The organism is Wolbachia endosymbiont (group A) of Apotomis capreana, assembly GCF_964027025.1.
GTDB lineage: Bacteria > Pseudomonadota > Alphaproteobacteria > Rickettsiales > Anaplasmataceae > Wolbachia > Wolbachia pipientis.
The window spans coordinates 57672-288357 of record NZ_OZ034721.1; the positions used below are offsets into that span (position 1 = coordinate 57672).

The following is a 230686-nucleotide window of genomic DNA, read 5'->3' on the forward strand; positions in this document are numbered from 1 at the left end:
GTGATTGGCACTCATGCACTATTTCAAGCTAACGTTACATTTAAAAATTTAGGGCTTGCAGTCATAGACGAGCAACAGCGATTTGGAGTGATGCAGAGAAATCGCTTGGTAGGAAAAGGAGAAAATGCCGATATACTTTTCGTTACTGCAACTCCCATTCCAAGAACTTTGCAGCAAGCTATGTATGGTGACGTTGAATGTTCAATTTTGAAAGAAAAACCAAAATCCAGATTGCCAATAAAAACTGTAACTATGAACATTAGTAGGGTGCCAGATGTTATTGAAAAGCTAAAAGGTGCTATAAACAGGGGCGAAAAAGCATATTGGATTTGTCCATATATAGAAGAAAACGAAGAGACCAATATTGCTGCAGCAGAGATGCGTTTTCAGGAATTACAAAAAACATTTCTTGATAAAGTCGGGATAATACACGGAAAATTGACTCAGGAGCAGAAAGATCAAGTTATGTTTTCCTTCAAAAGGAATGAATTTTCTCTGCTTGTTGCAACCACTGTGATAGAAGTTGGTATAGATGTGCCAGATGCAACCATCATGATTATAGAAAATGCAGAGCAATTTGGGTTATCACAATTGCATCAGTTAAGAGGCAGAGTAGGGCGAGGAAACAAGCCATCTTTTTGTGTATTATTATACGATAATTTAAGTAAAAGCTCATCTTCAAAGTTAAAGATCATGTGTGAGTCACAAGATGGATTTTACATTGCTGAAAGGGATATGATGCTAAGAGGCAGTGGAGATATTTTAGGCACAAAACAATCAGGATGTATGGAATTTAAATTTGCTGATTTATATCAGGACAAAGAGCTGCTCAATCTCGCGTATAATAACGCAAAAGGCGCAATGGCTGATTTTGAATTACTGCTTGATATATTTGAATATAGGAGTAGATTACATTTTTCAAAATTTCAGTAGGAAAACCAGGTAGCCCGCAGAAACGAAAAAACTTCCTTGACAAACCTCGCCAGCCCCCTTATCATGAAACTGAAGCTATTGTATTTGCTTTCGCCAATCTGCAGATTAAAAGGTAAGGATTACTTAATGTATCGGCGTCTTATGTTCAATTTTTTGCAGTATATAGATACTGTATGTCTTTACAAAACTTCATCTACATCTAGATTTTTATCTAAATAAGCTGAACGCGCTTATAAAGCGTTACAAGACATCAAAAAATGCCAATACTCGACAGAGATAGTAAAAGACTAGCTAACTCGGGGATTCTTTGTCTTTTTTTCTGCTTAGTAAATTTCTTAAACATTTGCAGCGTAAGTTAGTTGCAATTAAAAGCAGCTGAATTTCGCTTGTCAAGCGTTTAAAACATAAAAAACGCCAATATTTTAAAGCGGATAATAACCACGGGGCTTCTTTTGCCTTTTTTTTCATTTGGTAAATTTCTTAATGTTTATGGCTAAACGACAACCGTCATCCCGCTGCTTGTTAGCGGGATCTCTTGTTAGCGGCTGAGATACCGCGAATGAATCGCGGTATGACGTAGATTGCTGTCATTCCAGTGCTCCTTTTTTTGTCATCCAAGCAGCCTCCTATGGTGTCATCCCAGTGCCCAGACACTGGAATCCAGCATTTCACACAATCCCATCAAGAACGTTGTATTTTACATAACACTTTTATGCTTACCAACCCAGTGTCCAATCAAAATTCCTGGATCCCAGTGTCTGGGCACTGGGATGACATCATAGGGACACTGGGATGACACCATAGGGGCACTGCCGTCATAAAGGAACCAGTGTCAGCTACTTGAATGACATCATGGGGGCGCTGGCCTGACAACCGTCATCCCGCTGCTTGTTAGCGCCGCGGCGGTATGACGGTCCGCTGCTTGTTAGCGAGATACCGCGAATGAATCGCGGTATGACGGTGTAATGACGGTTAAGTAATTCGTTATCCCGCTGCTTGTTAGCGGAATCTGCTGTGGCGACATAAACTCAAATCATTTCAAATTTCAATCCAAAGAGGTATCATTATGTCAAACAACTTCAATTTTAAAGAATTTTTTAACCACTATGAAACAAATAGTACGTCAGATGATATACAAAGGTATTATTTGCTGTGGAAATCAGTAATAGCGCAGGCAATGATTGATGCAGCAAGTAACTGTAAAAAAACAGAAAGCTTGGTAGAAAAACGTAAGGCAATTTCTTGGTTGTCAGACTTTAGTCAAGATTTTGTGCACACATGTATATTGGCTGATTGTGATCCGGTATACGTAAAAAATAAAATACAGCCAACCTTAAAAAGCCTTACTAGATAAAGCCTTTTTATATACTTAATGAGGTTTACTCCTTTTACCGAAAAAAATATAATTCAATCTCCTATCTATAGTTGCCTCTATATCTTTGATTAATAGCTGCTTTATCATGTTTACTTTTCGCTTTGCATCTTGAGCTTGACGCTCATTGTTACCACTGTTATTGCTGTAATTATTCTTATCACTATAACTACTGCCACTTGGTTTGCTACTGTTACTGAACTCACTACCCTTTTTTCTTCTTGTGTTGAGTATCTGTATTATCTTTCCCTTTAAAAAGGACTTCCAGCCTGTGCCAAGTAATAATTTATAGAGAAAATGCGGAGTAAGAAACGCCACTAATATTCGAATAGAAATTCCGTAACCGAGATCTTCCCTATTTTCATAATACCACTTGCAATATTGAAACAAACGGTAAAACGCATTTTTGAAAGAGCAAAATTCTACAGCATACCAAAAACCATTGCTGAGAAACATGAGCACAATGCTGAATGTGTAAAGATACATTGTGAAGAGAAACAGTTTCACAATTATATCTTTTAGACTACCTAATATATAATTCAATAATCTTAATTTATAGAAAAGTGATATCATTTCACACCCACTTCAATATGGCTGGGGTGGAAGGATTCGAACCTTCGCGTGGCGGTATCAAAAACCGCTGCCTTACCACTTGGCTACACCCCAATACTACTTACATCAATAACACTATTAGCCCAATTAGTAAAAGATTTATTTGCTTTTTCTATGGGCATCACAGCAATAGCTGGCTGATCATAAGAATGCATTGCTTCGATTTTTTCTACAATTTTATCAACTTGATCATTCCTGCTCTTCATAATTGCCACTACTTCACAACCACTGTTAATTTCACCCTTCCATAAATACAGAGAATTTACTTCAGTTACACATACAATTAACTTCTCGTTTAACAATTCTTCAGAAATAGTTTTAGCCTCATTTAAATTTGAAAAAGTTGAAAACTAAATTATTCATTAGAATCTATATAAACGCATTGCTACTATACTCCACTCAGGTTTATTCATCAAGAGAAAATAACGCCAGCGCGTACTGTATGAACATTTGTTTGCAAAGGTAGTATGTTAAGTGTTATAGCTAGTTTGCCTCAAACGTAAAGGTGTCATCCCAGTGCCCCTGTGATGTCATTCCAGTGCTTGACACTGGAATCCAGTTTTCCATATAATCTCATCGAAAACGTTGTAACCACTTTCTATGCTAGTTTGCTTGTAAACAAGCAAACTTTCCTGGATCCAAGTAGTCAAGCACTGGGATGACACCTTTCCTAGCAGAGAAATCACAATGTTCATACGGTTGTACGCATACCGCTGGGATCTAGGATTTTTCTATAGTTTAAAAACAAAAAAGGATGTTACTCAATGAGTAACATCCTTTTGGAGAAGGTGGATAGCTTTGTTTAGTTCGTTTTCACAGCTGTTTGTGCAGCTTGCTGTTGAACGTCAGTGTCAACAGCTACTTTCGTGGAAGGCTGTCCCACCAGTTTGTCCAGATGACCTGTCTTTCTTAAGTCAGCTTGGGTTTTTGCCTTGCCATTTTCAGTAAACATTGTATGTGTTGGAGAAGAAGTTGGTGAATTGAATCCACTATCAGAACCATTACGATTACTAAAAGAATTGTGTAATGTAGATTCAGTTTTAGCACTTAAACTAAATTCTTTTAAGTTTTTCTCCATTGCTGCCCCAACTTCATCTTTACTGAAAGATTGTTCCAATCTTTCTAATGAGCTTGTTGGTGTAGAAGGACCAGATGAACCTCTTGCACTATCAAAAGAATTACTGCGAGTTAGAGTTCCTTTATTCGAATTACCAAGATATTGGTTTACTTTAGGATCACTGAGAACATCTTCACTGAAAGAACTTTGTCCATTTAAGTTAGTCAATGAGGCGCTTCTAGTTGGTACTTCTGGAGTTTCTACCCTAGTAAGGTTGCTAGTACTATTACGTCGTGCAACTCCTGGTCTTCCTCCTATTGTTGCAGTTTTATTAGTATTCTCAATTGGAGTAGGAGTATCAACGTAAAAAGTGCTATTTCCTATTTTTCTAGGCAACGTGTCTGATTCAGAAAGAACTTGATATTTAACTTCAGAAGTTTTTTCTGACTTTTTGCCACTTTTGAAAGGTGATGAAACCTTATCCCAAAGTGAAGTAGCTGTTTTCACTTCTTTATGGTTTGCAGGATTTAACAATTCCGCTTCACTGCTAATGGTACTGTCAGTACTTACAGAATTTAGAAAACTCATTGAACTGCTTCTTGATGAGCTGTTTTCAAAAGATTGCATTGAACCTTTTCTGATACCATACTTTCCTGCTACTTCATTAAGGTTCTCTATGGAGTTAGAAAGTTTATGCTCTATTTTGCACTCTTTAACAATCCTCTTAATTTCATCGTGATGGTCAGAGAAAATTTCATAAAGACTGTTATTATCTTTAGATAACAAACTTTGCAACTTCTTAGCGTATAATTTATTGACAAAATCTGCTTGCTGTTTCAACTGATTGATCAACTGGTCCTTTTGGAAACCTGATTGACCATCAACAGAATAAGCTTTCTCTAATATTTTTTCTCCCAGCTTAGAAAATATTTCCTTAGTTAAAGCAAAGCTATTCACGGCTTTGTCTTCAAGAACTTCCTTAATAAACATCTCCTTTACACTATTGAAATTCCTTGTTTTTTCTTCTGTTTTCAAAACAACAGTTTGACCTTCGTTATCTATTGAATATGGGATGGCGTCTAAACTAGACATACTTTTACTTAAATTACTTAAACTGCGCCCCATTTTTCCTAACGTAGCACCAGTTCTCTCTCTTGTTGCTCGTCCCACAGAACTTATAGCTCCTTTTACTGAATAATAACCTTCTCTTGCTTTTTCTGCAGTATATACTGACGTGTCCTTAACTTTCCCGGCAGTATATTTCGCCCCATCAACTGTTTTTTCTGCTGACCATTTGAGCCCTTTATATCCAGATTGAACTGTTTTTACAGCGACTTTTACAGCGAAATATAAAGCAAGACCAACTATAGCACCTGGTATAGCAAGTGTTGCACCAACTGCCAAAAGTGGTAGTACTGCCGTAAATAATCCACTTGCTGCACTTACTACAAGAATCTTATCTCCTTGTTTCATCTTAGAGAATTCTGTATCCCCTTTTAACAGGTCAGTAATTCTTTCTTTTAGCTTCTTGGGATCCTTAGCAGCCTCTAAATTTAATGAATCTTGCGTCGTTTTATTCAAACCAAGATCATTTCCTTGTTCAGTTACAACAGAATTTTTTTCATTAGGTGACATTTTAAACCTCACTATTAATTAAATATATTATAATTGTATTCCTTGATTCTTAAGTTAGTGTTAAATTGATTGCCAGTATTTATTTGTCTTCAAATAATTTCGCTTGACGTGTTTTTTGATAGTGTGGAAAATTAGGTCAAGAAGCTGCAGCATTTATGAGGTATAGAAAAAGAACACTCATCTTTTTGGCTGTTATAACTTTAATAATAATGGTTTTATTATTCAGCTATCATTTCCATTTTCACGAAGACGTAGTGCACTTAAAGAGTGACAACAAAGAATTCAAAAAAAAGCCAGAAAATTCCATAGAGTCAACCATACTACATAGAGAAAAGGAAGTGTACGATCATGTTTTCCATCCTGATGATTAATTTGTAAATAAAATAGCAATTTATGTTTGCATTTTCTTATTAAAGAAGTAATATTAGCGTATTAATTATAGAATCAATCATTATGTTTGATGATAATAATCCTTGGAATCTGGGAAAGAAACCGGTAGGGAACAAAACTCCTAATAATGAAGATATTTTAAGTAAAGCTGTATCTGATATAAGGTTCTTTCTTAATGGATTAACCAGAAACAGGGGCAAAAAACCTTATTTCATCATTTTCATTATTTTGCTGTTCTATGCTTGCACTGGCTTTTATATTGTCCATCCTAGTGAAGAAAGTATAGAACTTACCTTTGGTAAATATTCTAATACGGAAACACCTGGTTTGCGTTATCACTTCCCCTACCCTATTGGCAAGGTTTTTAAAGTGAACGTTAAGGAAGTAAATCGTGAAGAAATTGGGGTAAGTAGTTCTTATGGGCGAGATACAGATCGCGGTGAAGGCGTGATGCTAACTGGAGATGAAAATATAGTCAACGTTAACTTCGAGGTTCAGTGGCGCGTTAGAGATGCTAAGGACTATTTATTCAAAGTGCGGGATTACAAACCCGGTTTCAGTGTTAAAAATGCTGCTGAAAGTGCCATGAGAGAAATAATAGGTAAAAATACGATCTCTTTTGCACTTGGTCAAGGCAGACCAGAAATTTCTAGAGATACTAGAATTCTATTGCAGCAGATTCTTGATGGATACCAAATGGGTATAGAGATTTTATCTGTTCAAATGAAAAAAATTGATCCACCAGAAAAAGTCATTAGCTCATTTAGAGATGTACAAAGTGCTCGTGCAGACAAAGAGCGTACTATAAACGAAGCATATGCTTATAATAATGATATTATACCTCGAGCAAAGGGTGAAGCGATAAAGATAAAATTAGATGCACAAGCATATGAAAATGAAATAATAAATGAAGCAAAAGGTAATGCAAATCGCTTTTTATCTCTTTATGAGGAATATAGACAGAATCCTTCTCTCGTTAAGAATCGTATTTATCTTGAAACTATGGAAAATATTTTCAGTAAGGTAGACAAAGTTGTTGTAACTGATGATCTGAAAGGTATGTTTTCTTATTTACCTCTTACAAATTTAGGAAAATAACCATGAGTAGTAATATTAAAATTGTTTTTGTTTCTGTATTTGTTGTTTTATTGATTGCTTTATCTAATTCAATATTTGTTGTGCAAGAAACAAAGCAAGCAATAGTTATACAACTGGGTAAAGTTGTAAGGGATGTTAGGGAAAGTGGCTTATATTTTAAGTTGCCATTCATAAATAGTGTAGAGTTTCTTGATAAAAGAGTTTTAGATTTAAGTCCTGATAAGATCCCAAGGGAAGTGATAACAGCGGATCAAAAACGTATTATAGTAGATGCGTATGCAAAATATAAAATAACAAATCCTGTTACTTTTTACCAGGCTGTGAGGAATGAATCAGGTCTGGTTAGAAGATTATATCCGGTTATAGAAGCACACATAAGAGAAAATATAGGCAGATTTTCGTTGATTAGCTTGTTGAATGAAAAAAGATCAGAGGTTATGCAATTGATTCAGCGTGGAGTTTATTCTGAAGCTGAAAAATTTGGCATAGAAATAATAGATGTAAGAATTAAGAGAGCAGATTTACCAGAAGAAAATAGTTCTGCAATATTTCGCCGTATGCAAACTGAAAGGGAAAAAGAAGCAAAAGAAATTAGAGCAGAAGGAGAGCAAGCTGGGCAGGAAGTTAGATCAAAAGCTGATAAATTAAAAAGGGAAATTATCTCCAGTGCAGTAAAAGAATCGTACGAAATAAGGGGTCGTGGTTATGCTGAAGCAACTAGGATTTATAATGAGGCATTTAAAGTTGATGAAGAGTTCTTTAACTTTTATCGCTCTATGAGTGCTTACAGTAAATCATTTGCCGAAAATAATACTAAATTTGTACTTTCACCAAACAATAACTTTTTAGATATTTTAAATAAAGGATGGAAATAATTTATGAAAAGTAAGGCATTTATTTTATCTATATTTGCATATTTTCTAATTGCGTTTTCTTCGTATGCTAATATGTTTGATTGGAATGCAAAAAAGGTCGTTGATGCTAGCACTACTGCATGCAACTGTAATCAAGGACTTGCCGATTTAGTGGAAGAACTCATTCCTGCGGTTGTAAATATTTCAAGCGAACAAATCATCAAACAAGAAAATAACAGCAGAACTAGAGTTCCATCTATGCCAGGAAATAATTTTTTTGATGATTTTAGAGAGTTTTTTGAGCATTTTGATCAGTTTTTTATGGATAGGGGCCCTAGTGTTAACAGAGAGGTGGTGTTGCTTGGTTCTGGGTTTATTATAGATAAAGGTGGAACTATAGTAACAAATTATCACGTTATTAAAAACGCCCAAGATATCACAGTTACTATGAACGATAATACTTATTTCAAAGCAGAAGTTTTAGGCTATGATGCAAGAACTGATCTTGCTGTGCTTAAGATTAATTCTGATAAAGATCTTTCTTCTGTTGCATTTGGTGATTCTGATAAAGCAAGGGTTGGTGATACGGTTATGGCAATAGGTAACCCATTTGGTTTGGGTGGCTCTGTAAGCACAGGAATTATATCTGCAAGGTCCAGGGACATTAGTATTGGCACTATGAATGAATTTATTCAAACTGATGCTGCAATTAATAGGGGTAACTCTGGAGGACCGTTATTTGATTTAAATGGAAAAGTTATAGGTATTAATACTGCTATCTATTCTCCATCTGAGTCTGGCGGCAACGTGGGTATAGGTTTTGCCATACCATCTAATTTAGCTATGTCAATTATTGACACATTAAAAAGTGGCAAAAAAATAAAACATGGTTGGCTTGGTGTGCAAGTTCAGCCTATAACGAAAGAATTTGCTGAGTCCTTGGGTTTAAAAGATATAAAAGGCGCATTGGTTGCAAGTATAGTAAAGGATAGTCCTGCAGAAAAAAGTGGGATTAAAGTAGGTGATATATTATTAGAATTTGACGGTAAAAAAATCGATAGAATGACACAATTACCTCAAATGGTTTCAAGAGCTGGACCTGAGAAAAAAGTGCAAGTTAAGTTACTTAGAAAGAGCAAAGAGGTTAATATTAAAGTTGTGATCGGAGAATCTACAAATGATGGCCAAGATAACAATCAAGAAGAAAATAAATCAACATCTGATTATGTAACCGGTTTAACTGTTTCAAATCTGCCAAAAGAATCAAAAGAAAGTAATCCTACAAAAGGTGTGATAGTTACCAATGTAGATAGTAACAGTAATGCCACGCTGCGTGGTATTAAAAAAGGAGACATTATTATCCAATTAGATGGAACCGATATAGAAAATACTAATGATTTTCAAAAACAAGTTGATTCAGCAGTAAAGAAAAACGGTAAAGATTCAATAATGTTGCTCATTTACCGCAATGGAAATCAATTCTTTACTTCGATAAAGTTGAAGAAATAGCACTCGTAGGTTATTTACTAAATTAGCAGCATTGTAAGCCTGTCATTATAACACCTCAATCTTACAAGACAAATCAAAACTATTAAAGTCTACATTCCATTCACTAAAATACACATATGGATAATATAAATTTTCTAAAATTCATTGAACTGTGCTTTCAAACAGTGGTGCCGGGATGTGAGTATAATGATTATCAGTACATAAAAGTCATAGCAGACAGGCTGGAAGCAGCGAATGCTGGCGAAGTAAGGCGCATAATATTCAATATGCCTCCGCGTTCAATGAAGTCCATATGTATGAGTGTTGCGTGGCCCGCATGGATACTGAGAAATCAGCCAACTGCAAGAATAATAGTTGCAAGTTATTCTAAGTTGCTTAGTGAAAAACATTCGCTCGATACCAGGTGCATAATGCAATCTGATTGGTATAAAGAACTATTTCCAGAGGTAGAACTATCCAAAGACCAGAACACTAAATATAAATTCCAAACAGTGCAGAGAGGATTTAGAATCGCAACATCAGTTGGAGGAACATTAACCGGTGAAGGTGGTGACTTTATTATTGTGGATGATCCGCTTAACCCTGCTCAAGCTTTGAGTGAAACATTTAGAAAACGTGCCACAAACTGGTTCGATCAGACTTTAGTAACGAGACTCAACGATAGAAAAAAAGGAGTAATTGTGCTTGTGATGCATAGGCTCCACCTGGAAGACTTAACAGGGCACCTCTTATCCAAGCCAAAAAACATATGGCATCACATTTGTTTGCCAATGATTTCTGAAAAAGTGGAGATAATCGACTCAATTATAACACAAGAAAAAGGTTTATATTCAAGAGAAGAGAATGAGTTATTATATCCCCTGGAGGGAGGAAGAGAAGAAGTTGAGATGATAAAAGTTGAACTCGGGAGTTACGCTTTTGCTGCTCAATACCAACAAAATCCTCTACCACTTTCAAGCGGTATAATAAAACAAGAGTGGCTAAAGCGCTATAAAAATTTCCCTGATAATCTCTCACATGTAACTCAAAGCTGGGACACTGCAGTTTCAACAAACGATTCCAGCGACTTTAGCGTCTGCACCACCTGGGCAAAAATAGATAATAAATTCTATCTACTTGATGTATATCGAGCAAAGCTTGAGTATCCAAAGCTTAAAGAGCAAGTTCTGTCACTAGCTGCAAGATGGACGCCACACGCAATTTTGATTGAAGCAAAAACAAGTGGTCAGCAATTAACACAAGAGCTAAAGGCAAATAGCGATCTACCGATTATCGAAATAATTCCACACAATGACAAACTCACTCAAAATTGTTCCGTTGATAGAGTCTGGTAGGGTTTTTTTGCCACAGCAAGCAGTATGGCTCAGCGATTTCGAGTACGAAATTTTAATGTTCCCAGAAGCTCGCCATGATGATCAAGTGGATAGTACCGCGCAATATCTGCAATGGACAAGAAAAACTAACACCAGTGCTTTCAGGGTCAAAGACTTTGGCCCCAACCCTAATAAACCATTTAGGTGGTTAAGATATATCTAAAAACCTAAATTTATTTCCCCAAAGCTTCTCACGTACGCTCTACAGAATGTGAGTTTACCTGTTGCACACTACACTCTGTAACCTTTAAAGGGGCACTTCCCTTATGTTGTACAACAGGAGAAGCAGGCGATCCCATAGAAGAAAAACCACTATCTCTATTAGAGTTATCAGGTGACGATAATTGTGCTTCTGCAAGTCGCCGTAACTGTGATTCTTTACTCTCACATAGAAATCTGCTTAGCTCCCTTTTCCCCGAAAGAGTACGCGTCAAATATAAATGCCACTCCTCCCCAGGGGAGAAATAGTTGGAGTTTAGCTTCTTTCGCTCCTCAGGAGAAAGAAATGGGCGTAGTTCCTCTCTCTGATCAGGATTAAGACGTTGTTGCCACTCTGGTCCACCTTCATGCATAGGAGAAGTCACCGCTGAGGATGGATTACTTCTTGCTCTTATTCTAGCTGGGAATGAAGAAAATAGCTTAGACACAGATGATTTTTTAGTTACAGGACCCCCAGGAGCACTTACACTTGAAGATATCGAATACACCGAACCACGTCCTTTGTTATTTTGCCTAAAAAGTGAAGTTACACCATCAGACTTTCTTTTACTACAACGCCAACCACCCCCATGTTTCTTCTCCGGAGATTTACTATCTTGTGACTTTGCTTCAGAACACTCATTACTACTTTTTCGATCACTTTCATCAGTAACTTGCTGTTTTTCAGGTTCCTTATTAGAAACCTCAGAATTTAAGAATGTTGAACTATCCCATGCTCTAAGAGAACAAGTGGATTGACTTGGATCTATTTCCCCCAGCACCCCCAGAGAAGGCTCTGTTTCTTCCTCTCTTTCTGATCCTTGCCTGGGAGGACTCTCTAACCCTTCACCACGACTTTGCTTGGGACACCCCCGTGTCGGTGATGGTTCAGCTAATAGCGTTCGAGGAAGCTCAGGGTCAATGGACAGTTCATGGTCTTTGTTGATTACAGAGCTTTCCATGATTTTATTCAGCACACAATAAGAAATGTCTTGATTAGCAAAATCTATTCCGTATATTCCTCTCCTGCCAAATACTGGTAGATGTTTTGGTGAAATACAATCTTCAACATTATTTAACACGGTCATACCAAATACTTTATTAATATCATCCGCTTGTTCCTTGCTTAAAATTTTATAATATATAATATTATCAATAATTTCCTTAGCAGCAGGTATAAGAACTGAATTTTCACCACTGCCTGTATAAGAAACATGAAGTACAGAATTAATTGGTATACCTACTTTACGAGACAAATCAATCACTGGAAACTTTAGATTCTCAACAGTTTCATCCTCAGCACTTGTAACCTCAAAATCACGACATTCCAAAGATGCTTTGTGTTTTACTATGTCCTTAATGAACTTAGCCTTATTAAAGATGCTCCCCTTTATATACACACAATTGTCCTTGACTTTCAAGAAACCATCAGTTCTTTTAGGACTATTTTTATAACCTTTTACTGTCGCTGAGAATGACTCTATAAAATACTCTTGTAACCTTTTATCATAGAAACGCATACAATATAGATAAGATTTCCTGTCAAAGCTTTCATCAGATGTATACCCTTCTACATGTTCTAAACCAAAATCTCTTCCCATAGCACCTGTGATGTCTCTCCCAAGCCCATTAGCTAGCAAACATTTTAGATTGAAAACTATACTTTGATCTATCGGCACTGAAAATCTATACTTTCCATTACTATCTACCAATTGGCTCCGATTGAAATTAAAAGGAAAAGATTTCATATCAAAAGATAAACTAGCAGTACTTTCATTTCCACAGAATGTTTCTACTATCCTTCCTTTCATATTGTTTAAATACTTCATGCATTGATCAGCATCCATACTTTTATCAAATGAGATAACAATACGATCTTCCTTCTTAAAAAAAGTTTGATCTGTGCTTTGTACGGTAAGATTAGTAATAGCAACCTCATTATGACAAAGAATAATGTTAAATGCTCTTACTAATTCTTGATTCATTATATTAGGCATAATATCCCTCCCTATTCAAATTACCATAAATTTACTGTTACTTACCACTTCTGCCACTACCTTGACCACTAGATTGATTTTGCTTCCTTCTCTCCTCCTCACGCTTAATTCTCTCTGTAAAGTCATCAACTCTCCTTGGATCTATAGCATCCGCTCTAATTCTTCCTCCTCCTGGTGCATTATTATCGCCATATTTTCGTTTTTCATAACCTGAACCTTTATTACTATCCATATTATCCCCCAGTAAAAATATTATGTAATTAATATACTAAAAATAAAATTAAGTGCAAGCACTTTTTTATATTTTTTTTCAAAAAATTTTATTCACTCTTTTTCATAAAATTCAGTTTTCTAGATTCCAGCGTCACGCGCTGGAATGACACCTGTATTTCTCTTTGCCATCAATCCCTACTCTTTAATGTCATACCAGTACCTCTTTTTCTTGTCATCCCAGTGCCCAGACACTGGGATCCAGTCTTTTTTGTCATCTAAAGCTAACACTAGCTATCCCCTCGATGGTGCTTTTTCTGGTGCCTTTCCTATTGAATCCACATGATTATTAACTTTTACATCATCAATCAATCTTTTTGGTGGTTGAGCAGTACTAGCATTAGACTTTCCATTAGAAGCTTGCTCTTGCCAATCACCAATTGGATAATTGTGTGCAGGAAAGCTATCCCGATTGATTTTTCTTGATTTCCTATCACCAAGTTTAAATTTTCCACCTCTTTTTCGCTGATCTTGTTTTGGCTTCTCCTCCTCCGGAGCTTTCGGTGGACACACCTCTTTCTTCGGTTCCTCCGGCTTCGCTTTTTTCTCTTCTTCTACTTTTGGTTTTGTTTCCTCGCGGTTCTCATTGTTTATAACCTCCTTAAATATAGAAGGCATTATAGGCTTTGGTAAAAGATCAAGCTCTGGTTTGCTCAGAGGGACTGGCCTTACAAATCCTGGTGAAATTTCAAAAAGGAAAACTGGCACTTTAGGTTTTTCTCTTTCGTCTAACTTGATTTCTACGTTTTCGCAAACTTCTTTATTTTCTTCCTTTAATGATGTTTTTTCTGCTTTTTTATCTTCTTTTTCTGTAGATGCCTCTACCGCAGCCGCCAACTCAACTCCAAACATCTCTGCGAACATTGTAACAATCCATCCGACAACGGCCATTTGTAACCTGAGTTTCAGATCTTGCAATGCAGTTAATCTTTCTAACGCCCTTGCAAACTCTTCTTCTGATAACTCACCACTGCCTGATTTTTCCTGCAATTCTTTTATCTCTTTGTCCAACCTCTGATTGAAACTTAAATCGCGTGCAAAAATCTTCTTGATTAACTCCTTAAGCTTATCACGGAAAAACTTAATTATCGAAAGAAGCCAATTTTTTTCTTTCTTCTCCTTGAGCATTTGGTAGATTTTCGGATCATCTACATCTACTTCAAAAAGGTTGAAGAGAGATTCAAAGAAATTCCAGAAATCTCCGAGTACTCTTCCTTTTTCACCAGTGAAGTAATCCTCATCATCACCTTCTCCGATATGTAGCTCTGCTTGAGATGAGATTTCATCGATACAACTAGGTCTTGTCGACATAAAAAAATAGTGATATAGAGTACTCTTTATTAATAGGTAAAGAGAATGCTATATGATTTAAAAGATGAGCAATGGGAGAGAATAAAAAACAGTCTGCCAGGTAAGGAAGGAGATAGAGGAAGAAGCGCAAAAGATAACAGGAGATTCGTAGCTGCAATAATGTGGATAGGTAGAACAGGAGCAACATGGAGAGCATTGCCGGCTGAGTATGGAAAATGGTCAAGTGTACATAAACGTTTTATAAGGTGGGCAAAATCTGGTGTTTGGCAGATGATTTTCAACACATTAGCTGTTAATGGAGACACAGAGTGGCTCATGATAGACTCAACAATAATCAGGGCACATCAACATGCTGCTGGTGCAAGAAAAAAATGTGGAAACTGGTAGACAAGAACAAGAGCTGGGACGGTGCAAAGGAGGATTTTCAAGCAAATTACACGCTGCTTGTGATGCTTTGGGCAACCCACTGAGATTCTTTGTTACTGCAGGGCAAAGATCGGATTACGTAAAAGCTTTAGACCTGATAGAAGGCAAGAACATGGAGGCACTTATTGCCGATAAAGGGTATGACGCAAATTATATGATTGAGGCTGCAGAAGCTGTAAATGCTGAGCCAGTAATCCCACCGCGTTCCAACAGAAAAACACCAAGAGAATATGACAAAGAATTGTATAAAGAGAGAAACTTAATCGAAAGGATGTTCAACAAAATCAAGCACTTCCGCAGAGTTGCTACACGCTACGACAAATTGGCCATAGCTTTTCTGTCTTTTGTTCACATTGCTGGCATTTATCTTTGGTTAAAATAAATGTCGACACTGCCTAGTAAACCTCAGTAGGTCTGCCAGTTGGGCCCATAAGAATTATTTGCTCGCCTTCTCTTAAGTGTCTGCATAAATTAGTGGAGCCGCCGATTTCCAGCACAATAGTGGAAATAATTCCTTTTTTTTTGTCTACTTCAGTGCCAGTCACAGCTATACCTTCCATAGCAAGGTTAGTTTTTCTGCTATTGGTTTCAAAATTTTGCAACCTAAAAAATTGTCCAGGTTTAAAATTCTTTGCCGCAAGAGGTGCTTTAATCACTATTTCTATCACTTTATCTGTTAAATATTGAACTTTTATGACTTTTGCAGCGAATTGCTCTTTGATTCTATTGAAGAATTCTTTGTTAGCCAGATCTTCAATGCTTGACCACGCATTTTTTTTCTGGCCCACAACATCACACACTGGAATGACAGAAACGAAGCTATTAACTCTATTCAAAAGCTGGGAAATAATAGGGTAGCCGTTCTTAGCACTTGCCATAGCTTTCACGACGCTACCGCTATACGAAGGGTGAAGATCACCAAAAAAGCTGATTGTTTTATTGCCTTGCTTATACACTAATATTCTATCTTTATTTTGCATTTTTGGAGAAAATATTGGATCTATTTCTTTTCCCAATGAATTCAATTGAGTAAAATACCCATTACTTAATTTAAAATGCTTTTCATCTTCTGTTGCAATAACCGTATTTGGCTCAGTACCTGCTGCTATAAAAATAGAACGTGCTTTTATACGTTTGATTTCGCCGGATTTTGTGTCTATCAGTTTTATTGACTCAGCATGGTTATATTTATCCGTCACAACTTCAACTGGCTCTAAGTTTTCAATAAAGTAAATTCCTTCTGACAGTGCATTTTGCACCTCTTCGCTATTTAATCGATAACTCGGTGAATCTTTTAGCTCTTTTCTATATATAACTTTCACTCCCCCGAGGCTCTGCATCAACTCTAATATTTTTATTTCTCTACTCTCTTTTTTTGCTAATTCTTGCTCTGCTTGGATCAACTTTGCATGCGATATGAGCCCATTCGCAATTTCGTGCTCTTCTTCTGTCCAATCTTTTTCAACACAGTCCTTTCCATACTTATCAACTAATATCTCATAACGAAGAAGAAATTTTTTTACTTGAATTGGATAATACGCTAAAGCTTCAGTGGCAGTGTCAATCGCAGTAAGCCCCGCACCTATGACAACTATCGGCATGCGAACTTGCAGATTTGCTATAGAATCGAATTTAAGAGCGCCAGTCAGTTGTAACGACATCAGAAAATCAGATGCCATGCGTACTCCACGAGCTAGTATGTTTTTTATTTTGATCATTCGTGGCTTACCAGAGCCAAGTGCTAGGGCGATGTGATCAAAACCCAAGTTGAAAGCATCATCAACATTAATCGTGCCACCAAAACGAATGCCTCCATAAAGTGCGAAATTCTCACGTCTTTCCAGCAGTAATCTAATAATCTTTAAGTAATTCTTATCCCACCGAGAAGTAATGCCATATTCTGCCACCCCACCAAACCCATCTGCCGTGCGTTCACTCAATTTTTCGTGTTTGAAATCTTTAATTAGCTGGAAATTATCGATCAAAGGTTCAATCTTTAGTCCATCAATGGCGATAACGTTATGCCCATCATTCAACAAATGATGAGCTAAATTAAAACCAGCAGGACCAAGGCCTACAACTAGAACGTTTTTTCTGGTGTTTTCTCTTGGCAATGAACGCTGAAAATTTAAAGGATTCCAACGGCTGAGCAGAGAATATATTTCAAATCCGTACGGTAAACTGAGCACATCATCCAGAATCCTTGTTTCAATTGCTGGCACATTTACGGGTTCTTGTTTTTGATATATGCACGAATTCATGCAGTCATTGCATATTCTGTGTCCAGTAGCCGCGCATAATGGGTTATCTATCATCACAATTGCAAGACTTGCTATGCTGTACCCTTCGCTTTTCACCAGATTCATTTCTGATATTTTCTGCTCTAGTGGGCAGCCGTGCAGTTCAACTCTAAGTGGAGACTTTTTGAAAGTATTGTCATCATTAATTAGCCCCTTTGAGCAGCTATCCTTACTTTGCTTATGACAAAATATGCAGTAATGAGCATTATCCAATGCTTTATCTAAACTAGCCTTTTCACTTGTTAGGTCAAAACCGTATCGTCTTTTTACTTCATTTGAATACAGCACTTCAACTTTGTCTACTTCTTTTTTAGAAAATGGTATGAGGTTTTCGTGGTCAATTTTTTTATGTATGCTAAATAATATGCTCTGTTTATTTTTTACTCTCCACACTGCATATTGTGCTGCAAGTTCTATTTCTTCTTTGTGATTTTCTTTATCTTCAAACCAATGCATCACCTGCTCAGCAAAATTTTTTTCTGTTGTTGGCAAAGTGAGAAAATGACTTAGTTTGTTAGTAATATCTATATTCGCCACATTAGTGTATTTCTTCAATGCATAGCGTTGGACAAATAATCTTTTGCACTTATATATTACAGCAAAGTCATTGTGCTTTTTCTTTAGCTCCTCTATTTCTTTTTCAACATTGAAAAGTTTTGCAATAAATTCATCAAGTAAATATGAGAGGTCTACTATTAACTGACTATCTGTCATCCAAGTAGCTGACCGTCCTTCTTGTTTTCTAGATCCCAGTGTCAAGCACTGGGATGACGGGGGGTGACACTGGGATGATGGGAGGTGACACTGGGATGACATCGAAGAAGAAGCTGCTTTTTCTCTTGCTTCAATTAATGAACAAAACAAGCTCTCATCACATGATTTGATATAATTCAAAAATGTCTCATCTAATTTTATTAATCCATTGCGAGTATATAGATTAGAAAATGAGATGTTGAAATTCAGCTTCATTGCTATACTATACAGTGTACATGCTGTTTCTTACAGATGAAGATTTTATTTATTTTGCAATACTGCTGAGATTGTTGCTTCTGCAACTTTTTCTTCGCTAACAGATGCAATACACCTAAATTTGTGTACACCTAAACACACACTTTGAATGTTAGCTTGAAGAATCAATGTGTCCCCTGGAGTAACTAGCTTTCTGAATTTTGCATTTTCAATGGATCTCAAGTAAACAACTTTATTTTCTATTGTTTCTTTACCTAGAACACATATAGCAGATGCCTGAGCTAGAGATTCAATTATCAAGACTCCTGGCATTATTGGATGACCAGGGAAGTGGCCAATAAAAAATGGCTCATTGAAAGTCACATTTTTGATTGCTTTTATACTTTTACCAGGATCACACTCTATAACTCTATCTACTAAGAGAAACGGATAAGAATGTGGTAATATTTTTATAATATCACTGATATTAAATTGCATAAGCCTACTCAATGCCTTTCAAAGCAAATTCAGGTATTTTCTTGTTTATATTGTTTAATACCACATCTGATAAATCAACTTCATCCATGGAGTATAAAACTTGGTTCTTTTTTGAAATAAATAGTACCAAATCTATGTTGTTTTTTTCTGCCGTTTTTTTAGCGACTTCTTTTATCTTGTTAAAAACACTCTCTACTGCGTCTCTATAGCTTTCTTCTAAATGTAACATTTTTTTAGCGTAATTATCTCTAGTATTTACAGTGTGCTTATTAAACTGTTCTGTCTTTTCTTTTTTTGCTTCTTCTGACAAAAGTTCAAATTCTTCTTTTGATGGCTTAAGTTTTTCTAACTCACTTTCAAATTCTTGTTGTAATCTAGAATTCTGCTCCTTTATTTGTTGTTGTATATTTTGCAGAGCAAGAGATTCATTGATGACTTTGTCACTATCGATAATTGCAGCTTTTGTGTTCTGAGGTTGATATCCTACAAACTTATACCCCACAAATAAGGAAATAATTAAGGCAATAACTGATATAAATAACTGTATATATTTCATTCAAATCCCCGCTTCAATAGAAAATTTAACATTTGGTGATGGTATTATATCATAAGATTCCTTTACTAAAGGAAACCCGAAATCCAATCTAAGTCTACCAAAAGGAGAAAGCATTGAAAAGCCAAAACCTGGTGACACTCTCACAAGCTTGCTATCGTAGTATTTCCCTTCATACTTCTTATTTTTATCATCTAAGCCAAAAAGTGTTGCATAGTCAACAAATAGTGAGCCTTTGATACCAGCATAGTCATATAGTTTTGGTAGAGGAAAATCCACTTGCTGTGTTAGATTAAAATAAGTTTTGCCTCCTAATGAGCTTTTATTTTTGTCTTCTGCTCTTGGTCCAATACCGGAAAGGTCAAACCCTCTAATCTCATTACCCCCTTTAAAAAAGTGCTGGCCAATGTTTAGATTTTCATCAGTATAAGAAAAAATATGACCTGCCGCCATCTTAAAGCGTAGCGTTATATCATCGTCAATTTTGCTTAATATAGGGTGCGTATAAAAAGATAAGAATTCAGATTTTAGGAAATTCACGTTTCCTCCCAATCCTGAAATATCCTGACTTAAGCGCAGTAAATACCCTTCTTTTGGAGCATATAGATTATCCAGTTTATTATATGCCAACGTGTATCCCACTGATGAAATCTGATGTTTACCTTTTCGGTCCAGTATTATTTCAGAGATATCGGTGTCTTGTCCACCCTCATTATCCATGTGTATATGATTATACTTATAAGAATAGCGAAGGGAATTAGTTAAGTTCTCTGTGACTTTATATGATAACTTTGTAAAAAATCCCATATCGCAACTATCAAAAGTAGTGTTTGGTTTATCTTGTTTTTCATAAAATACACCCATGCCTAGTGACGTATCAGAATCGTTAAAATTATTTTCAACAAACTCTAAATCAGTAGAAAATACGTATTGACTTTTTTCAAGAGCAAAAGAGAGCTCTTTTCCAGTACCAAATAAATTACGGTCTTTGAGGTCAATTTTAATCAATGCTCCACCAGGAAGAGACACACCTCCTCCCAAATACAACGAAGTAGTGTTTTTTTCTTTAACACTTAAGTCAAGATTTACTGCATTATCATTAACTGCATAACTATTTACTTTCACTGTTTCAAAAAAATCACTACTCATTAGTTTTTTACGTGACTTTTGAATCTCAGATATATTGTACGCATCACCTTCTGCTACACTTAGCTTACTTCTGATCACTTTATCTAAAGTGCGATCGTTACCATCAATTGTAATTTGATTTATATAAATCTTTTTACCCGGCAGCACTCTGTAGGTTACATCTACAACATTGTCACGTTGTGCATACTCTGGATTAACTTTTGCAAATATATATCCTTTCTCATTTAAATATTTGTTTATTTTTTCTACTGTATTATTAATTTTAACTCTATTAAATATCTTATCGTTTTCCTCTGTTATAAAATCCAATATTTCTTCTTTTAGGCTCAAATCCTGAATTTCAGTTTCAATATTAACCTCATTATTTCCAAATAAATACTGCTGTCCTTCGTCAATCAAAAAAGTTAACTCTGTTTGATTGTTATTATCAACCTCAACAATTGGTTGAATATTATTTTGAATATATCCTTTAGATGAATAAAAATGATCGAGCAATTCTGTGTTAATCAATAGATATTGCGGTGAATGATGATTTCCGCCTTTAAAAATAGCTCTAAATAACTTACTAAATATGTCATTACTATGTCTTTTGATAACTTGCTCTAGCTCATTTTCAGAAAAGTTTTTATTGCCTATAAATCTTATATCCTTAATTTTAGAGGTTTTGCCTTCTTTTATTTTAAAAATTAGATTGACCCTATTGCCATCAAGCTTATTCAGGTCATATTCAATTTTAACACCAATCTTACCGTTATTTCTATAAGTAGTGACTAAATTCACTAAATCGTTTTGCAATTTTGTTTCAGTTAAAATAGTTAGCGACTTTGATTGAATCACATTACTTAGCAGCTCTTTGCTGTTAAATAACTTATTGCCTTTTAACACTACCTTGTTAATCAGTGGATTTTCTTGAATTTTTATTACTAAATTTTTTTTATCATCTATGTAAGCATTAACACTAGCAAATAACTTTGTTTTATATAGATCTTTTATAATTGAGTCTATATCATCGTCGTTTATATAATCACCAGATTTTAGTTTTATATAGAACCCTATTGTCTGGTTGCTTACCCTCTCATTACCAATACATTTGACATCTTTCACCTGCACTTTTTCCGCAGTTCCTAAAGCAACAAGCAGGGCAGGAAAAGAAATAAAAACCACTACCAGTATATAAAATAGCTTTTTCATATTTTATTTCAAAAAAGATCCCTAATATCATTTGACATTCCAGTTGCCATAAGCAAAAACAACACTAAAGCACCAAAAATAGCTGCATGTTTTTGACATTTCAAGCTTAAATCCCTACGTATAACCGCTTCTATGATATAATGAAATAAATGCCCACCATCTAGCAGTGGTATTGGCAGCAAGTTAATTGCAGCTAAATTAGCTGAAATAATTGCCATGAAATACACAACCATAACGAACCCCTTTTTAGCTGATTGCCCTGAATACTTTGCGATTTTTATTGGCCCACCTATTTCATTGATACTCCTTTTACCAACAATAATGTGAAAGAGAGCTTTGATCGTTAAGCACATAGTGTGGTAAGTTTCACTTACTGATAAGCTCACAGCCCCAAGAAAAGACGACTGCTTTAATGTATTGACTGAAATAATCCCTATAGTTTCTCTTTCTATTGTGTTGCCAAAAACGTCTTTGTCCTTGATTATTAATGGAGTTAAACTGGTCCTGTGCTTCTCATTATTTCTGCTATACTCAATCTCCATTCTTATTTTAGGATTCGACATTATCACACGTGAAATATCTTCAAAGTATTTTATTTTATGCTCATTGATTTGTGTAATAGTGTCACCTGGCAACAAACCAGCTTGCTTAGCTGCACTACCTTCGATTACATTTTCAATCACCGGTGGAGTGCGATAATAACCTGCTATGCTAAAAAATATTGTAAAAGCTATAACAGCAAATACCATGTTTGCAAAAGGCCCTGCAAAAACTACTGCTGCTTTTTTATGACGCGGTTTTGTATGAAATGAATACAATTTTTCTTCTTCCGTTAATTCTTGTTGATCAGCTGGGACACTCGCTGCATTAGTATCTCCTAGCATTTTAACATAACCACCCAATGGAACAACGCTTAATTTCCATCTAGTTCCAGACTTATCGTTAAAACCAAAAATTTCAGGACCAAAACCTATGGAAAAAGATTCAACTTTAACTTTGCATGCTTTGGCAACAACATAATGCCCATATTCATGCACGAATACTATGACAGAAATTATTAAAGAAAATGATAAAAAATAATATATTCCATCGCTAAATTGATGGATAAGATTAGAAATTAATTCCACCTGTATATTTAGATCTTAACAAAATGTTAAGTATATTAAAATGCGCCTCGCTTGACAAGTATTTAGTTTAACTTTTAAATTAAAAAAAGTTTAATTGTAATGACAGATACCTCACTACTCAGAAGAAAATTAATATATAGAAGCTGGCATAGGGGTTGCAAAGAAACCGATATACTTTTAGGGCATTTCGCATTGAAATATCTTGATAAATTTTCCTTAAGCGAACTAATCGAATACGAAAAAATAGTTGATCTTGATGATTACGAATTATATTGTTACATAACTCGTAAGACAAACCTCCCTCCTGGCTTGAATAGTCAGATAGTCAATTTAATTGCTTGCTTTATTGAAGCTAATCCTTTATGCACTCAAGATTAGTGATAATCTTATTTACCTTATCTAGTACCTCAGTATATTCTATTCTTTTCTCGTTTCTATACTTTTCGCGCTCTTGATTTACTTCATCTAATCGCTTTGTTAATTCTAAAATTTTATCCTCAAGAATTAGTGCTGCAAGTAAGAAATTTAATGCATCCGAACCCTTACCTCCAGTTTTTTGAGATACAGAACTAACTAACTTGTCAAAACTATTAGCAAGGCGTAATAAATGATTCCCCTTCCCACTTTCGCAAGATATTTTATATGTGTTATTACGTATAACTATTTCTACTACTTGCATATGGTGCTAAAAATTTCTATCGTACAGTATAAACTCAAACCCCTACTTTCATCTTATTTATGGTATAAATTTTTATTCATTTATCAAATCAGATAATTTTTTACTGCTACGAAAATATGTTTTAAAGTATTGATTCTTTGTAAACTTCTGTAACATTAAATGGCTTGTTTCTTTCAAGTTATAACTTCTAACTGAAAAAGAACCAAACCCCCTAATTTCAACTCTATTATGATGTTTCAATGTGCTTGAAAGTATCCCAAAAAATCTATCAACTATAGCTGCTATAACAATCTTATCTAAAAAAGGATGTCTTTTTGCTACCCTCGCTATTATATCAGACTTTGTTGCCATTTATATGAAGCCAAAATAAGTAAACCTTATCACTTAGCAGATAATGCTATGTTATATTCTTCAACACCCAATACTTCAACTTCTATTTTTTCTGATATAGAGAATTTTTTATTCTCTGGTAAATGCTCTTGATCTATTAGAAGGGTTACATCGTTCTCAACTTCAACGACTAGTCCATTATCTTCTCTCTTACCTACAATAACCTGTATTTTATCACCTACCTTAACTTTCTTTATCAGTTCTTCAAGAGGATCATACTCTATTTGTTTTATTCCAAGATAAATTCTTGCCCGATTCACGTTAGCCCTTATTACTTTTGCTTCTATTTTATCACCTACATTATACTTCTTTATCTCATCTGAACCATTTTTAGACCAACTAAAATCTTTCACATATATTGTCCCTTCTACGTTCTCATCTATTTCAGAATCACCGAAAGCAACAGATACATATGAGCCGGTATTATTCTTCACTTCACCAGAAACAATAGAACCAGGAGGATATTTATTGATAAATACTTGCCAAGGGTTGTCTACACACCTTTTCATGCTTAAACTCATCCTACTCTTAGCAATGTCAATACTGAGAATTTTTACATATACTTCTTGTCCCCTTGTTACGAGACTACTAACTGGTAAATTACTCTTAACCCAAGTTATTTCTGACGAGTGCACTAAACCTTCAATTCCAGGTCTAAGCTCAACAAATAATCCATAATCTTCTATGCTTGTTACATAACCCTTATGCACACTATCAACTGGATATTTTGACTCTGCATCTTGCCAAGGGCTATCTTCTAGCTGCTTCACACCCAAGGAAATTTTAGCATTTTCCTTATCTATTTTTATAATTTTAACTTTTATAGTCTGACCACAAGTAAAAACTGCAGACGGATGACTTACCCTACTCCAAGAGATATCTGTAATATGTAACAATCCATCTATAACTCCCACTACATCTGATTCATGAATACCGACAAATACACCGTAATGAGTGATACTTTTTATTTTCCCTTCTATTATATCGCCTTCATTTAAAGATTCTAAAAATTTAATTTTTTCACCAGCGTGCAATTTTTCTAACACCAGCTTTCTTGATACTACAATATTGCCCTGCTTCTTATCCATTTTAAGCACGATGAACTTTTGTTCAGTTTCAATAAGGTGCTTCGCATCTTTTACTTGCTTCAAATCCACATGACTCAGCGGTAAAAAAGCGCTTATTCCTTCACCAAGATCAACAATAAAGCCACATTTAATTGAGCGTTTAATAACTCCGCTTACTTCAGCCCTTGTAACTGTATCTTCTTCCAACTTATTCCATTTTTCGTCCCTAATTGCTTTTTCACGACTAAGAACAACATTACCATGATAATCTTCAATTCTTTCCACATAAACTCTGATTTTCGAGCCAATAATGACCTCATCATTACAACCGAGTTCCTTGATCAGAATTCTCCCGTCAGATTTTAAACCAATATCAACCACAACGTCGTTAGGGTTTATTCTTGTAATTACACCTTCTACCACATCTCCTTCTTTAATTTTGTTAACAAAAGAATCTTCAAACAAGGTATTATCTTGATCCTCAAATTGGCCTTGACATATCTCTTCTATAAATTTGTTTGATGATAGCTTTCTGATAGTAACCGGTAGATTTACGACTGGATTATTATTATTCATACCTTTAACTTAAACTTTATTAGAACTCATATATTATATAATATTAACAATTATTGACAAGTAATTTTTCATTAACTCATTTCGAGAATTGTTTAAGCTATATAAAATATAGTGAGAAAATTATATATGTATCAAGAATATGCTATTTAAGAATAGCAAGTGGATTAGATCGTTCTCCAGAAGGTCCAGGCTAAAACCTGATGTTGATGAAATATTGGAAAAATATTCTATTCAAAACAGCAAGGAATCTATAGAGAAAATTGTAAATTCACAAAAAAGAATATGGGTAGAAATAGGCTTTGGCAACGGTGAAAATATGCTTTACCAGGTGCTCAATGAACCTGATCTATTATTTATAGGATGTGAGCCCTACTTAAAGGGGGTTTCTCGCTTGCTAACAAACATAGAAATACAGAACATAAAAAATATTTTAATGTGGACAGAAGATGCAAGAGAATTGATTGCAAATTTTCCTGATAACAGTGTTGAAAGATTCTTTATTCTCTTTCCAGATCCATGGCCAAAAAGAAGTCACAATAAAAGACGATTAATTAATACGGAATTTTTAAATTTATTAGCAAAAAAAATACTTATAACAGGGGAAATATTCATTGCAACCGATCATCAGGACTATGCAGAGTGGATAGCATCACATATAAAGCAGTGTAACTCTTTAATCTATAGGGAAGACGATTTCACAAGTTATACTCTTACAAAATACCACAGAAGAGCGCTCAAAGATCAGCGTAAAGTGAGGTTCTTTAAAGTAAGTGTTATTAATAATTTGCAGACTATGGATCAATAGAGTTTTTGCATATCTCTTTTACGTTAACTATAGATTAAAAATAATAAAAAAAGAGGGAGAAATAGAGTAAATTCCTTTAACTACTTCTCCTTATGAAGGAATAGACTTCTTGCATAACCCAAACTAAGTAGGAAAAAGGTATCATCCAAGTAGCCCCTTTCTCGTCATGCCGCCGCGGCGCTAACACGTAGCGGGATGATGAGGCTTATCGTCATGCCACCGCGAACCGTCATACTGTCACGGTATCTCTTAGCCGCTAACAAGTAGCGGGATGACGGTTGTCAGGTTAGCTGTTATCCCAGTTTTTGACACTGGGATGACAACGAAGGGCTACTTGGATGACAGGGAAGGATGCTGGAATGAAGGTTTTTCAAATTGTCGATAAACCTAAATCTATAATAACTATTTGCCTTTTTTCTAGGTTATGCAAGAAGTCTACTGAATAACAGTAAGATTTTTCAATCCTGTTCCACAGCAAATTTTAGTGCCATGTGAGTAGTTATGGTGCTGTTAACAATCAAAATAACAAAAACTAAGATGGTGATTAGTAGTGTATAAATATTCAAGGATAAATTTTCAAATTGAGTTAGCATTTTAAAATACACAAAGGTTGGCATTATCATTGGCAAAACAAGAATTTGCGATACTCCTGATGCTAAGTTGTTTCGACCAATCATCAATGCATTTCCAGTAGCTGAAATATTAATGATTATCAGCGTATTAAATAATAAAGACACTCCAACTGCTATTGAGTGTTCAATACTATTGCCTAGAATTGCAAAGCTGAATATGGAAGAAATTACTGAAATCGGTAACCCAAATAATAACCAGTGAGCGAAAATTTTATAAGCAACTATAAGCCTAGAAGAGAGTGGCTGTACAAAGATTTGCTCTAATATTCCATCATGATAATCAGATGTAAACAAATTATTTGTAGAAATCTGCAAAACAAATGTAGCACATATCCATGTTAATGTTAACATAACTTCTTGTTTATTGTTGTTTTTAAGTGTAAATGAAGATAAACTTAACATTATGATAAAAATACATACTATATAGGTAAAGTTCTTATCATCTATTACTAATTTTTTTACTGAGTCGATCATACTAGGCTTTTAAATGTTTATTATAAATTATAGTGTTTACTTTGAGGTAGTATAATTTTTTGTTCATAAATTATATAGGTTTTATTATTTTTTTGATAATGCAATTATGGAAAAGTTACCAAAAATAAAGTCACCAGAAGATTACACTCCTTCAGAAGATGAAGAATATATGAGCGTAAAACAACTGGAATACTTCAGCTTAAAGTTACAATCAATACTCGCTGAGTTAGAGAAACAAGAACTAGAAGATAATAGTATTGATACATACTATTCTGATGAAGATAGTGGAAACGAGGAATTAATCAAGCGTCGAAAAGATAGAAAAGAAAAAATTAAGGAGGCGTTAGAAAAAATAAAATTAGGCACTTATGGTTACTGCGATGGAACAGGAGAAGAAATAGGAGTCGAAAGACTTAAAGCTAATCCGCTTGCTATATATTGTATTGAAGAGCAAGAGAGAGTAGAAAAAGAAAAGAACGTGTACAACATTAACGATTAATTTACACATAAGTGGTGAGCCCATTGGACTTCAAGAGGAGCAAGAGGCGCTGAAGTATGTTATGCTATAAAGAAAGTGGAAAATTGGACATTCTCAACTTGACTCCTGCAGATTAAAAATTAAGTTGTATCCGTTCAGGCAATGGCGTCAACTTAAGGAAAAATATCAGCGATAGTGTATAAAATTTCTCTCTAAATTTTTTATCATTAAATTATCCAAAGAGTGCAAGAAACAGCACTTTTGTTTCTGTTTTATTTCAACAAAGAAGTCTAAAATGTGTCCTTTTTAGGTGAAATATGCAAAAAGGAAAAAACCTTATTCTACAAATTAAAAATATAATATACTCGAAAACTTTTCAGAAAATCCATTGTGTTGAGTTTTACACGAACAAGAAAACTTCCTTTTTCGACAGTATTTTCTATGATTTTAAAGTTAGTTAAAAAAAGTTTGGGAATAGAATGTGAACTTATGGAGCCATTGACATGTACCCTCAAAGCAAGCTTTTTCTAAAGCAAGATATAAGATTTGCCATACAGGCTTTCAAGAATTTAAGCATCCAAACAGCCTATCAGGATGAACCTGAGTTGGAGAGGCTATAGACTTATTGCAGCAGATGGTTCTGGTATGAGATTACCCAGCTCTGGGGAAATTGTATCCGAGTTTGAACCAAATGGAACAACAGGCACCATTGGCAATTTGTTTGTTGATTTGTGTACTTCATTGATTTGCAGTGCTCGTCTTGCAGCTTGGAATATAGGTGAACAAACGTTGGCGGCAGAGCAATTACCCGAAGTTATCACTCAAATGCGTTTATTAAATCAAGAGAAATTATTATTTATCTATGATCGTCTTCAGTAAAATTCATTCAGCAGCATTATGATTTGGAAGTAGATTTTATTTTTTGCTTGCAAAAAAAAAATTATAGTAAGCTATGGGAACGCTGGCGAATTAGATTTTGATTTTATATTAGAAAATGAAAAGCTAAAAAATAAAATGAAAGGACAGAAAGTAAGAGTTATAGTGCTGACATTAGCCAACTGAGAAACAGAGTTTTTGACCGAGACTTTGGAGCAAAGCTTATGTGTTAAGGTGGCACATAGAGGGGTGCTATAAACGACTCAAAGTAGGAGCAGAGTTAGAGAATTTTTCTGGAGAGGCTGTATTACAAGAATTTTGGGCAAACTTGGTCATGTGCAATATATTATCGCTTCATATATGTGATGCACAAGGGCCTTGGAACCCAGATCAAATTACTGAGTATCGTTTAAATTTTTCAGTTTTATTTAGTGTAATGAGACAGAAACTCTATCAGGTACTTATTGCGCCAAAAAACTTTCAAGCCCTTTTTAAGTATACGCGCTAAAGTTAAAATCCGACCGGGACAGCCGCAATAAAGTAGATAAGCCTAAACGCCATCATGTCTTTAGGAGAGTTTGCTAATGAAAGTTCTTAAGTTGACGCCATTGGCTAAACGGATACGGAATGACACCATCCTTTTTTCTGGATTCCAGACTGGAATGACACCTCTGGACACTTCCGTTGTAAAGGAACCAGTGTCAGCTACTCGGATGACACCTTTTTTCTACTTAGTTTGGGTTATGCAAGAAGTCTAATGAAGTGAAAATAAATTTATTTACCAAAATAGAGTTGCCTTGGTCTACAGATCTTAGTTTCTTTATCATTTATCATTTCATACCACTGAGTAACCCAACCAGTGGTTCTTGCAAGTGCAAAAATAGGCGTGAACATATTTGAGGGGATATCAATAGCATTCATTATTATACCTGAGTAAAAATCAACATTTGGATATAACTTACGCACGATAAAATATTCATCCTTTAAAGCTATTTCTTCAAGTTTTTTTGCAATTTTAAGCAGTTCATTATTTTGTTCTAGTTTACTTAGAACCTCATGGCAAGCGACTTTCAATATACGCGCGCGCGGATCATAATTTTTATAAACACGATGTCCAAATCCCATCAATTTAAATGGATCTTTATCATCTTTAGCTTTTTCGATGAATTTATCTATATCTCCACTTTGCTCTATCTCTTTTAGCATATTTATAACTGCCTCATTAGCTCCACCATGTGCTGGTCCCCAAAGTGTAGCAACTCCTGCAGAGAGGCTTGCAAACAGATTAGAACCAGCCGATCCCACCAATCTGACAGCCGCCGTAGAAGCATTCTGTTCATGATCAGCATGGAGAGTAAATATTTTATCCAGAGCTTTTGCAAAAAGGGCGCTTTTATCATTATCAACAGCATCGCCAAATATCATCTTTAAGAAATTTTCACTGTAACTTAATTCATTGTTAGCATTTATGAATTCCTGATTGTTGATATGCCTATAAATCATTGCAATAATTGTGGAAACTTGCGCTATTGCAGAAATTCCAAAATCTAGGTCTTCACCATTGACATTGTTGCCATGCTTTTCATGATAAGATGCTGACAAACTTGCAAAACATGCAACTAAGATTGACATAGGGTGAGCAGTTTTTGGAAATGCTTTAATTACATTTGTAACTTGCTCTGATACTTTGGATGATTCTTGTATTTTGAGAAGAAATTTTTTGTGTTGCTCTGAACTGGGTAATTCACCATAGAGCAATAAATAAATCACAGCAGTAAAATTATTATTCTCTGCCAAATCAGCTATATTATGTCCCCTATATTTAAGAACTCCTTCATCTCCATCAATGAATGTAATTGTAGAAGAGCATGAAGCTGTAGAAACAAACCCTGGATCGTAAGTGAATAATCCTGTCATCTTATATAAATCCTTGATATTTAACACATCAGGACCTGTTGTTCCGCTTAATACAGGTAGCTCGATTTTTAATCCATTACTTAGTTCTAATAGCACTTTTTTATCCATCACTTAAGCTACTTAAATTTTATACAGAATATACAAACTGAGGAGTATATATTAATACAGTTAACTTTACATTAACCGTATTAAGCGGTCATCAATGCTTTTACTTTTGCATTTAAGCGACTTATTTTACGCGCAGCAGTATTCCTATGAATAACACCTTTATTCACACACTTGTGTAAATTAGATTCAGCATTCCGAAATGCCAGAACAACATTTTCTTTGTCGCCAGACTTGATTATATCAACCAATTTTCTAATAGAGGTGCGAGTTTTACTTTTCCGCATCTTATTTATTAAAGTGCGCTTTGCTATTACCTTTATCATTTTTTTAGCACTCTTATGATTTGCCATATATTAATACCTAAAATACTGTACTTTTCTTTTAATTATAAAGTTTTTTTGTTAATTTGCAATATCAGTTTTTCCTATGGTTAATCTACTGCTTCTCTCTTCAATAATTTTTTCTAAACTTTGCAAGAATTCATTTTTGTTTAACCCAGGATATATTGGGGGCAATATTTCTATTACTGCCTTTCCGGGATTCTTTCTCAGAGAAAGTATGCTTTTTGGCCAAAACAAACCAGTGTTTAAAGCAACCGGTAACACAGGAACAGATAATACGCTATATAAAGCAGCAATACCTGGTTGATATTTTATATTTTGGTTTATAGTTGTTCTTGTACCTTCAGGAAATATTATTATGCTTCTATTTTCTTTTATACGCATTTTTGCTAGTTTGATTATATGGCGTATAGAACTGATACCATCTGAACGGTTAATAAAAATCATTTTCAGCGCTATAAGATGCAAACCAATGAATGGAATCCATTTCAATTCACGTTTTAAAATAAAAACCGCTTTTCTAAATAGTAGTATAAAAATAAATGTTTCAAATGGAGATTGGTGTTTAGATGCAATGATAAAAGGTTGCTTAGGGATGTTTTCCATTCCCCTCACTTCATATTTAATGCCACATAATAAACGCAGCATGAATAATACAACTCTCACCGAACAGACGAGGAAAATGGTTATTACACACTCAGAAAAGAAAATTACAGGGAGAGTAATGAAAGTATAGAATACCTCCCATAATATAAGAAAGAAATTAAACAATAAACTTGAAATCACAAACTCACATAAATTTATTTAAATTTAACTTTATTACAAATTAAAAACAATAAATTTAATTATTGATCATCTGAGTAATAGGATGCGAATCAGCTAATTTGTCCTTTAACTTTTCGTTAGCAATATGAGTATATATTTGTGTTGTAGAAAGGTTAGTATGGCCAAGAACTTTCTGTATCAACACAATATTTGCTCCGCTATTTAGTAGATGGGTAGCAAAAGAATGCCTAATCACGTGTGGAGAGATCTTATTTTCATCAATATTGCATTTTCTTGCCAACTCCTTCATTAATTGACCGACCCTCTGCCTTGTAATTGGTTTATTAGGTTTATCACCTGGGAATAGCCAATCGGATTCCTTTTCTTTAGAGATCAGATTATCACGAACTGATAAATAATTTCTAAGGCTCTGCAATGCTTGTTCATTAAAAAGAATTTGCCTCTCTCTACCACTTTTTCCTTTTATTATTATATAGCATTCTTTGTTATTACTGTTTATTAAATGTGACACTTCACATAATTTCATACTAATTAGTTCAGAAACACGCATTCCAGAAGAGTAAAGGATATCTAAAATCGCACATAGCCTTTTACTGCTTATCTCTTTATTCGATTCGCTTGCTGATTTTCTCACTGTGTCCATTAGCAAAAATATTTCTTCGACACTTAAATACTTAGGCAAAGGACGAGAAACTTTTGGATTCTTTAATTCAGCATCATTAGCCGGCGCTGGATTAAAATCTATTATTCCGTCATTAAATAGACACTTGTAAAAATTTTTCATAGCGGATATTTTTCTTGATATAGAGCTACTTTTATATTTTTTTTGTGTACATAAAGATTTCACATAATCTTTAATATTGGTTTTGTTTACACCAACCAAGGTAGTGCCGCTTTCCAATAAAAATTCTTCAAACTGGTGTAAATCCGAACGATAACTTTCCAGAGTATTTTGTGCAGCGGACCTCTCTGAAGCTAAAGCATCTATGTAATATGTTATGTAAAGATTTTCTTTTTTATTTTGCGACTGTTTATTTTTCATTATCAGTTCCTATATTTATTTCTTTGGCTATAATTTGATTAGAAGTGTTCCCTGTGTTTCTTATGAGAAAATATGAGACAAATAAAGCATTTATCAATAGAGTGAACATCACAAACTTTTGCTTTAACCTTTTTCTTAAATTTAATCTTACTCTTATCATAGTTAAATTATAACGTTAAATCTATAAAAAACACCTTATAAAGTGAGCTCTACTATAAATATAGAATACTTCTTAGCTGTATCTATCTATATTTATTATAACATAACATTGATTATAATTCTAACATGGACAGATAGAGATTCCAATTACGTTAGTGTTATGGGTGTTAATAAATTTTTAATATACACCTTTACAAAAGAAGAAATCAAATGGCATCTTTTTTTAATAAAGTGCTAATAAAAGGAACGGTCACATTTGACCCTATAGATTCATTATCTATCTTTTCTATAATTTTATCAATGCTATAGAAAGAACGTTCTATTCTTGCTAAAATATAATTAATCACTTTTAAATCAATTTTTAACTGTTTATCTGAAAATCGTTTTATTAGCATAATTCTTAATAATTCCTCGCTTGCAGGCAAAATTTTTACGCTGATAGTTGATAATATTCGAGAACTTAAATCTCTTAGTTTGAAGTTAAGCTTTTTTGGTGAAATTGAAGAAGTGATTAGCAGCCTCTTGTCGTTTTCTTTCATGTAATTGTAACAATGTAATAACATTGCTTCATCTTTAATGTTTTGTACGTCTTCTAAAATAAAAGCATCGCTATACCTAATCTCGCTTACGAAGTTATTCACATTGATAAAGATTGCATCGTTTATTGATTGCCAAATATGAGCAAGATGAGTTTTACCGGAGCTTTTAGGTCCAAAAAGAATCAGACATTTCCAAGATAAATCATTAACTACCGAATTATATACGTGCTTATTTTCATCTAAGATGATGTAATTTTGCCGGCTATAATCAGCTTGATTGTTGTTAAATAAATTTAATTGCACGTTGAACCTCTTACGTAACCTCTTTCTGGTAGTAATTTTTGCGCAGAAATTTACTTACGCTCCTCAAATGTGTCAGGTATTCTGGGCTCATTTCTCCTCTTACCATAAATTGATTATGCAAAAGGTCTGTTAGCCGTTTTTATAAAGCTCACTTTTAAAATATTTATTGATTGCATATTCTACTGATACATTGAACATTGCTATTATTGGAATAAAAAGTAATATACCTGTAAATCCAAAATATGAAGCGCATATAGTAATTCCCAGAATAATTACAGTTGGATGTATATGAACTTTTTTTCCTATTAATAAAGGAACTAATATATTTGAATCTATTAATTGTCCAACACCAAATAATAGCAAAACAGCAGCACTTTCAAACCATCCACTAAATTGAGTGATAGCGCTCAAAAACCCAATAATGGTATATAATAATGGCCCTACGTAAGGTATGAACGTTAACATTCCTGATAAAATTCCAATAACAATAGAGTGTTCCAATCCGATTATGCTCAGGCTCACAGAGTAAAAGACCATCATGACAATACATACATTTACCTGCCCCTTTAGATAATTAGATATAATGAAATCCACTTTGGAAAAATAATCTGCAATTTTTCCTCTGTAAGGAATAGGGATTAATTTACTAGCTTTTTCTATAATTAAAGGCCAATCACGTAATATATAGAAAAACACTACAGGAGTAATCACCATTAATGATACCGTGTTAAAGCTTGAACTTAACACTTGGATTATAAAGTTACTAGCAATATCAAGAGCATTCATGAAATAAGATACATAGTTGCTGTAATTTTCTGCTAGATTTTTAGATAAATGATCAAATAAGCTATCCTCGATTTTCATATTAAGAAATTCTAATACAGAGGGGATTACTTTAAGCTTTAATGAAGGCACTTTACTCACTAAGAAATTTAATATTGAAGTAATTTGAACATATATAATAGGTAAAACAAATGTTATGACTAGTATAAAAGCTATTAATAAAATAAGTATTATAAAAATTACAGAACATGAACGTGGTATTCTATACTTTTCAAACTTGACTACTAGCGGATTAAACAAATATGCAATAATAATAGATATTAAACATGGAAAAATCATAGGACGCATCAGGAATAACATCCCTATTATAAAAAGCAGTATGAAACAAATAGTTATATGACGTTTTTGCATGTGTTTAGCATAGCTAATTTACTGAAAAATATGCAATTTATTTTTCCTATGTTGAAAGTATTTTACGATTTGTAATACTATCGTTTTTTACTAAAATTTAGTTGTTTAATCCGCAGGCAAAGATAGATTTTGAGCTCTCTAAATATCTCTTTTGCTATTATAATTATGCTAGTTAATAGGGGAAGTAACTTTTATATGATGTCAGAAATTTTATTTTTCGGAAAGAATCTTGGATAGAGAGGAAAGCTTCTACAAAAAGAAATATGTGCGCTAAGAAATACAAAATAGCAGCATTAATAGTTGCAGCGGGAGTAGGCAGTAGATGCAATTCTACGATTCCTAAGCAATATATAAAACTGGCAGGTAAATCTGTTTTATTTCATACAATTAAAAGATTTCTGGCTAACCAATATATAGATTACATAAGAATAGCAATTAATAGAGACCATGAAAGTTTCTATGAGAAAGCTATATCACTAATTACAGACACTAAATTACTAAGCCCTGTATACGGAGGAGAAAACAGGCAAAGTTCAGTTAAACTAGGGCTTGAAAGCTTACAAAAAATTAACCCAGATTTTGTAGTTATACACGATGCTTGTAGGCCTTTTGTGTCAGATGTTCTGATAGATAACTTGGTTGAATCTATGATTAATGATCAATATACAGGAGTAGTTCCAGCAATAGAAGTTGAAGACACTATGTCATTGGTGAGTAATAATTTTATTGAATCTACGATCTCAAGAGGAAAGCTCAGAGCCATACAAACCCCTCAAATTTTTAATTTCAAAGAATTATTATCATGCCATCAATCAGTCAAAGAATTTACTGACGATTCATCACTAATGGTAGAGCACAAAAAACATGTTGCGATTATTAAAGGTGAGAAAAGCAATTTTAAGTTAACCACAAAAGAGGATATCAATATGGCAAAGCTTCTTTTTGAAGAGCCAAAATTTCGTGTCGGAGCCGGTTATGATATACATAAGTTCATTAAAGTTCAAAATGGTGCTGAAAGCTTTATAAAAATTTGCGGTGTGAAAATTGAACACAACATGGCAATAGAAGCGCACTCTGATGGTGATGTTGCAATACATGCAATCGTTGATGCAATACTCGGAGCACTGGGATGTGGCGACATAGGAGAGCACTTTCCTCCTAGTTCCTCTGAATGGAAAGATTGCAATTCATCTCACTTTCTTGACTTTGCTGCTAAAAAAGCAAAAGAAAAAGGGTACAGCGTGTCTAATTTAGATATTACTATAGTTTGTGAAGAGCCTAAAATATCGCCTTACAAAGTAGAAATGAAGAAATTCATATCAAAAGCATTAGAAATTGATGATGAATTTGTAAATATCAAAGCAACCACTGCAGAGAAATTAGGTTATATTGGAAGAAATGAAGGAATAGCAGTGCATGCTTCTGTGTTATTGCATACAAACTTTTATTGGAAATAGAAACGAAAAAACTTACTTGACACCCTTCGCCAGCCCCCTTATCATGAAACTGAAGCTATTTATTTATCTTCTCTGTACAGATTAAATGACAAAAAAACTCAACGTATTTGGCGTCTCATGTTTAATTTTTTGCACTATGTGCACCTTATGTCTTTATCAAATTTCTAGCTATACAAGCTAAAATGCGCTTATAAAGCATTTAAAACATCAAAAAACGCCAACTTAAAAAATGGATAGTGAGTAATTAGCTACCCTAGGTTTTCTTTGCCTTTTTTTCTGTTTAGTAAATTTCTTAATGTTTATAATTTAGATTAGTTGCGGCTTAAAAGCAGATGAATCGCGGTTATTAAACGTTTAGAATAAAAAAACGCCATACTTGAAAGTATAATGTAAGTAACTAGCCAACCACGGGGCTTCTTTTGCCTTTTTTTTCGTTTGGTAAATTTCTTAAACATTTATGGCTAAACGACAACCGTCATCCCGCTACGTGTTAGCGGGATCTAGAGATACCGCGGCGGCATGACGTAGGACTGCTGTCATTCAAGTAGCTGACGCTGGAATCCAGCCTTGCTGTAATCTCATCAAGAACGTTGTGTTTTAACATAAGATCAGCCACTTTTATGCTTACCAACTTAATAAAATTCCTGGATCCAAGTAGTCAGGCTACTCGGATGACACCTTCATAAAGTGAAATGAGATCCCGCTAACAAGCAGCGGAATGACGGGAAAAGAGGTGCTGGGATGACACCTTCACAAAGTGAAATGAGATCCCGCTAACAAGCAGCGGGATGACGGGAAAAGAGGTGCTAGAATGACACCGTTTACTATGTAACATCTCATCATATCACAATGTTCGTACAGTTGTGGCAGTATGACGTAGAAAAACTGTTAACTTAAATCTATATTGACATGTCCCATTTTACGCTTATCCCTAACCTCTTTTTTCCCATATATGGTTAAACTAGCTTTTTCGTTGCTCAAATACTTATGAGAATCATATATATCATTACCTATTATATTTTTCGTCATACAAGGAAAGCGTAATACTACTTCCTGCATAGGTAACCCGCATATTATCCTAACTAGCTGTTCAAATTGACTAACGTTACATGCATCCAAGCTCCAGTGGCAAGAATTGTGAGGTCTGGGAGCTAGTTCATTAACTAACAATTCGTTATCCTTAGTAACAAAAAATTCAATAGCCAGAATTCCTATTACATCAAGCGCATTTGCTATTTTCTTTGCAGCTCGTTGTACCTCTTGAGTTAATTTACTATCTATTTTAGCTGGCACTGTTGAAGTATCAAGTATTCCATCAACGTGGTAATTTTCTGCTATAGGAAAAAAAGCTACTTTACCGTTTTTATCTCTTGCAACGACTATTGAAACCTCTTTCAGTAGATCAACACTTGCTTCAAGAATGTACTCTGTATTCCAATCAAAGGAAGCAAATTGCTTCACTTCAGAATCATTCTCAAGCACATATTGCCCTTTTCCATCATAACCCATTTCTGTTGTTTTCAGCCTTGTTGGATAGCCAAAAGCTCTACTGCTTTTCAGTAGCTCATTATAATTTTGTATACTCTTATAGTTAGCAGTTTTTATACCCAAGTTTTTAATAAAATCCTTTTCTCTCAGTCTGTTCTGCGAAATGTGTAACGCTTTTTTACCCGGATAAAAATTTACATCGATATCAATTGCACTACATGGAATATTTTCAGACTCAATAGTAACTAAATCCACACTCTGTGCAAAAGATTCAAGAGCTTTCTTATTAGAGAAATCTGCTATTGTGAAATCATCAGCAACAGAGCAAGCCGGATCGTCTTTAGCACTGGCAAAAACATGTATTTTTTGTCCAAGTTTTGTTGCAGCGATAGCAGTCATTTTACCTAATTGTCCACCACCTATTATTCCTATTACTTTTTTGCTAAGCGCATCTGGTTCGTTCATACTATAAATTGATATTTCCTAATTAAAGTATACTTGAAAAATCTATGAAAAAAGCATATAATTAGAATATTATCTTTTTATCATGAATATTCTATAATGATTCTAGAATACACATTGACTACCAACTTTGTTGAAGTTACAGTTTTACCAATTTACATTGAAGAGCAATCCATTCCTTATGAAAATTGCTATGTATGGATGTATAACGTTAAGATAAAAAACAAAAGCCAATCAACTATTCAATTGTTAAGTCGTCATTGGCAAATAATAGATTATAAGGGAAAAGTAAATGAAATTGCCGGAGTTGGTGTTATCGGAGAACAACCTGTGATAAAATCTGGAGAGGTATTTAAATACACAAGTGGAACATACTTAAATGTACCGTCAGGAATAATGCAGGGTAAGTATGAATTTCTGAATGAAGAAAGCATAAAAGTTTTTGAAGTTATGATACCACCCTTTTCTTTGGATAGTCCATACATCAAAACTAGACCCCATTAACTGTCAAAATAGTTTATTTGTAACCAGACTGCATTCTGTGATTTTTAGCAAAGCACGATACACAATCGTCATCCCGCTACTTGTTAGCGGGATCTATGCTAAGATACCGCGAATGAATCGCGGTATGACGGTTCGTGGCGGTTATGACGTGTTAGCTATAGCTATCTTCAAAAATATGGTTGAATAATTGTTAATAATAGTGTATAATTATTAATATTTTCAAGCATTTTTGCCATGGCTCTTTCAAAATTTCTCGATCCTCGCAATGATTTGTGTTTCAAAAAAATCTTTGGAACGGAAAAAAATAAGAATATCCTGATCCACTTTTTGAACGATATTTTAGGGTTTACTGAGATAAATGCAATACAAGAAGTTGAGTTTCTTAGCACTATTATGGATCCCGAAGTTGCCTCTGATAAACAAAGTATTGTTGATGTTCTCTGCAAGGATTCTCACGGAAATAGATATATAGCAGAAATGGTGCGACCTGAAAGTCTTCGGTCATATTGTTTAAAAGGAGAGGAATTCATTCAGAAAGAAACTGAAAGGATTCTAAAACTTATTAAACCAGATGTTTTGCCGTCTGAGTCTACGCATCAGTGCGAATCGGGCAACCGGTTGGTGCCAAGCGATGCGGACAATGAACCTCCTCTTGAAAAAGAAGATGCTCAATCGTGAGAGGGGCATAAACTGCAAGCATCATGTGGTTGGAGGGCTAGGCTAGTGGTATGGTGAACGTAAGTGAAGCTTTATAAGTACCGATACGATGAAAGAGCTAAAGATGCTGATAAGCTCTGACCAAAAGGTAATGTGGATAAGTTACATTTTTTCATTTCTAGATGTACGCAAATAATAACTCCACCGGTATGGAGAAGCCACCTAACCCACTATTGTATGACTGGAGAAACAGGGTAAGCCTGTATTTTCGCCTACATGGCAAGCAAACCGCAAGGAATGCTGATGGAAGTGCAGGTAAAGGAGAATGGAGAAAGCGAATGCCATTTTGTAACGAAATGGATAGAATTTGTAACATTAATTCGCGTGAAAACGAGCAGACTTCCGTTTGGTCCCTCGTGACAAGAAACTTTGTTAACCACTTAAGGTAGGAAAGCAGATGATTACAAGTAAACCTGTAAGTGCATCTACCAAAAGCTTTGAAGCATGGAAGCAGTTGCCATGGAAGAAATGCCAGAAAGTTATTGTGAGGCTACAAAGACGTATTGTTAAGGCTGTCCAAGAAGGAAGATGGGGTAAGGTAAAAACTTTACAACATCTTCTCACACGCTCTTTTAGCGGAAAAGCTTTGGCTGTTAAGAGAGTAACTGAAAACCAAGGAAAAAACACAGCGGGTGTAGATCGTCAACTATGGTCAACTTGCAATGCTAAATTTCAAGGAATAAAGCAGTTAAAGCAAAGAGGATATAAACCTTCTCCGCTAAAACGGATTTATATCAGTAAATCTAATGGCAAAAGAAGACCTCTTGGAATACCCACGATAAAAGATAGAGCCATGCAAGCATTATATCTGTTTGCTCTGGAACCGATAGCTGAAACGATCAGTGATCGTCACTCCTATGGCTTTAGACCTAAAAGATCCTGTGCAGATGCTACAGTAGCTTGTCATTTGTTACTGGCAAGTCGTAATCAACTACAATGGATACTTGAAGGTGATATCAAAGGATGCTTTGACAACATTAATCATGAATGGCTTATGAAGCATATTCCTATGGAGAAAAAAATTCTGCATAGTTGGTTAAAAGCTGGCTTCCTAGAATCAAAAACTCTGTATCCCACAACTGCAGGTACCCCGCAAGGTGGTATAATTTCTCCAATACTAGCCAATTTAGCCTTAAACGGACTTGAAAAGTTATTGGAAAGTCGATTTGGTAAACTCGGCAGTAGAAAAAGAAACAAAATCAGAAGTGGAGTGAATGTAATCAGATACGCAGACGACTTTATTATTTCAGATTTCACACATGAAGTACTGGAAAAGGAAGTTAAGCCTTCAGTATCATCTTTTCTTCATGAGCGAGGTTTAATTCTGTCAGAAGAGAAGACAAAGATTACATCTATCACAACAGGGTTTGACTTTCTTGGTTGTAATGTACGTAGATATAATAAGAAGTTAATTATTAAACCTTCGAAAGAAAGTATTAAAAGACTTCTTAATAAAGCACGTACATTGATAAAAGCAAATATAGCGAACACTCAGGCTATAGTAATTAAGTCACTCAACTCTCTACTGAGAGGATGGGGAAATTACTATCACCATGTGTGTGCTAAAAAAGCGTTTAGAAAGATCGACAATGAAATTTGGCATAGTTTATGGAAATGGGCAAAGAAAAGACATCCTCGTAAAGGATTACGTTGGATAAAGAATCGTTACTTCAAAGTAATGGGTCAACGCCAATGGGTTTTTGCTGCACCCCTATGCAAGAACAAACCAAAAGAGATACGGTATTTAAGACTGCTTAAGCTGATTGATATACCTATCAGACGACATGTTAAAATCAGAGCGGATGCAAATCCCCTTGACTTAAAATGGAAAAAGTATTTTGATGAGAGAGTGAAACGAACAAGAATGTTAGCAAGCTCTTTCTCAAGAGAAGGTTCTCTACTGTTGGTGTCACCATTAAGAATGATGTTTCCTGAGGAATCATGAAGGACAAGCCGGTTCTAGAAAAGAAGAACTTAGATAAGGGGCTCAAGCGTAGTGTTGGGAAACCTGCATGCTGCGTTTCTAAGGGAGGGGGTAGTAGTAATACTGCTTCCTTACCTGACCAGCTCGCTAGAGACAAGGGCTTCGAAAAACGCGCTCAATTATATGCCGCTAAAGCCTACTCAAGACAATTAGATAAATCTGGCAACTACATTGATTTAAAGAAAGTCTTCTTTATTGCTATATCAAATTGTAACTTACTTCCTGAAGAAGTTGATTATATTTCTACTCACAATATACGTGATATAAAAACTAACGGCCATTACTTAAAAGATTTTCAATTTATCTTTATAGAATTGCCCAAATTTTCAAAAAGTAAAGTAGAGCAGCTAGAAAGTACAATAGAAAGGTGGTGTTTCTTTTTTAAATATGCAGAAGAAACAACAGAAGAGGACTTAAAAGAGATAGCAGAAAAAGCACCAATAATAAAGCTGGCGTATGATGAGTTAGACAAGTTTCGTTGGAACGAAAAAGATTTAGTAGCCTATGAAGAAAGGATAATGGATCTACGCAAAGAAGAAGCCATTCTTGAATACAGACTTGATCTTGCTACTGAAAAAGGCAAAAAAATTGGTAAAGAGGAAGGGAAAATTGAAGTCGCAAAAGCAATGCTGGCTAATAATGTTGATGTCAACACTATTGTCAAGTTTACTGGCCTTTCTATTAGTGAGATTGAAGAATTAAGTGGAAATCTGTGAACGGTTACGTTTATTTTTTATCCTTATCATCAAGTGTAAATAAGGTTATTGTAGAGATTAAGCCTATTATAACTATTATTAACGAAAATGGGGCAGCTTCTCTATAGCGCTCATCGCTTACAAGTTCATATATTCTAGTTGATATAGTTTCAAAATTAAATGGTCTTATAATGAGTGTTGCTGTGAGCTCCTTGATAGTATCCATAAATACGAGCAAAAATCCCGATAATATACTCTTCTTGATGAGAGGGATATGAACATTCAAACATGTGGAAATAGGTCCATGACCCATGGTATATGCAGTCCACTCAATTTCATTTGGTGTTTTTTTGAGCCCTGACTCTACCGCCTTGAAAGATATAGCAAAAAAACGGAATAAATATGAGTAAACTAATGCGCCAATAGTTCCTACTAAGCTAATTTCCACAACATATTGAGTAATGAAAGAGGATATTCTGCTTAAAAATATTATTATACTAATTGCGATAATTGCATTTGGAATTGCGTAGCCTAAAGAAATGAGACGTGCTACATTATTGATTACCTTATTTTTACGCGCCGTATATCCAATCATTATTGCAATGCTAATTGAGATTAGTGCGGTAATAACTGATAAACTAATGCTATTTGCTATTATGTTATAGAATCTTGCTTCGTATATGAACAACCCCTTCTCTATGCTCCAATATATGAGCGGAATCATTGGCAAAATAAAACCTATTAATATCGGCAATACACACATAAGATAAGCAAAGATCAACGGTATAGCGCCACTTATACTCCGTTTATTGTGATAATCTGAATTGGTATTGATTGAAGAGTAAGATATTCCTTTTTTTTGTAGTTTTTTTTCGATAGCTATTAGTATCACAACGAAAATTAATTCTGCAACTGCTAAAACAGTAGTTGAATATTTGTCATGCAGTAAAAACCAGGTGCGATATATTCCTGTCGTAAAAGTATCGATAGCAAGAAACTGTGGTGTGCCGAAATCTGTAATTACTTCCATTAGTACCAAAGACAACCCAGCTATAATTGATGGGCGTATGGAGGGTATGATGACAGAAAACAGGCTCTTCAATGAGGAGAACCCAAGCGTTGACGCAATAGTGACTGAGTTACTAACATTCTTTAGACTTGAGCGGACTAACATATAAACGTATGGATATAGGCTGAATCCCATTACTAATATTCCACCACCTAGAGATTTTATTTCAGGAAACCAATAGTCACCTTTGCTCCACTCTAAAATGTCTCTTAATGAGCTCTGCACCGGACCTGAAAACTCTAGTGTATTTACATAGACGAACGCTACTATATATCCAGGAATCGATATTGGAAAGAATAAAGCAATCTCAAAAATTTTACTTCCAGGAAATGAAAAAAATGTAGTGAGCCAAGCTGGAATTACTCCAAATATGAAGGATATTCCCCCCACTCCTATCATCAAAATTAACGTACTCAGTATATATTCAGGGAAAAGTGTGCTGATTACCCATCCGGAATTTGTTGTATCTGTAAATAGAATTGATATTAATGATAATATTGGACAGACGAATAATATACTTACTAGAAATAAGAATATATTTTTAAATACTCTTAAAAACATTAATTTGAATCTATATTTTATATTAAAATGTTATATGTAAAAACTGAAGATATCCAGTAATTATAGCTAATCCAAGAAAGGTTTCCCTACGTCATACCGCGATTCATTCGCGGTATCTCAGCATAGATTCCGCTAACGAGTAGCGGAATGACGAATTTGTTGTTTTTCAAATTGTAGAGCCACTTTAGCTATAACAGCCGTACTATTGAATATCTTTATAATTTTGTATATCATGTTTTTAGTTGATAAGTGAATAATCATGAGCTTCGTCATTGCAACTTTCTATCATTTTGTAGAACTTTCTAATTATTATGACATGAAAGACGAAATAAAAGCTACATGCAACAACGTTGAGTTAAAGGGCACTATACTCCTTGCAGAAGAGGGTGTTAATGCAACAATATCTGGTGAAAGAAACGCAATTGATAAAATATTCGATTTTCTACGTTCTGATTATAGGCTAAGGGACCTTACATGGAAAGAGAGTGCAGCAGAATATCAACCATTTAGCAAGATGAAGGTAAAATTAAAAAGAGAGATTGTGAATCTTGGTGTAAGCAATCTTGATATTTCCCTTAAGGGTAAATATGTTGATCCAGAGCATTGGGATGATTTTACTTCTCAACCTGACGTTTTAGTAATAGATACACGAAATGAGTATGAAGTGAAGTTAGGCAAGTTTAAGAATGCAATTAATCCACACACACAATGTTTCCGTGAGTTTCCTCAGTGGACAGAGTCATTTTCTGAGAGTAAAGACCTGAAAGTAGCTATGTACTGCACTGGTGGAATTAGATGCGAAAAATCAACAGCGTACATGAAAAATCTTGGATTTAACGATGTGTACCACCTGAAAGGCGGCATTCTTTCTTACCTCGAAAAAACTCATAATAAAAATAATAATTGGGAAGGTGAGTGTTTTGTTTTTGATGATAGAATTGCTGTTGATAACTCACTTACTCCAAGCAACACAATAAAATGCATACTCTGCTCAAATCAAGTTTCAACTGATAAACTGAAATCAGTTCCACGTGGCCAAGTGGTTTGTTCTGATTGTAAACTTCAGTGTTATAGCTATAATAAATAAAACATCATACTGCTGCAGTTGTATGCACGTTGTGATTTGAGAGCAACCTCTACCAGAAAGGGTGTCATGCCAGTGCCCAGACACTGGCATCCAGGTTCTTTTTTTCTAGATTCCAGCGTCACACGCTGGAATGACAAAAAAGCTGATTTTTAACGTAGATAATGGTTATGCAAGAAGTCTATTTCTTACCCTTAATCAGCTCTAAAGCCTTCTTCAAATCTATGCTTTCAATATCTGCACTCTTGCCCAAAGCAACGTTTGTTTTACCGCATTTTATATAGAATCCGTACCTACCGTTGCAGATAAAAACTTCTTTTCCTTTTTCATTAAGCCCGAGAGATTTTAGCTCTTTGCGTGGACTGTTTGCAATAATTTGTACAACTTCGCTCAATTCTGTATTCAGCACCTCTTTGGAGCTTTTCTTAAGAGAAAAGTATCTACCATCATAGAAAATATAGTACCCAAATCGCCCAAGGCCTATTTTTACTTCCTTTCCGGTTTCAGGGTGTTCTCCGATTACTTTTGGCAAGGAAAGTAACTGAGTAGCGGTGCTCAGATCAATCTCATTAACATTTATATCTTTTGGTATGGAAACCGTTTTTTTCTTTTTTAACTCGTTATTAAACTCCAGATAAAGTCCAAAAGGACCCTTTTTAATTACTACCTCTTGTCCTGTTATATCATCTATACCTAAACTTTTTGGATATTCTGAATTGTCGTTACTACCTGTAATTTCTTTTGTATGGTTGCATTCAGGATAGTTAGAACATCCAAGGAACACCCCGGCTTTTCCAAAGTTCAATTTCAATATGCCATCAGAGCAAGCAGGGCATTTTGTATTCACCTCTTTTCTTCCTTCTTCTGAACAAAACCAATCGACTACCAAATTGTGAATGCCGCTGAAAACTTCATCATGCGTCATTTGCTTGACAGAGTTTACATGACCAAAAAATGGCACCCAAAAGTGGCCTAACTCTTTTTTCCAATCTGCATGTCCATTTGAAATTAAATCAAGCTTTTCTTCCATTTGTGCTGTGAAATCATACTCTACACAACGCTGAAAAAAAGTTTCTAAAAATATAGTAACGATTTTACCACGACTGCTTGGAATAAACCTTTTGCTATCCAATGAAACGTACTCACGATCTTGTAATACCGAAATAATTGTTGCATAAGTTGATGGTCGACCTATACCGATTTCTTCCATTTTCTTAACGATACTTGCTTCACTATAACGAGGTGGCGGTTGAGTGAAATGCTGTTTTGGCTCAACTGAAATCAGCTTACACGCTTCCCCTTCCTTCATGGCAGGTAGCAGGCCTTCATTTTCGGCTTCCATGTTATCTTGATAGACTTTATAAAAACCATCAAAGAATATACTTGATCCACTTGCTCGCAGAATTACTTTCTGGTCAGTAGAACTAATTTCAACTACCACTTGATCAAGGATCGCCGATTCCATTTGACTTGCAATGGTTCTTTTCCAGATTAAATCGTACAATTTAAATTGCTCTGGCGTTAAGTAATCCTTAATACTACCCGGCGTTCTACTTATATCAGTTGGACGAATTGCTTCATGTGCTTCTTGAGCATTTTTGACCTTTTTTACATATTTACGAGGAGACTGCGGTAAATATTTATCACCATATAATGACTTAATTGACCCTCTAATTGAGTTTATAGCCTCATCTGCAATATGAAACCCATCTGTACGCATGTAAGTTATCAACCCTACAGTTTCACCACCAATATCGATACCTTCATATAAATTTTGCGCTATGCGCATAACACTTTTCACATTAAAATACAGTTTATTCACCGCATCTTGCTGAAGACTTGAAGTAATAAACGGAGGAAGCGGGTTTCTCTTAACTTGCTTGCGTTCTACTGTGCTTACAGCATATTGCCTTGATTCAATCTCCCTGACTAAGTTCTTTGCTTCTTCTTCATTCTTAATATCAAATTTTTCTAGCTTTTTATTGTCATAGTGGCTTAGCATAGCAAAAAAAGCCTCATCTTTGCTATTTTGCATTTCTGCTTTTATGCTCCAATACTCCTGTGTTATAAATTTACTAATTTCATCTTCTCGTTCGCATATAATCTTTAATGCAACAGACTGCACTCGCCCTGCAGACTTGCTTCCCGACAATTTTGTCCACAGCAGTGGTGACAAACTAAATCCAACTAGATAATCCAAAGCTCTACGTGCTTGTTGTGCACGCACTAAATCCATATTAATTTCACGTGGATTTTTTATTGCTTCTTGTACTGCTCTCTTTGTTATCTCATTAAAGACTACTCTATAAATGTTGTTTTCATTACTGATTGCTTTCTTTTCTTTTAATGTCTCTATCACATGCCAAGCCATTGCTTCCCCTTCTCTGTCTGGGTCTGTTGCAAGATATATATCTGATGCTTTACTTGCTGCTTTTACTAGCTCTTTTATATATTTTTCTGCTTTTTCAATGGTTTCATACTTTATAGCAAAATCATTATCAGGATCGACAGAACCGTTTTTTGCTGGAAGATCCCTCACATGTCCAAAGGATGCAGCTACTTTGAACTCTTTACTCAAATATTTACCTATTGTCTTTGCTTTTGCAGGTGATTCAACTATTAATAACGCCATACTGTTAATTATTTTAGTACTTAAAGATAATATGTTGAGAAATATACAATGAAAAGTAAAAAAATATTTTAATAGGTCTTGTGAATTTTACAAAGTAGGTTCTTGACCCTCTTTAGAAAACCCTTGGATGTTGATATTTTCAAGCGACTTTGAAGGCTCATTACAATAGTATATGATCGCAGCAGCAACGAGAAGCTAGATTCCAGTGTCAGCTACTTGCATGACAAAAAAAGGAGCGCTGGGATGACATCCTCCCTTGTGGAAATTGCTCTCAAATCACAATGCCCGTACAGCCGTAACCCTGGAGGTACTGTTTCTCACCCACTGGAGATATTGCACGGTACTATCTACTTGATCATCGTGTCGAGTTTCAGGAAACATTAAAATCTCATACTCAAAATCGTTCAGCCATACTGCTTGATGTGGCAGAAAAACCTTGCCAGACTCTATAATCGGAACAATTTGATGAAATCGAGTGAGCTTGTCATCATGTGGCACTATTTCAATAATCGGTAAATCACTGTTTGTCTTTAGCTCTTGCACCAATTGTTGACCACTTGTTTTTGCTTCGATTAAAATTGCGTGTGGCGTCCATCTTGCAGCTAGTGACAAAACCTGTTCTTTAAGCTTTGGATACTCAAGCTTTGCGCGATATACGTCGAGTAAATAGAATTTATTATCTATTTTTGCCCAGGTGGTGCAGACACTAAAGTTGCTCATGTTACTTGTTGAAACCGCAGTATCCCAACTTTGTGTTACATGCGAGAGATTATCAGGAACATTTTTATAGCGCTTTAGCCACTCTCGTTTGACTATACCACTTGAAAGCGGCAGAGGGTTTTGTTGATATTGAGCAGCAAAAGCGTAACTCCCAAGTTCAGCTTTTATTATCTCAACTTCTTCTTTTCCTCCATCGAGGGAATATAACAACTGACCTTCTTCTCTTGAATATAATATCCTTACAGGTGACGCTGGTTTATTATATAATCGCCTGGTCGCACAATGCTGAGCTACTCGGATGATAGGAACGGGAGGTATTGGCTTTTTAATTGAATAAATAACCTGCTTATTTTCAGAAATCATTGGCAAACAAATATGATGCCATATGTTTTTTGGCTTGGAGAGAAGGTGTCCAGTTAAGTCCTCCTGGTGTAGCCTGTGCATTACAAGAACGATGACTCCTTTTTTTCTATCGTTCAGCCTGGTTACTAAAGTCTGATCAAACCAGTTTGTGGCACGCTTTCTAAGCGTTTCACTCAAAGCTTGAGCAGAACTGAGCGGATCGTCCACAATGATAAAATCACCACCTTCACCAGTTAGTGTTCCACCAACTGATGTTGCGATTCTGTATCCTCTCTGCACTGTTTGAAATTTATATTTGGTATTCTGGTCTTTGGATAGTTCTATCTCTGGAAATAGCGCTCTATACCAACTAGACTGCATCACGCACCTGGTGTCGAGCGAGTGCTTTTCGCTGAGCCGCTGAGAATAACTTGCAACTATTATTCTCGCAGTTGGTTGGTTTCCCAGTATCCATGCGGGCCACGCAACGCTTATGCACATGGACTTCATCGAGCGCGGAGGCATATTGAATATTATTCGTTTCACTTCACCAGCGCTCGCTGCTTCCAGCCTGTCTGCTATGACTTTTATATACTGATAATCGTTATACTCACACCCCGGCACTACCGTTTGAAAGCACAGTTCAATGAATTTTAGAAAGTTCATGATATAATGTTGAAACCAGCGCGTAACGCTGGGATGACAGAAAAAGGAGCACTGGAATGACACCCTACTTAACCGTCATACCGCGATTCATTCGCGGTATCTCTTAGCCGCTAACACGTAGCGGGATGACGGTTGTTGTTTAGCTATAAATATTAAGGAATTTACCAAATGAAAAAAAAGGCAAAAGAAGCCCCGTGGTTATTATCCGCTTTAAAATATTGGCGTTTTTTATGTTTTAAATGCTTGACAAGCGAGATTCAGCCGCTTTTAATTGCAACTAACCTACGCTGCAAATGTTTAAGAAATTTACTAAGCAGAAAAAAAGACAAAGAATCCCCGAGTTAGCTAGTCTTTTACTATCTCTGTCGAGTATTGGCATTTTTTGATGTCTTGTAACGCTTTATAAGCGCGTTCAGCTTATTTAGATAAAAATCTAGATGTAGATGAAGTTTTGTAAAGACATACAGTATCTATATACTGCAAAAAATTGAACATAAGACGCCGATACATTAAGTAATCCTTACCTTTTAATCTGCAGATTGGCGAAAGCAAATACAATAGCTTCACTATCATGATAAGGGCGCTGGTGGAGTTTGTCAAGCAACTTTCTATATAATATTTTCTAAAATAAATAGACTTCTCGCATCCAATTTCGGTAGCGCGCGACACACAACTGCAATGACAAGGTTTTGTAAGATAAACATCATATTCACACGAAGTACTTGACTTCACTTGTACTAAGAAGCATTTTATATATGTTGTGTGCCCGTAGCTCAGCTGGATAGAGCAACAGCCTTCTAAGCTGTGGGTCGTAGGTTCGAATCCCACCGGGCACACTCTTTTATCAATACTTTCTATAAATCTTCAAGTACTCTGGCACCACATTTTCAATTGCTAATGGTCGAACCTTCATTGTTTCAAGGTCAACTGACTTTTCGATTGAACTATTCATCATAACTTTCACCTGATCTTGAGTAAGCATAGGGTTCGTATCTCCGGTTATTGGTTTTAGCAGCATAGAAATAATTTTATTTTCTAAAAAGAAAGCTATTAACTTTGCCATTGGAAAAGATACATTGATCAACAAACACTTTCTGTTAGTAACATTCAGAATAAACTTCAATAAGCTTTTGAAAGAGTAAACCTTTGGTCCACCCATGTTATAAATTTTCTTGTCTTGCTTATTAAAACTGATAATACGATATACCACTTCAGCTAAGTCTGTTACACATATTGGCTGAAATTTAGTTGTTCCATTGCCAATTAGTGGTAAGAAAGGAAGAATAGTTGCTAATCTTGCAAATTTATTAAAGAAGTTGTCTTCTTTACCAAATACAAGGCTTGGCCTAATTATTATTGCTTTTTGAAATGCTGAAGTTACAGCTTTTTCACCTTCCAATTTACTTTTGGCATATTTTGACAACTTGCTATTTTCTATTCCCATAGCAGAAAAATGTATCATCATAGGTACATTTTTCATTTTTGCAGCTTTTGCTATCCTTTCAGCTATTTTAACGTGAACAGCGTAAAAATCGTGCTTTTTTGCTTCATATAATATTCCCACTAAGTTTATAGCTACATCACATTCTTCCATACCATCCAGAACTGATTTTTCATCAAAAAAATCGCCTTTAAATATTGATATTTGTCCTAAATTGCCACACAATTTTAAACAAGCAGCTTTTTCCTGATTACGAGTGAATATCTTTATTAAATATCCTTCTGCTGCCAAGCGTCTTACGATGTGTTTCCCTATAAACCCCGTTCCACCAAAAATAATTACACGTTTTATCACAATTAAAGTTCCTAATAATTTGTTACTGTAAATTAATACAATGATTTCGCTTAATATTTTATTACGAATTCCCGTACAATAAGATCCATTTTCATTCCTCGTGAGCCTTTAACTAGAATTGCGTCATTATTCTGAATAATGTTAGCTAAATCACTTTTCAATTGATTAGAATCATTAAAATGCGTGCCTCTTATATTATCTGGCAAAAACTCATGCAATTCTAACATAAATTTACCAACTGTATAAACTTTATCTACATTATTTTCTGTGATAACCTTAACCAGATCTGTATGAAATTTTATGCTTTCATCACCAAGTTCCAACATATCACCAAGCAAAGCTACTTTTCTCTGATTAGAATATGTACTCAAAGTTTTTATCGCAGTTTTCATCGAAGCAGGGCTGGCGTTATAGGAGTCATCAATTAAATGTATATATTTTCTATTGTATTTGACCTTATGAATATTGCCTCTACCTTTCGTTACACTAAAATTCTTAAGTGCAAGTGGTAATTTTGATAAATCAAGTCCGAGGCTCTGCACAACTGCTGCTGCAACAAGTAGCGAATAAGCAAAATGCTCACCTTGCACACGTAAATTACAGTTTATAGTTTGATTATCACTCAGCCTGATTTTTAAATTTAGCCCGTCATCATTTCTTATTAGGTCCAACAAACAAACTTCAGCATTTTTATCTTTACCGAAGCTTATTACATTTCTATTGGCATGTGATGAGAGATAATCATAATATTTATTATCTCTGTTCAAAATCAAAGTACCGTTATTTTTCATACCATACAGAATCTCTAACTTCGCTTGTGCAACGTCAAATAGTGATGAAAAATTTTCAGTATGTGCAGGTTCGATGTTGGTAATAACTGCAATATTCGGATTACTAATCTTTGATAATTCTTTTATTTCACCAGCTTTATTCATTCCCATTTCAAGGATTAAGTACTGGCAGTTTTTTGGAGCTTTTAGAATTGTCAAAGGCAATCCTATATTATTATTTAAGTTACCTTCGTTTGCATGGGACACTCCATATTGCGATAAAACAGTGTGCAGCATATCCTTTGTAGTAGTTTTCCCGACACTGCCTGTAATTGCAATAACTTTAGCGTCAACAAGAACATTTCTAATATAGTATGATGCCATATCGTGCAAAGCTTTCAGGGTATCTTGTACAATAACGAGAGGAAAATTTTTATATTTACCCTCACTTACTATTGCAGCTACTGCCCCTTTTAAAAACGCTTCATGCAAAAAATTATGGCCATCAAAATTCTTTCCCTTGAGTGCAATAAATAAATCACCTTTTTTTATGCTTCTTGTATCCGTTGAAATATTTGAGCTATGTATCCAATTACAACCATTTACGTCTCTTCCGCCAGTTGCATCAATGATATTATTTGTGCTCCATTTAAACATAATTTAGAGAGTATTCTTTATAATAAATTGAACAATAAAAGTAGCGAAAATACTACATGTTTTAGACAATGTACAAATAATGGTTGCAATCCCTATAATTCTATCTTATAATGAATATAGAAGTTTAAATTTTTTCGTCTATAATTAAAATGTATTTAGTTGTAGAAAGTACCTTGGAGGTATGTATGTTCACAGGAAAAAATGAAAAATCTACTTCTATACTAGCTAAAGTTGGTAATGCAGCTTCGGGAGTAGGAAGTTTTCTGGGTAGAGGTGTAAAAGTTCTAGTCAAGGGTGCAGTGTACCCTATATGGCCAAAGAATTGGTTTAAGTCCTGGGATGAAATGCGGCACGACATAAAAAATGGCGGACGTTCTATTATTGGCAACCCACTTGAAGAATATGATCCACCTATAGAAACCACACAAGCTAGTGAGGATCTTGGTGTCCAAATAATGGAGCAAAAGAAAGGAACAGGAAAGGTAACTTTTTTAGCATCAAGGACTCTGACAGGGGATATACCCTATTTGACGCCAGAACGATTAGGTGAAATAAAGCAAAACCTGCCAAATGTAACTATCTTTAAAGAAGAAAACAAAGTTGTAATTGAAGTTGATGTTAAAAAAATAATTGAAGACATCAAAAAGAACAATCCAGGAATTGATGAGAAAAGAATAAAAGAGCTTGCTCTTGAAAAAATTGCTGAAGGAGCTGAAGGAGTTGGTGGCAACCTTAAAAAGCTAGCAAAAATTACTGGCGGAGAATTTAAAGTTCACACAGACTTAAAATTGCTGTATGGTATTGCAGAAAAATTGTATAAGGAATATGATGATCAAAAGCAGTCATCAGACAAAGTTGTGAAGTCTGATGTTGGTCAGCCTTCAGAAACTATAGCTTCAGGTGAGAAAAAATGGGCGCAAGAAGCTATAAAAGCAGGTAAGTCGCAAAGTTGTGGAATGCAAAAATAAGTTATAGGGGAGTATTATGAGTGAAGCTAAAAAAATAGAGGAAAGACATCATAGTCTAACTGTTCCTGGGGATATGTATCACTTACAACCAGGAGTTATTACTGGAAAAAGGGTAAGTGGAATAGAACCCTTTTTGAAAGAACAGCAGGACATGGTAAAAGTAAGGGAACTTGTAAGCTCTTTAAATCTTGAAGATGCTTCTGGTGAAGCGATAAAACCACTATCTGCACCTAATGTAGAGAAAAACGAAGAAAGAGGGAAAGGTCGCTCTTAAAATATGAGCAATGAAGTTTATGATAGCGATAACATCTTTGCTCAAATATTAAGAGGTGAGTTACCTTGTGAGAAGGTACATGAAAATGAAAATGTACTAGCTTTTCATGATAAGTACCCTGACGCACCAGTTCATATTTTAGTTATATCAAAAAATCAATATATTTCATATGATGATTTCATTCTAAAAGCTCCTGAAGAGGAAATAGCGGATTTCTTCAAAACTGTAAGAGAGATAGCACACAAATATAATCTAGAAAAAACAGGATATAGATTAGTCACTAACTACGGTGAAAATGGAGAGCAGGTTGTACCACACTTTCACGTGCATATTTTAGGTGGTAAAAAGTTAGGAAAGCATGTAAACTCATAGTGTTATATGTTTTGTTAAATGAGCGAATATTTAACCATAGTAATCTTTATCTGCGTATCAATTGTAGTATCTTTTGCTTTAGGTATATTGCCTATGTTTCTTGCAGTGAGTAAGCCAGATGGTGAAAAGCTTTCCACATATGAGTGTGGCTTCAATCCACTATCCAGTGCAAGAAAAAATTTTGACATTAAATTTTATCTAGTTTCAATATTATTTATAATATTTGACTTAGAAATTGCTTTTCTTTTTCCTTGGGCTGTTTCTTTATCTAAGATAAGCTATGGTGGATTTTGGTCTATGATGGTATTTCTTGCAATACTCACTATAGGTTTTATCTATGAATGGTGTAAAGGTGCATTAGAGTGGGAGTAGTTTATGACAAATCAAATTCTATCTAATGATGACTGGGGTCGTTATAAAAAAGAAGGGTTTCTTGTCACTAAATTTGGTGATTTAACAGATTATGTAATGAATTGGGCAAGGTCTGGTTCATTGTGGCCAATGACATTTGGTCTTGCATGTTGCGCAGTTGAGATGATGCATACTGCATCCAGCCGTTATGATCTTGATAGATATGGTATAATGTTTCGTGCAAGCCCACGTCAATCAGATGTGATGATTGTTGCTGGCACACTAACTAATAAAATGGCAGCAGCATTGCGCAAGGTTTATGATCAAATGGCAGACCCGAAGTATGTTATTTCCATGGGAAGTTGTGCAAATGGTGGTGGTTATTACCATTACTCTTATTCAGTAGTCCGAGGCTGTGATAGAATTGTGCCAGTTGACGTGTATGTCCCTGGATGCCCACCAACCGCTGAGGCGTTGCTATATGGAATGCTATGCCTACAAAACAAAATAAAACGGACTCGGAATGGATAAAACTGCAAAGTATATACAAAAAAAGACCAAATGCGAGTGCATTCAAAAAGATGATGGCATTATTGTAATATATTCAACTTTAGATGAAATTGAAAAGTACCTATTCTTTCTACGTGATGATGAAAAGTGTAGGTTTGAACTATTAGTTGATATTTTTGGGGTTGACTATCCAAATAGAGAGAAGCGTTTCGAGCTAATATACAATCTGCTCAGCATTGTGCATAATATTAGAGTACACATAAAGCTTCAGTTATGTGAAAGCGACATGCCTCCAAGTGTAGCGAAGATATTTAGTACGGCTTTGTGGTTTGAGCGTGAAGTGTTTGATATGTATGGAATAGAGTTTTCTGATCACCCTGATTTGCGTAGGATTCTAACAGACTATGGATTCAAAGGTCATCCAATGTTAAAAGATTTCCCTCTCACTGGTTATGAGGAAGTAAGATATGATATAGAGACAAAAAAGGTTGTGTATAATCCTATAGATTTACCGCAAGATTTTCGTATGTTTGATAGCTTATCGCCTTGGGAAGGTAAAACCATAAAAGTAAATACAAAGGAGTAGAAAATGACAGTACAAAGAAAAAAAATATCTTTAATCGGTGCAGGAAATATCGGTGGAACTCTCACCCATATGATTGCACTAAGGGAACTCGGTGATGTTGTTTTACTTGATATTAGTGATGGAATACCACAAGGTAAAGCACTCGACATAGCAGAATCATCCCCTATTGATGGATTTAATGTCAATATTACTGGCACAAATAGGTATGAAGATATAAAAAACTCCGATGCAATTATAATAACCGCTGGCATCGCTAGAAAACCTGGAATGAGCAGGGATGACCTCCTGCAAACCAATGCTAAAGTAATGAAGGAGGTTGGCGAAAATATTAAAAAATATTCTCCAAACGCGTTTGTAATAGTGGTTACCAACCCTTTGGATGCCATGGTTTCAGTGGTGCATAAATTTTCAAACCTTCCAACTAATATGATTGTTGGCATGGCAGGAGTGCTTGATTCTTCCCGTTTTCGTTACTTTCTTGCAAGTGAGTTAAATATCTCAGTTGAAGATATATCTGCTTTTGTGCTTGGAGGACATGGCGACACTATGGTACCACTAATCAATTGTGCTTCAGTTGCTGGAGTTCCACTTACTCAAATTATCGATATGGGTCTTATCACACAGAAAAAAGTCGATGAAATAGTTGAACGCACTCGCAATGGCGGTAAAGAAATAGTTGATCTGCTTAAGTCTGGATCTGCATACTACGCTCCTGCATCTTCAGCTATATGCATGTTAGAATCATATTTAAAAGATAAGAGGCGCATATTACCATGTGCTGCTTACCTTAATGGTGAATATGGTGTAGAAGAGTTGTTTATTGGTGTTCCTGTAATTATTGGAAAAAACGGAATTGAAAAGATCCTAGAAGTTAAAATGAATGATAGTGAACAAGAAATGTTTAATAAGTCTGTAAACTCGGTGAGAGAGCTGGTGAAATCTTTAGGTTCATAAGCAAATTAATGGTTTTATAGAGCTTCTTTATAGCTCAAACAGCCTAAAAAAGTTGCTTGTGGTTACCTTCGCTACTTGTTCTGGTGACTCATTCCACAACTCTGCCAAACAATCAACAACGTATTTCACCATTGCTGGTTCATTCTTTTTTCCCCTATAAGGCTCAGGTGATAGATATGGTGCATCAGTTTCGACTAAAACACGCTCGCGTGGTACATTTTGTGCAATTTCTCTGAGTAAGCTCGCATTTTTAAAAGTAATAATTCCAGAAAATGAAATATATAACCCCAAATCTATAGATTGATCAGCAAGTTCTTTAGAGGAAGCAAAGCAGTGCATTACTCCACTAAAAGCACCGGCTTTCATTTCTGACCTTAACATATCGATCATCTCATTATCAGCGCTTCTTGTGTGAATAACTAAAGGTAGTCCAGTTATTCTTGACGCTTCTATATGTAATGCAAAACTTTTTTTCTGATTGTCTTTGTTGTCAGATTTATAAAAATCTAACCCGGTTTCACCGATACTAATTACCTTTTGATTTTTGGTAAATTCAACTAATTCATCAACATGTATACACTCACCGTTTTCTATAGCAGCATCAAGCGGATGTATACCAACAGAGGAGTAGACCTGATCATAGGATGAAGAAATTTTTAATAACTTAGGAACATCGTCAATGCTTACGCATATGTTATGCAAAACCTTTACACCATTTTGCTCTGCCCTTGAAATTACTTTTGGTATTTCATCGTCAGAAAAATAAATCAAGTGGCAATGAGAATCTACTATCATGAGCTTATTGTTGAGGCTTTTATTATAGAAGAAAACTCTTCTATCACTGTTTTATAAACTTCTTTTTTAAATGATATAGCACTGGCTACTAAACTATCTATACCTTGCCAACGCCACTCTTTGAACTCTGGATGACCAGTATAATTAATATCAATGTCCTCATCCTCTCCGCAAAACTTCATTAAGAACCACCTTTGCTTTTGACCAGAATATTTTCCATTCCAGCATATTGGTATAACTTCTTCAGGCAAGTTGTAGTATATCCAATCCTTGCTTTTAGTTATAACCTTTACTTTATTAGTACCAACCTCCTCTAGCAACTCACGTAACGCTGCTTGTTCCAGTTCCTCACCATCATCAACACCTCCTTGTGGCATCTGCCAGTAAGAATCGCTATCAAAGCGTTTTCCAATAAAGGCATGTCCTTGTCTGTTAAATAGCATTATGCCAACACAAGGACGGTACTTATCTTTCTGCTCAACCACGAGTACGCTCTGTTTTTAAATGATTTGTTACAGAAGTTTTAATTAATTTTCCATTTTTTTCTTTCTTCATCTCTTCAACAATTTTCTTTGCAACTTCCTTTGCACTCAAGTTCGAGTTATCAATTTCAAGCGAACCCTCAGGTATAAATAGCCTTTTCCCTTCAATTTTCTTTATAGCAAAATCCGGATCAGTAATTTTATTTTCCTGATATCTCTCTTCTGATTGGACACGTCTTACTAGTTTTTCATTATTACAATGTAATACTACAGAAAAAATTTCCATGTCCATTTTTTTACTTAAATTTACCACTGAGTTATATAATCTTTGGTCATAGGGATCACCCTCTATCAATTCATTTGTAAATATATAATGTTTTGATTTTACGTAGTGTTTTTCCAGTATTGCTAATACATTTTCCCTAACTGCAAAAATTTTTTCCCATAGGTCATCTGGAACTTCAGCGTTTTGTAATTTAACAATATCAAATATAATATTATTGAATAGATTATTGCTTACTATTACTGCACCAATGATTTTACACAGTTCCTTTGCAGTAGTAAACTTACCACTGCCTGGAAAGCCGATTAAGTAGATGAGAGTCTTGCCCATAATGAATACTAGTAAAAAGCTATTTTCAATTATATAAAAAGTATATACATTGTACATGCTAAAAACATGATGATAAAATAGATGCAGGTAATACCTTTAACAAGTAGTTGCGTTGAAAATAGTTCATATTTAGAAATTTTGAGTATATAATTATAAATGAATCATATAACCTGTAAACAATGCTTAGCGATATGGAATCGATAAGAAGTACAATTGAAGAGATAATAGATCAAAATAAAGGTCATGATATAGTAACTTTTGATGTGCAGAATAAAACCGTTATTGCAAAATATATGATTATTGCATCTGGTGATTCAAGCCGTCACGTTAAAGCTTTAGCTGAGCACGTAATAAAAAGCCTCAAGCCACATGATAAAATAGATGTAGAAGGTATGGATGAAGGCAATTGGGTAGTTTTGAATTTTCAAGGCATAATGGTTCACATATTCAGGCCGGAAGTAAGGGAGTATTATAAAATAGAAGAGTTATGGAACTGATTGCCTGGATAGCTGGTGCACAACTGCACAAACGTTGTAATTTTGAAGGCAACTCCTGCACAGGTAGTGGTGTCATGAAAGTAGCTGACACTGGAATCCAGTTTTTCATGCAATTTCATCGAAAACGTTGTATAGTGTGCTTGTTTATAATTAAGTTCCAGTGTCTGGGCACTGGCTTCTCTATTAGGGTTACCTTCGGCATTAATGACAGGATAGACTGGGGTTTATAAAATGAAACACGCATCTGAATTTTTAAATTTCATCCAAGAAAGAGGGTACCTATACCAATGCACAAACATTGAAGGACTAGATCAATTATTATTGCAGAGCAATTATATAGTTGCATACATTGGGTTTGATTGCACAGCACCAAGTCTTCATGCTGGTCACCTAATTCAGATTATGATGCTCTGTCACCTACAAAAATTTGGTTATAAGCCGATAGTCTTACTTGGAGGTGGCACAACAAAAATTGGTGACCCATCCTTCAAAGATAAAGCAAGAAGCATCTTGCCTGTAGAGAACATCAATCAAAATACATCCAGTATAAGGAGAATATTAGAAAAAATGGTGTCTTTTAATGACAGCAAGACTGGTGCAATGATAGTAAATAACGCAGATTGGTTGGATAACATAAAATACATAGATTTTTTGCGTGATATAGGAGCTTATTTTTCTGTAAATCGTATGCTAAGTTTTGATAGTGTGAAAACCAGGCTGGATAGAGAGCAAACCTTAAGCTTTCTGGAATTTAATTACATGCTATTGCAAGCTTACGACTTTATTGAATTAAACAAAAAATATGATTGTCGTCTGCAGATTGGAGGGTCAGACCAGTGGGGAAATATAGTAAAAGGAATTGAACTTGGAAAAAAGTTGAATTTACCTGAGCTATTTGGCCTTACCATGCCTCTTTTATTAAATGCACAAGGAAAAAAAATGGGCAAAACTGAAAGTGGAGCAGTGTGGCTTGATGATAATATGCTAAAGCCTTACGACTACTGGCAATATTTTCGCAACGTTGATGATCAAGATGTTGGACGTTTTTTAAGATTGCTCACTGATGTGCCAATTGATGAGATTAGAAAATTAGAGTCTTTAAAGGATCAAGAAATAAATGAAGCAAAAAAGGTCTTGGCAACAGAAGTGACAAAAATATGTCATGGTGACAAAGAAGCGGAACTTGCACAATTTGCTGCAATTTCTGCTTTTGAGAATGAAGATAGCTCACTACTTCCTGATTACATCATAAAAAAAGAACAAGTGGCAAGTGGCATATCCTTAGTAGACCTACTACATGACACCGGTTTTGAACCTTCAAAAGGCGCTGCAAAGCGTTTAATACAGGGCAACGGATGCAAGATTAATGATAATGTTGTAAACAATATTGATCATGTAATAAATTTCGAGAGCTTTAAAGATCAGCCATTTATAAAATTATCTGCAGGAAAGAAACGCCATATAAAAGTTGTGGTAGATTAGGTCTCGAAGTAAGAAAACAAATTTTATACAAGTGAGAAATTAGATATGGAGCAAATTTTCAAAATTCGAGAATTATGTATAAAACAACTGGAAAGATAGTAGAAAGCGAAATTCTATTATATATAGCTAAAGTGGCTTAGGTTTACCTACAATTTGAAAAACAACAAATTCGTCATTCCGCTACTCATTAGCGGAATCTATACCGCGAATGAATCCATAACTGTACGGACATTGCAATTTGGGCCTACCAGGAGGGCAATGCCTCTTATCCAAGTACCCTCTTCTTGTCATCCCAGTGCTTGACACTGGGATCCAGGAATTTTATTAAGTTGGTAAGTATAAAAGTAGCCGTTTTATGTTAAAACACAACGTTCTTGATGAGATTACGGCAAGGCTGGATTCCAGTGTCAGCTACTTTCATGACACCATTTGCTGTGCAATTTACCTTCAAAAATGAATGTTCATACAGTTATGGAATGAATCGCGGTATGACGTAGGGAAACCTTTCTTGAGTTAGCTATAGCACTATAAAATTGTCCGCAGGGCCATATAAAAGTCGTGGTGAGTTAATAAATTTTTATGGAAGAAAGGATATATTAGAAAATTGAGGGTTTTAAAGGAGGTAAAAATGAGACTGTATTATAAAGATATCACAGGTCTTATCAAAGAACCCTACCGCTCCAGAGGAAGGGATTATTTTGACAAAAGAAAGGTACAGATTATATCTGTTAATGAATCTCAAGCTAAATCAAAGGTAGTTGGATCAAATGTATATCGAGTAACACTAAAGCACGATGGTCCTCTTTTGAGTGGAACATGTTCCTGTCCTGCATTTGTGTATTATGGTCCATGTAAGCATATGGCTGCAACAGGTTTTGCTTTGGTTGCACTTGATAGAAAGGAGTATCGATCGTCTGCGCGCCCAGATGAACAGACTCTCTTTGAAAGGTTTTACTAAGAAAAACAAAGCAAGAGCTAATTTCAATAATTACTCGTTCCAGTAAACATTATCCTGAGATTTTTGAAGAACTAGAGGATAAAGAATATGAGCAATTTATTCAAAGTGAACTTTCAAAATCCGAGAATTATGTATAAAACAACCGGAAAGATGGTGAGATCAGGTAATCTATGGCTAAGACGTCATACCGCCGCGGTATCTCTTAGCCGCTAACACGTAGCGGGATGACGAGATGCCACCACGAACCGTCATACCGCGCGATTCATCCGCGGTATCTCTTAGCATAGATCCCGCTAACAAGCAGCGGGATGACGGTTGTCGTTTAGCTATAAACATTAAGAAATTTACCAAACGAAAAAAAAGGCAAAAAAAGCCCCATAATTGGCTAATTACTTACATTATACTTTCAAGTATGGCGTTTTTTTATTCTAAACACTTAATAACCGCGATTCAGCTACTTTTAAACCGCAACTAATCTAAATTATAAACGTTAAGAAATTTACTAAACAGAAAAAAAGGCAAAAGAAACCCTAGGGTAGCTAGTTATTCACTATCCATTTTTTAAGTTGGCGTTTTTTTATGTTTTAAACGCTTTATAAGCGCGTTTCAGCTTATGTAGGTAGAAATTTTATAAGACATAAGGTGCATATAGTGCAAAAAATTAAACATGATACGCCAGATACGTGAGTTTTTTTGTCATTTAATCTGTACAGAGAAGATAAATAAATAGCTTCAGTGTTTATGATAAGGGGGCTGGCGGAGTTTGTCAAGTGGTTTTTTAGCCACGTTTCCCTGTTATAATGTTCGTTTGCTTGACCTAAGATCCAGGAGTATTTAAACTGAACCCTATACAGTGCTAAAAATGATAGGAAATCTAAGCGGAATAGTTGATGAAGTGCGCAGTGATCACATAATCCTGAACGTGAATGATGTTGGCTATATGGTGTATCTTTCAGCCAAAACTTTAAGTGCTTGTGCAATTGGAAGTAGAATCAAATTACTTATCGAAACCTATGCAAATAACAGAGAAAATGTCGCTCAGCTATATGGTTTTATAAGCAAAGAAGAACAGCAGTGCTTGAGGTTGCTTGTCAAAGTAAGCGGCGTTAGCTATAAAACTGCAATGTCAATTTTGAGTAAATTAACTCCAGAACAGCTATTTTTTGCAATTATGAATGAAGATAAAGTAGCACTCAAGATGAGTGGACTTGGCTTGAAACTCATAAATCGAATCATCACTGAATTGAGTGGCAAAGTAAGTAAACTAGAAATAAATAACAATAACTTTAATCCAATTAATGAAGATGCCCTTTCAGCATTGATCAATCTTGGGTATGAAAAAATGAAAGCTTATGATACGATAAAAAAAATACAAGACGAATCGTCAAACCTGGATACTAAGGATATTATTCGCATGGCGCTTAAGGAGCTCTTAACATTATGAAATCAATATCGTGCGGTAAAGAATATACTGAAGATGTGCGCAATATTAACATCAGGCCTGAGCAACTTGATGATTTTGTCGGGCAAAAAGACTTAATACAAAATTTAAAAGTGTTTATAAACGCTGCACAGACGAGAACTGAAGCTTTAGATCACGTCTTATTGTACGGTCCTCCAGGGCTTGGCAAAACAACTTTAGCACAAATTGTTTCTAAAGAATTAAGAGTTAGCTTTCGCGCAACTTCTGGTCCTTTACTTAGTAAAGCTGGGGACTTGGCTGCAGTGCTTACCACTTTAAATGCAAAAGATGTTCTATTTATCGACGAAATCCATAGATTAAATCGCAGCATCGAAGAAGTTTTATATACTGCTATGGAAGATTTTTGCCTGGACATATTAGTAGGTGAAGGTCCATCTACTCGCACTTTAAGGATAGATCTACCACCATTTACGCTAATTGGAGCAACAACGCGGCTTGGATTACTTTCTGCGCCACTCAGAGATCGTTTTGGCATTCCTTTGCACCTTGAGTTTTATTCTTTTGAGGAGCTAGTCGATATTATAAAAAGAGGCGCAAGAGTTCTTTCTGCTGAAATTGCAGAGGATGCCGCGCGGGAAATTGCCTGCCGTGCACGTGGCACTCCAAGAATTGCTTTGAGATTACTGAGGAGAATAAGGGATTTTGTTGAAGTGAAAGATGATAAAAAAATCACTTATGAAGTTGCTGATTCTGTATTGCTAAAATTGGGTGTAGACAAAATGGGACTCAATAAACTTGATATGCATTATCTAAGATTTTTATTCAACACCTCAGGGCCTGTTGGAATTGACACTATATCTATTGCGCTATCCGAGGATGTTGGCAATATTGAAGAAACAGTAGAACCTTATTTAATCAAAATTAGTTTTGTAAAGCGCACACCAAGAGGGCGCGTTCTAACCGATCAAGCAAAGGAGTATTTGAGCCTTTAATATTAGAGAGCTTTTCTACCATAATTCAATTATATATATATTGATTGGCATAATATCATATACTGGCATCTTTTTGTATGAAGGCATATGTGTTAAATAGCACTGAAACTGTAGTTCAAATTAAAACTTCTCCATTTCGTACTCGCTAGTTATGCTATTCTAACTAATTAAGCTATGGTTTGGGTAATAGGAGAAAACTGGATTCCAGCGTCACGCGCTACCCTATGGGTGACTGCTTGCATATATTCTCTCTTTCACCATCTCAATGTTTCTTTCTTATTATGCCAGTACCATTTTCTTGTCATTCAAGTAGCTCCCCTTCTTGTCATCCCAGTGCTTGACACTGGGATCCAGAAATTCTTAAACTGAACTCTATATAGAACCTCAGAACAAAAATAAAAAATGGGTAGCACAATACTGCCAAGAAATTTCTACGAGCGGCCGACCTTAACTGTAGCTGGAGAGTTATTGGGAAAAGTCCTCAAATTTTCTAACTTTAGTGGAATAATAACCGAAGTTGAAGCCTATATAGGAATGAATGACCCAGCTTGTCACGCGGCAAGAGGCTATACTAACCGAACCTCAGTAATGTTTGGTATGCCGGGGTTTTCATACGTGTATTTTATATATGGAATGTATTACTGTTTAAATATTGTAACAGAAACAGAAGGGTTCCCAGCAGCAGTGTTAATACGGGGATTAAAGCTTATTGAACCACTTGAAGCAAATTTAGGTGGGCCAGGAATATTGTGTAAAAGATTAAATATTATAAAAGAACACAACAAACTGGACCTCACTATAAGCCACGAATTTTGTGTTTATGAATCTCACCTCAAACCAGATTATATTTGCACTCCGAGAATCGGAATTAGTAAAGGCCAAGAGAAATTTTGGCGGTTTAAGATTTTCTAAACTTAAGATCTTGCGTAGACTATTTGCCAATCGGATAATCACCAGTGAAACAAGCATCACAATATTGTGGTGTAGCATTGTTACGCACTTCTCCTTTAACAGCCTGATATAATCCATCAATACTCAAGAAGGCTAGGCTATCTACTCCTATAACTTCCTTAATTTCCTCTACAGATTTATTTGCAGCAATTAAATCTTTGCACTCTGGCGTATCTATTCCATAAAAACAAGAATGCTTAATTGGTGGGCTTGAAATTTTGAGGTGAATCTCTTTTACTCCTGCATCCTTTAGCATAACTATTATATTTGTTAACGTACTACCACGCACTATACTATCATCTATTAAAATTATGTTTTTACCTTTCAAAGTGTGCTTATTAGCATTGAATTTTAATTTTATTCTAACTTTACGTACTTCAGCGGTTGGTTGTATAAAAGTTCTTCCTATGTAATGATTACGAATTATTCCCAGTTCCATAGGTAACCCTGAATGCTTTGCATATCCAATAGCTGCAGGTATTCCAGAATCAGGTATTGGTACAATCATATCCACATTGTTTTTTGGTGGACTTTCCTTCGCAAGTATTCTTCCTATTTCTTTTCTTGTATCGTATATAGACCTATTCTCCATTATGCTGTCTGGTCTTGAAAAATAAACGTATTCAAAAATACAAAAACTTGATTTTTGCTGTGGGAAAGGAAACATTGAGGCTAGCTTACTATCCGAACTGATGGTAACTAATTCGCCTGGTTCTATTTCTCTAACAAATTCTGCATTTACTATATCAAGAGCACAAGTTTCAGATGCAAGAACGTAAGAACCGTTTAACTTTCCTAAAACAAGAGGCCTGATTCCAGACGGATCACATACTCCAATAACTACTTCTTGATTGATTGCCACAAAAGAATAAGCACCTTGTATTTGCTTTAATGCATATATAAAACTCTCTAAGAAGCTATCTTTTTCACCGCTTGCTGTCAGATGCACTACTACTTCTGTATCAATATCTGACTGAAAAACGCACTCTTGTTTAATTAATTGTTTGCGTATCGGAGAAATATTAATTAAATTACCATTATGTGCTATGGCAAAATTCCCAAATTTGCCACTTTTGCCAAACATGGGCTGCACTCCAAATTTACTACCACTTGTTGAGTATCGAACATGACCTATTGCACAATCCCCAGGTAAGGATTTCTTTATTTCATCTATATCATCAAATACGCTGCTCACTTGACCTTGAAAGTGATAAGAGTGCAGCTTATCGTTGTTACTGGTTACTACGCCAAAAGACTCTTGACCTCTATGCTGCAAAGCGTGGAGAGCAAGTATAGAGTTAAAAGCAGCACTTTGGTTGCAACTTATGCCAAATACCCCACATTCCTCACGCATTTCATCTAGCATAAAAACTATTAAGTAAAGTTTAATTTTACTTTAGCATAGGTAAAATACAAGCATTTTGTTGTTCATCTGCTTTTATTGCCAGCAATAATCCTATGCATATCAAGCTTGCAGCAGTTGTACTTCCTCCATAGGAAAGAAATGGCAGTGGATCGCCTATCACAGGCAAGAGGCCTATTGACATTCCAATGTTTACAAAAAAATGAGCGCTAAAAAAGGCGAAAATGCCGATAGATACCGACTTAGAAAAATAATTTTTCGACCTATAAGCGATAGAGAAAATTACTCCAAGTAATGAGGTATAAAGCAAAATTAAAGCCATGCTACCTAAAAAGCCCCACTCCTCACTCAGCACTGCAAAAGCAAAATCCGTACGTTTCTCCGGCAAAAATCCAAGTTGAGTTTGACTTCCACTCAAAAAACCCTTGCCAAGTAAACCCCCTGAACCAATAGCTATCTGAGATTGCTGCGCATTATAACCTATTCCAAGTGGATCCACTGATGAATCCAAAAATGACAATATCCTTTGCTTGTGATAAGGACGTAAAAAAGGCCAAATAGCCGGTACTGCAAAAATGCCAAGAGTTCCACATATTACTGAATGAGATCTTTTTATTATTGTTGTGAATATAATTGATATCCCTATAAATAACATTATCATAGCTGTGCCTAAATTAGGTTGCTTTAACACCAAGAACACGGGTAAGAAAATAATTATAAGTGCCTTAAGCAATCTTTTAAATTCCATCATTTTATACATACTCTGCTTATCAAAATAGCGAGCAAGCGCAAGTATTAAGCCTACTTTTGCAAATTCTGATGGTTGCAAACTAATTGATCCAATTCTTATCCACCTTGTTGCACCCATTATGTGTGAGCCAAAAAAATTTACTGCTAATAGTGAAATCGCTGCTGCTATATAAAAAAAGTAGGCGTACTTCAAATAAAAATCTAGCTCTATGAATGACATAGCTATAGCGAGTAGGAAAAAGAAGGAAAATATGACCAGTTGGTGAATCGCAAATGGCACCCACTTTCCTCCAGCAGAAGAGTATTGAACAACAATGCCAACGCAAAACAGCGCTATCACGTTAATGACTAATAACCAATGAATCTTCTTCAGCCTACCCACAATAAAGACCTTATAACCTTAAAGTATAGTAAAATATGAAACAAAGATAAAAATCAAAAAACCAACTTCTCAACTACTAACCGAATTGGAGTGCCATATATTCCAGTTACTACTGTTAAAGCTGCCATAAACAATAGACAGAAAAGCATAGGAAATGGCACATCATTAATTTTGCCTAGTGTCATTCTAGTGCGTGACGTTGCATCATTTTCAAAATACATTTTCTCTACCATCTTCCACATGTATATTAGTGCAAGAAAAGAACCGGCAGCAAAAGCTATCAGGGAAATCCACGCGCGAGATTCGATAATTGCTTTCATTATATACCACTTGCTTACAAAGCCATTTGTTAAAGGCACACCGATTAATGCTAAACTGAGTAGAGTGAACGCAAGTGCTGTATAAGGCATTGATTTCTTGAGTCCCGATAAATTCTCTATTTTTGTTGTATCAAATTTGTAAGAAATACATCCTGCAGCCATAAATAAAGATGTTTTTATTATGCTGTGGTTTACTATGTGAAGAATTGCTGCAAATACACCTGTTTTTGAGTTAAAACTCAGTGCTAAAATTATATAACCAATTTGGCTAATACTAGAGTGAGCAAGCAGTCTTTTTATGTCTTTTGCGGTTATTGCAAATATCGACCCAAATACAATAGCGCAAAGTGCGAGGATAATTATCACATTGTCCAGTAGCGGCTTAAACAAGAAAAAATTTTGATGAAAAACAGTATAAAAGATTCTGATGAAAACATATATCATCACTTTTGTCACTGTGCCTGAAAAGAATATGCTAATGAAACTTGGCGCCTCACTATATGCATTAACCAGCCACCTGCTTAATGGAAACAGTGCCATTTTGATTGAGAGACCAACAAAAATGAACAACGTGCCAAGTTTTATGATGTTGTTATCGTATAATGGAACTATTCTTTCAGCCATGTCAGACATATTGAGCGTTCCAGTCATTGAATACAAGAGCCCGATGCCAAATAAATAAAATGTTGCACCTATTGTTCCACTAATTAGATATTCAAATGCTGCAACCAAGGCTTTTTTATCCCTTCCCATTGAAACTAATACATAAGAAGAAAGAGATGAAATTTCCAAGAAAACGTAAAGGTTAAATATGTCGTTTGTTACTAGAATCCCGAACAGTCCGCTTAAGCACAGTAGAAATAGAGAGTAAAAACCAGTGATTTTGTTTTTGCTAATTTCTTTTTCGTTAATATAAAAGCTATAAAGCACGCTAATCAGCGCTATAAAATTCACCAAAGTTAGAATCAAGGAGTTCAACACGTCGATTCTTAACTCTATGCCGTACGGGGGAGCCCAATCCCCAAGGTGATAAGTTATAATTTCGCCTTTATATGTTTTAATGAGTAGTATTGATGAAATGATAAGAGTGATTGTTGTTGCAATAAAAGAAATAAACCAAGATACCTTGTGTTTCTTGGCAAGAAAGCAAAACATTGATGCAATTATTGGGATAATAACTTGTAAAATTGGTAATTGCATTAAATTGTTGTTAATATATCGTTAAAGTATTAGTATATATAATACTTTTTGTTTTAATACCCTTATGTTATCTAAAATTTGTAACGCAATAAAACGCCTATTACGAAGAGAAGATAAATTTGTAGGAAGAGATGAAAATGGAAATTCTTACTATGAATCAAGTAAAGGAAAAAGGTGGGTTATGTATAGCAGTGTCTCTGAGCCTACAACAGTGCCTCCGGAATGGCATATATGGCTTCACTATACTGATAATGTAGTACCAGTTAATAATAAAAAAAGAAAAGTAAAACATACTCCTAATTTAACGGGTACAAAAGATGCATACTATCCAAACCAAAAAGTGAAAAATTACTATAAAAGCTGGAGTCCTGATAACTAAAGATGCGAAGGTCAAATATACTTGAAATAACCGCTGGATTATTTGTATTAATTTTTACTATTTTTCTGATTTTCTTTGCTATTGATAAGCTATCTTACATAAAGAAAAACTATAAGGATTGCTATAAAATATATGGTCTTTTTGCTAACGCTAACGGTATAGGAGTTGGTGATAGTGTCAAGATCTCTGGTGTAGATGTTGGAAGCATAACTGGTGTATCACTTGACAAAGCTACCTACGTAGCACGAATCGATATGTGTATAAGCAAAGACATAAAATTGCCAATTGATAGTTCAGCTCTGATCACTAGCAGTGGAGTTGTTGGCAGTAAATTTGTTAATATATCACCTGGATCAGATATTAAACTAATCTTGCATGGTGGTAAAATAGAGTATACTCAAGCTGAAGCAAATATGGGTGGAATAATGGACAGAATTCTTGGTATGTTTACAAAGTGAAAATGGCAGGATTCCAAGTATATCCGTTCAGGTAAAGCCTCCTGTAGTTCTAAAGTATTTAAGGAGTTTGCCTTATTTCTTGCCTTTTCTACCGCTTGCTTTGGGGTTTATAGTATAGAAAGTGCCTTAATAGTTGCAGTGCATGTCTATCAATGATAAAATGAAAATTAATTTATTTTGATATTATGATTGGTTTACTGTTTGCCGTACTGTTGTTCCTCTGTGGTAGTGATGCACTTGCAAAACAGGAGCCACGTTCAATAGCTGGAGATAATCACATAAAGGTGATAAATTATAACCCACAAGCTATACATAAGTATACGGGTTTTTATGGTTATCAGTCCAGTATATTGTTTGAACCAGGGGAGGTAATACAAAACCTTTCAATGGGTGATTCAACTGGTTGGCAACTCCTTCCTCAAGGTAATAGATTGTTTATTAAGCCTATAGATGATATTGCCGATACTAATGCAACTATAATTACCAATAAAAGAGTTTATTACTTTGAACTTCATGCTGAAGAAGCAACTGGACTAGATGATCCAAGATTAGCATATGAAGTAAGGTTTCTTTATCCACTATTTAGCAGTGATGAGATTTACACAACAAATAACGGTGATATCTTCGAACAAGCTAGTCATACCATTATTCCTGATATCAATGATATTGAAGTTGTAAAGAAGGGATTAAATTTTAATTATTCCATCTCGCACGTCAAAGGTAGTCAGTCAATAATACCAATTAAGGTTTTTGATGACGGAAAATTTACATATCTACAATTCAATAAAATAAACTCTGATTTTCCGGCAGTTTTTATGGTTGATTCTGCAGGATATGAGTCTTTAGTAAATTTCCGTACAGTTGATAACTACCTGATAATCGAAAGGGTAAGTTCAGTGTTTACCTTAAGGAATGGATCGAGTACAGTTTGCCTATTTAATGAAACCATACCTTTCAAAAAAGGGTAAAGGCTATAATGCCCGAGATATGGGTGCAAAATTTTTTCTATGATGTTCTGTAATTCCATAAAGGCCAATAGCGTTAAGGTGCTCTTTTGTCCCATATCCTTTATTTTTATACCAATTATATTCAGGATGCTTATTGTGCAATTCTTGCATAAGCCGATCTCTCGTAACTTTTGCAACGATTGAAGCTGCTGCAATTGATGTACTCAAATTATCACCATTTACTATGGATTTCACTTGCCATTTCACTTCAGGTGGTTGATTACCATCAACTAGCACATAATCTAATTCTAGGTCCAAGTCTATCAACGCACGTTTCATTGAAAGTTTTGTTGCTTGCAAGATATTGTATGAATTTATTTCTTCTACGCTTGCCATTCCTATACCAAATTTTGCAACGGATATTATTTTTTCATATAGGACTTGCCTACATTGAGGAGTCAACTTTTTCGAGTCGTTGATTCCATCAATAATTGTATTTCTATCAATAAACACTACGGCTGCGGATATTACTGGACCAGCTAGCGGACCTCTTCCAACTTCATCCACTCCTGCTATCACTCCTGATAATTTATTTTCTAATGTAAAGTCTGGGTATTTCATAGGTTTTTATAATAAGAAAGTTATAGTAAAAACTGAACAGATAATAGAAATTATCCAAAATTTCATAACGATTGTATTTTCTGACCATCCCTTCTTCTCAAAGTGATGATGTATTGGTGCCATAAGAAAAACTCTTTTTCCTTCTCCATATTTAAACTTTGTATATTTAAAATATGATATCTGAATAATAACAGATAGAGTCTCTATTACAAAGATTATTCCAATAATGGCAAAAAGCATTTCTCTTTTAATTAGGACACTAGTTAACCCTAAAGCCGCACCTACCGACAAGCTACCAACATCACCCATAAATATTTTTGCTGGATGTGTGTTAAACCACAAGAAACTTAGAATAGCTCCTATAAATGCAATGCAGAATAAAGTAATATTCATATCTGCCTGAGTTATATATGCAATTAGCCCCAAAAAAGCAAAGGAAGTGATAACTTGAGTTGCAGCAAGGCCATCCAAACCATCTGTGAGATTCACAGCATTAGAAGAGCCGACAATTACAAACGCAGCAAACGGAACATATAGATAGCCAAAATCTATTATTACTCCTTTAAATAGGGACGTTTTTGTAAAACATTCAGCAGAGTATAGCTTAAGTATAAACACACCAACCAGAGCAACAATAAACTGAATAAGTATTTTGGTTTTTGCACTTAAACCTCGATAGTGATTTGTCTTCAATTTTAAATAATCATCAATAAATCCAAGTAGAGCAAAAAATAGAGTTATCAATATCAGCAGCAAAATTTCTGGTGTTAACTGAGCCCAGAGTAAAATTGGTAATAAAGAAGAAATCAGTATTATTATTCCGCCCATAGGTGGTACATTCTTTTTTGTTATTAAATGACTTTCTGGTCCACATGATCTAATTGGTTGCCCATCTTTGCTTATTTTTTTTAGAAGCTTTATAAAATAGGGAAAAAGAATAAACCCAAAAACAAATGAGGTAAAAAATACTTTTGTAGCTAAGATCATCTGCTTACTTAAATTGACTAAGTGTCATACCACCTATAGCTAATAAAGTCAACTTCTGTCATCCTATAGCCTGACCCACAACTGTACGAACATTGTGATTTGGGCCCATCAGTAGGGTGTCATCCCAGTCTGGAATCCACAACTGTACGAACGTTGTAGTTTGGACCACCAGTGGGGTGTCATCCCAGTGCCCAGACACTGGTTCTATGCAACTTAATTAAAAACGTTTGTTTTAGTGTAAGACAATTACCTTTAGCTTATCAGCTCAGTTATAAGCAAAATTTCTGGATTCCAGTCTGGAATGACACCATTTGCTGTGCAATTTACCTTCAAAAATGAATGTTCGTACAGTTGTGAACCTGTGGCAGGTATTACATAAGAGCATTTCCCTCTTCTAAATTAAAACGCACTTTTGCCTCCTTTGCAGTCTATACTTTAGATGTATTTAATTTACAAATACTAATTATTTATTAATAATGGTGATATGTAAATATAGTTATAAAATAATTGTTACACTTGAATTCCTTCCTGGTTTCTGTTGTTATCAGAACATTTAAAACACTTTAAGAAAGTTGCTTAGTTAAATTAACTTAGACAAGTAAATAGCAGTTTTGCAGCCTGTTTTTATGAATGATGATAAAATGTTGTAGCCAAATGCGCTTTCAGCATTGTGCTGAATTGCAATATCTTTGTGCTCTAACTCCTCGTCGCGAAATTTACTTATAGTTTCTCTTAATTCCCCATCTTCTAAATGTGAAACTTGCTCTTTGTAGTGCTCCCCGATAACTTCTTCAACTGCAGCAGTGCAAGCCATAGCAGCTTTTTTGCCCATAATGGCAGTTGCAACGCCAAGCGACACTCCTAAAACACGCCAAACAGGCAACAAAACAGTAGGACGAACTTTTTGCTCTTTGATTTTCTCATTAAAATAGTGAAAATGCTTTTTTTCCTGCTCTTCCATTTCAATTATTTCATTGATTATAGAAGATTTCTTAAGAATAAATTTTTGACCAGAATAAATGCAAATAGCTCCATATTCTCCAGCGTGATCTACTCTAATTGCCTGTTGCAAGAACTGATTGTTGCTGTACCTTAAATTATTTAGATTTCTTTCTTTCTCCACAATACACCTTACCTGATACGAACAGAGCTACTATGAGATAAATTAGATTCCATGTTGCTAAGGAAACACCTAGAACGTAATGAGGTCTGTCACAAGATGGAGAGTAATTAGGATTTAGTAGATTATTTCTGAGCTCTTCTATACTAACGTTACCACTTGCTTGCTCTGTACAACCTAAAACATCATGAAATAAGTGGAGTTCAAGACCTATATGATAAAAAGATATTACTGCACCTATGAGGTAGCTGCAAAACATTGCATAGATTAGAATTTTGTTGTCTTTAAGCATGCACGCTACTGCAAGTAATCCGGCGATATAGTAAACTATTCGCTCGTATGTACATAACTTGCATGGCAGCATGTTGAAAAAATATTCTAGCACATATGCAAAAATTAGAGCAGCGGCACTCGACAGCAGAAAGATTGCAGGAATTCTGGAATTATTACACATAACTTTAAGTAAATTATCCCTGAAAGTATAAAGCAGAGTATTCATTTTACATAGGGATTTTTATTTTTTTTCAAAAGCAATCTAACTGGCACACCGTCTGCAAAGAAATTTTTTCTGAGATCGTTAATTAAATAGCGTTTGTAACTTTCATCAACACTTTCAGGTATGTTACATATCAAAGAAAAAGCTGGAGGTTTAGTACCAATTTGAGCGATATACTTCATTTTAACTGCTTTGCCTTTTACAAGAGGGTGAGAATGTTTTCCTACAGCATCTATGAGCCACTTATTCAGTTTTGCAGTGCTGATCTTCTTGTTCAAGGATTCACTCACTTCAAGACACTTATCTATCACATCACCGCAGCGCATGCCTTTTAACGCAGAAATTGTTATAGTTGGCACTTCCAAGAATAACCTAGTTACTTCCTGTTGTTTGACAAATTTTATTAACCTGCTTCTGTCATCCTTACCTATTAAATCCCACTTATTTAAAACAACAATAATCCCTTTCCCTCCCTTAATTGCAGCTTCACCAATTGATAAATCCTGCTGCTCAATACCAACTAGGGAGTCTAGCATTAAAACTACCACATGAGAGCGCTTGATTGATTCCATGCTTTTCTCAACAAATCTTGATTCTAAGCCATCTACAACATTCGCCTTTCTGCGGATTCCGGCAGTGTCAATTAGAGCAATTAACTCTCCATCATGATCATATGTAATATCCACAGAATCACGTGTGGTACCTGGCTCTGAACTTGTTATTAGTCTGTTTTCTGCAAGTAAACCATTTAAAAAAGTTGATTTTCCAACATTCGGACGGCCGATGATCGCGATCCTCAGCCTACTCAGTTCATTGTTAGGTAACTCAGTGTTCTCGTTAAAATTTTCAATAACACCAGCTAATGCATCATAAAGATCAACCATGCCAAGATTATGCTCGGCAGAGATATACACCGGGCCAAGAAAATCAAAAAACTGCAAATAATCAACATTTTCGGATTTATGACTCTCGCATTTATTTGCTATCAGTATCACAGGTTTATTTATTTTTCTCTTCAGCCACTTTGCAAACTCTTTATTTCGCTCATTTTGCACTTTTGCGTCAACAAGAAAGAAAATTATGTTTGAACTGGATAAAGAAAACTCTATTTGCTCAATAACTTGCAGTGAAAAACTAGTTTGGTCGTTCCATCCTCCTGTATCTATAACTTTAAACTCCAAATCGCTAATTCTCCCCATTCCCTCTCGCCTATCCCTTGTCACTCCTGGAATGTTACTCACTACTGCTGCTTTTCTTCCTACTAATCTGTTGAATAGGGTCGATTTTCCAGCATTTGGTAGGCCTACTATGGCGATTTTTAGCATAATTCAAGGGCATGTTCTATATGAAGTAAATTATAACCGAAACTTTTCAATTTAACTATTGACTTCGTAGATTATATAAGCATACTACAGTTAGAATTTTTTTATTTTGTTATGTAAAATATGAGGTAGTTATGCTAGTGTCAGAGCAAATAGAGAGTGTAGATAGAGAAGGATTAAAGCAACAAAATCATATACATAAAGATACAGAGTGTTCGGAAGAGACGACAATATATGGGCATATTAATCAACATATGGAAAAAAACATCTCAAATACATTGCATGAAATATATGATGCTCTTATGTCATATAACGAATCGGAACAGTCAATGACGTCAACTTAAGAACTTTCATTAGCAAACTCTCCTAAAGACATGATGGCGTTTAGGCTTATCTACTTTATTGCGGCTGTCCCGGTCGGATTTTAACTTTAGCGCGTATACTTAAAAAGGGCTTGAAAGTTTTTTGGCGCAATAAGTACCTGATAGAGTTTCTGTCTCATTACACTAAATAAAACTGAAAAATTTAAACGATACTCAGTAATTTGATCTGGGTTCCAAGGCCCTTGTGCATCACATATATGAAGCGATAATATATTGCACATGACCAAGTTTGCCCAAAATTCTTGTAATACAGCCTCTCCAGAAAAATTCTCTAACTCTGCTCCTACTTTGAGTCGTTTATAGCACCCCTCTATGTGCCACCTTAACACATAAGCTTTGCTCCAAAGTCTCGGTCAAAAACTCTGTTTCTCAGTTGGCTAATGTCAGCACTATAACTCTTACTTTCTGTCCTTTCATTTTATTTTTTAGCTTTTCATTTTCTAATATAAAATCAAAATCTAATTCGCCAGCGTTCCCATAGCTTACTATAATTTTTTTTTTGCAAGCAAAAAATAAAATCTACTTCCAAATCATAATGCTGCTGAATGAATTTTACTGAAGACGATCATAGATAAATAATAATTTCTCTTGATTTAATAAACGCATTTGAGTGATAACTTCGGGTAATTGCTCTGCCGCCAACGTTTGTTCACCTATATTCCAAGCTGCAAGACGAGCACTGCAAATCAATGAAGTACACAAATCAACAAACAAATTGCCAATGGTGCCTGTTGTTCCATTTGGTTCAAACTCGGATACAATTTCCCCAGAGCTGGGTAATCTCATACCAGAACCATCTGCTGCAATAAGTCTATAGCCTCTCCAACTCAGGTTCATCCTGATAGGCTGTTTGGATGCTTAAATTCTTGAAAGCCTGTATGGCAAATCTTATATCTTGCTTTAGAAAAAGCTTGCTTTGAGGGTACATGTCAATGGCTCCATAAGTTCACATTCTATTCCCAAACTTTTTTTAACTAACTTTAAAATCATAGAAAATACTGTCGAAAAAGGAAGTTTTCTTGTTCGTGTAAAACTCAACACAATGGATTTTCTGAAAAGTTTTCGAGTATATTATATTTTTAATTTGTAGAATAAGGTTTTTTCCTTTTTGCATATTTCACCTAAAAAGGACACATTTTAGACTTCTTTGTTGAAATAAAACAGAAACAAAAGTGCTGTTTCTTGCACTCTTTGGATAATTTAATGATAAAAAATTTAGAGAGAAATTTTATACACTATCGCTGATATTTTTCCTTAAGTTGATGCCATTGCCTGAACACTTACCTAATGATGAAGCTATCGAAAACATAGCAAAGAGACTTCAAAAATCTATAGACGATGCAAAAAAGCACAAGGTCATGTTTAGTGTTGATGTATTCCAAGGAGAAAAAAGTCATCAATAATAGATTATTCGATACTGATCTTATACCACCTCATGGAGCAAGATAAAAATGTTACTGAGACTGGAAAAGAAAAACTACGGCCTCTTATGTTAGAAATGTTTAATCTAGTTTCAACAGGCACTGATGTGAGCCAAGAAGTTCGGAGATTATTGCCAGAAGATATACTGAAAGAACGCGGCGAATATTTGTCACGTCTAAAACAAATTGTAAGTGATAGTATTGAAAATGACAAAAAAAAAGAAATTGTAGTAGAAAGAGATAATAAATTTTATTATGTACAGTGTCCAGAAAAAAGTGTGATCACTCCTGCAAAATTTATGAACTCCCCGGAATTTAAGGACTTAGAATATGGTGCATTGCGAATAGGAGAAGGAGATAATCTAATCTGAATAAAAAGCTGGCAATATCATGATATGCAAGGCAAAGTAAAAATGACCTTTAGGGTAGGCGATGAAAAGATCGAAATGATTTTATCTTCTGAAAAAGCTGAAAGTTTTGGTAAAATAATGGTACATATGGATGACAAAAGTTGTGAAATCTTCTCAAAGTACCTAAAAGAGCTAGAAAAAGAACCTCGTATAAGCAAGGTTGTTGAAGCTGCTAAAAGTTTTGCACAAACAAAAAGCAGTGCAGTTAGTCCACCTCTTTCTAATATGAAAAGTGTTGACACATCGCAACATTTTCAAAGTAGTGACCATGAATCACCAGAGCATTAACAATTATCATACATACATTGTTGCATATAGCAATAGTGTATGTGTATAGTTAGTAGGGTTTGTAAACTTAATAAAGTCTACAACTAATTTGAAAACTACTTTATTGTATGCAAGACTTTAAAATACTAGAAAATCTAAAAACCAAAGCACTAGAAGCTGAAAAAGGAGGCGGTTCTGACAGGATTACCAAACAACATGAAAAAGGGAAATTAACTGCTAGAGAAAGGCTCAGTATATTGCTCGATGAAAGTTCTTTTGCAGAATACGATAAATTCGTAAAACATCATGCAAATGATTTTGGCATGCAAAATGCTAATTTTTTAGGTGATGGGGTAGTGATTGGTCATGGTACTATTTATGGCAGAAAAGTTTTTGTTTATTCTCAGGATTTTACTGTCTTTGGTGGTTCACTTGGTGCGTCACATGCAAAAAAAATATGCAAAATTATGGATATGGCAATTAATGCCAGAGTTCCAATTATCGGACTAAATGATTCTGGTGGAGCCAGAATTCAGGAAGGAGTAAATTCTCTTGCTGGTTATGGAGAAATTTTTCAAAGAAACGTAAATGCATCGGGTGTTATACCACAAATTTCTTTAATTATGGGCCCATGTGCAGGAGGTGCAGTTTATTCCCCAGCATTAACTGACTTTACTTTCATGGTGAAAAACAGTTCATATATGTTTATAACCGGGCCAGATGTAGTAAAAAAGGTTACCTACGAAGATGTAAGTTTCGAAGACCTCGGTGGAGCAAAAATTCATACAAGCAAAACAGGAGTAGCGGATTTTGCATTCAATAATGATGTTGAAATGCTGCTAAAAATGCGTGAATTCTTTACTTTCTTACCAGCAAATAATCAAGAATCACCAAAATCTGCACCAATCTGTAATGATGTTGACGACATTGATGAATCCTTAAACACTCTAATTCCTACCAATCCTAATACTCCTTATGATATGTATGAACTCATTGAAAAAGTTTGTGATGAAAGGAATTTCTTTGAACTGAAACCTGATTTTGCTCGTAATATCATAACTGGTTTTGGTAGAATTGGAGGAAATACTGTCGGTATTGTTGCAAATCAACCTATGCACCTTGCAGGATGTTTGGATATTGATTCTTCAAGAAAAGCTGCGAGGTTTGTAAGGTTTTGTGACGCATTTAACATTCCGATCATCACACTTATTGATGTTCCAGGATTTTTGCCGGGTACAAATCAAGAATACAATAATATAATACAACACGGAGCGAAACTGCTTTACGCTTACGCTGAAGCGACCGTGCCGAAAATTAGCCTTATCACTAGAAAAGCGTATGGTGGTGCATACATTGTTATGAATTCGAAACATCTAAAAGGTGATATAAATTATGCCTGGCCAACTGCTGAAATAGCTGTGATGGGCCCTGAAAGTGCAGTTGAGATTATATTTCGACACGAAAAAGATCAGCAAACGTTAATTAAAGAATATAAAGAAAAATTTGCTAACCCATTTTTTGCTGCATCATATGGATACATTGATGACATTATAGTGCCAAGTAAAACAAGGTATCACTTTTGTAAAGCATTAGAGCTACTCAAAAACAAGAAGGTAGAAAGGATATGGAAAAAGCATGACAACTTACCTCTGTAACTTTCTTCTAAGCCTTGCTTACAAGTTATGCAATATTATAAGTATAATCAGTGTGCCGTTACCAAGACTCGAACTTGGGACCTCGTCATTACCAATGACGTACTCTACCACCTGAGCTACAACGGCAAGTTTATATATTATGATAATGAATAACACAAAAAAGAATAAGGAAAAAGAAGAGGAGAAAAAAAGATTAGCGAAAGCTTTAAAGCAAAATATTTTGAAAAGAAAAAAGCAGCAACAGAGTAGACAGAGAACCCTTTCAAAACTCGTTTGTGGTGAGGAATTTTTAGGAGAAAGCACCGCAGAATACTCGAATGTATTTGAGAACGACAAAATTACCATCAGAAACTTAAGTTTTGAAGGAGGTATCATGCCAGAACTACCGGAAGTGGAAGTAATCTCTAATTTTTTGCTTGATAAAATTAAAAACAAGCAAATCAGTAATGTTATAGTGAATAATTGGAATTTACGTGCCCCAATAACAAAAAATATTGATGATATGCTAAAGGGCAAAGTCATACGCAACATCAAGCGTAGAGGTAAGTATACCATCTGGAATACAGATGGTAGTGTGGCTGTAATCATACATCTTGGCATGAGCGGAAAGCTTATATATGCTGACCACGATCAAATGCGGAATAAGCATGATCACGTGGTATTTTTATTTTCTGACAATACTTCAATAATTTTTAATGACCCAAGAAGATTTGGATTAGTTATCGTTTTAAATAAAGAACAAGAAACGGATTTTTTTAGCGATTTTGGAATAGAGCCCCTCACGGATGAATTCAGTGGAGACTATTTACAGGAGTTGCTGAAAAACAAAAAAGTGAATATCAAATCAGCGTTAATGGACAATAAATCAATAGTTGGCGTAGGCAACATATATGCTTCTGAGAGCTTGTTTAGAGCCTGTATATCACCACTCAGGTCAGCAAAAAACTTGACCTATAGAGAGTGCGAAAAACTTGCTGCTGAAATAAAAAATACTCTGAGTGATGCAATTGCTGCAGGCGGTTCAACACTGAAAGATTATGCACAGCCATCTGGATCTGCTGGATACTTTCAAAATAACTTTTACGTATATGGTAAAGTTCAAAAACCTTGCAAGATTTGCAATAATATCATAACACTTATACGACAAAATGGCCGTAGCACTTATTTTTGCAACGCGTGCCAGAATTAAGATTTTATTTTTTGATATGATATTTTCACTTGAAAAAGATCCATTTGATTTGTTTTCAAAGTGGTACAAAGCAGTACTTAATTCTCCGTGTGAACAACCAACTGCAATGACGCTAGCAACTTGTAGCAAAGACTGTATTCCATCTGCAAGAGTGGTATTACTAAAGGAATATAGCAAAGAAGGTTTTGTGTTTTTCACTAACGTAAACAGTAAAAAAGGGAAAGAATTGACTGAGAACCCCAAAGCTGCGTTAGTGTTTCATTGGATAGAATTTGCTAGGCAAGTGCGAATTGAAGGAGAGGTTAAACTTCTAAACGATGAAAGAACTGACAAATACTTCTCTTCTCGAGCGCTGGGTAGTCAAATTAGCGCATGGTGCTCAAAACAATCGAGCATTCTGAAAGATTGGCAAGATTTTGAGCAAGCTATAAAATTGAAGGAAAAAGAATTTCACAATACACAAGTTTCTCGTCCTGATTTTTGGGTGGGATTTTGCGTAATCCCAAAAGTAATTGAATTTTGGCAAGAAGGTGAATATAGGAAGCATATTAGATTTAGATACACTCTTGTTGAGGGAAGCGATTGGAAAGTGGAACAACTATATCCTTAAAAATGGTTGCGGGAGTAGGATTTGAACCTACGACCTTCAGGTTATGAGCCTGACGAGCTACCGAGCTGCTCCATCCCGCGTCGTTGCTTATTTAGTTATTATATATACAAATAATGAAAAAAGAAAAATAAAATTTCACCACATGCAAATATCGACACACTTATTAACTTTTCTTGACATAATAGTTAGTTATATACGTAACAATCTGCGCAATGAACAATATAACTTGATACTGTGGTTTCCTGTTTTTCAGTGTGTAGGAATTCTAACCTATTTTTCCCTAAGTTTTGAACCAAGCTGCATATCTATTTTTCTTTTGCTTTTACCCACACTAATTTTGATTGCAATATTGTATAAAAGGTACGCGATATTGTGTATCGCTTTAATTGCAGTGCTCATAGGATTTACAGCTAGTAAATTAAGAACAGCTTTAGTTGATACTCAAATTCTTGATAAAGAGAGATATGTAAAAGATATCGTTGCCACAGTGAAGGATATTAACGACAGGGGCTCATATAAACAATTTCTGCTTTCTGTTGAAAAATCCCCTACTATCTCAAAATCCTCTCCTGTCATCCCAGCGCCCCCTTTTGTCATCCCAGTACTTGATACTGGGATCCAGAAAAAAAAAGATATGGATTCCAGCGTCACGCGCTGGAATGACACCGGATAGAGCTCTAGATAACATCAGAATATCAGTTAGAACCAAAGTGGAAAAAGGCATTAAAATAGGCGATCAAGTAAAATTATCAGCAAAACTCTTCCCTCTAAAGATTGCGCCCTCGGAGTATGCATACGATTTTGCAAGAATAGCATATTACCAGAAAATAAGTGCAACAGGCTTTGCAACAAGCAAAATAGCCCTGCACAAAAAGGCTGAAGCAAGGAAATTTCAAGAATATATAGAATCTTTCCGTCAATACATTTATGAAAACCTGCAGCAAAATATCAAGAAACCACATGCGGATATAATCTCTGCATTACTGATCGGTAAAAAAGATGGCATAGATCAAAAAACTATGGACGCGATACGAGATTCAGGTATAGCACATTTGTTTGCCATATCTGGTTTGCATTTATCATTCGTTGCTGGTCTGTTTTTTGTAGTGTTTCGTAATTTATTCGCAATATCTGAAACTTTGACTCTTAAGTATAACACCAAGAAAATATCTGCATTCCTTACTATCTTGCCAACCACGTTTTATTTGTTGATTACCGGTATGCAAATTTCTGCTCAGCGTGCCTACATCATGGTGATTTTAGTACTCGTTGCAATAATGATAGAGAGAAAATATCGAGGGTTAATAGCAATTGCGTTTGCTGCTGCAGTGATACTTATCATAGAACCTGAAGCAATTTTAAAGCCAGGCTTTCAGATGTCATTTTCTGCTGTTTTGGCACTGGTTGCCAGTTATCAAATTAATGCTAATAAATTATTCAAAATAAAAATAATGAAATATTTTGTGTCGATAATGATCAGCTCAGTAATAGCAAGTTTAGCAACTGTTCCGTATACGATATATAATTTTAATTATTTTTCAATTAGTGGCATTATCACAAATTTAGTTGCTATACCAATAGTTACATTAATTATTATTCCACTTGGAATAATCTATGTTTTGTTGATTCCTTTCGGTATTGAATGGATTATAGCGCCATTTATAGAGCGCCCAATTGACAGTATTTTGTATATAACAAATGCAATCGCTAGTCTTCAGTATTTGGTTATTCCCATTCGTACTTTTCCTGCCTCATCAATTATTATAATAACATTTGGGTTATTGTGGCTGTGCTTGTGGGAAAGAAATTGGCGCTTCTTCGGAATTTTCTTTATTGTGCTGGGTATTTTCTCTAGTGCTATGTATAGAACTCCTGATATCTTGATAAATGCTGATAATGTTGCTGCAAAGGAGAGTGATAACTTACTATATTCTCTCACTAGAAAAAGCAGAAATTTTGTTATCAAAACGTGGGCAAAGCAAAACGGACAGAACCAAATTTTGAATCATACAAAATATAACAATTCAAATAAAAGGCTACAGTGTGAAGATTATGATTGTATATATAATAAAGGAAATAATAAATCAGTGCTACTTGCTTATAAAAAAGAAGATATTTCAGAAAATTGTGATAAAGTTGATTTAATAATTCAATTAAGTGAATTCGACTATTCAGCTTGCAACGCTAAAATTATTAAACATGCTGATCTAGAAACGTATGGCACACATTCTGTTTGGTTAACAAATCGTTAAGTAAAGATTAATACAGTGCGCTCCAATAGGCCTTGGCACATGTTGAAAAATTAAGAAACTTGATTTTAAGGTTTGGTTAACGTATACCTAAATAAGTTTAAACTAGAAAAATGTTATGGTTACAGACACTCAAGATCCTTTCAAAGACTATTTTGATTTTTTAGGATTTAGAAAACTTTCTGACCAGCCCAGTAGAATTTTGAGCTCTATAAGAAAGTATTCTGGTACTATATCGATAGCAAGTACCATTGCTACTCTTATAGCATTTACTGCCTTTTCTATTCAGCCTGTTACAGTAAGTATTGCTGGGTTTGCGTTCACGCCAGCACCTCTTGCCTTTATTCCTCTTATAGTTCTCTTATTTACTGCTGTTATAAACTTTATAAATACACAAAAAATAAAAGAGAATGAAATAGATAAAAAAATAGGAAACTATCAAGTTGATGAACAGTACAGCCAGATTGCTCAAGAAGCTAAAAAAATTGAAATTGTAACAAATTTAGATAAAAAGGGGGAAAAGCTTTCAATAGTTTTACCAATTTCTAAGACGCAGAGAGAAATACTAGAAGATATAGAAGCAGAAAATAGAAATAGGATTCTCTTGTTTACTGGATCATATGTATTTGGTACTATTATAGTAGTTTCAGCAATATCACAATCCATTAATGCTCCAATAATATTAATAGCTTTATTAGTCGCTATTCTTTTATGCATCATATCAACACTTAGCAATCTAATAAGTAATAGCGTGGATCATGAAAATCATACTATTAGAAAACACAGTTCTTTAGGTCTTCTATTTCCATACTGGTCTGGAAAGGGCATGGTTGTATCAGTAGTAGAAAATAAGCTTGGTAAAAGGGAAAATGAACTAATATCTCTAATGAAAAAACTACTTAGTCCGCTTTGCAACTCATTTGACAGTAACCTTAAAAAAGCTTGCGATTTACTTGATAATAGTCTTTTAAAGCCTGCAAATATTAACATTAAAGAAACGCTTGATCACCTAAAAAAAATCAGAGAAGACATCAAAAAAGATTTAGATTGGCTACATGCAGAAATTTCAGAAGTTTTAAATAACACTAAAGAATTGACAAAAAAAGCACATTCACTAGATATTGAAGGTACTTTTTCTAGGTTAGAGAATGCTATTAAAATTGCTGAAGATAAAATTGAACGATTTGAACCAAGCCGCCTTTTAGGCTGGCTTCGATCAACTACGCAGTCTAATGATAACGAGTTCCTTATCATGCTAAAAAAGTTAAAAGAGGATACAGAAGAGGAAAAAACGGAATTGAAGGAGCAATTAAACGTAGTAAGGAATGAATTAGAAGAAATAAAAAAGAAGCAAGCTCAACCAAGTACGCCTGATTTAGAAGCTAACAATGGAAATAATACTAATAAATTATTAGTATTAGAAAATAAAGTCAAAGAACTACGTGACACAGTTAGAAAGTTAGAGCTGGAAGCAGAACAAAATAAGCTGCAGCAAAAGAAGGAAAAGTTAGAGCAAAAAAAATCTGAACAAGAAAAAACAGATGAATGGAAAGAAAAAATCAACGGCAAACCAAGTGACTTTCTATATTATTTATTAGAATCTATTAAGCTGGAAGAAAAAGATAATAAAGAAAAAAAGGTTGAGGCAACATTACGGGATTTTGATAACAAAATAATAATTCACTGGAAAGATGGCTCTCAAACAATTTGCCATATTAAAAAACAAGGTGATCTTCCTAGTACAAAAGTTGATTTTGTAGATCAAAATATTCAAGCAGCATTTGCAGTAGCTCGCGCGGGGTAGTTGTTATAGACCACTTAGAAGTAACCTTAAGTGTTAATAATGATAAAGAGAAATTAAGGTTAGACACCTATATAGCTGAAAAATGCAACATATCATGCAGCAAAGCGCAAAGATTGATACAAAATGAGCAGGTGAAATTACTTGGCACACCGATAATTAATAATGACTACATAGTAAAACCAGATGAAGAGTATGTGGTGCATCTCGTTCAACCTGACATATCCACATCAATTGAGCCTAATTATGACATAAAACTTGATATCGTCTATGAAGATGAGGACATTATAGTTCTGAGTAAACAAAGTGGATTAACAGTGCACCCAGGTGCTGGGACAAACAATGATACGCTTTTGAACGCAGTTATCGCTCACCTTGATGTAAGACCAGGAATTGTTCATAGACTCGATAAAGATACTAGTGGGCTAATGGTAATTGCAAAAAATGAAGCAGCCCATAGTTTTTTGTCTGAATTGTTATCGAATCGCAAAATAAAGCGGGAATACTTAGCAGTAGTTTGGGGAACATTATCTTCTCAGCAAGGCACGATAAAAACTAACATTGCTCCCAAACGCGGTAATAAAGAAATGATGTGTGTAACAAAAATCACAGGCAAATTAGCAATCACTCACTATTTAGTGCAAAAAGTTATAGGACAAGTAAGCCTCGTTAAATGCACTTTAGAGACAGGCAGAACACACCAAATTCGAGTCCACATGAGCCACATAGGACATTCCATAGTTGGTGATCAAGTTTATGGAAAAATAGTAGTAAAAGCACAAAATATGCTAAAAACTCTAGTTTCATTCGTAATTTCAATAGACAAGCACTACATGCTTATACACTGGGCTTATACCACCCAAAAAGTAAGGAATACATGGAATTTGTCTCTGATTTACCGCAAGATATAAAAACTTTAATTGGTGAGTTTGAAAATATACCTAAGAAAGGGTATCCGTTCAGCAGAGTAGCAAAGTAGGTAGATAAGATAAACCAAAAAATCAAGAAAAAGTGAGTTTACAACAAATGGGTGTCATGCAAGTAGCTGACACTGGTTCACTTTATGATGGTGTCATCCCAGTGCTTCCTTTCTTGTCATCCCAGTCTGGGATCCAGATTGGGCACTAAGTTGGTAAACACGAAAGCGCTTTACAACGTTTTTGATGGAACTGCGCGAAAGAACTGGATGCCAGTGTCAGCTACTTGCATGACACCCATTTGTTCCTATAGTTTCTTTTTCACTTCCACTATTTGTAAACCAAATGTTAGCCAGTTCATCTTTAAGTAACTCCAAATCCGCATCTGGCGTAATCACTTATATATTCCTTTCACTACTTCTTGATGCTGCGGACAACTAAGTAAAATTTTGAAATCTTCTTTATCTGGATGTGCTCCCCAATCTCCACAAACTTTCAACACTCCTCTATCGAAGTCAGTTAATTCTGAAACGGTGGCTGGTTGTGAACTGAAAAATGGTTCAAAATTGACTTCAACATTTTCTTCTACATAGCCGGTGTGAAAATAATGATCCTTAATATAAAAAATAAATCCTATTATTGGTATTATTAAACACAAAATTAGTTTAACTGTCTTCGACATAATCACGTTCACAAAAAAGCTAGCCTATAAGAAATAATTTAAAAAAGTTTTAATCTAATCGTTTTTGCAGAGCAGCAACTCCCGGCATTTCATCGCCACTTAACCAATCTAAAAATGCTCCTCCACCAGTGGAAACATATGTAAAATCCTTATCGGTAAGGCCTGCAGCGCTTATTGCAGATAGACTATCGCCTCCCCCTATTATGCTGGTTAACTTTCCTTTGTGCGTTAAGTCACTTACGATTTTCATTACCCCTATTGTACCGCTTGCAAAAGCTGAATGTTCAAAAACACCAATAGGTCCATTCCACAGCAGAGTCTTACTGCTTGCTATTATACTGCTTATTGTACTCAAAGTTTGTGATCCGATATCCAAAATTATATCACCGTCCAAAATGGACTCAGTTTTTCTTGAAATACTAGTGCTGTAATCAGAGTTTACTGCAACCAGAACGTCTTCTGGCACAACTATTTTGCAATTGTTTTTATTTGCTGTTTCAAGAATATTATGCAGAAGGTCGTCAACACCATTTTGAAAGAAAGATTTCCCTATATTTACTTTGCTAAATGACAAAAAATTATTGGCTATTGCACCACCTAGAACTAGGTAATCAACCTTTTCTGTTAGCTTTATAAGCATTTTTATCTTAGTTGATATTTTAGCTCCCCCAACTATCGCAGTAATAGGTTTAGCTTTAAACGATACAGCTTTTTCAAGATACTTTAGCTCATCTTGCAAGCAAAACCCTGCATAAGAGGGTAAAAATTCTGTAATGCGTGAAATAGAAGCGTGAGCTCTGTGAGAGCAAGAAAATGCATCATTTACATATATATCCGCTAGAGATGCTAGTTGTTTGGCAAAATTTGAGTCACTTTGCTCTTCCTCTTTATAAAATCTTAGATTCTCTAGTAATATTATATCTCCTGCATCCATAACACTTACTGCTCTTTGTACTTTTTCACCAACGCAATCGTCAATGAATTTCACTTTTTTATTTAGTAACTGCGATAAAGTGTCAATTACATTTTTTAGCGACAGATTATTGTCTCTGGCCTTTGGGCGTCCAAAATGTGATATAATAATAATCTTTGCACTCGCATTCACTAAATACTGAATAGTAGGCAATGCTCTCAAAATACGAGTGACATCACGAATTTCTCCATCTTTTATAGGAACATTGAAGTCAACTCTAAGTAAGACGGCTTTATTGTGAAGATCACAATTTTCTATACTAGGTATGTTCATTACAAAATTGAAGCTATAAAGTCACTATACAGCAGTTTGATCTAAAGTAAAGTTTTAAGCTTACGAACGTTTAAGGAAATTTGCATGCCAAACGCTTGACACTGGAACTTTATCGTCATGCCACCACGAACCGTCATACCGCGATTCATTCGCGGTATCTCTAGATCCCGCTAACACGTAGCGGGATGACGATTGTCAGGGTGTCATCCCAGCACCCCTATGATGTCATTTAAGTAGCTGACACTGGTTCCTTTATGATGGCAGTGCCCCTATGGTGTCATTCCAGTGCTTGACACTGGAATCCAGCCTTTCCATAATCATCAAAACATTGTATTTTAACGTAAAACAGCTATTTTTATGCTCACCAACTTAATAAAATTCCTGGATTCCAGCGTCACGCGCTGGAATGACATCACAGGAGCACTGGAATGACACCATTTGTTGTGTTTAACAAAGTTCGTACTTAGCTTCATGTTAGCTATAAATATTAAGAAATTTACCAAACGAAAAAAAAGGCAAAAGAAGCCCCGTGGTTATTATCCGCTTTAAAATATTGGCGTTTTTTATGTTTTAAACGCTTGACAAGCGAAATTCAGCTGCTTTTAATTGCAACTAACTTACGCTGCAAATGTTTAAGAAATTTACTAAGCAGAAAAAAAGACAAAGAATCCCCGAGTTAGCTAGTCTTTTACTATCTCTGTCGAGTATTGGCATTTTTTGATGTCTTGTAACGCTTTATAAGCGCGTTCAGCTTATTTAGATAAAAATCTAGATGTAGATGAAGTTTTGTAAAGACATACAGTATCTATATACTGCAAAAAATTGAACATAAGACGCCGATACATTAAGTAATCCTTACCTTTTAATCTGCAGATTGGCGAAAGCAAATACAATAGCTTCACTATCATGATAAGTGGGCTGGCGGAGTTTGTCAAGGAAGTTTTTCATTTCTATGTTCTGAATGACAGGATTGCTCTTGAATTTACATTGTCGGTAAATCTAAATTGCTTTAATAATTTTGATTGAAAAATAGTTTTTCTATTATATAAATGCTACTTTAGGGTAATCAAAATGGAAGACGATAAATATAGCCTAGGTTTAAGGGTTATCCATTGGTTGATGGCTGTTTTTATTATCGGTATGCTTTGTTCTGGACTTTATATGAAAAGCCTGCCACTTAGCAATGAAATTAAGTTCAACATATACGCTATTCATAAGGCTTGCGGTATCACTATTCTTGGATTAATCATAGTACGCATATTTTTTCGCGTCTTTACTTATGTTCCACCACTTCCAGCAAATTTTTCTCGGTTTGTAATCAATATAAGTAAAGCAGTACACTTTGGTTTATATTCTTTGATGGTGCTAATGCCACTATCTGGCTATGTCATGTCTTCTGCTTCTGGCAAACAGATCAAATATTTTTTTCATATCCCTTTGTTGATTAATCAAAACAAAGACCTAGCTAACACGGCTAACGAGCTACATTCGATGCTTGCATATTTTATGGTACTCTTTATAATCTTACATATACTTGGCGCTTTGAAGCACACATTTATAGATAAACAAAACATTTTTAAACGCATGATATAGGTTATATGTTAAGTAGCCTCTGGAAAAAAGGAACAGATTTTCTTGGCAGTGAGTTTGCTATAATGGGTGGTGCTATGAGCTGGGTTTCAGAGAGAAACTTGGTCTCAGCAATCTCAAACGCTGGTGGTTTTGGTGTGATTGCATGTGGTGCAATGTTCCCAGACTTACTGGAAAAAGAAATCATAGAGACACAAAAATTAACTAACAAGCCATTTGGTGTAAACCTAATTACTATGCACCCAAAGTTGAGTGAGTTGATAGATGTGTGTATTGAAACGAAAGTGAGCCATATAGTGCTTGCCGGTGGACTGCCAACAAAGCCTAATATAGAAAAAATCAAGGGTGCAGGCATTAAAGTTATGTGCTTTGCACCAGCATTAAGCCTTGCGAAAAGGTTAGTGAAAATGGGAGTAGATGCGTTAATAATAGAAGGAATGGAAGCAGGTGGACATATAGGTCCAGTGAGCACTTCTGTTCTTGCACAAGAGATATTGCCTCATTTTAAAAATGAACAAATACCAGTGTTTGTTGCAGGTGGAATAGGCAGAGGCGAAGTGATAGTTAATTACTTAGAAATGGGAGCAAGTGGCTGTCAAATAGGCACATTATTTGTCTGCACTAATGAGTCAATTGCCCACAAAAATTTTAAGGAAGTGTTTATTAAATCGGCCGCACGTAATGCAATACCTTCTGTACAGATAAGTGCTGATTTTCCTGTAATTCCAGTAAGAGCTATAGCCAACAAAGCAAGCGATGATTTCATGAAGCGTCAAAAAGAAGTTATTGATGAATACCAAAAGGGACAGATCTCAAAAGAAGATGGGCAGCTTGAAATAGAAAAGTTCTGGGCTGGAGCTTTAAGAAGAGCAGTGATTGAAGGAGATGTTGAAACGGGATCTTTAATGGCCGGTCAAAGTGTTGGCATGGTTGATAGGGAAAAGCCTGTAAAAGAAGTAGTGGATATGTTAGTTCAACAAGCAAACAATTATATTGAGAGCAAATCTGTAGAAGTAGAAAACCCAGAAAGCAAATAGTTAAGCGACCTCACAATAAGCAAGTTGCCATTAATTATCCATAATATGGCATAATTATCCAATTTTAATGTAAAATTAACGCTAAAGAGGTATCTATACATTTTATTTGTATGGAGGAGTCTATGCCAGGTACTTTAAAAAAACCTCAGAATAATAAAGAAGTTATTAACCAACAATTGCACGACACTATATACAAAAAGGTAACAAAAAAAACACATAATCATGAAAGCCCAAAAAAAAATGGAGATGGAACTATCAAAAAATGCATAGAGTTGTTCAAGGAAGGAGCTAGTCCTGAGGTATTAACTGAATTAGAAAAATCGCTGAGAGAACAATTAGAAAAATCACCAGAAAAACAAGAGGAATATCAAAAACATTATAAGTATTATATCGAAAACTTTCTTCCTGCATTGAAAGATGAAGTAATAAAATCAGAAGAACTAGCTGTACCTACAGTATTTAACAATGAAAGAGAACAATCACAAAGACCACAAACAAAAAGAGGAAAAATAGTAAAAACAATTTTGGATATTACTAACAGGAGCAGCAGTGTAAGCTCAATACCAAATGCTGTTGAAGAAAATATTGAAGATCAAATGCAGCTAGGACATATTGAAGAGCAAAACAACACACAAGAAACACCCTTGAATGTAGCTGAGAAAAAAAGTGGTGATACTAAAATACTTGGCCAATTAGATATTCCGAAAGAGGTATCTAGAAAATATAGTAAAGTTATGGAGCAATTAAAGAAGAATATAAAAACTCCTAAGCTTGGTAACGGTAGTGGTTCAGATAGTGGAATAAACTCACCTGGACTGAGTGAAAAAAACTCGATATCACCAATAAATAGTAGAAAAAACAGTTTAACATCAATAGCAAGCACTTCATCTGAGGAAAGTTTAAACTCAACATTGAGCTCTGTTGAAGAAGATAATGGCTTACAACCAGAGGGTGGAGAAAAAACTGAGTTATTAGAATCAAATTTGGAATCCCCAAAAGAAAACGAGACTCAAGTGCAGCCAGAGCAGACTGTAAAAAAAGAGCCAAAAATGCAAGAAAATGAAAACTCAGATGGTCAAGCAAATCCAGATCAAGTTAAGAAAGATATCCTACTTAAAAACCAACCCAATAACAGAAATCTTCACGTTGCACTTGTAGCAGGTTGTGCTCTCTCCACAATAGGGTGCATTGTTGCAGGAGCAATGACATCAGGATTGATAGGAGCAGGACTACTTGCTATGGTTGCAGTGCTTGCTATAGCAGCAGTAGCTGAATTGCATTCAAACTTCCTATCAAGTAAATTAACATCCATTAATGTGAGTCCTCTTGTTGATGATAAGAGCTTACAGCATGTTCGCAGCGGTAAAAATTAAATATGTGTTACTTGTAGTGGATAAGTGAATTCAGTTCTTGCCTATTGATATAAAAGTTGTTATATTTGAGGAATGTTTAAAAGGTGTTTAGTTGATGCGCATTCAATTGAATAAAGTTTTGGTTTTTATAGCCTTATTAAGTTTCATTTTTGCATCATATTCTAGCGAAGCAAGTTCGGCGAGTGATGAATTAAAGGGTATACAAGAAACGGTAAAAAATTTTATTTCTTCATTTTCAGTTAAAGATACTGTAGAAAATATGAGTCCTTCAACAATCATAGGGTTGTGTATAGCTGCAGTGATACTTGCAGTAGTGTTCAGAGGTCTAATCTTTTTTATGATAATGTTTGGTGTACTGGTCCTGATGTTCGGTAGTACAGAAAAGGCAACAGACTACTTAAAAGAAAAATTTAACTTTGCAAAAGATATAAAATTACAATCCGATAGCGAAAAAAAAGATAAAAATTAAGATAGTATTTTTATCTTTTTTAATTATCTTTATTGAATACGCATATGCAGTTAAAAGTACCAACAGTTAACTCTAAGCTTAAAAAAAAGAACAACTTAGCATTACTAGAAAGCATTGATTTAGATTTTGTTCCTTATGCTTGTCATTACGATGAAGAAACCATACTCACAAAACAGGGAGAATTGTTAAAAATAATCAAGTTAGAAGATTATTCTTCTGTTGATAACTACAGCGACCTCAGAACTGAAATTAGAAAAAGCATATCAAAAAATATTAATAGCCTGTATTTTACCGTTTGGATTCATACCGTTAGAAAGCGCAATAAACTGAGCTTGAAATGGAATAAAACTAAAGACTTCTCTGACAACCTACATTCAACGTGGTTTAATAAACTAACTGATAGTAAATTACAGTATATAAATGAACTATACATTGTAATATTGTTTAGCGATTTTGGCAAGCATACTAATAATTCGTTTTTTTTCAATAGAATAAAGAATAAGCATAAGTTGTCTTTACAAGAAAGCCATCAGGAGTTGCAAAAGATAACTGACTTAATTCAAAATGATTTAGAACCTTTTGGAGCTAAAAAACTGGGTCTAAGGTTTAGTGAAGGTAAAATATATTCTGAAATGATAGAATTTCTCCACTATATTGTTACATTAACGCACAAAGATTATCCAATACATGAAAGGGACCTGTCGCAATATATTAGAAATTTTAAAATAGCTTTTGGTTTCAATACGTTTCAAACAATATTTGAAAATCAACAGAAATTTGGCTCTATTTTCAGCATAAAAGAATACCGGGAAATCTCTTTAGGTAATATAGATAGATGCTTGCAGCTTGAATCTGAATTTATCATTACAGAAATAATGATATTTACTAGTAATAATAAAGCAATAAAAGAATTTAAAAAACAAATCAACATGCTGCAAATTAGTGAGGATAATACCTTACTTAAAAGCTCAGGAATTGAAGAAATAATAGAGCTTGAAAGGACCTCTAGTATAGACTTCTGCCAACAGAAAATTATTTTTACAATATTTGCAGATGATAGGAATAAGTTAGCTGAAAGTATTAGTGATTTATCTTCTATAATGTCATTAGTTGGCTTCATGATGTTTAGAACTGATTTACATATGGAAAGTCATTTTTGGGCACAACTTCCAGGCAATTTTGCTTTTATTACGCAACCGAAAAATATCTTAACAAAATACGCTTGCAGCTTTGCTATGCTGCACGATTTTACGTCAGGTACATTAAAAGGAAGAAGGTGGAAAGAAGCGGTAATGATTTTTTTCTCAAAAAAAGGAAATCCTTACTTCTTTAATTTTCATGGAAAAAGAAATAATGGCCATACTACGATACTCGGAGCTCCAAATTCAGGCAGAACTTCACTCATTAATTTTCTATTATCAGAATCAAGAAAGTTTAACCCAAGAATTGTCATATTGGATAACACTGGAAAATCAATAATTTTTACTAAAGCAGTGAGTGGTAAATATTACATAATCGATCCAAAATATAAGGACAAAAGCCTAAAATTTAATCCACTAAACATTGAAGATAGTGCTTCCAATCGCAATATGTTGGTTGAACTGATCAGAAGAATGGTAGCCGATACGAGCTTGGTGGACGTAGAAGAAAAGATAAGAAAAATTGTGGATTCTATATTTGCTATACCCAAGGAATCACGTTCTATTTCACAAATTTCTGAGGTGCTCTTGCTCCTTGGGGGTAAGATAAGTAGATGGTGTGACGATGGTGACTTTGCTTACTTATTTCAAGATGGTGATGAATCAGATATTGACTGGGAAACAAAAATTATATCTCTCAACACCGCAAACCTTACAAAACAAAAGGAATGTATGTCCGTGATACTTTACTATTTTTTATATTCTTTTGAGGCAAAATGTGATGGCTCGCCTGCAATACTTGTTTTGGATGAAGCATGGGAGATAAGTAATATTTTTCCTACAGAGAAAGAGTTTGATAACTGGATGCAAAGAATGACGGAACTAAATGTTGTAGTAATCCTAAGTACTGAGAATTTAAATCTCGCATTTGCTAGCAAATTTACTCAATATTTAGATAAACATGTTGATACAAGAATCTTGATGCCGAACGTCAATGCAAATAGATTATACATGAAGGCATTTTCTCTATCGAAAGAGGAGCTGAATATAATTCTGCAGACGCCAACACAGGAAGGTTTATTTTTGATAAAACAGTACAAAGGATTAGTAACCTTAAATCTGGATTTGAAGGATATGCAAGAAATACATGTACTTTCAGCTAACAAAGAGACTATAAAGTATATGTATGAGGCAATAAAAGAAAAAGGAGAAGAAGTTAATGAGTGGTTACCGGTATTTTATGAGAAGTGTAAAGCTTAATTTCTTATTGATATTTTTTTTGATACTTGGTCTTTCGTATCAAGGATATGCTGATTGTCCAACATTTGTAGAAAGTAATACTTGGTGGGAAGCAATAGTTGGTGGAGATTGGGTAAAGGAAATTAAGGTGCAAGCAATAAAAGATCAAGGAGTTGATGGTTACTTTAATCCCAAAATTAGAGTATGTGCTTATGATGGACAAAGTTATTGTTATGACTTACAAAGTGGGGAATCCTGCCGCCAGATATATGGAACGCAAGGTACAGGAGCTGGAGTTTCTGCTGCAGCTTTTATTGATTGGGAAGGGGATAAAACAAAAGCTGGAGGAGAAATTGCTCGGGGTCTTAAATGGGAATGGGCAGACGGTGTTACTGATGAGGAAAAAAGAAGATTCGCTAACTCTCCTAAAATATGTGCTTGCAGTCAAAAAGGGGCTTGTATGTCAGGAATTTCTTCATGGGGTTCTAGAGTATTTTCGGGTGAGAATATTTTTCGTCCTGGGGAGATGGAAAAAGTCTGTGATACCTGCTACCAAACGGCAGTAAAATGTGCTCCCGTGCCACTTGCACCTAGCCCCCCTCCATTTTGCGAGCAACTTGCAATGTCACCTCCACAAGTTAGAATTGTTCCTATAACAGATAAAGACAATGATTACTTCGATCCAAGAGTTGGGGTGATAATTAGCGGACTGGAGGAAAGAAAAGAGTTAGGTTTTCCACACGTTGTTTCAAATAATGAGAACATTCCAAATCACTCATATACTGTTACAGATAAGGATACTCACTATTACTTCAAAACCTATAGAAAAAAGGGCCAGCTCTGCGCTGAATACCATGGAACTCAAAGTATAGACAAAAAAAATCCACAGTTCGTCCGCTGTTTCCCGGCACCACCTGCTCCAGAGCCTGAGATAGTGAAGGTAGCAAATGAAAACACGCTAGAAATAAAAATTAAGATGAGCGAGAGCACTTGTACTTATAGAGCACATGGAGTCTACAGCAATGGTGTCTGTACTTTCAATGTTATCACTAATTCTACTAAGAACATCGGCCCTCTATCTTTAAAAGTAGTAAAACCAGCAATAGTAGCAAAAACGACTGACAGTAGTAACACAAAAAGTTACATTGATAATATTATAGAAGGTATATTAGAAAGTAATCCGCAACAATTTAAAGTTCTGAAAGAATATGGCTATGTTCCTGATATTGAAACGGAATGTAAAGAGTTTCAGGGGAATAAGTGCAAATTGAACAACTTAGGACAACCAGAAATAGAAGTAAAGTATAAAGGAAATTCTAACAGTAAAATGCTTTGTCTTTCTGGATGGCAGCCAGAACCAGAGGAGTTTGTTCTTAAAAGAGAAAATAAAATAATACCACTAAAATTAATGGGAACAAGATATACTAAATACAATGCTGTTTACTCCAAGGAATCAAATCAGTTCTATTATCTTCCAAGCAAGGAAAATAAAAGAGCCGATCTCTTAAACAGAGATCAGAGTGAGTTAGATAAAATAATATTCAATAAGCAAGGGTATGTTTTCTTCCCTGACAACAATAAACAGGAAAAGGGGAAATGCAGTTACTGTGTAAAAAGAAATGATGAGATAGACGATACATTTAAATCTAGTAAAGGACTGAAAGTAGTGTACAAATTGACGGATGTAGAGCATAGAGAAAAATGTAATCAAGGTGATGATGGTTGTATCTGCTTTACTGGAACATGCAGCCGTTCAACACGATATGTAGACAAAAAAAACACTCAACCTTTTTATACAAAGATTTCACAAAATACAAATGGCGTTGTCACGCAACCAGAAGCACCAATAAAAGCAAACAGAACGGAGGTCTTTTACGCTGATAAATTGTGTAGGTTCGATTTAGAAGGTCTCAAAAAGAAATTAAAAGAAAAATTAAAAGAGATAATCAAGGAACAGCTGAAAAATAAGAAACCAGATCTTGAAAAAAATAATGAAAAATCCTATGATCATAAAAATAAAGATGTTTATACAGATGACTTATCAATAAAATTTGATCGTATTAAAATAGAAGCGTGGGGAAGTGGTGAAGCAGGTCATATACAAGGTAGTGGCTGTGACAATCAAAAATGCCATTCTACTGAAAGCAGAGTAGGGATGCCAGGAGATTATATTAAAGCTAAACTGAAAATCGATCCTAATTATCCTATAATTAAGGTGCAAGTCACAGAGGGAGGGGGTAACCAGGAAAGTAACCTCTCAGATAAGGACGGGGGACCTGTTTTCATAGAAATGTGCAATTCGCAGAAGCAACATTGCCAGCAACTGATTACTGTTGCAGGTGGAGGTGAGTATAGAACATACGGTGGTAAGGGTTATGAGGAAACAGTAATTCATAAGCAAGATTTAAAGCTAGAGGAGAAAATTGTAAAGGCAGATAAACTGAAGTCTACACAAGACAATCAAATAGCATATATAGAAAATGGTGAAATCAAGTATGAAACAGTAGAGTGTGGAAGTGGTTTGAGAAGCAGTAGATCTGGTGCAGGTGGCTGCATTAATAAAAGCAAAGGAATTTATGGTAAAGGCTCTCCAGGGTATGTGAAGATTAGACCTATTATAAAGGAATTTGACGAAGAAGAAATAAATGCTGCTATTAAAAAAGTAATAGAGGATCTATACGATCTTGAAACTATGACTGATTTTTGGGTAGGGGATCTTAACGTGAATATAAGTGGGATAATTAAAGAGGAAGTCAAAAAAGAATTATCAAGGTAAAAAGATATAGCTCTGGAAATGATGCTCTTGTTTTAATAATTAATTAAAGTAAAGCATGTAGTAAATGGTGTAATTGCTGTATCTTAACAAAAAGGTATAACGAATGTAAGAGGAGGGTGCTTTATGTCTCTAAAGAATAAAATTTCTGAGTTAATAGAACAACAATTTAGCATTAAATACCATGACAATTATTTGGCTTACACTATACATAATTGGGCTGCAAGCGAAATATCTGATTCTATTACTTTTTGCATAATTGGTTGTGGAAATTGCAAGATTGGATATCAAGATGTTGCAAAGTCATTCAACATAACAAAAGAAGAAATTGACCAAGGTAATATTGCAAGCATAGAAAGTAAAATAAAAAGTGAAGCTGAAAAATCAGGTAGCGAGTTTTCTGAGTTGATTTCTAGAGTGGATCAATCGCTAAAAGAGCAGAGTGAAAAGTCTATTGTACAAATTTTAGATTCATCCGCTGAGGAGATGTTAAGGAGTTTCTGTGATAGCCCTGTACAGTCTCCAGAGCCTCAAGAACCCTCTGCTTCATCTGAAGAGCATGCTACAGAAGGCCCAGAAACTAGTGTTAATTCAGATCTTTTGTCAACCTAATCAACCCCATATATATGTTTTTTTTGTACCCATGCTTTGCGTTTTGGGGTGGAAAGAAAGCACCATTCTTCGTTGCATTTTTCTATCTTCATCACAACAAACTTGTCTATTTTCATAGTAATCTTGCTGTCTACACTCTGTTTTTGATATCCATAAGTATCTTCTTTTACAATCGCGTAGCGCTTATCACTAAGAAGATTGCCTTTTATCCATCCGCAGTCTTCATCTATATCGCAGACCTTTTTCCAACTCTCAAACTCTTCTATCACTTTCAGGGGCAGATTTTTGCAAGTGTATATCCATTTTACAGGATAGTGAAACCCTGGCCCCGTTCTCATGTTGATCTTATTTGATTTGGTTGAAACAAAGTTGTTAGCAAACAAGCTATGGCTAAATAATAAAAACAATAGGATAATAGTACTGAACCAAGATCCCAGTGTCACGCACTGGGATAACGTGAGGGATAGTGTAACAGACTTATTCATCATAATTCACGATTAGGTTGACATAAGATAAAGAGTAAATTAAAAATTGAATAGATCTTTAAATGCAAAATCAATGCCTATAGAAATATTAATGCCTGCTCTTTCACCGACAATGAGCAAAACTGGAGGAAAAATTGTAAAGTGGCATAAAAAAGAACAAGACAAAGTTGAAGTAGGCGACGTAATTGCTGAGATAGAGACTGATAAAGCCATAATGGAGTTTGAATCTATAGATGAAGGAGTTTTAGCAAAAATTTTAGTAACAGAAGGAACAAGTGGCGTGCCTGTAAATCAACCAATAGCTTTAATGCTGGAAGAAGGAGAAGATGAAAGTGCACTTAACAACTATACTTCAACTTCCATCAATAGTGCAGTTAAAAAGGAAGTGACAAAAAGTGCTGTTGATAATCAAAAATCAGAACACCAAGATTTAAACGGAAAGCCAATAAGTCATTCTTCGGTGTCATTCCAGCGCGTGACGCTGGAATCCAACCCCTCAATGTCATCCCAGTGCTTGACACTGGGATCTAGAAAAGAAGAATGGATCCCAGTGTCAGCTACTCAGATGACAGAGGGTTATGCAGAAGGTAGAACAAAAATAAGCCCATTAGCTAAGAAAATAGCTCAAAATGAAGGGGTTAATGTGCAGCAATTAAAAGGTACAGGACCATATGGTCGCATAATTAAGGCTGATGTGTTGGAGTTTTTAGGCAGTGGTATACATACTGAAAGTCCTGAGAAAGATACCATAGTTGAAGTAAGCAACATGCGCCAAGTGATAGCACAGCGCCTGACTGAATCAAAACAGAATGTTCCACATTTTTATTTAACTGTAGACTGCCAGGTTGATAAGTTAATATCGTTAAAAAACGAGATTAACTCAGCAGATGAAAACAATAAAGTAACAATTAATGATCTAATCATAAAAGCTGCAGCTTTCAGCATGAAAAAATTTCCTGATATAAATTCTTCGTGGATAGATAATAAAATACTGAGATATTCAAATATAGATATTTCAATCGCTGTGGCACTTGAAGATGGGCTAATTACTCCTATAGTAAAAAATGCTGATAAAAAGGGTATTTTATCTATATCAAAAGAAGTGAAAGATTTAGTAAGCAGAGCAAGATCTGGAAAATTGAAACCTGAAGAGTTTCAAGGAGGAGGGTTTACTATCTCCAACTTAGGGATGTTTGGTATAAAAGCCTTCAGTGCTATAATCAATCCGCCGCAATCTTGCATTATGGCAGTTGGTGCATCTAAAAAACAACCAATTGTTATGAATGAGAAAATAGAGATAGCAGAAATAATGACAGTAACACTTTCTGTTGACCATAGAGCAGTTGATGGGGCACTCGGAGCAAAGTTTTTAAATGCCTTTAAGCATTATATAGAGAATCCTCTGGTGATGCTTATTGAAACTGCGGTAATCTATTAGCATTGTTATTACAAAATCAATACCTCTAAGTTTATACTTTTATTAGTTAATAGGTTTAGAGGTAAAAAAATGAATACTACAGTAGAAAAAAATAATCCAAAAATTTTTCCTCAAAATGAAGGAAAGATTAACTCAAAAGGTATGGTTGCTCCACCTGTTCCTCCAAAATCTTCCCAAGTTAAATTTGCTGGAATAAGAGCAATTTTTGAGCAAAATGCATCTTATTCCCAAGCAAATGATAGTAATAAAACAGTAAGTAGCAATCTTGGAAGAACATTTGGCCCAACAATGCGAAAACTCATGGAAGACAACATTCATAGCACTTCTAAGAAACTCTTTCTGCTAGTAGCTCTTTTTTAATCAAGACATAACCAAATTCACTAGCTTTCTTGCTTAGAGTCTTCACTATTTTTTCCTTATATAACTTTTCATAGTAATCAATGCCCTTCTCTACATATTCCTGTCCATACTTTAGCATACTATAAAAAATGCACGCCAATTTCCTAGCCGTAGCGGTAATCGCTTTCGGTGCTCCTAGTCGTTTTTTTAACCTTCTGCAATATGCACCAATCCCACTGTTGCTTCTTGACACACACTGGGCAGCCATCCTAAAAGCATTTGCAGCACGAGCAATAACTTTGCGAGTTCTCGTCCCAAATACTTTTTCCCCTGTAACTTTATTAGCAGGACTTAGCCCCAACCAAGAAGTAAAGTGCTTCTCTGATGGCCATTTATCGTGGTTCAAACCAACTTCTGAGATAATTGTTTGTATAGTTAGCACATCAAGCCCAGGAACTTTAGTAAAATCAATACCGGTTACTCTATACAGTTCTTCGTGTAAAGGAAAGTCTGGTCTGTTTTTTGAAAACCTATTCTTTATTTTGCTGCATCGCTTATTCTCGTCAGATTTTGTTTCAAATGTTTTGTAATATTGTTCGATGCTTTTGTCGCATTCTGCTATTTTTTCCTGATAAATATTATACAATTCAAATTCTTGCTTTAACACAAATAAGAGTTCCTTTCTGTAGTCGCCTTTTAGCGCTTTTGCCATGGTAGATCTATCATTTCTTATCCGTACATCTCTCAATTCTGATAATTTTTCAGGATTCCTTTCACCTTCAATTATTGCTTTGATAATTTGCATACCGGTCACTCCAGTAATATCACTTATGACTTTGTGTAATTGAACGTTCATTTGAATTAACGCTTTTTGCATACGTAGAATATGTGTGGATGCACTTTCAATCAGGTTGCTACGTTGCCTAACGTAATTACGCAACACACACATTTGATCATCAGGTCTAAACGACCCATGGAGTAATCCATAGCTGTGTAATTGTTGTAACCATTGACAGTCTTGAACGTCGGATTTTCTACCAGGCACGTTCTTAATATATCGTGCATTTACCAATTTTACCTCAAATCCATATGACTCAAGTATTTGAAACAAAGGAATCCAATATACTCCTGTTGATTCCATAGCTACTGTTCTAACTTTACATTTCTTTAACCACCCTGCTAAGTTATGAAGATCAACTGTAAAGCATCCAAATTTTTTGACACGTTGTTCATCTCTTCCTTCAGGTACACATACATAATGTACAGCTGAGCCGATATCAATTCCTGCTGTATCAGGATTCACTATTTCTAGTTTACTTTTTGCCTTTATCATGGTAATTATCCTACTATAACTTATAATGGAGAAGCACTTAAGCTTGGGACGGTTAGATTATACAATCTTCTAATCGAGGTAGTCATAATAGACTCCATCAGTGGTTTAACCGTTCCTCCAAAACCACGCTCCTAAACGGGCACTTAAGCACCATTGATCAGTCGGTTATAACTGCAGAAGTACTTCTTGATAAATTATATATAAAAATTGCTATGGAAGTGAAGAAATAGTTTCTTTCCGGTTTAACAAGATTTTTTTCTTGTTCGACGCTCCTAACAAACAACGCCGTGATTCAGGGGATAGTGGTATCAGTGATGTTAGTAGCAGCACTTCTGATGATGAGGATAGAACAATAAAAGATAAAATGATGGAAAATGTTAAGCAGGATAACCATCAAAAAAGCTTTGATTTACATAAAGTACAAGCAACTGATGAATTAGAAACCGTAAAATTTCTCAAAACGCTAAGCAAGAAAGAAAGAGAAAAACTTGGTTTTTCTCCTAAACAGCAAAATAACCAAAAGGTTGAGACTAGCAAAAAAACTTATAATCCACTTGATTGGAATCCAATCTATCAAGGTAAAAAGCTCTTTAGCTTAGGCAATATGTCGAGTAATTCGTCTTCATGTAGTGAAAAAAGCAATATTTCAGATGTAAGCGATAAGTCTAATAATTCAAACATTGTTAGATGTAATATTACTAGGAGTAACAGTAAGGAAGACCTTCGTAAACCTGATGCTTCACATAATGACAAATCTGCAGGTAAAAAATTATCTAATGTCAATGTAAGCGAATTAATCAGAAAGTTTGAACAAGGTAATGACATAGTAAAAGGGCGTTAATCAAATGTTACCCTATCTTTGTATATGTGAAGGTAGGGTATCTTTTCAAAATAGTATATCCTTTATAGCTTTGTTAATTTTTGACTCCCTCTCTGCAAAAGCAGTTTCTAGAGAGGTTTTAAGTTTTTCCCATTCTTCTTGACCATTTAGAACTAAAGATTTATATTCATTTTCAATTTTTTCCAAGGATCTTTGACATGAGGAATCTAGTTCCTCATATATATCAATATTTATTGATTGCAGTATTACCAAAAATGCAAACAAATTCGGATCAGGTAATTCTTCTCTTGTGTGATTCAGAAGACACAGCTTTATTTTTTTTACGCAGTATTCTATTGTTTTTAACGATAGTGACAGGCTTTCTGCATAAAATATAAAACTATCTACAATCAAATTTTTTGACTTTTTCGGTAATTTAATATTTTCAAATAGTTCTTTTGTAAATTTTTCTATCGGTTGTTTTGGCAAATGTAAAGAGAGATCAGTAAAAGATTTTAGGTCAAAATTTGGTCCAAGTATTGTGCTGATTGCTCTTTGTACATTACTCTTATCTTTACTTACAGAAATAATGAAAACCAGCCCCTCCACATCAAGCATATACTTTATAGATTCCAAAAAATCGACAACGAATTTAGGACGGCACACATCAAGATTATCCACCATTATATAAATGTTTTTGTCTTTTCTGATTTTATTAACCACATCCGCTAACTGTATTTTGAAATCTCTAGTACTCTCTTTTCTTCTTTGGAGAAGACTTAATTCACTCAAGACAAAACCTATGTCTTTTTTATCAGCCTCTTTTGCAGCATCAAGAAATACTGAAAGCATAGCAAGTGGAGATTTACTGATCAGCTTTCCTAGTGTGTTTAGAGAAAATAGCTCTTGGTTTATGTTCTTGAACTGTTGTATAACGCTTCTTTTTACTTCATACGATGCAAATAAATCTTCAAATAGAAAATTTAAAAAAGAAGGAAGTGGTTGGTCCAATGCATTGATATCCCATGCACTATAATAAGCTACAATTTCATTTTGCTGTTTTAACTCTTTTACCCATTCTTTCAAAAAAAACGTCTTGCCCCATCCATCATATCCTTCTAAAGATATTATTGTAAAAGACTGATCAATTGTTTTAATTATAGTGTTGAATTTACCTGAAAATTGCTTATAGTTTAGGCGGTCATTTTCCCAAGCCACCACTTTAAGTGGTGGCACTATTTTTTTCTTTTTGAATGTTATTAGCGATATAAGTTTTTTTAAGCACATGTCTTATTTTATATTTAACTCATATTCTTGTCTTGAAGTAAGTGCTATCCTCAGCGTTCCTTCATCAAGATAGTCAATTTCTCCGCCCATTGGTATGCCGCAAGCAAGGCGTGATATTTTCACATCCAAATTTTTTAGCAATTCAATTATATATTGTGCAGTAACTTGGCCCTCTAATGTCGGATTAATTGCGATAATTATCTCTTCAATTTTAGACTCTGTCACTCTTTTCAGAATAGTGTCAAGGTTGAGTTCTTTTGGACCTATGCCATTTATTGCAGACAATCTGCCACCCAAAACATGGTATAAACCTGAATATATATTTCCTTTTTCAAACGCCCATAGATCACCTAATTCTTCTACTACACACAGTAACTTAGTGTCACGTTTTGGGTTAGTACAAATAGAACAAGGTGACTTAGTATCTAGATTTCCGCAAACTTCACACTCTATTATAAGATCTGCTAGCTCTTTAATCAAAGATGCAAGTGGTAGCATAACTTTTTCTTTGTTTTGGAGTAAATGTATAACTAACCTGCGTGATGATGATGGCCCTAAACTTGGCAATTTAGAGAAAGCATGAACTAGATTTTTTATGTTAATGTTCATCCAATAAATTCAGAATAGGTAGTCAAATGGTAACATCAAACCCTTTGTAAAGAAAGTGGTAAGTTTCTCTTGATCCACTTTGATTAGCTATAGAAAAAATTTTTTACTCTAACGCAAAAAATTACTTCCGCACACTTAAAGCCTGATTATAATAGACTTCTTGCATAACCCAAACTAAGTAGAAAAAGGTATCATCCGAGTAGCTCTCCTTTGTCATCCCAGTGCCCAGACACTGGGATCCAGGAATTTTATTAAGTTTGTAAGCATAAAAGTATAGCTAACGTGAGCTCTACGTCATACTGCCGCGAACCGTCATACCGCGATTCATTCGCGGTATCTCTTAGCCGCTAACACGTAGCGGGATGACGGTTGTCAGGCTAGCTGTCATCCCAGTGCCCAGACACTGGGATCCAGAAATTTTAATTGTAAGTAAGCATACTGGGTTGATAAGTATAAAAGTAGCTAGAAAATAAACATTTTTGATGAGATTATATGGAAAACTGGATGCCAGTGTCAAGCACTGGCATGACACCCTTCACGGACTTTTAAATTACTTTAGCTATAAATATTAAGAAATTTACCAAATGAAAAAAAAGGCAAAAGAAGCCCTGGGGTTATTATCCGCTTTAAAATATTGGCGTTTTTTATGTTTTAAACGCTTGACAAGCGAAATTCAGCTGCTTTTAATTGCAACTAACTTACGCTGCAAATGTTTAAGAAATTTACTAAGCAGAAAAAAAGACAAAGAATCCCCGAGTTAGCTAGTCTTTTACTATCTCTGTCGAGTATTGGCATTTTTTGATGTCTTGTAACGCTTTATAAGCGCGTTCAGCTTATTTAGATAAAAATCTAGATGTAGATGAAGTTTTGTAAAGACATACAGTATCTATATACTGCAAAAAATTGAACATAAGACGCCGATACATTAAGTAATCCTTACCTTTTAATCTGCAGATTGGCGAAAGCAAATACAATAGCTTCACTATCATGATAAGGGCGCTGGCGAAGGGTGTCAAGTAAGTTTTTTCGTTTCTATGTTGTCAGCTACTTGGATGACGCCAATCTGAGTTAACTACACCAACTCACATTCAGCAAAAAAGAAAGCTATCTCCTTACGAGCATTTTCTAGACTATCCGAGCCGTGGACTCTATTTTCACTAATATCATCAGCAAAATCACCCCTGATTGTGCCTTTATCTGCCTGTTTTGGATTGGTAGCTCCCATGATTTGTCTGTATTTACTTACTGCATTTTCACCAACTAAAACTTGAACTACCACAGAACCAGAGGTCATAAACTCTACTAATTCCCCAAAAAAAGGCCTATCTTTATGAATTTCATAAAACAGCTCTGCTTGTTTTTTTGTTAGTAACATCATTTTTTGTGCTGTGATTTTCAGCCCAGATTGTTCGATGTAGGAATTTATATTGCCTGTAATATTATTTTTTACTGCATCAGGTTTTAATATCGAAAGTGTCTTCTCAATTGCCATATTATTTCCTTATATAAGATTGTATATTTATGGATTCATTTTATTGCAAATTTTGATTTGATAAAAGTAGTTTTTTATTTATAGTTAAGAATAAACCATCAAGGAGGTATTGTATGGGTGAATGTTGTAAAAATAACACTACTAAACAAGCTGAGCCTACCACTAAAAAACAAGCTAAATCTACTACTAAAAAATTAGTAAGTAACTTTAAGTCATCACTTTTTTGTGGAACAAAAGGATTTTTAACTTTTAATTTGGCCTTTTTAAGTTATTTGGAATATAGCATATATAAATGCACTTCATCTGCTCATGTACAACAAAAGGAAAATATTGAAAGATGTAACAACATACAGGCTTCCAAGCTTGCACTTGCTGAGGATACAGATGGCAATTTTGCTACACAAGAAATAGAGCAAAAAGAAAAAAACTTTAACCAGCAACACAAATTTTTAAGAGATACTGCTGCCTTTGCAATGAAAAGGAATACTATTCCATTGCTTGAAATGGCTATCATAGTGCCATTTGTTTGTTTTGCGCTGCCAGCTATGCTAGGCAGTATGAGCCTCATGCAATGCGCACTTTTATGTGCTTCCTTAATGATTGCCACATGTTTTATTGTCAGAACTTTTCATCTGCGTGAGAAGTTAATGGAAAAAATCACTAACCATAGTAGAAAAGAAATAGACGCGGAATTTAAGAAAGATACTATAAAATTTCCTATCTTTGATCAAAATAGAAAACACACCGAGTATAATTCGCCTAACTCAGGGCGACTACTGGATGAAACAAGTAGCACCTCTCTTTTCGTTAAAGTTTTACTTTTTCCCCTCAAGGTTCTTCTGAATGTCCTGCAAAGTTGTATAATGCTATCTTTAGCTGCTGTTGAACTTCTTGAAACGGTACCAAGTCTTTTTGTCGATACATTTTTCGATTGGAACTTCACATCCACCAAGAGTAACCTGAAGAGATCAGGCCACTTATTGTATGCCAGTGTAAGAAATTTAGTGCCTATAACTAAATTTGATGAGTGTGTAGCTAATTTTATAGGCACCCCAGAAGTAACTTGTTGTAGTAGTGCGTAGGTGAAAAAGGCAGTTATCTTATTTAATCTTGGCGGGCCTGATTCACTAAATGCGGTCCGTCCTTTTTTATTCAACCTTTTTTATGACAGGAGAATAATCAATCTACCGAATCCCTTTCGGTTTCTTTTAGCAAAGTTTATATCTGCGAAACGAGAAAATACTGCACGAAAAATATACGAGGAAATTGGAGGTAAATCGCCAATTCTAGAGAATACAAAAATGCAAGCTAATGCTTTAGAACTAAAATTAAACGAAAATAGAAACCATGTACACAAGGTATTCATCTGCATGCGCTATTGGCGTCCATTTGCTGACGAAGTTATTGAAAGTGTAAAACAGTTTGATCCTGACGAAGTAATTCTGCTGCCACTGTATCCACAATATTCAACTACCACAACTCTGTCATCCATCGAGAATTGGCAAAAAAATGCTAAACGGTATGGCCTAAAATGCAATACAAAAATGATTCACCGTTATTATGATAACCAAGATTTTATTGAAGCTCACACTAATCTGATAGCTAAGTACTATAAATTGGCTAGAAAAATCGGTAAACCAAGAGTCCTATTTTCAGCCCATAGCTTACCTCTTAGTATCATTAAAAAGGGCGACCCTTACGCTTCACAGGTAGAAAGAAGCGTAGAGTTAATAGTAGAAAAGTTAGCTATCAATAACTTAGATTGGTCGATATGTTATCAGAGTAAGATTGGTCCTGTAAAATGGCTAGAGCCAAGCACTGAAAGTGAGCTATTACGCGCAAAAGCTGATGGTGTACCTGTAGTTCTATCACCTATATCTTTTGTTTCTGAGCATTCAGAAACTCTAGTTGAACTTGATATAGAATATAAAGCAATTATCAAGGATGGATATTACTTTCGTGTGCCAACTCTCAGTACCGATCCCTTGTTTATAAAATGCTTAGCCGATTTGTGCATAAATCTCCCTTAAAGTCCTGATTCATAGGGCTTTTCTTTTAGGATTTTATGTGATAGAATAACAGGAAGTTATTAACTATTTCATGCCAAACAAGCTAAAAAAGAAATCTAACATACTCGCACAAAGGGTGCATGATATTTATGATCATGATTTCAGGAAGGTAATCTGCATCACAACAGGTTTAACAGCCCTATTGTGTAAGATTTCACTGCAATTTTGCTGCGAGTTCATTGACAATAATAGATCCAATATTTTTCTTATACGGAATGTTGCTCGACTAGTAAAGTTTCCGACATCTATTCTATACATTGCCCATTCTGCATTTACTCTACAGGATCTAATTAAGGATTACAGAAACCCTGAGAGTAAAAAAGAGCTGGCAAAAATTGTGGGTAAATCGGCTAATCTTGCAAGCAGCACCATAGAAGCGCTAATGATGTTGAAAATCATCCATTTTTGCACTGGAAGCAATACAGACATAATAAGTTATATTAACTTAACCTCAACGATCCTATTTTTGTTCATTTCAGAACCTATAAGCTATTATTATACATGCAAGGAATATCTGGATAATAAGGATCCTGAAAAGTCTGCTGAGTGTAAGAAGGACCTTATTATTAGCACATTAACTTTGTCGTTAGGTTTATTAAACTTCATATTAAGAAGGATAGAGACTCCAACTATACCAATAAACTTAGGTAATGATATAATCTATAATTTCAACTTAAGCGTAACAGTCAGCATAATATATAGTGCAGTATTTCTTGCAGTTCAGCTTGACAAATTGTTTCAACAACCTGTCAATGATGATCCTTCCACTGAACTTGATGATGTTCATAATATAAACGGTCATTCTAATGACAGCACTGTAGAGGTATAAGAATTAGGGATGAAAAGATTTTATTTCTACTGCCAACGCTAGTACTGCTAATTTGCTAACAATACTCCAAAGTGATAGAATTTTACCTTCTACAACCTGGCTAACATCATGAAACTCACAGTCAGTGGCATTCAAGCTAGAATATACATCTTTTCTGCTATTACATCGGTATAAGTAACATGTTGGAGTATCTCCTATATAGTATATTAGCGGTTCTGCAGAACTGCTTTTAAACATGTCAATGGTTGGTACACCTTCTTGTATAATAACGCTATTGATTGCTATTCCTTCTTTTATCTTTTTCATTTTATGACGCTTTTTTTTATTGAGGTTTAATATTTCCTCTCCACTTGTTGCTGTTATAATGCCCATCCCATATGTGCCATTGCTTGCTTTGATAAAAACGTAAGGTTGTGTTTTTATTTCATATTCCTCATATTTTTTTTGCACTAGAGATAATATTTGGTCAACTTTAGTTGCTACTGCTCCTAGTGACAAATCATCATCAAAATCAACTCCATCACAGCTCTCTGTAAGCACAGAAATTAGCCATGGGTCTATTTTAAATTTGCCACAAAACTCAGATGCTAATTCTTGATAGATTTCAAAATACTTAAATTTCTGCCTGCTATGCCAACCGTATAGTGGGCTTGGTACTATATCTTGCTTTACGTCTTTCAGCGTGTCTGGAATGTGGCTCGTCATATCACGGTTCAGTATAATAACATCAGGCACAAATCCTGAAGTTGTCTTTAGCAGAGAGTTTTCTTTCACAACAGTTTCATACTGTTCTATTAAATTGTATACTTCATTATATAAAAGGCCAATTCTAGTCTCAAAACCTGCGAGTTGTAGTATTTTCTCTATAACAAATACGTTTTCTATATACATTTTATTGCGTGTATAATTTTCCGGTATTATAAGAACCTTTTTGTATTGATGTCTTTTAAAATAGCTTTTTATCAATCTTGCTGCCATCGTTCTTGATTCTTCACTTAAGTTATTGAACCCCGCAGGAAATAAATTAGCGTCTACTGGAACGATTTTATAGCCAGAGTTTCTAAGATCTATAGAGCTATAAAATGGCGATGTAAGGCCATTAAATTTTGCTTCGAACCAATTATTTATACTTTTTTCCAAATCTGGGTAAATTATGTTTTGCATCTGCACTTTAAATGTTATAAGGAAGGTATTATATTATAAGCTATAGTTGAACATATTTAGTAAATTTGACTAAAGATTAAAGTATAATGAGATTCTTATTTAAAGTGATAGAAAAATGATTCAACACGATAACAATAAAATGTATGGCACTACTATATTATCAATTAGAAAAGATAAAAGTGTAGTAGTAATAGGTGACGGACAAGTTTCACTGGGCCACACTGTTATAAAATCTGGAGCAAAAAAAGTTAGGCGTCTTTCTGGTGATTCCGTAATTGCTGGATTTGCCGGGGCAACAGCCGACGCATTTACTCTTTTTGAAAGATTAGAATCTAAACTTGACAAGCACCCAGGGCAATTAATGAGAGCATGTGTTGAACTTGCAAAAGACTGGAGAATGGATAAATATCTGAGGAAATTAGAAGCTATGATGATCGTTGCAGATAAATCTATTTCATTAGTAATTACGGGAACAGGTGATGTTCTTGAACCTGAAGATGGAGTCGCAGCTATTGGCTCTGGGGGAAATTTTGCTCTATCTGCAGCAAGAGCTTTAATTGACATTAAAGGAATATCAATAGAGGAAATTGCGAAAAAGGCTATGAAGATAGCTGGCGATATATGTGTTTATACAAATCATAATGTAGTTATTGAAAAGATAGAGGAGTGATATGTCTTCCAAGCAAAAAACTTTATGCACCAATTTTTCCAATCAGCCCATAACCCTTTCAGAAGGGCGGTCTTGTAGTAGTGACACCTACGATGAAAAAGATAACCTCTATAAAGATACTAAGAGTGGTTTTGATTCAAATGACAGCGATGTTCAAGTTAATGACAGCACTCAAGTTTTGTTAGATGACCTGCCACCACAGAAGATAGTTAAAGAATTGGACAGATTCATAATCGGACAGGATGATGCAAAGCGTGCTGTTGCTATTGCGCTCAGAAATCGTTGGCGTCGCAATCAGGTTCCATTTCCATTGCGTGATGAAATCATACCTAAGAATATATTGATGATCGGTCATACAGGGGTTGGTAAAACTGAAATAGCTCGTCGCTTAGCAAAACTTGCCGGTGCACCGTTCATAAAAATTGAGGCAACGAAGTTTACTGAAATAGGGTACGTTGGACGTGACGTTGATTCGATAATACGCGATTTAGTTGATGCAGCAATAGTTTTAGTTAAAGAGAAAGCCCGTAAAGCCTTAGCTAAAAAGGCTTTAATTTTAGCTGAGAAAACAATAGTAAACTCTATGGTAGGCGAAAATGCAACCGAAGAGAGTAAAAAAATTTTTAGAGAAAGGTTGAGGAATAAAGAGTTTGAGGACGGAGAAGTTTCTATTAACGTCAGAGAGAGCAAGAGTATGTTACCTACTTTCGATATACCAGGCATGCCAGGTGGGCAAGTTGGTGTGATGAATGTAACAGAAATAATGGGCAAGATGTTTAACGGGAGCAAAAAAACAAAAACTATTACGGTGAAGGTAAAAGAAGCGCGTGAAATATTAATTAATGAAGAAAGTGAAAGGCTAATGGATGAAGATAAGATAATCAAAGAAGCCATTGATCTTGTTAGTAATGACGGTATAGTATTTTTGGATGAAATAGACAAAATTGCAGCGCGTACAGAAGTAAAAGGTGAAGTAAACAGAGAAGGAGTGCAACGCGATCTGTTACCATTACTTGAAGGAACAACTGTTACAACTAAGTATGGCCATGTAAAAACAGACTATATATTATTTATTGCATCTGGTGCTTTTCATCAGTCTAAACCATCTGACCTCTTACCGGAATTGCAGGGCAGATTACCGATCAGGGTAGAACTTAAGGCACTTACTCAAGAGGATTTAATAAGAATATTAAAGGAACCAGAATCTAGTTTGTTAAAGCAGTACATAGCTTTAATGAAAACAGAAAATGTGACACTTGAGTTCACTGATGATGGTATAAAAACCATAGCTGAAATAGCGTTTACAGTTAATAGGCAAGTGGAAAATATAGGCGCAAGAAGGCTTCACACTGTCATGGAGAAGCTTTTAGATGAAATAAGTTTCATTGCTTCTGAGAAAAATAGCGAAAAATTCATTATAGACAGCAAGTATGTAAAAGATAAACTTGAGTCAATTTCGAAGCAGCTTGATTTATCTAAGTTTATACTTTAGGAAAAACGAAAAGCCTACTTTAAGTAGTATAGAGAGTGTTCAGAAGATTAGCCAGTAGACCTAAAATTTCAGCTATATTCTTTAGGCTGTTTTTCAACAGTAGAATGGTGTGCTGCGACCTCTTGCTTAACATCTAAGCTTAAGTCAATTATTGAGATATTTTCTTCATCATAATCTATGTCTTTTATTAACATATCGTCAGTAATAGTCAAAAGGTCAGGCGGAGAAAGAATAGTTCTTTTATTACCAGCTCTCATTCCCACAACTCCAAGCTCTATAGCAAGTGGTATTTTTTTATCGCCAACCCTAAATTGCACTGTTTGATCTTTGACTATATATTCCCCATTATGCTCCTTTACGCTATATTTAACCGATATCTCATCACTGCACCTTACTTGTTTTCCAGTCTTGTTAATTAAGTCATTAAAAACCATCAGATTATTTACTGAGTCGGGATATTTATCCTTTACTTCGATCAGTTTGACGTAATAAGAATTAAAATTCATTTTGTTCTCATTGGCAATAGTAACTACACGCTCTCCGCCTTCTTTCATACCTATTACCCCTAAACTCACTTCTTTTAGGTCATCTTGACCTATTTTCAAAGTAACATCAGAAACTTTGCTAGGGAGTGTTGCTGAGTTATTATTAGAAATTTTATATATTTGCAATAGGACTTCCAGGCCACAAAAAGCCTTGCTGCCACTGCCTTCAGTAATTTCATAAAAATTTATTGAATCTTCTTCCTTTTGCTGCGTTATTTCTTCTAAATATTCTGTCAGCCCATGCTTTTCAATATAGCGGTCAAGTGCTGATTCAAGTATTGGCTTCACTAGGTAATGTGCTATCGTCTGTATCAAACCACCATGCGTGGCATTTATCTCATAAAGCTTGTCCTTTTTTTCCGGTTTACCTTTGTTTATATAGACAATAGTAAACACAAAAGCAGAAGTTAAAGTGAGAATCATTACTACGGAAATAAGCATTTGTAATATAATTTTTCTAACCATCTTTCTTTACTTGATTCAATAAATCATATAAATAATTAGTATCCCCTGAAAGCGCACTCAAATTATCCAAGCCTTGTTTAAAGAGGCCGTCTATATAGTCCTCTACTTCACTTTTACCAAGCACAGACATAAGATTATTTGTTTTATCTTGTTCGTAGTCTTCAATATCATCCTTAGCTTGAAATATAAGCCCTAGATTTATTCCATAGTTATATAACGCTTTACGTTGCTTGTCTGTAGCACCCCCGATTATAGCACCTATTTCACATGAAGCTGCAAATAGTTTTGCGGTTTTCATCAAATGAATTTCTTTTATTTTATCAGCTTGGCCCGACGTCATTCCAGCGTCATACATACAGCCGTACGAATGTTGTAGTTTTAAGGTAGAAAGGGTGTCATGCAAGTAGCTGACACTGGAATCCATTTCATGTTCAGCTCCACTATCGCATGGCTTTTTGCACGAAATGCTTGTAGGCAAAGCCTTCTGGATCCCAGTGTCCGCTACTTGAATGACAGAGGGTTGGGGGCTAAAATCTATATGCTCACTGTTAATATCTAAAGCCTGTCCTCCCACCATTCCCCTAATTCCTATTGCCTGAGAAAGAACTTTTATGATCTCACAGCGTTTCTCATTTAACGAAGATAATACCTCAAAAGCCAGAGTAAGTAGTGCATCTCCGGCAAGCACTGCTGTTGCTTCATCAAATTTTTTATGGCAGCTTAGCTGGCTTCTGCGAGTATCACTGTTGTCCATGCACGGTAAATCATCGTGAATTAGAGAGTAAGCATGAACAAATTCAATTGCTGCAGCAACTGATATTACTTTTTTAGCTTCCGCGTTAAACACTCGCGATGAAGCTACGACTAAAAAGGAGCGTATATGTTTTGCAGGAGCAAGGAGTATATAACGCATAGCTGATATAAGCTTATTCTCGCTATTTTCGGGTAAGAGTTTATTTACTTCTACAATAAGCAAATTTTTTGTTGTTTCGTCTAGCATTTTTGAATTGTTAATTGTTTAGCACGTAACGCTAGCCAGCTAGGGCAGTAGAAAACTTTACTGTAGTTTACCAGTTATAAAAGATATTGCAAACATAAAAATTTTTTATAACATCAAAGAATAGGTTATTTTTTTGGTAAGAAATGTGAATAGCGAACTAGCAAAGAGCACTAGAGAAGACATAGAAGAAAAAGTGAAAAAGATTATACTAGAGCATATTAGTAAGGATGTAGAGAAATTCAACAGCTCTTCAAAGCTTTCGGAGCATGGTACAGACAGCTTAGATGCAGTTGAAATCATCATGGCAGCAGAAGAAGAGTTTGGAATAGAAATTCCAGATGAAGACGCACAAAAAATGGAAACTATGGAGCAAATAGTTGAGTACATTAATAATAAAAAAGGCTAATAGTTAGTGTTAAATGAGCAGAAGAGTAGTAGTCACTGGTGTTGGTTTAATCACTCCACTAGCGGCAGATGTTGACAACACTTGGTCAAGGCTAATAAAAAGTGAGTCTGGCATAAAAGCAATCAATACGGATAGATTTGACTCTTCTGATCTTGCTTGCAAAATTGCAGGGCAGGTGCCGTTGCAATCAGATAACATTGAGCACCATTTCAATCCACTAGATTATATTTCTGAGAAAGACTCAAAAAGGACAGATCGTTTTATCCATTACGGTATTGCAGCAGCTATTCAGGCAGTAGATGATTCATTAATTTTGGAAAGCCAAAATATCAATCGGGAACGTGTTGGTGTGACTATTGGCTCTGGTATAGGTGGTCTTCCGTCAATTCAGGAAAATGTTATTACCATGCAGGAAAAAGGGCCCAGACGTGTCAGTCCATTTTTTGTCCCTGCAAGTCTAATAAATTTGATATCTGGCCATATTTCTATTAAATACGAATTTACAGGTCCAAACGATTCAGCAGTAACCGCATGTGCAACAGGTGCGCATGCAATCATAAACTCAGCAAGAACTATAAAACTTGGTGAAGCGGATGTTATGATTGCAGGTGGAGCAGAAAGTGCACTGTGTAGAGTTGGAATTGCAGGTTTTGCATCTATGAAGGCGTTATCAACTAAATTTAACGATAAACCGGAAGAAGCTTCAAGGCCATGGGATGAAGAACGCGATGGTTTTGTTATGGGTGAAGGAGCAGGTATATTGGTGCTGGAGGAATACGAACATGCGAAAAAAAGGGGGGCAAAAATACATGCTGAACTGGTTGGGTACGGACTCACAGGAGATGCGCACCACATTACAGCACCACATCCAGAAGGAAGAGGCGCATTTAAGGCAATGCAGCTTGCTTTAAAGAGCGCACAAATTAATCCCAATCAAGTAGGGTATATCAATGCACATGGAACTTCAACGCCACTTGGAGATAAAATTGAAGTAATAGCAATGAAACAGTTATTCGGTGACTACGTTTATAAAATACCTGTTTCTTCAACTAAATCTTCTATAGGACATTTACTTGGTGCTGCAGGGAGCGTTGAAGCAATATTCAGTATTCTTGCGTTAAATAATGGAATTATTCCGCCAACCTTAAATTTACACAAGCCTTCAGAAGGATGTGATTTAAATTTTGTACCGTTTAAAGCTCAGGAGCATAAAATTCAATATGCACTTTCTAATTCGTTTGGTTTTGGTGGCACTAATGCATCGCTCATATTTGGACAAGTTTAGTTGATGTCACCCCAGTGTCTTCCTTTTGTCATTCCAGTACCCTCCTCTTGTCATGCAAGCAGCTCTCCTACTGTCATCCCAGCACGTGACACTGGGATGACAAACGGTTGTGAAAGGGAATACATATAAAAATTAAACTATCAATAGCAATTCAAAAAGAAAAAATATTCTATTCATCCCTGAAGAAGTATTTTATTGACAATTTATGAATAAAGATCAATAATGCAGAAAAGGAATTGATGGGCGTATGCATGAATTTAACCACTATTAATTGTACATTATTTGTTGTAATTACATATTTTTTGACGTGCATTATAGCTTGGTGCTTACCTTTCAAAGACATAACATTATTAACAACATTTGTTCCGGCTTCAGTTGCAATTTTGCTAACCATTTATAATAAACAGAAGGTAAGGGATCTTTTTAAACTTAGTTCGCCAAAAAACTGTCTATTAGGGTTTATACTTATTCTGGTAAGTATGCTAATTTCCAATGGTCTTTTGTCAATTTACTGCGGTTTTTCATTTTTCCGAGAGTCTTTTACGTTAGACCGTGTAAAGGATTTGAGTGCAGTTTTGAGTCCATTAGTGATGTTATTTGTTTTATTATCAACCTTTGTGATGTGGATCATTATGTCTCTTGGTGAAGAGATCGGTTGGCGTGGCTATCTTTTGAAAAATCTTAAAAGCAAAATATCAAATTTTTATATCAGAGCAATTATTGTCGGTATTATTTGGTCAGTATGGCACATACCAACTTATGTGGTTGCTGGCTCAGCTTTGTGGAAGGATGGCTTTACATTCCCGACTATTTGTGCTTATACCCTTTATATTTGTGCAATGTCTATAATGTTTACCTGGTTGTTTGAAAAAGACAACTCGATTTGGCCAGTAACTATTGCTCATGCAACAAATAATCTTGTGTATAGTGTTTTGAGCATTCTAATGCCGTCTCCTCCTCTGTCAACTTTCGATGCAGTAATTCGCCTTACATTAGGAGCAGCTGGTTATTTCATTGTTGCAATTGGTGTTATTTGGTTTGATAAAGCTCGAGAGCGTCATTTGAGTAATTCATAGTATAAAATTTCGGGGGCAATTCGCATCAGGTGTCATGCAGGTAGCATGACACTGGGATGATGAGGAAGAAAAAGCAAATTTTGCCTTTTACGGTCAATCTATTATACTTAGTAAGACTTCAATAAACTAATGAATTATACTTTATATCTAATTAAATGCACAAGATATTAATAAGAAATAACTACAAACCTTTGGTCGGAAAAATCAAGATTAATGGCTCAAAAAATGCTGTTTTACCAATAATGGCAGCAAGTCTATTAAGTAGCTCCCCGGTAATTTTGCATAATGTACCTGATTTAATTGATGTGCATCTAATGTCTAAGTTGCTTGAAAGTCTTGGAGCAGAAGTGAACTTTATGCACAATAAAAATTATAAAGCGAACCATACTTTGAAAATTGACTGCAGCAATATCAACAATCACGTGATGCCATATAAAACCGCAAGTAAGCTAAGAACTTCTTTTCTAATATTGGGTCCAATGCTTAGCAGATTTGGCAAAGCGAGAACAGCATTTCCTGGTGGATGCAACATTGGAAAGCGTCCCGTTGATATGCATATTAAAGCATTAGAAGAAATGGGAGCTAAAATTGAAATTGACGGCTATAATATAATTGCAACAGTGAAAGGAAAGCTACAAGGAAAAGAAATCACATTTGAGAAAATAAGTGTTGGCGCAACAGAAAATGTAATAATGGCAGCAACATTTGCAGAAGGAGTGACAACAATAAACAATGCTGCAACTGAGCCGGAAGTTCTTGATTTAATAGATTTTCTGAAGAAAATGGGTGCTGATATTGAAATTGATAATACAAAGGTCATAATAACAGGAGTTGAAGCACTAAATGGATGTGTTCATAAAATAATACCAGATCGCATAGAAGCAGGCACCTATGCACTAGCTGCTATAATAACCGGTGGTAAGTTGGAGTTGGAAGGAATAAATCTATCTGATATAAGGTGTATTACAAATGAGTTGGAGACTATAGGAGCTATGGTTGAACTGTATGATGGAGGCATTGTTATTTCCAGAAAAAATGGCTCTATTAAGTCTGCTAACGTTGCGACAGATCCATATCCCAATTTTCCCAGTGATATGCAACCACAACTGATGTCTGCAATGTGCATCGCTGATGGGATATCAGTAATTGAAGAGAACATTTTTGAAAACAGATTTACACATGCAGATGAATTGAGAAAGTTAGGTGCTAATATCAGCATCGAGAAAAGCAAAGCTACTATAAGTGGAATAAAAAGCTTATCTGGAGCTAATCTATATGCTACTGACTTAAGATCAACAGCAGCTTTGGTGCTTGCTTCTTTGGTAGCCGGTGGAGAAACTATAATAAACAATTCACATCATTTATGGAGAGGATATGAAGCAATGCATGAAAAACTCAATTCATGTGGAGCTGATATCTCCATTTCGTCTTGAGGATATTTTATGAATGAAGCAACCAAACGAACTATAGTAAAAGAAATAGATGCAATCTTATATGAAGAACATAAGGTATTAGACCATGGATTTATTCGAGTAGTGGATTATATGGGCTCTGATAGCGCTATAGTTCAAGCTGCTCGTGTTTCTTATGGCAAGGGAACAAAACAGATAAGTCAGGATGAAGCACTTATAAAGTATTTAATGAGACATCATCATACAACTCCATTTGAAATGTGTGAAATTAAGTTTCACGTGAAACTTCCAATTTTTGTTGCAAGGCAATGGATAAGGCATAGAACTGCAAATGTGAATGAATATTCAGCAAGGTATTCAATACTTGATAATGAATTTTATACACCTAAACCAGAACAAGTTGCAAAACAATCTGACAATAATAAACAAGGTAGCGGGGAAGCTTTTGATCCAGATACCTCAAAGGAAATAATAGATTCTCTAACAAATGACTCTAATTTAGTATATTCTCATTATGAAAAATTTATTGAGCAGGGGCTTGCAAGAGAAATTGCCAGAACTAACCTAATGCTTAATTACTACACGCAATTTTATTGGAAAATAGATCTGCATAATCTCCTTCATTTTTTGAAGCTTAGAGCTGATAAGCATGCCCAATATGAAATCAGAGTTTATGCAGAAGTTATGCTGGATATAATAAAAAAATGGGTTCCACTGGCCTACAATGCCTTTGTTGAATATTGCCTAGAATCAGCCTGTATTTCAAGAACTGGTCTAGAAATAATTCGCAAATTAATTAAAGGGGAAAACGTTACTAGAGAAGAAAGTAATATTGGTAAAAGAGAATGGGGCGAGCTGATGTCTATACTTGATAAACAATCTTAAAGATAAAGGCATACGTGTCAATCTCCTCTGTCAGTTAACTCTCGTTCACCAGATTGAATCTTGCTTTTTACATCACATTAACTCATCACTTTTATAGAACATCTCATTAAAATCATTTAGAGTTCCAAAATCCTGACCCTTGATAAACAGGTGATCATTAGCAACATGTGCTTCATCAAGAGTAAACAGCTCGTAATGATGATTGTGAGCGGGCCTAACAATTTCATTATATAAAACCATTACTTGTTCGTAGTTATATCCATCGCCAGCATGATATTTACCACGTACGGTATCATAAAAATTCTTTACATCATCATATGTCACTTGCAGCTCCACCTTATACTTTCCCACTTCAAGAGGACTTCCTGTCTTTATTTTTAAGGGATGTTGTGAATTTGCAACACTGTTAGAAGTTTCTGCTTCAATATCAGAATTTTTATCCATATTTTCTATCACACTTGCCATAACAGTTTCTTGTTCATCTTCTGTTGGTTTTGTTTGTTTTTCAGTCTTATTACTGCTACTGTCAGTTTCCACAGTTACTTTTTTTACTTCTATATCTTTTTGAGCTTTCTCATTACTTTGCTTGTGTATTTCATCTCCATGCAATTTTTCCTGCAGAGCTTTTTTCGTATCAGCATAATCATCACGATTGCTTTGCAAAGCTGGTTTATAACTGCTGCTATCATCCGCTTGCATTTGATCTATATAGTTAGATTCTTCTTCCTGTATAGTATTTTTTGCGTTATCCTCACCAACCGTTCCTTTCTCCCCAGACTTGGCTTCACTCTCTACCACAACTTCTTCGTCTACTTGCTCATCATCAATTGTAAATTCAGTACCTATCTGATTGCTATCTTCCTCCAATTCATTAGATAATTTTTCAGATAGCTGGTCACCACTCAAATATGGTTCCTTTGAATATTTAGCATAATTATGGGGATCGGTTCTGTTTTCTGAATAAAACCCACTTTCAAAGTCTGAGTAGGAGCTTTGATTGAGCACAAAAAATAAGTTTTCATAATTAACCAGCATATCACTATCAGGGCTAACAAAATTTAAATATTCATCGCCTTCCCATTCTGGGTGGTGTCTATACTCTGCTATGTAGTATTTACTAGAGTCGAGAGGTATCTTGTCACCTTCTTCCCCATCAAGTTGTAAAACTACTGCTGAATGCCCATTACCTAAATCATTACCTTTTACCACTTTGAATATTTTAATCTCATCCTTTTCTACAAGTTCTTTTAACTCCTCGTTCTTTTCATTTAACTCTTCCTCCCTTTGTCTTTCTGCTTCTCTCTCTCTTGCCAATCTTTCTGCTTCTTCATCAGCTTTCTTCTGCAGTTGTGAGAATACATTTTGTAATATATCTTGTGTGGTTAAGCTATTTGTGTTGCTTAAAAAATTATCTAACACATTTGATGCAATTGGTGACAATTCACCGTGATCATCAAATACTTTTTCCTTTGCTTTATCATAGTGATTTGGGTTATAGATTGCATACAGAGGATAAAAACCATAATCTGCAATTGACGCTCCGTCAGGTGATAGTTCCATTGAGAATCCATAGTAATTAAGTGGAAGATTGGAGGTTAAATATTTACCGTTATCATCCCTAACGTGTAGCTCACTTCTACCATTGTGCTCACTATATTTGTTGTAGTAGATATAAAAATTCTCATGGTTAAGATTGAAGTGATCATCTAGATTATCGAATTGAATTGTACTGCCAAGCTTCTCGCGCAAAAGATTTTTGCTTTCATCTGTAAGCTTTATATGTGCAGAAAAGTAGTATCGATCTATAGGTTCGCCTTTTTCTATTTCAAAGTTCAAAGTAATCTTGTCGTTGACCATTGGTAGCCTCCACAAATTCTATAAATCATTTTATTTATCAATCATACGGTCTGTACTATGAAAAATGTGTTAAACGTTAAGATTTTCTCTGTACCGATTCATCTATATTGCCAAGCTTAATAAAGTTACAAGCTCTTTAAAACAATGTTAAACTCAATCACTATGGCAAAAACAGTTGACGTATTACTACCACTTCCAATTGATCAGTTATTTTCATATGCAATTGAGGAAAATACTGAGATTTTACTTGGAGATTACGTAGTGGTGCCATTTGGCAAAAAACTCTTAATCGGAATAGTTTGGAAATACAGTGATAAAAGTAACCGAGAATTAAAATTTATTGAGCAAAAAATCGATTTACCAAATATTAGACCAAAATTGATTGCATTTGCAGAGTGGGTTGCACAATACAATTTAATACCTATTGGTATGCTTGCCAAAGTGATAATGGGAGGAGTGTTAAAAGTAAATCACATAGATAAATTGGTTTGTGTTGAACAAAAGCAGGAAACAAGTGAAATAAGTTGCCAATTAAGCCCTGAACAGCAGATAGCTAGTGATAAAATAATCAGCAATTTGAACGAGTATTCAGTGACTTTGCTTGACGGTGAGACAGGATCTGGAAAAACGGAAGTTTATCTCTCTGTGATTGCACAATTGATTAAGAATTACACTGCCGTTCCAAATGCTGCTCAGACTTTACCATCCCAGTGCCCAGAGACACAACTGTACGAACATTGTGATTTGGGTCTACCAAGAGGGTGTCATCCGAGTAGCCTGACACTGGGATCCAGTTTTTCATATAACCTCATTACAAATGTTTATTTTAACTTAAAACCAATACCTAATTTACAATCAAAATTCCTGGATTCCAGTGTCAAGCACTGGAATGACACCTTTATACTCAAGGCAAAACCCACTGTAACATTTAGCATACCGTCTTTGCCACGTACTAGTATGACACCAGAATATGTTGAAATGACATCAGGAGAAGGTAATACACAAATTTTAATCCTCCTACCTGAAATTGTTTTAACTTCACAATTGGTAAATCGTGTTCGCGGTCAGATATCAAAAAACTTAGTTGAATGGCACTCAGGGCTCACTCCAAAAACTCGCCGGAATAATTGGCTCAATATAGCAAATGGAAATGCGCAGATAATTATTGGTGCACGGTCAGCGCTTTTTTTGCCTTATAAAAACCTAAAATTGATTATCGTTGATGAAGAGCACGACTCATCTTTTAAACAAGAACAGGGAATTATATATAATGCTCGAGATATGGCGATAATCTTAGCCAAATTTGAAAATATTCCGATTATTTTATCATCAGCTACTCCACTGCTTGAAACGATTCATCATGTTAAAAACGGGAATTACAATCATGTAAAGCTAACTAAACGATTTGGTGGTGCAGAATTGCCACTCATTAAAGTAGTAGATATGAGGAACAACAAGCAATGGATCTCCTCTGAGCTTTTTGAAAGCATCAAACAAACCATAGAGAAAAAACAGCAGGTTATGCTTTTTCTAAACCGCAGAGGGTATGCACAACTGGCAGTTTGTAAAAAGTGTGGATATAAAATTTCCTGCTTAAATTGTGCTGTTTGGCTTACATATCACAAGAAAAAAAATGCTCTTTTGTGCCACCACTGCTCTTATCAATTGAAACTTCCAGAAAAATGCTCTAATTGCCAAAGTGAACAGCCGTTGTCCCTCTACGGCATAGGAATTGAAAAGTTACTTGAAGAAATGGTGAAATTAATACCAAACGCAAAAACTGCGATGATAAGCAGCGATCAAAAGTCGGTTAGTAACGTAATTGACTTAGTGTTGAAAGAAGAGGTGAACATTATAATCGGCACACAAATAATTGCTAAAGGGCACAATTTTCCCAAATTAACTTTGGTTGGAGTAATGAATGCAGATTTGAGCCTCGAAAATTCTGATTTGAGAGCAGCGGAAAAGACGTATCAATTATTGCACCAAGTTGCAGGCAGGTCAGGAAGGTTTAATGAAAAAGGAATGGTAATAGTGCAAACCAATAACCCTGAAAGTTCAATAATAAAAGCATTGCTGCATCAAAAAAGGGACTCATTTTATGAAATTGAACTTAAGTCAAGACGTGAAGCCAAAATGCCACCATTTAGCAGATTAATAGCGCTTATCATTTGTGGTAAGAATCAGATTGCAACACAAAAAGCAGCGAATGAAATAGTAAAATCTCTTCTTTGTCATCCAAGTAGCTTAACTACTTGTATCCAGGAAAAAAATGTAGGTGTAGACAAAAAGGAATTTGAAATTCTTGGCCCATCACCAGCAGCGATAAATTTTTTAAATAATAAGTATCGGTATAGGGTATTATTAAAAATACACAATAAACACAGTTTATCTATACAAAAAAAGCTGAAATATTGGATTAAAAATTGTAACTTGAATTCGAGTATTGCAGTGATAATAGATGTTGATCCTGTGAGTTTTTTTTAACGAGTTCCGTTAAGCCTTCTTGCCAATTACCACAACATTCTCACTGGGAAAAAAATAATCAGGTACAACCATATTTTTTGGTGCAGGACCCCCAATCACTCGGCCTGATGTATCATAATATGAACCGTGGCAAGGACAGAACCAACCATTACCATCTCTTGTAGCGTGGTCAACCGGTACACACCCAAGATGTGTACATATTCCGATCATGATTAACCATTCGTCTTTTCCTTCGTATACTCTCTGCTCATCTAATTGAGGATCCCTCAAGCTCTTCACATTCACAGCTCTTGCAGCCTCAATTTCTTGCTTTGTGCGTCTACGAATGAATACTGGTTTACCTTGCCACTTTACTTTTACTCCATGTCCTTCCTGAATTCCAGACAAATTCACTTCCACTGTGGAAGTTGCTAGAACTTCAGCAGAAGGATTCATAGATTTAACCAGTGGCCAAAGTCCACTTGCAGCTCCTATACCTGCCATAGCGCATGTAGTTAATGTTATAAAATCTCTCCTACTCTTATTTTTAGTAAGATCTTTAACAGGAGGTGTTTTTTTATCCTCTTTGTCTGCCAGTGGTTTTTTATTTTTAGTTAAATTTTTGTCCATTGATCTTTACTTAGCCATAAGTATATATTTTAATTTAAATACTGCGTATTAATCAACAAAAACTTGCGCTTTTTGTTTAACCTGTACTACAGTTGAGAAGAGATAGAGTTTTCAACTTCAGAAATACTATCTTCAGTGGAATCAGGATCTTCAATTTTCGCTACTGACACCACCTTTTCTCTACTTTCTGTTTTAAATAGAGTTACTCCCTGAGTGCTACGTCCTGCAATCCTGATATCATTTACTGAAATACGAATTAACTTTCCTTTATCTGTAATAAGCATTATATTATCACCCTGCTCAACTGGAAAACTAGCAATAACATTACCATTTCTGCTAGTAGTAAGAATATTGGTGATACCAACACCACCCCTGTTAGTTATTCTATACTCATACGCAGAAGTTCTTTTACCAAAGCCATTTTCAGTAATAGTTAATATAAACTCCTCATTCACTGCAAGTTTTAAGAATAATTCGTTATCTATTCCTAAATCATTTAAAGTCTTTTCCAATTTAGAATCAATGGAGTTATTAATTGCAGTTCCCAGTCTTTTTGCAAGTGGAACTTTTAAGTAAAGTTCTTTTGTTTCTGTTGCTACACCTATCCCATTTAATATGGTCATGGATATCACGCTGTCATTCTTTGCAAGTTTGATACCTCTTACGCCATCTGAATTGCGACTTTTAAATTGACGCACATCACTTACAACAAATCTGATACTTTTGCCGAATCTTGTTGAAAGAAAAACATGATCAATTGCATTGCATACTTTAACCGATATTAATTTGTCTCCTTCATCGAGCTTTATTGCTATTTTTCCATTGCTTGGAATATAGTGAAAGTCCGCTAAAGAGTTACGCCTTATGTTTCCATGAGCAGTAGCAAAAACTATGTTTTGATTTTCGTCATTTTCACTTGGCAATGGCATGATATTAGTTATAGTTTCACCATCGCTAAGCGGAAATATGTTAACAAGTGCTCTTCCACGTGCAGTTGGTTCTGCAAGAGGCAACTTATAAACTTTTAATCTATAAACTCGACCAATATTAGAAAAGAATAAGAGGCTAGTGTGGGTATTCCCAACAAATAATTTTGTGATTACATCCTCTTCTTTTAATCCTTGTCCTAGCTTTCCTTTTCCACCACGACGCTGAGTTCTGTAGTGAGAAAGCTTCACACGCTTGATATAACCATTCATAGTTACGGTTATCACCATATCCTCTTGTGGAATTAGATCTTCAGCTTCAATGTCCGTATCTGATTCCTCTATTGAAGTTTTTCGCGGCACAGCAAATCTGTTCTTTATTTCTTGTAGATTGTTTTTTATTTCCTTCATCAACTTCTCTTCTGAGCCAAGAAAAGCGATATATTCTTTTATCAGGTTGATCATTGAACTTAGCTCAGCTTCTAATTTGTCTTTTTCAAGGCCTGTTAAACGCTGCAGTTTCATATCAAGGATAGCTTTAATTTGTAGCTCAGTTAATCTATACACTCCATCTTTCAAAAAGCTTGCGCTATCTGAAATCAACTCGATGATAGTGTTGATTTCATTCGAAGTTTTCCATTCTTTATTTAAAAGTTCTCTACTTGCTTCCGCAGGATCTTTTGCACCGCGGATGATTTTTATCACTTCATCTATGCTGAGGACCGCAATGTAGAGCCCTATATATATATGAGCTTTTTCTCTCGTTTTTCTTAGACGAAATTCTGTTCTCCTGATTAACACTTCTTTTCTAAAGTCAACAAAAGCAGCTATGATTTCTTTTAACGACATCAAAGCAGGTCTGTTGTTATTGAGTACTAAAGTGTTAACACTAAAACTACTTCTTAGTGGAGTTAGTCCCAATATTTGATTAAGTATAAAACTTGCTTCAGCATTTCTTCTGAGGTCAATTACTACTCTAATACCAGACTTATCGGACTCATCCCTAATTTCTGTTATGCCATCAATTCTTTTTTCTTTTACAAGCTCACCTATCTTCTCAATTAATTTTACTTTATTTACCTGGTAAGGTATTTCATCAATCACTATTGCTTGCCTATCTTGTGGCAGGTCTTCTATGTGAGTCTTGCCTTGCACAACAATTGATCCACGACCCGTTGCAAATGCTGATCTTATTCCAGACCTTCCAAGAATCGTTCCCCCAGTTGGGAAATCCGGCCCTGGCATCACTTCAAGTAACTCATCCAAAGTAACTTCAGGATTATCTACATATAATATACAAGCATCTATTATTTCTCCAAGATTATGAGAAGGAATATTGGTTGCCATACCAACTGCAACACCACTTGCACCGTTTACCAATAGATTCGGAAACTCTGCAGGCAGCACAACTGGTTCTGTTTCATTTCCATCGTAGTTTGGCCTAAAATTAACTGTATCTTCATCAATATCATTCAGTAAAAAGTGCGACACTTTTTGAAGTCTTGCTTCTGTGTATCGCATTGAAGCTGGTGGATCTCCGTCTATCGAACCAAAGTTACCTTGCCCATCAACAAGTGGTAAAAGAAGAGAGAAATCTTGGGCCATTCTAACCAAGGAATCGTAAATAGCTGCATCACCATGTGGGTGATATTTCCCCATTACATCCCCTACTATACGAGCTGCCTTTTTATATGGCTTACCAGCATCGAATCCAGCTCTCGACATTGCATATAATATGCGCCTATGAACAGGTTTAAATCCATCTCGCACGTCAGGTATAGCCCGGCTTATGATAACGCTCATTGCGTAGGAAAGATAAGAATCTTCCAGCTCTTTTACTATTGAGATTGGTACTATATTATCCTGCATTTTCTATACTTTAATTGAAGTAATTAATAATACTAACATTCAGTTAAGCAAATGGGCAATGACAGACTTGAACTGCCGACCTCCTCGGTGTAAACGAGATGCTCTACCAGCTGAGCTAATTGCCCCTTTAGATCTAATTCTATAGCTCAATATTATTATTGTAAACAAAAATAGCGATAAATTGTATCCGTTCAGCCAATGGCGTCAACTTAAGGAAAAATATCAGCGATAGTGTATAAAATTTCTCTCTAAAACTTTTACCATTAAATTATCCAAAGAGTGCAAGGGACAGCACTTTTGTTTCTGTTTTATTTCAACACAGAAGTCTAAAATGTGTCCTTAAGTTGACGCCATTGCCTGAACAGATACGATAAATTAGCTTTAGGTAAGCTATAAGCTTTTATGAAATCTTTGGGTGCGTGCTGTGAAGTTTTATAAATTTTAGTCTTGCTGTCACTTTGTATAAAGGTATTTTTTCACTCACATCTTTCGAAGTTGTAGCCATGTTTAACAACTTTAAGTAGAATATTGTAGCATTTTGAAAATCTGAAAGTTTATCTAGAATAACAGCTAAATTATAAGTATAAAAAATATTGTTTTCATCGAGGGAAATAGCAGTTATCATATACTCTTTACCTTTTACATAATCCTCCTTTTTCATATAGATCAGACCTAAATTTGCTAATAAAGGAGCATAATTTTTATGTATATCATACAATTTTAACATTTCACTCAACGCCAGATCAGGATCATATTGTGAGATTATCGTCAGAAAATTTTTTAATATGTAAGGGTTACTAGGGTGTTCTTTTAACAGTCTTGTGTAAATCTCTACAGCTTTTTTGTATTCTTTATTAGCGTAATAAATATTTCCCAATCCAATTAAAGCATTTTTATGATAAGGAAACTTTGCAATGATCTGATTAAGGAGAGAAATAGCTGTTTCATTATCTCCTGATTCAAAGGAATCTTTTGCTTTTTTTAAAGTAGAGTATATGTCAAAACTCTTGCCAGAATTCTGCGCAATTTTGATGTTAAATTTATCACTTTTTCTCTCAATAACATCAAGATCTTTATATTTTTTATCAGCTTTTATATGCTTGACAACACTATCAAAGGCCTTCTGTATCTCCAAATTTTCACTAGCATAGGTAACAGAAGACCTCCATAAAATCACAACGCAAATTAACATGCAGATAAACATAGGTCCTAGTGTTGTGGCATTGGCTGCAGCGTGTAACCAGTAAACCTTATTTCTTTGAGCTATATGCAACACATTACAAATTCATAAATGCTAAATTACCTATCTCATACAATAATAAAGATATTATTAATTAGCGGGACGAACATGCTGTGTAGCCTTTCAGAATGCATTTATCTTTTGTCTTCCATATTTCGCTTTATTTCCACAAAAATGCTTCGATTTATCTTAACATTTTGTCAACTACCTTTATAGGAATGACAATTTAAAAGGGCATTTTTACATATTCCATATGGCTGCCAGTTGCACCCCTCACATGCGTACTCGAATTTCTCTAAAGACATTTTCTCCCTAATCTTTTCTACCGCTTCACTCCAGGTCAAAGTCTCGCCAATTTTAATTCCTAAAATTTCCATATGCCTTCTATCTAGCTCTAAAACTTTAGCTTGTGTGGTGCATTTACCTTGTTTAGTCTGATTTGGACAAGCACTACAGATATTATCAAGGTTACCAACTACTTCGATTTGAGTACTAATTACTTTGCTTGCTATCCTTTTATAATTTTCTACAAAACCCTGAGAATACCCATATCCCCGAAACGCGAGGGTGCACATGAAATGATGAGGGCGGAATTTTATCATTTTTTCAAATATTGCAAAGCTGCTACAAGTAGAAAAATTTTTACCAAACCAGGAAGGATAAATGGCAAAACACCCACCATTATTGCTTGTCTCAGACCCAAGTAAACAGCAAGCCAACTAACACCACAAATAAAGATTATAACTGTACCAGCCAGACAACTTAAAGAATTACACACAAATGATTTATACTTAGAGTTCAGTAATTCATTTACTTTGCTCATTACCATAACGGCAGCTAAACAGCCAATTAAATATCCACCTGTTGGTCCGAGAAAAATGTGATAACCACCAGAAAAATTCGCAAGAACAGGCAATCCTGCTGCACCAAGTGATAGATATGTAAGCACAGAATAAAATGCTGTTCTGCGGTTAAATTTAAGCCCAATAAGCATTACTCCTAAAGTTTGCAATGTGATAGGCACAGGCTGCAATGGTATGCTTATTTGAGCCATCAAGAATAAAAGTAAAATGCAAGACAATATTTCAGCCAGTGTTGATCTGCTGCTAGATTGTGTTATAAACATACCTTCCCAATAAAAATAACTTATTAAATGTAATATATGTGTATGAGAGGTTTTGCAATTTAAATTTTGCTTATATTGTGCTACAATGAATTATTTATGCACTATTAAATTAAAAATGATGAGTAAACAAGATCTATTATCGTTGATGAAAGCAAGACACAGCGGACGTTCATACGATCCTACAAGAGCAATATCTCAGGAAGACATGGATATTTTAATGGAAGCTGTAAGGCTGACTCCCTCATGTTTTGGTGATGAACCCTGGAGATACGTAATATGCAACAAACAGAACAATCAAAGCGCATGGGAAAAGCTGCTAAATTGCCTTGATGAATCTAATCAAAAATGGGCAAAAGATGCACAAGTGTTAATCATATCTTTAAGTGCTAAAAACTTCCGTAAACAAGGTAAAGGAGAAAATCTTTGGGCTAATCATGATACTGGTGCAGCAAATTATGGACTTATGTTACAAGCTGCAGTTATGAACTTAATGGCCCATCAAATGGGTGGATTTGATAGAGATAAAATAGTGAAAGAGTTCAATATACCCAATGACTTTAACGTAATGTCAGTGATAGCGGTTGGTTACGAAGAAGAGGGCGCTGAAACAAGTAAGAAAAAAAGGAGACCAATAGAAGAAATGTTTTTTTATGATGAGTGGCCAAGGTCCTGAAAATTTTATCAAAATGCACGGCACTGGTAACAACTTCGTTATCATAGACTCACGTTCAACAAACAATTTAGACTGGAACCATAGACAAATTGCTGATCAAAGCAGTTGTGATCAAGTGATAATTATAACAATGTCTAATGCTGCAGACTGTTTTATGCATATCTATAATGCTGATGGCAGTCGAGCTGAAATGTGCGGAAACGCAGCACGCTGTGTTGGATATTTGATAATGTCAGAAAAAGGTACTGAGTATATCACTATTGAGCTGGTAAACAAACGCATTTTAGAGTGTTTTAAAGTGGGTGATAAATCCATAAAGGTTAACATGGGCAAACCTTTGCTAAAATGGCATGAAATTCCCTTGTCTACTGAGTGTGACACTCTTCACTTACCTATAGAGCTTGAAATGCTAAAAGATCCTGTTGCAGTAAATATTGGTAATCCTCACATAGTTTTTTTTGTTGATAACGTAAATGAAATACCATTGCAAAGTTTAGGATCAAAGTTGGAAAGTCACGTATTATTTCCTCAGAAAATTAATATTAGTATTGCACAAGTTGAAAAGTCTGGAGAAATAGCTTTAAGAGTTTGGGAAAGAGGTACAGGCATTACTGCATCATGCGGTAGTGCAGCCTGTGCAGCACTTGTTACATCCACACTACGTGGATATCTGACTGTCCAACAGACTTCAGTAAATTTACCAGGAGGGAAGTTATTAATCGAATGGGCAAATAACGTATTCATGACCGGTGATATAGGGTTTTTGTGACCCTAATTCTAGTGATGCATTACTTCCAATACCTTCTTACCAATTACTGCAGGGGTTTCAGCAATTGCAATCCCGGCACTCCGCATAACTTCTAGTTTTGCACCAGCACTTCCACCGCTGGAAGAGATGATTGCTCCAGCGTGTCCCATACGTCTTCCTGGAGGTGCCGTTTGGCCTGCTACAAAACCAACGATTGGCTTTTTAGTTTTTTCTGTTTTCACAAAATGTGATACATCTTCTTCTTCGTTTCCACCTATTTCACCAATAACTACAATACCATGAGTATCGTTATCTTTTAAAAAGAGCTCCATACAGTCAACAAATGTCATACCATGAACTGGATCCCCCCCAATTCCGATACATGTGGATTGACCAAGACCAACAGCAGTTGTTTGTGCTACTGCTTCGTAAGTTAAAGTTCCAGAGCGAGACATAATTCCTATGTGTCCACGCTTATGGATATGGCCAGGCATAATTCCTATTTTGCACTCTTCAGGCGTAATAATTCCCGGGCAGTTGGGACCAATCAATCGACTTTTTGAATCAACAAGCGCGCGCTTAACTTTCACCATATCAAGTATAGGAATGCCCTCTGTAATACAAACTATCAATTCTATTTTTGCATCTATTGCTTCAAGTATTGCAGCAGCAGCAAATTTAGCAGGTACATATATAACTGTAGCATTTGCACCGGTTTTTTCTTTGGCTTCTGCTACAGTATTAAAAACCGGTAAACTAAGGTGAGTGCTACCACCCTTTCCAGGAGTTACACCGCCAACCATTTTCGTTCCGTAATCAATTGCTTGCTCTGAATGAAATGTGCCTTGTGCACCAGTAAAACCCTGGCATATTAATCTTGTATCTTTGTTTACTAAAACGGACATGCTTTATTTTACCTCTTTTACTATCTTTTGTGCAGCATCACCCAGTTCATCTGCAGCAATAATATTTAATCCCGACTCTTCTAAAATTTTTTTTCCTTCTTCAAAGTTAGTACCTGATAATCTAACCACTAGAGGAACTTTAATGCTCATTTCTTTTGCAGCAGCAACAATTCCACTTGCAATAATATCGCAACGCATTATACCACCAAATATGTTAACCAGAATTCCTTTTACGTTGCTATCAGACAATATAATTTTAAATGCTTCAGTTACAGTTTCTTTACTCGCTCCACCACCAACATCCAAAAAGTTAGCAGGCTCTGCTCCGTAGTATTTTATTATATCCATTGTTGCCATAGCAAGACCTGCACCGTTTACCATGCAACCAATACTGCCATCCATTTTGATGTAACTGAGCCCATATTTTGAAGCCTCTATCTCTTCTTTCACTTCTTCATCATAATCACGAAGTTCCATAATTTCTGGGTGACGATATAAAGCATTGTCATCGAAATTAATTTTCGCATCGAGCGCAATAAAATCTCCAGAATTTGTTTCAACCAGTGGATTAATTTCAATTTGGCTCGCGTCAGTTGCAATAAACGCATCATATATTTTTTTTGCAATGTTCGATATCTTTTCTATTTGTTCTGGACTCAAATCAAAACTGCTGCTTAACTTGCTGCTATCAAAACTTGTAGCAGAATCAATATCAAATTTCACAATTTTTGCAGGAGAATTTTTCGCCACTTCTTCAATGTCCATTCCACCTTCTGAGGAAAATATGAATATTGGCCTACTGAGCTTCGGGTCGATTACCAGGCTTAAATAATACTCTTTCTTAATGCTTGAGCCTTCTTCAACGTACACTTTTCTTACTTGCTGCCCGCTTGGCCCTGTTTGATGAGTAACTAAAGTCATACCAATCATGTCCTTTACAAACTGTTGAGCTTCTTCAACTGACTTTGCTAGCTTTACGCCACCGGCTTTACCCCTACCACCTGCATGAATTTGAGCTTTAACTACAAACACGTCAGATTTTAATTGACTTACTTGAGTCTTTACTTCTTCTGCAGATGTAGCAACAAAACCTTTTGGCACTGGGACATTAAATTTATGCAAAACTTCTTTCGCTTGATATTCGTGAATATTCATAAAATAACCAATGATAAACTATTAACTTGAGTACAAACTACCAACCATAACGTTGCCTTCTGCACTCTTGTTGGTACCTCTTTTTTTTAGCTTCAGCTTTCTTTTTAGCTCTTTTTTCTGATTTTTTTTCATGATATTGTTTTTTCATTTTCAACCCTCTTCCTTCCTTTTGAATTGTTTTTTTCAATACTGGAAGAGCTCTGTCTACATCACCATAATGGACTGATACTTCTATCAAACTCTATACCTCCTTCGGTAATCATTTCAAAATCTATTTATAAATTAGAAAATTAACATTGTCAATTATTTTATAAACTTGAGCGTTAAAATGTAATATGCCATAATTTACATGGTGAATAATGTCATTCCAGTGTCAGCTACTTGCTTACTGATGGAGATTACTCTTATGTTACAGCGTTCTTACAATTATACTAACATCGGGGCGGAGAGATTTGAACTCCCGACCCTTTGGTCCCAAACCAAATGCGCTACCAGGCTGCGCTACGCCCCGACTTCTTTACTCAGAGTATCAATAACTCAGGCAAAATGCAAGATTCATTTGTTTACTTTAGAAAAAATATAATATGAGATTTAATATTATCTTAGAATATGTTTTTTATTAGCTCCTCTTTAACAACAGACTGCTTCGTAGAAAGTCTACAGGGTTTTTGTGCGCGCAACACTGAACCAGATTTCTTTATCTTAGCCATATTTAAAAATCTAGCTACACCAATTGGTGAAAGTTAGTGCAGCAACCACAGCGGTATCGACTCTTAAAATTCTTTTTCCTAGACTCAATTTTTGACAAAACTTATCGGCAAGATCAAGTTCATAAGATGAAAAACCACCTTCAGGGCCAACAATAATAGCAACATTTTTCTTACCTTTCAGCACTTTATCAGCTTTACCTGTTTCATCACATAAAACAAAATTTTTACTCTGGGAATCAGGTAATTCGCAAAAGTTAATAGGAGGCAAAATCTCTGGTATACTCATCCTACCGGATTGTTCCGCTGCTTCGATTGCTTGTAATTTTGCTCTACTTAGGTTAATGTTTTTTACTACTGTACGTTCCGTTGAAATAAATTGAATGCAAGTTATTCCCATTTCAGTTGCCTGTCTTACTATGTTGTTCAAAGCAGCACTTTTTACCATGGCACAATACAGGTATAAATTTTCCTCATATTGCTGTTGTTTGGCACATTCTTTGAGTGTAATTTTTGTCAATTTACGCGATATATTAACTACTTCTCCTAACCATTCTCCATCTTTTCCATTAAAAAGAGAGAGATTATCATACTTCTTAAGCCGCATTACATTGCAAATATAGTGACTTTGTTGTGGATTAAGTGCTAAACTCACGCCTTGTGATAAAGCTTCTTCAACATAAAGCCTAATTTTTCCCATTTAAAACTTTAATTATATTCTATTTGAGTGACTCTTACGGGATTTGAACCCGTGTTACCACCGTGAAAGGGTGGTGTCCTAACCACTAGACGAAAGAGTCAACTTGAATCTAACTAGGTTATATCGATTACATATATAAAGTCAATTCAATTATTTTGAATCACATAGTTAGAGGGATATATCAGTAATCTTATATCGACAGCCTCCTATTACTCCATGCTCAATACTCACTGAACCTATCTCAGATTTAGGAGCTAATTCTAATTGTTGTTCAACTTTTGTATCGGAATCATAGCCAGAATCGTAGCCAGAATCTCTACGCTCATATTTCTGCCTTATTTCTTCTACACTAAAGCCAGCCTTGGTCTTAATTTTTTGATCATTAGTCTGTTGCTGACTTATCGACTTATTAGCACTTAGCTCATTTAGCTTCACTTGCCAATCATTCACTTTATCTTGCACTAACCCATGGCAAGTTCCAGAATTAGCTTTTATGTCTTTTGCTTTTCTTTCTGCTCTTTTCTTGGACAAATCTACCCTAGCATAAATAGGTTCTGACGACTGTTCTGGCTCTTTCTGTTTTAGGCTAGCAGGCTTTTTTTGTTCTGAAAGATCATCTATAGTGCAATAAATAGGTTCTTCTGATATACTCAAATAACCACTATCTTCCAATGATAAATTTTCAGTGGATTTTTTATGTGAATCATATATTTCAGCATAAATAGATTCTTCTGATACACTCAAATAACCATTCTCCCCTAATGAGTTACTAACCTTAGCATCATACACCTCAGCGTAAATTGGCTCTTTTGAAGGCAAAGCATCATAATTAGTGCTCTTTGGCTTATACTCAAAAGTTCTAGGAGGTTTTTGAGGTGGTATTACATTGTTGTTCACCTCAGCGTACATAGTTATTGGCTCATATTCAGAGGTTCTAGGAGGTTTTTGTTGTATAGCTTCAACATTCAAATCATCTGTAGAATAATACTCTGCGCCTTTTCCTAGTAAAAAGGAAACTGTGGGGTGAAGAATTATCTCTGCTGGTAAGTTTTTCTCACTATCCAATTTTAGATTTTTTGATTCTGCTAAACTCTCAATAACACGAATTATAACATTCTTTCCATTCTCATCTATTGAGTGGATATCAGCTCCACGATTAATCAGCAATTCCATTATTTTGTGATCTGTAGCATGTCCTAAAGCCTGATTTAAAGCTTGATTATTATTTATATCAAATGATCCTGTATTCTTGAAAGACATAGTCTTTGAAAAGAATTTTCTAAAACTATTTAATGCATCATAGAGAATTAGAGTCAGTTTAACACCTTTTATGTCATTGTTTTTGACAGATTTAATTAAAAAATTATCTATTATGCCCATGATTATACCCCCTATATAAAAGCTCACTACCATGGTACAATTTTAAACTATGATGATTTATTTTCTACTAATAGCAGCTCTCTATAACCACTTAACAAGTGGTGGCATTGACATCATAATTGCATCTGGATTGCCGTCAGTCATTAAACCAAACCTTGTGCCACGATCGTATAACAGATTGAATTCTACATATCTGCCACGTTTTATTAATTGATTTTCTCGTTGTTCTTTTGTCCAAGATTTTTGCATATGTTTACGTATGACGTGCGAATAAATTTCCAAAAAGGCTTCACCTACTGCTTTTGTGAACTCAAAATCGTTTTCCCAGTTGCCAGAACTCAGATTATCATAGAAAATGCCACCAATACCACGTGGCTCTTTTCTGTGTTGTAAGAAAAAATAATTGTCACATTGCTCTTTAAATTTTGGATAATATCCGGTGTCAAATCTATCACATGTCATTTTGATTGATTCATGGATATACTTGCAATCTTCTTCATTTTTATATATTGGCGTAAAATCCATTCCTCCACCAAACCATTGTTTTGAAGTATATATCAGCCTTGTGTTCATATGTGCTGCAGGGATAAGGGGCGATTGCATATGAGACACTAAAGATATACCGCTTGCCCAAAACTCTCCGTTACTTTCACTTGCACCAGGAATCTCATTAATGGCTGAATCTGCAAATTTTCCGTGTACTTTTGAAACGTTTACTCCAACTTTTTCAAAAACATTACCAAAAATAATTGTAGATTCACCACCTCCACCACCTGGGCGATCCCACTTTCTCTTTTCGATCTTTGGTTCTGCGGATGATTGTTTTTCAATTGATAAGAAAGATTCTATGATCTTATCTCTTAGTGCACAGAACCATTTAAGTGCTTGTGTTTTTTGTTTTTCCATAATATCCTCTTACTAGCTTATTAACATTGTTATATCTGATACTTAAGGAACTTAATTAGATTTGGATGGTAATTATCTATCAAAGACGTTAATAAATCTATAATAATTAAATCAATATAATAGAACATTTTCGTATGTACAACAATGCCAAGTAACAATAATGAATAAAAGATACATAGATAACAAAAAAGAGAACAGGGTTGACTTCATACTAAGAAATTATGGAATGTCAATTGTTGTGATGGCAGTTATTATGCTCTTACCTTCAGTAGCAATATCGATACTCTACTTTTTTGATATATATAGTCAGCATATTAATATAGAGATTAATTTATTAGTTAGCATTCTAACAACTCTCTTTATGATATATAATGTAAAACGCTACAGATACCTACTCAATACTATAGAATTTCAAAATGCAATATTTGCAAATGCACTAAATCATAATACAGAATTTTGCCTTATTTTACATAAAGATGAGGGTGTTATTTATGCTGATGCAAGGTTCTACGAAAGGTTTAAAGATCATATAATAGATAATGACATTACGTTAGGCAAGATTCTTGAAATAGGAGATGTTTCAGAAGCAGACAAAAAAGTACTCTATCATGCACTAAAAAATAACTCTTCTGTACAGGTATGCATTTCCTTAAACAAGAAGAATAGAGTATCTAACTTTCTTTTGCTCTTTGAGCCGATACCAGATAATCCCCAAATTGCTATAAATAGTAATAAGATTTTAAATTTATCATTAGTGCCAATAGCAAGGCCAGATGGGTATTTTGTATTAAAAGCAACACAGATAAACAAGGAGCAGATATATGAAGAGTTAATAGAAAAACACAGCATAGGAACTTACATTGCAAATGCCAAAGGGGTGATTTTATCTGTAAATAAAAGATTTTTAGACATATTTGAACTAAAAAAACTGGAAAAAGGTAGCTCAATCAGTGATTTTATATCTCAATCTAAATATAACAATACAACAACCGATAATGAAATTTTGTTTTTTACTATAAGTGGTATTCCATTCAAGGCTTATATGAGCACTGCTATATTTTGTGATAAATACAACCATAGCTATATATATGGCTTTATAACACCAACCGAATCAAATATTGTTGATTATCAATTACACCCTTGTTTTGCAAATTCATCAATTGCTATTGCACAATGTGACATAAACGGCAACTTTGTAAAGAAAAATACGGCACTAATAAAGCTTGCAGGGTCAGATAATAATTCAATCTTTACGTTGATATTGGATAGTTATCATGTGAAAATACGTGAATATTTTTCGAGTAATAGAATAAATAATGCGTCTTTTGATGTACAGCTCAACGGCGGTAATAACATAAAAATATATTTCAATAAGTTTCTTCATAATAAAATGATCTTCATACTTTGTTATTTTATTGACAATACTGAACACAAAAACCTAGAGATAAAGCTTGAGCATTATCAAAAGATGCAAGCTATAGGGCAGTTAGCAGGTGGTATTGCGCATGATTTCAACAATATATTGACTGGGATAATAGGATTTTGCGATTTGCTTTTACTCCAGCATTCAGCTGGTGATCGATCTTTTGGAGATATAATACAGATACAGCAAAATGCAAAGCGTGGATCAAATTTAGTAAGACAATTGCTTGCTTTTTCAAGAAGACAGACCTTGCAGCCAAAAATTATTGATGTAAATAGAACTATAGCTAATCTTTATGAAATGATAAAAAGATTAATAGGTGAAAATATAAAATTTAACATTTATTATGGTAGAGACTTGGGTGCTGTTAGGGCTGATCAAGGGCAATTAGAGCAAGTTATACTTAACTTAGCAGTCAATGCTAGTGCTGCTATGGAAAAGGGCGGGGAATTAACTATACGAACCTTTAATCAAAAGATTGACTCATTAAATTCTACATCTCAGGATATGTTTTCTCCAGACAAGGAAACGATCGAACATGGAAATTATGTTGTGATTGAAGTAATTGATACTGGATGTGGAATGACAAGTGATACAATTGGAAAGGTATTTGACCCATTTTTTTCTACCAAAGATATTACCTCTGGTACAGGTCTTGGCCTCTCTACTGTATATGGCATTATTAAACAAACTGAAGGATACATCTATGTTGCTAGCAAAGTAAATCATGGAACTAAATTTAGCATATTTTTGCCCATGGTTTACATATCAGATGAAAATCTGAGAGAGGAAGATAGTGAAGAAATAGAAAGACCGGTAGTAAGTGAAATTAAAGGTAATGGTATAATTTTATTGATTGAAGATGAAGATTCAGTAAGGGAATTCATTGCTAAAGCACTAAAAAGGAAAGGATTTGATGTAATAGAAGCAAGCATAGGCAGCGAGGCGCTAGAAATAATCAGTAAAAAAAGTCAACACATAGATCTTATAATCACTGATGTAATCATGCCAGAGGTGAGCGGCCCAGAAATAGTTAAAGAAGCATTGATCCATAGGCCAAATATCAACGTTATTTTTATTTCTGGGTATGCAGAAGATGCTTTTTTAAAGAGTGATGACATCAATATAGAAGATTTTCACTTTTTGCCAAAACCATTCACTCTGAATGAATTAGGAAACAAGGTTCAAAGTGTGTTACACAAAGCAAAAAAGACAGTCTAATTTTAGTGTGGTTAACAACAAAAAAATTTTCTAATGCAAAAGTTTCTTGCATATATACAATAGAATTATTTTATACATAAGATAAAAGGCGTGAGCAAGATTATTGCAATAGTAAATCAAAAGGGTGGAGTTGGCAAAACCACAACTAGTATAAATTTATCGACAGCCTTTGCTGCTGTGGGAAAAAGCACTTTATTGGTAGATCTTGATCCTCAAGGAAATGCTAGCACCGGGCTCGGGATTTCTTATCGTAGTAGGGAAGAAAAAAATATATACAAAATACTACTAAGCAGCGAAAATAAATTGATAGAATCGGCAATTTTCAATATAAAGGAAATTCCAAATTTATCACTAATTTCGTCAGTAGTTGATTTATCAGCTGCAGAAATTGAATTATCGCAACTTGAGCGAGGAAAATTTGTGCTAAAAAGCGCATTAGAGAAGATACGCGATAATTATGAGTATATAATCATCGATTGCCCTCCATCACTTGGGCTTCTAACCATAAATGCTTTGACTGCTGCTAATTCTATTATTGTCCCTCTTCAGTGTGAATTTTTTGCTCTGGAAGGATTAAGCCATTTAGTTAAAACTGTAGAGCTGATAAAAAGGAATAACCTAAACCCTTTTTTGGCAATAGAAGGGATAGTGTTAACAATGTATGACAGGCGTAACAAACTCAGTGAACAGATTAAAAACGATATTTGCCAGTATTTAAATGATAAAGTATACAAAACTATCATCCCATTGTATGAGACTGTTATTCCACGTAACGTACGGTTATCAGAAGCGCCTTCTCATGGAAAACCTGCTATTGTGTATGATCTTAAGTGTCCTGGTGCACAAGCATATATAAGTTTGGCAAGGGAAATTTTAAAAAAGCACGCGAGCAGTTGTAAGGAGAAGAAACTAGTAAGCGAGGGCGTAGTATGAAGGATGATAGACGCCTCGGCAGAGGTCTTGCCGGCCTCATAGGCGATAATTATGATAATAAAGAAGATCGACAAGAGCATTTGCCTATTTCATTACTGCACCCAAGCAAATTTCAACCGAGGAAACATTTTGACGAGGAGTCATTAAGAGAACTTGCAAATTCGATAAAGAAAAGTGGCATTATACAGCCTATCGTGGTACGCAAAGATTCAAATGATGACGGTTATGAAATAATAGCCGGGGAACGTCGTTGGCGAGCAAGCAAGATTGCAAATCTTAATAGTGCACCGGTTATCATAAAAGATCTGAGCGACAAGGAATGCTTGGAAGTATCCATAATTGAAAACATACAAAGACAAGATATTAATCCAATAGAAGAAGGTGAAGCGTATAAGAAACTGATAGATGAGTTTTTCTATACACATGAGGAATTAGCTTCAGCTATAGGCAAAAGCCGCAGCCACATAACCAATATGATTCGGATGTTGTCACTTCCCTGTAGGGTGAAAACAATGATCAACGAAAAAAAACTATCTATGGGTCATGCAAGAGCGTTGATTAATGTTGAAAATGCTGAAGGTATTGCAGAAAGAATAGTTTCTCAAGGCTTAAGCGTTAGACAAACTGAAAAATTGATAAAAGATTTGCATCAAGGCAACAACCAAAAAGAGCAGAAATATACTAGAAATCAAGATATGACGGTAATAGAAGGCGCTATATCTTCTCAACTTGGTTTAAAGATCAAAATTAATGACAACAATTCTAAGGGTAAAGTTATGATACGGTATAATAATTCAAATGAATTGGATCTAATATTGAAAGTTTTGAATAGGAAACTTGAGGCATAGCTAGTAGCTGCCAGTAAAGCAACAAACCAATATCAACTGTTGGTGTCATGAAAGTAGCTGACACTGGTTTCCATCCAAGAGGGCAGTAGCCCCTTCGGTGTCATGCAAGTAGCCTCCCTCCCCTGTCATCCCAGTGCCTTCTCCTGTCATCCCAGTGCTTGACACTGGGATCTAGCAAGCTTTGCTTGCAAATAAGTCTAATACGCGTCGCGTTTTATGCCAAAACACAATTGGAGTTACATGCAAAATAGATCCCAGTGTCAGCTACTCGGATGACAAAAAAAGGAGCACTGGAATAACAGCAGTCCCTCATACCGCGATTCATTCGCGGTATCTCTAGATCCCGCTAACAAGCAGCGGGATGACGAGGTTTACGCTTATCGGATTGTTTCAACACGTCATACCGCGATTCATCCGCGGTATCTCTAGATCCCGCTAACAAGTAGCGGGATGACGATTGTCGTTTAGCCATAAATATTAAGAAATTTACCAAATGAAAAAAAAGGCAAAAGAAGCCCCGTGGTTATTATCCGCTTTAAAATATTGGCGTTTTTTATGTTTTAAACGCTTGACAAGCGAAATTCAGCTGCTTTTAATTGCAACTAACTTACGCTGCAAATGTTTAAGAAATTTACTAAGCAGAAAAAAAGACAAAGAATCCCCGAGTTAGCTAGTCTTTTACTATCTCTGTCGAGTATTGGCATTTTTTGATGTCTTGTAACGCTTTATAAGCGCGTTCAGCTTATTTAGATAAAAATCTAGATGTAGATGAAGTTTTGTAAAGACATACAGTATCTATATACTGCAAAAAATTGAACATAAGACGCCGATACATTAAGTAATCCTTACCTTTTAATCTGCAGATTGGCGAAAGCAAATACAATAGCTTCACTATCATGATAAGGGAGCTGGCGAGGCTTGTCAAGGAAGTTTTTCGTTTCATCCAATGCGCTGCCAAAAGCTATGTAAAAAGTCTAATGAGTTAACTCCCATATATCCTGAGTAATTCTTGTGCATTAGCTTTGATTAGGATAGGGCATTTTCTATCATTTAATAGGGAACGTAATATTTCAGTTGCACCCTTAACGTCGTTATTGTGTATCTTTACTATAGCGATGGCTTCTTGGCTTGAATAAGGGTATACTGTGCTTGATTCTAAATTATCAATTTTGTCTTTATTTATTTTTTCACCGTTGGAGTGAAGTAAGCTCATTACTTCTAAATATTGTGCTAACTCACGAAAAACATCAGGAGCATCTTTATCATCTGCCAAATCATTATAAATAGATGCTGTGTCTGTTGGCATTGAATCTGAGATATGATTGAATGCGCGTTCAAAATTTGCTAAATACTCCCAATTTGAATCTATTTCTTCTAGCAGCGGCTTATTATCTTTTTTTAAGAATAATACTTCGTAAAACTTGTCACCTGCAGTTATAGATTGTTTTGTGTTATCAATGTTGCGCAATAAGTATAATGTGATGCCAACTAACATTGGCGCGAGTGCAAGCAGAAAGATGTATTTTTTCATGGTAATATTCCAAATAGTTATATATTTATACATTAATGCTTTTGATTTGCAAAAACATATTGACATAGTGATTATATCACATAATAATATTCTCAAAGTTGTTTGAATAGTTGGAGATTAAAATATTTCTAAAGTAGAAATAAAGACAGCAGTATTAAGCTAAATTATTTTTTTGTCGGATTTATCCGATGTACCCTCAACCTTTTATAGGTTGAAGTCTAAATTTGAGAGTTTGATCCTGGCTCAGAATGAACGCTGGCGGCAGGCCTAACACATGCAAGTCGAACGGAGTTATATTGTAGCTTGCTATAGTATAACTTAGTGGCAGACGGGTGAGTAATGTATAGGAATCTACCTAGTAGTACGGAATAATTGTTGGAAACGGCAACTAATACCGTATACGCCCTACGGGGGAAAAATTTATTGCTATTAGATGAGCCTATATTAGATTAGCTAGTTGGTGGAGTAATAGCCTACCAAGGCAATGATCTATAGCTGATCTGAGAGGATGATCAGCCACACTGGAACTGAGATACGGTCCAGACTCCTACGGGAGGCAGCAGTGGGGAATATTGGACAATGGGCGAAAGCCTGATCCAGCCATGCCGCATGAGTGAAGAAGGCCTTTGGGTTGTAAAGCTCTTTTAGTGAGGAAGATAATGACGGTACTCACAGAAGAAGTCCTGGCTAACTCCGTGCCAGCAGCCGCGGTAATACGGAGAGGGCTAGCGTTATTCGGAATTATTGGGCGTAAAGGGCGCGTAGGCGGATTAGTAAGTTAAAAGTGAAATCCCAAGGCTCAACCTTGGAATTGCTTTTAAAACTGCTAATCTAGAGATTGAAAGAGGATAGAGGAATTCCTAGTGTAGAGGTGAAATTCGTAAATATTAGGAGGAACACCAGTGGCGAAGGCGTCTATCTGGTTCAAATCTGACGCTGAGGCGCGAAGGCGTGGGGAGCAAACAGGATTAGATACCCTGGTAGTCCACGCTGTAAACGATGAATGTTAAATATGGGAAGTTTTACTTTCTGTATTACAGCTAACGCGTTAAACATTCCGCCTGGGGACTACGGTCGCAAGATTAAAACTCAAAGGAATTGACGGGGACCCGCACAAGCGGTGGAGCATGTGGTTTAATTCGATGCAACGCGAAAAACCTTACCACTCCTTGACATGGAAATTATACCTATTCGAAGGGATAGGGTCGGTTCGGCCGGGTTTCACACAGGTGTTGCATGGCTGTCGTCAGCTCGTGTCGTGAGATGTTGGGTTAAGTCCCGCAACGAGCGCAACCCTCATCCTTAGTTACCATCAGGTAATGCTGGGGACTTTAAGGAAACTGCCAGTGATAAACTGGAGGAAGGTGGGGATGATGTCAAGTCATCATGGCCCTTATGGAGTGGGCTACACACGTGCTACAATGGTGGCTACAATGGGCTGCAAAGTCGCGAGGCTAAGCTAATCCCTTAAAAGCCATCTCAGTTCGGATTGTACTCTGCAACTCGAGTGCATGAAGTTGGAATCGCTAGTAATCGTGGATCAGCACGCCACGGTGAATACGTTCTCGGGTCTTGTACACACTGCCCGTCACGCCATGGGAATTGGTTTCACTCGAAGCTAACGACCTAACCGCAAGGAGGGAGTTATTTAAAGTGGGATCGGTGACTGGGGTGAAGTCGTAACAAGGTAGCAGTAGGGGAATCTGCAGCTGGATTACCTCCTTAGGCTTTGCACATAATTTACCATTTTTAATGATGGTGTTGTTATGTGCTATACTGCTGTCTTTACTTCTACTTTATTTTAATTTCCCGATAACGGATTTTATGAGTGATAGACCTCTTTCTCCACATTTACAAATATATAAAGTACAAGTTACTAGTTTTTTCTCTATTATGCATAGATTGACTGGTATCTTGCTATTCCTTTTATTAATGATACTTTCTTGGTATTTCATATTACATGTTTACTTTCCTGAGTTACTTATAGTAAGGTACTTAAATGCATTATTATTCACTCCTGTTGCTAAATTAGCTTATGTCTTATGTTTTATAAGTTTTGTATATCATTTTCTTAATGGTATTCGTCATTTATTGTGGGATGCTGGGCTTAATTTAGAAATTACTGGCGTTTCAAGGAGTGCTATACTGCTGACAGTAACGCTACTTCTTTCTACTATGGCTTTTTTATTTATGTTTATATGAGTCAGTCTGGAAATTCAGTACATCATTGGTGGGTTCAGCGTGTTTCTGCGGTAATTTTACTGTTCCTGTTTCCTTGGTTTATCTATTCATTTTCTTGCACATTTTATACTGATAGCTCTTTGTCTTTTAGTGAAAAATTTATTAATCACCCTCTAGAGCTTTTATTTTTTGTTGTATTGTTGTTTTGCATTTTTTGGCACGCAGTTCTTGGAATGCAGGTAGTATGCGAAGATTATATACACAGCGTACCTTTGAGGATTTTTACAATTACATGCATAAAGTACTTATCAAGCATTACTTATATAACCCTCGCTTTTACAATCTTTATCTTCTACAGGCATATTTTCTTGTAAAATCACCGGTGCTGTGTTAATATATTATTAGTGTACTAGTTTTATTATTGAACTATAGCATTATAGCGATTTTGGTTTGACAATATGTTTGAAGCATTAAAAAAGGGAGCAATAGATCTTACACTTAAAGCAAAAGGTCTGCTTACTTCACCTGAATCTCAAGTTTACGTCGAAGACCTTAGAAAGGTAATGATGTATGATGGAAGGAAATGCCAGTATCCAAAAAATTATGATCAAATTGTACAGTCTGCTAAAATCATAGAAAACAGGGATATGCATGGAAATGCTATACTAGATAAAGATAAAAATCCAACCTATAAACTTTTGTATGGTCAAAAAGATGAGAATGGAGAACAACCAAGTTTCAGATTATCTTTAGTTACCAAAGATAAAGATAATGATAGATCTTATTTTACTATCAATTACATAGACAATCAGGGTAAGCAAATTCCGATAAATGAGTTGCATAAGTCATATTTTGAGCCATTAGGCTTTTCGAGAATGGATTTGAAAAAACACGTGCCAATTTTTGAAGCTGAAAAAACTAAAGATCCTCAATATCCGTTTGAATTAACTAACTCTTCTGTGCTAACTAAAGAGGTAAAAAATAAAGAAGGTAAAGTTCAGGAAGTTGTTGATGAAAAAGGAAGAAATGGAGAATTATTATACACTAGTGATTACAAAAAGCTAAGTACCCATTTTTCAGAAATTAGAGATCAGAATGGTAATTTAGAGCTAGATAAAAGTCTTATATCTGTTCCTATCGTTTTTGCTACAAGCTTGGCTAAAGTTTGTACTAAATTGTTGACTTCTCTTCCTATAAAGTTAGGGGAGCATTTAATAAGCAAACAAAACCCAATTGCAAAGTCTTTTGGTTATCTTTTATTCACTCCTGCAGCGGCAGTAAAAAATTTAGTGGATATGGGAGCTACCATACTTAAGGCTCCAATTTTATTGTTTGTAGCAAATGAGAAAAAATATGGTGATGCTTACTTCACTATGTGGAAACACCAATTGAAAGGATGTTGGGAAGAAGCAAAAAGTGACTTTAATGTTATTAAGGGTGGAGAAAGGCTAAAGCCAGGGCAAAAGGATCATAAGCCACTTAGTATAGTGGGCACATGGGATGAGCTTAACGCTAGAAGGCCAAAGAAACAAGGGAATGATAAAGAAGTTAGCAAGAGTAATGAAATACTAAAGAGTCCTGAGGAAGAACAAAATAAGGGTAATGAAATATTAAGTGATAAAAGAAAAGGTCATGTTGAGGAATTACAAAATAGAAGAAATTCACAGCAAGGGCAAGGCGCTACACATGATCACTCTCATTAGCAATTACTTTAAATCAACATTTACTTTCTTTATTAACTATTCCACAACAAAAACTTGCATGTATTTTGCCCTCAGTATAAGATATTAATTATTTAATTAATATCTTAACTAAATGCGCCCTGTAATATTGTGTGGTGGTAGTGGTAGCAGACTTTGGCCTTTATCTAAGCCAAAGCAATTTCAGAAAATATTTAGTCAGAACACTATGTTTCACAACACTTTGTTGAGGCTGAAAAGCGATTATATGCCGCCCATAATTGCTACAAATATACAGTACGAGTCATTAGTGATGGAGGAATTGCATGCACTGCAAGAATATAAAGTGATTTTCGAACCAGTGAAAATTGGAACAGCAGCGGCAATATTAATTGCTGCGCTTCTCTGCAATGAAAACGAGACAATGTTAATTCTGCCTTCAGATCATTTCATAGGTGATTTGAATAGTTTTTATGCTTCTACTCAAAAAGCGTCTAAGTTAGCCTCTGAAACTAACTCTATAGTCACTTTTGGGGTTAAGCCTAATGAATTCAATTCTGAATACGGTTATATAAATGCAGTTTATGATCAGAAAGAAAAATATCATATAGTGAAAGATTTTACAGAAAAACCCGAGCGTAAGTTAAGTAACGATCATTATTGGAACTCTGGAATATTTGTGTTTAAAGCAAAACGCTACATAGATGAGATCAAAAAATCTGCCCTGAATCTTTACAATTCATGTTTTAAACATTTCACACCGCAAGAGAGATTTCTATATTTAAAACAACAAGATTTTGCAGGAATTAAAGACATATCCATTGATTATTTGGTGATGGAGAAAGCAAAAAACGTTGCAATGATAGAAGCTAATTTCGATTGGTTGGATGTTGGAACTTGGAATTCAGTTTTAGAATTGAGTGAGAAGTTTAGTAAAGAACCGGTGCCATTTCAGCATGTGATTAGAGAAAAAGAACCAGTTTCAACGACAGAAAGTAATAAAAATTTATTGGGTGGAGCTTGTAAGCAACCAAACAAAAGTCTAATTTCATTTATTCATAAAGTTAAGAAAGTAAAGGCGATAAGGAAAGAAGTTAAACCATGGGGATTTTGTAGTATAATTTTAATGAGCGAAAATTTTCTCATAAAATATCTTTTTATAAATCCATTAAGCTGCACTTCTAAGCAATTCCATCACTATAGAGATGAATACCATATGGTACTATCATGAGTTGGGTATGTTAGTTTAGACGACAAAGAATATGCTATAGTAAAAGACCATATGATAGAAATCCCAAGGGAAGTTTCCCATAGGATTGAAAATAGAAGCACAAGCTTTCCACTTGAAATAGTTGAATTTCAGATAGGAGAGCATTTATCTGATAATGATATAGTGAGGTTGGATGATGTATATGGAAGATTTTGAAATTCTAATGTTAAAGATACTCTATAAGTCTGCTAAATTTAAGGAAGCAAAAATCTCTAGTTTTCAAATAAAGAAAAGTCTACAATTATACGAAGTTTCAAAAATATAATGTCTAACCTCAAAATATTTTGTAATGTCCATTGCCTTTGAAATTACTATGGCTGCTTGCTATTTGCGAGCGAAAAATGCCAGATTTTGCTCTATAATGACTTTGTTCTCTATTATCGGCATTGCCCTTGGGGTTGCAACACTAATAGTGGTGATGTCTGTGATGAACGGATTCAGAGCAAAGTTGCTTGACTCAATACTTGGCATTGATGGCCATATTAACGTTTATTTTGATAGGAACATAAATTCAGATTACTACGCAGTTTCAAAATCTATTGAGAGAATTCCTGGTATATTAAAAGCTACTCCTATGACCAATGATCAAGTCATTATTGCAGCAAATGGTAAAATTGCAGGTAGCGTAGTGCGAGGTGTGTCAACTAAAGACTTGCTTGATAGTACTGCCGTTACAAATAATGTAATTATAGGTGATGTAAAAAAATTTGATGAAGGGATAATAATAGGAGCACGATTGGCAGAAGCTTTGAACATTGACTATGGCGACGAAATTACGTTTATATCATCTGAAGAATTTGATGCATTACTTGGTGAAATGCCACGAATGAAAAAATATAAAGTTATAGCAATATTTGATATGGGTATGTTTGAGTATGATAATACCTTGATATATATGCCTCTAAAATCAGCACAAGCCTTTTTTAATTATGAAAATAGCATAAAAAATATAGAAGTACTTGTAGACGACGTTACTAGAGCTGATAAGCTGGCAGATGCTATAGAAAAAGAAATAGGAATGGAAGCTGAAAGTTGGCAATCACAGCAAAGCCATTATTTTAGTGCTTTAAAAACTGAAAGAAATGTGATGTTTTTAATTCTTACTTTGATTATAGTTGTAGCAGCGTTTAATATTATCTCAAATTTAATGATGATAGTGCAAGAAAAGAAATCCGCGATTGCAATTATGCGTACATTTGGTGCAACAAGTGGAAGCATTATGCGCATATTTTGTGCTTGTGGTCTATTAATCGGTTTTACGGGAACTTGTCTTGGCTGTATTATAGGTGTCGTTTTTTCTCTCAATATCGAAAGCATTAGAGTGTTTTTAGAAAACATTACTAATGTCAAGCTGTTTGATCCTATGATATACTTTTTTTCAAGTTTGCCAGTAATATTAGTTCCTCAAGATGTAGTGAACATTTCTGCACTTGCATTATTCTTATCATTTTTAGCGACAATTGCTCCTGCATTACAGGCAGCTGCACAAGATCCTGCGGAGATATTACGTTATGAATGATACTCAGCAAAAGTACATAGGTTGGTTCTTAATTGTATTGTTATTTACCGGTTACATCACAATAAATAACATAATCTTTTTAAAAATAAATCAGCAAGAGAGTGAAAACAATGTGAAAGCTTTAACGGAAAACATGGATGAATTTAGAATGTTGCTTGAAGTTAATCAATCTAGAATAGAAAAAAAGATATTTGACCTCAAGAGAAGTCAGCATACTCAATGTGAGCAAGGTGATAATAACTCAAGATGTAAGAACCTTGCAAAATTGCTATTACTTGTGGTTAAAATGAAGAATTCGTTATTGCGAGAAGCAAAATTTGATAACCATATAAATTCAATAAAGCCTTTGATATCAGAGCTTGACGATCCAGAGATAGAAAATGCAGTAGATGAATTAGAAAATTTGAAAGAGATAAATACCTTACACGAATTGAAGTTATCTTTTGAAAAAACTATTGATACTATCGATTACAACAAAAGTACATTGTCTAAAAAAATCATTTCAAACTGGATAAAGGTAGACGACCGAAATGATCCATTAAGAGTAAAATTCGCAGAAATTGAGGAGTCAATAAATGATAATGATTGGCAAAATATAACTGTTACAGTAAGCAATTTAACGCATTCAGAATTCAAGCCATGGCTGAATAAATTGAATGGTTTTATTGTAGCTTCTAAGAATATTTCAACAATATATCATCACTTATTACAATATATCTCATGATTTATTTTATAATTTTCGCTTTTTCGTTTTTATTTGGTATATGGGTCAAGGTAAGTGGTGAAGTAATAAAATTGGAATTAGGCAATTACACTATAAGTATTGATCTATATTTCATTATTTTTACTTGTGTAGTTTTATTATTTTTATTAATTACACTTGTACGCTTTTTTTCCTCCATTTCATCAACATTTGCCAACATAAGAAATAGAAGAAGGGATAGGGAAGAATTGCTTCTCTTTGAAGCTTTCTTTAGCATAGACTTAGACAATATAGAGAATGCCCAAAAGCTAGTTAAAAGTCTGAGTGAGGAGAGCGATAGGTTGTCTTTAATAAAGCTCTTTAACTCAGGTAAGACGGGAAATTACAGCTTTTTCAGTAACGGTTTAACAAATATTGCAAATAAAAATCGTAACTTAGCTCTACTTCTAGCCAATAAGCTGATTGTCCACCTCAAACAAGAAAAAGTAGTCTTTCAAAAATTTATAGAATATTGCTCTAGTTCAATTAACGATAAAATGCTATCTATTCCCTTTCAAATAGAGCATTGCATATTGAAAGAAGATTGGATTAATGCAATTTTGAGGTTGAAGGAAGCAGTTAAGTCCAATATTTTTCTCCCCTTTGATCATAAAGAAATGTTTGCAGTGTTTTATTGCGCTTTAGCAAAGCAATATGAAAGTAAAGGAAATTTTAAGGAGGCTATAAAGTCTTTATTTAGAGCACAACGTTATAGTGCAATTTTTCAGCCCATCAATTATTTAAAGGCAGAATTATATATTAAACTTGGAAAAATCAGAAAAGCTTCTGCAGTGCTAGAGGCAGAGTATACAGTAAATCCTACTCCTCAGTCAGCTAAAATGTACATCAATTTAAATAGTAAAGGTGCTGAAAGACTATACAACTTACGCCCTGATTATTATTTTAGTTACTGTTTACTTGCTTTGTCCTCAATGAGTTCAGGTAAATATGATCTTGCAAGTCAATATTTAGACACTGCTATGAAAAAAGCTAATTACATGTCAATCTACTTTATTGTAATACAACTCAAGGTTACATTGCAAGAACACGACAAGGTAATTTATTGGCTAAACAAGATGGACTCAGAAGCTTTGCCTGATCCAGGCTGGAAATGTAAAAATTGTAACAGGGAACTAGAACAATGGGATCATAAGTGTTCAAGTTGTAATAGTTTTAATTGTGTTTATTATATATTATAAAATTCCACAAAGTGTAGAAATTACCATTAGGCTACTTTCACATTGATATTGCTGAAGTTAGAGCACTTTCTTAATATAATCCTTATCTCCAAACAATAAACCTGCAAGTTTCTTAGCTAGACTTGGTTTTAATGTCAAAAAAACTTGCTTTTAGACACTAACAGTTATATATTTTAATAAATCAGGGTTGTATACAAAATGAAGAGCTTAAAGGAATTATCCTTAAGAATTAAGAATATTAGGTCTGTACAGAAAACCACGAAAATAATGCAAATGGTTTCTGCAGCAAAGTTGTTACAAAGCCAAAAGAAGTTATTAAATTCAAAATTATATGTATCTAAGCTGCATAACATTATTTTTTCATTAATGCTATCAGTTGATCAAGAATTACTGGCAAAAATTCTAAATGTCAGTAACGACGGTTCTTACCTAGTATTCATTATTGCGTCTGATCGTGGCTTGTGCGGCAACTTTAACTCTTCTATTGTCAAATTTAGTCAAGAGCGTGTAAATAAGTCAATCGCAAATGGCAAAAAAGTAGATATTGTATTTCTTGGTAAAAAAGCTTTTGATGTAGGTAAAAATAGATTTGACTCTAAAAGTATCTTAAAAATTGAAAATAGTAAGGGAATCACGTTAAAGCACGTAGAAGCTTTGGTTGATGGTATAGATTTAAGTAAATACGATAAAGTTAAAGTTTTTTATAGTAAATTCTATAATACCTTCACGCAAAAACCAATGTTGGAAACAATAAAACCATGGAGTAAAGACTCATCCTTGATTGATAGCTCTCTGGCTGGTCCAACAACAGATTACGGCTATGAGTATGAACCACAAAATATTGAATTTATTTTAAAATCTTTAGTTCAAGATTACGTTGTAATTGCTCTTTACTCTGCTTTACTTGAAAGTGCAACGAGTGAGAATAGTGCTAGAATGGTTGCTATGGAATCAGCAAACAGAAACACTAAAGAGATACTGAACAAATTAGCATTGCTTTATAATCGTTCTCGTCAAGCAGCGATTACGACTGATTTAATTGAAGTTATAGGTGGTGCAGAATCTTTATAGAAATCTAAGGAATAGAAAATGAATATATTAAATATTGCAGCAGATATTACTAAACTAATAAAAAAGCAAAATCAAGATGCGGAAGTTACAATATATGAAACTAATAAGACTTCAGTTTCTCAGCGTCTATCAAAAATTGAGCAAATATCACAATCTAAAAATTGCACTGTAGGAATCAGAGCTATAGCAGGTAAAAACAAAGCTGCGTATATTTCTACAAACGATTTGAATAATCTGAGTGATACAGTAAGCCAAGTGGTAGAAATGGCAAAGAATGCGCCAGAAGATCCTTGCATTAATTTTGCTGTAAATGGTAGTAATTATATCTCTTCTGCAGATTTAAGTATCTCAGATAATAATGTTGTAACCGTTGATAACCTAAAAGAAATTGCTGAAGCTGCAGAAAATTCAGCCCTTGCACATAAGAGTATCACTAATTCTGAAGGAGCCTCTTCTTCATACGCTTTAGTGAATACAGTATTATCGACTGTTTCTGGTTTTATTGGCTCGTTTAGTAAATCAACCTTTGCTAATCAGGTCTCTGTTGTTGCTGGAAGAGAAAGTGAAATGAAGGTTGGTTACGATTATGATATAGCATGTAATTTTAGTGATTTAAAGTTGCCAGAGTTAATGGGAAAAGAAGCAGCAAAAAGAGCAGTTGATCAATTGAATTCACGTACAATGAAAACTGGTAAATTTCCAGTTATTTTTGAAAAAAGAGCAGCAAAAGGGCTAGTAAAAAGTTTTGCTTCTGCTATAAATGGGAGCAGTATTATAAGCAACAGTTCTTTCTTGAGGGGTAGTTTAAACGCTCAGATTTTCAACGATAGAATTAATATTATCGATGATCCATTGTTGCCAAGAGGCATAGCATCGAGACCATTTGATGGAGAAGGGATAACTAGCAAGAAAAATATATTTGTAAAAAACGGAATATTACAAAATTGGATTTTAGACTTATACTCGGCTAGAAAATTAGACTCAGAAACAACCGGAAGTGCAACTCGTGCAAGTAATGCTGCAGTTATTCCTGCAGCTAGTAACCTCTACATTGAGAATGGTGATGTATCGTTTGAAGAATTAATTCAGGAAGTGAAAGAGGGAATATATGTAACTGATTTATTTGGTTTTGGTGTCAATTTAATCAATGGCGATTACAGCCAAGGCGCTTCCGGATTTTTTATAGAAAATGGAAAAATAACGTATCCAATACATGAGATTACCATTGCTAGCAATTTGAAGGATATGTTTAGCAATTTAGTCGTTGCAGATGATCTAACTTTTTGTGGGCAATTTAATTCACCAACGATTAAAGTTAGCGAAATGACGGTTGCAGGTTCGCTTAACGATTAAAAAATTTATTTGCATCAAGTACAACAATTGTGTATTATTGTCATGTAATGTTAAGAATAGACTATGGAGTATAAAGGTTTAGTTTCAATAGCTAAGCTTAAAGCATTCTCAATCGTAATTTCAAAGTTTTTCATCACATTAGTAATGTTAGTTAATAATTTAGGAGTTGTTTAAATGGAATTTGGTAATGTAAAATGGTTTAATGCCGAAAAAGGCTATGGTTTCATCAAGCCAGAAGGTAAAGGGGGTGACGTTTTTGTACATATTAGCACATTGGAACGTTCGGGAATAAGACCTGAGGCACTTAAAGGAGAGAATAAAGAGAAGGGAATAAAAGGAGAAAGGGTGAGTTATGAGGTTAAAGAGGAGCGCGGTAGAAACGGAGAAGATAAAAAATCTGCAATAAATTTAAGATTGGAAGATTAATCTATTATGAAGTCTTTTAACAGGATTAACGTATTGTGAATAATTTTCATGAGATGGGTCTCCCAGCTTCGCTTAGACAAGCTCTAGATAAAAATAATCTTTTCGTCCCAACTCCGATTCAAATACAAGCGATTCCCTTAGCGCTACAAGGTAAAGATATTCTCGGATCTGCTCAAACGGGGACTGGAAAAACTTTAGCATTTGCTATTCCGTTGGTTGCTAAGTTGCTGAATGAGCCTAACACTGGTTCAGCTTTAGTCATCGTGCCAACCAGAGAGCTTGCGCATCAGGTAACAAATGAGATAAGAAAACTCTTATCTCAAAATTCTGCACTAAGGGTCGCTTTGTTGATTGGTGGTGAGCCTATTTTTAGGCAGCTAAATCAGCTTCAGAAAAAACCACAAATTGTAATAGGTACTCCTGGTCGTATTATAGACCATATTGAGCGTAAAACTTTGATTACTCGCAATGTTAGCGTTCTTGTGCTTGATGAAACGGATCGTATGTTTGATATGGGCTTTGGAGTTCAGATTGAAGAAATTATGAAGCATTTGCCTAAAATAAGGCAAACTCTTATGTTTTCTGCAACTCTTCCTGGAGATATAGTAAAACTTGCTGAGAAGTACCTTAATCGACCAGAACGTATTTCTGTTGATTGTGAGGTTACAACTTCTGTAAAAATTAAGCAAGAAATTGTTTATGCATCAGAATCAGAAAAATATGAAAAGCTTGTTACACAACTATGTCAGCGCGAAGGATCAATCATTATCTTTGTCAAAACAAAGCGAGGAGCGGATCAGCTAGCTAACAGATTGCACAAAGATGACTATAGCGCTTTAGCAATTCATGGTGATTTAAGGCAGCACAAGCGCGAAAGGGTCATTAATTCTTTTCGTCGTGGCCGTAATCAAATCATGGTTGCAACAGATGTTGCTTCTCGCGGCCTTGATATTCCCCACATTCAACATGTTATCAATTATGATGCACCACAATCGCAAGCTGACTATATTCATCGTATAGGTAGAACTGCACGCGCTGGAGCTGAAGGGTATGCGCTATCTTTTGTTACACCTCAAGATAAGAGAAGACTGCCTGCACTGGCAGACAAAGAAGGAGAGCTAAATTTTGATTGTAGTGTGCAATTTAAAAAACGTAACAGCAAAAAGGTCTTTAAAAGGCCAAGTACGTTAAAGACTAAATACGGTAGAAAAAAGATCAATGCATTTAAGAAGAAAAGCAGAGTACTAGAAAAAGCGTATTAAATAGGATTTACCTACAATTTGATAAGCGTAAAACTCGTCATTCCGCTACTCATTAGCGGAATCTATGCTGAGATATTGCGGTGCTATGACGTAGATCCAGAGTGGGATTCAAATTGGCTACAGCGAACTGCTGGATTTCAATTTTTTTAATAATTGTGTGCTATTCATTATATATGAGTTCCCACTTTTAAAGAGAATAGGAGATGATTTCCAAAAACTTAGAGGCAAGTTTGAATAGAGCACTATTCATTGCTTCTAATTTTAATCTTAAATATGCGAAAGTAGAACATTTATTGCTGGCGTTAACTAAAGACGTGGATGTAAATTACGTTTTATCAAGATGTAATATCAGAGCCGATGAAATCATCAGTATGGATAACATTCTATCAAGATGCAATATTAAGGCTAATGATTATAATAATAATATAAAAGGGTTTTTACAAAGCAGTTCTGAATTGATTATCAGTGGAGTTAAACCTAGCTCAATGTTTCAATGCATAATACACAGAGCAATAATACGGGCTCATAGCTTGGGGAAAAAAGAAATAAATGGAGCAAGTGTTCTAGTAGAAATTTTGTCTGGGCAAGATTTATACGTTGAAGATCTATTGCAGAAACAAAGTGCGAAAGATTCCAATTTGATTTACCACATATCTAACATGAAATACTCTAACGATATAGATGAATACACCACTAATCATAAAGTAAAACTTGATAAAAATAATGATGCTCCTACTACAGTAAATAAAGGTGAGCTACTAAAAGATGAGGAAATTCTACAAAGTTATTGTAAAAATTTAAATGACTATGCAAGAAGCAAAAAAATAGATTATGTTATTGGTCGTGATTATGAATTAAATCGCACTATAGAAATATTATTGAGGCGTAGAAAAAACAACCCTTTATATGTTGGAGATCCAGGTGTTGGCAAAACCACAATAGTTGAGGGTTTGGTACTCAAAATCATTGAAAACAGTGTTCCAAGTGCGCTCAGGTCCAGTATAATTTATGCTTTGGATTTAGGGTCACTCCTTGCAGGGACACGCTATAGAGGTGATTTTGAAGAGAGAATAAAATCTATAATAAAAGCGATTGAGGCAAAACCAGGTGCTATCCTTTTTATTGACGAAATACACACTATCATTGGAGCAGGTTCTACAAGTGGTAGCTTTCTTGATGCAGGTAACCTACTCAAACCTGCGCTTGCAAGAGGTACACTGCGTTGTATAGGTGCAACTACATATAGAGAATACAGCAATAGTTTTGAAAAAGATAAAGCATTAGCGAGGAGGTTTCAAAAAATTAATGTTAAGGAATCTTCTGTTAACGAAACGATAAAGATACTAGATGGTATAAAGCACTACTATGAAGGGTATCATGGAGTATATTATACAAAGAATGCCATTAGGTCTGCGGCTGAACTTTCGCATAAGTATATTACTGGGCGAATATTACCTGATAAAGCGGTTGATGTTATTGATGAGGCAGGGGCATATTGTAAATTGCTAAGAAACAGGGGTAAAATTGTAAATAGTAGAGATATTAAGAATACCATTACTAGAATTACAAATGTGCCTTGCGGATCTGAATCTGATGATTTGCAGAAAGTAAAGTCTTTAAAAGCTAATCTAGAGAAGGTGATTTTTGGCCAAGAGCAGGCAATAGAATCTCTTGTTAATTCTATTAAAATTGCTAAATCTGGGTTGAGAAATTACAATAAGCCTTTAGCAAATTATCTTTTTGCAGGGCCAACCGGTGTTGGTAAAACCGAGCTAGCAAAACAATTAGCAGAAAGCATGGGCATGAATCTTATACGCTTTGATATGTCCGAATATATTGAGTCTCATACGATATCAAGGATGATTGGTTCTCCTCCTGGATATGTAGGTTATGATCAGGGTGGATTACTCACAGAGTCTGTATCTAATAATCAATATAGTGTTGTGCTGCTTGACGAAATTGAAAAGGCTCATAGCGATATCTATAATATATTGCTACAAATTATGGATTATGGTTGCGTTACAGACACTTACGGACGTAAAGTTAACTTTTCCAATATAATCTTAATTATGACAACTAATGCAGGAGCAGCTGAACGCAGCAAAAGTTTTGTTGGCTTTGGGCATAAAAAATTTAACACTGGTGATAGTGAAAAAGCGATAGAACAGGTTTTTAGCCCTGAATTTCGTAATCGTCTTGATGCGATTATTTCTTTTTCTGACTTAAATGCGGATATAATTCTGCATATTGTAGATAAATTTATTCAGGAACTGAAAAAGCAGCTGACGCAAAAAGGCATAAACTGCTTGGTAGAGGATGAAGTGAAATCTTATCTTGTACAAATGGGTTATAGTAAGGAAATGGGAGCACGTCCGATAGAGAGACTTATTGAAAAAGAGATAAAAAGTTACTTAGCGGAAGAAATACTGAATCGTAAATTAATAAAAGGAAAGAAATTAAGAATCTATATGAATAAAGTAGAAAATAAAATTGCTTTTGATATAGTTTAAAATCCTTGTATTGAACTTCATCTTTGTTACAATCTATAACTTAAATTCAATTTGAATTATAGTGATAAGTGATAAAGTAAAACAAGTCCTAAGCTACTACGAAAGTGAAAACCCTGGGGTAAAAGCAAATCTTACTCGTATTCTCATGCATGGAAAGCTTGGCGGCACTGGCAAATTAGTAATTCTCCCTGTAGACCAAGGGTTTGAACACGGGCCAATAAAAAGTTTTGAAGTTAACCCTGATGCTTATGACCCACATTATCATTTTCAGCTTGCAGTTGATTCGGGAGTAAGTGCATATGCTGCTCCACTTGGTATGATTGAAGCTGGTGCTTCAACTTATGCTGGAATGCTCCCACTTATTTTGAAACTTAATAGTTCCAACTCCTTACATTCGAAGAATCTGACTTCTGATCAAGCAATAACCTCTTCTGTGAAAGATGCACTGCGTTTGGGCTGCTTGGCTGTTGGATTTACTATATATCCTGGTTCTGCTAAGTGTTTCGATATGATGGAAGAAGCCCGTGAAATCGTAGCTGAAGCTAAATCTTATGGGCTTGCAGTAGTGTTATGGTCTTATCCACGCGGTGAAGGAATTTCCAAAGAAGGTGAAACAGCGGTTGATGTTATTGCCTATGCTGCACACATGGCAGCTTTGCTTGGCGCTAATATAATAAAAGTAAAACTTCCAACTAAATATTTGGAAAGGGAGAAAATAGAAACAGAAAATATTGAATCATTACCTAAAAGAATTGAATATGTTAAAAGATCTTGTTTTGCAGGAAAAAGAATAGTAGTTTTTTCTGGTGGCGAGTCGAAATCAGTGAATGACATATGCAATGAAGCGAAAGAAATTAAGCAGGGTGGTGGTAATGGTTCAATCATTGGACGTAACACTTTCCAACGCAAAAGGGAGGAAGCTTTATCTATGCTAAAAGATATAATGGATATCTACACATAAAAAACGGCTGGGTGGCAGAATGGCTTATGCAGAGGACTGCAAATCCTTTTATACCGGTTCAATTCCGGTCCCGGCCTCTTTCATTTTCTATATCTTGTAAAAGTTGCTCAATTCAACAGTAGCTTTAAGTGTGTAACCTATAGAGAAAATTATTCATAAGTAAAATCAATTTCTTTTCAAGTTATGGTTATACTCTTATAGCGTTTCATGGTAAAAAATAAACTAAAAATAAGCAAAGTGTTTTACAAAATGATATTACGTGATTTATTGTTTTTACTGCCGCCCGAAGTTGCTCACTCTTTGGCAATTATGGCATTAAAGAAAATACCTTATAAGAATCCTATAGAGCTACCAGAATCTTTGAGTGTGAATTTTTTTGGTAATAAGCTCAGAAGCCCCGTGGGTCTGGCTGCAGGTTTTGACAAGAATGCAGAAGTTATAAGGCCTATGCTTTCATTTGGTTTTGGATTTATTGAAACTGGTACTGTAACTCGTAATCCACAATATGGAAACAAAAAACCAAGAATTTTTCGGTTAATTAAAGATCAAGGGGTAATTAACAGATTGGGATTTAACAATAAAGGAATAGACTACTTTCTTAAACAAATAGATAAAACCAAGCTTGATGATTGCATTTTTGGCATCAACATAGGAAAAAACAGTACATCAAAGGACCAAATCAGCGATTATGTTGACTTAATAAAGATAGTATATGGAAAAAGCAATTATATAGTGCTGAACATCTCATCCCCAAACACGCCTAATTTACGCAATCTGCACAATAAGCAAGAATTATCGGAATTGTTGAAATCCGTAACTCTAACCCGGAAATCAATTGATAATTCTAAATCCATACCAATAATATTAAAAATCTCACCAGATATAGATCAGCAAACGAAAGAAAATATCGCTGAGCTTGCGTTGGAATATAAGATTGACGGATTAACAGTGAGCAACACTACGATCAGTCGGAATAACTTACATTCCCACCACAACGAGAGTGGTGGGTTGAGTGGCAAACCGCTGTTTAAACTTTCAACCGAGTTATTGAGCGATATGTACAAACTTACTAAGGGCAAAATATTGTTGGTAGGATGCGGAGGAATCTCAAGTGGTGCTGATGCATATAAAAAAATAAAGGCAGGAGCTTCTTTGGTGCAGTTGTACACTGCTCTCATATACCACGGACCTCAAGTTGTAAACAAAATTAATCTAGAACTTGCAGAACTAATAAGGAGAGATGGATTTAGTAACATTAGTGAGGTGGTGGGTTGTATACATTAAGCATCTTCTCTGTCACCTAAGTAGCCGACACTGGAATAACATCGATGAATCATTATTCAAATAATGGTTATGCAAGAAGTCTATTAAACTGTATATTTTGGAAGTTGTTGGTATTATTTTAATAAAACAAAACTAATTCTTTGGTATAAAGGTGTGGTAGGAAGTGTTATTCTTTTAAATAATGGGTATGAAGAGTTTGAATGATGCAATATCTAAGATCATTGATTATAAATTTACAAATTATGCAATATTAGAAGAGGCACTAACTCACCCAAGCGTAAATAAAAGGAATAGCAAAAACCAGATTGTAAGCTACGAAAGACTAGAGTTTTTGGGCGATAGTGTTTTGAATATGGTTGTATCTGCCACACTGTTTAAACTATTTCCTGAAGAAAAAGAAGGAGCATTGGCAAAAAGAAAGACGGATTTAGTTTGTGGCAACACCATTGCTAATGTTGCTAAAGAAATAAAATTAGGCAGCTTTATCATCATGAATAATAGTGAACGCTGCAATGGAGGGAGATGTAACTTAAAAAATTTAGAAAACTCGCTTGAAGCACTAATAGGTGCAATTTATATTGATGGCGGGCTTGAAAATGTTGAAAAATTTATTATCCAATATTGGGAAAAGCTAGCTAAAGGCATGCTTGACCCCCCTCAAGATCCTAAAACCTCACTGCAAGAGTGGACTCAGAAAAACAAATTGCCTTTACCAGAGTATGAGCTTGTAAAACAAACTGGACCAGCGCACAATCCTGAATTTACTATATCAGTTTGCATAGAAGATTATGGTAAAGTTTCTGCATGCGCTTCTAGTAAAAAGATTGCTGAACAAAAAGCTGCTGAGTTGATGCTAGAAAAAATTGGAAAAGACGCTTCAGTTTAGGCAAAATAGGCATTAATGTAAATTTTAAGGAAGCTAATAGCGTTTAGGGTAAATGGTCAATTTAAGGAGAAGCATAGTATTATTCATAAAAAAGTTGATCTACCAAAAATCAAGCCTTATGTAGTGGAATATCAATGGCTGTTGTCGGAGATGCGGAAAAAAAGAAGTAGCAAGTTACCAAAAGGTGTTATGCCAGATACATTTGGTCCAAGAGTTGTTTTGTGAAGTTGACAGAGTCAAGGAGAATGAAAGTTTTAAAAAATAGCATATTTTTTAATTATAAAAATTTGATATTAACTGTTGTTGGTTGATTGAGTAAAAACCAGTGAATGGTCACGTTAAAACATATTTTTAAATTTCTGCCAAAATCCTGGTTTATTATCATTAACCTTTGTAAATGTTATATTTAAACTGTATTTCGGATCATTTGGCACGTCGTATTTTATGCTAAATGTTGAAACTTTATCGTTATTGTAAATATGTACATCATCATATGATAGCTTTGTTGTGTAACACTTTACATACTTTTGCTTATCATGCACTAAATCACCTGACTCCCTTTCTAGTTCCACAAATTTCGTTTTTTTCTGACATTCCTTCATTTTTATTAAATCCTTATCTAGTGATATTGAAACTGGCAACGTATTTCCAGCATATTCTTTAGCTAAAAGTTCACTTTGAGGATACATTTTTATTTCCCTGCCAAAATGTGAGTCTATGAAATTATTACTCCAAAATTTATCGCCAGAATGCACGTACTCATCAGTAGCATACGGCACCCCACCATAATTGCATTGAACTTTGTAATCTCCAACACCGTTGTTTTGAAAAAAATCATGAATAGCAGTGTAGCTACCGGCAGCATCATTTATATAATCCATTACTTTATTCCTTAAATTTTTAGTTCATTATATCATAATCATTATGCCAATCAATCAAAAAAGCTCTCCCTTGCTGTTTTTAAAACTGATTTTGAGCAAGCGCTCTCGATTAGTTGGGAGCGTATTTGTAAGATTGTGACATTCGTGCCTCCCAGTTTTTCACATACTGCTGAATCAATTCAGGATAATCTGTAATAATTAATAAATTTTCAGCATTTCCTTTTTTAGCTGTCTTACTAAGGTTAAATGACCCTGTGATGACTTTTTGATTGTCAACAATCATTATCTTATTATGAGCAATCTTTGGCTTATCATCGATCCAAATTGGTACTCCACCTGAAAATAATTCATTTATAACACTATATTTTGAGTAGAGTTGCGATTTATCTAAGATGACTTTAACATCAACACCGCGTTCTTTAGCATTAATCAAAGATTTTGCAACTGTTCCAAGAGTAAATGTATATTCTTGAACTAAGATAGATTTTTTAGACTGATCTATTACGTTGATTATCGGTACAGCACAATCTTCTCCAGGTGAAAAGCAAACCGTAGCTTTTGGGCAGGGCGAAAATATAAAACCCGCATAGTAATACAGAGAAAAACACATTAACAAGAATAAAAAGTGAAAAAGCCTCACAACAACCCACCCCCGGATATACGGCGATAGGCTACATTATAATTTAATCACCTGTCAATAGACTTCTTGCATAGTTTTTGGCAACAACCGTTAGAAACGAAAAAACTTACTTGACAAACTCCGCCAGCCCCCTTATCATGAAACTGAAGGTATTCAGTTATCTTCATCTGTGCAGATTAAACAGCAAGAAAACAACGTAGTTGGCGTCTTATTTTTAATTTTTTGCACTATGTGCACCTTATGTCTTCACAATATTTCTAGGTTTTTACCTACACAAGCTGAAACGCGCTTATAAGTCGTTTAAGACAGTATAGTACGCCAATTTGCAGGATTAGGGAGTGACAACTAGCTAACACGGGGTTTCTTTTGCCTTTTTTTCTGCTTAGTAAATTTCTTAAACATTTAAACTAAGGTGAGTTGCATTTAAAAGCAGCTAAATTGCAGTGTTTAAGACTTAAAAAACGCCAATGTTCTAAAATAGATATTAGCTGGGGCTTCTTTTGCCTTTTTTTTCGCTTGGTAAATTTCTTAATGTTTATAGCTAACATGAAGCTAAGTACGAACTTTGTTAAATACAACAAATGGTGTCATCCCAGTGCTCCTTTTTTTGTCATCCGAGTAGCTGACACTGGGATCTATTTTGCATGTAACTCCAATTGTGTTTTGGCATAAAACGCGACGCGTATTAGACTTATTTGCAAGCAAAGCTTGCTAGATCCAAGTAGTCAGGGCACTGGGATGACATCATAGGGACACTGGGATGACACCCTGACAATCGTCATCCCGCTACTTGTTAGCGGATGAGATACCGCGGCGGTATGACGGTTCGTGGCGGTATAATGAAGCTTGAAAGCGGATCACCTTTCACGACCCGTGTTTACTTCATTCACTTTAGGAGTATTAACAGGCGTTATTGCCGAGTTCTCAAGCTTTGTTGCCTGCTTCAAACCCTCGCTTACACTTTTGTCCTTTAAAATTTCATCAAGCTGCTTACTCTTTTGTTGCTCTTCGTTATTTGACGTATCTCTTTGAGCATCTTCTTTCATGCCACGAGCATTCTCTACATCCTTTTCACCTTCACCTAAAAATTTTTCTAATATTTTCTTAACAAAGCGCTTCAGAAGACTCAAAAACCCTTCTTCTTTTTGATTTTCTTGTGGTTGAGGCGTGTTATCTTTTTTGTCCGGCTCAGTGTTGAGCTTCTCTTTTACAGAACTCTTGCTCACTGAGGGATTAACGGTTTGTGAATCGTGCTCTGATGCTGTTTGCACAGAAGCTTCAGTAGTCTTTTTTTGTGTATTATGTTCAAGGTCTTTAACTGCTGTTGTAGTTTTTCTCGGAGTGTCTTGGAATTTTTTGTCACTTTTTGGCTCTGCAACTTTTTCACTTGTGAAGATGCCCTTCCCTTTATATTGTTGGTCAAGCTCAGCAATTCTTTCAAAATCTTGACGTACTTTTTCATCTGCACGTCCTTTTTGACTTTCAAATTTCTGACTCAATTCTGCAACGTTTTTCATTTTGTTCTCAAGCTCCTTACTTTTCACAGCTTTTAGAGCCTCTGTTCCTTTTGCGATATAATTAACCTTCTTTTCTAATGAGGTACCTTCTGGAAAAGCACCTGGAGAACGTTCAAAAACATCTTTAAACTTTTTTTCAACACTTTCTTTAGATGTCTGGGCCATACCTGTTACCTATTAAAACATATCATATAACCAGTATGTTAGCTAATTATATAAAAAACAGTTAACATAACTTGTGGTAGAGCGTCCTATTTATATTTTTTTTATTAAAATGTTATTTACTTATTAATTTAAAATATATAACAATATAGAAATGAAAAACAGCCCATTAGCAGTAGTATTCGATTGGGATAATACCTTAGTTGACACTCAAGATAACATTTTTAATGCTATTAAGCATACCATAAACTCAATGGGGTATAGTAATAAAGCTGCTGATAGAAATTCCCATGAGTCGAGAAAGAGCTATATGGTCAATTTATTTGGCGATCAGTGGAAAAAAGCGAATCAGATATATCAACAATATTTAGATGATGCGCTATTGCAAAACATTGCTTTGAATCAAGGAGTAGAGAAAATGTTGCAGACACTGAAAAGCCACAATATTTATCTAGCAATAGTAAGTAATAAGAAAAATACTAATTTACGTAAAGAAGTTGCCTATTTTACTAGATTCCTACTTTGAAAGAGTGGTTGGGTCATGCGATACTGCAGAAGATAAACCATCTGCAACCCCACTGCTATTTGCATTAGAAGAGAGTACGTTGCCTATAAATAGAGAAAATGTGTTTTTCGTTGGTGATAGCATCACAGATGTTCTGTGTGCACAAAATGCCAATTGTTTACCTATTATATACGGTCAATCAATAAGCGGTTATGAAGATTTGTTATGTTTTCAACATTTTGATAAACTTACAGATTTTGTAATAAAGTATTTAGAAGATAGGTAATGACCGCTGTTACAGAGATTGCCAGTATAACAAGACGCTTTTGCGCATATTTGATAGATAGAGCAATTTTATTAATTCCAAACTTATTAATCAGACTATTGTTAAAGAATTTTCCGTTAATTTCATCTATGTGTATAGATTGCAGTTACTTCACATATTTTATATCTTCAAAAGCCCAAGCAACTCCTGGTCAGCAATTAATGAACATACATACCATAAGCTTGGACGGTTCTAAAATAGATTTGAGTTTAGCATTTGATAGAAGCATTTCTCAGTTTTTTCTTTCTCTATTATATAACATAATAGTTATCCTTATCGAGCTTTTCCAAGAACAGGACGTGTTAATAAACGCTTTCGATATATTAATAGTGCTACTCACTATATTAACGGTGCTGCTCACTCTCTGCTGGTATCTAGTTGCTTGCTTCTCTAAGAAAAAACAGACATACCACGACATGCTATTTAATACGGTTGTTATCAAAGGAACTATTAAATGAGTTGCTATAACTATCGTTATCATATAAATTATGCTGATGAATTGAACTAAGGGAAGATTATGAATGAAGAGATAGTAAAACATTTGAACAAATTATTGACCAATGAGCTGACTTCTGTACGCCAGTATCTTTTGCATTTTGCGATTCTCAAAAACAATGGAATTAATAGACTTGCAGAAAAGGTAAAAAATGAGCTTAACGAAGAACTTGAACATGCAAACAAGTTGGCAGAAAGAATTTTGTTATTTAAAGGAGTCCCAAATTTTCAGGATACAAACGAAATATCAAAGTATGATGGAAAGTTTACAAAAGACACAATACGGAAAATCTTAGAAGCTAATTTGAAATTAGAGGGAAAAGGTATTAAGGATATCAAAGAAACGATTTCTATCGCTGAGAAAGAAAAGGATTTTGTTAGTGTAATGTTATTAGAAGAGATGTTAAAAAATGAAGAAGAGCACTTTCATTGGATTGAGAAACAGATCGATCTTATTGAACTAATGGGTGTTGAAAACTATTTAAGAACACAAATATAGAGTGTTAAAAAAGATAGTATTTATTTTAATTATACCTTGCTCACTTCTTTTTTTATTAGGGTTATGGCAAATATTCAGATTGAACTGGAAGAATAATATTATTAAAAGTATGAGTCTTCCAGTGGTTCATCTATTGCCCAATAACGACCTTGAAAAATTTAACTATAGGCATGTCAAGATTGATGGGATTCTAAGTGACATAGAACTATATGTTTTTGCAGGGCAACACGGCTATCACGTGCTGTCTCCTATGTTGCTCACCACTGGACGTTACATGTTGGTGAATAAAGGAATAGTCGGAGAAAAAAAGGAGAAAAAAGTAAAAATTGAAAAAGTAGTTGCAGATGGAATTTTATATTGCGATAGCAATAAAAGTAAAAATTGGTTTATCAAGAACGATACTGCTTCGAATATATGGTTTACCCTGAGTACAGAAGAAATTTCCAATGAGTTAGGTATTAAGCTAGAGAAGTGTGTATTGTGGCCGAACAATTTTGGCAGCAAAGTAGCTATACAGCCAATGAAGCATTTGGAATATGCAATCACTTGGTTTGCACTTTCCTTAATTTGGTTGATTATGTGCGTAATTTACTATAGGCAAAACCTCAATAAAGCTTGAAGCTTTCTGTACATAAAATTAGAGAAGTAGTTATTCATCTTTATCACTACCAAGGTCTTTTAACATACTGTAATTGCCTTTTCTGAATCTACTTTTTAAAAACGTAACTCCACTTTCGCTAATACCACTAAGGCTCAGTGCAGCTCCACCTAGCTGCAATCCTATCTCAGATGTTTCAGGAATAATTTTACTAGCTCCTAGATCTCTATAAACCTCCACATTACTCAGATCTGGTAAGCGTATTACAATATTTACATGCGGAAAATTTGCTGCAACTAAAGAAACAACTTTTTTTATAGTAACTTCATTCTTTATTGAAATAACGAGAGCTTGAGCTCTTTCTATTCCTACCGATTTTAAAATTTCACATCTTGTAACATCTCCAAGATATATAGGAAAACTATCACTTTTTCCTTCTTTGACTATTTTCGATTGAATATCTACAACAACGTAACTTAAATGCTCTGCCGTAAGCATTTTTGTTACCATATATCCCACTCTACCAAATCCAGCAACTATCACATGGTTATAAAGATCTTGTGTATCTGTTTCAACAGCTTCATCATCTAATATTGTTTTCTCAGTGCTAAATGAGTTTGCTATCCAATCTCCAAGCCCCGATAAAAGAGGAGTGAAAGCCATGGTTACTGTAGTTACCATCATAAGTACTTGAGCGATTTCACTTGGTAGCACATTTAGCTCATCTGCTAAGCGAAACAAAATAAACGCAAATTCACCGCCTTGTGAAAGCAGTAACCCAGCTTGTATAGCAGGTGCACTCTTAAACCCAAAAAATCTACACAATATATATATAATAGATGTTTTTAAAACGATAAGGATAATCGATAATAAAGTAATTAGTGGTAACTTATTGAGTAAAAGTTCGGTATTGATGGACATACCAACAGTCATGAAAAATAAGCCAAGAAACAAATCTTTAAATGGCAATACTGCGTGTTCTACTGAGTGTCTATATTCTGTTTCTGCAACTAACAATCCAGCAACAAATGCACCTAATGCTAACGATAAATGGAATTGCTCAGTAATAAATGCTGCTCCTAATACTATTAAAAGCGTTGTTGATATAAAGATCTCATTACTTTCCATTTTAGCAATAACCGAAAATAAAGGTCTAAGCAATAATCTACCAGTTATAAATATCAGCACTAATGCAATAGCTGCTTGCACCAATGAACCTGCCAATGAGCTTATCAGGCTGTGCTCAGAATTGCCAGTAAGTAAAGGTACCAATACTATTAATGGTACCACTGCAAAATCTTGCATTAATAGCACTGCTATCGACAATCTACCAACCTGACTTGCTTGAGAACCTTTTTCTTGCAGAACCTGCAACACTATTGCTGTTGAGGATAGCGCAAGCCCACCACCAATAACTGTTGCTATATTCGTATTCACTCCGAAAGCAAGAGCGATGCACCATATTGCTACCATGGTAACTATAACTTGAAGAGAACCGAACCCAAATACATGAATACGCATAGCGATCAGGCGTTCAAATGTCAATTCAAGGCCTATAATGAATAATAGAAAAACTACACCAAATTCTGCAAGATTATCCATTGCTTCAGCTGAGTGTATCAGATTAAATCCGTGAGAACCAATAACTGCACCTGCAACGAAGTAACCAAGCACTGGACTAATATTCATTTTCCAAAATGCTATGACTATAAACACAGCAGCAGAAAGCAAAATTATAATATCAAACAAATGCTGAGAGCCACTGTGCATGATATTTAACCTGTAGAATTAGACCATTTAATTGAGCAGCCAATACTTGATTTTTGGTCAATTGGAGAATTACCAGTTTCTGCAATAAATTTCATAGCTTGAAATAAGTCACTACTTCCTACTTCATAGCTTTGAACCTTTTCTTTTTTTGTGTCGTTAAAACGTCCACGATAGCAAAGGTTTAAATTGGAATTAAAGCCGAAAAAGTCAGGAGTGCAAACAGCCCCGTATTCTTTAGCTATTTTCTGTGTACTATCAATTAAATATGGAAATGTAAACTTATTTTCCTTGGCAAAATTAATCATATTTTCAAAGGAATCTTCTGGATATTCATTTACATCATTTGGCATTATTGCAATGGTGTTTACCTGATAATCTTTTTTCAATTGATCAACATCGCTTACCAGATTGCTAATAATTGACTGAACGTAAGGACAGTGATTGCATATAAACATTATAATAAGACCATTTTTTCCACAACAGTCACTTAATGCATAATATTTATTGTCTACTCCCAAAAGATTAAAATCTTTTGCAGTAAAACTAAAATCGACTTTAGGAGTATTCAGAGCAACCATAGACTATTATTATACCACATGTAATTTACGGTCTTATTATTTAAATGTCAAACGGTTTCTATGTATACTGTTTGCATATTCTTTTTTAGTATTATAATTATAAAACTTATGTTCATAACTTTCGAAGGAATAGACGGCTCTGGTAAAACAACACAATCTAAGCTACTTGCAAATCATTTTAAGCAAATTCACGGCGAAAATAATGTGGTATTGACTCGAGAACCAGGTGGTACTGATTTTGCAGAAAAGATAAGAGGAGTGTTGTTAACAAATAATATTGATCCTATTTCTGAACTCTTGCTACTTATCTCGATGAGGCACGAACATATGAAAAAATTAATATTACCAGCTCTTGCAGAAGGAAAAATAGTGATTTGTGATCGGTTTATTGATTCAACTATTGCATATCAAGGATATGGGTTTGGAGTTGACTTAGGGCTAATAAGGGACTTACATAAGCTAGTGGAAATTAAATATCCAGATATTACATTCATTCTAGATATTGATGTTAAAGTTGGGTTAAATAGAGCAAAAGACAAGAATAAATATGAAGAAATGGATGTTAATTTTTACAATAAGGTCAGAAAAGGATTTCAGGAAATAGCCATAAAAGAGCCCGTTAGGTGCAGTGTTATCACTGGAATTGAAACAAAAAATGATAATCACGTACACAATGAAATTATTGATAAAATCACCTAGCTTGTGATAGAAAATTATCAATTTCAGGTAACATTATTTCATATGAATAACTTTTTGTTTGAGTAGCTAAAAAATCCTGTATTTTGTCTGGATCTTCTTCACTTATCATCTTATATGCCCTTGCGAGGTTCATTAATTCACTTCTATTTTTTTTATTGCTTACTTCAGTAATAGTAAAAAATTGATCAAAATGGTCTAAGAGGTCTTTATTTTTTATTGAAGACACAATATCGTCAATTTCTTTCACATATAATGCAAGTTTGTGTGCTTTACTACGATCTTCAAAACAAAGATTAACAAGCACGTTACGAAACCTATCTTTCGTAGTACTTCTCACTTCTGCTAATAAGGACTTAATATTTTCTTGGCAATGCACTCTCTTTACCGATTCAGCCGGTTCAACCATACCAAGAACATTCTTTACCAAAGATTTTTCTTCACAACTAAATATGAACATGTAATAACCCATCGATAAAGTGAAGAGCAAGAACATAGCCGGAAGTAAAAACGGAGCTAATACATTTTGTGACGCAGGGAAAATAAACCAGGTAACAGTTGCTATTGACACAGTTACAAATAATCCTGATAAACATAATTGTGCTTTTCTTCTATAATTCTGATCAATAACTGTACTTACACCAATAGAAGCTATATCAATCATTACTCACACCTCATTAAACATTAATACTAACTGAATGATAGCATTATTGTGATGAAAATGCAATATTATGAATATTTTAATACAATTTATATTGACAGTTACAATTCTGAATGTTTTATTGCAGCGTTAGCTGATTAGCATTTTTAAGATGAGGTCAACTCTCATAGAGAGAGGATTTTTTTATTTTCTCATTCTTCTCATTTTCCTCTCTAACAATTTTTTTTCCATTTAATATGTCCTTTATTTCATCTCCTGTTAAAGTTTCAAACTCCAGTAGATTTTCGGCAATGAGATCTAAGCCTTTCTTATGCTTGGTCAAAATGTCTTTTGCTTTTTCATAGCAAGAAGATACAACTTTCTTCACTTCTTCATCTATAAGTTTTAACGTATCTTCAGAAATTATCTCAGAACCATGTATGGTTTGTTCGCGATTGTGATAGATCGGGCCTATTTTGTCACTCATTCCCCATTTTGTTACCATAGCGCGTGATAAATCAGATGCTTGTTTTATATCCGAAGATGCACCGCTTGTGACTTTATCGTAGCCAAAAATTAGCTCTTCTGCCACTCTTCCACCCATTGCAACAGTTATATCTGCTAGCATCTTTTCTCTTGTGAGGGACACTCTATCTGTTTCTGGTAGTCTCATAACTAAACCGAGTGCCCTACCGCGTGGAATAATTGTTGCTTTGTGTATAGGATCAGAAGCAGGCATATTAACAGCAATCATCGCATGACCAGCTTCATGGTATGCAGTCAGTCTCTTTTCCTCTTCTGTCATAATGAGAGATCGCCTTTCTACGCCCATCATCACTTTATCACGTGCATATTCGAAATCATCCATGGTAACAATCTTCTTGTTTCTTCTTGCAGCGATAAGTGCAGATTCATTCACCAAATTTGCTAGATCAGCCCCTGAAAAACCTGGTGTTCCTCTTGCAACTGTTTTCACGTTTACATCTGGTGCTATTGATATTTTCTTTATATGAGTATTTAATATCTTTTCACGCCCATTTATATCGGGTAAAGAAATAGTAATCTGTCGGTCAAAACGACCAGGTCTAAGCAGTGCTGGATCTAAGACATCCGGACGGTTAGTCGCAGCAATTATTATTACACCTTCATTAGACTCAAAGCCATCCATCTCAACTAATAACTGATTTAATGTTTGTTCTCTTTCATCATTGCCGCCACCAAGACCAATGCCACGATGTCTACCCACCGCATCTATTTCATCTATAAAAATTATACAAGGAGCATTTTTCTTGCCTTGATCAAACATATCACGAACACGACTTGCACCAACACCCACAAACATTTCAACAAAATCAGATCCAGAAATACTAAAGAATGGCACATTAGCTTCTCCTGCAATTGCACGAGCAAGTAAAGTTTTACCAGTTCCAGGAGAGCCAATCAAAAGGCACCCTTTTGGTATTTTTCCACCTAATATTTGAAATTTTTGCCTTTGTTTAAGAAAATCAACGATCTCTACTAGCTCTTCTTTTGCTTCATCAATTCCGGCAACATCATCAAATGTTACTTTTTTTCCACTAGTCATGAGTCTAGCCCTTGATTTGCCAAAGCTTATAGTTCTGTTGCCCCCCGCTTGTGTTTGTTTAAGAAAGAATAGCAAGAAGCCAATAAAGATAAATGTTGGGACCCATGAGATAAGTAATCCACCAATTACGTTCATGGCAGAATCTCCAGTTGAAAAGGAGAATCTCACTTTTCTATCATGTAAATTTTTTATTAGGTCGCTATATATGACACCGCTTGAATTGAAACTTGAACCGTCCCTGAACTTGCCTTCAATGCTCTGGTTTTTTATGACAATATTTTCTACATCATTGTCTTCTAGTCTAGTTAAAAATTCCGAAAAAGGTATAATTGTTTTACTTTTACCTACATTTCCGCTGAACTGAATATAAGCAACTGAAATAAGAACAATAATTACTAACCAGATCAATAAGCCTTCTAAAAATTTTTTCATTTCTATTTCTAACTAAATACTAATCAAGCTTACCAAATTTTGTTTTATCGTGCTATTAATAATGCATTGAACCTTATCGTCATTGGTATTTTTTCCGTTATAATTTACATCAGGATAAGCAAGCACCTTTCCATCTTTTAGCACTACAGGCAAAGAATAGAAAACTTCAGGGCAGCAGTTGTAATCCTTCAGAAATTCAGGAACTTTTTGTGTTTTTTTTAATGGAGCGATGATAACTGAACACTCTTGATTTCCGAGTATTGTGCAGCTAAATCTGTTATCCCATTGAGTAGGTTCATTTAAAGGTAGGTTTAAGGTAATTTCTTGTATCTTTGACGATTCTCTAATTATCAAGATATTTTCTCCATGTTTTCTTATTTTACACCCAGAAAGTGTACAGTTAACATTACTATCCTTTTGCAATATTTTATTAAATATTACGATAAGGCTGTTGTACCTTGGTTTATAATGTTTACTGGCAATTGCCATTATGGAGTAAAGAAGAAGCCTCAAGGCTATTTCCTCTGGCAATTGATAAAACTCACTTAGTTTAATTTCAATATAACCAAGATCATGCACATTAACGCAGTCATTAAACGCAAGGCGTGTGTAGTGCATCAACGCTTTTGCAGCTCTTTTCATATGAAGGGCTGTGAGGCATATTCGCTCTGTTAAAATCTCTTGATTATCACTTGCTTTAAGTAAGTTACGGTATAAAGTTCGCCTGTATTTTAAGTCATAGTTGCTTCTATCTTCGATCCATTTTAACCGATGAAGCTTAGCGTACTTTTCTATTTCACTACGACTAAAATTTAACAATGGCCTAAATATATAAATACCATTTAGGAAAGACTTGTAGTCCATTGATGATAATCCATCTACGCCACTACCTCGCTCTAATCTTAACAAGAACGTTTCTGCTTGATCATCTTTGTGATGAGCAACAAGTAAATATTTAACATTATTATTTTTACACCACTCTGCTAGTAACTTATACCGTGCTTTTCGTGCCTGTAACTGAATATTGCCTTTAATATTTTGCTTCTCCCAATTTAATATGAACGATTCCTTTGCTCCAAGTTCCTTTGCATAACTTACAACAAAATCAGCTTCTTTTTGAGACTCTGGACGTAACCCATGATTTACTGTTAATGCTGTAGGAAGTGAAAGCTTGTTTTTTTTTGCCCAGTTAGTCATTAAGTGCAGTAAGACTATACTATCTACACCACCTGATACTGCAACTGCAACTTGATTGTTATAGAAAGCAAAACTATTAACCACATTTTGAAATAATAACTCTAATTCCATTATGTCTCTTGATGGCCAGACAGGTCAGATCTCTTACGTCATACCGCGACTTATTTGTGGTATATATAGATCCCGCTAACAAGCAACGAAATATGACAAGTTTGTCCTTTTTTGTCTACCCCAGTGCCCTTTCTTTATGTCATCCCAGTGTTTGACACTGGGATCCAGGTTTTAATGCAAGAAACTATTTCTTTATTCCAGAAAATGAAAATTCCACTCTACGATTTTTAGCATGCTCTTTTTCATATTTAGAATTTCTAGAATCATCTTTTACATTAACCAAAGGCTCAGTTTCACCTTTAGAAGCAGTTTTTATTCTGTTTTCTATGTAGGGTGTACAACTAACCATAAATTTTTTAGCTGCATCTGCCCTTCTAGCGCCTAGCGCAAGATTATATTCATGAGAACCACGGTTGTCAGTGTGACCAGTTAAAGTAACCTTCGCGTTAGGGTTATCTTGTAACACCTCCATTACGTCAAGTAATGCATCTGCACTTACTTCAGCAATACTAGATTCATCATAACCAAAGAAAACTCTTTTATCACCTATCTGCTTAACAACAGAATTTATTTTATTTGTTGTATTTGCTCCTTTTTTTGGGCAAGAACTTACACCAGTAAGTAATAAACAAAAACAGCACATTATAACCAGTCTACTCCACATTACTAAACCTCCATAAATTTTAAATAGTGCGTAACTTTAATTTCAGTAGCTAATATCTCTCCATATTGTAATATAGTCAAGAGAAATAAAATACTAAATACTTTTTCTACAACCTTACAATTAATTTTCCTATAATATGCTGGACTCTGAGTAGAAAAATCCAATAAAAGAATAAAAAGTACAATTTTTTATTGTACTTTAAGCAAATATACTTTTAACTTTATTATTAATCTATTACGGTATTAAACAGATGTTTTCTAAAATAATGAACAAATATGCAATCTTATAAGTTTTTAGAGGAAGTATTATATAGGGTAAAGAATATCGAAAATACGCTAAAAGTACTAAACCAAAGCCAATTGAATATAGAGGACAAAGTTGAACAAATGAGTCTTCTAGAAGAAATCAGACATGAAATTATCTCTCATGACGCAATAAAGGAATCATTAGCAGATGCTCTTGGTAACAAAAAAAGTGCAAATACTCAGCAGCTAAAGTTAATAGAGAGAATACATAAAAGCAACAGTGCTGTTCCTATTGATTTAGTAAAGTCTTTATCCAAAGCTAAGGTTGAATGCCAAAATTTATGGAAGCTATCTCATTCTGAAACCAGTAACTTAGAAAAACTAAAAGAACGTTTTACTGATTTAATCACACTCATTCGCGAAGTAGCTTCTATAAAATCGCAGCAATTAAAATGCTCAAAATACGACTCACTGCTTGCTGACTATGACTCTGATATCACAGAAAAGAATATAAGGGAAGTATTCCCCAAGGTAGGCAAATTTTTTAGCGAAAATGTAGATAAAATAATTGAAAAGCAGAAAAAGGATAAGGTTACTAATATACAAAAAGTTGCTACTCAGAAACAGATTGAACTTGGCTCATTATGTTTACAGCAAATGGGTATTGCACTAAATGAGATTCGTACTTCTTATTACTACCCTATAGATTATGATGAATCTGATTTTTGTTATGGTTTATTTTCACTTTTACGGCATAGTGGTTATGCAATTTATCAAAAATGTTTAGCGCAAAATTCTATAAGTAGTCCAATTACGAGACATGTTATGTATGAAACTCAAGGGTTATTCATGGAAAGGATGATTGGAACATCCAGAGAATTTATTGAGTTTATTCAACCACACATAAAAGAGAAATTTGCTATAAAAGGCAAAACTAACGAGAAAGTTAGCAGTGTTGAAAATTTGTACTTGATTTTCAATGAAATAAACCTTTCTTCTTTTTTAAAAAATGCAGATGAATTTAGTCTGTTAGCTCATATTATGTTGAGAACTAGGTTAGAACAAGATATAATAAATGGTACATTGGAAGTCAAAGACCTGCATGATGCGTGGCTGGAAGGTATGAAGCACTATAAAATTCCAGTAAAAGCTGAAAATGAGCTAAACACTTATTTTCAAGATGAATATTGGGCAAGCGGTGTTATGGGCTACTTTCCTATAAAAATTATTGCTTTAATTGCTGCTGTGCAGATTTTCTCTTGCGTTAAAAAGAATCATTACGAATCATTAAGTGCTATAATAAAAGGAGATTTTAGTTTACTTATCAGTTGGTTATCTCAAAATATATACAGTGCAAAGTGTGGCCTGGAACTGCTAAAAAAAGTAACAGGTAAGGGTTTAGACGTTGAGTGTGTTACTTACTACTTATCTGAAAAGTATAATTTGTCTTAATAAATGGTTTTCTTGAGTTATGTATGAATTTTGTTCGAAAATTAACCGGAAAGTTTTATAGCCTTTTCACTTTCAAAGGTTTATTCGCTAGCGATATTGCTATAGATCTTGGCACTGCAAACACTTTAGTTTATCAGAAAAATCAGGGAATAGTGCTTGATGAGCCTTCAGTTGTAGCAAGAATAAAAGAAAAAGGAAGCTACGTTCCTTATGCTTTTGGTAAAAAAGCTAAAATGATGCTTGGAAAAACGCCTGGAGAGATAGAGGCGATAAGGCCCTTAAAAGATGGAGTCATTGCTGATTTTAAAAGTGCGGAAGAAATGCTAAAATATTTCATACGCAGTGCAAACACAAAATTCACTGTTAATAAACCTAATATTATCATATGCGTTCCATCTGGATCCACGCCAGTTGAAAGGCGTGCTATACAAGATGCAGCAGAAAGTGCTGGTGCAAATGAAGTATTTTTAATTGAAGAACCAATGGCTGCAGCAATCGGAGCTGGGCTCCCGGTTACCGAACCTGAAGGTTCTATGATTGTTGATATAGGAGGCGGTACAACTGAAGTTGCAATTATTTCTTTAGGTGGAATTGTTTATTCACGTTCTGCCAGAGTAGGTGGCGATATTATGGATGAGGCAATAAAGTCATATATTCGTGAAAATCATAAATTATTAATCGGTGAAACAACCGCTGAGAAAATTAAGAAAAGCATAGGTTCAGCCAGTCTGCCAGGTGAAAATAACAAAGAGGGAATGATAATTAAGGGCAGGGATTTAGTGAGTGGCATGCCAAAAGAAATGCTTTTATCAGAATACCAAGTTGCAGAGAGTTTAATAGAGCCTGTACATCAGATAATTTCTGCTATTAAGACTGCGCTGGAGAGCACTCCACCTGAACTTTCTTCTGATATAGTCGATAGAGGAATAGTTTTATCCGGTGGTGGTGGATTATTACGTAATCTAGGTAAAGTTATCAGTGAAACAACAAAATTACCGGTTCGTGTTGCAGATGAACCACTTTGTTGTGTTGCCTTAGGTAGTGGAAAAGTGCTTGAAAACATGGATTATTTTGGCCATGTTTTATTCAAGCAAGATTAAATTATTTTTGAAGGTAGTTTATCGAATTGTTTTGATGGAATTATGTAATATAAATGAGATCCCAGTGTCATGCACCAAGTAATTTGAAGGCAACTTCTAGCAGAAAAGGGTGTCATCCGAGTAGCTAACACTGGGATCCAAGAAACTTGATTACAAATAAATATGCTGTTTTAATGAATTTGTGTAATAGAAGCTAGATTCCAGTGTCAGCTACTTTCATGACATCATCTACTATGTAAATTGCCCCCAAATCAAAACGTTTGCACAGTTGTATGTTGGAATGACACAAGATTTGCGTTTATAAATTAAGGCGATTATGCTAAAAGAATTTGAAATTGAACCTCTGCTAAAAGATAAAGCTCCGCACCAGACCAAGGCTATTGTTGCAATGTCCGGGGGAGTTGATAGCTCGGTTGCTGCAGCACTGCTACATAACCTTGGGTACCAGGTGATAGGTGTAACTCTTCAGCTATATGGCACTGATGGCAATGCTAACGCAAGAAAGGGTGCATGCTGCGCTGGACAGGATATTTATGACGCTAAGCGTGTAGCTGAAAGTGTTGGCTTTCCTCACTATATTTTAAACTATGAGGAAATATTCAAAAAGGAAGTAATAGAGGATTTTGCGAGTACCTATATGCGTGGGGAAACTCCCATACCATGCGTGAGATGTAACCAAACGGTAAAATTTCGTGATCTATTGCAAGTTACAAAAAATCTTGGTGCGGATGTGCTCGTAACAGGACATTACGTGAGAAGGTTAGAAAAAAATGGTGAGGTAAAGTTGTGTAGAAGCATTGATAAGAGTAAAGATCAAAGCTATTTTCTGTTTGCTACAACAAAGGAGCAGTTAAAGCTTTTGCGATTTCCACTAGGTGGGTTCTATAAAAGTGATATAAGAAAATTAGCAAAGTATTTCAGCTTACAAATTTCTGAAAAGCCGGACAGTCAAGATATATGCTTTGTTTCCGAAAGCTATAGTAAAACAATAGCTAAATTAGCTCCACAATCTGTACAGAAAGGTAAAATAGTGGATGTTAATGGAAAAGTGCTAGGCGAGCACAGTGGCATAGTAAATTTTACAGTGGGGCAAAGAAAGGGCTTGGGTATCGCACACAATGAACCTCTTTATGTGATAAAAATTAATACAGAAAATAATGAGGTTATAGTAGGTCCGATCAACGTATTAATGCAAAAAAAAATATTGATCAAGGAGTTAAATTGGTTAGAACAACCAAAGGAAGGTATGGAAGTAACTGTGAAGCTGAGATCATCACATGCGGGAAGTTTAGCAACAATACATTCAACTGACGAAAAAAATAAAGCCTGTGTCATTTTAAACGACGATTACTTTGGCATCAGTCCTGGTCAAGCCTGTGTAGCGTATAAAGATGAGCAAGTTATCGGCGGTGGATGGATATGCTCTTAACTAAAAGCTTTAATGCAGAGTGTAAACATACAATAGACTTCTTGCATAACCATATAACAGAAACGAAAAAACTTCCTTGACAAACTCCGCCAGCGCCCTTATCATGAAACTGAAGCTATTTATTTATCTTCTCTATACAGATTAAATGACAAAAAAACTCACGTATCTGGCGTCTCATGTTTAATTTTTTGCACTATGTGCACCTTATGTCTTTATCAAATTTCTGGGTTTTTACCTACACAAGCTGAAATACGCTTATAAAGCATTTAAAACATTAAAAAACGCCAACTTAAAAAATGGATAGTGAATAACTAGCTACCCTAGGGTTTCTTTTGCCTTTTTTTCTGTTTAGTAAATTTCTTAACGTTTATAATTTAGATTAGTTGCGGCTTAAAAGCAGCTAAATCGCGGTTATTAAGTGTTTAGAATAAAAAAACGCCATACTTGAAAGTATAATGTAAGTAATTAGCCAACCACGGGGCTTCTTTTGCCTTTTTTTTCATTTGGTAAATTTCTTAAATATTTATGGCTAAACGACAACCGTCATCCCGCTAGCGGGATCTCTTGTTAGTGGCTGAGAGATACCGCGAATGAATCGCGGTATGACGGTTCGCGGCAGCATAAAGATAAGTCTCGTCATCCCACTGCTTGTTAGCGGGATCTGGAGATACCGCGGCGGTATGACGGTTCGCGGCGGCATAAAGATAAGTCTCGTCATCCCGCTGCGTGTTAGCGGGATCTCTTGTTAGTGCCGCGGCGGTATAGCTATACCTTTTTCTACTTAGTTTGGGTTATGCAAGAAGTCTAATAACATTTATTGCTATTTTGCCATGTATCCCTTATACTATAAAGTAGAACATTATAGGTTTCAGCAATGATAAAAGAAATTGAAGAACTAATAAAAATTGTTGGTAAGGGTAATTTATTAGAGACGTTATTTATTTTTTTAGGTAGCTTTCAACATGCTGACTTAGGTCGTTTTATGGATCACAGAAATCATTTTGGTTTGTCTGAATTCATTAGAAAAAAAGAGGAACCATTAGATAAATATTTTAACTTAAAATTTAGTCTACAAGGGCTGTTTTTAATTTATGCTCAAGCTTATCAAATTCTAAGTGAAAACAATAACCTGAATACTAAAGATGTCATAGATAAAATATATGAAGTTATTAAAGGATCTGAGTTAAATGAATATATAAATGAAGTAGTAGATGGAAGAAAATTAGATTTACTTAACATCTTAGCAAATCCAAAGAGAGAACCAATATTTAAAACAGAAGAAGATTTTGAAAATAAAGTACTCATTGGTCTTAGAAAGTTACTAAGTGAAGGAAATACATTAAACAAATATGACAGAGAATTTGCATTAAATAAGTGCGTTATCAGCAGCTATTATTCCATTCATGACATAAAAGCAGATAAAGATATAGCATTGTTCTTTTCTTTGGGTGGTCACTATAAAGAACTTTCGTCATCTAACAAAACAGTAAAAAGAGAAGTATTAGAGATATGTGAGAATCAGTTAATAGAGAGCTATATAATGTTCTTAGCTGGCAAACTACACATGATCGGATTATCAAGTAGAGATAAATATACAATCGACCATGAGAATGTGGATCGGCAAGAGAAAGCATTGAAAATGGATGGATTAATATATCCTATAAATACAAAAAACACCCTAGAGCAACTGTTAAAAAACCAAAATAGTGATGAATTTGAACAATTAATAACGAGCCCTGATAATATATACTACTCAGTGCTGCAAGAAGAGAATGAATGTAGGCCAAATCCTATCACCAGCAAGAAAAAAGAAAAAGACCATAAAAACACAGTCTGTAAACTTATTTTAGGTATGTTTGTATTATCTGTTGGGTTATATGTTGCTGATTATTTCTTTATGGAGCAAAAATTATTTAATCCAATAAAAGGTGTCCTACCACAGGATAATTTTGCTAATCTAGTAATTGCTGCAGTGCTTACTATCGTAATAGTATATGCTTTATTTCAATTATCACAGGAACCACCACTTTCAACAGTCAATAAGATGACGAATGAAAATTTAGGACAGCCCGTGCAAAATAAGTTTAGAATTACATAAATGTAGCAACTTAAAAGCATATATTGTATAATCTTAAGTTAAGAGGTGATTTATGGATTTAAGTAAAATAACAGCGGGACCAAATGCGGTGAATGTGGTAATTGAAATAAGTGCAAATGCTGAGCCTGTAAAGTATGAATTTAATAAAGAGCTTGGGTTGTTACAAGTTGACAGATTTTTATCTACCTCAATGACTTATCCTTGCAATTATGGATTTATACCAAATACCTGCGCAGGTGATGGTGACCCTGTGGATGTTTTGGTGCTAACTCAATTTCCCTTAGCATCTAGTGTTTTAATATCGGTACGTCCAATAGGCGCATTACTCACTAAAGATGAAAAAGGAGAAGATGAGAAAATATTAGCAGTGCCTGTTTCCAGTGTTGATAGCTATTATGACAATATAAAGGACTATTCTGACTTATCTAAAAGCCTACTAGATAAAATTACTCATTTCTTTTCTCATTATAAAGATCTAGAAAAGGGAAAAACGGTAGCAGTTGGAGAATGGGTTGGTGTAGAAGAAGCAAAACAAATTGTTGCAAGCTCTATTAAAAGCGGAAATTAGTTTTTGTTGATTTATAGCTAAAGTGGCTCTACGATTTGAAAAATAACAAATTCGTCATTCCGCTACTCGTTAGCGGAATCTATACCGCGCACAACTGCACGAACATTGCAATATGGCACATAGTAAACGATGTCATCCCAGTGCGTGACACTGGGATGACAAGAAAGGGAGCACTGGAATTTTTGTTTCAGCATTAGCCATGCATCTGAACAGATACAAATATTGCAATTAAAAGCATTAGACAGGTGGTAGAGGTCTTGGTATTATATAATCTTTAGGTTCTAAATTTGGAAGGGTGGCCGAGCGGCTGAAGGCGGCGGTTTGCTAAACCGTTATACGACCCAAAAGTCGTATCGAGGGTTCGAATCCCTCTCCTTCCGTATACTGTTTTTAGCACGGTTTAAATTCGCTATATTAGCATGTTTTTAGCCTATTTACCAGCGTACCTGATTTTGTTGCAATGGTTTTTATTTCCATTGTCACTGAGATCACTATTAAAAAGTTGGCTAGCATTGATTCAGTATTTATTATAGAATTGGTTATTAACTAAACAACTTTACTTGTATGTATAAAATACTAATTTTACTGTTGATAGTGTTGCCACTTAGGTTGCTTGCAACCGAGATTGAAATTGTTGCAGATGTAAATGGTGAACCAATTTCAAATTTAGATATCGAAAAACGCATCAACTTTATAAATTCATTGTTTGGCACTCAAAGTGTTAATCAAAAAGAAGCAAAGCCTCAAATTCTTAGGGAGCTAATAGACGAAATTATCATTATCAATGAAGCACAGAGGCTGAATATAAAATTGAGCAACGAGGAGTTAGATAATGCTATTATGTTATTTTTAACCCAAAGTTTTAAACTTAAGGCTAATGAAGTTGATCAATACATAGAGAAGCATAATATAGATCTTGGTATTTTAAGAAAACAAATAAAATGTCAGTTACTGTGGAGCAAAATTATTGAAGTAAGAATTGTGCCATTTATTAATATAAGCGATAAAGAAGTAGATGATGTAAAAAGGCAAACAGAAAAGCCGGATTATCTTATCACGTTCCAAGAGTTTATAATTCCTGATCAAAAAGACAAGGACGTTTATGGTATAGCTGAAGATTTAGTAAAAAAATTACGCAACAGTAATAACCCAGAATCTCCAATAAAGATGCGTAAAGCAACAGTTAATTTAAGTCAGCTAAAAGGAAAACTCAAGAGCGTTTTAGAAGGATTAGAAACCAGCGACATAGCAGGTCCATTCAGTTTCAGTGAAGGTTACTCCGTTATAAAAGTAATAGATAAAGTACAACTTAATCATGCACTGCTGGAAAGCACTTTAAAATTAAAACAGATTGTGGTTGAAGGTTCAGAAAGTTTATTAGATAATCTCAAGGAGCAAAAAGTTAATTGTTTAAATTTTGATAAATTAGCAGATAATTTTAAGCTGCCAAACGCAAAAGAATTTGAAATAAAAATGCGAGATTTAAATCCTGATTTACAGATTTTATTTAGTAAAACAAGTGTGAATGAAATAGTAGAATTGAGAGAAAATGGCACTGCAAAGTTGATGATGTTGTGTGATATCAAGAGTAATGTAGCGGGTATAGAAGCAATCAAACAGAAAATGTACCAACAAAAGATTATGATACAAAGCAACTTGTTATTAGATGATATGCGTAAAAATGCAGCTATCAGTTATCGGTATAGTTGAAGTCAGAGAGTGTCCTTGTCTCTGTCTTTGTGTATAGAACTATATAAATTACTTTGTTCTATAAAATTTCAAAAAATTTGAACAAATGTAGTTAAAATAGCACATGAAGAATATAATGCTAATTGGTGGTGGAGTTGGAAATGCAGTGTTATTTTCGATAGGGAAGGCATGTCTTGAAAATAATAACAAGGTTTTGTACTTCGCTGGCTATAAGAAGTTAAGTGATGTATTTAAACGAGCACTGATAGAGCGTGCATCAAATGCAGTAGTTTGGGCATGTGAAGAAGGATTGATAGAAACAAGCAGAGATCAAGATAAATCCTTTCATGGTAATATAGTTGATGCAATAGTCTCTTATCAACAAGGAAGATTAGGTATTAATTTGAACGTTATAGATAAAATTATCACTATTGGTTCTGATAAAATGATGAAAGCTGTGAATGAAGCTAGAAAAACAATTTTAAAGCCATATCTGAAGTCAAGTCATATAGCAATATCGTCAGTTAATTCTCCTATGCAGTGTATGATGAAAGAAATCTGCGCTCAGTGTGTGCAGCAGCATATAAATGCGAAAACAGGAGAAAGGAGTTTTGTTTATAGCTGCAGTAATCAAGACCAGGATATGGAATTTATTGACTTTGATTTTTTAAGTGAGCGCTTGAAGCAAAATAGTTTACAAGAAAAACTTACTGCGAAATGGATAGATCATGTTCAAAGATATTAAACAGCACAAAAAGGAAATAAGAGAGCAATATAGAGCTATAAGAAAAGATATTGATGAAAGTTATTCCAGTTATGCAGCAAATTCCCTTATTAATCTCTTTAATCAGAACTTAAGCTACGTTAAAGGCAAAACAATTGCGGCTTACATTCCAATGGATGGAGAAATAGATGTTGTGCCTTTGATGCATAGTTTACTCGATTTAGATTATAAAGTAGCAATTCCTAATAAAAATAAGTTACTAAAATTTGAGGAATGGAACGAAACAAATGAAGATGTAATTCCCGACACAATCATTACTCCTGTTGTTGCTTTTGATGATCATTTTAATAGATTAGGTTTTGGCGGTGGTTGGTATGATACAATGATAAAAAAATTACGGCCACTTGGAAAAATATTTATAGGTGTAGCCTATGAGAAACAATATTGTAAAGATTTACCTGTAGAACAACATGATCAAAAATTGGATATTATAATCACTGAGATGTGTGTTAGATGTGGAAGTGGGTTGCTCAAAAAAGTGGATAGAAAGGAGTAGCGTAACCCCACTTTCTGATAGTAATTTTTGCGTAAAAAAATGCATCAACTTGGTCCTGTGATTCCTCCTTCACTAACTCGTGCAGCACTTGAAATACCTAAGTGAGAATTTGGCTTCATTTCCTGAGCTTTCTTATTAACTTTTTGTTCTACCTCTTTTATGTCACTACCAATTGCCATAATTGCAGGTTGAAATTCGCTCATAAAATCTACAAGTTTCTCCATGTCTTCCTCATGAGTACTAGTACCCTTGCTCATAAGATTGTTCAAAAGACCAGCCTTATCTTCCCTTATTAACTGTCTTATGGCTGCTAGTTGCTCTTGATTCTGAAGCATTTTTATTATTTTTATTTCATTACTAAGCATTGTTCTTTCTCCTTCATCAGCTTCAAGATTCTTTTCCATTAAGTTGCTTATTAGCTTTTCAAAATTATTTTCTCTTCTTTGAACCTCAGGTAATTTATCTATTAAATCCTTATATGAACTTTTCACTGCTTTTCCTGCTTCAATCGCACCTTCTTTTATTTTTTCCCCTGCCTTTCCTATACCTATTCCTACATAACGTGCTCCAATAGCCACAAGCGCTATTAATGTAGCAAGCACAATAAGCGGAGAAAATGCTGCTCCTAATACCATTACGGCAGAAGCTATTCCAATTTTTTTATTTGCAGAGGCTGATTTAAAATAATTGACTAGATTATCCAGTGGACCTTTATTATTATTTATAACATTACTTATTGCTTGTTGGTTAACAGATTTTAACGCCTCTTCTATTATTTTTGAGTTAACATTTTCAGAAGTTAAACCTTCAAGCGCTTCTTCAATGAATTTTATAAATAATTCTTTGTTGACCTCCTTTTGCAAGCCTTGGTCATTAATCGCTAAACCTAAATCTTTGAGGTTCATCCCTTTAACTTGTTCTGATAGGGTTGTAAATAACTCTTTTTTCCCCTCTTGTGAGGATTGTGCAATACTTTCTATTATATCTGAAATAGCTTTTCTTAGTTCTGGATAGTCAGTGTCAAAAAACATACTATTGCTAGATTCCATATTCAGCTTCGTTGATTATAAATATGCCTAATTATACATACTAATCATTAATTATATTATAATTGATATAACATACCCCTTTCCAAATATAGAATTTGTATTAAAATATCTAGATTATATGAAATCAAGGTACTTTATGGGTGAAAAAAAATTAAAAGCTGCTGTGGTCTTATCAGGGTGTGGTCACCTTGACGGTGTAGAGGTAAGAGAAGCGGTTTTAAGTTTGCTTGTGCTTGATCAGCAGGAAGTGGATGTTAAATGCTTTGCACCTGATATCAATATCACACAAGTTATGAATCATAGAACAAAAGAGGCAACAAAAGAAAAAAGGAATGTACTTGTGGAAGCAGCAAGAATCGCAAGAGGCGAAATATATGACTTAAAAGAAGCCAAAGCTGAAAATTTTGACATGCTAGTTGTACCTGGTGGATACGGGGTTGCGAAAAATTTATCTGACTTAGCTGAAAGTAAAGACATGGTGACAGTAATGCCTGAATTTGAAAGATTAGTTTCAGAATTTTTTGTTACAAAAAAGCCAATAGGAGCGATATGCATATCTCCAGCCATCATTGTTTCAATTTTAAGTAGCAAGATAGGTAAAGAAGAAAGTAAGGTTAAGGTAACTATAGGAGATGACAGAGAACAGTTGATAGAAAGGCTTGGCGGCGAGCACATAAAATGCGATACAGAGTTATCAATAGAAGACGAAGAACATAATGTATTTTCCTGTTCTGCTTATATGCGTAGCGACGAAAGTACATACTCTGTATATCAAGGGATAAAGCATATGATTGACAGCATGGTAAAAAAGATTAACAAAAAAACTAAACAGCCATTCCTATAAGGTGTACTAAATAAGACTTCTCTATTAATCACACAATTAACTGTTGAATTTTACATTTCTAGCTGTATTATGGCTACGTAGCTAAAGTAACTTAGGTTTATCGACGCTTTACTACTTGTTAGCGGTGTGGTGTAGTGGCCATATATGTTTAGTTCTTTTTTTTAAGGTATTTTGTATGTCAGATCTTTTCTATATTGAAACTACGTGTTGTGTGGACGGTCAGTGTGATGTCTATACAGGGGAAGTGAGTTTTAATGATGTCATGTTAGGCAAGTTCAGTCTAAATTCGTGCAGCGGGAAAGAAGCTATGATAAATCTAGACATTATTACATTCGATATTAATATCGCTATTGATGGTCAAAATGGAAAGACAATAAAAAAAGACCTTAAAGGTCTTGAATTTGTAACTAAAGATGATGGTTCTTGGTATATTAATAAGGATTTTGGTGATGATAAATTTGAAGTTGTAGTAAAGCAATCATAATTTTACATCTCAGGTGTAACATTTAGTATAGGCGCTATTCTATTTATAATGTTCTTTACTATAGGCGCAGCAATTATTCCCCCGGTATGGTGCATCCCTTGAGGCTCATCAATAGCAATTAGCACTATGTACCTTGGGTCAAGCATAGTTAGCACTCCTATAAATGATGCTATGTTTGCATCTTTGCTATATTTACCATCTACAACTTTTTCCGCCGATCCAGTTTTTCCTCCTATTGAATATGCCTTTATTTTTGCTTTTCTGCCAGTGCCATCTGTTACTGCTGCACGTAATAATTTTCTCATTTCCCTGGAAGTTCTTCTTGAGATAATTTGCTCTCCTATACTTCTTTTATTCAACATCAAGGTTGCGTTATGAAATATCCCATTATTGATTAATGCTGCTGCAGTTTGTGCAAGATGTATAGGAGTTACAGCTATGCCATAACCATAAGATGCTGTTATTAAAGTGTTTTCACTCCATTTATCCGGGATTATCGGTGTGGATTTTTCTGGTATTTCTATTTTCAAAGGAGAAAATAGCTTCATAGCTTTAAAGTATTCTACCTGTTTTTCAATACCTAGTTTGACTGCAATTTTTGCTGCACCAATGTTGGATGATTTTACAAATATATCTTGCACAGTAATTTTTGGAATTTTAGATTTATGAAAATCCTGAATTTTATACTTTCCAATGGTGATTGGTGTTGATACGTCATATAAATCGCTAGTTTTTGTAGCGTTCGCATCAAGCGCTGCGGCTATTGTAAAGTATTTTAATACCGACCCCATCTCATATACCCCAAGACTGGCGCGATTAAACTTTTGTACGTCTTCTGCCTTATTCTGTAAGTTGGGATTAAAATCAGGTAGGCTGACCATCGAGATGACTTCACTATTTCTCACATTTAAAACAATTCCTACTCCGCCAAGTGCCTGATATCTGCTTACAGCTTTAGTTAGCTCTTCATGCACTATGCTTTGCACTCGTGTATCTAAGGATAGTATTATGGGCTTTTCTTGCTCATTGTTTTTACTTATATACGCCTCAACTCCTGCAATACCATTGCCATCTATGTCAGTGTAACCAAGCACGTGTGAAAATAAATTACTGTGAGGATATATACGCTTTATGTCGTCATAAAAATTTACTCCTGGTACACCAGCGTTTTTGATCGCTAGTAATTCTTTTGGAGTCAAGTGCCGCTTTATCCAAGCAAATTTCTTTTCTGAAGTAAGTACTCTATATAAGTTCTTGTATTCGAGGTCATGCAAAGTAGAACACAGTTGTGCTGCTATACTTTCCGGATTCTTTACTTTGGTTGCATCTATATATAGTGATGTTGTGGGCACATTTGTTGCTATTACCACTCCATTTCTATCTAAAATATCAGGTTGTTTATGTACTATATTATCTTTTCTAAAATTTTCTGAAGTAGTAGGTTGATCAAATGTTAAAGAGAATATGCGAAAAATAATTATTATATAAAACGTAAATAATGGTACTATAAAACACAGTGAGCGGAGCTTATTTTTAAGTAATGCTTGCATATTTACTTGATTTGACAAAAATGGAAATCATCTTAGCTGAACCACGAGGTTTTTGTGCCGGGGTAAAAAGAGCTGTGGACATATTAGCTATTACTTTAGAAAAATACAAAAACGAGCGCCAAGTTTATGTGCTACACGAAATTGTTCACAATAAATATATAGTAGAGGACTTTAAGAAACAAGGAGTGGTTTTTGTAAGCATTATCGAGGAAATTGAAGATAATGAAGGAATACTGATCTTCAGCGCGCACGGAGTATCAAAAAATATAGAAGATGAGGCAAAAAGAAAGGGTATTCAAGTGATTGATGCAACATGTCCTTTAGTCAACAAAGTGCATAAAGAAGCAAAAAGGTATGAAAACAGTGGTAAAGAATTAATTCTCATTGGGCATGAAAACCATCCAGAAGTTAAGGGAATTAGGGGAAGAGTAAACAATCCTATCACTTTAGTGCAAACTTTGCAGGATGTATATGATTTAAAGGTTAAAGATCCAGATAATTTGTCTTATGTTACACAAACTACGTTAAGCATCGACGATACCCGTGACATTATTGCTGCCTTGAAATTAAGGTTTCCAGGCATAACAGGTCCAGATTTAAAGGACATATGCTATGCAACGCAAAACAGACAAAATGCTGTTAAAAAGCTAGCTGAAATTGTAGACATGGTATTAGTTGTAGGAAGTAAAAATAGCTCAAATTCAAACCGCTTATTAGATCTGTGCACTGCCAGAGGAAAAAGAGCCTACTTGATTGATAATTACAGCTGTGTGAATAAAAGCTGGTTTCAGGGCGTAGAAAAGATAGGAATCACCGCAGGTGCTTCCGCTCCTGACATATTAGTTGATGAATTAATAGACTACCTAAAAGTAAACCTGAGTGTAAAAATTTCAGTTATGCCAGGTGGTATTACTGAAAATGTTCAGTTTAAAATACCGAATCTGGTTTAAAACACAACTTATCTACTAAACTTCTCTTGAAATCACACAAACCAGCATCTATAGCTAAGACGTCATACCGCGATTCATTAGACTTCTTGCATAACCATATAACAAACTTTTATTGGGAATAGAAACGAAAAAACTTGCTTGACAAACTCCGCCAGCCCTCTTATCATGATAGTGAAGCTATTGTATTTGCTTTCGCCAATCTGCAGATTAAAAGGTAAGGATTACTTAATGTATCGGCGTCTTATGTTCAATTTTTTGCAGTATATAGATACTGTATGTCTTTACAAAACTTCATCTACATCTAGATTTTTATCTAAATAAGCTGAACGCGCTTACAAAGCGTTACAAGACATCAAAAAATGCCAATACTCGACAGAGATAGTAAAAGACTAGCTAACTCGGGGATTCTTTGTCTTTTTTTCTGCTTAGTAAATTTCTTAAACGTTTGCAGCGTAAGTTAGTTGCAATTAAAAGCAGCTGAATTTCGCTTGTCAAGCGTTTAAAACATAAAAAACGCCAATATTTTAAAGCGGATAATAACCCCAGGGCTTCTTTTGCCTTTTTTTTTGTTTGGTAAATTTCTTAAATATTTACGGCTAATATGAAGCTAAGTACGAACTTTGTTAAACACAACAAATGGTGTCATTCCAGTCTGGAATCCAGGAAAAAGAATGGTGTCATCCCAGTGCCCAAACACTGGGATCCAGTTTTCTTTACAAATTCACCAAAAGTGTTTCATTCTATAACATAAAACCCATACTCACCAAATCCAATGCATTACTTGCAATTAAGTTTCCTGGATCCCAGTGTCTGGGCACTGGGATAACAAAGGAGGAGGTTATTCCAGTGCCAAGCACAGACCATTTCTGGTCTCTTAAATTGCAACTAATCTAAGTATTAAAAAATTTACCAAACGAAAAAAAAGGCAAAAAAAGCCCGATGGTTGGCTAGTTACTTACATTATACTTTCAAGTATGGCGTTTTTTTATTCTAAACGCTTAATAACCGTGACTCAGCCGCTTTTAAGCCGCAACTAATCTAAATTATAAACGTTAAGAAATTTACTAAACAGAAAAAAAGGCAAAGAAACCCTAGGGTAGCTAATTATTCACTATCCATTTTTTAAGTTGGCGTTTTTTGATGTTTTAAATAGCGTATTTCAGCTTGTGTAGCTAGAAATTTGATAAAGATATGAGGTGCACATAGTGCAAAAAATTAAGCATGATTTACGCCAAATACATTAAGTTTTTTTGTCATTAATCCACTGCAGAGATTGCGAAGATAAATAAATAGCTTCAGTTTCATGATAAGGGGGCTGGCGAAGGGTGTCAAGGAAGTTTTTCGTTTCATCCAATGCGCTGCCAAAAGTTTGTTATGCAAGAGATCCCATAAATTGGGTGTCATAATAACTACACCCACATTAATTTTGGTGTACGTGACCTTGAAAGATCGTGATTCAATACTTAAATTATTAGGGTAGTAGGCAAATAATGGAGCTCAAAATGCATAATGTACAAGAAACTGAAAATTTAAAATTTGACGCTGAGGTAGGGAAAGTACTGAATATAGTGATTCATTCACTTTACACCAATAAAGACATTTTTCTGCGTGAATTAATATCAAATGCATCAGATGCATGTGATAAGTTGCGCTATGAATCTCAACTAAACCCTAATTTGCTAGATTTGAGTGACGAATTAAAAATCACTATCAGCTCCAATAAAGATAAGAACGAGCTATATATCACTGATAATGGCATTGGAATGAATAGACAGGATTTAATAGATAATCTTGGTACAATTGCAAGCTCTGGTACGCAAAAGTTCTTGGATGCGATTAAGAATAGCAAGGATTCAAGCCAAACTGTGGAGCTGATTGGGAAGTTTGGTGTTGGTTTTTACTCAAGCTTTATGGTTGCATCAGAAGTAATAGTAGAATCGAGAAAAGCTGGAGAAGAGGAGTCTTGGATCTGGCAATCCAAAGGAGATGGGGAATATTCAATCAGCAAGTCAGATAATCAAGTCCCTCGCGGAACCAAAATTACGCTCATTATGCATCCTGAAGAAAACGAGTTTTTAGATAAATTTCGTGTTGAAAATATTGTCACTACTTACTCTGATCACATAAATTTTCCTGTTGAATTTATAGACGAAGAAGGAAAAAGTGAAAAGTTAAACAGTAAGGCTGCAATTTGGACTAAGCCAAAAAATGACGTTACTCAAGAGGAGCACAACGATTTTTTCCGCAGTGTTGCTCACGTTGGCGGGGAGCCCTGGATGATATTGCATAATAAAAATGAAGGTGCAATAGAATATACAAATTTGCTTTATGTTCCTTCTATAAAACCTTTTGATTTATTCCATCCAGATAGACGTTGCTCTGTGAAGTTATATGTAAATAAAGTATTTATCACTGAAGATAACGTACAGATTATACCACAATACTTGCGTTTTCTGAAAGGCGTGGTTGATTCACCGGACTTGCCTCTTAATATCAGCAGAGAAACGCTGCAGAATAATCGTGTTGTTGAGCAGATCAGAAAATCTCTCACTAAGCGTGTGATATCAGAGCTCGGTAAAAAAGCAAAAGAGAATTTAGAGGAATATACAAAATTCTGGACCAATTTTGGTGCAGTTTTAAAGGAAGGTCTTTGCGAAGCTATGCCAACTGATGAGAGAGAAGCACTACTCTCGATTTGCAGATTTCATAGTACTGGTGATGAGAAATTAGTCAGCATTGATGACTATATAAGCAGAATGAAGCCTGAGCAGGAGCATATCTATTATCTCACCGGAAATAGCCTCGATTCAGTGAAAAACAGTCCGCAACTTGAGGGGTTCGTCAGTAAAGGGCTGGAGGTTCTTCTGTTCGTTGATCCAGTGGATGATTTCTGGACTAGTGTAATTCATGAATATAAAGATCAAAAGTTTAAGTCTGTGACTCGCGCTGATGTTGATTTGGAAAAATTCTCTTCAGAAGAAGATAAGAAAAATGAAGAAAACAAATCGAATGAAGAAAAAACTGAGGAAACTATATTGCAATATTTTACCACAGTGCTTGGAGATTCAGTAAAAAGCGTAAAAATTTCCAAAAAATTGACTGATAGTCCCGTATGCCTAGCGGTTGATGAAGGTGCTATGGATCTTCGCATGGAGCGTTTTTTGCGTGAACAAAAGCAGCTAAATTACCGCACGCCAAAGGTGCTTGAAATTAACACTAAGCATCCTGTAATAAAGAGTATAATGAAATCTTATGCTGAAAGTGGTGAAAACCCAACATTGGAGGACATGGTTCACTTATTGTTTTACCAAGCTTGCATCGTGGAAGGCGAAGAGATGGATGACGCGAGCAGCTTTGCTAAGAGACTGAATAATTTGCTTGGCAAGATTTCTGTTTAATGCTATACTTAGCTTAGCTGCTAGTTAGGAGGTAAAACATGTTTGGTTCCAATTTTAGAGACTTTGTATCACAAGATACAACTTCACAGGGCCAATCAAATTCTGAAAGATTAATCAAAAGTTGGCATGGTTTTGAAAAACCAGATTCTGAAGATTCAGGTATTGAAGAAGAGTTTGAAGTTTTAGATAGCGAAAGTCAAGAGATACCAGCTACTCCATGTAGCACACCCCCTGAAGATCTAAGTTTAGAGAATGCAATACTTGCAAACTTTCCTGATGGTTGTGATAGGTCGTTTACTGTAGAGTTAAAAGATGAAGATTCATATGGTATCATTCCTAAAAACTTAACTTTTGCTGAGATTATAAATATCTTAAATCAAGCTATACAAGAAGATAATTGTGAAGAATTAGACAAGGTTGTACAAAATATTGAAGATTATGAAGGCAGGTCTATTACGCTGGATAATGAAAATCTCAAAGATTTCTGTTCAAATCAACTTAATTTGGAGTTACAAAACGGAAGCAACCATCAACATATATATTCAAATGTACTATCACAATATAAATTTGATCAAGAGGGTTTCAAGTATGATTATTCAGTAAAAGAATTGGTACTATTGGCAATTGCAGCTAATGACAAGCTAGTAGAGCAATATCAGGATTTTCTTTTTGCTGAAGGAAATTTAAGTCTTTTACCTCTCCTTGTTGGTGGTCAAAAATATATTGAAGCTTTTATAGAAAAATTCCATGGTACCGATGGAGTTTATGGAAGATTAAAAGATCAAACTATACAACTTGTCGAACCTAATAAGATTGGTTTTTTCTCAGTTATAGCATTAAGAAAAGAGCAAGAATTATTAAATGCAGTTTTTGTCGAATACGTTTTAAGAGATTTTGGACAGGTGTTAAAAACAAGTAATCCTGATTCTTTGTATGGTGTGCTTGAAACAGCGTCTCTGATCAAAAATGAAGAATTCATCACGATAGTGCTGGGTGCATTTGAAAGATATATTAATAAGCTAACTAAAAAAGCCTCAACAGAAGAGTTATTAAAAAAGAGTTTTGTTACTTTATTAGAAACTGCGATAAGCCAGGAACACACATCTGTCATTGAATACCTGTGCAAACGATACACTAATAGTGCAGATCATGCCATTTACGATGTATATGAACAAGCATTTGCGGATGATAAAGTTATTACAATACTAGGGCAACAAATCCTGAAAAACATAGGAGCTCGTGGCAGAAAAGAAATTTATGATTTAATTCTGAAAACTGCATTGGATGCTGGTAATATTGCATTTATCGAGCACTTGTGTGAAAAATGTGCTAAATGCAGCAATGATGTTATCGGCTATCTCAATCAAAAATTTAAAAATAACGAGTTTGATGAAATATATGAATCAATTCTGATTGCATTGTCTAATGTTGAATACACAAACACAGACGTTATAGTCGAGGTGCTTTTTTACACTAAAGAAATCCATCAAAACGTATCACATAATGAGCAAGTGATTAGGCCGATCATACAGAATATACTGAAAAATGCAACACACTACTCAATAGGCCAAGAAGATTACTCCTTAGTCAAGGAAGTATGTTACTTATACACAGAAGAGGGTGCAATTAACGTAATTTTTCAAGAGGAGTGTAAGATTTTTAAATCTAGCATAGAAAAGCGCATAGAAGATCTGGAAAAGGAAAACAAATTATTGCAATCTGAAGCTTTACGTGAATATAACAGCCGTCTTCCAGGTATTGTAAATGGATTAGTTCAGACTGCTTGCATAGTGTATGATGAATACACTAAAGATCCAAAAGACAATAAACGTCAAAAGAATATTGATCTAATATTCAGTTTAATGCAAATTAGAAATATTCTGCAATTTTCTATTGATGTGCAAAAATATTCCTGTCATGAACGTCAAGATTTGTGGGATGAAATGTGCCAAACTCCTGGAACTTTTATAATACGAAAAAGAAGTAATAACGTTGCAGATGAATTAGAAATTCCAGTTATAACAAGTGACATTCTATCAGAAAATCCAGGACTTGAAAGTGCTGGCAGTAAGCAGACAGAAAAAAATATTGTGGACAGAGGAAAAAATATTATGAACAATGAAGAGGCTTCAATAGAGGAAGCTATAGGTAATAATTATGAGGAGGGTGAAATGGGTAAAAATAGTGCTAAAAAACGTAAAGAGAGCATAAAACGATCTAAAGAAGAAAAAAAGAAAAATGAACAAGAAAAAGAAGTGCAATTTAGAGAACTATATGTTGGTAAAAATGATGGCTCAAAGGTAATCACTGAAGTTGATAGTAGTAAGAGGAAACAAGCTCCTGTCCAACCTGCTGGATATGTAGAACAAGCGGGTGGTCTAGGTTCTTCGAATGATGATAATCCTTTAGATAATGGCACAAATGGTGAGAAGAATTCTACGTTTAAAACTGATGAACAAGATACAAAACCAGCACCAATACTAGAACCAGTGCCTTCAGTAGCTAACGAAAACTCTGGACAAGTGAATAATGTTCAAAGTAATGGTAGACAGTCTGATAATCAAAACAATAAAGATATACAAGATGTTAGCGCTACTATAAGTGATCAGGTAACTCCTGTGAGTAGTGATACTGAAAACAATAAAGTGGAAAAAAGTGGTGTGAGTTTACAAAGCAGCGGCTATGTGGACAATAGCACAGTATTATCCTTTGTGGATAGAGAGCATGTTATTCATGTTGATGCGCAGGTTTCATGGGATGTGAGTTGTCTGGTTGAAACTATTAGTGAAGATACTGATGAAGTTGCAAGTAATCAAAATGGTGTACTTTTGCTGGAAGCTCAACCTATGGTACAGAGTTATGATTCAAGTGAAAAAGGTAATACTAATTTGCAAAGTGCAGGTGATAGTAGTGTAGGTGTAGTGTCAAAGAATGGTAGTGATCAACTACCTGCCGATAATCTAGAGCAGAATAGCAAAGGGGTGGATGATAGTAGTGTATCTGTGCAGTCTATAGGTATGGTGATAAGTCAATCTAATAGTGCTTCCACTATAACTCTGGATGATCACAAGCCTCTCATGAAAGATATAGAAAATGATAATGATCCAAGTGAAGAAGATAATGATTCTCCACAGAATATCAAAAAAAGCACATTGTCTACTATAGTTGTTTCAACACTAGTCGTGGCTGCAGTAGCTTCGATAGCTATCTTTGTTTACTTAGAAATGTTAGCAGTGGGGATAGCAGTTGGAGCTTGTTGTCTGGTTGCCGCTGCAATTATATACTGCTGTACACCTAAAAGCCAAGTTGAAAACAGCGAGGTTGAAAAACCTTTCAACACGGGGAAAGTACCTACTGCCGTACATGTATAATAAATATAGTAGTCTATCGTTTAATAATTTATTATAATTATTTTAATTATCGGTAAATAAGGACTTGGTAAACTACGAAGAAATATTCTTGAATAAAATAAAAGATATAAAAGATGAGGGGCGCTACCGTGAATTTACGCACTTTGCGTCATTACCAGGTAGGCTCCCCCACATTATGGACTATGAAAGAAATAGGGAAGTAATAGTCTGGTGCAGTAATAACTATTTGGGAATGTCACAAAATGAGAGTGTAATTGCCGCTATCCAAAATTCATCTGTTGGTGCTGGAGGAACAAGAAATATATCTGGTACAACAAAAGAGGTTGTTGAACTTGAAAAATCCTTAGCTTGTTTGCATAAAAAAGAGGCTGCTTTAACTTTTGCTTGTGGCTACCTCGCTAACCAGACAACACTTAGCACTTTATCGTCTGTTATTCCGGGCGTAGTAATTTTTTCAGACGAGAAGAACCATTCTTCGATGATAGAAGGCATAAAATCAGGAAAAAGGCCAAAACATATATTTAAACACAATGATGTTAATCATCTAGAGCAGTTACTCAAGTCTATAGACAAAAAGACACCAAAAATAATAGCACTTGAATCCGTATATTCAATGGATGGCGATATAGCGCCGCTTAAAGCAATATGCGATCTTGCAGATCAACATAATGCAATTACCTATTTGGATGAGGTGCACGCAGTTGGCATGTATGGTTCACATGGTGGCGGAATTGCAGAAAGAGAAGGCCTGATGGATAGAATAACCGTTATTCAAGGTACACTATCAAAGGCTTTTGGAGTGATGGGTGGGTATATAGCGTCTTCAAAGAGCTTGGTAGATGTAATAAGAAGTTCCGCTCCAGGATTTATTTTTACCACTGCTATGTCGCCTGTTTTAGCAGCGGCAGCAAAGGCAAGCGTTGAGCACCTAAAATCGAGCAACATTGAAAGGGAAAAGCAAAAGCAAGTCGTTGAAAAAGTAAAAAACTCACTGAGAAATGCAGGAATTAACTTCATTCCAACAGAAACTCATATAATTCCAATAATAATTGGCAACTCAGAGTTATCTAAAAAAGCATCAAAATTATTATTTGATGAGTATGGAATATATGTTCAACATATAAATTACCCGACAGTTCCAAGAGGAACTGAGCGTTTCCGTATTACCCCTACACCTTATCATACCGATGAAATGATAGAGCATTTAACAGAATCTCTTGTAAAAGTTTTCGAAAAGTTGTCTATCTCTGTAGCCTGTTTATGCTATAGCTAGTACAGCCCTACGTCATACCGCGATTTATTCGCGGTATCTCAGCATGGATTCCGCTAACAAGTAGCGGAATGACGAGTTTTACGCTTATCAAATTGTAGGTAAACATAAATTACTTTAGCTATAGTTTTATATCTCCAGCAATGATTAGCCCGTTGTCTTCCGTTAGCCTTCCACCGCTTTCTTGCAGAAAAAGTCTACCGAGCAAGGCTTTATATTTGTTAACTCTAGAGTAAACTATTCCTCTGTGCCTTCCTGCCGCAAGGTATGCAAAGCCTAAAATTGTTGAACCGATGGAGCGTACACTACTATTGCCAGGCAACAATTTATTTAACAAATTACCACTTACATCTATTAGACCCCCTTCACGGCTTTTCACCCGCATTTTTATATGACGAGATCTAAAGTCCTCAAGAAAAGCACCTTTCTTTTCTTCTGCCCAAAAAGTTTCTCTAAGAGCCGGAGCATCAATTACAGCCGCCACAACTTTATTTTTATGAATGAGACAGACTGATACTGCAAAATAAACCATACAACTGGAAAAGTTCTCCCTGCCCTCTATAGGCATAATAAACCAGGTATAAGTGTCATCTTTTACTTCTTGATCAGTATCATCTTCGGAAATAAACCCATAGTCTCGTTTGTAGTCGTGCAAGCAATCGTATATGGTTTGCTTGGATTTTGAATAAGTTTTATTGATAAAGTCTGCTGATTTAACATTAGAGATTTGTAATTCATTAAAATCGCGCATAAGCTGCCTGGAAGCACTACGCACAGAATCAAGCATCACATTAATTCGTGGTGATGAGAGGGACATTCTTCCTTTTACTCTTTCACTCTTTCATAATAGCTGTCACCTGGAGTATATACTACAATTTTATCCTCTTCTTTTATAAATTGAGGCACGTTAACGCGCATTCCGTTTTCCAAAATTGCAGGCTTATAAGAAGCAGTAGCAGTTTGTCCTTTAATAACAGACTCTGTTTCTTTCACAGCAAGTGTAACATAATCAGGCACATGCGCAGAAATTATTTTGTCTTGATAAGCTACAACTTTAATTTTCATGTTATCCTGTAAATAAATTTTTTTTTCTCCCAATAAGTCCAAATTTATAGTGATTTGCTCGTAATTACTTGGATGCATAAGATTTACAATGTTTCCTTCAGTGAAAAGGTAAACATATTCCTCTTCATCTAAAATTGCCCTTCTGATTGTTGCATCAGAACGAAATCTTTCATAGTGTTTTGCTCCGGTTTTGATGTTTTTCATTTCGGCTTGTATGTATGCACCACCTTTACCAGGTTGAGTATGCATAATACCTACAACCAAAAATAATCCGCCGTTATGTTCCAACACCTGACCTGGTCTGATATCGTTAGCTCTTTCTGCCATAATTACATTTTCAATTTGATCTTATAATTATAAATAGCTTTATATAAATATCAAAGTCTTTATTAGTCAATAAATTCTGGTATATTTAATACTATATACCTCCCCTTTATATTTATATGTGGAAATATCTCTTTAGTGAAAGACAGCATAATACGTTTTTTTGTGCTGATAACTAAAATTTCTAATATATCCCCTGAGCCGAAATTATACACAGATTTTACATAGCCATATAATTCATTACTTTTCAGCCTTACTTCCATATCTACAAGGTCACTTTGGTAAAATTCATCCTCATCATTTAGCTCTGGTAACTTGCTTCTTTCTATATATAGCTTCTTATTCCTTAAAAGCTCTGCTTCATTACGGGAATTTACTCCGCTTATTGTAGCTATTACTAAATTATCACCTATGACGGATACTGAGTCTATTTTATAATTCTCATCACCACTTATTAGCTTACCATATAAGAAGATATTTTCAGGCTTTTCAGTAAAGGTTTTTACTTTAACAGCTCCTTTAATTCCGTGAGGAGAGGTAATAATTCCTAAGCATACCAGATTGTCGTTCATATTAATGCAAGTATCTAATCAGAAGATTTCTCAGATAAATATTGAGTCAAAATCTCGATGCCTTCATCAATCTCTTTTTCAGTGATAATGAGTGGAGGTAAAATTCTCACAACGTTATCTGATGTTACCCCAACAGTAAGCAAGCCGCGATGACTTAACTCTTCTGCAAACTTTTGATTGTCTGCTTTCACTTTTATTCCAAGCATTAACCCTTTCCCTCTTACTTCCTCTATTATTGGAAATTTACTTGCTAAGTCTTCTAGTTTATTTTTTAAGTATTTACCTCTAATTTCAACATTTTTCAAAAAGCCGGGGCTGAGCAATTCTTCGAGCACAGCATTACCTACTGAGGTTGCAAGCGGATTGCCACCAAAAGTGGAACCGTGCATACCGACCGCCATATATTTAGCAGCATTTTCAGTCGCAAGACAAGCCCCTAGCGGAAACCCGCCGCCTATTCCCTTTGCAAGAGCACATATATCAGGTTCCACTCCTATATGTTCGTATGCAAATAATTTTCCTGTCCTGCCAGCACCGCATTGCACGCAATCAAAAAATAACAATATGTCATTTTCATCACACAGCTTTCTTAGTTCTTTCATAAAGACTTCATTCATTACTTTGATACCACCTTGCCCTTGTATTGGTTCTATTAATATAACGCCTATACCACTTGAAATTGCTTTCTTTACGCTCTCAATATTGGGCTCGATGTTATCACACCAATCAATGTAGGGATTTAGTAATTCAGAAAATTTCTGTTTATCGTTTGTAGCACAAGTTAAAAAGGTTCTTCCATGAAATGCACCATGGAATGTTAAAATTCTGTGACGATTTTTATTGCCTTTTCCATTTTGATAGATCCTAGCAATCTTAAGCCCACATTCTACTGCCTCTGATCCAGAATTTGAGAAAAATACAGTGTCAGCGAAACTGTTGTTTATTAATTTTTCTGCAAAATTATTGGCAGCAGGTATATTATAGGTATTTGATATATGCCATAATTTTTCTCCTTGCAATTTAAGAGCACTAATTAATCGCGAATTAGTGTGACCTAAGCTACTAACGGCTATTCCGGAGTGAAAATCTACGTAGCGCTCACCATCAACATCATATAGGTAGATACCTTTGCCATGAGAAAAATTTATATTAACAGGAGAATAAACTGGCAAAATAGGAGAAATTGTCATAAAATATTATATGCTAAATTTTATTATTAATAACATAAAAACCGTTGTTTCACAATAAGAAGGATATGTATAAGCTAGGTAAATTGATGTTTTCTGCGTTGAAGAAAAACAAATACACAAAAGTTATTGTATTACTCTCATCGATCTTTATGATTTTATTCAGTGTGATATATTGTAATCATTTACTAAGGAGTAATTTCCTTTCTTCTTACCGTGATTCAAGTGTAAACTTAAAAAGCGTACTGGAAAATGGCATAATAAAAAAATACCATTATTTACTAATAGAAAAGCATCACATTAAATACAAAAATTTTGACTACATAAACCAACTAGTAAAACTACGTGCTGAATTATTACAATCAGTGAGCAAAGTAAAGGATTTCAGCTTAATACTGTATGATCAAAACGGCAGAATAATATTCAGTAATTTTAACACTCAAGATTATGATTATGAACAGTTACTTACAAACGATGAAATTGATAAACTATTAAGTAACCAAGAAATATTTTATACTACAGGAAATACATTAACTTCTATTTTCCCTATATTCCATGAAAATAGCGTTAAACCGTCGTTTTTTTTGAAGATTCTTCGAAACTACAATAATTCTTATGTTATAGCATATGGCCTGTTTTTAACATTTTTGGGCCTATTATTAATAATCTTAATATTAATAATGTTCTATTTGCACTTTTCTAATACCCAAATGCTAGCCAAGCAACATAAAACTAACATTGAATTACAGCAGATAAAAGAGACATTAGAGCAAGAAAATGCAAACAAGCTAAAGTTTTTTGCAAGCGTTACACATGAATTACGCACACCTCTTAATGCTATTATTGGATTTGCGGAGTTGATCAAAAATAAAACTTTAGGTTCAATGGATAATTCTCAATACAAGGAGTATGCAGACGATATATATAATGCAGGAACACACTTACTTACCTTAATTAATGATGTGCTCGATTTTTCTAAAGCTGAATCAAGTAGTTTAACAGTAGAAAAAGTGAAGTTTAACCTGAACAAAATAATGGATTCATGCGTAAATATGCTATTACCTAAATTAAAAGAAGCCGGGATTAATTTAAAAAAAGAGATGACTAATAAACAATTATTAGTCATTGCAGATCCCAAGAGAATGAAACAAGTTATAATAAATTTATTATCAAACTCAATCAAGTTTACTCCCAAAGATGGTTTAATAAGAATGGTGATAAAAGAAAATATAGAAAAAAACTTATTAACCATTGAGTTTCATGACAATGGAATAGGAATAATGCAGCAGGATATATATAAAGTTATGTCTGTTTTTGGCCAAGCAGATTCGGGATATAGAAACGAAGGTACGGGCATCGGATTACCGCTAAGCAAGAAATTAGTAGAGTTAATGGGTGGAACTTTTGACATTAAAAGTGAAGCGAAACTTGGTACTACGATAACATTGAACTTCTTTTATGAAGAACAAACATGTGAAGATTCGATTGATTTTTAATAGGATCTATTTGATATGGCCTTACATCAGACGAAAACCACACTTTATCAAAAGCGGCAAGCCGAGAAGGCAGTTATCAATAAGCCCCCTATTAAGAATCTTATCTGTGTTAGCTATATATAAAATTTGATACTCTGACTACAATATACTACTATAGATAGAAGCGTTATTAATGGAGCAAGGTATGGAGTTAGTAGTAGGAAATAATGCACCTGATTTTAGTTTACCAACAGATTCTGGTGAAAATTTATCACTGAGTGAATTTTTTGATAAAAAAAATGTAGCTCTTTATTTTTATCCTAAAGACGATACTCCGGGTTGTACGATGGAAGCAAAAGGCTTTAGAGATAAAATAGATGATTTTTCTTCCCTTGACACAGTGATAATTGGTGTATCAAAAGATAGTGTTAAGTGCCACACTAACTTCAAAGCAAAATACTCTCTGCCGTTTTCTTTAGTTTCTGATGAGAATGCTGAAATGTTGGGAAAATATGGTGTTTGGGTAGAGAAAAGTATGTTTGGCAAAAAGTATATGGGAATAGAACGCACTACTTTTTTAATAGATAAAAAAGGTAAAATAGTGAAGATCTGGAAAAATGTAAAAGTTAGTGGACATGTTGATGAGGTTCTGGAAGAAGTAAAGAGAATATAAACTAAAGAATATGTTAATGGCTACCCATTGCTACATAAAAAAGCTGAAATTACATAATTTTCGTAGCCACTCAAACTTTGAACTGGATTCAGATGATAGCTCAGTTGTAATAACTGGCAAAAATGGTATTGGTAAAACTAATATACTTGAAGCAATCTCGTTGCTTGCTAAAAGCAATGGAATGAAAAAAGCAAAAGCCAGTGAGATACAAAATAGATTCAGTAATGAAGATTGGGCAGTGCACTATGATTTTTTTAATGGAACAGATTTTAATTCAATTGGTATCGCAAAGAGTTTTGATAAGAAACTAATACAAATTGATGGAAAAACGCAATCAAGTTATTCATCTCTGTATAAGATATCCAATGTAATATGGCTGATTCCACAAATGGACTATGTTCTTCTTAATTCTCCAAGTGACAGATTAAAATTTTTAGACCGTATAGTCTCACTGTTTGAGGAAAATTACACTTGCTGCTACATGAAACACAGAAAAGCTAAACGTGAGCGAAGTAAACTGTTGAGAGAGAACACCTTGGACGAAAATTGGCTCTCTAGTCTTGAAAACATAATGGCTGTTAATGCAGTTAGTATTTTACGTATGCGATCGTCTGTTTTAAAAATATTACAAGACACAATTGATAACCATTCCAGTGAGCTTTTTCCAAAGGCAAGTTTGAAATTCAGCAGCCAGCTAACTTTGAACGATACTGCAGAATATTTTCAGAATCGTCTAAAGGAAAACAGAGAAAAAGACTCATTGACTGGTAGAGTAACCTTTGGTGTGCATAACGATAATTTTCGGGTTTTTTGTCAAAAAAGAAACGTACCAATAAATCTGTGCTCCACTGGAGAACAAAAGTTATTACTGCTTTCTATTATTTTATCCAGTGTAAAAGCAAGGTGTATTCATTACAATAAGGCACCACTTCTTCTGCTTGACGATATAATGTCTCATCTGGATAAACATTACAGAAAGGCGTTAATAGAGGAAATGTTAAGTATTCAATGTCAAACTTGGATAACTGATGTAAATCAAGATAATTTTAATAACTATCTTTATTCTTTCAAGTTTTTTGAATTATCAAATGAATTAAATGCAAAACTTCCTTGACAAACCTCGCCAGCCCCCTTATCATGATACTGAAGGTATTCAGTTATCTTCATCTGTGCAGATTAAACAGCAAGAAAACAACGTAGTTGGCGTCTTATTTTTAATTTTTTACACTATGTGCACCTTATGTCTTCACAACATTTCTGGGTTTTTACCTATATAAGCTGAAACGCGCTTATAAGTCGTTTAAGACAGTATAGTACGCCGATTTTGCAGGATTAGAGAGTGACAACTAGCTAACACGGGGTTTCTTTTGCCTTTTTTTCTGCTTAGTAAATTTCTTAAACATTCAAACTAAGGTGAGTTGCATTCAAAAGCAGCTAAATTGCAGTGTTTAAGACTTAAAAAACGCCAATACTGAAAATAGACAATGACCAGGGCTTCTTTTGCCTTTTTTTTCATTTGGTAAATTTCTTAATATTCATAGCTAAACGACAACCGTTATTCCGCTACTTGTTAGCGGCTGAGATACCGCGAATGAATCGCGGTATGACGGTTCGCGGTGACATGACGATAAGCCTTGTCATTCTAGCGCGTGGCGCTGGAATCCAGACTTTAACTGATATGATTACAGAAAGAGAATTTATTAGGTATTCATAGACACTGAAAGTGGTCAGCTTGACCACTTTCAAGTAAAGAAAACTACGTTTATGCCTCCAATAATTTCTATGGATGATTCTTTACTTCACCGTCTTCACAAATCACACCTCCTGGTGTTATTTTTGAAACGACTACAGGAGCGCCAAAAAACACAGCAGTAAATGCACCGAGTGCAAAAAGCGCTGGCCACGGCATTCTGCCGAATATTGCAAGCAACGCTGCACCAATTATCACTATTGTGATCATTGGGCCACCTATGCCGTGAGTATAGCCTACTATTTTGCATATTGTGTTTGACGTTGCGTCATCAGTAACACTGCTAGCAAAAACATTATCAAATGCAAAGAAGAGAATTAACGCCACTAGTAGAAGAAAATTTTTCATTATGCCTCCAATAATTTCTATTACTTATTCGTTACTACACCGTCTTTACAAATCACACCTCCTGGTGTTATTTTTGAAACGACTACAGGAGCGCCAAAAAACACAGCAGTAAATGCACCGAGTGCAAAAAGCGCTGGCCACGGCATTCTGCCGAATATTGCAAGCAACGCTGCACCAATTATCACTATTGTGATCATTGGGCCACCTATGCCGTGAGTATAGCCTATTATCTTGCATATCACCGATGATGTTGTATCATTTGTATCAACAAAAGTAGTAGGAGGAGCACCTGCATCAAATGCAAAGGAGAGAATTAAAGCTACAAGTAGAAGAAAATTTTTCATTATCCCTCCGATAATTTCTATTTAATGCTGGATTATCCTTCACTTTGATTAAATTTAAGTAAATGGTGAGGATTTTTTGCTTAAAAGTATCCTTTATTTCATTTAGAATACTTTTCTTGGTTCGTCTATATTACAGTGCTACAGAAATTTTACAGCATCGTTTATTGCCTTTATCGTGCTTTGATTGACACAATTTATAATGATGGAGTGGAGCATGCAGGGTATTTATCATTTTTAATTCTGTTATCAATATTTCCTTTTCTCATCGTTTTAATGGCTGTGGCGTCAACATTCGCAAATTTTTTAGACCAGTACAACATTGGCTGGGTATTTATCATTGATAACATGCCACAGGATATTTTATCATCTTTGATGCCGCGTATTAGGGAGATAATATCAGGCCCGCCGCAAAGCTTACTAACTTTAGCAATTGTAGGTGCTGTTTGGACCGCTTCATCGACAATTGAAGGGCTTAGAACAATACTCAATAAGGCCTATAAAGTTCCGGTTTCGCCGCCTTATATATTAAGAAGAGTACTAAGTATATTACAATTTTTAGTAATCACGCTTATTATAACTCTAACTATAGTGTTTTCTACACTAGTACCAATGCTAATTGATTTTTCCTATCAGGGGCTAAGTTATACTAGGTATTTACTTATTGAATTTGTACTTTTCACAGTAGTCTCTTGGCTATATTTTATGTTACCAAACATAAAACAAAATTTATCAGACGTATTTCCTGGATCTTGTGTAGCTGTTATTCTTTGGACGATTTCTGCTTCAGCTTTTAAGCAATATTTAAAAGCTTCCTTTGACCAACTGGATTTGATATATGGAAGTTTAGGTGGTGTGGTAGTGTCATTACTATTTTTTTATGTGCTAAGTTTGATTTTTATATATGGAGCAAAATTCAATTTTCAGCTAAAATATTTCAATGGATCTCGCTAAGGAGAAAGAAATGGGTAAGTTAGAAGGTAAAGTAGCTTTAATCACCGGAGCTTCAGGTGGAGTAGGCTCTGCTGTTGCAAAAAGGTTTATAAGAGAAGGTGCATGTGTGATTCTGATTTCAAGATCTCTTGATAATCTCAAGCCACTATATAATGAAATTGAAGAGCTTGAAGAATTTAAAGAAGGCTCTGTGAAACTAATTCAGCTTGATCTTTTAGACTTTGAGAATGTAAAGATACTGACAAACATGATAGAAAGCCTGAAATTATCAGAATCTGGAGCACTTGATATATTAGTTGCGTGTGCTGGAATTTTAGGCAAACTGAACCCCATTCATGACTGTGAGATTGAAGAGCTACAGAACGTAATGAATACAAATTTTACTGCCAATTGGTACTTACTAAAAAACTTAGATCCAATGCTAAAAAAGTCTAATGCTGGAAGAGCGATATTCATGACCTCAGAAGTGACACTTTCTCCTTCCTCTTATCCATATTGGATGCCGTATGCTGCAAGTAAAGTTGCACTAGAAATAATGGTGCAGATATATGCATCTGAGACAAAACATACAAAATTATGTGTAAATGCTGTATACACGGAAGGACCTGTGGGTAGTGAGCAGGCATTTCCTGGATCTGAATTGGTGTCACCTGATAAACTAACAGATAAATTTGTGGAATTAGCTTCTGAAGACTGCAGCATATCAGGAAAAATCTTACCGCTCAGCAAATCTCCCGAATAAATTACCATAGTATCTGCAAAGATACCGTTAAGCCCACAACTGTATGAACATTGTGATTTGAGAGTAATCTCCACTAGGAAGGATGTCATCCCAGTGCCTCTATGGTGTCATTCCAGTGCTTGACACTGGAATCTAGGTCTTGTCGACATAAAAAAATAGTGATATAGAGTACTCTTTATTAATAGGTAAAGAGAATGCTATATGATTTAAAAGATGAGCAATGGGAGAGAATAAAAAACAGTCTGCCAGGTAAGGAAGGAGATAGAGGAAGAAGCGCAAAAGATAACAGGAGATTCGTAGCTGCAATAATGTGGATAGGTAGAACAGGAGCAACATGGAGAGCATTGCCGGCTGAGTATGGAAAATGGTCAAGTGTACATAAACGTTTTATAAGGTGGGCAAAATCTGGTGTTTGGCAGATGATTTTCAACACATTAGCTGTTAATGGAGACACAGAGTGGCTCATGATAGACTCAACAATAATCAGGGCACATCAACATGCTGCTGGTGCAAGAAAAAAATGTGGAAACTGGTAGACAAGAACAAGAGCTGGGACGGTGCAAAGGAGGATTTTCAAGCAAATTACACGCTGCTTGTGATGCTTTGGGCAACCCACTGAGATTCTTTGTTACTGCAGGGCAAAGATCGGATTACGTAAAAGCTTTAGACCTGATAGAAGGCAAGAACATGGAGGCACTTATTGCCGATAAAGGGTATGACGCAAATTATATGATTGAGGCTGCAGAAGCTGTAAATGCTGAGCCAGTAATCCCACCGCGTTCCAACAGAAAAACACCAAGAGAATATGACAAAGAATTGTATAAAGAGAGAAACTTAATCGAAAGGATGTTCAACAAAATCAAGCACTTCCGCAGAGTTGCTACACGCTACGACAAATTGGCCATAGCTTTTCTGTCTTTTGTTCACATTGCTGGCATTTATCTTTGGTTAAAATAAATGTCGACACTGCCTAGTTCTTTATTCATTCTCACAATCCGTGAACGGTTACAACCTGGATTCCAGTGGGCTTTGTTGCATCGCTAGCTATGATGGATTAAAGATAAAAAAGATAGGGAATATCAGTAGCTTATTATTCTGGTATTTATAACAAGAACGGTCAATGAATACCTAAATTTGAGTAAAAGAAATTTCACTACCATTTACCAATCCGGCTAAAATTCAAGAATTTCAATGCTTTAGCTATTTTCAATAGAATTAAATTTATTAATATAAATAACAAATTACTATTCTTAAATTTGATCAGATTGATTGCAAAAAAACAAGATTTTCAATAGGTTGCTTATAATCCTAACTATAGTTAGCCTTTCATAAGTAGCGATGCAACAAAGCCATCCCAGACTGGGATGACACCTCTGGGCACTGCCGTCATAAAGGAACCAGTGTCAGCTACTTGAATGACATCATTTGCTGTGCAATTTACCTTCAAAAATGAATGTTTGTACAGCTGTGTGTCAAGCACTGGAATCTGCCACGCAAATTGCAATGTTCGTACAGTTATGCGTCAAGCCTAAAAGTAATTAGCTAATAGGTTTAATAAAAATTCACATATACAGGAAAGATTGGTAACATTACTTGAATAGAGACCGTTATTGTAATTATGCCGAAACGCACAGATATAGAATCTATATTAGTAATAGGAGCAGGCCCAATAGTTATAGGTCAGGCATGCGAGTTTGATTATTCCGGAACGCAAAGCTGTAAAGTATTAAAAAGCGAAGGTTATAAAGTCATTTTGGTTAACTCCAACCCCGCAACTATAATGACAGATCCTGAGTTTTCTGATGCGACGTATATTGAGCCGGTACTGCCTGAAATCATAGAGAAAATTATAATTAAGGAGAGGCCAGACGCAATATTGCCAACAATGGGCGGGCAAACAGCGCTCAATTGTGCAATAAAACTTGCAGATGATGGAGTGTTAGACAAATACAACGTAGAATTAATAGGGGTAAATAGAGAAGCAATAAAAAAAGCAGAGGATAGAGAGTTATTCCGCCAGTCCATGGATAGAATAGGACTGAAATACCCCAAAAGTATCATTATAAAAAATCAAGAACAAATAAAAAAGGCTTTGGATTACGTTGGATTACCAGCAATCATTCGTTCATCATTCACTCTTGGTGGCGCAGGTAGTGGCATAGCATATAATAAAGAGGAGTTTTTTAACATTGCAGAAAGTGCTCTTAAAATTTCGCCAATAAATGAAGTTCAGATAGATGAATCAATTATCGGCTGGAAAGAATATGAAATGGAAGTTATCCGCGATTGTAAAGATAACTGCATAATAGTCTGTTCGATAGAAAATGTTGATCCGATGGGAGTGCACACTGGGGATAGCATAACTGTTGCTCCTGCTTTGACTCTGCGTGACGTAGAATACCAACAGATGAGAAATGCATCTATAGCAGTGCTGAGAGAAATTGATGTTAGTGCCGGTGGTGCAAATGTTCAGTTTGCAGTGAATCCTAAAGAAGATGGAAGCCTCGTTGTAATTGAAATGAATCCAAGAGTTTCTCGCTCTTCTGCACTTGCTTCGAAAGCAACAGGCTATCCTATTGCAAAAGTTGTAACTAAACTTGCTATTGGCTATTCGCTCGATGAAATACGTAACGACTGCGCTCCAATAATACCAGCAGCATTCGAACCAGTGATTGATTATATCGTCACTAAAATCCCTCGATTTGAGTTTGAGAAATTTAAGGGGACGAATTGTGAATTATCAACTTCCATGAAATCAGTGGGAGAAGTGATGTCTATAGGCCGCACTTTTAATGAGTCACTGCAGAAAGCTTTTCGTTCACTTGAAACTGATCTTACAGGACTTGATGAAGTATTTCCTGAGAACATTGATATTGATCACGTAAAATCTCAATTAGCAAAATTGCTACCAAACAGATTACTGATTGCTGCTGACGCAATGCGCCACGGAATTAGCATAGAAGAAATAAATTCGATTACAGGATATGACTTATGGTTTCTGCAAAATATACAGCAAATCATCTTGGCTGAACAAAAAATCAAGGAAAACGGCCTTCCTGAGACTGCATATGAAATGTTAGAGATGAAAAAAATGGGATTTTCAGATGCAAGATTGGCAAAGTTAAGTAATAGACCTACCTCTGTCATTCCAGTACCCTCTAATGTCATCCCAGTGCGTGACACTGGGATCCAGCCAGCGTTATACGCTGGAGATCGAGTAAAACAAATCGAAGAAATAAGAAAAAAATTTGGCATTAAACAAGTTTATAAACGCGTAGACACCTGTGCAGCTGAATTTGAATCGAGCACTGCTTATATGTATGGCTGCTATGAGGGTGATGTTGAAAATAAAACGGAATGTGAGGCGAATATTTCTGACCGAGAAAAGGTTGTCATTTTAGGAAGTGGTCCAAATCGCATTGGTCAAGGTATTGAGTTTGATTATGCATGCGTACATGCAGCTTCTGCCGCCAAAGAAATGGGGTATGAAACAATAATGATCAACTGTAATCCCGAAACTGTCTCAACTGACTACGATACCGCTGATCGTTTATATTTTGCACCACTCATTGCAGAGGATGTGCTTGAAATACTAAGTAAAGAGCAAGAAAATGGCACACTGGTTGGTGTAATAGTTCAAATAGGTGGTCAAACACCTTTAAAGTTAGCCAAAGTGCTTAACGAGAGAGGTTTCAAAATTTTGGGAACTTCGTTTGATTCTATTGACCTTGCAGAAGATCGCATGAGGTTTAAAAACCTTGCTTTGCAACTTAATTTAAAACAACCTGAAAATTCTATCTGCCATTCAGTAGAAGAAGCGTTAACCAACGCAGAAAAGGTGGGGTTTCCACTAGTAGTCAGGCCATCATATGTCCTCGGCGGTCAGTCTATGTCGATTAGACACGATACTCAGAGCTTTAAAGAGTACGTCTTAGATCAAACTAAAATCTTTGAGCATGGTTCGCTGCTTCTTGATAAATTTTTAGTCAATGCAGTTGAGGTTGACGTTGATGCTGTATGTGATGGGGAAAAAGTTTTCATTGCAGCGGTCATGGAGCATATTGAAGAAGCTGGTATCCACTCTGGTGATTCAACATGCTCAATACCGACAAATACATTGAGTGACGAAGTAATAAAAGAGATCGAGCTCCAAACTGAAAGAATAGCTCTTGCACTAGAAGTGAAAGGTCTGATAAACATTCAGTTTGCTGTTCAAGAGAATAGACCTCTTGCAGAACCTGTTTGTGATGAGAAATTTTTAGGAAAAGTGCAGATGAGCACCACAGAATACTCGAATGTATTTGAGGAGCGCAGACAAGCTTTGACGACAAAATTGCCTTCAGAAATCGAGTTATGCAAGAGGTCTAGTGATGTATACATACTTGAAGTAAATTTACGAGCTAGTAGAACCGTTCCTTTTATTTCCAAGGTAATCAATATTCCTATTGCAAAGCTTGCCACTCAAGTTATTTTGGGTAAAAAATTGAATCAGGAAAACAAGCCTTTCAATCATTTTGCAGTTAAAGCTGCTGTTTTTCCATTTACCCGCTTTGCAGGAGTTGATACTTTACTTGGTCCTGAAATGAAATCAACAGGAGAAGTGATGGGAATTGACTCATCATTTGAAGCTGCACTTGCAAAAACGCACATGGCTGCAGGATACAAGTTACCAACAGAAGGAACAGCTCTGGTTTCAGTAAAAGATGATGATAAAAAGTATATATTGCCAGTTGCACGAATGTTGAAAGAACTGAGTTTTGAAATATATGCCACCAAAGGCACAGCTTCGTATCTGAACAATAACGGCATTGCTGCACAAGCTGTAAATAAAGTAAGAGAAGGCAGACCCCACATAGTTGATATGCTCAAAGATGGAAAAATAAATCTAGTGATTAATACTTCAAAAGGTGTAAAGTCAGTCTCAGACAGCAAAGATATCAGGAGAACTGCTATTTTGCAAAATATAGCTTACAGCACCACAGCTTCCGGAAGTAAAGCGTTAGTGCTTGCAATTCAATATGTAAAGAATAGCAAACTGGAAGTGAAATCATTACAGCAGATACAAAACGTTTAAATATCAAAACTAGAATAATTCACTCTCAAAATGCTAAAGAGAACATAATAAAAAGATGGAAATTTTGAAGGAAATAGTATACCTAAAGAATCAACTAGCGTAATTGAACAGCCAAATGCTGCAACGAATGCTCCACAATCTCACCTAGAGGACACTTCCCTTATATGTTAAGAACAAGTCTTTATAAATATCAAAGTAGTGAGATTAAAGACACACAGAGAAGAGGAATCGTCACGCCCCTTGATTATAAGAATCGTTGTTCAGCAAGGTTCTCTTCTCTGGTTTATTATACTGAAAGTTCCGAACAACTGATTGAGCTTTTAGGCTCGTATATAAGGCTGGAAAATGCAGTATATGTTATTATTACGGAGGAATTATGAATTCATCAAACATTATTGCTGGCATTGATGTTAGCAAAAGTAAATTAGATCTCCACATTCACCCACTTGAGCATTATAAAATATTTGAAAACAATGTACAATCCATTGATGAAATGCTGGACTTTTTACGTTTGCATAATGTAACCAAAATTGGTCTTGAGGCAACTGGTGGATACGAAAAATTATGTGCCTATACTTTACTAAGCAATGGTTTTGAGGTGTACGTCATTCAACCAAGGTGGGAGAGACTATGCTAAAAGCCTTGGTATTACTACAAAAACTGATAAAATAGACTGCAGTATCATCTCACGTTATATTAATAATACAGATATGCGTGTTACTCCTTTAACAGTTAGTAATGGTAATATTGATTGCTTGAAACAAAAATTATCTCGTAGAAACCAACTTGTAGAAATAGCAAAAATACAAAAAACCCAAATCCAACAGGTAACTGATACATCTATAATCAAACAAATAGAGGAACTTCTTGCAATTTTACGTAATCAAATTAAAACTTTAGAAGATGAAATGATTACATTTATCGATCAAAACCAAGAGCTTAAAAGAAAATATATATCAATAACTATATAGTAGCGGGATGACGGTTTTTCAAATTATCGGTAAATCTAAGTCAGTTTAGCTATAGGCAGCAATTTTCTGTATTTATTTTAAATTGAAGAAAGCTCAAATGAAAGATCGTGTTTTGCTAAAAATCACAGAATGCAGTCTGGTTACTATTTAAAAGGATATGTTCAAAAAACTGTGTCAAATCAACTCATACACTTCATTACCAACTTCATGATGAAGTTCCGCAGTTGGATGGAAATAATCAAAAAAGAAATAATCCTTTAGTGTTTCTTTGCTACACCCAGGGTTATAGTGAACGTCAAGTTCCCCTTTAAATATCAACTTTAAGAGTATTTTTATATTTTCTTTAAATCTCCCAACTTGGTCTGCAATGTTCGATGTGCATGCATCTTGACAATTTAAACCTTTGCTCTTGTATTCGCTAAACATACTTCTCATTTTAGAGTTAAGATCAAATGCTTTTATTTCAAGATTTGTACTTTTCTTCATATAATCTAAGCCTTTAGCCAGTTTTGCATTGAAACTCTCCGTGAGCTTTGTAGCTAGTTCCCTTGCTTCTTCATCTCTATTAAAAGCTGGTATTGAGCCAACTTCAGGTGCATTTGCAACAACTACATGCTTAACACCATGTTCATTTAGAACCTTAAGTGCATTACATATTTCACTCACTGCTTGTTCCAACACTTCTTCCGCTTTAGTATCGTCATAAGCAGTGGCAACCATAACATCATTTCCGCCGATTATGATGCAAAATAAATCTTCTTTACCTATATCTGGATGATGTTTAATTACCGCATCTAGCTGGTTAGCTAAACGAAATTTATTGAAGAAATAAGAAAAAATAGGGTCAAAAATTTCAGATGCTGTTGCATATGAAACTGCGTAATTCTGACCTTGCTGTTCGTGGCATCTCCCAAAAAATGAATAACTCCACCCAGGTTTAAATTCATCTAAATCTAAATATTTTGCTATATATTCAACAGCAGTAGGGCCATTGCTAAAAGATCTTCCTTGATAAAAAGGATCATCAAATTTTACGCTTTTTGCAAAGGATAAATTATTTAAAATTCCAATGATTGCGCCATTATCGGATAAGCTATCACCCAGAACATAAAAATTTCTATACTTTGAATTAGAATTGTCATTTTTGTTTGTCATAATATTTACCGTAGATTAGCATGTTGTTTCATTAGATTCATAGAAAAAGAAAAATAGCGGTGAAATTATACAACTTTGGCCTAACTTGCTCTCCACTTTTTCCGGGCAAAATCAGCTTCTTCTTAACTTGACACGTATACTTAAAAGAACCCTCTAAGTTTTCTAGCACGGCTTGGATGTTTCAACTTGCGCAGTGCTTTTGCCTCTATTTGCCTAATTCTCTCACGTGTTACATTAAAAATTTTTCCTACTTCTTCTAAGGTATGTTCCTTCCCATCTTTACCAAGGCCAAAACGCATTCTTAAAATTCTTTCTTCCTTTGGTGTTAAAGTTGCAAGAACATTGGTTGTAATGCCACGCAAGTCAGCAAGTATTGCAGCATCCTCTGGCCTGGAGACTCGCTTGTCTTCTATACAATCACCAAAGGTACTACTATCATCTTTTCCTGTTGGAGCTTCAAGACTTACTGGATCCCTTGCTATTTTCATAACTTTGCGTATTCTTTCCAGTGGCATTGTCAGTTCTACACTCAATTCCTCTAACGTCGGCTCTCTTCCCATCTCATGAGTCATCTTTCTTAATGCTCTGTTGATTTTACTGATAATTTCCACCATATGAACTGGTATTCTAACTACTTTAGACTGCTCAGGTATTGCTCTAGTGATTGATTGTCTTACCCACCAAGTGCCATAAGTTGAAAATTTATATCCACGTTTGTAATCAAACTTATCCACGGCCTTCATAAGACCAATATTGCCTTCTTGTATCAAATCAAGCAGATCAAGGCCTCTTTTTGAATACTTCTTAGCAATGGAAACTACTAGCCTTAAGTTAGCCTTAATCATTTCTTGCTTTGCTTCAGAGACTTCTCGTTCGTGTTTTTGTATTCTCTTGATTAGCTCCTTAAATTCTTGTACGTTATCTTCCTGTATATGCTGCTTAATACCGTTCAAGGTACTAGCTATATGTTCAGAGTTATCGTCTATAAACCTTAAAAATTTGTTTTTTAATTCACCTGTAAAAGAGGACTGATTTTCATTGATCTTTAAAAGACTTATCTTTTTCAATTCGTGCTTTAAAAGCACGTCATCATAAACTTTATAGAAACTTTCTCTATCGATATCGTATTTTCTAGCCTCAGCAATAAGATTAGCCTCTTCAAGCGTAATGGATCTATTTATCTTATAAAGTTCTTGTGTAATTCTGGCAACAGCAGCATCACTTAACTTAATTTGTAATGCTATAGACCATATTTGATTATACAAATTTTCTAGCTCATTAGAGAAATTTTTAGAATTTTTTCTTAATATCAACGCTTCATTTGTTAAAGTAATTATCTCATCCAATGCAACTATGACCTTTGGCAATAAGTCACTTTCCATTTCAAGAATAGAAACATTTAAATTGACTGAACTTATATCTTCATTATTACCGTCTTTCTCATCATCACTTTTTTTACTATCTTTCTCATCATCACTACAGTACTCAGCATCTTCAGAAACATCCTCAGAATCCTCAACATCTTCAGCACTTTCTTCACTCTCTTCACTTTCTTCTTTGGGTACCACATTAAAATCAGAGTTATAAATTGCATCCAGATCTATAATTTCTCTCAGTAAGAGAGCTCCATTACTTAAATCATCACGCCATACTTTTATCACCTTTAATGTTACTGATGTTTCAATTATTGCACGTAACATGTTATGCTTTTCAGATTCAATTTTTTTTGCTATCTCGATTTCATCTGCCCTTGATAAAAGCTTTACGGAGCTCATGTCTTGTAAATAAATCCTCACTGGATCATCATTTTGTACTAAAGTTGCAGTAACATTTGGCGATGTGTCATCATCATCAAGTTTACTATCATCACTGTTGGAAGGAATATCTTCTTCATCTTCGCTACTTTCAAGCACATTAATTCCGAAATCCTGCAATAAAGATATAGCATCATCTATAAAGTCAGACGAAAAATTTTCATCTGATAATTTATCATTTATATCATCAAAGGTGATAAAACCACCCTTTTTTATACTCTTAGTTACCAGATCTTTGATAATTTTTTTCTTATCTTCTGCACCATTAATAGTTGACATCATTACCTTTATAGTTTATAATTTTATTTCTTATTAACAAACAAACTTACAACGAGCAAGTCTATAATTTTACTTTTAACTTGTGGCTATTTGTTACTTCATATAGTTTAAGATACTGTTAATTTATGTACACTTGTCTTAATCGATTGTTCCATACTTTTCTTCCATTTTTACTGCTATGGATAATCCAACTGAAAATGTTGCAATTCCAACCACTATAGCAGTAAGCATTAAAACATGGGGTATAGGATTGCTATATGAATAAAAATTTGAAACCAATATAGGAGGCAAGGAACTTTTTATATATCCTAGAGATATGTAAAATAACAAAACAGATGCTTGGAAGACGCTTACCCCTATCATTTTCTTGATTAAATTTTTATCGTTTATAATAATATATAAACCTAGCACCATTAATACAATAATAATCGTATAATTATATAAAGTCATTGTTTTTTCCTACGAGCAAAATTTATATATATAATTAACATAGAGGAGCAGACAGTAAATGCTACACCTAATTCCACCAAAAAAATACCTAATTTTTGACCGGTTCTATTATTGGTTAACAAGATATCATAAGATAAAAAATTTTGGCCAAGTAAAGTTGTTGCAACGCCCGTTCCTCCATAAATTAAAATACCTAACACGTTAGTCAATCTAATCACAGAATAAGGTATTGCTTTTAGAGTTGTAGATACACCAAATAGCATTGAATATAATATTATCCCGGAGGCAATAATTATTCCTGCTTGAAAACCTCCACCCGGAGTGTAATCACCGTGAAATTGTATGTATAAACCAAATAAAATGATAAAAGGTATCATCAAAAATGTTACTGCATTTAATATCGGATCTTTAATCATTTTCTTTTTCTTCTTTTAATATCAACGTTATACAAAGCGCAGCAGTAAAAACTACTATAGTTTCTCCAAACGTGTCATAACCACGAAAGCTTGCCAAAATAGCTGTCACTATATTAGGAATACCGGTAGCTTTTTCGGTATTTTCCACATAATAAGGAGCAACATGCAAGTGGATCGGAGCATTGTGGCTGCCAAAATCTGGCAATTGAATCATAAAATATGACAAACATACAGCCAGAAATAACATAAAAAAAAGCGTTATAGGGTTATGAGATAGATTTACTTTATGATTCTTTATCAAGGAGAGTGCTGCAAACGTAAAAACTGTACTGAGCCCCGCACCAACAGAAGCTTCAGTAATTGCAACATCAGGTGCATTCATAATTAAGTATATAAGCGCAATCAGTGAACTAAATACACACATTAGAACAGCACTTACGACTAAATGTCGCGAGAAAACTATAAAAACCGTAACTGTTAGTAACAACAAAAGTAACACTACATTTAATATTTCTAACACCTTAGCCTTCTTTAACAGTTTTTTTCTTAACTTTATAATGAGTGCGCGCTAAAATATAGCTATTAGTTGAGTTAGCTACCCATATTATAAAAATTAATAATACTATTTTAACAGTATTGATTGAAAATCCATTCTGCAAAGCAAAACCAATTAACAATAACGTTGCACCGCTAGAATCTGTAATACCTGCTGCATTTAACCTAGTATAGAAATCAGGAAATCTGATCACCCCTATATTTGAAATAATTATCAAACAAATACCTAAAAATATGAAAATGGATCCTATCATAAATTATCAAAACAACATTAATCTCATTAGTGCTATAGTTGATATAAAGCTAACGCTAGCATACAACAATGCTATATCAATTAAAAAAAAATTATTCAGAATGATTGATATTGCTGTTATAAGTACAACTACTTGCGTTGAGAAATTATTGAACGCTAAAACCTTATTGTACACATCATTTGACTTAGACACTATGCAACACAACATTACACTCATACAGAACAACAGTGTATAGATAGCAATGCAAATCATTTAAAGACTATGTGACTTCAGTAGATTTCTAAACGGATACTTCTTCATCGCCATCTTGATCATTTATTTCATCATCTATTTCACCATCCACTTCATAATCTTGGCTTTCTTGACTTGCATCAAGATCTGTGTTATCAGAAAAATTTAATAAATTCGCTAGCTTACTTGTATTACTGCTGTAAACATTATTCATATTTCCTTTCATGTATTCCTTGCATCTACCTACCAAAAGGCTAAACAGCTCATGAGTATCCACCTGTTTTCCTGCTATTTCATGTAAGGAAACTATGGTATTTTTATGACCTTTAAACTTAGCTGCTTGAATTGGATTACTTGCCCCTGTATTTAAATCATGTGTTCTTTGACTTGCCAACAGAACCAATTTGAAACGGTTACTTACCCGTTCTATACACTTTTCTACAATAGACTCAGCCATAAGATACTACCTTAATAAGTTTTATACTATATCACAAAAAACAAGTTGTCAACTTTGTATCTATTGCGATTCAACTTCATGTTTTACTTTTTCTGCCTCAGATTTTATTTCTTGGCTTTCTGTCATCGTGATTGTTATCTCATGATCAAGTTTTTTTAGAAATCCTAACAATCGCTCTAAAGAAAAACCATCTATACCATTTTTAATTTGCGATACCTTTGGCTGATCAATACCAAGTTTCTCAGCTGCAAAAGCCTGAGTCCAAGCATTTTTTTCTATAATTTTATTTATTATATAAAGCAACTTTGTTTTTATTCCTGCACTGTCTAAGTTATTTAACGATATTATTTCCATAATTCTTACACTCACATATCAATTAACTTTATTAAATATTATGTAACTTGTCAATAATTATATGATATCAATATTTAAAACTTTAAGTTGATTATATATTAATATTTTTATCAAATTTCTAGTAATTTTAAATTACCATTTTACCATCAGTCTATCTGAAAAAACCATTTATAGAAAGAACAAGCTAAGATTACAAAGCTTGAAATACAAAAATAATTATTTTATAAATTTATCTTACATAAGAAGTTTATATCTCTATATCTTAATATAAATATTTATTTAAATTTTTAAAATTTCTATTTTAACGAGAATTCTATAAATTATATTTATAATATAATTTAAATATTTGTTGCTTTTTAGCTGGAACATTATTTAGTTAGTAAGTAAAATTGTGTTGAATATGACAAAAATAAAAAAAGATGTTGCTGTTATTATGGGAAGTGAGTCAGATTACACCACTATGGTCCATACTGTTGATATGTTAAAAGCATTAGAAGTTTCACATGATATATTCATAATATCTGCACATAGAACACCAGAAAGGCTCTTCAATTTTGCTAAATCTGCACAAGAAGAAGGTTTTAAGGTTATTATAGCTGGTGCAGGAGGTGCAGCTCATTTACCTGGTATGGTTGCGTCACTAACTTGTTTACCAGTTATCGGCGTTCCTGTGCATAGTAAACAATTAAATGGGCTGGACAGTCTACTCTCTATAGTTCAAATGCCAAAGGGTGTTCCAGTTGCAACCATGTCTATAGGAGAAAATGGAGCATATAATGCTGCCATTACTGCCGTATCTATATTGTCAATTTCCAACAGTGAAATTGCAGGTAGGTTAAAAAAGTGGAGAGAGAAACAGACCAAAGAAGTAAAAGAAAAACCAGTTTCATAATAAATCTATGGCAATAATTCTTTTAGACACAAAAACCATAAACCGTATAGCAGCGGGGGAGGTGATAGAAAGGCCAGCAAGTGTGGTAAAGGAGTTAGTGGAAAATGCAATAGATGCTGGAAGTTTAGAAATAGAGATCAAAATAGAAAGTGGTGGGCGTAACCTTATTATTGTGACAGATGATGGTAACGGAGTAGAAAAAAACGATTTAGAACTTGCGTTTATGCGCCATGCTACTTCAAAATTGAGCGATAGTGAGTTGATAGAAATCAAGCATCTTGGCTTTAGAGGAGAAGCTCTGCCTTCAATTGCAGCAGTAAGTAGGATAAAATTATCGTCTAAGGCAAGAGAAGCAAGTGAAGCATGGTCTATAAGTTATGAGGGTGGAGAGAAAATAGGGGAGCAAACTCCTTACTCTTTATCGCAAGGGACACATATTGAAGTACGAGATTTATTTTTTGCCACTCCAAATAGACTAAAATTTCTAAAAACCGAAAGAGCAGAAACTCAAAGCATTGTTGATATTGTAAATAACCTAGCAATGATTAACTATCATATAGGGTTTACTCTCACTTCAGGTAATAAAAAGCTCTTAAAATACGCTAAGCAGACTTCGTTATTTCATAGATTGTGTGAAGTAGAAGAAGAATTTCAGGGCAATTCTTTGGAGATCAATGAAGAAGAAGACGACATTAAACTTACGGGACACATCTGTAAGCCGACCGTCAATCGTGGTAAGTCCACTCAGATCTATACGTTTGTTAATGGAAGGCCAATTAAAGATAATTTACTTATTGGCGCAGTTAGGTATGCATATCATGATTTTATTCCAAGCGATAGGTATCCTTTCGCAGCGTTACATTTAGAGATACCTTATGATCAAGTAGATGTAAATGTGCATCCAAATAAGTCAGAAGTAAGGTTTCAGAATAAGAAGCTCATATATGAGATAGTGACAAGAGGATTAATTAAAGCATTGTCAAGAAGGATAGGCACCTTTCTAGCGCATGACCAGAAAATGGATTCAACATTGCCAGATCCTTTTGATAAACCTAATGTTCAAAATGAAAGAAGGCCAAGTCCTTTTGAAAATCAACTAATAAAAGAATTTGCTTCTCCAAATGAAAAAGCAAAAGGCTTATCAGAACAGTCAAAATCGTTTGATTATACCGGCATACAGAAATTCCCAGCACAAGCGGAGGCTATGGTTCTAGAAAAAAAGGTGTTAGAGCAAGTTGATTTGATAGAGAGCCACCCACTCGGGTTTGCACGCTGTCAGGTCTATAATACTTACATTATTGCCGAGGTAAGAGACAAATTGATTATAGTCGATCAGCATGCAGCCCATGAAAGACTAGTATATGAATGCTTAAAACAAAAATCAAGTATAAAAAGACAAAAACTACTTCTTCCTGAAACGGTTGAAATCAAAAATCAAGCCGGAATGGAGATGATTGAAGTTTATAAAGATAAGTTATTTGAAATGGGTTTTGATATTGAGATCAAATCAGAAAATAAAGTGATAGTAAAAGAAATCCCTGCAATTTTGGGAGCAATAGATGTGAAAGAGATGCTAATTAATATAGTCGATAGATTAACGGAAATAGAAGATACATTGCCAGTAGAAGATAAAGTGAACAAAATATTGGCCACTATCGCTTGTCATGGATCAATTAGAGCGGGTAGAAAAATGAGGTTAGATGAAATGAATGAGCTGCTGAGACAAATGGAAAAAACCCCATATTCCGGGCAATGCAACCACGGAAGACCAACTTATATAGAAATGAAACTCAGTGATATTGAAAAACTTTTTGAGCGTAGGTAATGAGGTTGCCATAAATATGTAAGTGCTCCTTTCTCGTCATCCAAGTAGCTCATAGAAACGAAAAAACTTCCTTGACAAACTCCGTCAGCCCCCTTATCATGAAAGTGAAGCTATTTATTTATCTTCTCTGTACAGATTAAATGACAAAAAAACTCACGAATCTGGCGTCTCATGTTTAATTTTTTGCACTATGTGCACCTTATGTCTTTATAAAATTCTAGGTTTTTACCTAATATAAGCTAAAATGCGCTTATAAAGCATTTAAAACATAAAAAAACGCCAACTTAAAAAATGGATAGTGAATAATTAGCTACCCTAGGGTTTCTTTTGTCTTTTTTTCTGTTTAGTAAATTTCTTAAACATTTATGACTAAAGGTTAGTTGCATTAAAAAGCAGCTAAATCGCGGTTATTAAGCGTTTAGAATAAAAAAACGCCATACTTGAAAGTATAATGTAAGTAATTAGCCAACCACGGGGCTTCTTTTGCCTTTTTTTTCGCTTAGTAAATTTCTTAATGTTTATAGCTAAACGACAACCGTCATCCCGCTACGTGTTAGCGGGATCTCTTGTTAGCGCCGCGGCGGTATGACGTCTCGCTTGCAACCTATAGCTTTGTCATTCCAGTGCTCCTTTTTTTGTCATCCCAGTGCCTTGACTATTTGGATCCAGAAAACTTAGCTTCGAGTCAAGTAGGCTGCAAATAAAAACTGGATTCCAGCGTCACGCGCTGGAATGACACCCTGACAATCGTCATCCCGCTACGTGTTAGCGGGATCTATGTTAAGAGATACCGCGGCGGTATGACGTATAGAAACTAAAAAAGTTCTTTTTTAAAAAACTTAAGTTATACTTATAAGTATTTGATACTTTTTATAGTGATTATGTCGAGTTTAAGCTGCCTTTATGGTGATAATGCAGAATTTGTGGAAGAAATGTATAGCCGTTATTTGCAGGGTGATAAATCAATCGGGGAGGATTGGTATAGAATTTTTTCAAGCAATTTAGAAGTTAATAAAGCGGAGACCTGCGGTGCACAACATGTAACTAAGGTGGATGATTCAGTTTCTAGTTTAGCAAATTTTTTCAGATCTTACGGTCATTTTTTTGCGGATCTTAATCCGTTATCACCCAATGTGAATAAGGAAGTAGATTATCAGAAATATTCGAATCTATATCCGGCAAGTGACGCTGGAATCTATAGAGATATTTACTGCAAGAACATCGGTTTTGAATTTATGCATATCTCCTCTTATGAGGAGAGGATGTGGCTGCAGGAAAAGATCGAAAATCAAACCTATACGCTGAGTTCACAAGATAAAAAGGAAATACTGAGGCACTTAATTGAATCTGAGATGTTCGAGCAATTTCTCCATATGAAATTTCCTGGATATAAACGTTTTTCTATCGAAGGTGGGGAATCAGCTATCGTTGCAATTGAGAGAATCATTAGTGATTCTGCAGCTTTTAGTATTGAAGAAATAGTTCTTGGCATGGCTCACCGCGGACGACTCAATATTCTAACCAAAGTTATGGGCAAAGAATATGCGGCAATGCTATCTGAATTTCAAGGCAATCTTGCATATCCAGGTGGTCTTGAGGTGTCCGGTGATGTTAAATATCACCTTGGTTACTCTTCTGATCAAACACTTGCCGGTGGTAAGAAAATACATTTAAGTTTATGCCCTAATCCATCTCACCTTGAAGCGGTAAATCCGGTTTTGGCTGGAAGAATAAGAGCAAAACAGAATATAAGATCTGTGCTTGGCATATCAATTCATGGTGATGCGGCTTTCATCGGTCAAGGAGTGGTTGCTGAAACTTTAACCTTAAGCAATATTGAAGGCTATAAAGTGGATGGCATTGTGCACATTGTCATTAATAACCAAGTTGGTTTTACTGCTAATCCGTGTTGTGCGCGATCCTCTTTTTATTGCACTGACATAGCAAAATCAATAGAAGCTCCAGTGTTTCACGTTAATGGAGATAACCCTGAAGCTGTGAGTTTTGTTGCGAATTTGGCGATGGAATATAGGCAGAAATTTAAAAAGGACGTAGTGATTGACATAATATGTTACCGCAAATATGGCCATAATGAGGGTGATGAACCGAATTTCACTCAGCCACTTATGTATAAGGCGATATCAAAGCATAAAACTCCTGGAACATTGTATGAAGAAAAATTGACTGCAGAGAAAGTATTAAGTGGTGATGAAGTAAATAAATTACGCAGTGAATTCAGGGCAAAATTAGATAAAAGTCTTGCTGAATCAGTGACTTACACTCCAAAAAAAGCTGACTGGTTCGGTGGAGTGTGGTCAAAATTAAGAAGAGCAAAGCTGAACGATTTGAGCGAATACTACACGGATTCTGGTGTTCCGCCAGATGAGCTGAAAAAATTAGGTGTGCGTATAAATAGCAATATCCCAAGTAACTTTAACATTAACAATAAGGTTAGAAAAATACTCGATGGCAGAATAGACAGCATAAATTTTGGTAGTAATATAGACTGGGCAACTGCCGAAAGTCTTGCGTTTGCATCACTGCTCACAGAAAGAATAGGAGTGCGTTTATCAGGACAAGACTCTGGTCGTGGAACTTTCTCGCACCGTCATTCAAGGCTTGTTGATCAGGTAACAGAAGAAGCATTTATTCCGCTAAACAATATAAATGAAAAGCAAGCTCACTTTGAGGTCATAGATAGCGCACTATCTGAGTATGCTGTAATGGGCTTTGAATATGGATATAGTCTTGATTCTCCGTATTCACTGGTGCTCTGGGAAGGACAATTTGGTGATTTTGCAAACGGTGCGCAAATTATGATCGACCAGTTTATCGCATCTGCAGAAACAAAGTGGTTGCGATCAAGCGGTCTAGTTTTATTGCTGCCTCATGGTTATGAAGGACAGGGACCTGAGCATAGCTCCGCACGTATAGAGAGATTTTTGCAACTCTGCGCAGAGGATAATATGCAGGTAGTTAATTGTTCCACTCCGGCGAATTACTTCCATGTCTTACGCAGACAAATGCATAGAGACTTTCGTAAGCCTTTGGTAGTGTTTACACCTAAATCGCTACTGCGCCACAAAAGAGCAGTATCTAACCTATCTGACTTTGAAGGAAAATTCCTCACGGTGATTCCAGAATGTAGAACAGATTTGGTTCTAAATGATAAAATACGTAAAGTTGTAATATGCAGCGGTAAAGTTTACTACGACATAATTGAAGTATGTGAAGCACAAAAAATAAACGATATAGCAGTAATACGTTTAGAACAATTCTATCCGTTTCCTGCCGATAAACTAAGTAATGAACTTGAAAAGTACAAAAACGCTGAAATTATATGGTGTCAAGAAGAACCAAAAAATATGGGAGGATGGTTTTTTGTCAACCCATTGATAGAAGAAGTGTTGTCCAATCTCGATATTCAAGCAAAAAGACCTAAGTGCATTGCAAGACCTGCTGCTGCATCTCCTGCATGTGGTTATGCTAGTGTACATGCTCAGCAACAAGAGGAGATTTTAAGACAGATCGCTTAGTATTTACAGTTATTGAAGCAGAAGTGGTGCTATAAAAGTAGCTGACACTTGAATCCGGTTGCATCACGCGCTGCAGCCAGGCGCAATAGAAAACGCATTACACCAATAAAGCCCTTTTGGTACTCAAGCAAATATAAAAGATTTTTATTCTATTAAAAAAAATTTAATTTTTATTAAAATTTTCATTTATTTTTATTTAAAAAGTAAACATTATTAATATTTACTTTAATTAATATAGGATATATATGAATACAAAAATATTTGAGATGTTAATAAGGAGAACTGGTCTACGCAGAGATAGCAAAGCTGAGATCATACAGTTAAATAGAAATGAAAAAGCTTTTGTAGATGAGGATAAAGAATCTATCGAATTAGCTGAGGCCATTTTTGAAGAGAATAATATGTTTCATTTCCGCAAATCAGGTCCTGCTATGGATTACATTTTGCACAAATTAATAAATGATAGGAAGCTTTTCGAGGAAATGAAAGATAGAGGTACAAGTATAATACGTCTTTTTTCTTTGTTATCAATGTATCATGGTCGTCTCAATTGCTGTGTTGTGAGAAGAAGAGGGCGTATTACTGAGTGTGGAATATTTGCTTATGCTGACAACTGTTTAGAACTAGTACCTTTAGAGGACTTTATACTTATTGAGCCTTGCTCGTACCTCGAGTACACTGTGCTTGATAATGATAACATCAGAAATAGGTTAGCTAGAGACTTGACTGAAGACAAAACAAAATTAGATATCTTTTTGAATGGAATTTTAGCAACAAAGAATTCGGATTTAGTATTATCTTGTATTAACAAGATAGAGGTTCTTAATGAGGAAGATAGATATTTTGTTAATCGCTTACAGAAAAACAACATGCTAGACTACATCTTAAACAAAGATGATACAACACTTGAAAAATTAACTCTAAAGGAATTGTTGAAGCTTTCTATTTTGCAGGAAGAAAAAAGCACTGAGTTAGAATCTCCCCAAGCTTCAAGTGTAAATGTTAGCAAAGCTCAGCAACATTGTAGTATATAGCTGGTGATAAAGTTTAAAATAATTGCATATACTGAGGCTCATTTAGGTATAGAGCCTCAGTGGTGCTTAATTTTTCAATTTATGGTAGACTAGTAGCCCTACTATGATGTAGATCTATGCTCGCTTACAGCTAAAATTTCACCTCTATTAGTGGAATGTTATTCCAGCTATTGCTTCCATAGTCATCAATCGAAGCGTTTAAGTAATCTGTATCAAAGCGTACGGGCACATCAAATTCGAAGCTCGCAGTGATTATCGCATCTTTTACTGGCGGTTTCATGAATGTTATTTCTCCCGTTGAATAATTTACTGAATATTCACTCTCTTCTTTACCATTTAAATAAATCTTTACTGTCCCATGTACTGGCTTTTTGATCATACGTATATGCTTATCTTCCCCACTTACATAAGTTTTGATTAGCTGAAAAGTCGTTTTTTTGTTATCTCCTATACCAATCTCTTGGTTGATGGCTATAAAATCCGACCAATCCTTAAAACGAAACCCTATTGCTTTACCTTTTCGTGCATGAAAAAATGTTATTAGTTCTAGGCAGTGTCGACATTTATTTTAACCAAAGATAAATGCCAGCAATGTGAACAAAAGACAGAAAAGCTATGGCCAATTTGTCGTAGCGTGTAGCAACTCTGCGGAAGTGCTTGATTTTGTTGAACATCCTTTCGATTAAGTTTCTCTCTTTATACAATTCTTTGTCATATTCTCTTGGTGTTTTTCTGTTGGAACGCGGTGGGATTACTGGCTCAGCATTTACAGCTTCTGCAGCCTCAATCATATAATTTGCGTCATACCCTTTATCGGCAATAAGTGCCTCCATGTTCTTGCCTTCTATCAGGTCTAAAGCTTTTACGTAATCCGATCTTTGCCCTGCAGTAACAAAGAATCTCAGTGGGTTGCCCAAAGCATCACAAGCAGCGTGTAATTTGCTTGAAAATCCTCCTTTGCACCGTCCCAGCTCTTGTTCTTGTCTACCAGTTTCCACATTTTTTTCTTGCACCAGCAGCATGTTGATGTGCCCTGATTATTGTTGAGTCTATCATGAGCCACTCTGTGTCTCCATTAACAGCTAATGTGTTGAAAATCATCTGCCAAACACCAGATTTTGCCCACCTTATAAAACGTTTATGTACACTTGACCATTTTCCATACTCAGCCGGCAATGCTCTCCATGTTGCTCCTGTTCTACCTATCCACATTATTGCAGCTACGAATCTCCTGTTATCTTTTGCGCTTCTTCCTCTATCTCCTTCCTTACCTGGCAGACTGTTTTTTATTCTCTCCCATTGCTCATCTTTTAAATCATATAGCATTCTCTTTACCTATTAATAAAGAGTACTCTATATCACTATTTTTTTTATGTCGACAAGACCTAGTAGCTGCTCGTTTGATCTGACCCCGTAAGCTATGTTGTATCTAGTGCGTGCATGAGACCAATTGATGTTGCGCTGTTCACAACCATTGTGAGTTGTTACAACGTCAGTAGAAAATTCCGGTCCTCCAGTGGAACCATAAGATATATTTTCTGGAAATCTAATTTCTGTGAATGACATATGTCCTCCTGTGAAAGTAAAATAGTTTAGTTGAAGAAAATGTTGTAATTTGAAAGCGTTTTACATAGCAAATGACGCTATGGAAAGTGGGTGAGACCACTGAGTTAAACTGCTGTCACACCCACAGTTACTATACTCAGGTTCATTTGAGTTGTCAAGCAAAAAAATAAAATTTTATGGCAAACTGTAACTAGCCTTGCTTGTGACTTAATTCATCTACTTTTTTGCGTAATACATTCAAATCAGTTGCTCCTACAAACAGGCTATCTCCAATTATTAAAAAAGGTGTACCACCTACTCCCAAATCTCTTACTAGAAGCCTACTGTTGTTTATCATTTGCTCAATTTTGTCCGCGTTATCTTTTATGGAATCATTAAAATCGTCCTCATCAATCCCTATGTTTTTCACTATATCCAATATGCTTTCGTCTGAAAATTCTCCTTTGTGACTTAAAGCAGCATGGTGAAAATCGAAATATTTTTCTTTATCGAGAAAATAGACAGCTAAAGCACTTTTTGCTGCCTTTAAAGAAGCGTTACCAAGTATTGGAGCATCCCTAAAGATATACTTAATTTTGCCGTCGTTAATTAACTGCTTTATATCATTCTTTATAGCTTTGCAATGTCCACAAGAATAGTCAAGGAAGCCTACAGCTATAACACTACTATTTTCATTTCCGGAGTAAGGATAAGTAAGGTCAAATATTTGATCCTTGTATTGTGAAATTTTACTTTTGGTTACATTATCTCGAGCAGCATAACTACTTTTAATCGACTCCTCTTTGAGAGTTTTTACGATCTTATCAAAATTTCTGCTTATATAATTATCTAATTTCTCACCTATATAATCATCGCTTAGCATTTGGCTGCGATTTGAAAGCCAATTGTTTATTATCGGCAAGCTTGCTATTGCTATTATTAAAATTAATAAAAACGATATTCTAGACATACAATTTATTTAAAAACCTACAACATAAAACTTTTAGTACACATTTATCTGTATATTAAAAGAAGCATCTAATGTTAATATATAAAAACATTTGTATCAAGTGTATTTTATAACCAGTTTTGCCTCAAATGCAAACTTTACACAATAAAACTCAAGCACATTACCACAAAGTTCATCAGAAGACTTGGTGATCCAAGTGACAAAACTACCTCCAGAATAGCCAATTATGAGATGCTCTATCTTTTACCGCCACGCTGTAAATACGGCGGTAAAACAAAGTTGATAATTTTATTCCGCTGTGTATAATTTTCCGCGGAATAAACATATGAGTGAACCAATAATTGGCAGAGAAAAAGAAATAGCTATTCTACAAGACAAACTTCTTTCTCAATCAGCCGAATTTATTGCTGTTTATGGTCGGCGTCGTGTAAATGTTGTATTATCTGCATTTTATCAGCATAATATAGAAGTAATGTAATGCAGATATTATGCCGATGCCGAATTATACGATTACTTCTAAAATTGCTAGTTGTCTTATAAGGATTGAAGCAGCAAAAGAAAAAGTGTTACATTTGCCGCTCACTGTATCAATGCTTTTGTCTCTTCGTGAAACTGCACGGCTTTATACCACACACTATTCTACTATGATTGAAGGAAATCGACTTGAACCTAAACAGATTGAAGAGGTTTTAAGTGGTAAAAGCCACTTTCCAAAATATAGGAGAGATGAAAATGAGGTTAAAGGATATTATGCAGCTTTAACTCAAGTTGAACAATGGGCAGCAAGGGAAGTGCCTATTACTGAGAAAGCTATTCAAACACTGCATGCTCTAGTAATGGCAAGTGGAAAATCTAAAATAAAATCAACACCTTATCGTGATGGTCAAAATGTTATCCGCGATAGTCTTACACGTGCAATAATTTATATGCCACCTGAAGCAAAGGATGTACCAAAGCTCATGAGCAGTATGATTGATTGGATTCGTAACAGTGAGCAAGTGCCTTGCCCAATTATTGCAGGTATTGCGCATTATCAATTTGTAACAATTCACCCTTACTATGACGGTAATGGTCGTACTGCAAGATTGTTGACTACATTAATTTTACACCTTGGTGGGTATGACCTAAAAGGACTTTATTCATTGGAAGAATATTATGCTAAGAATCTAGGAGCGTATTATGAAGCAATCAGTATAGGTCCATCGCACAACTATTACATGGGACGAGCTGAAGCAGATATTACTAAGTGGGTGGAGTATTTCGTAGAAGGTATGGCAAATTCATTTGAGAACGTTTTACAACGTATAAATAAAGAAGAATACCACGCTGATCAGACTGATCTTATACGTAAGCTTGATCCTAAACAGCGTAGGGCTCTTGAGCTCTTCCAGGAGTTTTCCGCTATTACAGCTAGTCAGGTTGGCGAACTATTTAATTTTAAGCCTCGTACCAGTGCGCAACTTTGTAAAAAGTGGGTGGAAATGGGGTTTATCAAGATTGTAGATTTTTCCAATAGAGGAAGGAAATACAAACTTAGTAAGCAATATGAAGATTTGATCTCAAATTAACTGAAAGCTCGCTAGACAGTGCATAGATCAAATTTCAATAAAGTGCTTGAAAACTAGATATAAACTTAAAATTTTAAAAACTGGAATATGTACAACAACTTACGTGACTTCATCAAAGCCTTAGAAGAAAAAAAAGATCTGATTAGGATTAAGGAGGAAGTTTCAACAGTTCTTGAAATGACAGAAATTCATCGCAGAGTTTTGTCAAGCAAAGGGCCAGCGATCATTTTTGAAAATGTTATCACAGAAAATGGCAAAAATTCGATTCCAGTTTTGGTGAATTTATTTGGTACTATTAAGAGGATTGCATTGGGGTTGAACATAAACCCTGATGAACTAAGAGATCTTGGTAAACTTTTAGCATTTTTGCAATCACCTGAGCCGCCAAAAAACTTTAAGGATGCTATAAAAATGTTTCCTTTGTTGAAAGTCGTGTTATCGATGCGAAGTAAAGTCGTGAGCAAGGCTCCATGTCAAGAGGTAGTGCTAACCGGAGATGAAGTGGACCTAAGTCTACTGCCCATTCAAACATGCTGGCCAAATGAACCTGCACCACTTATCACCTGGCCAATTGTGGTAACGAAAGGACCCACGAAAGAAAAGCAAGATAATTTTAATCTTGGAATATATCGTATGCAGGTTATAGATAAAAAAACAACACTAATGCGTTGGCTTGCACACAGGGGTGGCGCAACTCACCATAAGCGTTGGAAGGAAGAAGGCAGAAATA

215 protein-coding genes, 9 tRNA genes, 1 rRNA gene and 10 pseudogenes (2 of these 235 only partly in view) are annotated in these 230686 nt (G+C 35.1%); 131 read left to right on the forward strand and 104 right to left on the reverse strand.

Annotated features, from left to right (window positions below):
- The 3 genes from recG to AAGD50_RS00290 form a co-directional block, all read left to right on the forward strand.
- Window positions 1–933 carry the 3' portion of an ATP-dependent DNA helicase RecG gene (gene recG / locus AAGD50_RS00280; protein WP_015589220.1) on the forward strand. 1089 nt of this gene lie to the left of the window's left edge, so only the last 933 of its 2022 coding nucleotides appear in the window; its start codon lies off the left edge, out of view; the stop codon is at window positions 931–933.
- A 607-nt stretch (window positions 934–1540) separates the two neighbouring features.
- Complete coding sequence (locus AAGD50_RS00285; RefSeq protein ID WP_182309102.1) at window positions 1541–1729, forward strand: hypothetical protein; 189 nt, start codon at window positions 1541–1543, stop codon at window positions 1727–1729.
- Window positions 1730–1999: 270 nt separating this feature from the next.
- Window positions 2000–2287 carry a hypothetical protein gene (locus AAGD50_RS00290; RefSeq protein WP_010962862.1) on the forward strand — a complete coding sequence of 96 codons (288 nt, stop codon included), beginning with the start codon at window positions 2000–2002 and terminating at the stop codon, window positions 2285–2287.
- A gap of 15 nt (window positions 2288–2302) precedes the next feature.
- On the opposite strand, the gene AAGD50_RS00295 is transcribed toward AAGD50_RS00290, so the two are convergent.
- The 5 genes from AAGD50_RS00295 to AAGD50_RS00315 all read right to left on the reverse strand — a co-directional run bounded on the left by AAGD50_RS00295 (window position 2303) and on the right by AAGD50_RS00315 (window position 5609).
- Window positions 2303–2878 carry a hypothetical protein gene (locus tag AAGD50_RS00295; RefSeq protein WP_151807992.1) on the reverse strand — a complete coding sequence of 192 codons (576 nt, stop codon included), beginning with the start codon at window positions 2876–2878 and terminating at the stop codon, window positions 2303–2305.
- 18 nt (window positions 2879–2896) lie between these two features.
- A tRNA-Gln gene (locus AAGD50_RS00300) sits at window positions 2897–2971 on the reverse strand.
- A complete protein-coding gene (gene cutA, locus AAGD50_RS00305) occupies window positions 2962–3231 on the reverse strand; it encodes a divalent-cation tolerance protein CutA (RefSeq protein WP_395460184.1) in 270 nt (89 codons plus the stop codon). Before cutA ends, AAGD50_RS00300 begins: the two co-directional genes overlap by 10 nt.
- A 216-nt stretch (window positions 3232–3447) precedes the next feature.
- The gene (locus tag AAGD50_RS00310; RefSeq protein WP_153296807.1) at window positions 3448–3612 is read right to left on the reverse strand and encodes a hypothetical protein; all 165 of its coding nucleotides are present in this window, start codon (window positions 3610–3612) and stop codon (window positions 3448–3450) included.
- A gap of 107 nt (window positions 3613–3719) precedes the next feature.
- Complete coding sequence (locus AAGD50_RS00315; protein ID WP_264723961.1) at window positions 3720–5609, reverse strand: hypothetical protein; 1890 nt, start codon at window positions 5607–5609, stop codon at window positions 3720–3722.
- 453 nt (window positions 5610–6062) lie between these two features.
- Between AAGD50_RS00315 and hflK the strand changes: the two genes are divergently transcribed.
- The 4 genes and pseudogenes from hflK (at window position 6063) to terL (AAGD50_RS00335) (ending at window position 10996) form a co-directional block, all read left to right on the forward strand.
- Complete coding sequence (hflK, locus tag AAGD50_RS00320) at window positions 6063–7097, forward strand: FtsH protease activity modulator HflK (RefSeq protein ID WP_010962866.1); 1035 nt, start codon at window positions 6063–6065, stop codon at window positions 7095–7097.
- Window positions 7098–7099: 2 nt separating this feature from the next.
- The gene (gene hflC, locus AAGD50_RS00325) at window positions 7100–7972 is read left to right on the forward strand and encodes a protease modulator HflC (protein ID WP_155969359.1); all 873 of its coding nucleotides are present in this window, start codon (window positions 7100–7102) and stop codon (window positions 7970–7972) included.
- 3 nt (window positions 7973–7975) lie between these two features.
- Window positions 7976–9460 (forward strand): DegQ family serine endoprotease, encoded by a 1485-nt coding sequence (locus tag AAGD50_RS00330; protein WP_264723962.1) that lies wholly within the window; start codon window positions 7976–7978, stop codon window positions 9458–9460.
- Window positions 9461–9576: 116 nt separating this feature from the next.
- Window positions 9577–10996 (forward strand): annotated as a pseudogene (terL, locus tag AAGD50_RS00335) (phage terminase large subunit).
- Window positions 10997–11024: 28 nt separating this feature from the next.
- Here the strand turns inward: terL (AAGD50_RS00335) and AAGD50_RS00340 are convergent.
- The 3 genes from AAGD50_RS00340 to AAGD50_RS00350 form a co-directional block, all read right to left on the reverse strand.
- Window positions 11025–13028 (reverse strand): hypothetical protein, encoded by a 2004-nt coding sequence (locus tag AAGD50_RS00340; protein ID WP_265044220.1) that lies wholly within the window; start codon window positions 13026–13028, stop codon window positions 11025–11027.
- Between the two features lie 37 nt (window positions 13029–13065).
- Window positions 13066–13260, reverse strand: a complete 195-nt coding sequence (locus tag AAGD50_RS00345) for a hypothetical protein (protein WP_264723964.1) — start codon at window positions 13258–13260, stop codon at window positions 13066–13068.
- A 272-nt stretch (window positions 13261–13532) separates the two neighbouring features.
- Window positions 13533–14609, reverse strand: coding sequence for a hypothetical protein (locus AAGD50_RS00350; protein ID WP_341810049.1), 1077 nt, complete (start codon window positions 14607–14609; stop codon window positions 13533–13535).
- 45 nt (window positions 14610–14654) lie between these two features.
- On the opposite strand from AAGD50_RS00350, the pseudogene AAGD50_RS00355 reads away from it, so the two are divergent.
- Window positions 14655–15417, forward strand: a pseudogene (locus AAGD50_RS00355) (IS5 family transposase).
- Between the two features lie 13 nt (window positions 15418–15430).
- Here the strand turns inward: AAGD50_RS00355 and AAGD50_RS00360 are convergent.
- Genes AAGD50_RS00360 through rseP form a run of 5 tightly spaced genes read right to left on the reverse strand, consistent with a single transcriptional unit; the run spans window position 15431 to window position 22801 of the window.
- Complete coding sequence (locus AAGD50_RS00360) at window positions 15431–18304, reverse strand: FAD-dependent oxidoreductase (protein ID WP_265041051.1); 2874 nt, start codon at window positions 18302–18304, stop codon at window positions 15431–15433.
- Between the two features lie 45 nt (window positions 18305–18349).
- On the reverse strand, window positions 18350–18781 hold the full coding sequence (fabZ, locus tag AAGD50_RS00365; protein ID WP_065094742.1) for a 3-hydroxyacyl-ACP dehydratase FabZ: 432 nt from the start codon (window positions 18779–18781) through the stop codon (window positions 18350–18352).
- Between the two features lie 4 nt (window positions 18782–18785).
- Entirely contained in the window at window positions 18786–19337 is a 552-nt protein-coding gene (locus tag AAGD50_RS00370) for an OmpH family outer membrane protein (RefSeq protein ID WP_077188197.1), read from the reverse strand.
- On the reverse strand, window positions 19338–21674 hold the full coding sequence (gene bamA, locus AAGD50_RS00375; RefSeq protein ID WP_341810050.1) for an outer membrane protein assembly factor BamA: 2337 nt from the start codon (window positions 21672–21674) through the stop codon (window positions 19338–19340).
- An 8-nt stretch (window positions 21675–21682) separates the two neighbouring features.
- The gene (gene rseP, locus AAGD50_RS00380; protein WP_264723864.1) at window positions 21683–22801 is read right to left on the reverse strand and encodes an RIP metalloprotease RseP; all 1119 of its coding nucleotides are present in this window, start codon (window positions 22799–22801) and stop codon (window positions 21683–21685) included.
- A gap of 99 nt (window positions 22802–22900) precedes the next feature.
- Between rseP and AAGD50_RS00385 the strand changes: the two genes are divergently transcribed.
- Entirely contained in the window at window positions 22901–23179 is a 279-nt protein-coding gene (locus tag AAGD50_RS00385; RefSeq protein ID WP_006279484.1) for a succinate dehydrogenase assembly factor 2, read from the forward strand.
- Here the strand turns inward: AAGD50_RS00385 and AAGD50_RS00390 are convergent.
- The 3 genes from AAGD50_RS00390 to AAGD50_RS00400 all read right to left on the reverse strand — a co-directional run bounded on the left by AAGD50_RS00390 (window position 23154) and on the right by AAGD50_RS00400 (window position 25513).
- A complete protein-coding gene (locus tag AAGD50_RS00390; RefSeq protein WP_010082086.1) occupies window positions 23154–23480 on the reverse strand; it encodes a cell division protein ZapA in 327 nt (108 codons plus the stop codon). The genes AAGD50_RS00385 and AAGD50_RS00390 overlap by 26 nt on opposite strands.
- A gap of 72 nt (window positions 23481–23552) precedes the next feature.
- On the reverse strand, window positions 23553–23831 hold the full coding sequence (locus AAGD50_RS00395; protein ID WP_010963035.1) for an HU family DNA-binding protein: 279 nt from the start codon (window positions 23829–23831) through the stop codon (window positions 23553–23555).
- Between the two features lie 29 nt (window positions 23832–23860).
- Window positions 23861–25513 (reverse strand): 30S ribosomal protein S1, encoded by a 1653-nt coding sequence (locus AAGD50_RS00400; RefSeq protein WP_341810051.1) that lies wholly within the window; start codon window positions 25511–25513, stop codon window positions 23861–23863.
- Window positions 25514–25652: 139 nt separating this feature from the next.
- Here AAGD50_RS00400 and trmB point away from each other — a divergent pair, with 139 nt between their 5' ends.
- Window positions 25653–26318: a tRNA (guanosine(46)-N7)-methyltransferase TrmB gene (trmB, locus tag AAGD50_RS00405; RefSeq protein ID WP_012673367.1), complete on the forward strand. Its 666-nt coding sequence runs from the start codon at window positions 25653–25655 to the stop codon at window positions 26316–26318.
- Between the two features lie 458 nt (window positions 26319–26776).
- Here the strand turns inward: trmB and AAGD50_RS00410 are convergent, their stop codons facing one another.
- Complete coding sequence (locus AAGD50_RS00410; RefSeq protein WP_151808123.1) at window positions 26777–27424, reverse strand: heme exporter protein CcmB; 648 nt, start codon at window positions 27422–27424, stop codon at window positions 26777–26779.
- Window positions 27425–27530: 106 nt separating this feature from the next.
- Between AAGD50_RS00410 and AAGD50_RS00415 the strand changes: the two genes are divergently transcribed.
- From AAGD50_RS00415 to AAGD50_RS00425, 3 genes and pseudogenes are all read left to right on the forward strand, one after another.
- Window positions 27531–27923: a TraR/DksA family transcriptional regulator gene (locus AAGD50_RS00415; protein ID WP_010963040.1), complete on the forward strand. Its 393-nt coding sequence runs from the start codon at window positions 27531–27533 to the stop codon at window positions 27921–27923.
- Window positions 27924–28219: 296 nt separating this feature from the next.
- Window positions 28220–29363, forward strand: a pseudogene (locus tag AAGD50_RS00420) (transposase).
- Window positions 29363–29536: a hypothetical protein gene (locus tag AAGD50_RS00425; protein WP_341810052.1), complete on the forward strand. Its 174-nt coding sequence runs from the start codon at window positions 29363–29365 to the stop codon at window positions 29534–29536. Before AAGD50_RS00420 ends, AAGD50_RS00425 begins: the two are co-directional and overlap by 1 nt.
- 16 nt (window positions 29537–29552) lie before the next feature.
- Here AAGD50_RS00425 and AAGD50_RS00430 read toward each other — a convergent pair whose 3' ends face one another.
- The 6 genes from AAGD50_RS00430 to AAGD50_RS00455 all read right to left on the reverse strand — a co-directional run bounded on the left by AAGD50_RS00430 (window position 29553) and on the right by AAGD50_RS00455 (window position 35167).
- Window positions 29553–30803, reverse strand: a complete 1251-nt coding sequence (locus AAGD50_RS00430) for a citrate synthase (protein ID WP_341810053.1) — start codon at window positions 30801–30803, stop codon at window positions 29553–29555.
- A gap of 80 nt (window positions 30804–30883) precedes the next feature.
- Window positions 30884–31153: a 30S ribosomal protein S20 gene (rpsT, locus tag AAGD50_RS00435; RefSeq protein ID WP_012673338.1), complete on the reverse strand. Its 270-nt coding sequence runs from the start codon at window positions 31151–31153 to the stop codon at window positions 30884–30886.
- A 51-nt stretch (window positions 31154–31204) separates the two neighbouring features.
- Window positions 31205–31792 carry a lysophospholipid acyltransferase family protein gene (locus AAGD50_RS00440; RefSeq protein ID WP_010081980.1) on the reverse strand — a complete coding sequence of 196 codons (588 nt, stop codon included), beginning with the start codon at window positions 31790–31792 and terminating at the stop codon, window positions 31205–31207.
- A 193-nt stretch (window positions 31793–31985) separates the two neighbouring features.
- Window positions 31986–32972: a tyrosine recombinase gene (locus tag AAGD50_RS00445; RefSeq protein ID WP_151808093.1), complete on the reverse strand. Its 987-nt coding sequence runs from the start codon at window positions 32970–32972 to the stop codon at window positions 31986–31988.
- Window positions 32973–33337: 365 nt separating this feature from the next.
- Window positions 33338–33973, reverse strand: a complete 636-nt coding sequence (locus tag AAGD50_RS00450) for a DnaA ATPase domain-containing protein (RefSeq protein ID WP_006280257.1) — start codon at window positions 33971–33973, stop codon at window positions 33338–33340.
- A gap of 129 nt (window positions 33974–34102) precedes the next feature.
- The gene (locus AAGD50_RS00455) at window positions 34103–35167 is read right to left on the reverse strand and encodes an AI-2E family transporter (RefSeq protein WP_151808091.1); all 1065 of its coding nucleotides are present in this window, start codon (window positions 35165–35167) and stop codon (window positions 34103–34105) included.
- Window positions 35168–35430: 263 nt separating this feature from the next.
- Here AAGD50_RS00455 and AAGD50_RS00460 point away from each other — a divergent pair, with 263 nt between their 5' ends.
- Window positions 35431–36624: a bifunctional 2-C-methyl-D-erythritol 4-phosphate cytidylyltransferase/2-C-methyl-D-erythritol 2,4-cyclodiphosphate synthase gene (locus AAGD50_RS00460; protein WP_264723862.1), complete on the forward strand. Its 1194-nt coding sequence runs from the start codon at window positions 35431–35433 to the stop codon at window positions 36622–36624.
- An 888-nt stretch (window positions 36625–37512) separates the two neighbouring features.
- Here the strand turns inward: AAGD50_RS00460 and AAGD50_RS00465 are convergent.
- Window positions 37513–38577, reverse strand: coding sequence for a 5-(carboxyamino)imidazole ribonucleotide synthase (locus tag AAGD50_RS00465; protein ID WP_264723861.1), 1065 nt, complete (start codon window positions 38575–38577; stop codon window positions 37513–37515).
- Between the two features lie 99 nt (window positions 38578–38676).
- Here AAGD50_RS00465 and apaG point away from each other — a divergent pair, with 99 nt between their 5' ends.
- From apaG to AAGD50_RS00490, 5 genes and pseudogenes are all read left to right on the forward strand, one after another.
- Window positions 38677–39078, forward strand: coding sequence for a Co2+/Mg2+ efflux protein ApaG (apaG, locus tag AAGD50_RS00470; protein WP_179951370.1), 402 nt, complete (start codon window positions 38677–38679; stop codon window positions 39076–39078).
- A 234-nt stretch (window positions 39079–39312) separates the two neighbouring features.
- Window positions 39313–39558 (forward strand): annotated as a pseudogene (locus tag AAGD50_RS00475) (PD-(D/E)XK nuclease family transposase); the annotation flags it as partial.
- A gap of 359 nt (window positions 39559–39917) precedes the next feature.
- Window positions 39918–40184, forward strand: a complete 267-nt coding sequence (locus tag AAGD50_RS00480) for a hypothetical protein (protein WP_341810054.1) — start codon at window positions 39918–39920, stop codon at window positions 40182–40184.
- An 8-nt stretch (window positions 40185–40192) separates the two neighbouring features.
- Entirely contained in the window at window positions 40193–41740 is a 1548-nt protein-coding gene (ltrA, locus tag AAGD50_RS00485) for a group II intron reverse transcriptase/maturase (RefSeq protein ID WP_341809996.1), read from the forward strand.
- Window positions 41737–42495 carry an Rpn family recombination-promoting nuclease/putative transposase gene (locus AAGD50_RS00490; protein WP_341810055.1) on the forward strand — a complete coding sequence of 253 codons (759 nt, stop codon included), beginning with the start codon at window positions 41737–41739 and terminating at the stop codon, window positions 42493–42495. Before ltrA ends, AAGD50_RS00490 begins: the two co-directional genes overlap by 4 nt.
- Before the next feature lie 10 nt (window positions 42496–42505).
- Here AAGD50_RS00490 and AAGD50_RS00495 read toward each other — a convergent pair whose 3' ends face one another.
- Entirely contained in the window at window positions 42506–44104 is a 1599-nt protein-coding gene (locus tag AAGD50_RS00495) for an ABC transporter permease (RefSeq protein ID WP_265024516.1), read from the reverse strand.
- Window positions 44105–44363: 259 nt separating this feature from the next.
- Between AAGD50_RS00495 and AAGD50_RS00500 the strand changes: the two genes are divergently transcribed.
- Window positions 44364–45191 carry a rhodanese-related sulfurtransferase gene (locus AAGD50_RS00500; protein ID WP_264723859.1) on the forward strand — a complete coding sequence of 276 codons (828 nt, stop codon included), beginning with the start codon at window positions 44364–44366 and terminating at the stop codon, window positions 45189–45191.
- Here AAGD50_RS00500 and AAGD50_RS00505 read toward each other — a convergent pair.
- The 3 genes from AAGD50_RS00505 to terL (AAGD50_RS00515) form a co-directional block, all read right to left on the reverse strand.
- On the reverse strand, window positions 45179–45313 hold the full coding sequence (locus AAGD50_RS00505; RefSeq protein WP_255407365.1) for a hypothetical protein: 135 nt from the start codon (window positions 45311–45313) through the stop codon (window positions 45179–45181). The two genes, AAGD50_RS00500 and AAGD50_RS00505, sit on opposite strands and share 13 nt — an antisense overlap.
- Window positions 45314–45369: 56 nt before the next feature.
- The gene (gene topA / locus AAGD50_RS00510) at window positions 45370–47820 is read right to left on the reverse strand and encodes a type I DNA topoisomerase (RefSeq protein WP_264723857.1); all 2451 of its coding nucleotides are present in this window, start codon (window positions 47818–47820) and stop codon (window positions 45370–45372) included.
- A gap of 276 nt (window positions 47821–48096) precedes the next feature.
- A complete protein-coding gene (gene terL / locus AAGD50_RS00515) occupies window positions 48097–49548 on the reverse strand; it encodes a phage terminase large subunit (RefSeq protein ID WP_341810056.1) in 1452 nt (483 codons plus the stop codon).
- Window positions 49549–50310: 762 nt separating this feature from the next.
- Here terL (AAGD50_RS00515) and AAGD50_RS00520 point away from each other — a divergent pair.
- Window positions 50311–50384 (forward strand) — tRNA-Arg (locus tag AAGD50_RS00520).
- An 8-nt stretch (window positions 50385–50392) separates the two neighbouring features.
- Here the strand turns inward: AAGD50_RS00520 and AAGD50_RS00525 are convergent.
- A complete protein-coding gene (locus AAGD50_RS00525; RefSeq protein WP_264339548.1) occupies window positions 50393–51343 on the reverse strand; it encodes a complex I NDUFA9 subunit family protein in 951 nt (316 codons plus the stop codon).
- 50 nt (window positions 51344–51393) lie between these two features.
- Window positions 51394–52770, reverse strand: a complete 1377-nt coding sequence (locus tag AAGD50_RS00530; protein WP_264723856.1) for a UDP-N-acetylmuramoyl-tripeptide--D-alanyl-D-alanine ligase — start codon at window positions 52768–52770, stop codon at window positions 51394–51396.
- Between the two features lie 185 nt (window positions 52771–52955).
- Between AAGD50_RS00530 and AAGD50_RS00535 the strand changes: the two genes are divergently transcribed.
- Genes AAGD50_RS00535 through mdh form a run of 7 tightly spaced genes read left to right on the forward strand, consistent with a single transcriptional unit; the run spans window position 52956 to window position 56785 of the window.
- On the forward strand, window positions 52956–53738 hold the full coding sequence (locus AAGD50_RS00535; RefSeq protein ID WP_155969270.1) for a hypothetical protein: 783 nt from the start codon (window positions 52956–52958) through the stop codon (window positions 53736–53738).
- 16 nt (window positions 53739–53754) lie between these two features.
- Complete coding sequence (locus AAGD50_RS00540) at window positions 53755–54012, forward strand: hypothetical protein (RefSeq protein WP_341810057.1); 258 nt, start codon at window positions 53755–53757, stop codon at window positions 54010–54012.
- Window positions 54013–54015: 3 nt separating this feature from the next.
- Window positions 54016–54384, forward strand: a complete 369-nt coding sequence (locus tag AAGD50_RS00545; protein WP_010082356.1) for an HIT domain-containing protein — start codon at window positions 54016–54018, stop codon at window positions 54382–54384.
- Window positions 54385–54402: 18 nt separating this feature from the next.
- Window positions 54403–54756 (forward strand): NADH-quinone oxidoreductase subunit A, encoded by a 354-nt coding sequence (locus AAGD50_RS00550; RefSeq protein ID WP_006279576.1) that lies wholly within the window; start codon window positions 54403–54405, stop codon window positions 54754–54756.
- A gap of 3 nt (window positions 54757–54759) precedes the next feature.
- A complete protein-coding gene (locus AAGD50_RS00555; protein WP_006279574.1) occupies window positions 54760–55266 on the forward strand; it encodes a NuoB/complex I 20 kDa subunit family protein in 507 nt (168 codons plus the stop codon).
- Window positions 55259–55831: an NADH-quinone oxidoreductase subunit C gene (locus tag AAGD50_RS00560; RefSeq protein ID WP_006279573.1), complete on the forward strand. Its 573-nt coding sequence runs from the start codon at window positions 55259–55261 to the stop codon at window positions 55829–55831. The genes AAGD50_RS00555 and AAGD50_RS00560 overlap by 8 nt, the downstream gene beginning before the upstream one ends.
- A 3-nt stretch (window positions 55832–55834) precedes the next feature.
- Window positions 55835–56785 (forward strand): malate dehydrogenase, encoded by a 951-nt coding sequence (gene mdh, locus AAGD50_RS00565; RefSeq protein ID WP_007548577.1) that lies wholly within the window; start codon window positions 55835–55837, stop codon window positions 56783–56785.
- A 27-nt stretch (window positions 56786–56812) separates the two neighbouring features.
- Here the strand turns inward: mdh and AAGD50_RS00570 are convergent, their stop codons facing one another.
- The 3 genes from AAGD50_RS00570 to AAGD50_RS00580 are packed head-to-tail and all read right to left on the reverse strand — an operon-like array spanning window position 56813 to window position 58675.
- On the reverse strand, window positions 56813–57580 hold the full coding sequence (locus tag AAGD50_RS00570) for a TatD family hydrolase (protein WP_264339544.1): 768 nt from the start codon (window positions 57578–57580) through the stop codon (window positions 56813–56815).
- Complete coding sequence (locus AAGD50_RS00575; RefSeq protein WP_007548581.1) at window positions 57577–58023, reverse strand: RNA pyrophosphohydrolase; 447 nt, start codon at window positions 58021–58023, stop codon at window positions 57577–57579. Before AAGD50_RS00575 ends, AAGD50_RS00570 begins: the two co-directional genes overlap by 4 nt.
- A 34-nt stretch (window positions 58024–58057) precedes the next feature.
- Window positions 58058–58675, reverse strand: a complete 618-nt coding sequence (locus AAGD50_RS00580) for an AAA family ATPase (RefSeq protein WP_022626414.1) — start codon at window positions 58673–58675, stop codon at window positions 58058–58060.
- A 179-nt stretch (window positions 58676–58854) separates the two neighbouring features.
- Between AAGD50_RS00580 and rsfS the strand changes: the two genes are divergently transcribed.
- The 7 genes from rsfS (at window position 58855) to AAGD50_RS00615 (ending at window position 64939) form a co-directional block, all read left to right on the forward strand.
- A complete protein-coding gene (gene rsfS / locus AAGD50_RS00585; RefSeq protein ID WP_006279567.1) occupies window positions 58855–59172 on the forward strand; it encodes a ribosome silencing factor in 318 nt (105 codons plus the stop codon).
- Window positions 59163–59402, forward strand: a complete 240-nt coding sequence (locus AAGD50_RS00590) for a hypothetical protein (RefSeq protein ID WP_010963049.1) — start codon at window positions 59163–59165, stop codon at window positions 59400–59402. The genes rsfS and AAGD50_RS00590 overlap by 10 nt, the downstream gene beginning before the upstream one ends.
- 1 nt (window position 59403) lies before the next feature.
- Window positions 59404–60654: a tyrosine--tRNA ligase gene (gene tyrS / locus AAGD50_RS00595; RefSeq protein ID WP_265024513.1), complete on the forward strand. Its 1251-nt coding sequence runs from the start codon at window positions 59404–59406 to the stop codon at window positions 60652–60654.
- Window positions 60655–61282: 628 nt separating this feature from the next.
- Window positions 61283–61612: an SWIM zinc finger domain-containing protein gene (locus AAGD50_RS00600; protein ID WP_007548583.1), complete on the forward strand. Its 330-nt coding sequence runs from the start codon at window positions 61283–61285 to the stop codon at window positions 61610–61612.
- Between the two features lie 862 nt (window positions 61613–62474).
- Complete coding sequence (gene ruvA / locus AAGD50_RS00605; protein WP_341810058.1) at window positions 62475–63056, forward strand: Holliday junction branch migration protein RuvA; 582 nt, start codon at window positions 62475–62477, stop codon at window positions 63054–63056.
- On the forward strand, window positions 63053–64027 hold the full coding sequence (gene ruvB, locus AAGD50_RS00610) for a Holliday junction branch migration DNA helicase RuvB (protein WP_264723849.1): 975 nt from the start codon (window positions 63053–63055) through the stop codon (window positions 64025–64027). Before ruvA ends, ruvB begins: the two co-directional genes overlap by 4 nt.
- Window positions 64028–64429: 402 nt before the next feature.
- The gene (locus AAGD50_RS00615; protein WP_264723848.1) at window positions 64430–64939 is read left to right on the forward strand and encodes a DNA-3-methyladenine glycosylase; all 510 of its coding nucleotides are present in this window, start codon (window positions 64430–64432) and stop codon (window positions 64937–64939) included.
- 19 nt (window positions 64940–64958) lie between these two features.
- Here AAGD50_RS00615 and purF read toward each other — a convergent pair whose 3' ends face one another.
- The 3 genes from purF to AAGD50_RS00630 are packed head-to-tail and all read right to left on the reverse strand — an operon-like array spanning window position 64959 to window position 68993.
- Entirely contained in the window at window positions 64959–66344 is a 1386-nt protein-coding gene (purF, locus tag AAGD50_RS00620) for an amidophosphoribosyltransferase (protein ID WP_341810059.1), read from the reverse strand.
- 25 nt (window positions 66345–66369) lie between these two features.
- The gene (gene rodA, locus AAGD50_RS00625; RefSeq protein ID WP_264723846.1) at window positions 66370–67473 is read right to left on the reverse strand and encodes a rod shape-determining protein RodA; all 1104 of its coding nucleotides are present in this window, start codon (window positions 67471–67473) and stop codon (window positions 66370–66372) included.
- A 53-nt stretch (window positions 67474–67526) separates the two neighbouring features.
- Window positions 67527–68993 carry a proton-conducting transporter membrane subunit gene (locus AAGD50_RS00630; RefSeq protein ID WP_341810060.1) on the reverse strand — a complete coding sequence of 489 codons (1467 nt, stop codon included), beginning with the start codon at window positions 68991–68993 and terminating at the stop codon, window positions 67527–67529.
- 64 nt (window positions 68994–69057) lie between these two features.
- Here AAGD50_RS00630 and AAGD50_RS00635 point away from each other — a divergent pair, with 64 nt between their 5' ends.
- From AAGD50_RS00635 to virB9, 3 genes are all read left to right on the forward strand, one after another.
- Complete coding sequence (locus AAGD50_RS00635) at window positions 69058–69372, forward strand: NADH-ubiquinone oxidoreductase subunit NDUFA12 family protein (RefSeq protein WP_007548590.1); 315 nt, start codon at window positions 69058–69060, stop codon at window positions 69370–69372.
- A 2-nt stretch (window positions 69373–69374) separates the two neighbouring features.
- A complete protein-coding gene (gene mlaD / locus AAGD50_RS00640) occupies window positions 69375–69830 on the forward strand; it encodes an outer membrane lipid asymmetry maintenance protein MlaD (RefSeq protein WP_007548591.1) in 456 nt (151 codons plus the stop codon).
- 185 nt (window positions 69831–70015) lie between these two features.
- Window positions 70016–70798: a P-type conjugative transfer protein VirB9 gene (gene virB9 / locus AAGD50_RS00645; RefSeq protein WP_010082330.1), complete on the forward strand. Its 783-nt coding sequence runs from the start codon at window positions 70016–70018 to the stop codon at window positions 70796–70798.
- Window positions 70799–70801: 3 nt separating this feature from the next.
- On the opposite strand, the gene AAGD50_RS00650 is transcribed toward virB9, so the two are convergent.
- The 5 genes from AAGD50_RS00650 to der all read right to left on the reverse strand — a co-directional run bounded on the left by AAGD50_RS00650 (window position 70802) and on the right by der (window position 75326).
- Window positions 70802–71398 (reverse strand): ribonuclease HII, encoded by a 597-nt coding sequence (locus AAGD50_RS00650; protein WP_015589381.1) that lies wholly within the window; start codon window positions 71396–71398, stop codon window positions 70802–70804.
- 6 nt (window positions 71399–71404) lie between these two features.
- Entirely contained in the window at window positions 71405–72385 is a 981-nt protein-coding gene (gene mraY / locus AAGD50_RS00655) for a phospho-N-acetylmuramoyl-pentapeptide-transferase (RefSeq protein WP_155969251.1), read from the reverse strand.
- A gap of 580 nt (window positions 72386–72965) precedes the next feature.
- The gene (locus tag AAGD50_RS00660) at window positions 72966–73508 is read right to left on the reverse strand and encodes a demethoxyubiquinone hydroxylase family protein (protein WP_006279362.1); all 543 of its coding nucleotides are present in this window, start codon (window positions 73506–73508) and stop codon (window positions 72966–72968) included.
- Window positions 73483–74004 (reverse strand): disulfide bond formation protein B, encoded by a 522-nt coding sequence (locus AAGD50_RS00665; protein WP_015589379.1) that lies wholly within the window; start codon window positions 74002–74004, stop codon window positions 73483–73485. Before AAGD50_RS00665 ends, AAGD50_RS00660 begins: the two co-directional genes overlap by 26 nt.
- On the reverse strand, window positions 74001–75326 hold the full coding sequence (gene der, locus AAGD50_RS00670) for a ribosome biogenesis GTPase Der (RefSeq protein ID WP_265024507.1): 1326 nt from the start codon (window positions 75324–75326) through the stop codon (window positions 74001–74003). The genes AAGD50_RS00665 and der overlap by 4 nt, the downstream gene beginning before the upstream one ends.
- A gap of 131 nt (window positions 75327–75457) precedes the next feature.
- Between der and AAGD50_RS00675 the strand changes: the two genes are divergently transcribed.
- Window positions 75458–75667 carry a hypothetical protein gene (locus AAGD50_RS00675; protein WP_155969249.1) on the forward strand — a complete coding sequence of 70 codons (210 nt, stop codon included), beginning with the start codon at window positions 75458–75460 and terminating at the stop codon, window positions 75665–75667.
- A 9-nt stretch (window positions 75668–75676) separates the two neighbouring features.
- Here the strand turns inward: AAGD50_RS00675 and AAGD50_RS00680 are convergent.
- Window positions 75677–76820 (reverse strand): annotated as a pseudogene (locus AAGD50_RS00680) (transposase).
- Window positions 76821–77141: 321 nt separating this feature from the next.
- On the opposite strand from AAGD50_RS00680, the gene AAGD50_RS00685 reads away from it, so the two are divergent.
- The 3 genes from AAGD50_RS00685 (at window position 77142) to AAGD50_RS00695 (ending at window position 79459) form a co-directional block, all read left to right on the forward strand.
- Window positions 77142–77498, forward strand: coding sequence for a hypothetical protein (locus AAGD50_RS00685; RefSeq protein WP_227738564.1), 357 nt, complete (start codon window positions 77142–77144; stop codon window positions 77496–77498).
- Between the two features lie 24 nt (window positions 77499–77522).
- Entirely contained in the window at window positions 77523–77825 is a 303-nt protein-coding gene (locus AAGD50_RS00690; RefSeq protein ID WP_231115838.1) for a hypothetical protein, read from the forward strand.
- 107 nt (window positions 77826–77932) lie between these two features.
- Window positions 77933–79459 carry an acyl-CoA carboxylase subunit beta gene (locus AAGD50_RS00695; RefSeq protein ID WP_015589410.1) on the forward strand — a complete coding sequence of 509 codons (1527 nt, stop codon included), beginning with the start codon at window positions 77933–77935 and terminating at the stop codon, window positions 79457–79459.
- A gap of 53 nt (window positions 79460–79512) precedes the next feature.
- On the opposite strand, the gene AAGD50_RS00700 is transcribed toward AAGD50_RS00695, so the two are convergent.
- Window positions 79513–79585, reverse strand: a tRNA-Thr gene (locus tag AAGD50_RS00700).
- A 247-nt stretch (window positions 79586–79832) separates the two neighbouring features.
- Between AAGD50_RS00700 and mutM the strand changes: the two genes are divergently transcribed.
- On the forward strand, window positions 79833–80648 hold the full coding sequence (gene mutM, locus AAGD50_RS00705) for a bifunctional DNA-formamidopyrimidine glycosylase/DNA-(apurinic or apyrimidinic site) lyase (RefSeq protein ID WP_015589411.1): 816 nt from the start codon (window positions 79833–79835) through the stop codon (window positions 80646–80648).
- A gap of 16 nt (window positions 80649–80664) precedes the next feature.
- A complete protein-coding gene (gene pdxH / locus AAGD50_RS00710) occupies window positions 80665–81258 on the forward strand; it encodes a pyridoxamine 5'-phosphate oxidase (RefSeq protein WP_022626142.1) in 594 nt (197 codons plus the stop codon).
- Window positions 81259–81261: 3 nt separating this feature from the next.
- Here pdxH and AAGD50_RS00715 read toward each other — a convergent pair.
- A tRNA-Met gene (locus tag AAGD50_RS00715) sits at window positions 81262–81338 on the reverse strand.
- 62 nt (window positions 81339–81400) lie between these two features.
- On the opposite strand from AAGD50_RS00715, the gene AAGD50_RS06780 reads away from it, so the two are divergent.
- The 4 genes and pseudogenes from AAGD50_RS06780 to AAGD50_RS00730 all read left to right on the forward strand — a co-directional run bounded on the left by AAGD50_RS06780 (window position 81401) and on the right by AAGD50_RS00730 (window position 86287).
- Complete coding sequence (locus AAGD50_RS06780; protein WP_410541664.1) at window positions 81401–81931, forward strand: hypothetical protein; 531 nt, start codon at window positions 81401–81403, stop codon at window positions 81929–81931.
- Window positions 81918–83510 (forward strand): ComEC/Rec2 family competence protein, encoded by a 1593-nt coding sequence (locus tag AAGD50_RS00720; RefSeq protein WP_410541665.1) that lies wholly within the window; start codon window positions 81918–81920, stop codon window positions 83508–83510. Before AAGD50_RS06780 ends, AAGD50_RS00720 begins: the two co-directional genes overlap by 14 nt.
- Before the next feature lie 115 nt (window positions 83511–83625).
- Window positions 83626–85311 (forward strand): hypothetical protein, encoded by a 1686-nt coding sequence (locus AAGD50_RS00725; RefSeq protein WP_264723840.1) that lies wholly within the window; start codon window positions 83626–83628, stop codon window positions 85309–85311.
- Window positions 85312–85382: 71 nt separating this feature from the next.
- Window positions 85383–86287, forward strand: a pseudogene (locus AAGD50_RS00730) (RluA family pseudouridine synthase).
- A gap of 332 nt (window positions 86288–86619) precedes the next feature.
- On the opposite strand, the gene AAGD50_RS00735 reads toward AAGD50_RS00730, so the two are convergent.
- The 3 genes from AAGD50_RS00735 to AAGD50_RS00745 all read right to left on the reverse strand — a co-directional run bounded on the left by AAGD50_RS00735 (window position 86620) and on the right by AAGD50_RS00745 (window position 88626).
- Window positions 86620–86907, reverse strand: a complete 288-nt coding sequence (locus tag AAGD50_RS00735) for a hypothetical protein (RefSeq protein ID WP_012673373.1) — start codon at window positions 86905–86907, stop codon at window positions 86620–86622.
- A 49-nt stretch (window positions 86908–86956) separates the two neighbouring features.
- Window positions 86957–88153 (reverse strand): phosphoglycerate kinase, encoded by a 1197-nt coding sequence (locus AAGD50_RS00740; RefSeq protein WP_264723839.1) that lies wholly within the window; start codon window positions 88151–88153, stop codon window positions 86957–86959.
- 335 nt (window positions 88154–88488) lie between these two features.
- Window positions 88489–88626, reverse strand: a complete 138-nt coding sequence (locus AAGD50_RS00745; protein ID WP_213863637.1) for a hypothetical protein — start codon at window positions 88624–88626, stop codon at window positions 88489–88491.
- Between the two features lie 598 nt (window positions 88627–89224).
- Here AAGD50_RS00745 and AAGD50_RS00750 point away from each other — a divergent pair.
- From AAGD50_RS00750 to AAGD50_RS00780, 7 genes are all read left to right on the forward strand, one after another.
- Window positions 89225–89746: a cytochrome b gene (locus AAGD50_RS00750; RefSeq protein ID WP_010082022.1), complete on the forward strand. Its 522-nt coding sequence runs from the start codon at window positions 89225–89227 to the stop codon at window positions 89744–89746.
- Between the two features lie 5 nt (window positions 89747–89751).
- Complete coding sequence (locus tag AAGD50_RS00755) at window positions 89752–90780, forward strand: NAD(P)H-dependent flavin oxidoreductase (protein WP_264723838.1); 1029 nt, start codon at window positions 89752–89754, stop codon at window positions 90778–90780.
- A gap of 122 nt (window positions 90781–90902) precedes the next feature.
- Window positions 90903–92153: a hypothetical protein gene (locus AAGD50_RS00760; RefSeq protein ID WP_264723837.1), complete on the forward strand. Its 1251-nt coding sequence runs from the start codon at window positions 90903–90905 to the stop codon at window positions 92151–92153.
- A gap of 94 nt (window positions 92154–92247) precedes the next feature.
- Window positions 92248–92622 carry a hypothetical protein gene (locus AAGD50_RS00765; protein WP_022626145.1) on the forward strand — a complete coding sequence of 125 codons (375 nt, stop codon included), beginning with the start codon at window positions 92248–92250 and terminating at the stop codon, window positions 92620–92622.
- A gap of 44 nt (window positions 92623–92666) precedes the next feature.
- Window positions 92667–95021, forward strand: a complete 2355-nt coding sequence (locus AAGD50_RS00770) for a type VI secretion protein (protein ID WP_264723836.1) — start codon at window positions 92667–92669, stop codon at window positions 95019–95021.
- Entirely contained in the window at window positions 95002–97776 is a 2775-nt protein-coding gene (locus AAGD50_RS00775; protein ID WP_264724272.1) for a hypothetical protein, read from the forward strand. The genes AAGD50_RS00770 and AAGD50_RS00775 overlap by 20 nt, the downstream gene beginning before the upstream one ends.
- Window positions 97777–97899: 123 nt before the next feature.
- Window positions 97900–98385: a hypothetical protein gene (locus tag AAGD50_RS00780; protein WP_010082090.1), complete on the forward strand. Its 486-nt coding sequence runs from the start codon at window positions 97900–97902 to the stop codon at window positions 98383–98385.
- Here the strand turns inward: AAGD50_RS00780 and AAGD50_RS00785 are convergent.
- The gene (locus tag AAGD50_RS00785) at window positions 98382–98873 is read right to left on the reverse strand and encodes an SH3 domain-containing protein (RefSeq protein ID WP_007551030.1); all 492 of its coding nucleotides are present in this window, start codon (window positions 98871–98873) and stop codon (window positions 98382–98384) included. The two genes, AAGD50_RS00780 and AAGD50_RS00785, sit on opposite strands and share 4 nt — an antisense overlap.
- A gap of 70 nt (window positions 98874–98943) precedes the next feature.
- On the opposite strand from AAGD50_RS00785, the gene AAGD50_RS00790 reads away from it, so the two are divergent.
- Window positions 98944–100308, forward strand: coding sequence for a pyruvate dehydrogenase complex dihydrolipoamide acetyltransferase (locus AAGD50_RS00790; RefSeq protein ID WP_006280214.1), 1365 nt, complete (start codon window positions 98944–98946; stop codon window positions 100306–100308).
- Window positions 100309–100377: 69 nt separating this feature from the next.
- Window positions 100378–100668, forward strand: coding sequence for a hypothetical protein (locus AAGD50_RS00795; protein WP_264723835.1), 291 nt, complete (start codon window positions 100378–100380; stop codon window positions 100666–100668).
- Here the strand turns inward: AAGD50_RS00795 and AAGD50_RS00800 are convergent.
- Window positions 100634–101980 (reverse strand): IS110 family transposase, encoded by a 1347-nt coding sequence (locus AAGD50_RS00800; RefSeq protein WP_174515809.1) that lies wholly within the window; start codon window positions 101978–101980, stop codon window positions 100634–100636. The two genes, AAGD50_RS00795 and AAGD50_RS00800, sit on opposite strands and share 35 nt — an antisense overlap.
- Before the next feature lie 259 nt (window positions 101981–102239).
- Between AAGD50_RS00800 and AAGD50_RS00805 the strand changes: the two genes are divergently transcribed.
- Window positions 102240–102821, forward strand: a complete 582-nt coding sequence (locus tag AAGD50_RS00805) for a hypothetical protein (protein WP_264723834.1) — start codon at window positions 102240–102242, stop codon at window positions 102819–102821.
- Window positions 102822–102866: 45 nt separating this feature from the next.
- Here the strand turns inward: AAGD50_RS00805 and AAGD50_RS00810 are convergent, their stop codons facing one another.
- The 4 genes from AAGD50_RS00810 to ndk all read right to left on the reverse strand — a co-directional run bounded on the left by AAGD50_RS00810 (window position 102867) and on the right by ndk (window position 106188).
- The gene (locus tag AAGD50_RS00810; protein ID WP_155969219.1) at window positions 102867–104087 is read right to left on the reverse strand and encodes a P-loop NTPase fold protein; all 1221 of its coding nucleotides are present in this window, start codon (window positions 104085–104087) and stop codon (window positions 102867–102869) included.
- A gap of 3 nt (window positions 104088–104090) precedes the next feature.
- Window positions 104091–104690 (reverse strand): recombination mediator RecR, encoded by a 600-nt coding sequence (gene recR / locus AAGD50_RS00815; RefSeq protein WP_400772272.1) that lies wholly within the window; start codon window positions 104688–104690, stop codon window positions 104091–104093.
- 346 nt (window positions 104691–105036) lie between these two features.
- The gene (locus tag AAGD50_RS00820; protein ID WP_341810061.1) at window positions 105037–105213 is read right to left on the reverse strand and encodes a hypothetical protein; all 177 of its coding nucleotides are present in this window, start codon (window positions 105211–105213) and stop codon (window positions 105037–105039) included.
- A 555-nt stretch (window positions 105214–105768) separates the two neighbouring features.
- Window positions 105769–106188, reverse strand: a complete 420-nt coding sequence (gene ndk / locus AAGD50_RS00825; RefSeq protein ID WP_182309846.1) for a nucleoside-diphosphate kinase — start codon at window positions 106186–106188, stop codon at window positions 105769–105771.
- A gap of 113 nt (window positions 106189–106301) precedes the next feature.
- Between ndk and AAGD50_RS00830 the strand changes: the two genes are divergently transcribed.
- From AAGD50_RS00830 to AAGD50_RS00840, 3 genes are all read left to right on the forward strand, one after another.
- Entirely contained in the window at window positions 106302–107270 is a 969-nt protein-coding gene (locus AAGD50_RS00830; protein WP_264723830.1) for a hypothetical protein, read from the forward strand.
- Window positions 107271–108218 carry a ferrochelatase gene (gene hemH / locus AAGD50_RS00835; RefSeq protein WP_007548918.1) on the forward strand — a complete coding sequence of 316 codons (948 nt, stop codon included), beginning with the start codon at window positions 107271–107273 and terminating at the stop codon, window positions 108216–108218.
- A gap of 70 nt (window positions 108219–108288) precedes the next feature.
- Complete coding sequence (locus AAGD50_RS00840) at window positions 108289–109086, forward strand: hypothetical protein (RefSeq protein WP_264723828.1); 798 nt, start codon at window positions 108289–108291, stop codon at window positions 109084–109086.
- 3 nt (window positions 109087–109089) lie between these two features.
- Here AAGD50_RS00840 and gshA read toward each other — a convergent pair whose 3' ends face one another.
- Entirely contained in the window at window positions 109090–110250 is a 1161-nt protein-coding gene (gshA, locus tag AAGD50_RS00845) for a glutamate--cysteine ligase (protein WP_264723826.1), read from the reverse strand.
- 115 nt (window positions 110251–110365) lie between these two features.
- Here gshA and hslV point away from each other — a divergent pair, with 115 nt between their 5' ends.
- Window positions 110366–110920 (forward strand): ATP-dependent protease subunit HslV, encoded by a 555-nt coding sequence (gene hslV, locus AAGD50_RS00850; RefSeq protein WP_006280198.1) that lies wholly within the window; start codon window positions 110366–110368, stop codon window positions 110918–110920.
- A gap of 1 nt (window position 110921) precedes the next feature.
- Entirely contained in the window at window positions 110922–112412 is a 1491-nt protein-coding gene (hslU, locus tag AAGD50_RS00855; protein ID WP_006280200.1) for an ATP-dependent protease ATPase subunit HslU, read from the forward strand.
- 68 nt (window positions 112413–112480) lie between these two features.
- On the opposite strand, the gene AAGD50_RS00860 is transcribed toward hslU, so the two are convergent.
- Entirely contained in the window at window positions 112481–113422 is a 942-nt protein-coding gene (locus AAGD50_RS00860; protein WP_264723824.1) for an FKBP-type peptidyl-prolyl cis-trans isomerase, read from the reverse strand.
- The gene (locus tag AAGD50_RS00865; RefSeq protein ID WP_010082029.1) at window positions 113415–114422 is read right to left on the reverse strand and encodes a polyprenyl synthetase family protein; all 1008 of its coding nucleotides are present in this window, start codon (window positions 114420–114422) and stop codon (window positions 113415–113417) included. The genes AAGD50_RS00860 and AAGD50_RS00865 overlap by 8 nt, the downstream gene beginning before the upstream one ends.
- 145 nt (window positions 114423–114567) lie before the next feature.
- On the opposite strand from AAGD50_RS00865, the gene acpP reads away from it, so the two are divergent.
- The 5 genes from acpP (at window position 114568) to thyX (ending at window position 119486) form a co-directional block, all read left to right on the forward strand.
- Window positions 114568–114828, forward strand: a complete 261-nt coding sequence (gene acpP / locus AAGD50_RS00870; RefSeq protein WP_006279836.1) for an acyl carrier protein — start codon at window positions 114568–114570, stop codon at window positions 114826–114828.
- 13 nt (window positions 114829–114841) lie between these two features.
- Entirely contained in the window at window positions 114842–116113 is a 1272-nt protein-coding gene (gene fabF, locus AAGD50_RS00875; RefSeq protein ID WP_010082030.1) for a beta-ketoacyl-ACP synthase II, read from the forward strand.
- A 251-nt stretch (window positions 116114–116364) separates the two neighbouring features.
- Window positions 116365–117189 (forward strand): CPBP family intramembrane glutamic endopeptidase, encoded by an 825-nt coding sequence (locus tag AAGD50_RS00880; protein WP_022626149.1) that lies wholly within the window; start codon window positions 116365–116367, stop codon window positions 117187–117189.
- A 155-nt stretch (window positions 117190–117344) separates the two neighbouring features.
- Window positions 117345–118622: a UDP-N-acetylglucosamine 1-carboxyvinyltransferase gene (gene murA / locus AAGD50_RS00885; RefSeq protein ID WP_006279833.1), complete on the forward strand. Its 1278-nt coding sequence runs from the start codon at window positions 117345–117347 to the stop codon at window positions 118620–118622.
- A 9-nt stretch (window positions 118623–118631) separates the two neighbouring features.
- Window positions 118632–119486, forward strand: a complete 855-nt coding sequence (gene thyX / locus AAGD50_RS00890; RefSeq protein WP_015589436.1) for an FAD-dependent thymidylate synthase — start codon at window positions 118632–118634, stop codon at window positions 119484–119486.
- A 72-nt stretch (window positions 119487–119558) separates the two neighbouring features.
- On the opposite strand, the gene AAGD50_RS00895 is transcribed toward thyX, so the two are convergent.
- Window positions 119559–121343, reverse strand: coding sequence for a hypothetical protein (locus AAGD50_RS00895; protein WP_010963093.1), 1785 nt, complete (start codon window positions 121341–121343; stop codon window positions 119559–119561).
- A 144-nt stretch (window positions 121344–121487) separates the two neighbouring features.
- Here AAGD50_RS00895 and priA point away from each other — a divergent pair, with 144 nt between their 5' ends.
- Window positions 121488–123830 carry a primosomal protein N' gene (gene priA / locus AAGD50_RS00900; RefSeq protein ID WP_341810062.1) on the forward strand — a complete coding sequence of 781 codons (2343 nt, stop codon included), beginning with the start codon at window positions 121488–121490 and terminating at the stop codon, window positions 123828–123830.
- Between the two features lie 9 nt (window positions 123831–123839).
- Here the strand turns inward: priA and petA are convergent, their stop codons facing one another.
- From petA to AAGD50_RS00930, 6 genes are all read right to left on the reverse strand, one after another.
- A complete protein-coding gene (gene petA, locus AAGD50_RS00905) occupies window positions 123840–124439 on the reverse strand; it encodes a ubiquinol-cytochrome c reductase iron-sulfur subunit (RefSeq protein ID WP_182309809.1) in 600 nt (199 codons plus the stop codon).
- An 86-nt stretch (window positions 124440–124525) separates the two neighbouring features.
- Window positions 124526–127234, reverse strand: coding sequence for a DNA topoisomerase (ATP-hydrolyzing) subunit A (gyrA, locus tag AAGD50_RS00910; protein WP_265041033.1), 2709 nt, complete (start codon window positions 127232–127234; stop codon window positions 124526–124528).
- A 52-nt stretch (window positions 127235–127286) separates the two neighbouring features.
- Window positions 127287–127359: transfer RNA gene (locus tag AAGD50_RS00915), tRNA-Val, on the reverse strand.
- A gap of 275 nt (window positions 127360–127634) precedes the next feature.
- A complete protein-coding gene (locus tag AAGD50_RS00920; RefSeq protein ID WP_007548480.1) occupies window positions 127635–128510 on the reverse strand; it encodes a tetratricopeptide repeat protein in 876 nt (291 codons plus the stop codon).
- 164 nt (window positions 128511–128674) lie between these two features.
- Window positions 128675–129076 carry a DUF1284 domain-containing protein gene (locus AAGD50_RS00925; RefSeq protein WP_174515668.1) on the reverse strand — a complete coding sequence of 134 codons (402 nt, stop codon included), beginning with the start codon at window positions 129074–129076 and terminating at the stop codon, window positions 128675–128677.
- Window positions 129073–129600 carry a biotin transporter BioY gene (locus AAGD50_RS00930; protein ID WP_264723819.1) on the reverse strand — a complete coding sequence of 176 codons (528 nt, stop codon included), beginning with the start codon at window positions 129598–129600 and terminating at the stop codon, window positions 129073–129075. Before AAGD50_RS00930 ends, AAGD50_RS00925 begins: the two co-directional genes overlap by 4 nt.
- A gap of 85 nt (window positions 129601–129685) precedes the next feature.
- On the opposite strand from AAGD50_RS00930, the gene AAGD50_RS00935 reads away from it, so the two are divergent.
- Both AAGD50_RS00935 and dapF read left to right on the forward strand, forming a co-directional pair.
- A complete protein-coding gene (locus AAGD50_RS00935; protein WP_151807513.1) occupies window positions 129686–130273 on the forward strand; it encodes a nitroreductase family protein in 588 nt (195 codons plus the stop codon).
- The gene (dapF, locus tag AAGD50_RS00940) at window positions 130254–131042 is read left to right on the forward strand and encodes a diaminopimelate epimerase (RefSeq protein ID WP_179951353.1); all 789 of its coding nucleotides are present in this window, start codon (window positions 130254–130256) and stop codon (window positions 131040–131042) included. Before AAGD50_RS00935 ends, dapF begins: the two co-directional genes overlap by 20 nt.
- Window positions 131043–131050: 8 nt before the next feature.
- On the opposite strand, the gene sucD is transcribed toward dapF, so the two are convergent.
- The 8 genes from sucD to hemF form a co-directional block, all read right to left on the reverse strand.
- Window positions 131051–131926: a succinate--CoA ligase subunit alpha gene (gene sucD, locus AAGD50_RS00945; protein WP_264723818.1), complete on the reverse strand. Its 876-nt coding sequence runs from the start codon at window positions 131924–131926 to the stop codon at window positions 131051–131053.
- A 3-nt stretch (window positions 131927–131929) separates the two neighbouring features.
- On the reverse strand, window positions 131930–133081 hold the full coding sequence (gene sucC, locus AAGD50_RS00950; protein ID WP_015589445.1) for an ADP-forming succinate--CoA ligase subunit beta: 1152 nt from the start codon (window positions 133079–133081) through the stop codon (window positions 131930–131932).
- Window positions 133082–133118: 37 nt separating this feature from the next.
- The gene (rpsU, locus tag AAGD50_RS00955; RefSeq protein ID WP_006279819.1) at window positions 133119–133319 is read right to left on the reverse strand and encodes a 30S ribosomal protein S21; all 201 of its coding nucleotides are present in this window, start codon (window positions 133317–133319) and stop codon (window positions 133119–133121) included.
- A 199-nt stretch (window positions 133320–133518) separates the two neighbouring features.
- Window positions 133519–133592: transfer RNA gene (locus AAGD50_RS00960), tRNA-Pro, on the reverse strand.
- Window positions 133593–133801: 209 nt separating this feature from the next.
- Complete coding sequence (locus AAGD50_RS00965; protein ID WP_015589447.1) at window positions 133802–134488, reverse strand: 16S rRNA (uracil(1498)-N(3))-methyltransferase; 687 nt, start codon at window positions 134486–134488, stop codon at window positions 133802–133804.
- A 28-nt stretch (window positions 134489–134516) separates the two neighbouring features.
- Window positions 134517–134588, reverse strand: a tRNA-Glu gene (locus tag AAGD50_RS00970).
- Between the two features lie 68 nt (window positions 134589–134656).
- On the reverse strand, window positions 134657–135868 hold the full coding sequence (locus AAGD50_RS00975; protein ID WP_264723817.1) for an ankyrin repeat domain-containing protein: 1212 nt from the start codon (window positions 135866–135868) through the stop codon (window positions 134657–134659).
- Window positions 135869–135949: 81 nt separating this feature from the next.
- Window positions 135950–136774: an oxygen-dependent coproporphyrinogen oxidase gene (gene hemF, locus AAGD50_RS00980; RefSeq protein ID WP_264707465.1), complete on the reverse strand. Its 825-nt coding sequence runs from the start codon at window positions 136772–136774 to the stop codon at window positions 135950–135952.
- Between the two features lie 160 nt (window positions 136775–136934).
- On the opposite strand from hemF, the gene AAGD50_RS00985 reads away from it, so the two are divergent.
- From AAGD50_RS00985 to AAGD50_RS00995, 3 genes are all read left to right on the forward strand, one after another.
- Window positions 136935–139418: a response regulator gene (locus tag AAGD50_RS00985; RefSeq protein ID WP_264723815.1), complete on the forward strand. Its 2484-nt coding sequence runs from the start codon at window positions 136935–136937 to the stop codon at window positions 139416–139418.
- 90 nt (window positions 139419–139508) lie between these two features.
- Window positions 139509–140351 carry a ParA family protein gene (locus AAGD50_RS00990; protein WP_006280226.1) on the forward strand — a complete coding sequence of 281 codons (843 nt, stop codon included), beginning with the start codon at window positions 139509–139511 and terminating at the stop codon, window positions 140349–140351.
- Window positions 140348–141199 (forward strand): ParB/RepB/Spo0J family partition protein, encoded by an 852-nt coding sequence (locus AAGD50_RS00995; RefSeq protein WP_182321205.1) that lies wholly within the window; start codon window positions 140348–140350, stop codon window positions 141197–141199. Before AAGD50_RS00990 ends, AAGD50_RS00995 begins: the two co-directional genes overlap by 4 nt.
- A 982-nt stretch (window positions 141200–142181) precedes the next feature.
- Here AAGD50_RS00995 and AAGD50_RS01000 read toward each other — a convergent pair.
- Window positions 142182–142796 (reverse strand): hypothetical protein, encoded by a 615-nt coding sequence (locus AAGD50_RS01000; protein ID WP_264707467.1) that lies wholly within the window; start codon window positions 142794–142796, stop codon window positions 142182–142184.
- Window positions 142797–142950: 154 nt separating this feature from the next.
- Between AAGD50_RS01000 and AAGD50_RS01005 the strand changes: the two genes are divergently transcribed.
- The 18 genes from AAGD50_RS01005 (at window position 142951) to rnc (ending at window position 161073) form a co-directional block, all read left to right on the forward strand.
- Window positions 142951–144455 (forward strand): 16S ribosomal RNA (locus AAGD50_RS01005).
- Window positions 144456–144554: 99 nt separating this feature from the next.
- Complete coding sequence (gene sdhC, locus AAGD50_RS01010) at window positions 144555–144932, forward strand: succinate dehydrogenase, cytochrome b556 subunit (protein ID WP_007548462.1); 378 nt, start codon at window positions 144555–144557, stop codon at window positions 144930–144932.
- Complete coding sequence (gene sdhD, locus AAGD50_RS01015; RefSeq protein ID WP_010963113.1) at window positions 144929–145285, forward strand: succinate dehydrogenase, hydrophobic membrane anchor protein; 357 nt, start codon at window positions 144929–144931, stop codon at window positions 145283–145285. Before sdhC ends, sdhD begins: the two co-directional genes overlap by 4 nt.
- 84 nt (window positions 145286–145369) lie before the next feature.
- Window positions 145370–146614: a hypothetical protein gene (locus tag AAGD50_RS01020; protein ID WP_155969125.1), complete on the forward strand. Its 1245-nt coding sequence runs from the start codon at window positions 145370–145372 to the stop codon at window positions 146612–146614.
- 112 nt (window positions 146615–146726) lie between these two features.
- Window positions 146727–147821, forward strand: a complete 1095-nt coding sequence (locus AAGD50_RS01025) for a mannose-1-phosphate guanylyltransferase (RefSeq protein ID WP_264723811.1) — start codon at window positions 146727–146729, stop codon at window positions 147819–147821.
- Window positions 147822–147872: 51 nt separating this feature from the next.
- The gene (locus AAGD50_RS01030) at window positions 147873–148016 is read left to right on the forward strand and encodes a hypothetical protein (protein WP_264723810.1); all 144 of its coding nucleotides are present in this window, start codon (window positions 147873–147875) and stop codon (window positions 148014–148016) included.
- Between the two features lie 133 nt (window positions 148017–148149).
- A complete protein-coding gene (locus AAGD50_RS01035) occupies window positions 148150–149379 on the forward strand; it encodes a lipoprotein-releasing ABC transporter permease subunit (protein WP_155969129.1) in 1230 nt (409 codons plus the stop codon).
- Complete coding sequence (locus AAGD50_RS01040) at window positions 149372–150103, forward strand: hypothetical protein (RefSeq protein WP_038250643.1); 732 nt, start codon at window positions 149372–149374, stop codon at window positions 150101–150103. Before AAGD50_RS01035 ends, AAGD50_RS01040 begins: the two co-directional genes overlap by 8 nt.
- Window positions 150100–151320 carry a heme biosynthesis protein HemY gene (locus AAGD50_RS01045; protein WP_155969131.1) on the forward strand — a complete coding sequence of 407 codons (1221 nt, stop codon included), beginning with the start codon at window positions 150100–150102 and terminating at the stop codon, window positions 151318–151320. Before AAGD50_RS01040 ends, AAGD50_RS01045 begins: the two co-directional genes overlap by 4 nt.
- Before the next feature lie 198 nt (window positions 151321–151518).
- Window positions 151519–152391: an ATP synthase F1 subunit gamma gene (gene atpG / locus AAGD50_RS01050; protein ID WP_010081973.1), complete on the forward strand. Its 873-nt coding sequence runs from the start codon at window positions 151519–151521 to the stop codon at window positions 152389–152391.
- A gap of 18 nt (window positions 152392–152409) precedes the next feature.
- Window positions 152410–153744, forward strand: coding sequence for a TldD/PmbA family protein (locus AAGD50_RS01055; protein ID WP_010081974.1), 1335 nt, complete (start codon window positions 152410–152412; stop codon window positions 153742–153744).
- 174 nt (window positions 153745–153918) lie between these two features.
- On the forward strand, window positions 153919–154170 hold the full coding sequence (locus AAGD50_RS01060; RefSeq protein ID WP_006279919.1) for a cold-shock protein: 252 nt from the start codon (window positions 153919–153921) through the stop codon (window positions 154168–154170).
- Window positions 154171–154223: 53 nt separating this feature from the next.
- A complete protein-coding gene (locus AAGD50_RS01065) occupies window positions 154224–155432 on the forward strand; it encodes a DEAD/DEAH box helicase (RefSeq protein WP_174515734.1) in 1209 nt (402 codons plus the stop codon).
- A gap of 203 nt (window positions 155433–155635) precedes the next feature.
- Window positions 155636–157942 carry an AAA family ATPase gene (locus tag AAGD50_RS01070; RefSeq protein ID WP_155969133.1) on the forward strand — a complete coding sequence of 769 codons (2307 nt, stop codon included), beginning with the start codon at window positions 155636–155638 and terminating at the stop codon, window positions 157940–157942.
- A 64-nt stretch (window positions 157943–158006) separates the two neighbouring features.
- Window positions 158007–158903, forward strand: coding sequence for a class I fructose-bisphosphate aldolase (locus AAGD50_RS01075; RefSeq protein WP_264724270.1), 897 nt, complete (start codon window positions 158007–158009; stop codon window positions 158901–158903).
- Between the two features lie 5 nt (window positions 158904–158908).
- Window positions 158909–158980: transfer RNA gene (locus AAGD50_RS01080), tRNA-Cys, on the forward strand.
- Window positions 158981–159110: 130 nt separating this feature from the next.
- The gene (locus AAGD50_RS01085; RefSeq protein ID WP_151807528.1) at window positions 159111–160187 is read left to right on the forward strand and encodes a quinone-dependent dihydroorotate dehydrogenase; all 1077 of its coding nucleotides are present in this window, start codon (window positions 159111–159113) and stop codon (window positions 160185–160187) included.
- Window positions 160188–160374: 187 nt separating this feature from the next.
- Window positions 160375–161073, forward strand: coding sequence for a ribonuclease III (gene rnc / locus AAGD50_RS01090; RefSeq protein ID WP_006279914.1), 699 nt, complete (start codon window positions 160375–160377; stop codon window positions 161071–161073).
- 338 nt (window positions 161074–161411) lie between these two features.
- Here the strand turns inward: rnc and AAGD50_RS01100 are convergent, their stop codons facing one another.
- From AAGD50_RS01100 to AAGD50_RS01115, 4 genes are all read right to left on the reverse strand, one after another.
- Window positions 161412–161954: a hypothetical protein gene (locus tag AAGD50_RS01100; RefSeq protein WP_006279913.1), complete on the reverse strand. Its 543-nt coding sequence runs from the start codon at window positions 161952–161954 to the stop codon at window positions 161412–161414.
- 109 nt (window positions 161955–162063) lie between these two features.
- Window positions 162064–162594: a phospholipase D family protein gene (locus tag AAGD50_RS01105; RefSeq protein WP_015589462.1), complete on the reverse strand. Its 531-nt coding sequence runs from the start codon at window positions 162592–162594 to the stop codon at window positions 162064–162066.
- A gap of 552 nt (window positions 162595–163146) precedes the next feature.
- Window positions 163147–163299, reverse strand: coding sequence for a hypothetical protein (locus AAGD50_RS01110; RefSeq protein WP_010963126.1), 153 nt, complete (start codon window positions 163297–163299; stop codon window positions 163147–163149).
- A gap of 152 nt (window positions 163300–163451) precedes the next feature.
- Window positions 163452–164276, reverse strand: a complete 825-nt coding sequence (locus tag AAGD50_RS01115; protein WP_264723808.1) for a hypothetical protein — start codon at window positions 164274–164276, stop codon at window positions 163452–163454.
- 151 nt (window positions 164277–164427) lie between these two features.
- Here AAGD50_RS01115 and AAGD50_RS01120 point away from each other — a divergent pair.
- The 4 genes and pseudogenes from AAGD50_RS01120 to AAGD50_RS01135 all read left to right on the forward strand — a co-directional run bounded on the left by AAGD50_RS01120 (window position 164428) and on the right by AAGD50_RS01135 (window position 166716).
- Window positions 164428–165064: pseudogene (locus tag AAGD50_RS01120) on the forward strand (HAD family hydrolase).
- A complete protein-coding gene (locus AAGD50_RS01125; RefSeq protein ID WP_265024536.1) occupies window positions 165064–165561 on the forward strand; it encodes an RDD family protein in 498 nt (165 codons plus the stop codon). Before AAGD50_RS01120 ends, AAGD50_RS01125 begins: the two are co-directional and overlap by 1 nt.
- Window positions 165562–165620: 59 nt before the next feature.
- Window positions 165621–166097, forward strand: coding sequence for a bacterioferritin (gene bfr, locus AAGD50_RS01130; RefSeq protein WP_077188433.1), 477 nt, complete (start codon window positions 165621–165623; stop codon window positions 166095–166097).
- 1 nt (window position 166098) lies between these two features.
- Window positions 166099–166716: an SURF1 family protein gene (locus AAGD50_RS01135; RefSeq protein ID WP_265041019.1), complete on the forward strand. Its 618-nt coding sequence runs from the start codon at window positions 166099–166101 to the stop codon at window positions 166714–166716.
- A 30-nt stretch (window positions 166717–166746) separates the two neighbouring features.
- On the opposite strand, the gene AAGD50_RS01140 is transcribed toward AAGD50_RS01135, so the two are convergent.
- Window positions 166747–168465 (reverse strand): monovalent cation:proton antiporter-2 (CPA2) family protein, encoded by a 1719-nt coding sequence (locus AAGD50_RS01140; protein WP_264723801.1) that lies wholly within the window; start codon window positions 168463–168465, stop codon window positions 166747–166749.
- 5 nt (window positions 168466–168470) lie between these two features.
- Entirely contained in the window at window positions 168471–169043 is a 573-nt protein-coding gene (locus AAGD50_RS01145) for a thioredoxin family protein (RefSeq protein ID WP_006279694.1), read from the reverse strand.
- A 108-nt stretch (window positions 169044–169151) separates the two neighbouring features.
- Here AAGD50_RS01145 and tmk point away from each other — a divergent pair, with 108 nt between their 5' ends.
- Window positions 169152–169742 carry a dTMP kinase gene (gene tmk, locus AAGD50_RS01150; RefSeq protein ID WP_182309943.1) on the forward strand — a complete coding sequence of 197 codons (591 nt, stop codon included), beginning with the start codon at window positions 169152–169154 and terminating at the stop codon, window positions 169740–169742.
- Here the strand turns inward: tmk and AAGD50_RS01155 are convergent.
- From AAGD50_RS01155 to AAGD50_RS01170, 4 genes are all read right to left on the reverse strand, one after another.
- Complete coding sequence (locus AAGD50_RS01155) at window positions 169735–170403, reverse strand: hypothetical protein (RefSeq protein WP_010081999.1); 669 nt, start codon at window positions 170401–170403, stop codon at window positions 169735–169737. The two genes, tmk and AAGD50_RS01155, sit on opposite strands and share 8 nt — an antisense overlap.
- Window positions 170404–170557: 154 nt before the next feature.
- Window positions 170558–172396 (reverse strand): ATP-dependent zinc metalloprotease FtsH, encoded by a 1839-nt coding sequence (ftsH, locus tag AAGD50_RS01160; protein ID WP_012673393.1) that lies wholly within the window; start codon window positions 172394–172396, stop codon window positions 170558–170560.
- A gap of 12 nt (window positions 172397–172408) precedes the next feature.
- Entirely contained in the window at window positions 172409–173704 is a 1296-nt protein-coding gene (gene tilS / locus AAGD50_RS01165) for a tRNA lysidine(34) synthetase TilS (protein WP_007548788.1), read from the reverse strand.
- A 184-nt stretch (window positions 173705–173888) separates the two neighbouring features.
- Window positions 173889–174368 carry an OmpA family protein gene (locus AAGD50_RS01170; RefSeq protein WP_182309861.1) on the reverse strand — a complete coding sequence of 160 codons (480 nt, stop codon included), beginning with the start codon at window positions 174366–174368 and terminating at the stop codon, window positions 173889–173891.
- Between the two features lie 275 nt (window positions 174369–174643).
- On the opposite strand from AAGD50_RS01170, the gene AAGD50_RS01175 reads away from it, so the two are divergent.
- The 10 genes from AAGD50_RS01175 (at window position 174644) to AAGD50_RS01220 (ending at window position 184229) form a co-directional block, all read left to right on the forward strand.
- Window positions 174644–176065 carry a carboxypeptidase gene (locus AAGD50_RS01175; RefSeq protein ID WP_010963135.1) on the forward strand — a complete coding sequence of 474 codons (1422 nt, stop codon included), beginning with the start codon at window positions 174644–174646 and terminating at the stop codon, window positions 176063–176065.
- A 23-nt stretch (window positions 176066–176088) separates the two neighbouring features.
- Entirely contained in the window at window positions 176089–177165 is a 1077-nt protein-coding gene (locus AAGD50_RS01180; RefSeq protein WP_264723800.1) for a rod shape-determining protein, read from the forward strand.
- 316 nt (window positions 177166–177481) lie between these two features.
- Complete coding sequence (mnmA, locus tag AAGD50_RS01185; protein ID WP_264723799.1) at window positions 177482–178594, forward strand: tRNA 2-thiouridine(34) synthase MnmA; 1113 nt, start codon at window positions 177482–177484, stop codon at window positions 178592–178594.
- 874 nt (window positions 178595–179468) lie between these two features.
- Window positions 179469–180692: a hypothetical protein gene (locus AAGD50_RS01190; RefSeq protein WP_208571592.1), complete on the forward strand. Its 1224-nt coding sequence runs from the start codon at window positions 179469–179471 to the stop codon at window positions 180690–180692.
- Between the two features lie 52 nt (window positions 180693–180744).
- Window positions 180745–181260, forward strand: coding sequence for an inorganic diphosphatase (gene ppa, locus AAGD50_RS01195; RefSeq protein WP_209473293.1), 516 nt, complete (start codon window positions 180745–180747; stop codon window positions 181258–181260).
- Between the two features lie 35 nt (window positions 181261–181295).
- Window positions 181296–181457, forward strand: coding sequence for a hypothetical protein (locus tag AAGD50_RS01200; protein ID WP_010963140.1), 162 nt, complete (start codon window positions 181296–181298; stop codon window positions 181455–181457).
- A 92-nt stretch (window positions 181458–181549) separates the two neighbouring features.
- Window positions 181550–181640 (forward strand) — tRNA-Ser (locus AAGD50_RS01205).
- Between the two features lie 184 nt (window positions 181641–181824).
- Entirely contained in the window at window positions 181825–182970 is a 1146-nt protein-coding gene (locus AAGD50_RS01210; RefSeq protein WP_264723798.1) for a SurA N-terminal domain-containing protein, read from the forward strand.
- A gap of 103 nt (window positions 182971–183073) precedes the next feature.
- Window positions 183074–183694, forward strand: coding sequence for an oxidoreductase (locus AAGD50_RS01215; protein ID WP_155968434.1), 621 nt, complete (start codon window positions 183074–183076; stop codon window positions 183692–183694).
- Complete coding sequence (locus AAGD50_RS01220) at window positions 183678–184229, forward strand: 5-formyltetrahydrofolate cyclo-ligase (protein WP_264723797.1); 552 nt, start codon at window positions 183678–183680, stop codon at window positions 184227–184229. The genes AAGD50_RS01215 and AAGD50_RS01220 overlap by 17 nt, the downstream gene beginning before the upstream one ends.
- A gap of 44 nt (window positions 184230–184273) precedes the next feature.
- Here the strand turns inward: AAGD50_RS01220 and AAGD50_RS01225 are convergent, their stop codons facing one another.
- On the reverse strand, window positions 184274–185278 hold the full coding sequence (locus AAGD50_RS01225; protein WP_264723796.1) for a hypothetical protein: 1005 nt from the start codon (window positions 185276–185278) through the stop codon (window positions 184274–184276).
- A 136-nt stretch (window positions 185279–185414) separates the two neighbouring features.
- Here AAGD50_RS01225 and elbB point away from each other — a divergent pair, with 136 nt between their 5' ends.
- Both elbB and AAGD50_RS01235 read left to right on the forward strand, forming a co-directional pair.
- Window positions 185415–186122 carry an isoprenoid biosynthesis glyoxalase ElbB gene (gene elbB, locus AAGD50_RS01230; protein WP_039963711.1) on the forward strand — a complete coding sequence of 236 codons (708 nt, stop codon included), beginning with the start codon at window positions 185415–185417 and terminating at the stop codon, window positions 186120–186122.
- Window positions 186123–186297: 175 nt separating this feature from the next.
- Window positions 186298–186606, forward strand: coding sequence for a hypothetical protein (locus tag AAGD50_RS01235; RefSeq protein ID WP_010081942.1), 309 nt, complete (start codon window positions 186298–186300; stop codon window positions 186604–186606).
- A 2-nt stretch (window positions 186607–186608) separates the two neighbouring features.
- On the opposite strand, the gene AAGD50_RS01240 is transcribed toward AAGD50_RS01235, so the two are convergent.
- Entirely contained in the window at window positions 186609–188156 is a 1548-nt protein-coding gene (locus AAGD50_RS01240) for a peptidoglycan D,D-transpeptidase FtsI family protein (RefSeq protein ID WP_264723795.1), read from the reverse strand.
- A 20-nt stretch (window positions 188157–188176) separates the two neighbouring features.
- On the opposite strand from AAGD50_RS01240, the gene ispH reads away from it, so the two are divergent.
- From ispH to hemA, 5 genes are all read left to right on the forward strand, one after another.
- Complete coding sequence (ispH, locus tag AAGD50_RS01245; protein ID WP_264724269.1) at window positions 188177–189106, forward strand: 4-hydroxy-3-methylbut-2-enyl diphosphate reductase; 930 nt, start codon at window positions 188177–188179, stop codon at window positions 189104–189106.
- A 636-nt stretch (window positions 189107–189742) separates the two neighbouring features.
- Entirely contained in the window at window positions 189743–190000 is a 258-nt protein-coding gene (locus AAGD50_RS01250; RefSeq protein ID WP_264723794.1) for a hypothetical protein, read from the forward strand.
- A 608-nt stretch (window positions 190001–190608) separates the two neighbouring features.
- Entirely contained in the window at window positions 190609–192504 is a 1896-nt protein-coding gene (gene htpG / locus AAGD50_RS01255) for a molecular chaperone HtpG (RefSeq protein ID WP_182309722.1), read from the forward strand.
- Between the two features lie 38 nt (window positions 192505–192542).
- Window positions 192543–195875, forward strand: coding sequence for a hypothetical protein (locus AAGD50_RS01260; protein ID WP_265041008.1), 3333 nt, complete (start codon window positions 192543–192545; stop codon window positions 195873–195875).
- 64 nt (window positions 195876–195939) lie between these two features.
- Window positions 195940–197148, forward strand: coding sequence for a 5-aminolevulinate synthase (hemA, locus tag AAGD50_RS01265; protein ID WP_155969391.1), 1209 nt, complete (start codon window positions 195940–195942; stop codon window positions 197146–197148).
- A gap of 118 nt (window positions 197149–197266) precedes the next feature.
- Here the strand turns inward: hemA and AAGD50_RS01270 are convergent, their stop codons facing one another.
- The 4 genes from AAGD50_RS01270 to AAGD50_RS01285 all read right to left on the reverse strand — a co-directional run bounded on the left by AAGD50_RS01270 (window position 197267) and on the right by AAGD50_RS01285 (window position 200296).
- Complete coding sequence (locus AAGD50_RS01270) at window positions 197267–197962, reverse strand: inositol monophosphatase family protein (protein WP_264723791.1); 696 nt, start codon at window positions 197960–197962, stop codon at window positions 197267–197269.
- A gap of 8 nt (window positions 197963–197970) precedes the next feature.
- A complete protein-coding gene (efp, locus tag AAGD50_RS01275; RefSeq protein WP_006279719.1) occupies window positions 197971–198537 on the reverse strand; it encodes an elongation factor P in 567 nt (188 codons plus the stop codon).
- Between the two features lie 62 nt (window positions 198538–198599).
- Window positions 198600–199106, reverse strand: coding sequence for a ribosome maturation factor RimM (rimM, locus tag AAGD50_RS01280; protein ID WP_038250708.1), 507 nt, complete (start codon window positions 199104–199106; stop codon window positions 198600–198602).
- Between the two features lie 14 nt (window positions 199107–199120).
- Window positions 199121–200296 carry an aspartate aminotransferase family protein gene (locus AAGD50_RS01285; RefSeq protein ID WP_155969393.1) on the reverse strand — a complete coding sequence of 392 codons (1176 nt, stop codon included), beginning with the start codon at window positions 200294–200296 and terminating at the stop codon, window positions 199121–199123.
- 65 nt (window positions 200297–200361) lie between these two features.
- On the opposite strand from AAGD50_RS01285, the gene AAGD50_RS01290 reads away from it, so the two are divergent.
- The 3 genes from AAGD50_RS01290 (at window position 200362) to recF (ending at window position 203555) form a co-directional block, all read left to right on the forward strand.
- Entirely contained in the window at window positions 200362–201789 is a 1428-nt protein-coding gene (locus AAGD50_RS01290; protein ID WP_209473279.1) for a sensor histidine kinase, read from the forward strand.
- Between the two features lie 184 nt (window positions 201790–201973).
- Complete coding sequence (gene bcp, locus AAGD50_RS01295) at window positions 201974–202441, forward strand: thioredoxin-dependent thiol peroxidase (protein WP_015589489.1); 468 nt, start codon at window positions 201974–201976, stop codon at window positions 202439–202441.
- Between the two features lie 16 nt (window positions 202442–202457).
- Window positions 202458–203555 carry a DNA replication/repair protein RecF gene (gene recF, locus AAGD50_RS01300; RefSeq protein ID WP_265024544.1) on the forward strand — a complete coding sequence of 366 codons (1098 nt, stop codon included), beginning with the start codon at window positions 202458–202460 and terminating at the stop codon, window positions 203553–203555.
- Window positions 203556–204221: 666 nt separating this feature from the next.
- Here recF and AAGD50_RS01305 read toward each other — a convergent pair.
- Both AAGD50_RS01305 and AAGD50_RS01310 read right to left on the reverse strand, forming a co-directional pair.
- Window positions 204222–204539, reverse strand: coding sequence for a TrbC/VirB2 family protein (locus AAGD50_RS01305; RefSeq protein WP_341810063.1), 318 nt, complete (start codon window positions 204537–204539; stop codon window positions 204222–204224).
- A 20-nt stretch (window positions 204540–204559) separates the two neighbouring features.
- Entirely contained in the window at window positions 204560–204883 is a 324-nt protein-coding gene (locus tag AAGD50_RS01310) for a TrbC/VirB2 family protein (RefSeq protein WP_264723787.1), read from the reverse strand.
- A 135-nt stretch (window positions 204884–205018) separates the two neighbouring features.
- On the opposite strand from AAGD50_RS01310, the gene AAGD50_RS01315 reads away from it, so the two are divergent.
- The 3 genes and pseudogenes from AAGD50_RS01315 (at window position 205019) to AAGD50_RS01325 (ending at window position 207533) form a co-directional block, all read left to right on the forward strand.
- A complete protein-coding gene (locus AAGD50_RS01315; protein WP_264723786.1) occupies window positions 205019–205834 on the forward strand; it encodes a YihY/virulence factor BrkB family protein in 816 nt (271 codons plus the stop codon).
- Window positions 205821–206576 (forward strand): SDR family oxidoreductase, encoded by a 756-nt coding sequence (locus tag AAGD50_RS01320; RefSeq protein WP_012673418.1) that lies wholly within the window; start codon window positions 205821–205823, stop codon window positions 206574–206576. Before AAGD50_RS01315 ends, AAGD50_RS01320 begins: the two co-directional genes overlap by 14 nt.
- A gap of 194 nt (window positions 206577–206770) precedes the next feature.
- A pseudogene (locus AAGD50_RS01325) lies at window positions 206771–207533 on the forward strand (IS5 family transposase).
- A gap of 361 nt (window positions 207534–207894) precedes the next feature.
- On the opposite strand, the gene AAGD50_RS01330 reads toward AAGD50_RS01325, so the two are convergent.
- Window positions 207895–208056 (reverse strand): hypothetical protein, encoded by a 162-nt coding sequence (locus AAGD50_RS01330; RefSeq protein ID WP_238514577.1) that lies wholly within the window; start codon window positions 208054–208056, stop codon window positions 207895–207897.
- Window positions 208057–208194: 138 nt separating this feature from the next.
- Between AAGD50_RS01330 and carB the strand changes: the two genes are divergently transcribed.
- From carB to AAGD50_RS01350, 4 genes are all read left to right on the forward strand, one after another.
- Window positions 208195–211650 (forward strand): carbamoyl-phosphate synthase large subunit, encoded by a 3456-nt coding sequence (gene carB, locus AAGD50_RS01335; protein ID WP_264723785.1) that lies wholly within the window; start codon window positions 208195–208197, stop codon window positions 211648–211650.
- Between the two features lie 164 nt (window positions 211651–211814).
- Window positions 211815–212030: a hypothetical protein gene (locus AAGD50_RS01340; RefSeq protein ID WP_080717592.1), complete on the forward strand. Its 216-nt coding sequence runs from the start codon at window positions 211815–211817 to the stop codon at window positions 212028–212030.
- On the forward strand, window positions 212027–212287 hold the full coding sequence (locus tag AAGD50_RS01345; protein ID WP_010082049.1) for an IS110 family transposase: 261 nt from the start codon (window positions 212027–212029) through the stop codon (window positions 212285–212287). The genes AAGD50_RS01340 and AAGD50_RS01345 overlap by 4 nt, the downstream gene beginning before the upstream one ends.
- Entirely contained in the window at window positions 212244–212621 is a 378-nt protein-coding gene (locus AAGD50_RS01350; RefSeq protein WP_245994753.1) for a hypothetical protein, read from the forward strand. Before AAGD50_RS01345 ends, AAGD50_RS01350 begins: the two co-directional genes overlap by 44 nt.
- Window positions 212622–212795: 174 nt before the next feature.
- Here the strand turns inward: AAGD50_RS01350 and AAGD50_RS01355 are convergent, their stop codons facing one another.
- From AAGD50_RS01355 to AAGD50_RS01395, 9 genes are all read right to left on the reverse strand, one after another.
- The gene (locus AAGD50_RS01355) at window positions 212796–213776 is read right to left on the reverse strand and encodes an SGNH/GDSL hydrolase family protein (protein ID WP_010082050.1); all 981 of its coding nucleotides are present in this window, start codon (window positions 213774–213776) and stop codon (window positions 212796–212798) included.
- A gap of 140 nt (window positions 213777–213916) precedes the next feature.
- Window positions 213917–215869: an RNA polymerase sigma factor RpoD gene (rpoD, locus tag AAGD50_RS01360; protein WP_341810064.1), complete on the reverse strand. Its 1953-nt coding sequence runs from the start codon at window positions 215867–215869 to the stop codon at window positions 213917–213919.
- Between the two features lie 138 nt (window positions 215870–216007).
- A complete protein-coding gene (locus AAGD50_RS01365) occupies window positions 216008–216319 on the reverse strand; it encodes a cation:proton antiporter subunit C (RefSeq protein WP_006279706.1) in 312 nt (103 codons plus the stop codon).
- Window positions 216316–216735, reverse strand: a complete 420-nt coding sequence (locus tag AAGD50_RS01370; protein WP_006279705.1) for a Na(+)/H(+) antiporter subunit B — start codon at window positions 216733–216735, stop codon at window positions 216316–216318. The genes AAGD50_RS01365 and AAGD50_RS01370 overlap by 4 nt, the downstream gene beginning before the upstream one ends.
- Window positions 216728–217255 carry a DUF4040 domain-containing protein gene (locus AAGD50_RS01375; RefSeq protein WP_015589497.1) on the reverse strand — a complete coding sequence of 176 codons (528 nt, stop codon included), beginning with the start codon at window positions 217253–217255 and terminating at the stop codon, window positions 216728–216730. The genes AAGD50_RS01370 and AAGD50_RS01375 overlap by 8 nt, the downstream gene beginning before the upstream one ends.
- A 1-nt stretch (window position 217256) precedes the next feature.
- Window positions 217257–217544 (reverse strand): monovalent cation/H(+) antiporter subunit G, encoded by a 288-nt coding sequence (gene mnhG, locus AAGD50_RS01380; RefSeq protein ID WP_155969497.1) that lies wholly within the window; start codon window positions 217542–217544, stop codon window positions 217257–217259.
- A gap of 6 nt (window positions 217545–217550) precedes the next feature.
- Window positions 217551–217796, reverse strand: coding sequence for a monovalent cation/H+ antiporter complex subunit F (locus tag AAGD50_RS01385; RefSeq protein WP_007548527.1), 246 nt, complete (start codon window positions 217794–217796; stop codon window positions 217551–217553).
- Between the two features lie 28 nt (window positions 217797–217824).
- Window positions 217825–218232 carry a DNA-directed RNA polymerase subunit omega gene (rpoZ, locus tag AAGD50_RS01390; RefSeq protein ID WP_007548528.1) on the reverse strand — a complete coding sequence of 136 codons (408 nt, stop codon included), beginning with the start codon at window positions 218230–218232 and terminating at the stop codon, window positions 217825–217827.
- 60 nt (window positions 218233–218292) lie between these two features.
- Window positions 218293–218586 (reverse strand): helix-turn-helix transcriptional regulator, encoded by a 294-nt coding sequence (locus AAGD50_RS01395; protein WP_341810065.1) that lies wholly within the window; start codon window positions 218584–218586, stop codon window positions 218293–218295.
- A 400-nt stretch (window positions 218587–218986) separates the two neighbouring features.
- Between AAGD50_RS01395 and purE the strand changes: the two genes are divergently transcribed.
- From purE to AAGD50_RS01415, 4 genes are all read left to right on the forward strand, one after another.
- A complete protein-coding gene (gene purE / locus AAGD50_RS01400; RefSeq protein ID WP_006280351.1) occupies window positions 218987–219478 on the forward strand; it encodes a 5-(carboxyamino)imidazole ribonucleotide mutase in 492 nt (163 codons plus the stop codon).
- A gap of 7 nt (window positions 219479–219485) precedes the next feature.
- Window positions 219486–221303, forward strand: a complete 1818-nt coding sequence (gene mutL, locus AAGD50_RS01405; RefSeq protein ID WP_264723781.1) for a DNA mismatch repair endonuclease MutL — start codon at window positions 219486–219488, stop codon at window positions 221301–221303.
- An 881-nt stretch (window positions 221304–222184) separates the two neighbouring features.
- The gene (locus AAGD50_RS01410; protein WP_264723780.1) at window positions 222185–224839 is read left to right on the forward strand and encodes a 2-oxoglutarate dehydrogenase E1 component; all 2655 of its coding nucleotides are present in this window, start codon (window positions 222185–222187) and stop codon (window positions 224837–224839) included.
- 245 nt (window positions 224840–225084) lie between these two features.
- On the forward strand, window positions 225085–225873 hold the full coding sequence (locus AAGD50_RS01415; protein ID WP_264723779.1) for a hypothetical protein: 789 nt from the start codon (window positions 225085–225087) through the stop codon (window positions 225871–225873).
- A 130-nt stretch (window positions 225874–226003) separates the two neighbouring features.
- Here AAGD50_RS01415 and AAGD50_RS01420 read toward each other — a convergent pair whose 3' ends face one another.
- The 4 genes and pseudogenes from AAGD50_RS01420 to AAGD50_RS01435 all read right to left on the reverse strand — a co-directional run bounded on the left by AAGD50_RS01420 (window position 226004) and on the right by AAGD50_RS01435 (window position 228388).
- Complete coding sequence (locus tag AAGD50_RS01420) at window positions 226004–226414, reverse strand: TIGR02217 family protein (protein ID WP_285534682.1); 411 nt, start codon at window positions 226412–226414, stop codon at window positions 226004–226006.
- A 22-nt stretch (window positions 226415–226436) separates the two neighbouring features.
- A pseudogene (locus AAGD50_RS01425) lies at window positions 226437–227199 on the reverse strand (IS5 family transposase).
- Window positions 227200–227250: 51 nt separating this feature from the next.
- Window positions 227251–227439: pseudogene (locus AAGD50_RS01430) on the reverse strand (DUF2460 domain-containing protein); the annotation flags it as partial.
- A gap of 190 nt (window positions 227440–227629) precedes the next feature.
- Window positions 227630–228388, reverse strand: a complete 759-nt coding sequence (locus tag AAGD50_RS01435) for a DsbA family protein (protein WP_174515720.1) — start codon at window positions 228386–228388, stop codon at window positions 227630–227632.
- 325 nt (window positions 228389–228713) lie between these two features.
- On the opposite strand from AAGD50_RS01435, the gene AAGD50_RS01440 reads away from it, so the two are divergent.
- The 3 genes from AAGD50_RS01440 to AAGD50_RS01450 all read left to right on the forward strand — a co-directional run.
- Window positions 228714–228866: a hypothetical protein gene (locus tag AAGD50_RS01440; RefSeq protein WP_007548541.1), complete on the forward strand. Its 153-nt coding sequence runs from the start codon at window positions 228714–228716 to the stop codon at window positions 228864–228866.
- A gap of 10 nt (window positions 228867–228876) precedes the next feature.
- The gene (locus tag AAGD50_RS01445) at window positions 228877–229956 is read left to right on the forward strand and encodes a Fic family protein (RefSeq protein ID WP_265040996.1); all 1080 of its coding nucleotides are present in this window, start codon (window positions 228877–228879) and stop codon (window positions 229954–229956) included.
- An 87-nt stretch (window positions 229957–230043) separates the two neighbouring features.
- Window positions 230044–230686: the 5' portion of a UbiD family decarboxylase gene (locus AAGD50_RS01450; RefSeq protein ID WP_264329614.1), read on the forward strand. 836 nt of this gene lie beyond the right edge of the window; the window shows 643 of its 1479 coding nt (coding positions 1–643); its start codon is at window positions 230044–230046; its stop codon lies beyond the right edge, outside the window.

What these genes read in the sequence shown, in the direction of transcription:
- bcp (WP_015589489.1), top strand. Translation starts at nt 201,974, where the DNA reads ATGGAGTTAGTAGTAGGAAATAATGCACCTGATTTTAGTTTACCAACA.
- AAGD50_RS00370 (WP_077188197.1), bottom strand. Translation starts at nt 19,337, where the DNA reads ATGAAATATATACAGTTATTTATATCAGTTATTGCCTTAATTATTTCC.
- virB9 (WP_010082330.1), top strand. Translation starts at nt 70,016, where the DNA reads ATGATTGGTTTACTGTTTGCCGTACTGTTGTTCCTCTGTGGTAGTGAT.
- AAGD50_RS00995 (WP_182321205.1), top strand. Translation starts at nt 140,348, where the DNA reads ATGAAGGATGATAGACGCCTCGGCAGAGGTCTTGCCGGCCTCATAGGC.
- dapF (WP_179951353.1), top strand. Translation starts at nt 130,254, where the DNA reads ATGAGTGGCCAAGGTCCTGAAAATTTTATCAAAATGCACGGCACTGGT.
- AAGD50_RS00410 (WP_151808123.1), bottom strand. Translation starts at nt 27,424, where the DNA reads ATGATCGACTCAGTAAAAAAATTAGTAATAGATGATAAGAACTTTACC.
- AAGD50_RS01175 (WP_010963135.1), top strand. Translation starts at nt 174,644, where the DNA reads ATGCAATCTTATAAGTTTTTAGAGGAAGTATTATATAGGGTAAAGAAT.
- AAGD50_RS01125 (WP_265024536.1), top strand. Translation starts at nt 165,064, where the DNA reads ATGACCGCTGTTACAGAGATTGCCAGTATAACAAGACGCTTTTGCGCA.
- AAGD50_RS01305 (WP_341810063.1), bottom strand. Translation starts at nt 204,539, where the DNA reads ATGAAAAATTTTCTTCTACTAGTGGCGTTAATTCTCTTCTTTGCATTT.
- sucD (WP_264723818.1), bottom strand. Translation starts at nt 131,926, where the DNA reads ATGTCCGTTTTAGTAAACAAAGATACAAGATTAATATGCCAGGGTTTT.
- AAGD50_RS01365 (WP_006279706.1), bottom strand. Translation starts at nt 216,319, where the DNA reads ATGACTTTATATAATTATACGATTATTATTGTATTAATGGTGCTAGGT.
- rpoZ (WP_007548528.1), bottom strand. Translation starts at nt 218,232, where the DNA reads ATGGCTGAGTCTATTGTAGAAAAGTGTATAGAACGGGTAAGTAACCGT.
- purF (WP_341810059.1), bottom strand. Translation starts at nt 66,344, where the DNA reads ATGCTAGATGAAATGCGTGAGGAATGTGGGGTATTTGGCATAAGTTGC.
- elbB (WP_039963711.1), top strand. Translation starts at nt 185,415, where the DNA reads ATGGGTGAAAAAAAATTAAAAGCTGCTGTGGTCTTATCAGGGTGTGGT.
- AAGD50_RS01410 (WP_264723780.1), top strand. Translation starts at nt 222,185, where the DNA reads ATGTCGAGTTTAAGCTGCCTTTATGGTGATAATGCAGAATTTGTGGAA.
- AAGD50_RS00735 (WP_012673373.1), bottom strand. Translation starts at nt 86,907, where the DNA reads ATGTCGAAGACAGTTAAACTAATTTTGTGTTTAATAATACCAATAATA.
- AAGD50_RS00575 (WP_007548581.1), bottom strand. Translation starts at nt 58,023, where the DNA reads ATGCTATTTAACAGACAAGGACATGCCTTTATTGGAAAACGCTTTGAT.
- AAGD50_RS01385 (WP_007548527.1), bottom strand. Translation starts at nt 217,796, where the DNA reads ATGATTTGCATTGCTATCTATACACTGTTGTTCTGTATGAGTGTAATG.
- tyrS (WP_265024513.1), top strand. Translation starts at nt 59,404, where the DNA reads ATGAAACACGCATCTGAATTTTTAAATTTCATCCAAGAAAGAGGGTAC.
- AAGD50_RS00315 (WP_264723961.1), bottom strand. Translation starts at nt 5,609, where the DNA reads ATGTCACCTAATGAAAAAAATTCTGTTGTAACTGAACAAGGAAATGAT.
- rnc (WP_006279914.1), top strand. Translation starts at nt 160,375, where the DNA reads ATGAAGAGTTTGAATGATGCAATATCTAAGATCATTGATTATAAATTT.
- AAGD50_RS00755 (WP_264723838.1), top strand. Translation starts at nt 89,752, where the DNA reads ATGTTAAGTAGCCTCTGGAAAAAAGGAACAGATTTTCTTGGCAGTGAG.
- trmB (WP_012673367.1), top strand. Translation starts at nt 25,653, where the DNA reads ATGCTATTTAAGAATAGCAAGTGGATTAGATCGTTCTCCAGAAGGTCC.
- AAGD50_RS00630 (WP_341810060.1), bottom strand. Translation starts at nt 68,993, where the DNA reads ATGCAATTACCAATTTTACAAGTTATTATCCCAATAATTGCATCAATG.
- sdhC (WP_007548462.1), top strand. Translation starts at nt 144,555, where the DNA reads ATGAGTGATAGACCTCTTTCTCCACATTTACAAATATATAAAGTACAA.
- AAGD50_RS01445 (WP_265040996.1), top strand. Translation starts at nt 228,877, where the DNA reads ATGCCGATGCCGAATTATACGATTACTTCTAAAATTGCTAGTTGTCTT.
- sucC (WP_015589445.1), bottom strand. Translation starts at nt 133,081, where the DNA reads ATGAATATTCACGAATATCAAGCGAAAGAAGTTTTGCATAAATTTAAT.
- AAGD50_RS01140 (WP_264723801.1), bottom strand. Translation starts at nt 168,465, where the DNA reads ATGCACAGTGGCTCTCAGCATTTGTTTGATATTATAATTTTGCTTTCT.
- AAGD50_RS00860 (WP_264723824.1), bottom strand. Translation starts at nt 113,422, where the DNA reads ATGGTTAGAAAAATTATATTACAAATGCTTATTTCCGTAGTAATGATT.
- AAGD50_RS00840 (WP_264723828.1), top strand. Translation starts at nt 108,289, where the DNA reads ATGCCAAACAAGCTAAAAAAGAAATCTAACATACTCGCACAAAGGGTG.
- AAGD50_RS00830 (WP_264723830.1), top strand. Translation starts at nt 106,302, where the DNA reads ATGGGTGAATGTTGTAAAAATAACACTACTAAACAAGCTGAGCCTACC.
- AAGD50_RS00460 (WP_264723862.1), top strand. Translation starts at nt 35,431, where the DNA reads ATGTGCGCTAAGAAATACAAAATAGCAGCATTAATAGTTGCAGCGGGA.
- AAGD50_RS00545 (WP_010082356.1), top strand. Translation starts at nt 54,016, where the DNA reads ATGAGCAATGAAGTTTATGATAGCGATAACATCTTTGCTCAAATATTA.
- AAGD50_RS01260 (WP_265041008.1), top strand. Translation starts at nt 192,543, where the DNA reads ATGTTTGGTTCCAATTTTAGAGACTTTGTATCACAAGATACAACTTCA.
- AAGD50_RS01000 (WP_264707467.1), bottom strand. Translation starts at nt 142,796, where the DNA reads ATGTCAATATGTTTTTGCAAATCAAAAGCATTAATGTATAAATATATA.
- AAGD50_RS00690 (WP_231115838.1), top strand. Translation starts at nt 77,523, where the DNA reads ATGCAAGGCAAAGTAAAAATGACCTTTAGGGTAGGCGATGAAAAGATC.
- AAGD50_RS00740 (WP_264723839.1), bottom strand. Translation starts at nt 88,153, where the DNA reads ATGAACATACCTAGTATAGAAAATTGTGATCTTCACAATAAAGCCGTC.
- AAGD50_RS01370 (WP_006279705.1), bottom strand. Translation starts at nt 216,735, where the DNA reads ATGATTAAAGATCCGATATTAAATGCAGTAACATTTTTGATGATACCT.
- AAGD50_RS01030 (WP_264723810.1), top strand. Translation starts at nt 147,873, where the DNA reads ATGATAGAAATCCCAAGGGAAGTTTCCCATAGGATTGAAAATAGAAGC.
- AAGD50_RS00440 (WP_010081980.1), bottom strand. Translation starts at nt 31,792, where the DNA reads ATGCTGCGTTTATTATGTGGCATTAAATATGAAGTGAGGGGAATGGAA.
- AAGD50_RS00350 (WP_341810049.1), bottom strand. Translation starts at nt 14,609, where the DNA reads ATGTCGACAAGACCTAGTTGTATCGATGAAATCTCATCTCAAGCAGAG.
- fabZ (WP_065094742.1), bottom strand. Translation starts at nt 18,781, where the DNA reads ATGCAATTTAATATCAGTGATATTATAAAAATATTACCACATTCTTAT.
- hemF (WP_264707465.1), bottom strand. Translation starts at nt 136,774, where the DNA reads ATGGAAAAACAAAAAACACAAGCACTTAAATGGTTCTGTGCACTAAGA.
- hflK (WP_010962866.1), top strand. Translation starts at nt 6,063, where the DNA reads ATGTTTGATGATAATAATCCTTGGAATCTGGGAAAGAAACCGGTAGGG.
- AAGD50_RS01320 (WP_012673418.1), top strand. Translation starts at nt 205,821, where the DNA reads ATGGATCTCGCTAAGGAGAAAGAAATGGGTAAGTTAGAAGGTAAAGTA.
- AAGD50_RS01210 (WP_264723798.1), top strand. Translation starts at nt 181,825, where the DNA reads ATGTATAAAATACTAATTTTACTGTTGATAGTGTTGCCACTTAGGTTG.
- AAGD50_RS00985 (WP_264723815.1), top strand. Translation starts at nt 136,935, where the DNA reads ATGAATAAAAGATACATAGATAACAAAAAAGAGAACAGGGTTGACTTC.
- AAGD50_RS01180 (WP_264723800.1), top strand. Translation starts at nt 176,089, where the DNA reads ATGAATTTTGTTCGAAAATTAACCGGAAAGTTTTATAGCCTTTTCACT.
- AAGD50_RS01220 (WP_264723797.1), top strand. Translation starts at nt 183,678, where the DNA reads ATGTTCAAAGATATTAAACAGCACAAAAAGGAAATAAGAGAGCAATAT.
- AAGD50_RS00650 (WP_015589381.1), bottom strand. Translation starts at nt 71,398, where the DNA reads ATGAAATACCCAGACTTTACATTAGAAAATAAATTATCAGGAGTGATA.
- AAGD50_RS00810 (WP_155969219.1), bottom strand. Translation starts at nt 104,087, where the DNA reads ATGTGCTTAAAAAAACTTATATCGCTAATAACATTCAAAAAGAAAAAA.
- AAGD50_RS01440 (WP_007548541.1), top strand. Translation starts at nt 228,714, where the DNA reads ATGAGTGAACCAATAATTGGCAGAGAAAAAGAAATAGCTATTCTACAA.
- mlaD (WP_007548591.1), top strand. Translation starts at nt 69,375, where the DNA reads ATGCGAAGGTCAAATATACTTGAAATAACCGCTGGATTATTTGTATTA.
- sdhD (WP_010963113.1), top strand. Translation starts at nt 144,929, where the DNA reads ATGAGTCAGTCTGGAAATTCAGTACATCATTGGTGGGTTCAGCGTGTT.
- carB (WP_264723785.1), top strand. Translation starts at nt 208,195, where the DNA reads ATGCCGAAACGCACAGATATAGAATCTATATTAGTAATAGGAGCAGGC.
- AAGD50_RS01085 (WP_151807528.1), top strand. Translation starts at nt 159,111, where the DNA reads ATGGTAAAAAATAAACTAAAAATAAGCAAAGTGTTTTACAAAATGATA.
- AAGD50_RS00465 (WP_264723861.1), bottom strand. Translation starts at nt 38,577, where the DNA reads ATGAACGAACCAGATGCGCTTAGCAAAAAAGTAATAGGAATAATAGGT.
- AAGD50_RS00600 (WP_007548583.1), top strand. Translation starts at nt 61,283, where the DNA reads ATGAGACTGTATTATAAAGATATCACAGGTCTTATCAAAGAACCCTAC.
- AAGD50_RS00500 (WP_264723859.1), top strand. Translation starts at nt 44,364, where the DNA reads ATGAGCTTCGTCATTGCAACTTTCTATCATTTTGTAGAACTTTCTAAT.
- AAGD50_RS01435 (WP_174515720.1), bottom strand. Translation starts at nt 228,388, where the DNA reads ATGTCTAGAATATCGTTTTTATTAATTTTAATAATAGCAATAGCAAGC.
- tilS (WP_007548788.1), bottom strand. Translation starts at nt 173,704, where the DNA reads ATGGAATTAGAGTTATTATTTCAAAATGTGGTTAATAGTTTTGCTTTC.
- AAGD50_RS00880 (WP_022626149.1), top strand. Translation starts at nt 116,365, where the DNA reads ATGAATTTAACCACTATTAATTGTACATTATTTGTTGTAATTACATAT.
- AAGD50_RS00925 (WP_174515668.1), bottom strand. Translation starts at nt 129,076, where the DNA reads ATGATAAAATTCCGCCCTCATCATTTCATGTGCACCCTCGCGTTTCGG.
- AAGD50_RS00430 (WP_341810053.1), bottom strand. Translation starts at nt 30,803, where the DNA reads ATGGATAAAAAAGTGCTATTAGAACTAAGTAATGGATTAAAAATCGAG.
- AAGD50_RS06780 (WP_410541664.1), top strand. Translation starts at nt 81,401, where the DNA reads ATGCAAATATCGACACACTTATTAACTTTTCTTGACATAATAGTTAGT.
- atpG (WP_010081973.1), top strand. Translation starts at nt 151,519, where the DNA reads ATGAAGAGCTTAAAGGAATTATCCTTAAGAATTAAGAATATTAGGTCT.
- ftsH (WP_012673393.1), bottom strand. Translation starts at nt 172,396, where the DNA reads ATGAAAAAATTTTTAGAAGGCTTATTGATCTGGTTAGTAATTATTGTT.
- AAGD50_RS00480 (WP_341810054.1), top strand. Translation starts at nt 39,918, where the DNA reads ATGTACGCAAATAATAACTCCACCGGTATGGAGAAGCCACCTAACCCA.
- AAGD50_RS01290 (WP_209473279.1), top strand. Translation starts at nt 200,362, where the DNA reads ATGTATAAGCTAGGTAAATTGATGTTTTCTGCGTTGAAGAAAAACAAA.
- mutL (WP_264723781.1), top strand. Translation starts at nt 219,486, where the DNA reads ATGGCAATAATTCTTTTAGACACAAAAACCATAAACCGTATAGCAGCG.
- AAGD50_RS01250 (WP_264723794.1), top strand. Translation starts at nt 189,743, where the DNA reads ATGGTGTCATTCCAGTCTGGAATCCAGGAAAAAGAATGGTGTCATCCC.
- AAGD50_RS00330 (WP_264723962.1), top strand. Translation starts at nt 7,976, where the DNA reads ATGAAAAGTAAGGCATTTATTTTATCTATATTTGCATATTTTCTAATT.
- AAGD50_RS00560 (WP_006279573.1), top strand. Translation starts at nt 55,259, where the DNA reads ATGGATAAAACTGCAAAGTATATACAAAAAAAGACCAAATGCGAGTGC.
- purE (WP_006280351.1), top strand. Translation starts at nt 218,987, where the DNA reads ATGACAAAAATAAAAAAAGATGTTGCTGTTATTATGGGAAGTGAGTCA.
- ruvA (WP_341810058.1), top strand. Translation starts at nt 62,475, where the DNA reads ATGATAGGAAATCTAAGCGGAATAGTTGATGAAGTGCGCAGTGATCAC.
- petA (WP_182309809.1), bottom strand. Translation starts at nt 124,439, where the DNA reads ATGGACAAAAATTTAACTAAAAATAAAAAACCACTGGCAGACAAAGAG.
- AAGD50_RS01190 (WP_208571592.1), top strand. Translation starts at nt 179,469, where the DNA reads ATGATAAAAGAAATTGAAGAACTAATAAAAATTGTTGGTAAGGGTAAT.
- AAGD50_RS00785 (WP_007551030.1), bottom strand. Translation starts at nt 98,873, where the DNA reads ATGATGAATAAGTCTGTTACACTATCCCTCACGTTATCCCAGTGCGTG.
- AAGD50_RS00895 (WP_010963093.1), bottom strand. Translation starts at nt 121,343, where the DNA reads ATGGTCAACGACAAGATTACTTTGAACTTTGAAATAGAAAAAGGCGAA.
- AAGD50_RS00930 (WP_264723819.1), bottom strand. Translation starts at nt 129,600, where the DNA reads ATGTTTATAACACAATCTAGCAGCAGATCAACACTGGCTGAAATATTG.
- AAGD50_RS01060 (WP_006279919.1), top strand. Translation starts at nt 153,919, where the DNA reads ATGGAATTTGGTAATGTAAAATGGTTTAATGCCGAAAAAGGCTATGGT.
- AAGD50_RS01115 (WP_264723808.1), bottom strand. Translation starts at nt 164,276, where the DNA reads ATGGCCCAGACATCTAAAGAAAGTGTTGAAAAAAAGTTTAAAGATGTT.
- AAGD50_RS00360 (WP_265041051.1), bottom strand. Translation starts at nt 18,304, where the DNA reads ATGAAGCTGAATTTCAACATCTCATTTTCTAATCTATATACTCGCAAT.
- ruvB (WP_264723849.1), top strand. Translation starts at nt 63,053, where the DNA reads ATGAAATCAATATCGTGCGGTAAAGAATATACTGAAGATGTGCGCAAT.
- thyX (WP_015589436.1), top strand. Translation starts at nt 118,632, where the DNA reads ATGAATGAAGCAACCAAACGAACTATAGTAAAAGAAATAGATGCAATC.
- AAGD50_RS01355 (WP_010082050.1), bottom strand. Translation starts at nt 213,776, where the DNA reads ATGACAAACAAAAATGACAATTCTAATTCAAAGTATAGAAATTTTTAT.
- AAGD50_RS01345 (WP_010082049.1), top strand. Translation starts at nt 212,027, where the DNA reads ATGAATTCATCAAACATTATTGCTGGCATTGATGTTAGCAAAAGTAAA.
- fabF (WP_010082030.1), top strand. Translation starts at nt 114,842, where the DNA reads ATGAGCAGAAGAGTAGTAGTCACTGGTGTTGGTTTAATCACTCCACTA.
- AAGD50_RS00865 (WP_010082029.1), bottom strand. Translation starts at nt 114,422, where the DNA reads ATGCTAGACGAAACAACAAAAAATTTGCTTATTGTAGAAGTAAATAAA.
- AAGD50_RS00310 (WP_153296807.1), bottom strand. Translation starts at nt 3,612, where the DNA reads ATGAACATTGTGATTTCTCTGCTAGGAAAGGTGTCATCCCAGTGCTTG.
- AAGD50_RS01215 (WP_155968434.1), top strand. Translation starts at nt 183,074, where the DNA reads ATGAAGAATATAATGCTAATTGGTGGTGGAGTTGGAAATGCAGTGTTA.
- AAGD50_RS00665 (WP_015589379.1), bottom strand. Translation starts at nt 74,004, where the DNA reads ATGAATACTCTGCTTTATACTTTCAGGGATAATTTACTTAAAGTTATG.
- priA (WP_341810062.1), top strand. Translation starts at nt 121,488, where the DNA reads ATGTTAAACTCAATCACTATGGCAAAAACAGTTGACGTATTACTACCA.
- pdxH (WP_022626142.1), top strand. Translation starts at nt 80,665, where the DNA reads ATGATATTTTCACTTGAAAAAGATCCATTTGATTTGTTTTCAAAGTGG.
- AAGD50_RS00750 (WP_010082022.1), top strand. Translation starts at nt 89,225, where the DNA reads ATGGAAGACGATAAATATAGCCTAGGTTTAAGGGTTATCCATTGGTTG.
- AAGD50_RS00745 (WP_213863637.1), bottom strand. Translation starts at nt 88,626, where the DNA reads ATGAAGCTAAGTACGAACTTTGTTAAACACAACAAATGGTGTCATTCC.
- AAGD50_RS01310 (WP_264723787.1), bottom strand. Translation starts at nt 204,883, where the DNA reads ATGAAAAATTTTCTTCTACTTGTAGCTTTAATTCTCTCCTTTGCATTT.
- AAGD50_RS01020 (WP_155969125.1), top strand. Translation starts at nt 145,370, where the DNA reads ATGTTTGAAGCATTAAAAAAGGGAGCAATAGATCTTACACTTAAAGCA.
- topA (WP_264723857.1), bottom strand. Translation starts at nt 47,820, where the DNA reads ATGGCGTTATTAATAGTTGAATCACCTGCAAAAGCAAAGACAATAGGT.
- mnhG (WP_155969497.1), bottom strand. Translation starts at nt 217,544, where the DNA reads ATGATAGGATCCATTTTCATATTTTTAGGTATTTGTTTGATAATTATT.
- ltrA (WP_341809996.1), top strand. Translation starts at nt 40,193, where the DNA reads ATGATTACAAGTAAACCTGTAAGTGCATCTACCAAAAGCTTTGAAGCA.
- rimM (WP_038250708.1), bottom strand. Translation starts at nt 199,106, where the DNA reads ATGAACGACAATCTGGTATGCTTAGGAATTATTACCTCTCCTCACGGA.
- terL (WP_341810056.1), bottom strand. Translation starts at nt 49,548, where the DNA reads ATGAACTTTCTAAAATTCATTGAACTGTGCTTTCAAACGGTAGTGCCG.
- AAGD50_RS01395 (WP_341810065.1), bottom strand. Translation starts at nt 218,586, where the DNA reads ATGGAAATAATATCGTTAAATAACTTAGACAGTGCAGGAATAAAAACA.
- AAGD50_RS00455 (WP_151808091.1), bottom strand. Translation starts at nt 35,167, where the DNA reads ATGCAAAAACGTCATATAACTATTTGTTTCATACTGCTTTTTATAATA.
- AAGD50_RS00555 (WP_006279574.1), top strand. Translation starts at nt 54,760, where the DNA reads ATGACAAATCAAATTCTATCTAATGATGACTGGGGTCGTTATAAAAAA.
- AAGD50_RS00765 (WP_022626145.1), top strand. Translation starts at nt 92,248, where the DNA reads ATGCGCATTCAATTGAATAAAGTTTTGGTTTTTATAGCCTTATTAAGT.
- AAGD50_RS00550 (WP_006279576.1), top strand. Translation starts at nt 54,403, where the DNA reads ATGAGCGAATATTTAACCATAGTAATCTTTATCTGCGTATCAATTGTA.
- bamA (WP_341810050.1), bottom strand. Translation starts at nt 21,674, where the DNA reads ATGAAAAAGCTATTTTATATACTGGTAGTGGTTTTTATTTCTTTTCCT.
- AAGD50_RS00495 (WP_265024516.1), bottom strand. Translation starts at nt 44,104, where the DNA reads ATGTTTTTAAGAGTATTTAAAAATATATTCTTATTTCTAGTAAGTATA.
- AAGD50_RS01285 (WP_155969393.1), bottom strand. Translation starts at nt 200,296, where the DNA reads ATGACAATTTCTCCTATTTTGCCAGTTTATTCTCCTGTTAATATAAAT.
- gyrA (WP_265041033.1), bottom strand. Translation starts at nt 127,234, where the DNA reads ATGCAGGATAATATAGTACCAATCTCAATAGTAAAAGAGCTGGAAGAT.
- AAGD50_RS00400 (WP_341810051.1), bottom strand. Translation starts at nt 25,513, where the DNA reads ATGAATAATAATAATCCAGTCGTAAATCTACCGGTTACTATCAGAAAG.
- AAGD50_RS01045 (WP_155969131.1), top strand. Translation starts at nt 150,100, where the DNA reads ATGATTTATTTTATAATTTTCGCTTTTTCGTTTTTATTTGGTATATGG.
- AAGD50_RS01040 (WP_038250643.1), top strand. Translation starts at nt 149,372, where the DNA reads ATGAATGATACTCAGCAAAAGTACATAGGTTGGTTCTTAATTGTATTG.
- recF (WP_265024544.1), top strand. Translation starts at nt 202,458, where the DNA reads ATGGCTACCCATTGCTACATAAAAAAGCTGAAATTACATAATTTTCGT.
- ispH (WP_264724269.1), top strand. Translation starts at nt 188,177, where the DNA reads ATGGAAATCATCTTAGCTGAACCACGAGGTTTTTGTGCCGGGGTAAAA.
- bfr (WP_077188433.1), top strand. Translation starts at nt 165,621, where the DNA reads ATGAATGAAGAGATAGTAAAACATTTGAACAAATTATTGACCAATGAG.
- AAGD50_RS00720 (WP_410541665.1), top strand. Translation starts at nt 81,918, where the DNA reads ATGACACCGGATAGAGCTCTAGATAACATCAGAATATCAGTTAGAACC.
- AAGD50_RS00775 (WP_264724272.1), top strand. Translation starts at nt 95,002, where the DNA reads ATGAGAAGTGTAAAGCTTAATTTCTTATTGATATTTTTTTTGATACTT.
- mdh (WP_007548577.1), top strand. Translation starts at nt 55,835, where the DNA reads ATGACAGTACAAAGAAAAAAAATATCTTTAATCGGTGCAGGAAATATC.
- AAGD50_RS01270 (WP_264723791.1), bottom strand. Translation starts at nt 197,962, where the DNA reads ATGTCCCTCTCATCACCACGAATTAATGTGATGCTTGATTCTGTGCGT.
- AAGD50_RS01065 (WP_174515734.1), top strand. Translation starts at nt 154,224, where the DNA reads ATGGGTCTCCCAGCTTCGCTTAGACAAGCTCTAGATAAAAATAATCTT.
- AAGD50_RS01225 (WP_264723796.1), bottom strand. Translation starts at nt 185,278, where the DNA reads ATGGAATCTAGCAATAGTATGTTTTTTGACACTGACTATCCAGAACTA.
- AAGD50_RS01145 (WP_006279694.1), bottom strand. Translation starts at nt 169,043, where the DNA reads ATGGTTGCTCTGAATACTCCTAAAGTCGATTTTAGTTTTACTGCAAAA.
- ndk (WP_182309846.1), bottom strand. Translation starts at nt 106,188, where the DNA reads ATGGCAATTGAGAAGACACTTTCGATATTAAAACCTGATGCAGTAAAA.
- AAGD50_RS01235 (WP_010081942.1), top strand. Translation starts at nt 186,298, where the DNA reads ATGTCAGATCTTTTCTATATTGAAACTACGTGTTGTGTGGACGGTCAG.
- AAGD50_RS00760 (WP_264723837.1), top strand. Translation starts at nt 90,903, where the DNA reads ATGCCAGGTACTTTAAAAAAACCTCAGAATAATAAAGAAGTTATTAAC.
- hflC (WP_155969359.1), top strand. Translation starts at nt 7,100, where the DNA reads ATGAGTAGTAATATTAAAATTGTTTTTGTTTCTGTATTTGTTGTTTTA.
- AAGD50_RS00795 (WP_264723835.1), top strand. Translation starts at nt 100,378, where the DNA reads ATGAATACTACAGTAGAAAAAAATAATCCAAAAATTTTTCCTCAAAAT.
- ppa (WP_209473293.1), top strand. Translation starts at nt 180,745, where the DNA reads ATGGATTTAAGTAAAATAACAGCGGGACCAAATGCGGTGAATGTGGTA.
- AAGD50_RS01025 (WP_264723811.1), top strand. Translation starts at nt 146,727, where the DNA reads ATGCGCCCTGTAATATTGTGTGGTGGTAGTGGTAGCAGACTTTGGCCT.
- AAGD50_RS00615 (WP_264723848.1), top strand. Translation starts at nt 64,430, where the DNA reads ATGGGTAGCACAATACTGCCAAGAAATTTCTACGAGCGGCCGACCTTA.
- AAGD50_RS00975 (WP_264723817.1), bottom strand. Translation starts at nt 135,868, where the DNA reads ATGGGCATAATAGATAATTTTTTAATTAAATCTGTCAAAAACAATGAC.
- AAGD50_RS00425 (WP_341810052.1), top strand. Translation starts at nt 29,363, where the DNA reads ATGAAAGTTCTTAAGTTGACGCCATTGGCTAAACGGATACGGAATGAC.
- AAGD50_RS00340 (WP_265044220.1), bottom strand. Translation starts at nt 13,028, where the DNA reads ATGCCTAATATAATGAATCAAGAATTAGTAAGAGCATTTAACATTATT.
- AAGD50_RS00770 (WP_264723836.1), top strand. Translation starts at nt 92,667, where the DNA reads ATGCAGTTAAAAGTACCAACAGTTAACTCTAAGCTTAAAAAAAAGAAC.
- AAGD50_RS01155 (WP_010081999.1), bottom strand. Translation starts at nt 170,403, where the DNA reads ATGATTGATATAGCTTCTATTGGTGTAAGTACAGTTATTGATCAGAAT.
- AAGD50_RS00445 (WP_151808093.1), bottom strand. Translation starts at nt 32,972, where the DNA reads ATGAAAAATAAACAGTCGCAAAATAAAAAAGAAAATCTTTACATAACA.
- AAGD50_RS00295 (WP_151807992.1), bottom strand. Translation starts at nt 2,878, where the DNA reads ATGATATCACTTTTCTATAAATTAAGATTATTGAATTATATATTAGGT.
- AAGD50_RS00540 (WP_341810057.1), top strand. Translation starts at nt 53,755, where the DNA reads ATGAGTGAAGCTAAAAAAATAGAGGAAAGACATCATAGTCTAACTGTT.
- AAGD50_RS00290 (WP_010962862.1), top strand. Translation starts at nt 2,000, where the DNA reads ATGTCAAACAACTTCAATTTTAAAGAATTTTTTAACCACTATGAAACA.
- efp (WP_006279719.1), bottom strand. Translation starts at nt 198,537, where the DNA reads ATGGCAGAAAGAGCTAACGATATCAGACCAGGTCAGGTGTTGGAACAT.
- rsfS (WP_006279567.1), top strand. Translation starts at nt 58,855, where the DNA reads ATGCTTAGCGATATGGAATCGATAAGAAGTACAATTGAAGAGATAATA.
- AAGD50_RS00580 (WP_022626414.1), bottom strand. Translation starts at nt 58,675, where the DNA reads ATGGGCAAGACTCTCATCTACTTAATCGGCTTTCCAGGCAGTGGTAAG.
- AAGD50_RS01035 (WP_155969129.1), top strand. Translation starts at nt 148,150, where the DNA reads ATGTCCATTGCCTTTGAAATTACTATGGCTGCTTGCTATTTGCGAGCG.
- AAGD50_RS01070 (WP_155969133.1), top strand. Translation starts at nt 155,636, where the DNA reads ATGATTTCCAAAAACTTAGAGGCAAGTTTGAATAGAGCACTATTCATT.
- AAGD50_RS00695 (WP_015589410.1), top strand. Translation starts at nt 77,933, where the DNA reads ATGCAAGACTTTAAAATACTAGAAAATCTAAAAACCAAAGCACTAGAA.
- AAGD50_RS00675 (WP_155969249.1), top strand. Translation starts at nt 75,458, where the DNA reads ATGCTAGTGTCAGAGCAAATAGAGAGTGTAGATAGAGAAGGATTAAAG.
- AAGD50_RS01415 (WP_264723779.1), top strand. Translation starts at nt 225,085, where the DNA reads ATGAATACAAAAATATTTGAGATGTTAATAAGGAGAACTGGTCTACGC.
- AAGD50_RS00530 (WP_264723856.1), bottom strand. Translation starts at nt 52,770, where the DNA reads ATGTTTAAATGGAGCACAAATAATATCATTGATGCAACTGGCGGAAGA.
- AAGD50_RS00395 (WP_010963035.1), bottom strand. Translation starts at nt 23,831, where the DNA reads ATGGCAACAAAGTCTGATATAATAGCGAGGGTAGCAAAAAGACATCCT.
- hslU (WP_006280200.1), top strand. Translation starts at nt 110,922, where the DNA reads ATGTCTTCCAAGCAAAAAACTTTATGCACCAATTTTTCCAATCAGCCC.
- mutM (WP_015589411.1), top strand. Translation starts at nt 79,833, where the DNA reads ATGCCAGAACTACCGGAAGTGGAAGTAATCTCTAATTTTTTGCTTGAT.
- AAGD50_RS00780 (WP_010082090.1), top strand. Translation starts at nt 97,900, where the DNA reads ATGTCTCTAAAGAATAAAATTTCTGAGTTAATAGAACAACAATTTAGC.
- AAGD50_RS01340 (WP_080717592.1), top strand. Translation starts at nt 211,815, where the DNA reads ATGTTAAGAACAAGTCTTTATAAATATCAAAGTAGTGAGATTAAAGAC.
- AAGD50_RS00535 (WP_155969270.1), top strand. Translation starts at nt 52,956, where the DNA reads ATGTTCACAGGAAAAAATGAAAAATCTACTTCTATACTAGCTAAAGTT.
- der (WP_265024507.1), bottom strand. Translation starts at nt 75,326, where the DNA reads ATGCTAAAAATCGCCATAGTAGGCCTACCAAATGCTGGAAAATCGACC.
- AAGD50_RS00490 (WP_341810055.1), top strand. Translation starts at nt 41,737, where the DNA reads ATGAAGGACAAGCCGGTTCTAGAAAAGAAGAACTTAGATAAGGGGCTC.
- mnmA (WP_264723799.1), top strand. Translation starts at nt 177,482, where the DNA reads ATGCTAAAAGAATTTGAAATTGAACCTCTGCTAAAAGATAAAGCTCCG.
- AAGD50_RS00725 (WP_264723840.1), top strand. Translation starts at nt 83,626, where the DNA reads ATGGTTACAGACACTCAAGATCCTTTCAAAGACTATTTTGATTTTTTA.
- AAGD50_RS00570 (WP_264339544.1), bottom strand. Translation starts at nt 57,580, where the DNA reads ATGATAGTAGATTCTCATTGCCACTTGATTTATTTTTCTGACGATGAA.
- hslV (WP_006280198.1), top strand. Translation starts at nt 110,366, where the DNA reads ATGATTCAACACGATAACAATAAAATGTATGGCACTACTATATTATCA.
- murA (WP_006279833.1), top strand. Translation starts at nt 117,345, where the DNA reads ATGCACAAGATATTAATAAGAAATAACTACAAACCTTTGGTCGGAAAA.
- AAGD50_RS01055 (WP_010081974.1), top strand. Translation starts at nt 152,410, where the DNA reads ATGAATATATTAAATATTGCAGCAGATATTACTAAACTAATAAAAAAG.
- mraY (WP_155969251.1), bottom strand. Translation starts at nt 72,385, where the DNA reads ATGATCTTAGCTACAAAAGTATTTTTTACCTCATTTGTTTTTGGGTTT.
- tmk (WP_182309943.1), top strand. Translation starts at nt 169,152, where the DNA reads ATGTTCATAACTTTCGAAGGAATAGACGGCTCTGGTAAAACAACACAA.
- AAGD50_RS00935 (WP_151807513.1), top strand. Translation starts at nt 129,686, where the DNA reads ATGAATTATTTATGCACTATTAAATTAAAAATGATGAGTAAACAAGAT.
- AAGD50_RS00345 (WP_264723964.1), bottom strand. Translation starts at nt 13,260, where the DNA reads ATGGATAGTAATAAAGGTTCAGGTTATGAAAAACGAAAATATGGCGAT.
- rpoD (WP_341810064.1), bottom strand. Translation starts at nt 215,869, where the DNA reads ATGTCAACTATTAATGGTGCAGAAGATAAGAAAAAAATTATCAAAGAT.
- gshA (WP_264723826.1), bottom strand. Translation starts at nt 110,250, where the DNA reads ATGCAAAACATAATTTACCCAGATTTGGAAAAAAGTATAAATAATTGG.
- AAGD50_RS01170 (WP_182309861.1), bottom strand. Translation starts at nt 174,368, where the DNA reads ATGTGGAGTAGACTGGTTATAATGTGCTGTTTTTGTTTATTACTTACT.
- AAGD50_RS01100 (WP_006279913.1), bottom strand. Translation starts at nt 161,954, where the DNA reads ATGGATTATATAAATGATGCTGCCGGTAGCTACACTGCTATTCATGAT.
- AAGD50_RS00390 (WP_010082086.1), bottom strand. Translation starts at nt 23,480, where the DNA reads ATGCAAGTAGTAGAAATAGTTATACGTAATAACACATATAAAATATCT.
- AAGD50_RS00800 (WP_174515809.1), bottom strand. Translation starts at nt 101,980, where the DNA reads ATGATAAAGGCAAAAAGTAAACTAGAAATAGTGAATCCTGATACAGCA.
- htpG (WP_182309722.1), top strand. Translation starts at nt 190,609, where the DNA reads ATGCATAATGTACAAGAAACTGAAAATTTAAAATTTGACGCTGAGGTA.
- AAGD50_RS00385 (WP_006279484.1), top strand. Translation starts at nt 22,901, where the DNA reads ATGACAGATACCTCACTACTCAGAAGAAAATTAATATATAGAAGCTGG.
- rpsT (WP_012673338.1), bottom strand. Translation starts at nt 31,153, where the DNA reads ATGGCAAATCATAAGAGTGCTAAAAAAATGATAAAGGTAATAGCAAAG.
- AAGD50_RS00965 (WP_015589447.1), bottom strand. Translation starts at nt 134,488, where the DNA reads ATGGGAAAAATTAGGCTTTATGTTGAAGAAGCTTTATCACAAGGCGTG.
- AAGD50_RS01240 (WP_264723795.1), bottom strand. Translation starts at nt 188,156, where the DNA reads ATGCAAGCATTACTTAAAAATAAGCTCCGCTCACTGTGTTTTATAGTA.
- AAGD50_RS00635 (WP_007548590.1), top strand. Translation starts at nt 69,058, where the DNA reads ATGTTATCTAAAATTTGTAACGCAATAAAACGCCTATTACGAAGAGAA.
- AAGD50_RS00790 (WP_006280214.1), top strand. Translation starts at nt 98,944, where the DNA reads ATGCCTATAGAAATATTAATGCCTGCTCTTTCACCGACAATGAGCAAA.
- AAGD50_RS00685 (WP_227738564.1), top strand. Translation starts at nt 77,142, where the DNA reads ATGGAGCAAGATAAAAATGTTACTGAGACTGGAAAAGAAAAACTACGG.
- AAGD50_RS00415 (WP_010963040.1), top strand. Translation starts at nt 27,531, where the DNA reads ATGGAAAAGTTACCAAAAATAAAGTCACCAGAAGATTACACTCCTTCA.
- AAGD50_RS00590 (WP_010963049.1), top strand. Translation starts at nt 59,163, where the DNA reads ATGGAACTGATTGCCTGGATAGCTGGTGCACAACTGCACAAACGTTGT.